Annotated in this window: 222 protein-coding genes, 2 tRNA genes and 1 other RNA gene (2 of these 225 only partly in view); 115 read left to right on the forward strand and 110 right to left on the reverse strand. The window is 54.3% G+C overall.

Features of this window, described 5'->3' with window-relative positions:
* Positions 1–1,406 carry the 3' portion of a GNAT family N-acyltransferase gene (locus ACPXV9_RS08855; RefSeq protein WP_423896092.1) on the forward strand. It extends 313 nt beyond the left edge of the window, so the window shows 1,406 of its 1,719 coding nt (coding positions 314–1,719); its start codon lies beyond the left edge, outside the window; it ends in the stop codon at positions 1,404–1,406.
* 98 nt (positions 1,407–1,504) lie between these two features.
* On the opposite strand, the gene polA is transcribed toward ACPXV9_RS08855, so the two are convergent.
* Positions 1,505–4,234: a DNA polymerase I gene (gene polA / locus ACPXV9_RS08860; protein WP_423896093.1), complete on the reverse strand. Its 2,730-nt coding sequence runs from the start codon at positions 4,232–4,234 to the stop codon at positions 1,505–1,507.
* Positions 4,235–4,396: 162 nt separating this feature from the next.
* Between polA and ACPXV9_RS08865 the strand changes: the two genes are divergently transcribed.
* On the forward strand, positions 4,397–4,630 hold the full coding sequence (locus tag ACPXV9_RS08865) for a hypothetical protein (RefSeq protein WP_423896094.1): 234 nt from the start codon (positions 4,397–4,399) through the stop codon (positions 4,628–4,630).
* 217 nt (positions 4,631–4,847) lie between these two features.
* Here the strand turns inward: ACPXV9_RS08865 and yihA are convergent, their stop codons facing one another.
* Positions 4,848–5,498: a ribosome biogenesis GTP-binding protein YihA/YsxC gene (yihA, locus tag ACPXV9_RS08870; protein WP_423896095.1), complete on the reverse strand. Its 651-nt coding sequence runs from the start codon at positions 5,496–5,498 to the stop codon at positions 4,848–4,850.
* 172 nt (positions 5,499–5,670) lie between these two features.
* On the opposite strand from yihA, the gene ACPXV9_RS08875 reads away from it, so the two are divergent.
* The 3 genes from ACPXV9_RS08875 to ACPXV9_RS08885 all read left to right on the forward strand — a co-directional run bounded on the left by ACPXV9_RS08875 (position 5,671) and on the right by ACPXV9_RS08885 (position 8,957).
* Positions 5,671–6,318: a c-type cytochrome gene (locus tag ACPXV9_RS08875; protein WP_423896096.1), complete on the forward strand. Its 648-nt coding sequence runs from the start codon at positions 5,671–5,673 to the stop codon at positions 6,316–6,318.
* A 163-nt stretch (positions 6,319–6,481) separates the two neighbouring features.
* The gene (locus tag ACPXV9_RS08880) at positions 6,482–7,120 is read left to right on the forward strand and encodes a thiol:disulfide interchange protein DsbA/DsbL (RefSeq protein WP_423896097.1); all 639 of its coding nucleotides are present in this window, start codon (positions 6,482–6,484) and stop codon (positions 7,118–7,120) included.
* 112 nt (positions 7,121–7,232) lie between these two features.
* Positions 7,233–8,957, forward strand: a complete 1,725-nt coding sequence (locus ACPXV9_RS08885) for a diguanylate cyclase (RefSeq protein ID WP_423896098.1) — start codon at positions 7,233–7,235, stop codon at positions 8,955–8,957.
* A gap of 10 nt (positions 8,958–8,967) precedes the next feature.
* Here ACPXV9_RS08885 and ACPXV9_RS08890 read toward each other — a convergent pair whose 3' ends face one another.
* Positions 8,968–9,822: a metal ABC transporter solute-binding protein, Zn/Mn family gene (locus ACPXV9_RS08890; RefSeq protein ID WP_423896099.1), complete on the reverse strand. Its 855-nt coding sequence runs from the start codon at positions 9,820–9,822 to the stop codon at positions 8,968–8,970.
* Positions 9,823–9,996: 174 nt separating this feature from the next.
* On the opposite strand from ACPXV9_RS08890, the gene ACPXV9_RS08895 reads away from it, so the two are divergent.
* The 3 genes from ACPXV9_RS08895 to znuB are packed head-to-tail and all read left to right on the forward strand — an operon-like array spanning position 9,997 to position 12,056.
* The gene (locus ACPXV9_RS08895) at positions 9,997–10,494 is read left to right on the forward strand and encodes a Fur family transcriptional regulator (RefSeq protein ID WP_423896100.1); all 498 of its coding nucleotides are present in this window, start codon (positions 9,997–9,999) and stop codon (positions 10,492–10,494) included.
* A complete protein-coding gene (gene znuC / locus ACPXV9_RS08900) occupies positions 10,481–11,278 on the forward strand; it encodes a zinc ABC transporter ATP-binding protein ZnuC (protein WP_423896101.1) in 798 nt (265 codons plus the stop codon). The genes ACPXV9_RS08895 and znuC overlap by 14 nt, the downstream gene beginning before the upstream one ends.
* On the forward strand, positions 11,271–12,056 hold the full coding sequence (gene znuB, locus ACPXV9_RS08905) for a zinc ABC transporter permease subunit ZnuB (RefSeq protein ID WP_423896102.1): 786 nt from the start codon (positions 11,271–11,273) through the stop codon (positions 12,054–12,056). The genes znuC and znuB overlap by 8 nt, the downstream gene beginning before the upstream one ends.
* A 22-nt stretch (positions 12,057–12,078) precedes the next feature.
* Here the strand turns inward: znuB and ACPXV9_RS08910 are convergent, their stop codons facing one another.
* From ACPXV9_RS08910 to ACPXV9_RS08935, 6 genes are all read right to left on the reverse strand, one after another.
* Positions 12,079–12,444, reverse strand: coding sequence for a response regulator (locus ACPXV9_RS08910; protein WP_423896103.1), 366 nt, complete (start codon positions 12,442–12,444; stop codon positions 12,079–12,081).
* 8 nt (positions 12,445–12,452) lie between these two features.
* Complete coding sequence (gene slmA / locus ACPXV9_RS08915; RefSeq protein ID WP_423896104.1) at positions 12,453–13,067, reverse strand: nucleoid occlusion factor SlmA; 615 nt, start codon at positions 13,065–13,067, stop codon at positions 12,453–12,455.
* 128 nt (positions 13,068–13,195) lie between these two features.
* On the reverse strand, positions 13,196–14,092 hold the full coding sequence (gene argB / locus ACPXV9_RS08920; protein WP_423896105.1) for an acetylglutamate kinase: 897 nt from the start codon (positions 14,090–14,092) through the stop codon (positions 13,196–13,198).
* A 64-nt stretch (positions 14,093–14,156) separates the two neighbouring features.
* The gene (locus tag ACPXV9_RS08925; RefSeq protein WP_423896106.1) at positions 14,157–16,553 is read right to left on the reverse strand and encodes a phosphomannomutase/phosphoglucomutase; all 2,397 of its coding nucleotides are present in this window, start codon (positions 16,551–16,553) and stop codon (positions 14,157–14,159) included.
* Positions 16,554–16,610: 57 nt separating this feature from the next.
* Positions 16,611–17,807: a bifunctional phosphopantothenoylcysteine decarboxylase/phosphopantothenate--cysteine ligase CoaBC gene (gene coaBC, locus ACPXV9_RS08930; protein ID WP_423896107.1), complete on the reverse strand. Its 1,197-nt coding sequence runs from the start codon at positions 17,805–17,807 to the stop codon at positions 16,611–16,613.
* A gap of 134 nt (positions 17,808–17,941) precedes the next feature.
* Complete coding sequence (locus tag ACPXV9_RS08935) at positions 17,942–18,196, reverse strand: hypothetical protein (RefSeq protein ID WP_423896108.1); 255 nt, start codon at positions 18,194–18,196, stop codon at positions 17,942–17,944.
* A gap of 182 nt (positions 18,197–18,378) precedes the next feature.
* On the opposite strand from ACPXV9_RS08935, the gene radC reads away from it, so the two are divergent.
* The 6 genes from radC (at position 18,379) to ACPXV9_RS08965 (ending at position 22,277) form a co-directional block, all read left to right on the forward strand.
* A complete protein-coding gene (gene radC / locus ACPXV9_RS08940; RefSeq protein WP_423896109.1) occupies positions 18,379–19,053 on the forward strand; it encodes a RadC family protein in 675 nt (224 codons plus the stop codon).
* 244 nt (positions 19,054–19,297) lie between these two features.
* Positions 19,298–19,534, forward strand: coding sequence for a 50S ribosomal protein L28 (gene rpmB, locus ACPXV9_RS08945; RefSeq protein WP_423896110.1), 237 nt, complete (start codon positions 19,298–19,300; stop codon positions 19,532–19,534).
* An 11-nt stretch (positions 19,535–19,545) separates the two neighbouring features.
* A complete protein-coding gene (rpmG, locus tag ACPXV9_RS08950) occupies positions 19,546–19,713 on the forward strand; it encodes a 50S ribosomal protein L33 (protein WP_166989239.1) in 168 nt (55 codons plus the stop codon).
* Positions 19,714–20,057: 344 nt separating this feature from the next.
* Positions 20,058–20,972: a haloalkane dehalogenase gene (locus tag ACPXV9_RS08955; RefSeq protein WP_423896111.1), complete on the forward strand. Its 915-nt coding sequence runs from the start codon at positions 20,058–20,060 to the stop codon at positions 20,970–20,972.
* A 20-nt stretch (positions 20,973–20,992) separates the two neighbouring features.
* Positions 20,993–21,808, forward strand: a complete 816-nt coding sequence (gene mutM / locus ACPXV9_RS08960) for a bifunctional DNA-formamidopyrimidine glycosylase/DNA-(apurinic or apyrimidinic site) lyase (RefSeq protein ID WP_423896112.1) — start codon at positions 20,993–20,995, stop codon at positions 21,806–21,808.
* A 145-nt stretch (positions 21,809–21,953) separates the two neighbouring features.
* Positions 21,954–22,277: a hypothetical protein gene (locus tag ACPXV9_RS08965; RefSeq protein WP_423896113.1), complete on the forward strand. Its 324-nt coding sequence runs from the start codon at positions 21,954–21,956 to the stop codon at positions 22,275–22,277.
* A 69-nt stretch (positions 22,278–22,346) separates the two neighbouring features.
* Here the strand turns inward: ACPXV9_RS08965 and coaD are convergent, their stop codons facing one another.
* Together coaD and rsmD are read right to left on the reverse strand one after the other, a co-directional pair.
* Positions 22,347–22,823, reverse strand: coding sequence for a pantetheine-phosphate adenylyltransferase (gene coaD / locus ACPXV9_RS08970; RefSeq protein ID WP_423896114.1), 477 nt, complete (start codon positions 22,821–22,823; stop codon positions 22,347–22,349).
* Positions 22,824–22,931: 108 nt separating this feature from the next.
* Positions 22,932–23,546 carry a 16S rRNA (guanine(966)-N(2))-methyltransferase RsmD gene (rsmD, locus tag ACPXV9_RS08975; RefSeq protein ID WP_423896115.1) on the reverse strand — a complete coding sequence of 205 codons (615 nt, stop codon included), beginning with the start codon at positions 23,544–23,546 and terminating at the stop codon, positions 22,932–22,934.
* Positions 23,547–23,698: 152 nt separating this feature from the next.
* Here rsmD and ftsY point away from each other — a divergent pair, with 152 nt between their 5' ends.
* The 8 genes from ftsY (at position 23,699) to ACPXV9_RS09015 (ending at position 30,882) form a co-directional block, all read left to right on the forward strand.
* Entirely contained in the window at positions 23,699–24,937 is a 1,239-nt protein-coding gene (ftsY, locus tag ACPXV9_RS08980) for a signal recognition particle-docking protein FtsY (RefSeq protein WP_423896116.1), read from the forward strand.
* 31 nt (positions 24,938–24,968) lie between these two features.
* A complete protein-coding gene (gene ftsE, locus ACPXV9_RS08985) occupies positions 24,969–25,658 on the forward strand; it encodes a cell division ATP-binding protein FtsE (RefSeq protein WP_423896117.1) in 690 nt (229 codons plus the stop codon).
* Positions 25,636–26,709 carry a permease-like cell division protein FtsX gene (gene ftsX, locus ACPXV9_RS08990; RefSeq protein WP_423896118.1) on the forward strand — a complete coding sequence of 358 codons (1,074 nt, stop codon included), beginning with the start codon at positions 25,636–25,638 and terminating at the stop codon, positions 26,707–26,709. The genes ftsE and ftsX overlap by 23 nt, the downstream gene beginning before the upstream one ends.
* 185 nt (positions 26,710–26,894) lie before the next feature.
* Positions 26,895–27,749: an RNA polymerase sigma factor RpoH gene (rpoH, locus tag ACPXV9_RS08995; RefSeq protein WP_423896119.1), complete on the forward strand. Its 855-nt coding sequence runs from the start codon at positions 26,895–26,897 to the stop codon at positions 27,747–27,749.
* A gap of 126 nt (positions 27,750–27,875) precedes the next feature.
* The gene (locus ACPXV9_RS09000; protein ID WP_423896120.1) at positions 27,876–28,253 is read left to right on the forward strand and encodes a DUF423 domain-containing protein; all 378 of its coding nucleotides are present in this window, start codon (positions 27,876–27,878) and stop codon (positions 28,251–28,253) included.
* A 22-nt stretch (positions 28,254–28,275) separates the two neighbouring features.
* Complete coding sequence (trmB, locus tag ACPXV9_RS09005) at positions 28,276–28,986, forward strand: tRNA (guanosine(46)-N7)-methyltransferase TrmB (RefSeq protein ID WP_423896121.1); 711 nt, start codon at positions 28,276–28,278, stop codon at positions 28,984–28,986.
* Positions 28,987–29,625 carry a DUF2959 domain-containing protein gene (locus ACPXV9_RS09010; RefSeq protein ID WP_423896122.1) on the forward strand — a complete coding sequence of 213 codons (639 nt, stop codon included), beginning with the start codon at positions 28,987–28,989 and terminating at the stop codon, positions 29,623–29,625.
* A 219-nt stretch (positions 29,626–29,844) separates the two neighbouring features.
* Positions 29,845–30,882 carry an OmpA family protein gene (locus tag ACPXV9_RS09015; protein ID WP_423896123.1) on the forward strand — a complete coding sequence of 346 codons (1,038 nt, stop codon included), beginning with the start codon at positions 29,845–29,847 and terminating at the stop codon, positions 30,880–30,882.
* 85 nt (positions 30,883–30,967) lie between these two features.
* On the opposite strand, the gene ACPXV9_RS09020 is transcribed toward ACPXV9_RS09015, so the two are convergent.
* Complete coding sequence (locus ACPXV9_RS09020) at positions 30,968–31,819, reverse strand: universal stress protein (RefSeq protein ID WP_423896124.1); 852 nt, start codon at positions 31,817–31,819, stop codon at positions 30,968–30,970.
* 130 nt (positions 31,820–31,949) lie between these two features.
* Here ACPXV9_RS09020 and elbB point away from each other — a divergent pair, with 130 nt between their 5' ends.
* The 3 genes from elbB (at position 31,950) to ACPXV9_RS09035 (ending at position 34,215) form a co-directional block, all read left to right on the forward strand.
* Positions 31,950–32,606 carry an isoprenoid biosynthesis glyoxalase ElbB gene (elbB, locus tag ACPXV9_RS09025; RefSeq protein WP_423896125.1) on the forward strand — a complete coding sequence of 219 codons (657 nt, stop codon included), beginning with the start codon at positions 31,950–31,952 and terminating at the stop codon, positions 32,604–32,606.
* Between the two features lie 110 nt (positions 32,607–32,716).
* Positions 32,717–33,589: a hypothetical protein gene (locus ACPXV9_RS09030; protein ID WP_423896126.1), complete on the forward strand. Its 873-nt coding sequence runs from the start codon at positions 32,717–32,719 to the stop codon at positions 33,587–33,589.
* A gap of 11 nt (positions 33,590–33,600) precedes the next feature.
* The gene (locus ACPXV9_RS09035; RefSeq protein WP_423896127.1) at positions 33,601–34,215 is read left to right on the forward strand and encodes a uracil-DNA glycosylase family protein; all 615 of its coding nucleotides are present in this window, start codon (positions 33,601–33,603) and stop codon (positions 34,213–34,215) included.
* Here the strand turns inward: ACPXV9_RS09035 and ACPXV9_RS09040 are convergent.
* The 4 genes from ACPXV9_RS09040 to ACPXV9_RS09055 form a co-directional block, all read right to left on the reverse strand.
* On the reverse strand, positions 34,212–36,128 hold the full coding sequence (locus ACPXV9_RS09040; RefSeq protein WP_423896128.1) for an ABC-F family ATP-binding cassette domain-containing protein: 1,917 nt from the start codon (positions 36,126–36,128) through the stop codon (positions 34,212–34,214). The genes ACPXV9_RS09035 and ACPXV9_RS09040 overlap by 4 nt on opposite strands.
* Positions 36,129–36,171: 43 nt before the next feature.
* On the reverse strand, positions 36,172–36,582 hold the full coding sequence (locus ACPXV9_RS09045) for a response regulator (protein ID WP_423896129.1): 411 nt from the start codon (positions 36,580–36,582) through the stop codon (positions 36,172–36,174).
* A 133-nt stretch (positions 36,583–36,715) separates the two neighbouring features.
* On the reverse strand, positions 36,716–40,024 hold the full coding sequence (locus tag ACPXV9_RS09050; RefSeq protein ID WP_423896130.1) for a response regulator: 3,309 nt from the start codon (positions 40,022–40,024) through the stop codon (positions 36,716–36,718).
* A gap of 36 nt (positions 40,025–40,060) precedes the next feature.
* Complete coding sequence (locus ACPXV9_RS09055; protein ID WP_423896131.1) at positions 40,061–40,774, reverse strand: response regulator; 714 nt, start codon at positions 40,772–40,774, stop codon at positions 40,061–40,063.
* A 159-nt stretch (positions 40,775–40,933) separates the two neighbouring features.
* On the opposite strand from ACPXV9_RS09055, the gene ACPXV9_RS09060 reads away from it, so the two are divergent.
* From ACPXV9_RS09060 to ACPXV9_RS09070, 3 genes are read left to right on the forward strand one after another with little or no spacing between them, the layout of a single operon-like run.
* The gene (locus ACPXV9_RS09060) at positions 40,934–41,404 is read left to right on the forward strand and encodes a hypothetical protein (protein ID WP_423896132.1); all 471 of its coding nucleotides are present in this window, start codon (positions 40,934–40,936) and stop codon (positions 41,402–41,404) included.
* Positions 41,391–42,623, forward strand: coding sequence for a hypothetical protein (locus ACPXV9_RS09065; RefSeq protein ID WP_423896133.1), 1,233 nt, complete (start codon positions 41,391–41,393; stop codon positions 42,621–42,623). Before ACPXV9_RS09060 ends, ACPXV9_RS09065 begins: the two co-directional genes overlap by 14 nt.
* A gap of 11 nt (positions 42,624–42,634) precedes the next feature.
* A complete protein-coding gene (locus ACPXV9_RS09070; RefSeq protein WP_423896134.1) occupies positions 42,635–43,078 on the forward strand; it encodes a TIGR02444 family protein in 444 nt (147 codons plus the stop codon).
* A 52-nt stretch (positions 43,079–43,130) separates the two neighbouring features.
* Here ACPXV9_RS09070 and ACPXV9_RS09075 read toward each other — a convergent pair whose 3' ends face one another.
* Positions 43,131–44,057 (reverse strand): histidine kinase, encoded by a 927-nt coding sequence (locus ACPXV9_RS09075; protein ID WP_423896135.1) that lies wholly within the window; start codon positions 44,055–44,057, stop codon positions 43,131–43,133.
* Between the two features lie 294 nt (positions 44,058–44,351).
* On the opposite strand from ACPXV9_RS09075, the gene ACPXV9_RS09080 reads away from it, so the two are divergent.
* Together ACPXV9_RS09080 and ACPXV9_RS09085 are read left to right on the forward strand one after the other, a co-directional pair.
* A complete protein-coding gene (locus ACPXV9_RS09080; protein ID WP_423896136.1) occupies positions 44,352–44,873 on the forward strand; it encodes a hypothetical protein in 522 nt (173 codons plus the stop codon).
* A gap of 54 nt (positions 44,874–44,927) precedes the next feature.
* Complete coding sequence (locus tag ACPXV9_RS09085; protein ID WP_423896137.1) at positions 44,928–45,629, forward strand: FKBP-type peptidyl-prolyl cis-trans isomerase; 702 nt, start codon at positions 44,928–44,930, stop codon at positions 45,627–45,629.
* 60 nt (positions 45,630–45,689) lie between these two features.
* Here the strand turns inward: ACPXV9_RS09085 and ACPXV9_RS09090 are convergent, their stop codons facing one another.
* The 5 genes from ACPXV9_RS09090 to ACPXV9_RS09110 form a co-directional block, all read right to left on the reverse strand.
* On the reverse strand, positions 45,690–46,691 hold the full coding sequence (locus ACPXV9_RS09090) for a WD40 repeat domain-containing protein (protein ID WP_423896138.1): 1,002 nt from the start codon (positions 46,689–46,691) through the stop codon (positions 45,690–45,692).
* Positions 46,692–46,838: 147 nt separating this feature from the next.
* Positions 46,839–47,294, reverse strand: a complete 456-nt coding sequence (rsd, locus tag ACPXV9_RS09095; RefSeq protein WP_423896139.1) for a sigma D regulator — start codon at positions 47,292–47,294, stop codon at positions 46,839–46,841.
* A gap of 143 nt (positions 47,295–47,437) precedes the next feature.
* Positions 47,438–48,163: an LrgB family protein gene (locus ACPXV9_RS09100; RefSeq protein WP_423896140.1), complete on the reverse strand. Its 726-nt coding sequence runs from the start codon at positions 48,161–48,163 to the stop codon at positions 47,438–47,440.
* Positions 48,156–48,509, reverse strand: a complete 354-nt coding sequence (locus ACPXV9_RS09105) for a CidA/LrgA family protein (RefSeq protein ID WP_423896141.1) — start codon at positions 48,507–48,509, stop codon at positions 48,156–48,158. Before ACPXV9_RS09105 ends, ACPXV9_RS09100 begins: the two co-directional genes overlap by 8 nt.
* A gap of 21 nt (positions 48,510–48,530) precedes the next feature.
* Positions 48,531–49,025: a disulfide bond formation protein B gene (locus ACPXV9_RS09110; protein ID WP_423896142.1), complete on the reverse strand. Its 495-nt coding sequence runs from the start codon at positions 49,023–49,025 to the stop codon at positions 48,531–48,533.
* A 112-nt stretch (positions 49,026–49,137) separates the two neighbouring features.
* Here ACPXV9_RS09110 and ACPXV9_RS09115 point away from each other — a divergent pair, with 112 nt between their 5' ends.
* Entirely contained in the window at positions 49,138–49,590 is a 453-nt protein-coding gene (locus tag ACPXV9_RS09115) for a flagellar basal body-associated FliL family protein (RefSeq protein ID WP_423896143.1), read from the forward strand.
* Positions 49,591–49,665: 75 nt separating this feature from the next.
* On the opposite strand, the gene gcvH is transcribed toward ACPXV9_RS09115, so the two are convergent.
* Both gcvH and gcvT read right to left on the reverse strand, forming a co-directional pair.
* Positions 49,666–50,055: a glycine cleavage system protein GcvH gene (gene gcvH, locus ACPXV9_RS09120; protein WP_423896144.1), complete on the reverse strand. Its 390-nt coding sequence runs from the start codon at positions 50,053–50,055 to the stop codon at positions 49,666–49,668.
* 39 nt (positions 50,056–50,094) lie between these two features.
* The gene (gene gcvT, locus ACPXV9_RS09125; protein WP_423896145.1) at positions 50,095–51,183 is read right to left on the reverse strand and encodes a glycine cleavage system aminomethyltransferase GcvT; all 1,089 of its coding nucleotides are present in this window, start codon (positions 51,181–51,183) and stop codon (positions 50,095–50,097) included.
* A 154-nt stretch (positions 51,184–51,337) separates the two neighbouring features.
* Between gcvT and ACPXV9_RS09130 the strand changes: the two genes are divergently transcribed.
* The 6 genes from ACPXV9_RS09130 (at position 51,338) to ACPXV9_RS09155 (ending at position 57,951) form a co-directional block, all read left to right on the forward strand.
* Positions 51,338–53,437 carry an AsmA family protein gene (locus ACPXV9_RS09130; protein WP_423896146.1) on the forward strand — a complete coding sequence of 700 codons (2,100 nt, stop codon included), beginning with the start codon at positions 51,338–51,340 and terminating at the stop codon, positions 53,435–53,437.
* On the forward strand, positions 53,427–54,506 hold the full coding sequence (gene mutY / locus ACPXV9_RS09135; protein ID WP_423896147.1) for an A/G-specific adenine glycosylase: 1,080 nt from the start codon (positions 53,427–53,429) through the stop codon (positions 54,504–54,506). The genes ACPXV9_RS09130 and mutY overlap by 11 nt, the downstream gene beginning before the upstream one ends.
* 4 nt (positions 54,507–54,510) lie before the next feature.
* On the forward strand, positions 54,511–54,783 hold the full coding sequence (locus ACPXV9_RS09140) for an oxidative damage protection protein (protein ID WP_423896148.1): 273 nt from the start codon (positions 54,511–54,513) through the stop codon (positions 54,781–54,783).
* A gap of 5 nt (positions 54,784–54,788) precedes the next feature.
* Positions 54,789–55,562, forward strand: a complete 774-nt coding sequence (locus ACPXV9_RS09145; RefSeq protein ID WP_423896149.1) for a substrate-binding periplasmic protein — start codon at positions 54,789–54,791, stop codon at positions 55,560–55,562.
* A gap of 115 nt (positions 55,563–55,677) precedes the next feature.
* Positions 55,678–55,753: transfer RNA gene (locus tag ACPXV9_RS09150), tRNA-Phe, on the forward strand.
* A gap of 668 nt (positions 55,754–56,421) precedes the next feature.
* Positions 56,422–57,951, forward strand: a complete 1,530-nt coding sequence (locus tag ACPXV9_RS09155) for an arylsulfatase (RefSeq protein ID WP_423896150.1) — start codon at positions 56,422–56,424, stop codon at positions 57,949–57,951.
* Between the two features lie 73 nt (positions 57,952–58,024).
* On the opposite strand, the gene ACPXV9_RS09160 is transcribed toward ACPXV9_RS09155, so the two are convergent.
* Entirely contained in the window at positions 58,025–58,438 is a 414-nt protein-coding gene (locus ACPXV9_RS09160; protein WP_423896151.1) for a MerR family transcriptional regulator, read from the reverse strand.
* A gap of 94 nt (positions 58,439–58,532) precedes the next feature.
* Here ACPXV9_RS09160 and ACPXV9_RS09165 point away from each other — a divergent pair, with 94 nt between their 5' ends.
* Positions 58,533–59,771: an NADH:flavin oxidoreductase/NADH oxidase family protein gene (locus ACPXV9_RS09165; protein WP_423896152.1), complete on the forward strand. Its 1,239-nt coding sequence runs from the start codon at positions 58,533–58,535 to the stop codon at positions 59,769–59,771.
* Positions 59,772–59,779: 8 nt separating this feature from the next.
* On the opposite strand, the gene ACPXV9_RS09170 is transcribed toward ACPXV9_RS09165, so the two are convergent.
* From ACPXV9_RS09170 to ACPXV9_RS09210, 9 genes are all read right to left on the reverse strand, one after another.
* Positions 59,780–62,377: a putative bifunctional diguanylate cyclase/phosphodiesterase gene (locus ACPXV9_RS09170; RefSeq protein WP_423896153.1), complete on the reverse strand. Its 2,598-nt coding sequence runs from the start codon at positions 62,375–62,377 to the stop codon at positions 59,780–59,782.
* A 166-nt stretch (positions 62,378–62,543) separates the two neighbouring features.
* Positions 62,544–63,623, reverse strand: coding sequence for an alanine racemase (alr, locus tag ACPXV9_RS09175; protein WP_423896154.1), 1,080 nt, complete (start codon positions 63,621–63,623; stop codon positions 62,544–62,546).
* A 26-nt stretch (positions 63,624–63,649) separates the two neighbouring features.
* Complete coding sequence (locus ACPXV9_RS09180) at positions 63,650–64,507, reverse strand: D-amino acid aminotransferase (RefSeq protein WP_423896155.1); 858 nt, start codon at positions 64,505–64,507, stop codon at positions 63,650–63,652.
* A gap of 201 nt (positions 64,508–64,708) precedes the next feature.
* Positions 64,709–65,569: a DUF4392 domain-containing protein gene (locus tag ACPXV9_RS09185; protein ID WP_423896156.1), complete on the reverse strand. Its 861-nt coding sequence runs from the start codon at positions 65,567–65,569 to the stop codon at positions 64,709–64,711.
* Positions 65,562–66,503: a biotin-dependent carboxyltransferase family protein gene (locus tag ACPXV9_RS09190; protein WP_423896157.1), complete on the reverse strand. Its 942-nt coding sequence runs from the start codon at positions 66,501–66,503 to the stop codon at positions 65,562–65,564. Before ACPXV9_RS09190 ends, ACPXV9_RS09185 begins: the two co-directional genes overlap by 8 nt.
* The gene (gene pxpB, locus ACPXV9_RS09195; protein WP_423896158.1) at positions 66,500–67,216 is read right to left on the reverse strand and encodes a 5-oxoprolinase subunit PxpB; all 717 of its coding nucleotides are present in this window, start codon (positions 67,214–67,216) and stop codon (positions 66,500–66,502) included. The genes ACPXV9_RS09190 and pxpB overlap by 4 nt, the downstream gene beginning before the upstream one ends.
* A gap of 2 nt (positions 67,217–67,218) precedes the next feature.
* Positions 67,219–67,953 (reverse strand): 5-oxoprolinase subunit PxpA, encoded by a 735-nt coding sequence (locus tag ACPXV9_RS09200; protein WP_423896159.1) that lies wholly within the window; start codon positions 67,951–67,953, stop codon positions 67,219–67,221.
* A gap of 11 nt (positions 67,954–67,964) precedes the next feature.
* Complete coding sequence (locus ACPXV9_RS09205) at positions 67,965–68,753, reverse strand: putative hydro-lyase (protein WP_423896160.1); 789 nt, start codon at positions 68,751–68,753, stop codon at positions 67,965–67,967.
* Positions 68,754–68,858: 105 nt separating this feature from the next.
* On the reverse strand, positions 68,859–69,689 hold the full coding sequence (locus ACPXV9_RS09210) for a potassium channel family protein (RefSeq protein WP_423896161.1): 831 nt from the start codon (positions 69,687–69,689) through the stop codon (positions 68,859–68,861).
* A 185-nt stretch (positions 69,690–69,874) separates the two neighbouring features.
* On the opposite strand from ACPXV9_RS09210, the gene ACPXV9_RS09215 reads away from it, so the two are divergent.
* Positions 69,875–70,876 carry a GGDEF domain-containing protein gene (locus ACPXV9_RS09215; protein ID WP_423896162.1) on the forward strand — a complete coding sequence of 334 codons (1,002 nt, stop codon included), beginning with the start codon at positions 69,875–69,877 and terminating at the stop codon, positions 70,874–70,876.
* A 104-nt stretch (positions 70,877–70,980) separates the two neighbouring features.
* Positions 70,981–72,027: a GGDEF domain-containing protein gene (locus tag ACPXV9_RS09220; RefSeq protein WP_423896163.1), complete on the forward strand. Its 1,047-nt coding sequence runs from the start codon at positions 70,981–70,983 to the stop codon at positions 72,025–72,027.
* Between the two features lie 3 nt (positions 72,028–72,030).
* Here the strand turns inward: ACPXV9_RS09220 and prpF are convergent, their stop codons facing one another.
* From prpF to ACPXV9_RS09235, 3 genes are all read right to left on the reverse strand, one after another.
* A complete protein-coding gene (prpF, locus tag ACPXV9_RS09225) occupies positions 72,031–73,209 on the reverse strand; it encodes a 2-methylaconitate cis-trans isomerase PrpF (RefSeq protein WP_423896164.1) in 1,179 nt (392 codons plus the stop codon).
* 16 nt (positions 73,210–73,225) lie between these two features.
* A tRNA-Arg gene (locus ACPXV9_RS09230) sits at positions 73,226–73,302 on the reverse strand.
* Between the two features lie 60 nt (positions 73,303–73,362).
* Positions 73,363–74,394: a fatty acid desaturase family protein gene (locus tag ACPXV9_RS09235; RefSeq protein WP_423896165.1), complete on the reverse strand. Its 1,032-nt coding sequence runs from the start codon at positions 74,392–74,394 to the stop codon at positions 73,363–73,365.
* Positions 74,395–74,657: 263 nt separating this feature from the next.
* Between ACPXV9_RS09235 and ACPXV9_RS09240 the strand changes: the two genes are divergently transcribed.
* Positions 74,658–75,020: a c-type cytochrome gene (locus tag ACPXV9_RS09240; RefSeq protein ID WP_423896526.1), complete on the forward strand. Its 363-nt coding sequence runs from the start codon at positions 74,658–74,660 to the stop codon at positions 75,018–75,020.
* Positions 75,021–75,089: 69 nt separating this feature from the next.
* Here the strand turns inward: ACPXV9_RS09240 and ACPXV9_RS09245 are convergent, their stop codons facing one another.
* Positions 75,090–75,860 carry an exodeoxyribonuclease III gene (locus ACPXV9_RS09245; RefSeq protein WP_423896166.1) on the reverse strand — a complete coding sequence of 257 codons (771 nt, stop codon included), beginning with the start codon at positions 75,858–75,860 and terminating at the stop codon, positions 75,090–75,092.
* 136 nt (positions 75,861–75,996) lie between these two features.
* On the opposite strand from ACPXV9_RS09245, the gene pyrE reads away from it, so the two are divergent.
* The 3 genes from pyrE to ACPXV9_RS09260 are packed head-to-tail and all read left to right on the forward strand — an operon-like array spanning position 75,997 to position 77,778.
* Positions 75,997–76,638 carry an orotate phosphoribosyltransferase gene (gene pyrE, locus ACPXV9_RS09250; RefSeq protein WP_423896167.1) on the forward strand — a complete coding sequence of 214 codons (642 nt, stop codon included), beginning with the start codon at positions 75,997–75,999 and terminating at the stop codon, positions 76,636–76,638.
* A gap of 28 nt (positions 76,639–76,666) precedes the next feature.
* Entirely contained in the window at positions 76,667–77,305 is a 639-nt protein-coding gene (locus ACPXV9_RS09255; protein ID WP_423896168.1) for a hypothetical protein, read from the forward strand.
* Positions 77,306–77,358: 53 nt separating this feature from the next.
* On the forward strand, positions 77,359–77,778 hold the full coding sequence (locus tag ACPXV9_RS09260) for an MAPEG family protein (protein WP_423896169.1): 420 nt from the start codon (positions 77,359–77,361) through the stop codon (positions 77,776–77,778).
* 89 nt (positions 77,779–77,867) lie between these two features.
* On the opposite strand, the gene ACPXV9_RS09265 is transcribed toward ACPXV9_RS09260, so the two are convergent.
* Genes ACPXV9_RS09265 through ACPXV9_RS09275 form a run of 3 tightly spaced genes read right to left on the reverse strand, consistent with a single transcriptional unit; the run spans position 77,868 to position 83,518 of the window.
* A complete protein-coding gene (locus ACPXV9_RS09265; protein ID WP_423896170.1) occupies positions 77,868–79,229 on the reverse strand; it encodes a TonB family protein in 1,362 nt (453 codons plus the stop codon).
* A 5-nt stretch (positions 79,230–79,234) separates the two neighbouring features.
* A complete protein-coding gene (locus ACPXV9_RS09270; protein WP_423896171.1) occupies positions 79,235–82,363 on the reverse strand; it encodes an efflux RND transporter permease subunit in 3,129 nt (1,042 codons plus the stop codon).
* Between the two features lie 3 nt (positions 82,364–82,366).
* On the reverse strand, positions 82,367–83,518 hold the full coding sequence (locus ACPXV9_RS09275) for an efflux RND transporter periplasmic adaptor subunit (protein WP_423896172.1): 1,152 nt from the start codon (positions 83,516–83,518) through the stop codon (positions 82,367–82,369).
* A gap of 242 nt (positions 83,519–83,760) precedes the next feature.
* Between ACPXV9_RS09275 and ACPXV9_RS09280 the strand changes: the two genes are divergently transcribed.
* The 3 genes from ACPXV9_RS09280 to gshA all read left to right on the forward strand — a co-directional run bounded on the left by ACPXV9_RS09280 (position 83,761) and on the right by gshA (position 88,178).
* Positions 83,761–86,127 carry a Tex family protein gene (locus ACPXV9_RS09280; protein ID WP_423896173.1) on the forward strand — a complete coding sequence of 789 codons (2,367 nt, stop codon included), beginning with the start codon at positions 83,761–83,763 and terminating at the stop codon, positions 86,125–86,127.
* Between the two features lie 94 nt (positions 86,128–86,221).
* A complete protein-coding gene (locus tag ACPXV9_RS09285; protein ID WP_423896174.1) occupies positions 86,222–86,488 on the forward strand; it encodes a hypothetical protein in 267 nt (88 codons plus the stop codon).
* A gap of 100 nt (positions 86,489–86,588) precedes the next feature.
* A complete protein-coding gene (gene gshA / locus ACPXV9_RS09290) occupies positions 86,589–88,178 on the forward strand; it encodes a glutamate--cysteine ligase (protein WP_423896175.1) in 1,590 nt (529 codons plus the stop codon).
* Between the two features lie 16 nt (positions 88,179–88,194).
* Here gshA and ACPXV9_RS09295 read toward each other — a convergent pair whose 3' ends face one another.
* Positions 88,195–89,067: an HDOD domain-containing protein gene (locus ACPXV9_RS09295; protein WP_423896176.1), complete on the reverse strand. Its 873-nt coding sequence runs from the start codon at positions 89,065–89,067 to the stop codon at positions 88,195–88,197.
* A gap of 140 nt (positions 89,068–89,207) precedes the next feature.
* Here ACPXV9_RS09295 and ACPXV9_RS09300 point away from each other — a divergent pair, with 140 nt between their 5' ends.
* Positions 89,208–90,404: a class I SAM-dependent rRNA methyltransferase gene (locus ACPXV9_RS09300; protein WP_423896177.1), complete on the forward strand. Its 1,197-nt coding sequence runs from the start codon at positions 89,208–89,210 to the stop codon at positions 90,402–90,404.
* Here the strand turns inward: ACPXV9_RS09300 and ACPXV9_RS09305 are convergent.
* Together ACPXV9_RS09305 and ACPXV9_RS09310 are read right to left on the reverse strand one after the other, a co-directional pair.
* Positions 90,401–91,603 (reverse strand): imelysin family protein, encoded by a 1,203-nt coding sequence (locus ACPXV9_RS09305; protein WP_423896178.1) that lies wholly within the window; start codon positions 91,601–91,603, stop codon positions 90,401–90,403. The two genes, ACPXV9_RS09300 and ACPXV9_RS09305, sit on opposite strands and share 4 nt — an antisense overlap.
* A 25-nt stretch (positions 91,604–91,628) precedes the next feature.
* Positions 91,629–92,303 carry an HAD family hydrolase gene (locus ACPXV9_RS09310; RefSeq protein WP_423896179.1) on the reverse strand — a complete coding sequence of 225 codons (675 nt, stop codon included), beginning with the start codon at positions 92,301–92,303 and terminating at the stop codon, positions 91,629–91,631.
* A gap of 175 nt (positions 92,304–92,478) precedes the next feature.
* On the opposite strand from ACPXV9_RS09310, the gene rppH reads away from it, so the two are divergent.
* Complete coding sequence (gene rppH / locus ACPXV9_RS09315) at positions 92,479–92,988, forward strand: RNA pyrophosphohydrolase (protein ID WP_423896180.1); 510 nt, start codon at positions 92,479–92,481, stop codon at positions 92,986–92,988.
* Positions 92,981–95,266, forward strand: a complete 2,286-nt coding sequence (gene ptsP, locus ACPXV9_RS09320; RefSeq protein WP_423896181.1) for a phosphoenolpyruvate--protein phosphotransferase — start codon at positions 92,981–92,983, stop codon at positions 95,264–95,266. The genes rppH and ptsP overlap by 8 nt, the downstream gene beginning before the upstream one ends.
* 13 nt (positions 95,267–95,279) lie before the next feature.
* On the opposite strand, the gene ACPXV9_RS09325 is transcribed toward ptsP, so the two are convergent.
* The 5 genes from ACPXV9_RS09325 to ACPXV9_RS09345 form a co-directional block, all read right to left on the reverse strand.
* On the reverse strand, positions 95,280–96,248 hold the full coding sequence (locus tag ACPXV9_RS09325) for a hypothetical protein (RefSeq protein ID WP_423896182.1): 969 nt from the start codon (positions 96,246–96,248) through the stop codon (positions 95,280–95,282).
* 6 nt (positions 96,249–96,254) lie between these two features.
* Positions 96,255–96,803: a YcbK family protein gene (locus ACPXV9_RS09330; RefSeq protein ID WP_423896183.1), complete on the reverse strand. Its 549-nt coding sequence runs from the start codon at positions 96,801–96,803 to the stop codon at positions 96,255–96,257.
* Between the two features lie 200 nt (positions 96,804–97,003).
* On the reverse strand, positions 97,004–97,948 hold the full coding sequence (locus tag ACPXV9_RS09335; RefSeq protein WP_423896184.1) for a diguanylate cyclase: 945 nt from the start codon (positions 97,946–97,948) through the stop codon (positions 97,004–97,006).
* 23 nt (positions 97,949–97,971) lie between these two features.
* The gene (locus ACPXV9_RS09340; protein WP_423896185.1) at positions 97,972–99,783 is read right to left on the reverse strand and encodes a L,D-transpeptidase family protein; all 1,812 of its coding nucleotides are present in this window, start codon (positions 99,781–99,783) and stop codon (positions 97,972–97,974) included.
* Between the two features lie 21 nt (positions 99,784–99,804).
* Positions 99,805–100,590 carry an NRDE family protein gene (locus ACPXV9_RS09345; RefSeq protein WP_423896186.1) on the reverse strand — a complete coding sequence of 262 codons (786 nt, stop codon included), beginning with the start codon at positions 100,588–100,590 and terminating at the stop codon, positions 99,805–99,807.
* 69 nt (positions 100,591–100,659) lie between these two features.
* Here ACPXV9_RS09345 and ACPXV9_RS09350 point away from each other — a divergent pair, with 69 nt between their 5' ends.
* The 14 genes from ACPXV9_RS09350 to ACPXV9_RS09415 all read left to right on the forward strand — a co-directional run bounded on the left by ACPXV9_RS09350 (position 100,660) and on the right by ACPXV9_RS09415 (position 117,914).
* Positions 100,660–101,463: a sulfite exporter TauE/SafE family protein gene (locus ACPXV9_RS09350; protein ID WP_423896187.1), complete on the forward strand. Its 804-nt coding sequence runs from the start codon at positions 100,660–100,662 to the stop codon at positions 101,461–101,463.
* Between the two features lie 17 nt (positions 101,464–101,480).
* The gene (gene lgt, locus ACPXV9_RS09355; RefSeq protein ID WP_423896188.1) at positions 101,481–102,275 is read left to right on the forward strand and encodes a prolipoprotein diacylglyceryl transferase; all 795 of its coding nucleotides are present in this window, start codon (positions 101,481–101,483) and stop codon (positions 102,273–102,275) included.
* An 87-nt stretch (positions 102,276–102,362) separates the two neighbouring features.
* Positions 102,363–103,187 carry a thymidylate synthase gene (locus ACPXV9_RS09360; RefSeq protein WP_423896189.1) on the forward strand — a complete coding sequence of 275 codons (825 nt, stop codon included), beginning with the start codon at positions 102,363–102,365 and terminating at the stop codon, positions 103,185–103,187.
* A gap of 102 nt (positions 103,188–103,289) precedes the next feature.
* Positions 103,290–105,662, forward strand: coding sequence for an autotransporter domain-containing protein (locus ACPXV9_RS09365; protein ID WP_423896190.1), 2,373 nt, complete (start codon positions 103,290–103,292; stop codon positions 105,660–105,662).
* A gap of 15 nt (positions 105,663–105,677) precedes the next feature.
* On the forward strand, positions 105,678–106,760 hold the full coding sequence (locus tag ACPXV9_RS09370; protein ID WP_423896191.1) for a TIGR03032 family protein: 1,083 nt from the start codon (positions 105,678–105,680) through the stop codon (positions 106,758–106,760).
* Between the two features lie 7 nt (positions 106,761–106,767).
* Positions 106,768–111,342: a transporter substrate-binding domain-containing protein gene (locus ACPXV9_RS09375; RefSeq protein WP_423896192.1), complete on the forward strand. Its 4,575-nt coding sequence runs from the start codon at positions 106,768–106,770 to the stop codon at positions 111,340–111,342.
* Positions 111,343–111,397: 55 nt separating this feature from the next.
* Positions 111,398–111,922, forward strand: a complete 525-nt coding sequence (locus tag ACPXV9_RS09380; protein WP_423896193.1) for a dihydrofolate reductase — start codon at positions 111,398–111,400, stop codon at positions 111,920–111,922.
* 365 nt (positions 111,923–112,287) lie between these two features.
* Complete coding sequence (locus ACPXV9_RS09385) at positions 112,288–113,070, forward strand: DUF3450 domain-containing protein (RefSeq protein WP_423896194.1); 783 nt, start codon at positions 112,288–112,290, stop codon at positions 113,068–113,070.
* Positions 113,067–114,443 (forward strand): MotA/TolQ/ExbB proton channel family protein, encoded by a 1,377-nt coding sequence (locus ACPXV9_RS09390; RefSeq protein WP_423896195.1) that lies wholly within the window; start codon positions 113,067–113,069, stop codon positions 114,441–114,443. The genes ACPXV9_RS09385 and ACPXV9_RS09390 overlap by 4 nt, the downstream gene beginning before the upstream one ends.
* Positions 114,444–114,452: 9 nt before the next feature.
* Positions 114,453–114,980 carry a MotA/TolQ/ExbB proton channel family protein gene (locus tag ACPXV9_RS09395; protein ID WP_423896196.1) on the forward strand — a complete coding sequence of 176 codons (528 nt, stop codon included), beginning with the start codon at positions 114,453–114,455 and terminating at the stop codon, positions 114,978–114,980.
* A gap of 70 nt (positions 114,981–115,050) precedes the next feature.
* Complete coding sequence (locus ACPXV9_RS09400) at positions 115,051–115,455, forward strand: ExbD/TolR family protein (RefSeq protein WP_423896197.1); 405 nt, start codon at positions 115,051–115,053, stop codon at positions 115,453–115,455.
* A gap of 26 nt (positions 115,456–115,481) precedes the next feature.
* Positions 115,482–116,090 (forward strand): energy transducer TonB, encoded by a 609-nt coding sequence (locus tag ACPXV9_RS09405; RefSeq protein ID WP_423896198.1) that lies wholly within the window; start codon positions 115,482–115,484, stop codon positions 116,088–116,090.
* A 21-nt stretch (positions 116,091–116,111) separates the two neighbouring features.
* On the forward strand, positions 116,112–117,446 hold the full coding sequence (locus tag ACPXV9_RS09410; protein WP_423896199.1) for a tetratricopeptide repeat protein: 1,335 nt from the start codon (positions 116,112–116,114) through the stop codon (positions 117,444–117,446).
* A 48-nt stretch (positions 117,447–117,494) separates the two neighbouring features.
* Positions 117,495–117,914, forward strand: a complete 420-nt coding sequence (locus ACPXV9_RS09415; protein ID WP_423896200.1) for an ExbD/TolR family protein — start codon at positions 117,495–117,497, stop codon at positions 117,912–117,914.
* A 54-nt stretch (positions 117,915–117,968) separates the two neighbouring features.
* On the opposite strand, the gene ruvX is transcribed toward ACPXV9_RS09415, so the two are convergent.
* From ruvX to gshB, 4 genes are read right to left on the reverse strand one after another with little or no spacing between them, the layout of a single operon-like run.
* A complete protein-coding gene (ruvX, locus tag ACPXV9_RS09420) occupies positions 117,969–118,391 on the reverse strand; it encodes a Holliday junction resolvase RuvX (RefSeq protein ID WP_423896201.1) in 423 nt (140 codons plus the stop codon).
* 12 nt (positions 118,392–118,403) lie between these two features.
* The gene (locus ACPXV9_RS09425; protein WP_423896202.1) at positions 118,404–118,994 is read right to left on the reverse strand and encodes a YqgE/AlgH family protein; all 591 of its coding nucleotides are present in this window, start codon (positions 118,992–118,994) and stop codon (positions 118,404–118,406) included.
* Positions 118,995–119,041: 47 nt separating this feature from the next.
* Entirely contained in the window at positions 119,042–119,941 is a 900-nt protein-coding gene (locus ACPXV9_RS09430; protein ID WP_423896203.1) for an energy transducer TonB, read from the reverse strand.
* A 25-nt stretch (positions 119,942–119,966) separates the two neighbouring features.
* Entirely contained in the window at positions 119,967–120,923 is a 957-nt protein-coding gene (gshB, locus tag ACPXV9_RS09435; protein ID WP_423896205.1) for a glutathione synthase, read from the reverse strand.
* A gap of 249 nt (positions 120,924–121,172) precedes the next feature.
* Between gshB and pilG the strand changes: the two genes are divergently transcribed.
* The 8 genes from pilG to ACPXV9_RS09475 all read left to right on the forward strand — a co-directional run bounded on the left by pilG (position 121,173) and on the right by ACPXV9_RS09475 (position 133,138).
* Complete coding sequence (gene pilG, locus ACPXV9_RS09440) at positions 121,173–121,559, forward strand: twitching motility response regulator PilG (protein ID WP_423896207.1); 387 nt, start codon at positions 121,173–121,175, stop codon at positions 121,557–121,559.
* A gap of 65 nt (positions 121,560–121,624) precedes the next feature.
* The gene (pilH, locus tag ACPXV9_RS09445; protein WP_423896209.1) at positions 121,625–121,987 is read left to right on the forward strand and encodes a twitching motility response regulator PilH; all 363 of its coding nucleotides are present in this window, start codon (positions 121,625–121,627) and stop codon (positions 121,985–121,987) included.
* Positions 121,988–121,992: 5 nt separating this feature from the next.
* Entirely contained in the window at positions 121,993–122,541 is a 549-nt protein-coding gene (locus ACPXV9_RS09450) for a chemotaxis protein CheW (RefSeq protein WP_423896210.1), read from the forward strand.
* Positions 122,542–122,614: 73 nt separating this feature from the next.
* Positions 122,615–124,744: a methyl-accepting chemotaxis protein gene (locus ACPXV9_RS09455; RefSeq protein WP_423896211.1), complete on the forward strand. Its 2,130-nt coding sequence runs from the start codon at positions 122,615–122,617 to the stop codon at positions 124,742–124,744.
* A gap of 21 nt (positions 124,745–124,765) precedes the next feature.
* A complete protein-coding gene (locus ACPXV9_RS09460; protein ID WP_423896213.1) occupies positions 124,766–125,617 on the forward strand; it encodes a CheR family methyltransferase in 852 nt (283 codons plus the stop codon).
* 21 nt (positions 125,618–125,638) lie between these two features.
* A complete protein-coding gene (locus ACPXV9_RS09465) occupies positions 125,639–131,704 on the forward strand; it encodes an Hpt domain-containing protein (protein WP_423896215.1) in 6,066 nt (2,021 codons plus the stop codon).
* A gap of 10 nt (positions 131,705–131,714) precedes the next feature.
* Positions 131,715–132,656, forward strand: coding sequence for a chemotaxis protein CheB (locus tag ACPXV9_RS09470; protein ID WP_423896217.1), 942 nt, complete (start codon positions 131,715–131,717; stop codon positions 132,654–132,656).
* A complete protein-coding gene (locus ACPXV9_RS09475; protein ID WP_423896218.1) occupies positions 132,653–133,138 on the forward strand; it encodes a chemotaxis protein CheW in 486 nt (161 codons plus the stop codon). The genes ACPXV9_RS09470 and ACPXV9_RS09475 overlap by 4 nt, the downstream gene beginning before the upstream one ends.
* Here the strand turns inward: ACPXV9_RS09475 and ACPXV9_RS09480 are convergent.
* From ACPXV9_RS09480 to ACPXV9_RS09510, 7 genes are all read right to left on the reverse strand, one after another.
* Positions 133,135–133,998, reverse strand: a complete 864-nt coding sequence (locus ACPXV9_RS09480; RefSeq protein ID WP_423896220.1) for an HDOD domain-containing protein — start codon at positions 133,996–133,998, stop codon at positions 133,135–133,137. The two genes, ACPXV9_RS09475 and ACPXV9_RS09480, sit on opposite strands and share 4 nt — an antisense overlap.
* A gap of 77 nt (positions 133,999–134,075) precedes the next feature.
* Positions 134,076–134,816 carry a 16S rRNA (uracil(1498)-N(3))-methyltransferase gene (locus tag ACPXV9_RS09485; protein WP_423896222.1) on the reverse strand — a complete coding sequence of 247 codons (741 nt, stop codon included), beginning with the start codon at positions 134,814–134,816 and terminating at the stop codon, positions 134,076–134,078.
* A gap of 8 nt (positions 134,817–134,824) precedes the next feature.
* Entirely contained in the window at positions 134,825–135,676 is an 852-nt protein-coding gene (metF, locus tag ACPXV9_RS09490) for a methylenetetrahydrofolate reductase [NAD(P)H] (protein WP_423896224.1), read from the reverse strand.
* A 54-nt stretch (positions 135,677–135,730) separates the two neighbouring features.
* Positions 135,731–137,113, reverse strand: coding sequence for an adenosylhomocysteinase (ahcY, locus tag ACPXV9_RS09495; protein ID WP_423896226.1), 1,383 nt, complete (start codon positions 137,111–137,113; stop codon positions 135,731–135,733).
* Positions 137,114–137,151: 38 nt separating this feature from the next.
* On the reverse strand, positions 137,152–138,363 hold the full coding sequence (gene metK / locus ACPXV9_RS09500; RefSeq protein WP_423896228.1) for a methionine adenosyltransferase: 1,212 nt from the start codon (positions 138,361–138,363) through the stop codon (positions 137,152–137,154).
* 39 nt (positions 138,364–138,402) lie between these two features.
* Complete coding sequence (locus tag ACPXV9_RS09505) at positions 138,403–139,392, reverse strand: metalloregulator ArsR/SmtB family transcription factor (RefSeq protein WP_423896230.1); 990 nt, start codon at positions 139,390–139,392, stop codon at positions 138,403–138,405.
* Positions 139,393–139,469: 77 nt separating this feature from the next.
* Positions 139,470–139,889, reverse strand: coding sequence for a LexA family protein (locus ACPXV9_RS09510; protein ID WP_423896231.1), 420 nt, complete (start codon positions 139,887–139,889; stop codon positions 139,470–139,472).
* A gap of 71 nt (positions 139,890–139,960) precedes the next feature.
* Between ACPXV9_RS09510 and ACPXV9_RS09515 the strand changes: the two genes are divergently transcribed.
* Positions 139,961–141,064 (forward strand): endonuclease/exonuclease/phosphatase family protein, encoded by a 1,104-nt coding sequence (locus ACPXV9_RS09515; protein WP_423896233.1) that lies wholly within the window; start codon positions 139,961–139,963, stop codon positions 141,062–141,064.
* On the opposite strand, the gene ACPXV9_RS09520 is transcribed toward ACPXV9_RS09515, so the two are convergent.
* From ACPXV9_RS09520 to ACPXV9_RS09540, 5 genes are all read right to left on the reverse strand, one after another.
* On the reverse strand, positions 141,016–141,453 hold the full coding sequence (locus ACPXV9_RS09520; protein WP_423896235.1) for an MmcQ/YjbR family DNA-binding protein: 438 nt from the start codon (positions 141,451–141,453) through the stop codon (positions 141,016–141,018). The two genes, ACPXV9_RS09515 and ACPXV9_RS09520, sit on opposite strands and share 49 nt — an antisense overlap.
* A gap of 5 nt (positions 141,454–141,458) precedes the next feature.
* On the reverse strand, positions 141,459–142,046 hold the full coding sequence (locus ACPXV9_RS09525) for a 5-formyltetrahydrofolate cyclo-ligase (protein ID WP_423896237.1): 588 nt from the start codon (positions 142,044–142,046) through the stop codon (positions 141,459–141,461).
* A 38-nt stretch (positions 142,047–142,084) separates the two neighbouring features.
* A non-coding RNA gene (gene ssrS / locus ACPXV9_RS09530) (6S RNA) lies at positions 142,085–142,262 on the reverse strand.
* Between the two features lie 87 nt (positions 142,263–142,349).
* On the reverse strand, positions 142,350–142,643 hold the full coding sequence (locus tag ACPXV9_RS09535) for a cell division protein ZapA (protein WP_423896239.1): 294 nt from the start codon (positions 142,641–142,643) through the stop codon (positions 142,350–142,352).
* Positions 142,643–142,849, reverse strand: a complete 207-nt coding sequence (locus ACPXV9_RS09540; RefSeq protein ID WP_423896240.1) for a TIGR02449 family protein — start codon at positions 142,847–142,849, stop codon at positions 142,643–142,645. Before ACPXV9_RS09540 ends, ACPXV9_RS09535 begins: the two co-directional genes overlap by 1 nt.
* 200 nt (positions 142,850–143,049) lie before the next feature.
* On the opposite strand from ACPXV9_RS09540, the gene ACPXV9_RS09545 reads away from it, so the two are divergent.
* From ACPXV9_RS09545 to ACPXV9_RS09560, 4 genes are read left to right on the forward strand one after another with little or no spacing between them, the layout of a single operon-like run.
* On the forward strand, positions 143,050–143,652 hold the full coding sequence (locus tag ACPXV9_RS09545) for a UPF0149 family protein (protein ID WP_423896242.1): 603 nt from the start codon (positions 143,050–143,052) through the stop codon (positions 143,650–143,652).
* Between the two features lie 56 nt (positions 143,653–143,708).
* Positions 143,709–145,028, forward strand: a complete 1,320-nt coding sequence (gene pepP / locus ACPXV9_RS09550) for a Xaa-Pro aminopeptidase (protein WP_423896244.1) — start codon at positions 143,709–143,711, stop codon at positions 145,026–145,028.
* Positions 145,028–146,272, forward strand: a complete 1,245-nt coding sequence (gene ubiH / locus ACPXV9_RS09555) for a 2-octaprenyl-6-methoxyphenyl hydroxylase (protein WP_423896246.1) — start codon at positions 145,028–145,030, stop codon at positions 146,270–146,272. The genes pepP and ubiH overlap by 1 nt, the downstream gene beginning before the upstream one ends.
* A 41-nt stretch (positions 146,273–146,313) precedes the next feature.
* Entirely contained in the window at positions 146,314–147,540 is a 1,227-nt protein-coding gene (locus ACPXV9_RS09560; protein ID WP_423896248.1) for a UbiH/UbiF/VisC/COQ6 family ubiquinone biosynthesis hydroxylase, read from the forward strand.
* Positions 147,541–147,553: 13 nt separating this feature from the next.
* Here the strand turns inward: ACPXV9_RS09560 and ACPXV9_RS09565 are convergent, their stop codons facing one another.
* Positions 147,554–148,096: a PadR family transcriptional regulator gene (locus ACPXV9_RS09565; protein ID WP_423896250.1), complete on the reverse strand. Its 543-nt coding sequence runs from the start codon at positions 148,094–148,096 to the stop codon at positions 147,554–147,556.
* 97 nt (positions 148,097–148,193) lie between these two features.
* Between ACPXV9_RS09565 and ACPXV9_RS09570 the strand changes: the two genes are divergently transcribed.
* The 3 genes from ACPXV9_RS09570 to ACPXV9_RS09580 are packed head-to-tail and all read left to right on the forward strand — an operon-like array spanning position 148,194 to position 152,074.
* Complete coding sequence (locus ACPXV9_RS09570; protein WP_423896252.1) at positions 148,194–149,900, forward strand: phytoene desaturase family protein; 1,707 nt, start codon at positions 148,194–148,196, stop codon at positions 149,898–149,900.
* A 36-nt stretch (positions 149,901–149,936) separates the two neighbouring features.
* Positions 149,937–151,247 carry an FAD-dependent oxidoreductase gene (locus ACPXV9_RS09575; protein WP_423896253.1) on the forward strand — a complete coding sequence of 437 codons (1,311 nt, stop codon included), beginning with the start codon at positions 149,937–149,939 and terminating at the stop codon, positions 151,245–151,247.
* Positions 151,244–152,074, forward strand: coding sequence for an SAM-dependent methyltransferase (locus tag ACPXV9_RS09580; RefSeq protein ID WP_423896254.1), 831 nt, complete (start codon positions 151,244–151,246; stop codon positions 152,072–152,074). The genes ACPXV9_RS09575 and ACPXV9_RS09580 overlap by 4 nt, the downstream gene beginning before the upstream one ends.
* A gap of 80 nt (positions 152,075–152,154) precedes the next feature.
* Here the strand turns inward: ACPXV9_RS09580 and ACPXV9_RS09585 are convergent, their stop codons facing one another.
* The 3 genes from ACPXV9_RS09585 to ACPXV9_RS09595 all read right to left on the reverse strand — a co-directional run bounded on the left by ACPXV9_RS09585 (position 152,155) and on the right by ACPXV9_RS09595 (position 154,770).
* On the reverse strand, positions 152,155–152,286 hold the full coding sequence (locus ACPXV9_RS09585; protein WP_423896255.1) for a hypothetical protein: 132 nt from the start codon (positions 152,284–152,286) through the stop codon (positions 152,155–152,157).
* A 149-nt stretch (positions 152,287–152,435) separates the two neighbouring features.
* Positions 152,436–154,433 (reverse strand): TonB-dependent receptor, encoded by a 1,998-nt coding sequence (locus ACPXV9_RS09590; protein WP_423896256.1) that lies wholly within the window; start codon positions 154,431–154,433, stop codon positions 152,436–152,438.
* Positions 154,434–154,491: 58 nt separating this feature from the next.
* Positions 154,492–154,770: a hypothetical protein gene (locus tag ACPXV9_RS09595; RefSeq protein ID WP_423896258.1), complete on the reverse strand. Its 279-nt coding sequence runs from the start codon at positions 154,768–154,770 to the stop codon at positions 154,492–154,494.
* A 207-nt stretch (positions 154,771–154,977) separates the two neighbouring features.
* On the opposite strand from ACPXV9_RS09595, the gene hisB reads away from it, so the two are divergent.
* Complete coding sequence (hisB, locus tag ACPXV9_RS09600; protein ID WP_423896260.1) at positions 154,978–155,571, forward strand: imidazoleglycerol-phosphate dehydratase HisB; 594 nt, start codon at positions 154,978–154,980, stop codon at positions 155,569–155,571.
* Positions 155,572–155,614: 43 nt separating this feature from the next.
* On the forward strand, positions 155,615–156,265 hold the full coding sequence (hisH, locus tag ACPXV9_RS09605; RefSeq protein ID WP_423896261.1) for an imidazole glycerol phosphate synthase subunit HisH: 651 nt from the start codon (positions 155,615–155,617) through the stop codon (positions 156,263–156,265).
* Here hisH and ACPXV9_RS09610 read toward each other — a convergent pair.
* Positions 156,262–156,651 (reverse strand): PilZ domain-containing protein, encoded by a 390-nt coding sequence (locus ACPXV9_RS09610; protein ID WP_423896263.1) that lies wholly within the window; start codon positions 156,649–156,651, stop codon positions 156,262–156,264. The two genes, hisH and ACPXV9_RS09610, sit on opposite strands and share 4 nt — an antisense overlap.
* Before the next feature lie 131 nt (positions 156,652–156,782).
* On the opposite strand from ACPXV9_RS09610, the gene hisF reads away from it, so the two are divergent.
* Positions 156,783–157,556 (forward strand): imidazole glycerol phosphate synthase subunit HisF, encoded by a 774-nt coding sequence (hisF, locus tag ACPXV9_RS09615; protein ID WP_423896264.1) that lies wholly within the window; start codon positions 156,783–156,785, stop codon positions 157,554–157,556.
* A 65-nt stretch (positions 157,557–157,621) separates the two neighbouring features.
* Here the strand turns inward: hisF and ACPXV9_RS09620 are convergent, their stop codons facing one another.
* The 3 genes from ACPXV9_RS09620 to ACPXV9_RS09630 all read right to left on the reverse strand — a co-directional run bounded on the left by ACPXV9_RS09620 (position 157,622) and on the right by ACPXV9_RS09630 (position 160,232).
* Positions 157,622–157,849, reverse strand: a complete 228-nt coding sequence (locus tag ACPXV9_RS09620; RefSeq protein ID WP_423896266.1) for a DUF6316 family protein — start codon at positions 157,847–157,849, stop codon at positions 157,622–157,624.
* 129 nt (positions 157,850–157,978) lie between these two features.
* Positions 157,979–158,824: a divergent polysaccharide deacetylase family protein gene (locus ACPXV9_RS09625; RefSeq protein WP_423896267.1), complete on the reverse strand. Its 846-nt coding sequence runs from the start codon at positions 158,822–158,824 to the stop codon at positions 157,979–157,981.
* 61 nt (positions 158,825–158,885) lie between these two features.
* Entirely contained in the window at positions 158,886–160,232 is a 1,347-nt protein-coding gene (locus ACPXV9_RS09630; protein ID WP_423896269.1) for a S41 family peptidase, read from the reverse strand.
* A 208-nt stretch (positions 160,233–160,440) separates the two neighbouring features.
* Here ACPXV9_RS09630 and ACPXV9_RS09635 point away from each other — a divergent pair, with 208 nt between their 5' ends.
* Entirely contained in the window at positions 160,441–161,019 is a 579-nt protein-coding gene (locus tag ACPXV9_RS09635; RefSeq protein WP_423896270.1) for a TetR/AcrR family transcriptional regulator, read from the forward strand.
* An 80-nt stretch (positions 161,020–161,099) separates the two neighbouring features.
* Positions 161,100–161,378, forward strand: coding sequence for a polyhydroxyalkanoic acid system family protein (locus ACPXV9_RS09640; RefSeq protein WP_423896272.1), 279 nt, complete (start codon positions 161,100–161,102; stop codon positions 161,376–161,378).
* A gap of 58 nt (positions 161,379–161,436) precedes the next feature.
* Here the strand turns inward: ACPXV9_RS09640 and ACPXV9_RS09645 are convergent, their stop codons facing one another.
* The 6 genes from ACPXV9_RS09645 to gpmI all read right to left on the reverse strand — a co-directional run bounded on the left by ACPXV9_RS09645 (position 161,437) and on the right by gpmI (position 167,093).
* On the reverse strand, positions 161,437–161,787 hold the full coding sequence (locus ACPXV9_RS09645; RefSeq protein ID WP_423896274.1) for a phasin-related domain-containing protein: 351 nt from the start codon (positions 161,785–161,787) through the stop codon (positions 161,437–161,439).
* 86 nt (positions 161,788–161,873) lie between these two features.
* The gene (locus ACPXV9_RS09650) at positions 161,874–162,245 is read right to left on the reverse strand and encodes a phasin-related domain-containing protein (protein WP_423896276.1); all 372 of its coding nucleotides are present in this window, start codon (positions 162,243–162,245) and stop codon (positions 161,874–161,876) included.
* Positions 162,246–162,355: 110 nt separating this feature from the next.
* Complete coding sequence (locus tag ACPXV9_RS09655) at positions 162,356–162,730, reverse strand: phasin family protein (RefSeq protein ID WP_423896277.1); 375 nt, start codon at positions 162,728–162,730, stop codon at positions 162,356–162,358.
* A 117-nt stretch (positions 162,731–162,847) separates the two neighbouring features.
* Complete coding sequence (locus ACPXV9_RS09660) at positions 162,848–164,263, reverse strand: wax ester/triacylglycerol synthase family O-acyltransferase (protein ID WP_423896279.1); 1,416 nt, start codon at positions 164,261–164,263, stop codon at positions 162,848–162,850.
* A gap of 91 nt (positions 164,264–164,354) precedes the next feature.
* On the reverse strand, positions 164,355–165,500 hold the full coding sequence (locus ACPXV9_RS09665; protein WP_423896281.1) for a murein hydrolase activator EnvC family protein: 1,146 nt from the start codon (positions 165,498–165,500) through the stop codon (positions 164,355–164,357).
* Positions 165,501–165,542: 42 nt separating this feature from the next.
* A complete protein-coding gene (gpmI, locus tag ACPXV9_RS09670) occupies positions 165,543–167,093 on the reverse strand; it encodes a 2,3-bisphosphoglycerate-independent phosphoglycerate mutase (protein ID WP_423896283.1) in 1,551 nt (516 codons plus the stop codon).
* Between the two features lie 142 nt (positions 167,094–167,235).
* Here gpmI and ACPXV9_RS09675 point away from each other — a divergent pair, with 142 nt between their 5' ends.
* From ACPXV9_RS09675 to ACPXV9_RS09690, 4 genes are all read left to right on the forward strand, one after another.
* Positions 167,236–167,649 carry a rhodanese-like domain-containing protein gene (locus tag ACPXV9_RS09675; protein ID WP_423896285.1) on the forward strand — a complete coding sequence of 138 codons (414 nt, stop codon included), beginning with the start codon at positions 167,236–167,238 and terminating at the stop codon, positions 167,647–167,649.
* A 15-nt stretch (positions 167,650–167,664) separates the two neighbouring features.
* The gene (grxC, locus tag ACPXV9_RS09680) at positions 167,665–167,919 is read left to right on the forward strand and encodes a glutaredoxin 3 (RefSeq protein ID WP_423896287.1); all 255 of its coding nucleotides are present in this window, start codon (positions 167,665–167,667) and stop codon (positions 167,917–167,919) included.
* A 91-nt stretch (positions 167,920–168,010) separates the two neighbouring features.
* The gene (gene secB / locus ACPXV9_RS09685) at positions 168,011–168,490 is read left to right on the forward strand and encodes a protein-export chaperone SecB (protein WP_423896289.1); all 480 of its coding nucleotides are present in this window, start codon (positions 168,011–168,013) and stop codon (positions 168,488–168,490) included.
* A 55-nt stretch (positions 168,491–168,545) separates the two neighbouring features.
* Positions 168,546–168,911 (forward strand): MGMT family protein, encoded by a 366-nt coding sequence (locus ACPXV9_RS09690; RefSeq protein ID WP_423896291.1) that lies wholly within the window; start codon positions 168,546–168,548, stop codon positions 168,909–168,911.
* Between the two features lie 56 nt (positions 168,912–168,967).
* Here the strand turns inward: ACPXV9_RS09690 and ACPXV9_RS09695 are convergent, their stop codons facing one another.
* The 3 genes from ACPXV9_RS09695 to ACPXV9_RS09705 all read right to left on the reverse strand — a co-directional run bounded on the left by ACPXV9_RS09695 (position 168,968) and on the right by ACPXV9_RS09705 (position 171,410).
* Positions 168,968–170,077, reverse strand: coding sequence for an NADH:flavin oxidoreductase (locus ACPXV9_RS09695; RefSeq protein ID WP_423896293.1), 1,110 nt, complete (start codon positions 170,075–170,077; stop codon positions 168,968–168,970).
* 117 nt (positions 170,078–170,194) lie between these two features.
* Positions 170,195–170,773 (reverse strand): TetR/AcrR family transcriptional regulator, encoded by a 579-nt coding sequence (locus tag ACPXV9_RS09700; RefSeq protein WP_423896295.1) that lies wholly within the window; start codon positions 170,771–170,773, stop codon positions 170,195–170,197.
* Positions 170,774–170,813: 40 nt separating this feature from the next.
* Positions 170,814–171,410: an FMN-dependent NADH-azoreductase gene (locus tag ACPXV9_RS09705; RefSeq protein ID WP_423896296.1), complete on the reverse strand. Its 597-nt coding sequence runs from the start codon at positions 171,408–171,410 to the stop codon at positions 170,814–170,816.
* An 89-nt stretch (positions 171,411–171,499) separates the two neighbouring features.
* Between ACPXV9_RS09705 and ACPXV9_RS09710 the strand changes: the two genes are divergently transcribed.
* The 8 genes from ACPXV9_RS09710 to ACPXV9_RS09745 all read left to right on the forward strand — a co-directional run bounded on the left by ACPXV9_RS09710 (position 171,500) and on the right by ACPXV9_RS09745 (position 177,391).
* Positions 171,500–172,459, forward strand: coding sequence for a LysR family transcriptional regulator (locus tag ACPXV9_RS09710; RefSeq protein ID WP_423896298.1), 960 nt, complete (start codon positions 171,500–171,502; stop codon positions 172,457–172,459).
* A gap of 21 nt (positions 172,460–172,480) precedes the next feature.
* Positions 172,481–172,894, forward strand: coding sequence for a group II truncated hemoglobin (locus tag ACPXV9_RS09715; protein WP_423896300.1), 414 nt, complete (start codon positions 172,481–172,483; stop codon positions 172,892–172,894).
* Positions 172,891–173,808: an ROK family protein gene (locus tag ACPXV9_RS09720; protein ID WP_423896302.1), complete on the forward strand. Its 918-nt coding sequence runs from the start codon at positions 172,891–172,893 to the stop codon at positions 173,806–173,808. Before ACPXV9_RS09715 ends, ACPXV9_RS09720 begins: the two co-directional genes overlap by 4 nt.
* On the forward strand, positions 173,805–174,446 hold the full coding sequence (locus tag ACPXV9_RS09725) for an NAD(P)H-binding protein (RefSeq protein WP_423896304.1): 642 nt from the start codon (positions 173,805–173,807) through the stop codon (positions 174,444–174,446). Before ACPXV9_RS09720 ends, ACPXV9_RS09725 begins: the two co-directional genes overlap by 4 nt.
* A 79-nt stretch (positions 174,447–174,525) precedes the next feature.
* Complete coding sequence (locus ACPXV9_RS09730) at positions 174,526–174,930, forward strand: hypothetical protein (RefSeq protein WP_423896306.1); 405 nt, start codon at positions 174,526–174,528, stop codon at positions 174,928–174,930.
* Between the two features lie 15 nt (positions 174,931–174,945).
* The gene (lpxL, locus tag ACPXV9_RS09735) at positions 174,946–175,860 is read left to right on the forward strand and encodes an LpxL/LpxP family Kdo(2)-lipid IV(A) lauroyl/palmitoleoyl acyltransferase (RefSeq protein WP_423896308.1); all 915 of its coding nucleotides are present in this window, start codon (positions 174,946–174,948) and stop codon (positions 175,858–175,860) included.
* 24 nt (positions 175,861–175,884) lie between these two features.
* Complete coding sequence (locus tag ACPXV9_RS09740; RefSeq protein WP_423896310.1) at positions 175,885–176,814, forward strand: patatin-like phospholipase family protein; 930 nt, start codon at positions 175,885–175,887, stop codon at positions 176,812–176,814.
* A gap of 118 nt (positions 176,815–176,932) precedes the next feature.
* A complete protein-coding gene (locus tag ACPXV9_RS09745; RefSeq protein ID WP_423896312.1) occupies positions 176,933–177,391 on the forward strand; it encodes a MaoC family dehydratase in 459 nt (152 codons plus the stop codon).
* A gap of 25 nt (positions 177,392–177,416) precedes the next feature.
* Here ACPXV9_RS09745 and ACPXV9_RS09750 read toward each other — a convergent pair whose 3' ends face one another.
* From ACPXV9_RS09750 to ACPXV9_RS09785, 8 genes are all read right to left on the reverse strand, one after another.
* Positions 177,417–177,833 carry an acyl-CoA thioesterase gene (locus tag ACPXV9_RS09750; RefSeq protein WP_423896315.1) on the reverse strand — a complete coding sequence of 139 codons (417 nt, stop codon included), beginning with the start codon at positions 177,831–177,833 and terminating at the stop codon, positions 177,417–177,419.
* Between the two features lie 81 nt (positions 177,834–177,914).
* Positions 177,915–179,345, reverse strand: a complete 1,431-nt coding sequence (glnG, locus tag ACPXV9_RS09755) for a nitrogen regulation protein NR(I) (protein WP_423896317.1) — start codon at positions 179,343–179,345, stop codon at positions 177,915–177,917.
* Between the two features lie 2 nt (positions 179,346–179,347).
* Positions 179,348–180,409 carry a nitrogen regulation protein NR(II) gene (gene glnL / locus ACPXV9_RS09760; protein ID WP_423896320.1) on the reverse strand — a complete coding sequence of 354 codons (1,062 nt, stop codon included), beginning with the start codon at positions 180,407–180,409 and terminating at the stop codon, positions 179,348–179,350.
* Between the two features lie 167 nt (positions 180,410–180,576).
* The gene (locus ACPXV9_RS09765) at positions 180,577–181,143 is read right to left on the reverse strand and encodes a DUF4124 domain-containing protein (protein ID WP_423896322.1); all 567 of its coding nucleotides are present in this window, start codon (positions 181,141–181,143) and stop codon (positions 180,577–180,579) included.
* A 139-nt stretch (positions 181,144–181,282) separates the two neighbouring features.
* Positions 181,283–182,689 (reverse strand): glutamate--ammonia ligase, encoded by a 1,407-nt coding sequence (gene glnA, locus ACPXV9_RS09770; protein WP_423896324.1) that lies wholly within the window; start codon positions 182,687–182,689, stop codon positions 181,283–181,285.
* A 246-nt stretch (positions 182,690–182,935) separates the two neighbouring features.
* Positions 182,936–183,952 carry a glutamine synthetase beta-grasp domain-containing protein gene (locus tag ACPXV9_RS09775; RefSeq protein ID WP_423896326.1) on the reverse strand — a complete coding sequence of 339 codons (1,017 nt, stop codon included), beginning with the start codon at positions 183,950–183,952 and terminating at the stop codon, positions 182,936–182,938.
* Positions 183,953–184,312: 360 nt separating this feature from the next.
* Positions 184,313–185,113 (reverse strand): PP2C family protein-serine/threonine phosphatase, encoded by an 801-nt coding sequence (locus ACPXV9_RS09780; RefSeq protein WP_423896328.1) that lies wholly within the window; start codon positions 185,111–185,113, stop codon positions 184,313–184,315.
* A gap of 92 nt (positions 185,114–185,205) precedes the next feature.
* Positions 185,206–186,174: a serine/threonine protein kinase gene (locus ACPXV9_RS09785; RefSeq protein ID WP_423896330.1), complete on the reverse strand. Its 969-nt coding sequence runs from the start codon at positions 186,172–186,174 to the stop codon at positions 185,206–185,208.
* Positions 186,175–186,424: 250 nt separating this feature from the next.
* Here ACPXV9_RS09785 and thiI point away from each other — a divergent pair, with 250 nt between their 5' ends.
* From thiI to typA, 3 genes are all read left to right on the forward strand, one after another.
* Positions 186,425–187,879, forward strand: coding sequence for a tRNA uracil 4-sulfurtransferase ThiI (gene thiI, locus ACPXV9_RS09790; RefSeq protein ID WP_423896332.1), 1,455 nt, complete (start codon positions 186,425–186,427; stop codon positions 187,877–187,879).
* 47 nt (positions 187,880–187,926) lie between these two features.
* Positions 187,927–188,346, forward strand: coding sequence for an MAPEG family protein (locus tag ACPXV9_RS09795; RefSeq protein WP_423896334.1), 420 nt, complete (start codon positions 187,927–187,929; stop codon positions 188,344–188,346).
* 130 nt (positions 188,347–188,476) lie between these two features.
* Positions 188,477–190,294, forward strand: a complete 1,818-nt coding sequence (typA, locus tag ACPXV9_RS09800) for a translational GTPase TypA (RefSeq protein ID WP_423896336.1) — start codon at positions 188,477–188,479, stop codon at positions 190,292–190,294.
* A 69-nt stretch (positions 190,295–190,363) separates the two neighbouring features.
* Here the strand turns inward: typA and ACPXV9_RS09805 are convergent, their stop codons facing one another.
* From ACPXV9_RS09805 to ACPXV9_RS09890, 18 genes are all read right to left on the reverse strand, one after another.
* Positions 190,364–190,840 carry a hypothetical protein gene (locus ACPXV9_RS09805; protein WP_423896340.1) on the reverse strand — a complete coding sequence of 159 codons (477 nt, stop codon included), beginning with the start codon at positions 190,838–190,840 and terminating at the stop codon, positions 190,364–190,366.
* A gap of 163 nt (positions 190,841–191,003) precedes the next feature.
* Positions 191,004–191,243, reverse strand: coding sequence for a hypothetical protein (locus ACPXV9_RS09810; RefSeq protein ID WP_423896342.1), 240 nt, complete (start codon positions 191,241–191,243; stop codon positions 191,004–191,006).
* Between the two features lie 186 nt (positions 191,244–191,429).
* The gene (locus ACPXV9_RS09815; protein WP_423896345.1) at positions 191,430–191,621 is read right to left on the reverse strand and encodes a hypothetical protein; all 192 of its coding nucleotides are present in this window, start codon (positions 191,619–191,621) and stop codon (positions 191,430–191,432) included.
* A 113-nt stretch (positions 191,622–191,734) separates the two neighbouring features.
* Complete coding sequence (gene tatC, locus ACPXV9_RS09820) at positions 191,735–192,481, reverse strand: twin-arginine translocase subunit TatC (protein ID WP_423896348.1); 747 nt, start codon at positions 192,479–192,481, stop codon at positions 191,735–191,737.
* Position 192,482: 1 nt separating this feature from the next.
* Entirely contained in the window at positions 192,483–192,884 is a 402-nt protein-coding gene (gene tatB, locus ACPXV9_RS09825) for a Sec-independent protein translocase protein TatB (protein WP_423896351.1), read from the reverse strand.
* Positions 192,885–192,896: 12 nt separating this feature from the next.
* The gene (tatA, locus tag ACPXV9_RS09830) at positions 192,897–193,133 is read right to left on the reverse strand and encodes a Sec-independent protein translocase subunit TatA (RefSeq protein WP_423896353.1); all 237 of its coding nucleotides are present in this window, start codon (positions 193,131–193,133) and stop codon (positions 192,897–192,899) included.
* Between the two features lie 26 nt (positions 193,134–193,159).
* Positions 193,160–193,492: a phosphoribosyl-ATP diphosphatase gene (locus ACPXV9_RS09835; protein WP_423896356.1), complete on the reverse strand. Its 333-nt coding sequence runs from the start codon at positions 193,490–193,492 to the stop codon at positions 193,160–193,162.
* Entirely contained in the window at positions 193,489–193,878 is a 390-nt protein-coding gene (gene hisI / locus ACPXV9_RS09840) for a phosphoribosyl-AMP cyclohydrolase (RefSeq protein WP_423896358.1), read from the reverse strand. Before hisI ends, ACPXV9_RS09835 begins: the two co-directional genes overlap by 4 nt.
* Before the next feature lie 56 nt (positions 193,879–193,934).
* On the reverse strand, positions 193,935–195,566 hold the full coding sequence (ubiB, locus tag ACPXV9_RS09845) for a ubiquinone biosynthesis regulatory protein kinase UbiB (protein WP_423896360.1): 1,632 nt from the start codon (positions 195,564–195,566) through the stop codon (positions 193,935–193,937).
* Positions 195,567–195,578: 12 nt separating this feature from the next.
* Positions 195,579–196,229, reverse strand: a complete 651-nt coding sequence (locus ACPXV9_RS09850) for a ubiquinone biosynthesis accessory factor UbiJ (RefSeq protein ID WP_423896363.1) — start codon at positions 196,227–196,229, stop codon at positions 195,579–195,581.
* Positions 196,230–196,245: 16 nt separating this feature from the next.
* Entirely contained in the window at positions 196,246–197,013 is a 768-nt protein-coding gene (ubiE, locus tag ACPXV9_RS09855; protein WP_423896366.1) for a bifunctional demethylmenaquinone methyltransferase/2-methoxy-6-polyprenyl-1,4-benzoquinol methylase UbiE, read from the reverse strand.
* Between the two features lie 78 nt (positions 197,014–197,091).
* Positions 197,092–198,579, reverse strand: coding sequence for a methyl-accepting chemotaxis protein (locus ACPXV9_RS09860; RefSeq protein ID WP_423896368.1), 1,488 nt, complete (start codon positions 198,577–198,579; stop codon positions 197,092–197,094).
* Positions 198,548–199,048 carry a hypothetical protein gene (locus ACPXV9_RS09865; RefSeq protein ID WP_423896370.1) on the reverse strand — a complete coding sequence of 167 codons (501 nt, stop codon included), beginning with the start codon at positions 199,046–199,048 and terminating at the stop codon, positions 198,548–198,550. The genes ACPXV9_RS09860 and ACPXV9_RS09865 overlap by 32 nt, the downstream gene beginning before the upstream one ends.
* Positions 199,049–199,130: 82 nt before the next feature.
* Positions 199,131–199,523 (reverse strand): gamma-butyrobetaine hydroxylase-like domain-containing protein, encoded by a 393-nt coding sequence (locus ACPXV9_RS09870; RefSeq protein WP_423896371.1) that lies wholly within the window; start codon positions 199,521–199,523, stop codon positions 199,131–199,133.
* Positions 199,524–199,535: 12 nt separating this feature from the next.
* The gene (gene hslU, locus ACPXV9_RS09875) at positions 199,536–200,852 is read right to left on the reverse strand and encodes an ATP-dependent protease ATPase subunit HslU (RefSeq protein WP_423896372.1); all 1,317 of its coding nucleotides are present in this window, start codon (positions 200,850–200,852) and stop codon (positions 199,536–199,538) included.
* A gap of 63 nt (positions 200,853–200,915) precedes the next feature.
* Complete coding sequence (gene hslV / locus ACPXV9_RS09880) at positions 200,916–201,464, reverse strand: ATP-dependent protease subunit HslV (RefSeq protein WP_423896375.1); 549 nt, start codon at positions 201,462–201,464, stop codon at positions 200,916–200,918.
* Positions 201,465–201,549: 85 nt separating this feature from the next.
* Positions 201,550–202,140 carry an SPOR domain-containing protein gene (locus tag ACPXV9_RS09885; protein ID WP_423896378.1) on the reverse strand — a complete coding sequence of 197 codons (591 nt, stop codon included), beginning with the start codon at positions 202,138–202,140 and terminating at the stop codon, positions 201,550–201,552.
* 106 nt (positions 202,141–202,246) lie between these two features.
* Positions 202,247–204,469: a primosomal protein N' gene (locus ACPXV9_RS09890; RefSeq protein ID WP_423896381.1), complete on the reverse strand. Its 2,223-nt coding sequence runs from the start codon at positions 204,467–204,469 to the stop codon at positions 202,247–202,249.
* A gap of 212 nt (positions 204,470–204,681) precedes the next feature.
* Between ACPXV9_RS09890 and rpmE the strand changes: the two genes are divergently transcribed.
* The 3 genes from rpmE to ACPXV9_RS09905 all read left to right on the forward strand — a co-directional run bounded on the left by rpmE (position 204,682) and on the right by ACPXV9_RS09905 (position 207,166).
* Positions 204,682–204,897 (forward strand): 50S ribosomal protein L31, encoded by a 216-nt coding sequence (rpmE, locus tag ACPXV9_RS09895; protein ID WP_423896383.1) that lies wholly within the window; start codon positions 204,682–204,684, stop codon positions 204,895–204,897.
* A 22-nt stretch (positions 204,898–204,919) separates the two neighbouring features.
* Complete coding sequence (locus ACPXV9_RS09900; RefSeq protein WP_423896385.1) at positions 204,920–205,738, forward strand: thermonuclease family protein; 819 nt, start codon at positions 204,920–204,922, stop codon at positions 205,736–205,738.
* Between the two features lie 165 nt (positions 205,739–205,903).
* Positions 205,904–207,166, forward strand: a complete 1,263-nt coding sequence (locus tag ACPXV9_RS09905) for a malic enzyme-like NAD(P)-binding protein (RefSeq protein ID WP_423896387.1) — start codon at positions 205,904–205,906, stop codon at positions 207,164–207,166.
* Between the two features lie 106 nt (positions 207,167–207,272).
* Here ACPXV9_RS09905 and ACPXV9_RS09910 read toward each other — a convergent pair whose 3' ends face one another.
* Positions 207,273–209,798, reverse strand: a complete 2,526-nt coding sequence (locus ACPXV9_RS09910) for a penicillin-binding protein 1A (RefSeq protein ID WP_423896390.1) — start codon at positions 209,796–209,798, stop codon at positions 207,273–207,275.
* 154 nt (positions 209,799–209,952) lie between these two features.
* On the opposite strand from ACPXV9_RS09910, the gene ACPXV9_RS09915 reads away from it, so the two are divergent.
* The 12 genes from ACPXV9_RS09915 to ACPXV9_RS09970 all read left to right on the forward strand — a co-directional run bounded on the left by ACPXV9_RS09915 (position 209,953) and on the right by ACPXV9_RS09970 (position 227,038).
* Positions 209,953–211,020 (forward strand): pilus assembly protein PilM, encoded by a 1,068-nt coding sequence (locus ACPXV9_RS09915; protein ID WP_423896392.1) that lies wholly within the window; start codon positions 209,953–209,955, stop codon positions 211,018–211,020.
* Positions 211,020–211,589 (forward strand): PilN domain-containing protein, encoded by a 570-nt coding sequence (locus ACPXV9_RS09920; protein WP_423896395.1) that lies wholly within the window; start codon positions 211,020–211,022, stop codon positions 211,587–211,589. Before ACPXV9_RS09915 ends, ACPXV9_RS09920 begins: the two co-directional genes overlap by 1 nt.
* Positions 211,589–212,215 (forward strand): type 4a pilus biogenesis protein PilO, encoded by a 627-nt coding sequence (locus ACPXV9_RS09925; RefSeq protein ID WP_423896398.1) that lies wholly within the window; start codon positions 211,589–211,591, stop codon positions 212,213–212,215. Before ACPXV9_RS09920 ends, ACPXV9_RS09925 begins: the two co-directional genes overlap by 1 nt.
* Positions 212,212–212,751, forward strand: a complete 540-nt coding sequence (locus ACPXV9_RS09930; protein ID WP_423896401.1) for a pilus assembly protein PilP — start codon at positions 212,212–212,214, stop codon at positions 212,749–212,751. The genes ACPXV9_RS09925 and ACPXV9_RS09930 overlap by 4 nt, the downstream gene beginning before the upstream one ends.
* A gap of 4 nt (positions 212,752–212,755) precedes the next feature.
* Positions 212,756–214,921 carry a type IV pilus secretin PilQ gene (pilQ, locus tag ACPXV9_RS09935; protein WP_423896404.1) on the forward strand — a complete coding sequence of 722 codons (2,166 nt, stop codon included), beginning with the start codon at positions 212,756–212,758 and terminating at the stop codon, positions 214,919–214,921.
* Between the two features lie 2 nt (positions 214,922–214,923).
* Entirely contained in the window at positions 214,924–215,436 is a 513-nt protein-coding gene (gene aroK, locus ACPXV9_RS09940; protein WP_423896407.1) for a shikimate kinase AroK, read from the forward strand.
* 99 nt (positions 215,437–215,535) lie between these two features.
* Positions 215,536–216,612, forward strand: coding sequence for a 3-dehydroquinate synthase (gene aroB / locus ACPXV9_RS09945; RefSeq protein ID WP_423896409.1), 1,077 nt, complete (start codon positions 215,536–215,538; stop codon positions 216,610–216,612).
* Positions 216,613–216,645: 33 nt separating this feature from the next.
* Positions 216,646–218,199 (forward strand): SPOR domain-containing protein, encoded by a 1,554-nt coding sequence (locus tag ACPXV9_RS09950; RefSeq protein WP_423896412.1) that lies wholly within the window; start codon positions 216,646–216,648, stop codon positions 218,197–218,199.
* A gap of 230 nt (positions 218,200–218,429) precedes the next feature.
* A complete protein-coding gene (gene gltB / locus ACPXV9_RS09955; RefSeq protein WP_423896415.1) occupies positions 218,430–222,875 on the forward strand; it encodes a glutamate synthase large subunit in 4,446 nt (1,481 codons plus the stop codon).
* A gap of 53 nt (positions 222,876–222,928) precedes the next feature.
* Positions 222,929–224,347, forward strand: coding sequence for an FAD-dependent oxidoreductase (locus tag ACPXV9_RS09960; protein ID WP_423896418.1), 1,419 nt, complete (start codon positions 222,929–222,931; stop codon positions 224,345–224,347).
* A gap of 79 nt (positions 224,348–224,426) precedes the next feature.
* Positions 224,427–225,494 (forward strand): uroporphyrinogen decarboxylase, encoded by a 1,068-nt coding sequence (gene hemE / locus ACPXV9_RS09965; RefSeq protein WP_423896420.1) that lies wholly within the window; start codon positions 224,427–224,429, stop codon positions 225,492–225,494.
* A gap of 164 nt (positions 225,495–225,658) precedes the next feature.
* A complete protein-coding gene (locus ACPXV9_RS09970) occupies positions 225,659–227,038 on the forward strand; it encodes an HD-GYP domain-containing protein (protein ID WP_423896423.1) in 1,380 nt (459 codons plus the stop codon).
* Positions 227,039–227,107: 69 nt separating this feature from the next.
* Here the strand turns inward: ACPXV9_RS09970 and asd are convergent, their stop codons facing one another.
* A protein-coding gene (gene asd / locus ACPXV9_RS09975) for an archaetidylserine decarboxylase (RefSeq protein WP_423896424.1) crosses the window boundary here: on the reverse strand, positions 227,108–227,329 show its 3' end. The gene runs 630 nt beyond the window's last position; 222 of the gene's 852 nt are visible here — the last part of the coding sequence; its start codon lies off the right edge, out of view; its stop codon occupies positions 227,108–227,110.

The raw sequence follows: 227,329 nt of genomic DNA on the forward strand, positions 1-227,329 counted from the left end.
TGCGTCGCGATGTGAAAGCGGTGGCCAATGAACTGCTGATGTCATTGCCTCCGCTGGAGAATGTGTTACTGCCCGTCGATAACATGGGTAATCGCACGGCCAAGGACAATATCAGGGCCATTGATCGACATCTGCAGTGTGGCGGCGCCATGATTATTTTCCCCGCCGGTGAAGTATCTCGCGTGGGACCCACGGGCGTTAAAGACGGCAAGTGGCACAATGGCTTTATTAAGTTTGCTAAAAAAGCCAAGGCGCCGATTCTGCCGGTTTTTATTGATGGTCGAAACTCCGTTTTCTTTTACAGTGTGTCGCTGCTGGCCAAGCCGTTATCGACTCTGCTGTTGATCAATGAGATGTTCAAGCAGGTCAAATCCTCGATTCCGATTCGCATTGGCCCGGCGATTCCCTATGAAGTTTATACTGGGTTGCCACTCAAGAAAAAATCGGTGACCAAGTTGTTTAAACGCCATGTCTACAAACTTGGCAAGAACAAAGTTGAGCCGTTTTTCGAAGTCAATGCGCGAACCATTGCCCACCCGGAATCCCGGGTTGAGTTACGTCAGGAGTTGCGCGCTTGCGAACGCTTGGGTGAAACCGGTGACGGCAAACAGATCTATCTGTTCAACTACAGTGGTGATTCGGTGGTGATGCGCGAAGTTGGACGGCTGCGCGAAATCAGTTTTCGTGCCGTGGGTGAGGGCAGTGGTTTGCGTCGCGATATCGATGCCTACGACAGTTATTACGACCACATCATTTTATGGGATGACGACGATCTGGAAATCGTCGGTGCCTATCGTCTGGTTCGTGCCGCTGAGGCGTTGCAACAGGGGGATATGCGCAAGGATGATTGCCCGTTGTATTCACAGACGTTATTCCATTACACCAATATAAAATCCGATACCTTTAAGCAGGGCGTCGAGTTAGGGCGGAGTTTTGTGCAGCCCAAGTACTGGGGCAAACGCAGTCTGGATTATCTCTGGTATGGCATTGGCGCTTACCTGAATAAGTACCCGCAGATGCGCTATTTGTTCGGTCCGGTAAGCATCAGCAACAGTTACCCTGATCTGGCCAAACAAACATTGGTGGCATTTTATCGAGCACATTTTCCGAGTCAGCCGCCATTCGCTGTGGCCAGACAACCGTTTGCGGTTGCACCACAAGTATTGGAACGTTTCAGAGGCGAAGACTACAGCGCAGAATTCACGCGCCTGAAATCGGAGCTGACGGCCTTGGACGTCAAGGTGCCCACGCTTTACAAACAGTACACCGAAATCTGCGAAGCCGGCGGAGTACAGTTTGCCGACTTTAATGTTGACCCGGATTTTGCCGATTGTATTGACGGTCTGGTGTTGGTGGATATCGAGTATTTGAAGCCGAAAAAGCGCAAGCGTTACCTGGGTAAATAAACCAACGTCGTTCCCGCGCATGCGGGAACCCATAATAATGCCATCCCTATCGTAGAGAGGGATCTCTCACGTACGTTCGAGATGACAGGGGCAGAGAATCAATGCGCTTCATCCCAGTTATCGCCAATGCCAACATCGACTACCAAGGGCACATCCAGTGTCATAGCCGCTTCCATTTTTTCTTTCAAACCAGCGGTAACGGTTGCCATTTCCGCTTCGGGCACTTCCAGTACCAGCTCATCGTGCACCTGCATAATCACGCGGGCCTGTAATTCTTCATCGCGCAGCCACTGATCGACATTGATCATGGCCAGCTTGATGATGTCGGCGGCAGTACCCTGCATGGGCGCATTGATGGCGGTGCGCTCGGCGGCCTGACGCCGCATGCCATTGCGGGAATTGATCTCCGGCAGGTACAGGCGTCGACCTTTCAGGGTTTCCACATAACCCTGCTCGGCGGCCGCTGTGCGCGTATTGTCCATATAGGCCTGTACTCCGGGGTAGCGGGCGAAATAGAGGTCGATGTAGTCCTGGGCCTGATAGCGGCCGACATTCAGCTGCTTGGCCAGACCAAAGGCGGACATGCCGTAGATCAGCCCAAAGTTAACGGCCTTGGCGTTACGGCGTTGCTCGGCGGTGACGTTTTCCAGATCTTCGTCAAAGATTTCCGCGGCCGTAGCCCGGTGAATATCCTGGCCGGTGGCAAAGGCGTTTTGCAGGCTCTCGTCACCCGACAGGTGCGCCATAATTCGCAGTTCAATCTGGGAGTAGTCCGCCGCCACAATCTTGTGACCCGGTTGCGCGACAAAGGCCTTGCGAATGCGGCGACCTTCATCGTTGCGGATGGGAATGTTCTGTAAGTTGGGATCGGAAGAGGACAGCCGGCCGGTGGCCGTGACCGCCTGATGGTAAGACGTGTGTACCCGCCCGGTGGCAGGTTTGACCATCTTCGGCAGCTTGTCGGTGTAGGTGGACTTGAGTTTCGACAGGCCGCGGTGTTCGATCAGCAGACGTGGCAGGTCGTAATCCAGCGCCAGTTCTTGCAGCACCTCTTCAGCCGTAGACGGTGCCCCCTTGGGGGTCTTCTTGATCACTGGTAATTCCAGCTTTTCAAACAGAATGGCGCCCAATTGCTTGGGGGAGCCGAGATTAAACTCTTCGCCCGCCAGTTCATAGGCCTCGCGCTCAATTTCGGTAAGGCGTTCACCCAGTTCGATGCTGTGCTGACCCAGCAGATTGCTGTCGAGCAGGGCGCCGGTGCGCTCGATATCCGACAGCAGGCTCAGCAGAGGCAGTTCTATGGTTTCAAATACCTGCTCAAGAGTCTCTTCGTCTTGCAACTGAGGCCATAAGGTCTGGTGCAGGCGCAGGGTAATGTCAGCGTCTTCGGCGGCGTAGGGGCCGGCGTCTTCCAGTTTGATTTGGTTGAAGCTGAGTTGCTTGGCGCCCTTGCCCGCGATGTCTTCAAAGTGAATGGTTTTAACGCCCAGGTATTTCTCGGCCAGAGTGTCCATGTCGTGGCGGCCGGAGCTGTCCAGTACATAGGATTCCAGCATGGTGTCATAGGCGATGCCGCGCAGTTGGATGCCGTGGTTAGCCAGGACACTGCGATCGTATTTGAGGTTCTGGCCAACCTTTTTGTGCTCGTCGCTTTCCAGCAGCGGGGTCAACGCGGCCCATACCTCTGCTTCAGGCAGTTGCTCCGGGGCGCCCATATAGTCGTGACCAAACGGGACATAGGCGGCCTTGCCCGCCTCGGCACAGAAAGAGACGCCGACAATGCGGGCCTCCATGTAGTCGAGACTGGTGGTTTCGGTATCAAAGGCAAACAGTTCGGCGTTTTTCAAAACATCGACCCAGCGATCCAGATCGGCCTGGGTGAGGATAGTTTCGTATTCGGTAGCAATTTCGGCGGCTGGCGCTGTGTCGCCTTCTTGACCGGATTCGTCGTTACCGCCTTCGGCCAGCTCGCGCACCCAGGTTTTAAATTCCATGTCCTTGAACAGCGCCAATAGCTGCTCGGGGTTGCTGGGGCTTTGCTTCAGATCCGCCGGGCCCTGTTCCAGCTCGACATCGGTTTTGATGGTCGCCAGCTCGTAGGAAAGAAAGGCGGAGTCGCGATGTTCTGCCAGTTTCTCTGGCATCTTTTTGGCGCCGCGAAAGTCCAGTTGGCGAATGGCTTCCAGATCGCTGTAAATACTTTCCAGACCGCCTGCGCCCTGCAGCATGGCCAGCGCGGTTTTCTCGCCAACGCCCGGTACTCCGGGAATGTTATCCACCTTGTCACCCATCAGTGCCAGAAAATCGATGATCAGCGACGGCGGGATGCCAAACTTGGCCTCTACCCCGGCGATGTCCATCTTGGTGTCGGTCATGGTATTCACCAGAGTTACGTGGTCGGTGACCAGTTGCGCCATGTCCTTATCGCCGGTGGAGACCACCACGTCGATGCCCTGTTCAGTGGCCTGATGGGCCAGGGTGCCAATCACATCATCGGCTTCCACACCATCGATGATCAGCAGGGGCAGTCCCATGGCGCGAATGATATCGTGAATCGGCTGGATCTGACTGCGCAGATCATCTGGCATGGGCGGGCGCTGGGCTTTGTATTCCGGGTAGATATCGTCGCGGAAGGTTTTGCCTTTGGCATCAAAAATAACCACCACATCGCTGCCGGGGTAGTCCTTGTCCATGCGCCGCAGCATATTGATCACTCCTTTAACGGCGCCGGTGGGCTGGCCTTTGGAGTTGGTCAGGGGGGGCAGGGCATGGTAGGCGCGGTACAGATAGGATGAGCCATCGACCAGTACCAGTGGGGCTTGCGACATGATGTATTCCATTTATTGATGCTTTTGTGAGGGCGCTATTGTCGTACAGGCAGCCGGTGCTGGGAAGGGCAGTGGCAAGACCGGTCAAGAGAAAAGTGAAAAATATGCAAAAGATTTTGAACTTTAGGGAAAACCGCCAGTCCTAAGGTTCAAGATATTTTCATGGTGTCTTGCTCTCCTTTAAAACTTGATGGCCATTTGGCCATGGCGCTTTCACTAAAAGCATTGCCAACCCCCGATTCGAAAGAGTCGGGGGTTTTTATTTACAGGGACGTAATGTATGCCGCGGAAGGCATGGATGCCGTGAGCGGCGTCTCGCAGAATGGCAGTGCAGTCAAAGAATATGTCGCCGAAGGCATGGATGCCGTGAGCGACACCTTGCAGGGTGGCAGATAGTTGAAAGGATAGGAGCGGCTTCAGGCAGGTTAAGCCGGTTCTCTCAAAATTATTTTTAAATAATTCTCACTTTTTTTGAACTTCCCCAAATACCCCCGGTCATAGGTAACAAGACATTTCATGGTGTCTTGCTCTCTTTAATTACTTGGTGGCCACTTGGCCATGGCGCTTTCCCCCAAAAGCAACGCCAACCCTCAGATCGCTTGATCTGGGGGTTTTATTTTTTCTGGGGTTCCATTTCTTCATTGTCAGACGCTTCGATATCCACCGCAAGCCAGCCGTTTAATACCTGCATCAGGGTTTCAACTCCCTGCTTTTTCAGAGATGAGAACAACTGCGCGGTCACCAGATCGTCCACTTCTGCGTCCTTGAGGTGCTTGCGCACAGCCAGCAGGGTCGACTGGGCCGGGCCTTTTTTCAGCTTGTCGGACTTGGTCAGCAGAATGTGCACCGGTCTCTCGGCCTCGATGGCCCAATTGAGCATCATCACGTCCAGTTCCTGCATGGGATGACGGCAATCCATCATCAGCACCATGCCCTTGAGGCACTGGCGATCGTGCAGGTATTCGGTGAGGTTGCGCTCCCACTCCTGCTTCATCTTCAAGGGGACCTTGGCAAAGCCATAGCCCGGCAGGTCAACCAGGCGCTGCTGTTCGGACAGTTCAAAGAAGTTGATCAGCTGGGTGCGCCCGGGGGTTTTACTGGTCCGGGCCAGTTTGGAATTGTTGGTCAGGGTGTTGATGGCACTGCTTTTCCCGGCGTTAGAGCGGCCGGCAAACGCCACCTCGGCACCGCTGTCGGCAGGGCATTGGCGGATCGATGGGGCGCTTAAAGTGTAAAAAGCCTGGCGATAATTGATATTGTTCAAGAGATAACCCTGCGGAAATAGTGAGATTTCAAATGGTTTGTATATAATAAGCGCGTTTTTGGGCTTAAGAAATTGCCGCCATTGTAACGAATCCGCTGTTAGGGATCGATTTTGACGGTGATTGAAGATACAAATTTCAAGAAATTACCTTATTAGAGTGACGGATGTTCCGATGAAAAATGTTTTCAAACCTGTACTGATGATGATGAGCTTGGCTATGGTGGCTGAGGGTACTCTGGCTGCCGGTGATGCTGCTGCGGGTGAGGGCAAAGCTGTTATGTGTGCAGCCTGTCACGGCGCCGACGGCAACAGCGCCGCGCCCAGCTTTCCAAAGCTGGCGGGCCTGGGTGAGAAGTACCTGACCAAGCAAATGCTGGATGTTAAAAACGGCAATCGCCAAATCCCAGAAATGACCGGTATGCTCGATAACATGTCCGAGCAGGATCTGGCTGACATTGCGGCTTTCTTCAACAGCAAGACGACTCAGCTGTCCGGTTCCAAAGAGATGGAAGTGCAGGTTAACTCCGGTGCCAAAGTAGACGCTCTGGCGCTGGGCGAGAAACTCTACCGTGGTGGTAACGCCGAAGTTGGCGTGCCTGCCTGTACCGGTTGTCACTCTCCTAAAGGTTTGGGCAATGACCCAGCTGGCTACCCGCGCCTGAGTGGTCAGCACGCGGCTTACATTGAGAAGCAGCTGAAAGACTTCCGTGCCGGTAACCGCGTTAACGACGGCGACACTCGAGTCATGCGCTCTGTAGCGGCTAACCTGAGCGATGCAGACATTGCCGCTCTGGCCAACTACATTGCTGGTTTGAACTGAGTTGCATCCCAGCAAAAAAAGCGGCAGTGATGCCGCTTTTTTTGTGCCTCCAGTTTCCTCAAAGGGAACTTTGAGGGGCTGAAAGGTCTATAAATGTCACCACCGGTGCAGCTAGAATGCTCTACCTATAGCACTGGATGAATAACGATTAGGAGAATCCTCTATGCGCGTAATTGCCGCAGTCTTTGCTTTGATTTTTTCTCTGGCCGCTTGTGCCGAAGGCACCGGTTCCAGCCCCGCTTATAAGGCCGGCGTACACTATGCCGAGCTCGAGCAGCCGGTTCGTACCATTGATCCCAATAAAATCGAAGTCACCGAAGTGTTCTGGTACGGCTGTGGCCACTGTTTCCGCTTTGAGCCGATGTTGCACCAATGGTCTGCCAAACTGGCTGATGATGTGGTTTTCCGGCAGTCACCTGCCATGTGGAATAAGACCATGCAGGTTCACGCCCGGGCTTTTTATGTGGCTCAGGCGTTGAAGGTACTCGATAAAGTACATCAGCCACTGTTTACTGCACTGAATGTGGAGCGCAAGAGTCTGGCCACAGAGCAAGAATTGGCGAGCTTTTTTGCCTCTCACGGTGTTGCGGAGGAAACCTTCCTCAAGGCCTACAAATCGTTTGGTGTCACCAGTCAGGTCAAGCAGGCGGATGCCCGTGCCCGCAGCTATAAGATTTCCGGTACCCCGGAAGTTGTGATCAATGGCAAGTACCGCGTCAGCGCCCGTATGGCGGGCGGTCAGTCAGAGATGCTGAAAGTGGCCGACTATCTGATTCAGAAAGAGCGCGACGAGCGCGGCTAAGCTCAACCCACTTTGATTTCCACAAAGCCCGCCAGTTGCGGGCTTTGTTGTATCTGTGGCAAGGTTTTTCACTGGCTATACTCTCTATTCACCCTATCGAGACTCTGCTGTTATGACCACCAAGGATGCCGCCCACTGGCGTGATAAATATCTGGATTTACTCGACGAACAGGAAGCGGAGCAACGCCAGTATCAGGATCATATTGCCTTATTGGAAAAGGCCATTCTCAGGGTCAGTCTGGCCGCCGAGGGCTATGATCAGACCTTGGATAACCATCTGTCCGGTTTGCGTGATCGTCTGCGGCAGCAGGGCAGCAAGGATCTTGAACCACTGCTGAAACCACTGGAGGAGCAGCTGCTGGTGACCGATGAGCAGCGTACCAGAAGTCAGGAAATGTCCTGTGCGGCGTTACAGAATATGTTGATTTCCCTGCGCGAAGCAGCCCCCCCGGGTGATCTGCGCGAAGAGTTGAAGTACAAGACCAAGGAGGTCAATAAAGCGGCTGCTCAGGCCGGTAATCTGGCGGAGCTGCTGGAAGATCTGGCGGAGCTGCAACATCAGGTACTGGCGGGTTTTGGCACTACCGCCGAATTCACCGAGGCCGCAGTTGCTGCAGAGCCTGACCCCGAGGAGGAAGACCTTCCCAATCTGGCGAGTGACGCCGAAGCGGAGAGTGGCGAGGCGCTGGAAGGCCAGTTACAAACCCGTGAGGAGGTGGGCCGAGCTTCTGAATTGGTACAGCAGGCGGCGGCGGAAACGGCCTCCTTTCAGAGCCGTGAACTGGCCGCCGAGGGTGTGCCTAAAGCCATTTTCCCCATTCTCGATGACCTTTTGAAACAGCTGGATCCTCCGGCTGAGTGTGTACTGCAGAAAGCCGTCGCGGTTCGCCAGCGATTGGAGCGGGGCTTGCAATTGGCCGATCTGGTGCCGGTACTGGAGGATATTCGCGATCTGGTGATGCAGGCTTATCTGGCCGCCGATGAAGAGCACCGCCAATATCTGGAGACGGTGGACGCCAGTTTGAAAAACATCATGTCGGCACTGGGCGTGGCGCTGGAAGATTATCAGGACCAGCGGCAGACCGAGGAGGTCTTTGCGACACAGGTCACCAGCAATATCGCCTCGCTGTCGACGGTGGCAACTTCAGCCTCGAGCCTTGACGCGCTGCGCCAACATGTGGACCAGCATCTCGAAACCCTGCAGCAAGCCGTCAAGCAGCGCTCTGAAGGGATTGGCAAGGCGTCAACGCCCATCAGTGAGCAGTTGACGGAATTGGTGCGGCAGATCAATGCCATTGAGCAGGAGGCCAGTCAGGCCAAGCAGGATCTGGAGGAGCAACGCATCCGGGCCGTAACCGATTCGCTGACCGGGTTGCCCAATCGCGAAGCCTATGTCGAGCGGGCCCACTACGAATTTAATCGTTGGCAACGCTATGGGCGGCCTTTGACATTGGCCGTCACCGACATCGATCATTTTAAGCGGATCAACGACAACTATGGCCATCAGGCCGGGGATAAGGTGTTGCAGGTGCTGGGTAAAGCCATAGCCAAACGCTTGCGCGAAGTGGACTTTATCGGTCGCTACGGTGGCGAGGAGTTTGTCCTGTTGTTGCCCGAAACCGACGAGCAAAATGCCCACGAGGCGCTGGACAAGATTCGTCAGGCCATTGCCGCCATGCCGTTTCGCTTTCATCAGGACCCGGTGACGATCACTCTGTCCATTGGCCTGTCGCAGTTCCGTCAGGGTGATACGGTTGAAGCTGTGTTTGAGCGGGCCGACAAGCAGCTTTATGTTGCCAAGCAACAGGGGCGCAACCGCTGTTTGATCGCGGAATAACAGCGCAGACTTATGGGGTCAGGCAGTTGCGAAAGTCCTGACCCAGAGCCGTCAGCCAGTCTTTGTAGTGGCTGTAATCTTTACGGGTGGCGAGTGTGTCCACCTGCACCAGACGATAATTTTCTCTTTGAGCCAGCTGTTGCGGCCAGCCATTGGCGTGCTCCGGTTCAACCAGCAGGCAGCTTTGGGCGGGTAACTGCTGGCGCAGCTCGAGCAGCCGACGAACCCCGGGCGGTTGCTCGGTCGATTGGCTGATCAATTGTGGTGAGGGCAGCTGATAGTGCTCAATAAAATGGCTGTAGGCATTGTGGACGATGCCATAAGGCGCACGGCCGGCACTGCTGAGTAACTCGCGGGTTTGCCGGTCTGCCAGGGTGATTTCCTGCGCCAGCCGTTGCTGGTTCTGAGCAAATTGTCGAGCCTGTTGTGGGAACTGTTGTGCCAGTTCAGAGGCAATGGCTTTACTGATGGTCATGGCGTGTCGGGGACTTAACCACAGGTGAAAATCGCCTTCGGTGTCGCTGTGACCGTGATGATGATCATGACCGTGGTCGTGGTGATTGCCATCGTGCTCATCCAGTTCAAATAACTGGTCGAGACGCAGTTGACCGGCCTTCAAACTATGCAGGATGCGCTGCAGGTAGGGCTCAATGTCGGCGCCGATCCACACCACAAACTGACTCTCCTCCAGCTGTTGCCGGTCGGTAAAACTCAGGGCGAAATCATGTGGCGATTGGCCGGGCTTCAACAGGCTTTGCGCATGCCCCTGATCTCCGAGTATCGACTGGGTCAGCAGTGCCAGCGGTCGGTTGCTGGTAATGACCTGAATGTCACTGGCCCACACTGGCGAGCTCAGCCAGATCATAAGGGTGACGATAAGGGACTTGGCCCCCCTGCGGAGGCGTGATGGTATGGGCATTTTGCGAAAGGGCATGATTAAAGCGAGCAGAATCAGGAGTGGGAGTTAGCACAGAGGCATCTTTAAGTCGTGTAATATAATAACATAACGCCCCATAAAAAGTTTTACCGGACAAGTACTATGAGCCTGCCTTTGGCCAATCAGCAGCACGATCACAATCAATGCATCGAAACGGCACTGCAAACCGCCAGACAGTTGTGTCAGGAAAAGGGCGCGCGCCTGACTGCCCTGCGTGAGCAGGTACTTAAAATCGTCTGGCAAAGTCACAAACCCCTCGGTGCCTATGCGGTCATGGACATTCTGGCCGAACAGGATACCCGGCGTATTGCGCCTCCCACCGTCTACCGGGCCTTGGATTTTCTACTGGAGCATGGGCTGGTGCACCGCATCAATGTGCTCAATGCCTACATGGGCTGCAGTCATCCAGGCAGTGCCCATGCCCACAATTTTCTGATCTGCCGGGCCTGTGATGTCGCCATCGAATTTGAAACCGATAGCCTTGATCGTGCATTGCACAGCAGCGCCCGGGCATACGATTTTGAAATTACCGGGCAGGCCATCGAACTGATTGGCTTGTGTGCCAACTGTCGCGAGGAAACTGACCATGAGGCAGGCTGACCCGGGAAAGACCAAAGTGCTGGTTGAGACCACGGATCTGAGCCTGTACCAAAGCGACAGACAGATTCTCGATGGGGTTTCATTAAAAATCCATCAAGGAGAAATTGTCACCCTGATTGGCCCCAATGGGGCGGGCAAGACCACTCTGGTAAAGCTGTTGCTGGGCATCCAGTCACCCACATCGGGCTCAATTGTGCGGCAGCCGGGTCTGAAGATCGGCTATATGCCACAACGGCTGCACATTGATCCAAGTCTGCCTCTGACAGTGAATCGCTTTCTGACCTTAACCCCCCACGATCGCGACGCGGTTGCCCGTTGTGCCGCGCTTACCCGGATTGAACATTTACTGCAGCAGCCTATGTACCGCCTCTCCGGTGGTGAAACCCAGCGGGTGTTGCTGGCACGGGCACTGCTGCAGGAGCCGGAATTACTGGTGCTGGATGAGCCGGTTCAGGGTGTGGATGTGGTGGGGCAGACCGAGCTGTACAACCTGATCAGTCGCATTCGCGATGAGCGCGGCTGCGGCATTTTTATGATTTCCCATGACTTGCACCTGGTGATGGCCAAAACCGACACGGTCATCTGCCTCGATCGTCACGTTTGCTGCCACGGTCACCCCGAGTCGGTGACCAGCAATCCGGCGTATCTCGACTTGTTTGGTCAGCCTCAGGATTCCGGTGTTGTGGCCTACACCCACCACCACGATCACACCCACGATCATGGCCCGCAAGGGCAAGGCAATTGCGATCACCGGGGTGGTCATGAGGGGCATGACCATGCCTGAGTTTCTGGTGACGGCGTTACTGGCCGGTTGTGGGGTGGCATTATTGGCTGGGCCGCTGGGCTCTTTTGCTGTGTGGCGCCGCATGGCTTATTTTGGCGATACACTGGCACACTCTGCTCTGACGGGCATTGCGCTGGGTTTGATTCTCTCGGTTAACGTCAATCTGGCGGTGATGGTCTGCTGCCTGATGATTGCACTGTTGCTGATTGCTCTGCAGCAAAAGCTGAGTCTGGCCACGGATACCTTACTGGGTATCCTGTCTCACTCCATGCTGGCGCTGGGGTTGGTGGTGGTCAGCCTATTCAATCGCGGTAACATCGATCTCAATGCCTATCTGTTCGGTGATCTGTTGGCGGCCAGTCACGCCGATCTCTGGGTTATTGCTGGGACCATGGCGGTGGTGCTGCCACTGCTGGTCTGGTTGTGGCGGCCGCTGCTGTCAATCACCATTCATGAAGAGCTGGCGCAGGTTGAAGGTGTGCCAGTGGTCTGGGTGCGCACGGCACTGATGTTGATGCTGGCGCTGGTGATTGCCATTGCCATGAAAGTGGTGGGGGTGCTGCTGATTACGGCGTTACTGATTATCCCGGCGGCTACCAGCCGCCGCCTGGTCAGAACCCCTGAGCAGATGGCTGTGCTGGCCAGTATTCTGGGGATGTTGGCGATTGTGGGGGGCTTGTCCTTGTCCTACTGGTTCGATACGCCGGCCGGGCCTTCAGCGGTGTTATCGGCCAGCAGTTTTTTTATCTTGAGTCTGTTGCGCAAGCCCGCTATCTGATCCGAGCCGGATGGCTGCCGGTTCAGTTGAGCAGCTCAGCCAGGCGGCTGATCAGCAGTTCTTCGTCCAGAGGTTTGGTAATCAGATCGGTGACGCCACTGGCCAAAATGGCTTCGTGCTCCCCTTTGACTGCGTGGGCGGTTAACGCAATGATCGGCAGGGCTTGCCACTGGGGCTGTTGGCGGATGTGCTGTGTGGCCTCCTTGCCATCCATACCAGGCAGGGAGATGTCCATCAGGACCGCATCGAAGGCCTGTCGCTGCAAGGCTTCGAGGCCGGCTTCGGCGGTTTCGCAACAGGTCACCAGATAATCCTCGTCTTCCAGAATCCAGGTCACCAGTTTGCTGTTGTCCGGATTGTCTTCAACAACCAGAATGTGTTGGGACATGGGGTGTCCTAGTTGGCCGGTTGCAAGGCTTCACGAAAGAAACCGTGGACCAGTATGGGCCATTGCTCATCCCAGTGCTCGGTAGGTGGACGTTTGAATTCGCTGCGCACGAACTGGGCTATACGGCCTTCAGCGGTGGCCATCAACAGGCTGGCAGCGGCGGTGATTGGCAGGTTGGGGCGCAGTCCCTCACGGATTTCAGCTTCGCGCAAAATCTGTTTGATTTGAGTTTCGAGGCGGTCGAATACCTGAGCGACACGCTGACGTAACCGCTCGGTTTCGCCGGTCAGCGCATCGCCGGTCAGAATGCGGGTAATGCCCGGGTTGCGTTCGGTGAAGGTCAGTAACAGGAACAGAATTTTATTGCAGCGTGACAGTGCTGAGGGCTCATCACTGACAATCATATTGATGCGGGTAAACAGAGTTTCCTCAATAAATTCAATCAGCCCTTCGAACATTTTCGACTTGCTTGGAAAGTGGCGATACAAGGCCGCTTCTGAGACGCCCACCTGTTTCGCCAGCGCGGCAGTGGTTATGCGGGCACCCGGGGATTCCTCCAGCATGTGTGCCAGAGATTCAAGAATTTGCTGGCGTCGGGATACCTTGTTGCTCGTCTTGGTCATGGTTAAGCGCTCGTCTCAAATTGGGGGCGAAGTGGCAATCCTAGCGACATCGCCCCGGTGCATCAATATGACTTGGGGTGTATTACGGTTATTTGCTTTTGTCTAACCGTAAATACGTATCAGGGCTGTTAGCGATTGGTAATCAGGGTGCCAACGCCGTCATCGGTAAAGATCTCCAGCAATACCGCGTGGTTGACGCGGCCATCGATGATGTGAGCGCTGGTAACACCGTTCTTCACCGCATCCAGTGCACAACCGATTTTTGGCAGCATGCCACCATAGATGGTGCCGTCTGCAATCAGGTCGTCTACCTGCTTGGTGCTCAGGCCGGTCAACACACTGCCTTCTTTATCCTGCAGCCCGGCAACATTGGTCAGCAGCATCAGTTTCTCAGCCTGCAGTACCTCGGCGATTTTACCCGCCACCAGATCGGCGTTGATGTTGTAGGACACACCGTCTTTGTCGACCCCGATGGGTGCGATCACGGGGATGAAATTGCTGTTGGTGAGCATGTCGATCACATCGGTGTTGATGGCAGAGACTTCTCCCACATGACCAATATCGATGATTTCTGGTGCTTGCATATCCGGGGTCTGATGGGTGACCTGCATCTTTTTGGCGTGAATCAGCTTGCCGTCTTTGCCGGTAACACCGATGGCGGCGCCACCGTTGCGGTTGATCAGGCTGACGATCTGCTTGTTGACCGTGGCCCCCAGCACCATTTCCACGACGTCCATGGTGGCGCTGTCGGTGACGCGCATGCCATTGACAAAATCGGACTTGATGCTGAGTTTATCCAGCAGTTGACCAATCTGCGGCCCGCCACCGTGGACCACCACCGGGTTCATGCCAACCAGTTTCATCAACACGATATCGCGGGCGAAGCTGTTTTGCAGGTCCTCGTCGATCATGGCGTTACCGCCAAATTTGACGACGATGGTTTTACCGGTAAAGCGCTGAATGTAGGGCAGGGCTTCGGTGAGAACGTTGGCGACGTTGATGGCGCTATCGCGATTAAGTGACATGAGTAAACCTTAAATCTGTGACTGTGTATCGGGTTGGCGCCTCGCGGCGCCGGCTCTAATGGGTTTAAAACGGCAGCTGGATATCCGGGGCGACTTTGGTGAGTTCGCGCTTGAACAGCATCTGCATCTGGCCAATCACCTGTTCGTCTTCGGCTTCAAAGCGCAGGGTCAGGGCCGCCGAGGTATTGGAGGCTCGCACCAACCCCCAACCCTTGGCAAATTCTACCCGCAGGCCATCGAGGGTGACGGGTTTGCCGTTTTGAAAGTCACCGCGATCAATCAGATTTTTGATGATCTTGAACTTCTCTTCTTCGGCCACGGGTACCAGAATTTCCGGGGTGGATGGCAGGGTTGGGAAACTGTCGAACAGGGAGTCGATATCCTGATCGCGCAGGGTCATGATTTCCAACAGGCGGGCGGTGGCATACATGCCATCGTCGAAACCGTACCAGCGGTCTTTGATAAAGATATGGCCGGAGAGTTCACCCCCCACCAGAGCGCCGGTTTCCTGCATCTTGGCCTTCAGATGGGAGTGGCCGGTTTTCCACATGATTGGTCGACCCCCGTAGCTGCTGACAATGCTGGTCAATTCGCGGGTGCACTTGACATCGTAGAGAACATCCGCGCCGGGGTTGCGCGACACAATGTCTTTGGCGAACAGCATCAGCAGACGGTCGGGCCAGATGATTTTGCCGCTTGGGGTAACGACCACCAGACGATCGCCATCGCCATCAAACGCCACGCCCAGATCCGAGCCACTGGTTTGAACTTCCTGAATCAGCGCCTGCAGATTTTCTTCCCGGGTGGGATCGGGGTTGTGATTCGGGAAGGTGCCGTCGAGTTCACAAAACAGTGGCACTACCTCGCAGCCGAGCTCCTCAAACAGTTGCGGGGCGACACCGGCGGTGACGCCATTGGCGGCATCAATCACCAGCTTGACGTCGCCGGCCAGGGCCACATCGGAAAAGATGCGGTCGATGTACTCCGGAATGACCGAAGCTTCGACGCGCTCACCGCTGCCTTGATAGTAATCGCCGCGAACAACCCGGGATTTGATTTGCAGAACCTGATCGTCGGCCAGGGTGGTGCCGTCAATCACCATTTTGAAGCCATTGTATTCCGCAGGATTGTGACTGGCAGTAACCATGATGCCGCTGTTGCTCTCGGGAAATTCACAGGTGGCAAAGTACATCAGGGGTGTCGGGATGGTGCCCAGATCCATGACGTCACAGCCGGTAGAGAGCACGCCCTGTATCAGTGCCTCGCTCAACTCCGGGCTAGAGACGCGGCCATCGCGACCCACGTACAGACAACTCTCTCCGGCACTCAGGGCTTCACTGGCGATGGCCTGACCAATGCGCATGGCCAAATCCGGTGTGATCTGATCGTTGGCAAGGCCGCGAATGTCATAGGCTCTGAAAATACTTTCGGGTACCTGGCTGCGGGCCTCTTCTTCGGAATCAATTTCGTCGACCTGAATGGCGGAAGTTTCCTGCAGATCGAGTACATCAGAATCTTCTTCGGCGACCTGCACATCCAGCAGGTCATGGGTGTCGTGGAGACTGTGAGCGGCCTTGGCGGGGGCGGCTGTCAATGTTTGTGGTTGGGCTTTACGGGCGGGATCCACTTTGCCCATCAGCCAGTAGACGCTGGGCAACAGTAACAAGGCTGCAAACAGGTGGATAACAATCAATAACAGTGGACTGGCTGTGGCATCATCCACCAATGCCGGTGACGGGGTGAAACGAATCAGCCACTCACTGTTTTCCACTGATACTTCGATGTAATCGCCCTGATAGCTTTGTGGTGTTCGATAGACGACGAAGGGTTCGGTGCGGGTGCGGCGCAGCAACAGCGTCTGGCCCTGTTCGGGTCTGATCTTTGCCAATGTCTCAAACAGGCCACTGGCCGGCTGCGACATCAGTAGCGTGCCAACGGGTTTGGGTTGTGCCTGATCGATGACGGAGGCAATAAAGAGCAGTTTCCAGTCGTCTTTTTTTAACAGTTCAGGCGCGACAGCCCCTCGCCTTTGTTCGGCGCGGTTGATCATATCCAATTCGGTAAAGCTGAATTCGCCCTGTTCACCGCTGATGCGTTCGATCCGGTCGAGAGACAACAGGCGCATCGAGTCCGCCTTGGGGAAGGCCGCTTTCATGCTGGCACTGACGGTGGCGATTAGACTGCTGGAGCTGCCTTGCACCAGTTTGGCAATGGATGGCCGCTCGGCCAGACGATTCAGATGGCTTTGTTGCTCCGACAGGTACAGGGCAACGGCCGCGGCCCTTTGCTGAGCTTCGGTTTTTGACAGTTGCCGGGTTTGCTCCCGGGTAACATCACTGACCCACATGCCATGGAGGATAAAGGCACTGAGGCCGATCACCACGAGCGTGGCAGCCAGGGCAGCGAGGGTAAATGAGGTCAGGCTCAGGGTTAAGGTATTGTGCTTATTGTTATCACCCACGTGGGCAGTTCCTTACTGTCTCGTGATTATCCAGCCAATCCGTGGTTTGGCCTTGGGTTAATTTAGGGCGTTGGCAATCCGGGTGATCAATTCCCGGGCCAGCTGGGTTTTACTTTGCAGTTGCAGTTCTTCTTCACTCTCCGGCCAGACCAGGGTGACGGCATTGTCATCACTGTTGAAGCCGATGTCGGAGCGCGATACATCATTGGCGATGACCACATCCAGATTTTTGCGTTGCAGTTTGTCTCTAGCATAGCCCACAACATCCCGGGTTTCTGCGGCAAAGCCCACAGTAAATGGCCGGTCTTCAGAATTGGCGACGGCGGTCACAATATCCGGGTTTTTAACCAGTTCAATGGTCATGGCATCCTGGCCGGTCTTCTTGATTTTCTGTTCGGCGATGCTGGCGGGGCGGTAGTCGGCGACTGCCGCCGAGGCAATAAAAACATCGCTGCTGGGGCTGGCTTCAAGACTGGCCGCGAACATCTGCTCGGCACTCTCAACCGCCACCAGAGTACAGCGCTGGGGTTTTGCCAGTGCTGTGGGCCCGGTGATCAGAGTCACTTCGGCGCCGGCATCCCGGGCGGCTTCCGCCAGTGCATAGCCCATTTTGCCAGAGCTGTGATTGCTGATGTAGCGAACCGGGTCAATGGCCTCACGGGTTGGGCCTGCGGTAATGGTAACTTTCTTGCCGCTGAGAAGCCCGGTTTGAAATTGTTCGGCGGTCAGTTGTGCCAGTTGATCGGGTTCCAGCATGCGGCCGGGGCCTGTGTCACCACAGGCCTGTGAGCCTTCGGCCGGGCCGAAGCAACGGACACCGCGCTGTTGCAAGACGGCAACGTTATCGAGATTGGCCTGGTTGGCCCACATGCCCTGATTCATAGCGGGTGCAAGACAAATGGGTGCAGCCGTGGCAGAGCACAGAGTGGTCAGTAGATCATTGGCCTGGCCCTGAACCAGTCGGGCAATAAAGTCTGCGGTGGCCGGTGCTACCAGAATCAGGTCGGCCCAGCGCGCCAGCTCGATGTGACCCATGCCGGCTTCGGCCTCTGGATTAAGCAGCTCGGTGTGGACCGGGTTGCCGGACAGCGCCTGCATGGTCAGCGGGGTGATGAATTCCTGAGCAGCCGGGGTCATGACAACCTGAACACTGGCTCCGAGATCCTGAAGACGTCGCACCAGCTCGGCGCTCTTGTAGGCGGCAATGCCGCCGGTGACACCGAGGAGAATTTGCTTGTTGGTCAGGGAATTCATGCAGCACCTGCTTACTGGATAAGGCGCTTAAGATACCACTGTGACGGGTTTCAATAAATGGTGGAGATGGCTTCAGCCACCGGTGCCAGGATGCACCGGTAGTGAGTAGCGTCATGATCGGGTGGTGGTGACCGCTAAAAGTCGGGAGTCAGACGATGGTTTTGGAATTGATAGCCATTATTCCATGTCATGGTTTGCTGACGGCGATCAAGGTTGTTGCGGCGATCCGGAGTGAAGCGAATGGCTTTGCGCCGCTCCCGACACTGGCGCCGGTCCATTTTACTGCGCGGTGACCGGGTATCGGCATAGAAGGTTACCTTGCCGTTGCGGTATGAGGAGTCGCCTTCAATGGACAACTCAAAGTCGGGTTCAAAAACATTTTCATTCATTGGATCATCCCCTTACTTCAGTGATGTGGATGCTAGAACGTGAATGCCATTCATACCTGTTGGCGATGGTTGGGTGTACAGCTGCCACCTAAGATCATGGTACTCAACTGCCGGTGTAATGGAAGTTACAAGAATCTCTTTCACAAGCGCTGGAAATAAGAATTGGTTATTTGGAGACGGATTTGGCGATCAAGGACTGGCCGGCAGCGGAGAGACCACGGGAAAAATTGTTGCAGCATGGTGCGTCACAGCTGTCGGATGCAGAATTGCTCGCCATCTTTCTTCGCACCGGCTGTGCCGGTCGGTCGGCCGTAGATCTGGCCCGCGAGCTGTTGCGCTCGTTCGGGTCGCTGCGCAATATTCTCGATGCCAGTCAGCAACAATTCTGTCAGGCACCGGGTCTGGGTGCGGCCAAGTTCGCCCAGCTGCAGGCGACCTTGGAAATGGCCCGGCGGCATTTATCCGAAGCCCTTGAAGCCGGGCAGGGATTTACCCGGCCACAGCTGGTGAAAGACTATGTGCAGCACCAGTTGCGTCACCAGAGTCGCGAGGTGTTCGCCGTATTGTTTCTGGATAACCAACATCGCCTGCTGGAGTATAGCGAGTTATTTTACGGCACCATCGATGGTGCCAGCGTCTATCCACGGGAGGTGGTCAAGCAGGCGTTGGCGTTCAATGCCGCGGCGGTCATATTTGCCCACAATCATCCCTCGGGTGTCGCCGAACCCAGCTCCCAGGATCGCTATTTGACCGACAGGCTGCAACAGGCTCTGAGTCTGGTGGATATCAGAACGCTGGATCATCTGGTTGTAGGGGAGGGAGAGGTCGCTTCTTTCGCGGAAATGGGGCTTTTGTAGTGTGTTGCCATTTTTTTCGGCGCAAAGGGCAAAAAACCGGCAAAAAAGGCAGATATATTTGCTATCGCTTGGGTGTTCTGGTATAAAACGCCGCTCGCTGAGGCCAGCCCGATTATTTTTTGTTCGAACCAGGCCATTTGCCTGTCGGATAATGGGTCAAGGGTTGTGACTCGGTCAGTTAATTAAAGATTTATGATTCGTCTCCTCAGAGGTAGGCGATGACCTGTAAAAATGAGGCGAACAGATGTCCAAGGTATGTCAAGTTACGGGTAAGCGCCCAGTAACTGGTAACAATGTTTCCCACGCAAAAAACCACACCAAGCGTCGTTTTTTGCCAAACCTGCACACTCACCGTTTTTGGGTTGAATCCGAGAAGCGTTTTGTGAAGCTGCGTGTTTCCTCCAAAGGTATGCGCATCATCGACAAGAAGGGTATCGAAACCGTTCTGTCTGAAATCCGCGCTCGCGGCGAAAAAGTATAAGGAGTTGAATCATGGCTAAAGGTGCACGTGAGAAAATCCGTCTGAATTCCAGCGCTGGTACTGGTCACTTCTACACCACTGACAAAAACAAGCGCAACACGCCTGAGAAAATGGAGATCAAAAAGTACGATCCCGTTGTTCGCAAGCACGTGATGTATAAAGAAGGCAAAATCAAGTAAGAGACTTCTTGCTTAATGCCTCGTAAAGCCCGATCTGCCACCTGCAGGTCGGGCTTTGTTATTTACAGGGATGTAATGGCAGATATGCGCTCCTGCAAAATCTGCACTTCCGCCATCCATGGCGGTCGTATGTCGCGGAAGGCATGGATGCCGTGAGCGACCTTTTGCTGGGACGCTAAATTGATGTTGCCGCAGCCATGGCAAACGTCTTCGCCAATTTGCCTAATGTTTTAGGCTCCAAGGCAATTTCTGACAAATTATCCCTATCCTCTGCCGCTCTCTGGACTAACCTCAGTCTCTGGTCTCATTATCAGTTCCCAAACCATAACAAGAGTGGAAGCCCAATGGATGTCTTACGCACCCCAGATGAATGTTTTGAGCAGTTACCCGGTTACTCCTTTGAGCCCAATTACGTCACAATCGCTGACGGCGAAGGCGGCCAGTTGCGGCTGCACTATCTGGACGAGGGTCCAGAAGATGGCGAATTGGTCTTGCTGATGCACGGCGAGCCTTCATGGAGCTATCTGTATCGCAAGATGGTACCGGTACTGGTGGCGGCAGGGAAAAGAGTGATTGCTCCGGATCTGATTGGTTTTGGTCGTTCGGACAAGCCTGCCAAGAGAACGGACTACACCTACCAGCGTCACGTTGACTGGATGACCGAGGCGCTGCTGCAAAAGCTCGATCTGCAGCGTATTACCCTGGTGTGTCAGGATTGGGGTGGTTTGATTGGTCTTCGTCTTGTGGCGGAGAATCCTGAGCGGTTTGTCCGGGTTGTGGCGGCCAATACCATGTTGCCTACCGGGGATCATGATCCGGGCGAGGCCTTTCACAACTGGAAAAAGTTTTCACAGGACGTCCCCGAGTTTCCAACGGGTGGGATTATTAAAGGTGCCACCACCACGGAGTTGGCGGCGGATGTTATTGCTGCCTACGATGCGCCATACCCGGATGAATCCTATAAAGAGGGTGCGCGACAGTTCCCGACGCTGGTGCCGGTCTCGCCAGACGATCCCGCCGCTGTCCCCAACCGGGCGGCCTGGGGGGTGTTGAGTCAGTGGCAGAAGCCGTTTCTGACGGCATTCAGTGATTCCGACCCCATCACCGCCGGCGGCGACCAGCTGATGCAAAAGCTGATTCCCGGCACCAAGGGGCAAAAGCACACCACCATAGTCAACGGCGGTCATTTTTTGCAGGAAGATCAGGGTGAAAAGTTGGCCGAAGTTGTGGTTGAATTCATCGCTGATAATCCGCTGTAACAGGATCGCCAATCGCTGCCATGCCAGAACTGCCAGAAGTTGAAACCACCCGCAGGGGGATAGAGCCCTATGTTGACGGGCAAACCATTGATCGGGCGGTTGTTCGTCACTCAGGATTGCGTTGGCCGGTGCCCGACGATTTGGATTACTGTATTGCCGGGTCGACTGTAAATAAGCTATACCGCCGGGGTAAGTATTTACTTTTTGAGCTTGAACAAGGCACTGTCCTGATTCATTTGGGGATGTCTGGCAGTTTGCGTGTGGTCAGCGGTAGCGAGCCGGTCGGCAAGCACGACCACGTCGATCTGGTTTTTACCAATGGCGCGATTGTGCGCCTGAATGACCCCCGCCGTTTTGGTGCCGTGCTTTGGAGCAGTGGTCCCGTGGCAGAGCATAAGTTGATTGCACATCTGGGACCTGAACCACTTACGGATGACTTCAATGGCGACTATCTGTTCCAGTGCTCGCGTAAGCGGACTCAGGCTATCAAACAGTTTCTGATGGACAGCAAAGTGGTTGTGGGGGTCGGTAATATCTACGCTAACGAAGCTTTGTTCGCCGCGGGTATTCGTCCGACCAAAGCCGCTGGCAAGGTGACAAGAAAGCAATATCAGGCGCTGGCCGTAGAGGTAAAGCAGGTGTTGGCCCGAGCCATCGAGCAGGGCGGCACCACCTTGAAGGATTTCGTGGGTGGTGATGGCAAACCGGGTTATTTCAAACAGGAGCTGCTGGTGTATGGGCGAGGTGGACAACCCTGTTGCCGCTGTGGCCGGGCACTCAAAGAAGTAAAATTGGGGCAGCGAACCACGGTTTTTTGCAGCCAGTGTCAGAAATAAAGGCGTTTTTGCGGTTCAGGGCTACACTGGGGTCATAAGCTGTGGTTTTATTGGTGTTTCAAATGGCGCTTCAGAGCCCAGTGCACATATCTAGAATCATTGAGTAACAGAACTCAGGATAACCGCAAGAATAGAGGAGATTACTATGAATGCTTTAGGGATGATCGCAAAAGTTACCACCTTACTGCTGTGTTTATCAGTCAGTCAGTGGAGCTGGGGTGTGGGTGAAGTGGAGGAAAATCCCTCGGCGCTGGCCATGACCACCGATGCACTGATTGTGCGCCCGGTAATGATTGCTACCACGATTGTTGGCAGTGCGTTATGGCTGGTCAGTGCACCGTTTTCGTTGATGGGTGGCAATGCCGATCAGGCTGCAGATACTTTGATTGTTGGCCCGGCTGAGTCCGCGTTCAAGCGTTGTCTGGGTTGTATTGGTGATGGTTACAAGCGTGGCAATATGACCGAGTGAACTAAGAGCATCAATCAGGCATTAAAAAAGGGCGCATGCGCCCTTTTTTAATGCCTGTAAAGCCGGTGATCAATTGAACTTGGCTTTGAGCTCATCCACGATAAACGGGTGGACAAATTTGCTGACATCACCGTCCAGTGAGGCAATTTCCCGTACCAGAGACGAAGAAATATAGGACAGGTGCTCTGCCGGCGTCAGAAACAGGCTCTCCATCTCGGGCATCAGTGCCCGGTTCATATTGGCCAGCTGGAACTCATATTCAAAATCGGATACCGCACGCAGGCCGCGCAACACGCCATTGGCCTTTTTCTGCTTGATCAGTTCAGCCAGCAGAATATCAAAACCACAGATTTCCACGTTATCGAGATGCGCCAGAACTTTGGTGACCTGATTAACGCGCTCTTCGAGAGTGAACAGAGGGTTTTTCTTGGTGCTGGCGGCGATGGCTACGGTGACCTTGTCAAACAGGCGGCAAGCGCGCTCTACCAGATCAATGTGGCCGTTGGTAATGGGGTCAAAAGTGCCAGGGTAAACTACGTGTTTCATTGGTTTTCTCGGTTAGTCCCAATCGGTAGGGCCGCGATAGTAAACAAAATAAGCGACAAGTACAAAATCTATCGAACATGGAAAGGCCAATGTGCGTTACTGGTCGGGTTAATCCGGAAGATGGCGGTAATAGAGGCTGTAACTGATCTGGCCGCTGTGCTTTTGGCGATGGAGTTGCCAGTGCGACGGTATCACCAGTGACTGATTCTTCGGGGTTTCGATGTAGATGGCTGCACCATCGTCCAGCCAGTCATGGGTTTCAAGACTGTCGATCACTGTTTGCCAGAGGTTCAGGGCAAACGGCGGGTCCAGAAAAACCACCTGATAAGGTCGGGGCGGTGGGTGTTGCAGATGGCTCAGTGTGTCCCTCTGCAGTACCTGACCAGCATCGCTGCCTAACAGTGTGAGGTTGCTCTGGATCTGTTGCGCCGCGGTGGCATTTTTTTCCAGCAGCACGGCGCTGGCGACGCCCCTCGACAGCGCCTCGAGCCCGAGAGCGCCTGAACCGCTGAACAGATCCAGACAGTGAGCGCCGGGGAGATCAGCCTGAAGCCAGTTGAACAGGGTCTCGCGGATGCGATCACCGGTTGGGCGCAAGCCCTCCACAGCGGCAAAATCCAGTTTGCGACCACGCCACTGGCCACCAATGATGCGCAGGCGATTGCTGCCCGTTTTAGAGGTGGCTTGGTTGGTATTCTGACGTTGTCGCGGTTTGGATTTCACGGTTGTCTCAATCAGTGGCTACCCGTGGTTGGGCTCTCTCGTAAACGATCCCGATGTGGTAGGATGCGCGCCAGATTATAGCGGCCCGAGGCGCCGCCTCACAGCATTATCCGTGCATCGCTTGGCGCGGACTCTGGTTAAGGAATGGAATGATGTCGACGCAACCTGTAACCCCTCAAGACAATACGCCGGCTGAACTACCCGTTTGGGATGAGCTATTGCAGCACATTGTGTCTGCAACCGGCTGGAGTGAGGATGTCGCTCTGTTGGCACTGGGCCTTGGTGGTCTGGTCGCACTGCTGCTATTGCTGTGGCTGGTTCGGATCGTGTTCGGTGGGACTCAGACCGATCGGGAATCCGCGGAAACAACGCCAAGTGCAGCAGAACAGGATGAACCGGAACTGGCCTTGCAGGAGCCCGTTGCTGCGTCTGAAACTAGTCCAGAGCCAGAGCCAGAGCCAGAAATTTCCGAACAGGGGCTGTTCGCCCGACTGAAAGCGGGACTGTCCCGGACCAACGCCAATTTTGCCGAGGGTCTGGGCAATCTGTTTATGGGGCAGAAAGAGATCGATGAAGATCTGCTGGAGGAAATTGAAACCCAGTTATTGGTGGCGGATGTAGGTATGGATGCCACCACTGAAATCATCGACATGCTGACCGAGCGGGTCGAGCGCAAACAACTGGCCGATGCCGACGCACTCTACAAAGCCTTGCAGGAGGCTCTGGCGGAGTTGCTGCACAAGGTTGAGTCGCCTTTGCAGTTGCCTGAGAAGCAGCCCGCCGTGGTGTTAGTCGTGGGCGTTAACGGAGTGGGTAAAACCACTACCATTGGCAAGCTGGCCAAGCGCCTGCAGCGCGATGGTAAATCGGTGATGCTCGCCGCTGGCGATACCTTCCGCGCTGCGGCGGTGGAGCAGCTGCAAGTCTGGGGTGAGCGCAATCAGGTGCCCGTGGTGGCTCAGCACACTGGCGCCGATAGCGCCTCTGTCATCTTTGATGCCATAGCATCGGGGCAGGCCAAGGGCACGGATGTCATTATCGCCGATACCGCCGGGCGTCTGCATAACAAAGGGCATCTGATGGAAGAGCTGGCCAAGGTCAAGCGGGTTATGGCAAAGCTGGATGATACCGCGCCCCATGAGGTACTGTTGGTGCTGGACGCCGGTACCGGACAGAACGCACTGAGTCAGGCTGAGCAATTTATCGAAGCTGCCGGGGTCACCGGTCTGGTGCTTACCAAGCTCGATGGCACGGCCAAAGGGGGTGTCATCTTTGCCCTCAGCAAACGCTTTGGGTTGCCGGTCCGCTTTATCGGTGTGGGTGAAGGCATTGATGACCTGCGCCCCTTTGTTGCCGAGGATTTTGTACAGGCTCTGTTTGGTAACGATTAAACCGCACAGCAACCACTAATAAGACGAGTTAATGATTCGATTTGATCAGGTCAGTAAGCGCTACCCCGGGGGGCACGAGGCGCTCAATCGCCTCAGTTTTGAATTGGCTGACGGCGAGCTGGCCTTTCTGACCGGCCACTCCGGTGCCGGCAAAAGTACCCTGTTAAAACTGATTATGTTGATGGAGCGGGCCTCTCAGGGGCAGGTGTGGGTCAATGGTCAGAATCTCAGCCGCCTCGGCAATCGCCACATACCGGCACTGCGGCGTCAGGTGGGGGTGGTGTTCCAGAATCATCGGTTATTGTTCGATCGCAGTGTCTATGACAATGTCGCCCTGCCACTGCTTGTTGAGGGTTACAGCCCCACGGATGCCGCCAGACGCGTGCGCGCGGCGCTGGATAAAGTCGGGTTGCTGGGAAAAGAAAAACACAATCCGGTGTTGTTGTCGGGCGGGGAACAGCAGCGGGTGGGCATTGCCCGTGCGGTCGTCAACAAGCCACCCCTGTTACTTGCCGATGAGCCAACCGGCAACCTTGATCCGCAATTGTCCGCCGAAATCATGACCCTGTTTCAGCAGTTCAACAGCGTTGGTGTCACGGTATTGATTGCCAGTCACGATATTGCCCTGATCCGGCGCCTCAAACAGCGTGTTTTGGGGTTGTCCAAAGGCCAGTTGGTACACGATGGAGTGTTGCGCGATGCCGCTAAAGCAGGGAGCTAGTCGGGTTGCACCCTCCGGTGCGAGTCGCAAAGAGCCAGCACGACAAAAGACGTCTGCCAAAAGCAGCGGTCGGACCGCATCCAGGCGTGAGGCGGATACCAAGGGCGCGGTGTTGCAGCGAACCGGCTTGGGTGATCGCTGGCAGGCCTACCTTGCTCACCACCGCGCCAGCGCAACAGACAGTTGGCAACGGCTATTGCGTTCACCGCTGCAAAGCCTGATGACGGCACTGGTTATGGCCATTGCTCTGGCGTTACCGGCCACACTGCTGGTGAGTCTCAACAACGTTCAGCAACTGGGGGCGGCATGGGACTCCGGCCCCAGGGTGACCCTGTTTCTCAATGTGGCGGCCCGGGAGGCGGCCATCGACAAGCTGCAGCAACAGCTAGAGGCCGAGTTGGCGGTGGCCTCGGTGACCTATATCTCGGCCGATCAGGCTCTGGCGGATTTTGAGCGTGAGTCGGGTATGGGGTCTGCGCTGCGCAGTCTGGATACCAATCCGCTGCCGCCGGCGCTGGTGGTGACGCCGCAACCGTTGGTATCCGTAACCCAATTACAACAATTGGCTGAAAAGGCCCGACAGTCGGCGGTGGTGGATGATGTGCTCTACGACCAGGCCTGGATCAAACGGCTCTATCAAATACTTCATATCGGCGAGCGTCTGGTACTGGGGTTGGGCGTTTTGTTGATTGTTGGCGTACTACTGGTGATCGGCAACACCATCCGTCTGGCCATCGAAAACCGGCGCGATGAAATTGTGATCATCAAACTGGTTGGTGGCACCGATGCCTTTGTGCGTCGACCCTTTCTTTATACCGGGTTGTGGTATGGCCTGGCCGGTGGTGTTCTGGCGTGGCTGTTACTGACGCTCGGTTTGGCCGGTTTGAGTGGTCCGGTCAGCGAATTGGCCAGCCTGTATCAGAGTGATTTTCGTCTGCAGGGGCTTGGATTCACCGCGTCACTGGGGTTGTTGGCTCTGGCGGCACTGGTTGGCTGGCTCGGGGCTTGGTTGACTGTCGGTCGCCAATTGCGCCAAATTAACCCGGAATAGTCCTGTCAGAGGTTTCAGGTTGGGGTTATAACTCGTTGAAAAGTATAACGATTTAGTGAACTTTTCGAGAGGTTAGCACTCTAACGCCGGGAGTGGTAAACTCAGGCGGCTTTGGGGACTGAGTGTGTCTCAAACCCCCGTCAAATAAGCGTTTAGATGTATTTACGTGCTGGAGGACAGCAATCATGGGAACAAGCTTACAGCCAGTTGATGTATTGGCTCCCGGCGCCAACCTTAACGCCTACGTACAGGCGGTTAATGGTTTTGCCGTGCTCTCTGCCGAAGAGGAAAAAGAGCTCGCTGAAAAGCTTTATTACCACGAAGATCTGGAGGCGGCCCGCCGTCTGGTGCTGGCTCATCTCAGATTTGTGGTGCACATTGCCAAAACCTATTCCGGTTATGGTCTGTCACAGGGCGACCTGATTCAGGAAGGCAACGTTGGTCTGATGAAAGCGGTCAAGCGCTTTAACCCCGAGAAGGGTGTGCGTCTGGTGTCGTTTGCAGTGCATTGGATCAAGGCCGAGATGCACGAATTTATTCTGCGCAACTGGCGTATCGTCAAGGTGGCCACCACCAAGGCTCAGCGCAAGTTATTCTTCAATCTGCGCGGTGCCAAAAAGCGTCTGGCTTGGCTGACAGAGGAAGAAACCAAAGTCATTGCCGAAGATCTGGGCGTTGAAACCAAGCATGTGAGAGAGATGGAAGGCCGTCTTTCTGCCTATGATGCCGCTTTCGATGCCGGCAGTGATGACGACGATGACACCGCCTATCAGGCACCGGCCTATTATCTCGAAGACAAGCGGTATGACCCCGCAGTGCAGTTGGAGAATGCCGACTGGAGTGACAGCAATGCCGCCAGCCTGGCCAAAGCACTGGAGGTTCTGGATGACCGCAGCCGCGATATCCTGCAGCAACGCTGGCTCAACGAAGACAAGGCGACCTTGCATGAGTTGGCCGCTCACTACGGGGTTTCTGCCGAGCGTATCCGCCAGCTGGAAAAGAATGCGATGAAGAAAATTCGCGTGGCCATGGAGGCTTGATAGCCACTTTACCTCGCCACTGAAAAAGCCACAGTGATTGTGGCTTTTTTTATACCCATAGGTTGAGGGCCTTGAAGGCGTCTCAATCAGTCTGACTCAATAGCCAGATCACCACGCAGGACGCCCATGGCCAGATTGTTTCTCACATTAGCTTCGTTTAGCGGTTTTATTGCGGTCGCACTGGGAGCTTTTGGTGCCCATGGATTGCGCGGCCGGCTTGATGAGGCATTGCTTTCGACTTACCAGACCGGGGTCGAGTACCAGTTTATCCACACTTTGGCGCTGCTCGCCGTGGCATTGCTGCTCTACCGCACACCTGACAGTAGCTCGCTAAAAGTGTCCGGCTGGGCGTTTGTCATCGGTATCGGGCTGTTCAGTGGTTCCCTCTACGCCCTGGCATTCGGTGCCCCGTCCTGGGTTGGGCCGATTACTCCCGTTGGTGGATTATCATTTATGGTCGGCTGGCTGTCGTTATGCTGGTCGGCGCGTCAGATACAATCTTAATTATGCAGTAATAGAAGTTGTTATGGATCCTTTAGAATTTAAACCCGAATACAAGCGCAAGCCGATACGCAGTTACGTGATTCGCAGCGGGCGCATGACCGATGGCCAGAAAAAGGCTTTTGCCAGTCAGTGGCAAACCTACGGGGTCAGTTTATTTGATGGCATGCAGTCTCTGCCACAGCTGTTTGGTCGCCAGGCCCCGGTGGTTCTGGAGATCGGTTTTGGCATGGGTGACTCGCTCTGCAGCATGGCGGTGAATGAGCCGGACAAGGATTTTATTGGTATCGAAGTGCATCCTCCGGGTGTTGGTTGTCTGATCAACAACGCCGCCAAAGCCGAGGTGGAAAACCTGCGGGTGTATATGGCGGACGCCATTGATGTGCTCGACGATTGCATACCCGATAACAGTCTGGACCGCTTCCAGCTGTATTTTCCTGACCCCTGGCATAAAAAGAAGCACAACAAACGACGCATTGTTCAGCCACCTTTCGTGGCTAAAATTTTGCAAAAGCTCAAACCCGGTGGTGTCATTCATATGGCGACGGATTGGGAGGCTTACGCCGAACATATGATGGAAGTGCTGTCGCCGTTTACCGAGCTGGACAATCAGGCCGGTGAATACTGTTTTTCAGAGCGGCCCGAGTATCGCCCGGTGACCAAATTTGAAAAGCGGGGCGAGCGTCTGGGTCACGGTGTCTGGGATTTGTTGTTTACCAAAAAGGAGAGTGAGTAAATGTTACAACGTCTGAGTCTGGTGCTGTTGGCTTGTGTCGTCCTGGCGGGCTGCGAGAGCGCCTATTACGGCGCCATGGAGAAAGTGGGTTTTCACAAGCGCGACATTCTGGTCGATCGGGTTGAAGACGTGCGCGACTCACAGGTGGATGTTAAAGAGCAGTTTGCGTCAGCGCTGGAGCGTTTTACGGAAGAACTGAACTTTGATGGCGGCGAGCTGGAAAAAGTGTACAAGGCACTGGACGGTGAATATCAGGACAGTCTGTCACGGGCCGAAGAGCTGAGCGCCAATATCGATCGGGTAGAAGATGTGGCTGAAGACCTGTTTGATGAGTGGGAAGGTGAGCTCGATCAGTACAGTAATGCCTCGCTGAAGCGACAGAGTGCCGCTCAGCTGCGCGAGACCAAAGCCCACTACAAGAAGATGCTCAGCGCCATGCACTCGGCCGAAGAAAAAATGTTTCCGGTGCTGGAAACGCTGCACGATCAGGTATTGTTTTTGAAACACAACCTCAATGCCCGAGCCATTGCCTCGCTGAAGGGGGAATTTGGCTCCCTCAAGCGCGATGTGCAGCGATTGATTGCGGATATGGAGGCATCCATCAAGGCTTCCGAGCAATTTATGGAAACTTTGCAGTAAAGAAAGGACAAAACACCGGCAATTTTTCAGTTGTTGTCTACACTGGTGGCAATCACCTGACAGTGGTTGGTGCCGGTCATAGGTCACAAGCAACTGAACAGGAGGGACCCGAGACACACCGATGCGGTGGAGACAGGTCTAACAACCGAATAAGTACCCTGAATAACAAAAAGATGTACCTATAAAAAGTTTAGTACCTCGCAAATTGGAGTAGCGAAAATGAGAAGCACCATGAAAAAACTGGCTTTGGCCTCTGCCGTTTCCGGCGCTATGTTGGCACCGCTGGCATTTGCCGATGGCCACAAATTTGAAATCAGCGCCGGCGCAGCTTTCCAGAAGTTCGACAGTGATCGCAAGCTGGATGATGAGACCGGTTATGGCGTTGGTCTGGGTTATGTGATCAACCCACGCTGGACCGTAGAAGCCTGGTGGACCGAAATTGACAGCGAGCTGGAAAACAACGGCGGTGACGTTGATACCGAATCTGCCCGCCTGGATTTCCTCTACCATCTGGAAAATACCTGGGGTGCCTGGCAGCCGTTTTTGATCGGTGGTCTGGGTGATGTGGAATTTGATGTGGACAACGGTTCCACCACGGATGAAACCCGCTGGAATCTGGGTGTGGGCGTGAAGCGCGAGCTGTCTGAGCACTTCGACTTCCGCACCGATCTGCGCTGGTTCGATAGCATGGACGAGAATGAACAGGATTTGGGCCTGCTGCTGGCGTTGACCTACAAGCTGGGCAAAACTGCGGCACCAGCCGCTCCTGAACCTGCGCCTCAGCGTCTCGACAGTGACGGTGACGGAGTTTACGACGATGAGGATAAATGCCCGGGTACGGCCGCCAATCTGGCGGTGGATGCCGATGGTTGCCCAATGAAGCTGATGGAAGATGTGTCCGTTGGCCTGAAGCTGTACTTCGACAACGACAGCGCCGTGGTTAAAGAAGCTTACTACTCTGAAATCAAGCGCGTTGCCGACTTTATGGAAACCTACAGCAATACCAAAGTGGAGATTCAGGGGCACACCGATTCCCGTGGCTCTGCCGCTTACAACAAAAACCTGTCCCAGCGTCGTGCCGATGCCGTGGCCAAGGTGCTGGTTGAGAAGTTTGGTGTAGAGGCGGGTCGCGTCAGCGCCAAAGGCTATGGCGAAGACATGCCGATTGCGTCCAATGAGGCCATCGAAGGTCGCGCTGCCAACCGTCGCGTGATTGCAGAGATCAGCGCTCAGGTTGAGACTATGAAGCAACGCTAAGTGGCAATGCCCCTGTGCAGACGGGGGCTCAATGATAAAAAAGGCACCCGAGGGTGCCTTTTTTATTGCCTAGCTGGAGGCCTGTTCAGGTTACTGTCAGGACATCGACATCAAGCTGGTCGATCACCTTCTCTGCGGTATTGCCTATCAGTGCACCCTGCAGACCATGACGCGCCACGGTGCCGAGTACCAGCACGTCGGCGTTAATGTCGTTAGTCACCTCAAGAATCGCTTCGGTGGCTTTGCCGGTGCGAATGTGTACCCGGTCGAGATTAACGCCAAAGCGCTCGGCAATGGCGCTCTCGCGGGATTGGTCTTCGTCTTCGAGCAGACCGAGTACGTCGGCCATATTGGCCGTATGATCCATGGCTGCCACCAGGTGCAGATCTGACTGGGTGGCATTGGCCAGACGCTGGGCCTCGGTAACGATGACATTGTTCAGCATGTCGTGTTCGGCATCGGCGGTATCGATGTTAACGGCGGCGAGAATGCGCTGATTGGTCCAGGGGGCGTCCTCTTTGACCAGCAGGGTGGCGCAGGGCGCTTTGCGTATCAGGGTAAAATCCGAGCGCGTGCGCAGATGCTGCAGAAAGCCCCGGTGGCAATAACTGGATTTAATCACCATGCCGGCACCATTGCGGCCGCAGGCGTGTACCACAGACTCTTGCCAGTTCTGATTCCAGTAGGGCTCGACGCTTACCGCCAGGCCTTCTTCCCTCAGTGGCTTGGCCAGTGCTTCGAGTTTGTCGCGCAACTCCAGCAGGGTGGTGTGCTTGGCGTCGTGGCGCGAGTGAAAGTCGCCAATATCCTCCGGCTGATAGCAACAGAACAGGTGCAGCCTGGCTCCGGTGTCTACCGCCAGTTGTTCTGCCCGTTTCAGCGCAGTTTGATTATCCGAGGTTGGGTCTATGACCACCAGCAGGGTCGATTGGGGCATGGCTGACTCCTTGTGATTTGTTGAAACAAATTTTTAAAAAACGAAACAATCTTTTTTAAAAATAGTCTCTAGAACAATAGTCTCTTACACTATTTGATTCTATGAACTAACAGTAAAGGGGCCTTGTGTCATGTCAAAGAAAGTTGCGGTTATTCTGGCCGGTTGTGGAGTTTACGATGGTTCGGAAATTCACGAAGCCGTGGTGACCCTGTTAAGTCTTGATCGAGCCGGAGCGCAGGTGCAGTGTCTGGCACCGAATGTGGCGCAGATGCATGTGATCAATCACGCTACCGGTGAAGTCGCTGAAGGTGAGAGCCGCAATGTGCTGGTTGAAGCTGCGCGGATTGCCCGCGGTCATGTTGCCGATATTGCCAATGCAAAAGCCGAAGATTACGACGCCGTGATTGTTCCCGGTGGTTTTGGAGCGGCCAAAAATCTTTCGGATTTTGCCGTTAAAGGCCCGGAGTTGACGGTCAATCCTGACGTACTCGCCTTTACCCGTGCCATGCAGGAGCAGGGCAAGGTGATTGGTTTGATGTGCATTGCGCCGGTCATCTCTGCGGCCATTTTCGGCAACGGTGTCAGCTGTACCATTGGCAATGACCCTGATACCGCAGCTGCGGTATCGCAAACGGGTGCTGAACACATGAATTGCGCTGTGGATGAGATTGTCGTGGATGACGCCCGCAAGCTGGTGACCACCCCGGCCTATATGTTGGCGGGTTCCATTGCGGAAGCGGCCAGCGGCATTGAAAAGCTGGTCGATAAGGTATTGAGCCTGGCGTAACAACAAGGCTCAATTGCAACCCCTGCCCCCGTTGGCTCAATCTTTGCTGTGAATGGCCCTGAACCAAAATGTCATTCAAAAACAGTCCGCGGGGGAAAATATAAGAGGTTATGGAGAACGTGTTGCCCTTTATTGGTGCAAAATCTCATCAAGATGACGCACCAGCCCAACAATTTTTAGATCGCATCCACTGTATTACCGGCATTAAGTTGATTTGCCTTTTGACCAAGGCGGTGCAGCAGCATCGCGGTGCCACCATGGGCTACCTCAGTGGTGAACAGGCATTTCTTGAGCTGGCGGAACGACAGTCCGGGTCGATCGATCAGCTGTTTGCCACCTATCTACAGCACAACCGTTTTTCAGAAACGGCTCCGCCGCCTATGGAAGTTTCCCAAAGCCTCGACAGTTGGCAGGTGATCAAGTACGACTGGCAATCCGATGAGCTGTTGCGCAACTTCGAATTTCACAGTCACTTGATTGATGGCTTGAAAAAACTGATCCGCAGTTCCATGCGCGAGGAATTACTGCCGGTCGAATCCGAGCCAAAGATCGACCACTACGAACAGCTGTTGGAAACCGTATTTATCACCTTGCCTAACACCGCCGAAGCTCTGGCGATGTTGCGGGGATTGAGCACCAATGCCGCGGTGGTGCAGGCCTGTGGCAGTGACAGCCACATGCGCCTGTCATTTTTAATCAAGGACATACCGCGTCTGGTTATGGCACTGGAGCGGGCGCTGGATGAGCTGGAGCCGGATTTTCCGGACGTCAAAGCCCTGCGACCCAGTAAGGGTCTGCTGCGTCATCTCAATGCCCTGTTGCGCAAAATCAACGATAAGATTCTCAATAGCCGCAAGATTCAGGAAGACAGTACTCAGTTGTTTAAGGTGGCCACCGATATCGTCGATGCGTTTTGGGCGTCGATGGAGCAGGGTATCAGTCTGATTGAGCAGCGGCTTTACAGCGATCTGCTGAGTCGCTGACGCGGGATACAATGGATGACCTCGAGGCATTTTTGACGACCCTGTCAAAACCCAGAAACACCGGGGTCATGAAGAATCCCTATCGACAGCCAGAGTTGCTGGGCAATCTACGCCAGTATCTCAGGGCCATGCTGAGTCAACCCGGCAAACGGGTGCTGTTGGTGGGTGAGGCCCTGGGCTTCAAGGGCGGCAAGTTGACCGGAATTCCCTTTTCCAGCGGCACCATCTATCAGCGCTTTGATCACCCGTTGTTGCAGGCGTTGGGGCCCCAGTTGCAGATTGAAACTCTGGAATCGGAAAACACCGCCACCATCGTATGGGATTACCTGAGCCGTTCCGGGCACACCCCGCTGTTTTGGAATGCCTATCCATTCCATCCCCACCCGAAAGGACAGCCCAATAAAAATCGGGCACCTACCGCTAAGGAGGTGCAGCAGGGTAACCGCTATCTGAGGTTGTTGGCTGAACTGTATCGGCCGGAAGTCATTGCCGGGGTAGGAGGCAAGGGACAGCTTTGTGCTCGGCGGGCTTTTCCCAATCAGCAAGTGCACGCAATCCGCCATCCATCCTATGGTGGCAAGGCGGATTTTATTCGGGGCATGGAGTCGCTCTATAGCGCTAATTAAGCCAAGCTCTGTTGCAGGTTTTCGTATTCCTCGCTGACTTCCATCCAGACCTCCTCCTCAGTCTGTAGCTGGTTGCTGAGCTCTCCCTGACGCTGCAGCAGAGACTGCAACTGATCCTTGTTGTCATCCTGATACAGCGCGCTATCGGCCAGTTGTTGTTCTATCTCATCGAGCTGGCTTTGCAGTTGATCGATCTTCTTTTCCAGTTTGTTCAATTGATTCTTCAGCGGCTGAAGTTGTTTGCGTTGCTGTGCAGCCTGCTGCCTTTGAGCTTTGCGATCCACTTTAACCGGTGTCGGCGTGTCGGCCTGGGCGGTTGAGTTGATGCCTGCCATTGTTGAGATCGGTTCATAATCCGACAGCCAGCGATGGTAGCTCTCCAGATCGCCATCAAAAGGTGCGACCTTGCCATGGGCAACCAGCAGAAACTCATCCACGGTGTTACGCAACAGATGGCGATCATGGGAAATCACCAGTACCGCGCCGGGGTATTGCTGTAACGCCAGAGTCAGAGCCTCACGCATGTCCAGATCCAGATGGTTGGTGGGCTCGTCCAGCAACAGCAGATTGGGCTTCTGCCAGGCAATCAGGGCCAGAGCCAGGCGCGCTTTTTCTCCCCCGGAAAAGTGTTGGATTTCCTCAAAGGCACGGTCTCCCTGAAAATCAAAGCCACCCAGGAAGTTGCGAATATCCTGTTCCCTTGCCTGCGGTGACAGCCGCTGGATGTGCAGCGCCGGGCTGGCATTGAGATCCAGTGCTTCCAGGGTGTGCTGGTTAAAGTAACCAATGGCCAGATGCTCACCGCACGTTCGCTGACCGGTGAGCAGGGGCAGCTCCCCGACCAGGGATTTAACCAGTGTTGATTTACCGGCGCCGTTTGGCCCCAGCAGACCGAGGCGACTGTTGCTTTCCACACGCAGTTCAACCTGCTTGAGAATGGTGCTGTCGCCATAACCCAGCTGGGCGTCTGTCAGTTGCAACAGCGGTTGCGAGGTTTTATCCGCACAGGGAATTTGAAACTGAAAGGGCGAGTCTACATGGGCGGGTGCAATTACCTGCAGTCGTTCCAGTGCCTTGAGCCGGCTCTGGGCCTGACGGGCCTTGGTGGCTTTGGCACGGAAGCGATTGACGAACTTCTCGATTTCAGCGATCTGGGTTTGTTGGCGCTCAAACATCTGCTGCTGCTGTGCCAGCCTCTCGCTGCGCTGGCGTTCAAATCCGGAGTAGTTGCCGCTGTAGAGATTCAGTTGTTGCTGTTCGATATGAACAATATGGCCAATGGTATTATCGAGGAAGTCCCGATCGTGGGAGATAATCATCAATGTGCCCCGGAATTGCTGTAGTCGTTGCTCCAGCCACCAGGTGGTATCCAGATCCAGATGGTTGGTGGGCTCATCCAGTAACAGCAGATCCGCGGGGCACATCAGGGCCTGAGCCAGGTTCAGACGAATGCGCCAGCCACCAGAGAAATCGGCCACCGGCCGGGCGCCATCGGTGGCCTGAAAACCCAGACCGTGAAGCAGGGCTTGGGCCCGGGATTCGGCGGTGTAGCCATCAATCTGTTCAAACTCGGCGTAAAGTCTGGCCAGCTGGCTGCCTTCGCTCTCATCGGTAGCGGCGATTTGTTGTTGCAGTGCGCGCAATGCCTGATCGCCATCGAGCACAAAATCGAGAGCGGTTTTGTCGCTGTGATCAATTTCCTGTCGCATCTGGGCAATGCGCCAGTTTGCGGGAATGCTCACCTCTCCCTGATCGCTGCCGAGCGCTCCGCACAGTACCTTGAACAGGGTGGATTTGCCGGTGCCATTGGCACCAATAATGCCAACCTTCTGGCCATCATGAATTCTGAGGCTGGTGTCTTGCAGCAATATTTTGCTGCCGCGTTGAAGGCTGATGTTGTCGAGAGTGATCATACTGCTGTCTTGGTAAGCGCTTGGATTGGCTTACCAAGCGGGATTATGGGTTATTAATAAGCCCGATGGTCTTGAGCTTTTCGTAGATGGCTTCTTTCGTAAATGGCTTGACGATATAGGAGTCACAGCCCTGACGCATGGCATTTACGACATTGTCGCGATCATTGTGTGACGTCACCATCACAATTCTGGTCCGGCTGCTGTCGTCAATGCCGTGCTCTTTTTCCCGTTCGCGAATTTTGCTCAAAGCGGTGCTGCCGCTCATGCCGGGCATTTCAATATCCAAAAGAATCAGATTGTAAGGGGCGCCGGATTTCAGGGCATTGGTGAATTCGATCACCGCTTGCCAGCCGTCATCACGCATTTCACAGGTACCCAATTGTTTTAAAACGGTTGCCATTTTTACGCGACTGGCAAATTCGTCGTCAACAACCAATATCTTCAAGTTATTCATACTGCAAATGTCTGTATATCTTCTTATTGTTATTTATTTTTATGCTAGCGCATTATACCTCAAAAGCAGGGTCTGTCTGCTTTGGGTCCGTGAGTTATCTCGGTGCGTGACCCTTGCCAGAAGTGGTATAGGCTTACAGCTGCTGGCTGAAGTTCTCCAGCCGGGCGACTTGATTTTGCAACTCCTTGAACAATGCCGGGATCATGGTCACATCGCCCTCACGGGCCGTTTGCTCGATTCTGGATGCGACCTGCGACAAAGGCCTGGCAATCAGGTTGGCGGCGCCTCCTTTAATTTTGTGGGTTTCGGCTGCGATGACATCGAAGTTGCCTGTGGCTATGGAGGCTTCTATGGTTGCGACCTGATTCTGGCAGGTGGCAACAAATTGTTGCAGCACCTCAACCACCAGATCCCGTTCACCCATAAATTCATCCACCGCCTGTTCGAAATCCATGGGGGATGATGAACTGCCCGTTTCTGTCATTGTTGGCGACTCTTGTGCCGTCTCTGATGTTGGCTCAGCAGGAGAGCCAGTGGCTAACCACTTGGCGATGATCCGCTGTAAATCTTCCCGTCGGAAAGGCTTGGACAGATAGTCGTTCATGCCGCATTCAAGGCAGTGGTCGCGATTTCCGGGCATGGTGTGGGCGCTGACGGCAATAATCGGCGTGTGTTCACCGGCCTGTTCCATGGAACGGATTTTCTCACTGGCCTGATAACCATCCATGTTTGGCATCTGCAGATCCATCAGGATCAGATCGGGTCTGGTTTGGCTGAATTGCTCAACAGCCTGCAGGCCATCTTCGGCCAAGATCACTGAAAAACCCTCGGCTTTGAGTCGGGCGGTGGCGATTACCTGATTGGTTGGGTAATCTTCGGCCAGCAGTACCGTTTTGCCTTCGCCCATTTTGCCGATGGTTGCGGTGGGCTGGGTCGCCCTTACCGTTGGGGTATCACCGTCAGAGGCGAGGGCGTCTTTGATGTAGCCCAGCAATGCCTTTCGGTGGATGGGCTTATTGACGCTGCGAACTGCCGCACCTTGCCAACTCTGTTGCAGGGGGTTGCCATCAACGCCATCGGACGGAGCCATGGCGATAACCGTCATGGTCGACAGGCCGAGGGGCTTCTGATTCTTTAAGGCGTCGTTGAGCAGGTCTTCACAGACCAGTGCGATGTCATAGGGCTGATCCTGTTGTCGCGCCTGTTCGAGCGCGGCTATCAAATCGGTGGCGGTGCAGACTTCGGCACCGGTATCTGCCAGTTGGGTTTTCAGGTAGTTGTTGTTGGTGTGGTTATGGTCTGCAATCAGAATGCGGTGGCCTTGTAGATCCGGGATCACTGGCTCTGCCAGTGGTGTCAATTGGTCTTTGTTGAATTCGGCGGTAAACCAGAAGTGGCTGCCTTTGCCTTCTTCACTGCTGACGCCAATGTCCCCGTTCATCAGCTGTGTCAGCTCCTGGGCAATATTGGTTCCCAAGCCGGTGCCGCCGTAACGGCGGTTCATGGAATCGTCTACCTGACCAAAGCGCTCAAACACCCGGCCGACTTTTTCTTTGGGGATGCCGATGCCGGTGTCTTCGATGTGAAATTTGACCCGGGCTTTGCTGTCACTGTCAGATACCAGTTCCGCGCGTAAATTGATTTCCCCTTTGGCCGTGAATTTAACGGCGTTGCCAGTCAGGTTGGCGAGAATTTGGCGCAGCCGATTTTCGTCACCAATCAAATGCTCTGGAATACGCGGGTCGACCAGACAATTGATTTGCAGGGCTTTGTTTTTGGCGCAGCGCAGAGCGATGCTGTTGGCCATTTGCTCAACCAGAGCGGCGCAGTTGAAGGGCAATTGCTCCAATTCCATCATGCCGGCTTCAATTTTGGCGTAATCCAGCGTTTGGTTAATCAGGGTCAGCAGCACGTCACTCTCTTGCAGCAACGTGGTGAAGATGGCGCGCTGGTTTTCATTGCTGGCAGATTCCATTGCCATCTCTGCCATGCCGATGATGCCATTGAGGGGGGTTCTCAACTCATGGGTGATGGTCGCCAGAAAGTTGCTCTTGGCGTTATTGGCAGATTCGGCAGCTATTTTTGCTTCCAGCAGTTCGCGGGCGATGCGTTTCTGCTCGGTGATGTCTGTGGCGATATTGGCTATCAGCACTTTGTCATTGTCGCTGTTTGGCAGCACAAAAATATTTTCCAGATTGATTTTTTCACCAGCCCAATCTTGCGGATCCGGTCGTCTCAATTCACCAATCCACGAACCTTGCCGTGACAAGTTGGGCAGAATATCTTCTGTGAGCTGTGCCTGATCGCGGTCGGTATAGAAATCGGTCCAGAGGCTGCTGGCTTGCACCTTGGGTAGATCATCTTGCTGATCCCAGTCTCTCAGCAGGTTGGGATTGGCATAGACAATGGCGCAGTCCTGATCAAAAATGCCGATGCTCTGGTTGGATGTGTCTACCAGAATTTTGAAAATTTCCAGTTGCTGGGAAGCCTCTCGCAATTGCCCGGTTCTCTCGTCAACCAGCGCCTTAATACTTTCGTTGCGCCGCCTCACGGCAATGGCATCGCGCGCAAACAGCAGGGCGATACCCAGTGCCATCAGTATCAGTGTCAGGACAATCAGATAGAAGGCAACGCGACTGGCCTGGTTACCGGTGAACATAATATCGCGTTGTATTTTGGCGCGAACCAACAGCACGGGATTGCCTTGCAGACCTTCGACCAGAGTGAATGCATGAAGGGTCTGGTCATCCACTTCTTCGATCAGCGTGGGTGTTTCGATCAGACGTTTGGCGTAGCTGGCGGTGGGCTCGGTACCGTCAAGCGGCAACGTAATAAAGGGTACCCGGGTTTGTTCGCTCAAGCGCGCCATTTGGAATTCATCGAGAAAGCGACCGACAATCATGGTGCCCTGCAGGGCCTGCTCGGCACGTACCGGTGCAATGGGGTGAGCGGATACCAGAATCGGACCTGCGGGGGTTAATATGATGCCCGCCACCGATGTATTGGTGGTGTGAATCTGCAAATAGCGTTGAATGATCTCCGCCGAAAAGTCCTCGAGGTCAAGGAAGCCGCCCTGTTCGGGCTCATAGATATCGCCCCATATTCTCAGGCCATCCTGGCCCAGTATCATAAGAGCGTTGATGTCGGCATTGGATTCCAGCGATTGCCAGGAAAAGCTGTCATTGAGCTGTTGGCCGTCGCGGTTCTCCATAAATTCAATAATGTTGGGTCGCTGAGCCCAGTCGCTGGCGAGAAAGTTTACGTGTTCGACTTCGCGCTCGATGGCGTCGATGGTGCGCTGTAAATCTTTGACCGCTTCACGCTGCTCCAGTTGAGCAAAGCCGGGCAAGAGCACATAGCGTTGCAGTGCGTAGGCAACGCCCGTCAAAAAAACCAGAACGACCATGGTTGTCAGAGATATTTTGATTAGATCCTTGGACATACTGCTCCCTGTTGCGAAGTCTTCCCCTAGACCGGATTAGTTCCTGGTCTGGGTAAAGCGTTCGAGTCGTTTCAGCTCCCGTTGGGTTTTCTGGATGTATAACCCCAATGACTCAGGGTGTTGTTGCGCGGCCTTCTGTAATTGGATCAGGCTGAGATTAACAATGTGGGCCGATATGGATGCTGCGGTTATCTGCAGTTCTTCACAGGCTTTTTCAATCGCCTGATAGTCATCGTCACTGCGATTGTGCTCCATTTCCTGCAGGCGACGATGGCCCAGTTCAATAAAGCGATTCAGCAATTCCAGAAAACCCTCCTCATTTAAACGAGCGGTATCGAGCAGGCCGGTATCAATGGCCATACCGATTTCAGACAGCTTATCGAGCATGTCGCCGTAGTCGAAGGGTTTAATTAAATAGGCGTCGGCACCGGTTTTCAGTGAGGAGATAATATTACTTGGGTCGTCGTGGACAGAAACCATGATCACTTTGGTTCGCTGGTGTTCAGGAACGCAGAGCGCATCTTCTATGTTCCTCAGGTTTTGCAGAACAGCGTGACCGGACATGCCGGGCATTTCAATATCCAGAGCAATCAAGTCGAAAGGTGCGCCGATCTCGAGCGCGTGTTGAAACACTGCCAATGCCTCTTCACCACTTTCGTGGGTGTGGCAATCACCGATGTTGGCAAGTATCGCTGGGAGTTTGGCACGACTGATAAAATCGTCATCAACCACTAAAATTTTTTTGTGCATGGGTGCTGCTCTGTTTTTATTTTTGTGAAGATACTACACCAAGCCATTGACAATATGGGTATTTTTTATTGACTTAAAACGCGGCCTTTGGCGCCAAGTGAGTGTTGAAGCGCTCGGGTTTTGTGTATAGTTGGCGCGTTTTTTCTTTTTGGGTTTGTCATGAAAGTGCTCGCAGAAGCAATCGACAATGCATTTCAAACAGGGCGATGGCCGCGTGCCATGCTGTGTGCTTTTGCCCTGTTGTTTGCCTCAGCACTGAAAGCTGAGCCTGCGGTTATCGTCAACGATGCGATTGATACCGGCGTGCTCAATCGTCAATCGGTACAAGCCATTTTTACCATGTCTCGCCAGCACTGGGATGATCGTCAGGCGATTGTGGTGGTGGTGTTGCCCTCGCGCCATCCGGCTCATGCCCATTTCGTGCGCAATGTTCTGGATATTTATCCTTACCAGTTAAAGAAGAGTTGGGATCGTTTGATCTTTTCCGGACGTGGTGTGGCACCGGATCAGGTGGTGGATGAAACGGAAATGCTGCAACGGGTGGCCAGTCAGCCCGGCGCCATTGGTTATGTTTCCGATAAAACTCTGGCGGCCAATGTTAAGGGAGTGAAAATTGTTGAAAATAAATAAATTGGTCGCTGCCCTGATGTGCTTCCCCGGAGCTTCGGTCATGGCCGATGAACCCTCCCGTTGGCACTGGAATGGTTTTATCAGTCAGGGGTATGTCTACGCCAAAGACAATAACTTCTTTGTAGATGACCAGGATCCAAGCTGGGCCTCGGCGGCGGCTGGTTTCAGTGCCAGTTACAACGTTAACAGCGCCACCCGATTTAATGGTCAGGTGATTTATCGTCACTCCGGAGATCATCAGGAAGAAGGCGTGCGTCTCGATTACGGGTTTGTTGATCGTTTTATCCAAGCCAGCGATCAACTCAATACCAGTGCCAAGTTCGGGCGCATCAAAAGTCAGTTGGGGATCTACGGTGATTCACTGTCTGCTCCCTTTACCCGCCCCGGTATTTTTTCGCCTCAGTCCAGTTACTCTGAATTGTTCCGCAATTTTCTGGTTTCCTACGATGGGGTTGAGTTACTCAATAGCGTTCGGCTTGCACAGGGTGAATTATCCATTGCCCTGTGGGGTGGCTTCCCGGTAACCAACGGTGATGAGGTACTGAACAACTCGTTAGGCGAATCCGCCGTGGGTGATTTCGATGACCATGGCTACACTTCGGCCTTGCACATCAAGTACGACACCGGATCGTGGCTGGTTGGCGCCAGCTACGTAGACGCCCCTTTCCAGTTTGATGCCGATGCGGATTCCATTGTCGACAGTGGTTTTCTGAGCATCGATGACCTGCGATTGTTTGCCCAGTACAACTTTGAACATTGGGAATTAACGGCCGAATACATGGAACAGGTTGTTGAAACAGAAGGCCTGGCTAATCGTCTGCTGCCAGCGGGACTGATGCCTGATGAGCAGCGCTGGGAACCTCGCGCTTACTTTCTTCAGGCACGTCACTTTGTTTCGCCAAGTGTGACTTTGTTGTTCCGCTACGATGCTTTTTTTGCCGATCACTCTGATTCCGATGGTGAAGATGCTGCGGCACGGACGCAACTGTTGGCGGCAGCGGTATCGCAACCGCAGTTGGCACAGCGACCGGATATGTTTTACGCCAAGTTCTGGACCCTGGGCGCCAGCTGGGAGCCAGACAGCAATTGGTTGTTGCGCATAGAGTACTCGGATGTGGAGGGCAGTGGCCGCTCGCCGGCACAGTTTGCCCCCAACAGTCAGGTCAACGATGAAAAAGACTGGTCGGTCTTTTCGTTTCAAGCCGCTTATCGCTTCTAGGAGTGACGCCTGTGCCTGATTTGTGGGAGTTTGCTCTGGCCACCTATGCTCGCCCGGGGGTCGAATCACACTGCCTGACATTGCAGGACGGCGAGGGCATCAATGTGAATGTGCTGTTGTGGAGTATGTGGCTGGATCACTGCGAGCGGGGTGTTGATGAAGACTTTTGGCGTCACGCGGTCGCTGAGATACAGGATCACCATCGGCGGGTGAAGCGGGTGCGAACATTGCGGCGGCGGATGCCAAAGGTGGTCGGGTTACGCTGGCTTAGAAACAAGATAAAAAGTCGAGAGTTGTCTCTGGAGCAGCGGGAGCTGCTAGAGCTGCAATGTCTCACGGAGCAGCGTGAATTGCCGGAGAGAGCATTTAAGGCTGCGGCTGACGGTTACTTGCGATTGAGCCTAATGACTACCAGCGACCCAGAAGGCTGGGCTCAAAAATTATTGCCCGATTGACGGGCGAAAAAAAGGCCAACCTTGCGGTTGGCCTTTTTTCTGTGACGGGGACTCAGTTCTGAGCGTCGTCCTTTTTCTCAAACAGACTTGGGTTGGCTACGGGAGCGGTAGCCGCTTCGGGCTTGGTCACAGCGGGAGCTGGAGTGACCGGGGCTGGAGCTGGAGCCGGTGCAGCCGGTTTCGCTTCTGCTTTCGGCGCTGCAGGTTTGGCCGCCGGCTTTTTCGTTGCCGCAGGTTTTTTGGCGGGTGCTTTGTTGACCGGAGCCTTTTTAACGACGGCTTTTTTGGCGGCGGGTTTTTTAGCGGTAGTTTTCTTGGTCACTGCTTTTTTGGCGGGTGCCTTTTTGGCAGTGGCTTTCTTTGCCGGTGCTTTTTTAGCGGTAGTTTTTTTGGCCGCCGGTTTGGCTTTCTTGGCAGGTGTTTTCTTTACCGCAGTTTTCTTGGTGGCTGGTTTGGCTGCCGCTTTTTTGGCGGCGGCCTTAGTGGCTTTCTTCTCAGCCTTGGCAGCTTTGGCTGCGGCTTTTTTCTCAGCGGCCGCTTCTTTGCGCTCTTCCAGTTTGGCGCGCTTGGCGGCAATCTTTTCCTGCTCGGCTACGGCCTTGGCGGTTACTTTGGAGATGGCAGCAGCGGCTTTGGCGCTGAACTTGGCAGCAATGGCGCCGGCCTTGCTAGAGGCCAGTTCAGATTTGGCATCCGCCAGTGCTTCGGTCTGGGCGGTAACGGCGGCCTTGGCTTTTTCTACTGCGGCGGTAGAGGCGGCCGTTTTCTTGGCGCGGTATTTGGCCATGGCGGCGACGCGACGGGTTTTTGCCACAGCGAGTTTTTTCTGGATGCCCGCCAGAGATTTTTGCGCTTTGGCGACAGCCTTGTCAGCATCAGCAACTTTTTTTGCTCGTGCCTTGTCGAGTTGGGTTGTCAGTTTGGCAATTTGTTTTTCGAGATCCAGTACCGGGTCGATGACTTTTTTGCGCGGTGCCATGGTAAAGCTCCTTGTGGGTTAAGCCGTAAATGTTGTTGTCAAAAAATAAAACAAAAAGTGCAGTATCAGAACTGCGCGAATAATAACGCGCTTTTAGGATTGTGTGTATTCCGTTATAGAAAGTAATGGCGAAATTTTCAAAATATGGCGGCGTTTATCGACTAAAACAGCCATAACACAGCAATTGCCAATTACTTTAGGAATAAAGTGTGCGACCATCAAAACACTAGCCGGTTGCCCAAATATTAAACCGAATAAATTTCGGCGATTGAACATTGCAGAGAGAAGCCGCCCATGAAACTCTTTATTAAATTATTGCTCTTGATGGTCGTGTTGGCAGTTTCCGGTTTGTTTGTGATGAAGCGCCCCGACGGGCAGCCCTGGTTGGATCCCGAACATTTTGTTCCCGATACCACTGCGGTGGAGCGGTTTGTCGGCCATGTAAAAAACTGGTTTGCTGGTTTCTTGCAAGAGGATGCGGGTCCGGAACCTTTTGGCCAAACCAAAGTCTATCGTTGGCAGGATAAGGAGGGTTACTGGCAGCTGTCCGACACACCTCCAGCGGATCTCGAAGCCGAGATCACCTACATCGATCCCGACCGGAATATGATTCAGGGGTTGCGCAGCCAACCGGCACCACAACCGGAAGCACAAGATGTCAGCGAACAATCTTCTGGGGTACCATTGCCGCTCACCATTTCTCCTTCAAAGGTTCAGAAGTTGATGGATGATGCAAAACAGGTTCAGGAAACCCTGAATCAGCGCACCCAGGATATGGATGCCATGATCGGCGGTCGCGAGCCGGAAGATCGTTAATGCGATCGATTTTTTCGCGTGTACCTTACACACAATAACTATTGGAATGATTTTATGACCCTTAAGCCCATCGCCACTGCCGTGGCCGCTACCACTTTGATGGTTTCTGCCAGCCTGGCTTCTGCCGAGACCGAATTGAAAACGGTTACTGATCGTGTCAGCTACATTTTTGGCTACAACATTGGTCAGAAATTCAAACAGGATCAGGTCGAAGTTGATGTGGACATCATGGCGGAAGCGCTGCGTGATGCCACCGATGGTAAGGCTCCTCGCCTGACCCAGGAAGAGATGCAAACCGCTATGCGCGCATTGCAGGATTTGCAGCAGGCCAAGCACAACGAGGCGATGAAGGTTGTATCCGAGGCCAACAAGAAAGAAGGCGAAGCTTTTCTGGCTGCCAATGCCAAAAAAGACGGTGTGATTACTACCGCCAGTGGTTTGCAGTACAAGGTGATTACCGAGGGCACCGGTGCCAAGCCAAAAGCCACCAACACCGTATCGGTTCACTACCGCGGTACTCTGCTCGATGGCACCGAGTTTGACAGTTCCCACAGTCGTGGCGAGCCGGCTTCATTTGGTGTGACGCAGGTTATTCCTGGCTGGACCGAAGCGCTGCAGCTGATGTCGGAAGGCTCCAAATGGGAACTCTATATCCCCAGTGAGCTGGCTTATGGCGCCGGTGGTGCCGGCGGCATGATTGGCCCTAACGCCACGCTGATTTTTGAAGTTGAGCTGTTGAGCGCCAACGCTCAGTAAACCGTCAACCAGACCACGTTTGATGAGGGGCCGGCAGTCGGCTCCTCAAATCACTCTTCGTTATTGTGGTGCCGTCAACCGGTGCACAAATCCGTTAGACGCTACCGCCAGATAGCGCCCCCTGTTCTCCTGAAATCCGACACTGACCACGGCCGCGCCGGTGGGCTTCCAGGCGTCGCGCTTGGGTAATTCCCAGCGTGCCAGCTCTTTGATCGCACGCGTGTCCCACAGTTGCACCAGTTGATCCGGGCGGCCGGTGAGCAGTTGTCTGCCGTCACTGCTGAATTTGGCTGAGGTGAAGCGAATGCCGCGCTTAAGCTGCTCGGCCGCCAGAGGAATCCTGCCCAGAGCCTTACCGGTCCGGGTGTCCCACAACAGGGCTTTGTCGTACTGACTGGCGCTCATGGCGAGGATGCCATCGGGGCTGATGGCCACCATTTGCACATCATCATCGTGCTGGATGCGTTGCAGCGCCTTGCCGGACTGCACGTCCCAAACAGTGGCGGTAGTGTCTTCAGAGCCGGTGATGGCGATGCGGCCATCTTCACTCAGGTCCACCGCACGCACCCGGTTTTTGTGATGGAAGGTGCGACGAATACCACCGCGTTGAACATCGAACAGTACCGCCGACTGGTCATCGAGGCCCAGCAGGGCGAAACGGCCATCGTTGCTCAGGGCGATATCAAGGATGGTGCCCGGCGCAGTCCAGTAGCGCTGAGCGCTGCCATCTCGCATATCCCACAGCACCATGGTGTGAGGGTTGGCGGTAATGGCCCAGCGGCTGTCGGGTGAGAATGCGGCGGCGACCACGGTGGTGTAGTCGTCAGTCTTATGATTCCAGTTGTAGAGGCGCTCGCCATCGCGGTTGCGCCACAAGCTGCCACCGTGATGGACTGAGCCGATCACGGTGTGTAGGCCGTCATTGGAGATGGCGGCGGCCTGAGCGCCTTTGACGGCGACCTCAAAGCTGGATGTGGGGCTCAGGTTGTCACTACAGGCACTGAGTAACAACGCGGACAGGCCCGCGACCAGGCCGCGACAAATTTGATCCATTGGGTTCATGCGCACGCAATCCTTTTTTCACTGGGCAACGGAAAACGGAACAGTTTTGACAAACTCTAACAGAGTTATCGGCGGCGAGCGGCTATTTTTAGGGGGGAGGACATAATCAGAGCGGAATCCATGCCGCTCTGGTCGGTATCGGGTGGATCAGACCACCAGATCCTTGTGTGCGGTGTGCAGCACCTCGATCATGCGATCTTCGGCGTCGAAGCGCGAAGCCAGAATTTCTCCCAGTTTGGAGAGATCGGTGGCGATGGTCTCCAAATCGTCGGTTTCGAGATACTTGTCGTTAAAGTCCAGCGCAAATTCGGTGGTGACATCGATGCGGCCAAACAGCTCGCTGGCTTCTTTCAGGGCTTCCTGATCCTCAAAATCCCGACCCTCTTTTACCAACTGGTCATAGACTTCAAAGTGCCCGGCAGAAACATAGTCCACCATGATCTGACACAGTTTTTGGACCCGCTCGCCGGTGTTGGCGTCCGCAGAACTTTCCGACAGCTGACAGTATTGCACCAGCATGTCCTGGCGCTCTTGCAGCCAGCGGTCAATGATATCGTTAACTCCACCCCAGCGTTCTTTGGCGGATGCACAGTTCTCCAACATGAATTCGTTCCTTACTACTGAACTTGATCTGGAAATTATTATTGTGAGGTGTGGTGACGTGAGACCTGCCTGCCAGCACCTGTGCCCACGATAGGGGATAGCGTCGCTCTCGGCAACCCCCAACAATCCTTAAAAATGCCGGATCAAAAAAGCTTGAGAGCGTAAGGCAGAGTCAGGGCGGTGAAGGCCCCGGTCAAGCCCATGGTCAGGCTGGCGAAGGCGCCGACGGTGGGGTTGATTTCAAAGCCCCGCGCAGTACCCACGCCGTGGGCGTTCAAACCCAGCACCACGCCCTGCAGGCGGGGATCGTGCAGGTTCAACAAATAGAACACGGCGGGGCTCAGCAGGGCGCCAACTACGCCGGTAAACACCACCACTCCGGTGGTGAGCCCGGGCAGGGCGCCAATGATGTCGGCCACGCCAAGCGCAATGGGGGTGGTGACCGACTTCGGGGTCAGCGCCAGCAGGATGGCATCGGAGCCCCCCAGAAGGTAGGCAATGCCCACCGCAACCGCCGGGGCAAACACGCCGCCGATCACCACGGTAACCAGAACCGGCAACAACAGTTTGCGGATGTGGTGAAACTGCTGATGCAGTGGCACCGCCAGCGCGACGGTGGCGGGCCCGAGCAGGAAGTAGAGCAGCTGGTTACTCTGCAGATAATCGCGGTAGCGGATATCCAGTGCGTTCAGCAGCAGGGCAATGGCAATCGAGCCGGTTGCCACCGGATGCAAAATCACCCGGCGATTGCAGTATTCATAGAGCATCAGAGCCAGCTGGTAGATGCACAGCGTCAGCAATAACCCGAACAGCGGTTTATGGTGCAGGTTGTGCCACAGACGCATCAGCTCATCGAGCACTTCAGCCATGACCGCCTCCGTTGCCGCGACTGAGGCTTTTTACCAGCCAGCCACTGAATAGCATGCTGACAAAGGTGCCGGCCACCATGGCGCCCAGCACCGCAGGCCAGTAGCGCTGAATCTCGGCGGGCAGAAAAAACAGGCCTACGCCCGCAGGTAAAAACAACAGACTCAGATGGCGAATCAGGTTGTCGCTCAATGAGGTGAGCTCACTGGAGGCGCCGTTTTTCACGTGCAGGCCGATCCACAGCAACAACATACCGATCACCGGGCCGGGAATGGGCAGGCCGGTGAGGTCGACCAGGGTTTCGCCGATCAGTTGAAACAGCAGCAGGACAATAAAGGCTTTGAGCATGGCAGCAGTCGGACCGGCGCTTTAATCCGCGCTGCGCAGAAGTTGCCACAGGTTGAAACCGATCAGGCCGGCAAACGCCACTGCGGTCCACGCCGGAATGCTCAACCCGAGGAAGGTCCAGACCACATCGGCGCAGTTGCCATCGCCCTGCAGCAACAGCTGGATGGCTTCCTGCAGTGGAAAGTTTTCAAACATGTAGTCCAGCCCCGGGCCGCAGGCGGGGACCAGATCATCCGGCAGATTCTGCAGCCACACATGACGCAGGGAGACGGCCCCACCGATGGCGGCAGAGATGATGCCCAGCAGGGCGTAGAGGCGCACGCCCTGTTTGCCGGGGTTGTGCAGGAAAGCGATAAAGGCGATCAGACCCGTGCTGGCCACAAAGATGCGCTGGGTGATGCACAGCGGGCAGGGGTGCAGTCCCAATTTGGCCTGCATATAAAAGACGGCAATCAAGATCATGCCCAGACAGCCGATGGATATCAGTAAGTTGGTTTGTCGCGTGTTCAGCAGCATGGTGAGTCCCCGTGGAAGTCGCGCTACACTATGGCAATTCGTAATTTATCTCAAGGGCGGTATATGTGATGATGACTGCCCCAGATACAGTCGACAGGGAGAAACCCGAAAAGTGCCTCTGATACACGTGCCTCGAAACAAAGTCACCGGAATATTGAAACCATTGCTCAGTGTGATGCTGTGCCTGTTTGCCCTTTCTGTGGGTAGTGTCCGGGCTCAGGATGGCGAGGCCCCCGTGGTGCAGCGGGCGATTTACATCCCCATCAAGCCGGCGTTTGTGGTCAACTATGGCGGTGCGGGGCGGCTGAAATATATGAAGGCCGAATTGTCCGTGCGGGTGCGTGGCACCGGTGCCGCCAACAGCATTCGCCATCACATGCCCTACATCCGCAACAATCTGATTTTATTGTTCAGCCGGCAGATGGAAGAGAATCTGGATAATCAGGAAGGCAAGGAGCTGCTGCGCCAGGAGGCGTTGCAGGAGATCCACAATATTCTGATTGCTGAAGACGGTGCCAGCGATGTGGAAGATCTGTATTTCAATCAGCTGGTGATTCAGCGTTAAAGCTGAATCCGATAAACAGCCAAGCAAAAAAAAGAGCCCATGGGGCTCTTTTTTTTGCTTAAACGCAAGACGGTTTTACTCGTCTTCGCAAGCCGCTTTGTAGCCATCGGCGTCCAGAGCGTTATCCAGTTCGGACAGGTCGCTGGGCTTCACTTTAAAGAACCAGCCATCGTCATAGGGTGATTCGTTAACGGTTTCAGGCGCGTCTTCGAGGGCTTCGTTGATGGCAACCACTTCACCGCTGACCGGTGAGTAGATGTCAGAAGCGGCTTTTACAGACTCAACCACACCGGCTTCTTCGCCGGCACTGACGCTGCTGCCCACTTCCGGAGTCTCAACGTAAACCACGTCGCCCAGGCTATCCTGTGCGTGATCGGTGATGCCCACGGTGACGGTACCGTCTTCTTCAACGCGCGCCCACTCGTGACTGGACAGGTATTTAAGCTCGCTACGCAGTTCGCTCATGTTGGTGTTCCTCAGCTATTAATCTAGTGTTCTATCAAATCAAATAAGGGGTTTGCCGTTGCGGACGAAGCAGGGCTTGACCACTTTGACGGGGATTTGTTTGTTGCGCATTTCTACCAGACACTGCTCGCCAATGCCAGCGGGAACGCGTGCCAGGGCCACAGAATAGCCCAAAGTTGGTGAAAAGGTGCCGCTGGTGATCTCGCCGGTTTGTTCCGTGCCCTCGACGATGACTTTCTGATGGGCGCGCAGCACGCCTTTGGCTTCCAGTACCAGACCCACCAGTTTCTGGTTGAGCCCCGCGGCTTTCTGCTGCTCCAGCGCCTGACGACCAATAAAGTCGCGCTCGGTCGGCTCCCAGGCAATGGTCCAGCCCATGTTGGCAGCCAGGGGTGACACGCTTTCGTCCATGTCATTGCCATAGAGGTTCATGCCGGCTTCAAGCCGCAGGGTGTCTCTGGCAGCGAGACCACAGGGGGCCACGCCCTGATCGACCAGAGCTTGCCAGAAGCTGGCCGCCTGCCCATTGGGGACCATGATTTCCAGCCCGTCTTCACCGGTGTAGCCAGTGCGGGCAATAAACCAGTCGCCGGCACTGGCGCCTTGAAATACCTTCAGGTCTGGCACCACAGCGGCCTGCTCTGCCGCCAGCGCGGCGCTGGCTTTGGCAATGGCGTTGGGACCCTGGACCGCAATGATGGACAAATCCTGACGCTCCTGAATGGTCACATCAAAGCCTTCACTCTGCTTGGCCATCCACGCCAGATCCTTGTCGCGGGTGCCGCAGTTAACCACGGTGCGAAACCAGCCATCCATGTTGTAGACGATCAGGTCATCGATAACGCCGCCCTCTTCATTGAGCATGCCAGAGTAGAGGGCTTTGCCGGGCAGGCTCTCAATGCGGGCCACGTCATTGGCCAGCAACCGCTGCAGGTAAGCTTTGGCGTCGGCACCGGTGACGTCGACGATGGTCATGTGGGAGACGTCGAACATGCCGGCATCCTGACGCACCTTGTGGTGTTCTTCCATTTGCGAACCGTAGTGCAATGGCATATCCCAGCCGCCAAAATCAACCAGCTTGCCGCCGAAATCCTGATGGGTTTGATACAGAGAAGTCTTGTGTCCCATGAAGGTCACCTGTGGCCAGTAAAAAATTGGGGCGTATTCTAACGCACCTGTTGTCGTCGAACTACGGATTGATAGACTTTGCGTATGAAATTGTGAAACCAATGGGTGCAAGGGCGGTTAAAAAGCCGGTTTTTGCCAAAACAGGGAGTGGCATGTGTCCAAACTTATGAAAATTCTGATGGCTCTGGTCGCTGCGATCGTCGCCGTGGTGATGGCGGCGGTGGTCTACCTGACCCAGGTGCTCGACCCCAACAGTTTTCGCGATGACATTGAACGTCTCGCGGCTGAGCAGGGTGTGCCTCTGAGCTTGAACGGACCGATTGCGTGGCAGTGGTACCCGCGCCTGGGCTTGCACGTGCAAGCCGTGACTCTGGGGGGCGGTGGTCAGACACTGGTTGAAGCCGACAGTCTGGCCGCTCAGGTAGCCGTGCCGCCTTTGCTGAAAGGGCAGGTGGTGGTGGCCGGGATTGAATTGACCGGCGTGGATCTGCAGTTGCTGGTGGATCGCCAAGGCCGGGGCAACTGGCAGGCCCTGACCGATCAGGCTGGAAACAAGGTGGCAACACCGGCCGAGGCGGGTGCTCTTGCTGAGGGTTCAGGGGCAGCAGAGCAGGCCGCTTCGGCTGCGAAGGAGACGTCGCCTTTGAATCTGGCGGTGGAGCAGCTGCAGCTGACCGACATCTCGGTGATCTATCGCGATCAGCGTCAGCAAACCGAGGCGCGGGTTGAGGTACCGTCCTGTCGGATGACGTCGTTCAATTTACAGGGACAACTGTTCGATCTTGCCTGTGATACTCAGGTGCACTGGCAGGATTTCCCGGAGATTCAGGTGGCCACGCGCGGGCAGCTGGGGTTCGATCAGGCGCGGCAACGGTTGCGCATTGCCGATTTGCTGCAAACCCTGCAATTGAATGGAGAGCGCGCGGCAATCAACCTCGACGGTGAGCTGGCTATGGACACGCAGCAGTTTGCCGGTCAGCTGCGGTTGCAGCGGTTTAACCCCCGCGTCTGGCTCGAGGCCCTGCAAGTGGCGCTGCCGGAAATGGCGCGACCGCAGGCTTTGACAGCGCTGTCGCTGTCGGCCGGCATCGAGACCGAAGCCGCGCAGTGGCACTTGTCTGATCTGCAATTGCAGCTTGATGACAGCCTGTTACAGGGTTCGGCATCGCAGTCCGCCGAGGGCACTGTGGCGCTGTTGCTGCAAGGCAATCAACTGAATCTGGATCATTACCTGCCTCCTGCGGTTGAGTCAGAGCAAACGCCATCCGCCACTGGCGGCGCGACTGAGCATGTCGCCAAGGCTGAATCGTCAGCGGCCCAGGGTAAGGCGTCGCGCCGTTTGAGCGATGAGCCCTTGGCGCTTGATGGCATCAAGCCACTGTCGATCAATCTGGCGCTGGGGCTGCAACAGTTTCAGGTTGCCGGTGTGCAGATGCAGGCGGTGGAGCTGGAGGCTATGGCCCATCAGGGGCTGGTGGATCTCACGGCTTTTTCTGCCAGCCTCTATCAGGGGCGAGTAGCAGCCCGTGGGCAGTTGGATAACCGGGGTCAAAAGCCCCGTGTGTCACTGGCGACTCAGGTGGATCAGGTCCAGTTGCAGCCGCTGCTGACGGCTCTGGCTCAGGAGCAGCGCCTGACGGGGCAGGCCAGCATAGACCTTAGCCTCGCGGCCAGCGGCAATAGTCTGGGTGCCTGGCAGCGCAGCGCCCGGGGTCAGCTGCAGTTAGAGGCCGAGACACTGTCCATCATCGAGCTGGACATTGAAAAAGCCTTCTGTGAAATCGCGGCTCTGGCCAATGGCAAGCCGGCACCGCAGTTGCCCTGGAAAGGCAAAACCGATTTGCAACAGGTTCAGGTGTCAATGGACCTGAAGGGGACTCAGGCCCGCTTCAATCAGGTGCAGGCTGGCGTGGAAGAGCTGCAATTGGCCGCGACGGGGGCTAGTGAGTACCTCGGTGGTGATTTCGACTTGCGTGGTGACTTGCGGGTGACCGGGGCGGCCAACCCCGACCGCGCCTGCCAGATTCGCGATCGCTGGCGCAATCGGGATTTGCCGCTGCGTTGTCGGGGCAACATTGATGAGCCTCTGTCTGGCAGGGTGTGTGGCCCGGATCGGGATCGCTTTAACGAACTGTTGGAAGACGAGGCCAAGGCCCGCGTACAGGAAAAGCTGCAGGAAAAAATTCAGGAAAAATTGAAAGGCAGCAATGCCGAGCAGGTGGAAACCCTGCTGCGAGGTTTGTTTGGACGTTGAGTTAAACCGCGCCGGATTTTCCGGTCGAGTGCTGGAGTGGTTCCAGCAACATGGGCGCAAGCACCTGCCGTGGCAGCAGGACATCAACCCCTACCGGGTCTGGGTGTCGGAAATCATGCTGCAGCAAACTCAGGTGGCCACCGTCATTGAGTATTTCCAGCGGTTTATGACGCGCTTTCCCGAGGTGGAAGATCTGGCTGCGGCCGACATCGACGAGGTGCTGCACCTCTGGACTGGTCTCGGCTACTACGCCCGGGCGCGCAATCTGCACCGCTGTGCGCAACAGGTGGTGACGGATTTTGGCGGCGAGTTTCCCCGCAGCGTGGAGGCGCTAAGCGATCTGCCCGGTATCGGTCGTTCGACCGCGGGTGCCATCGCCAGTTTGTCCATGGGGCTGGTGGCTCCGATTCTTGATGGCAATGTCAAACGGGTGTTGGCCCGCCATTTTGCCGTGGCCGGCTGGCCCGGTCAGGCCGCCACCCTCAAACAGTTGTGGGCGTTGGCCGAAGGCCTGACACCTGAGCAACAGTGCGACCAATACACCCAGGCCATGATGGATCTCGGAGCGACTCTGTGCACCCGAACCCGGCCCGAGTGTCATCGTTGCCCTTTGAGTGAGACCTGTATGGCGCAGGCTCAGGGGAACCCGGAGGACTACCCGGGGAAAAAACCGAAAAAGCACAAGCCGGTCAAAACCGTGCAGTTGTTGATGTTGATGACACCGGATCAGCAATATTATCTGGAGCAGCGTCCGGCGGCTGGTATCTGGGGTGGTTTGTGGAGTTTTCCCGAGCTGGCAGCGGATGAGAATGCGACAATCTTCTGCGAAAATACCTACGGCCGTGTCGATGCGGTAGAATCGTGGCCCGGTTTTCGGCACACTTTCAGTCATTACCATCTGGATATTGTGCCGGTGCACGTGCAACTGGCCTCAAGGCCGGCCGGGGTAGCCGAGATCAGGAGTGATTATTTCGCCCCGGAACAGATCCCGACTGTGGGGCTGGCGGCACCGGTAAAAAAATTGTGGCAGCAGCTGGCTGCCCGCCAACTGAGTTTGATTGAGGGGTAAGACAATGGCGCGGATGGTTTTTTGCCGTAAATTTCAACAGGAGATGGAAGGTCTGGACGTCCCTCCGATGCCGGGGGCCAAGGGACAGGAGTTATTTGATTCCGTGTCGAAGCAGGCCTGGCAGGAGTGGTTGAATCATCAGACCATGCTGATCAATGAAAAGCACCTCAATATGATGGACCTCACCGCGCGCGCTTACCTCAATGAGCAGCGCGACAAATTTTTTGCCGGGGATGCCATCGACAGTGTCGAGGGCTACGTGCCGCCCAGTGAGTGATCCCTATGCGAAACCTGTTGCAGTTACTGCCGTTTGTGATGTTGTTCTGGTTGATGCAAGTTCAGGCGGAGCAGTTGCTGGCGGTGGCCCCCAATGTCGAGCGCAATCAACAAGCCCTGTTTCAAGCCGGTTATCGCATTGTACATAGCACCATCACTGAAGAAGCCGGGCTCGACAGTCGGTTGGAGTTTTTGCCCATTGCTGAAGTGCGTGCTCTGCTGGCCAGGCGTGAGGCGCAAATGCAGATCGGTGGGGTGTGTGATGTAAAGCGTCATGCCCCGGTGATTTACAGTGTGCCCTTTGCCACCACCTACCGACACCTGATCAGTGCCGATCAGACGCCGGTATTAACCCAGTTAAAAGATATCAGGCTACTGCGGTTGGGGTTGATCAGGGGCTATTTTTATCAGCTGCCAGACCAGCGCGGGCTCGATGCCTTGGGGGTAGAAGTCCATTACAGCAAAGATCTGAAAACCAGTGTGCAGTTACTGCTGGCCGGTCGTGTTGATGCGATATTGTCCAATGCTCAGGTGGTGACCAATATCACCAGGGCGATGCAGCAGGATGCCCGTATCCACTTTCAGATGGATGAACCCTTTTCCCAGCGCAATTTATGTTATGTGTTTCCCGATACCGCTGACAGTCAGGTTTTGGCCGAGCGTATGAACGCTGCCATCAGCCGTTTATATCACTCCGGACGCTTGCAGCAGATACTGGTGCCACCCTATCAGGTGCCTAATTCCGAGCATTTTCGATCAAAGCTTGAGCAGCCGGAATGACCCTTGCCGTCACAGGCAATTATTCCACCACAAGTGCTTGACTCTGTTTTGATGAGCGGGTTTAATACGCGCCTCTCGCAGCAGCGAGAAACCTTTAACCTGTTGGTTAATACCTGCCCGGATAGCTCAGTCGGTAGAGCAGGGGATTGAAAATCCCCGTGTCGGTGGTTCGATTCCGCCTCCGGGCACCATACAAAAAGCCTCACCCATCGGGTGGGGCTTTTTTTATGGCCGTAGGTTGGTTGAGAAGCACCGATCTGGTTCGACAAAATCGTCAGGAACGATTTTGGGCATCTGAAAGATGCGCCGAAGGCCGAGCCCCAGGGAAGGGGCGAGCATTCCGCAGACATCGATAATTGAATTTACGGCAATAATTTTTCAGGGGTGATTCGATACCGGCTTTCCCCGGATCAGGGCACCATACAAAAAGCCTCACCCATCGGGTGGGGCTTTTTTTATGGCCGTAGGTTGGTTGAGAAGCACCGATCTGGTTCGACAAAATCGTCAGGAACGATTTTGGGCATCTGAAAGATGCGCCGAAGGCCGAGCCCCAGGGAAGGGGCGAGCATTCCGCAGAAACCGATAATTGAATTTCCGGCAATAATTTTTCAGAGGTGATTCGATACCGGCTTTCCCAGGATCAGGGCACCATACAAAAAGCCTCACCCATCGGGTGGGGTTTTTTTTCCTGAAAATCAGCCGCTCAGACACCAGCATATGATTCAGCGACATTAGTCGTATTTGGCAAAGAAATTATGCGCATTTAGACACGTGGGTAAAAAAGTTTTCTGCTATTCTTGGGGGTTATTGAATCGGACCTTCCATTCAATTGAGATTCAAGGAAAGGAGTTTACTAATAATGAATAAAATCAAGCTGATGTTGGGCAGCGCCCTGTTGCTGACATCGTCTTTTGGCTTGGCTTCCACGCCGAACATTCTGGCCATCTGGGGTGATGATATCGGCATCACCAATATCAGTGCCTACAGTGACGGTATCATGGGTTACCACACGCCGAACATCGACCGGATTGCCAATGAAGGTGTGCGTTTTACCGATTATTACGGTGATCAATCCTGTACGGCTGGCCGTTCTACCTTTTTGACGGGGCAATCCGGTTTGCGTACCGGCCTGACCAAGGTGGGTTTGCCGGGTGCCAAAGAGGGCATTCAGGACCGCGACATCACCATTGCCGAGTACTTCAAGGACAAGGGTTACGCCACCGGTCAGTTTGGTAAAAACCATTTTGGTGACCGCGATGAGCACTTGCCGACCAATCATGGTTTTGATGAGTTTTTTGGCAACCTCTACCACCTCAATGCCGAAGAAGAGCCGGAAGATCCGGATTACCCGAAAGATCCGGCCTTTAAGAAGCGGTTTGGTCCTCGTGGGGTGTTGCACACCTTTGCCGATGGCAAAATTAATGACACTGGCCCACTGACGCGCAAGCGCATGGAAACCGCCGATGAAGAATTTGTTGAGGCGGCCAAGCTGTTTATCAATAAAGCGGTAAAAGCCGATAAGCCATTCTTTGTCTGGGTTAATACCACCGGTATGCACTTTCGCACTCACCCTGCGAAAAAGCACCTGGGCAAATCCGGTCAGGGCTTTTACAACGATGTGATGGTGGCTCACGATGAGTTGGTGGGTCAGCTGCTGGATCAGTTGGATGAGCTGAACATTGCCGACAACACCATCGTTATGTATTCCACCGATAACGGTGTGCACTTCAATACCTGGCCCGATGCCGGTATCACGCCGTTCCGTGGTGAAAAGAACAGTAACTGGGAAGGGGCTTATCGCGTACCTGCCATGGTTCGCTGGCCGGCCAAGATCCCCGGAGGTCGTATTTCCAACGAAATCATGTCCCACCTGGATTGGTTCCCGACCTTTGCCGCTGCCGCCGGTGACACGCGCCTGAAAACCGATTTGCTGAAAGGTTCGCGCAAAATTGGTCAGAAGAAATCCAAGTTGCACCTCGACGGTTACAACTTTATGCCGCACCTGAGTGGTGAGGAGAAGAAAGGTCCGCGCAACGAGTTCCACTACCTGAACGATGAAGGTTTCCCTGTGGGGGTTCGCGTCGGCGACTGGAAGCTGGTGTACGCCGAGAACCGCGGTACCACCATGGCGCTGTGGGCTGAGCCTTTTACCGTCCTGCGCATGCCCAAGATCCATAACCTGCGTCGTGATCCCTGGGGTCGTGCCGAGTACAACTCCAACTCTTACTACGATTGGATGATTGATAAGGCCGCGCAGATCTATGTGGGTCTGTCCACCACCGGGCAATTTCTGGCCACCTTCAGAGAGTACCCACCCAGCCAGCCTACCGGCTCTTGGTCGATTGAGCGTACCTATGATCAGATCATGAGCAAGGTACCAAAAGAGTAAGCAGGGTATTTAACCCATACAGAAAGGCCAGCATTTGCTGGCCTTTTTTGTGGTTGTCTGATGGTGGTGCCGCTTATTGTTTGATGTCCTTGCCCGATTGGCGCATCAGGGCATTGAGGCTTTCCGGTGACATGCAGTGGTCGTTTTCCCAGCTGTGCTGAAGGTGTTCGATCAGGGTGCCCAGATTGCGCTGCTTTTCCTGCAGGTGAACCACCAGCGTTTCCAGTTCCTGACGTTTTTGTTGCAGGTGCTGCAGTGCCTGATCGTGATCGACGCGATTGTTGTCAAAAATGGCGGTCATTTCTTCCAGTGAGAAACCCAGACTCTGGGCAAAGCGAATCAGCTGCAGTTGCTTCAGATTGTTGTCATCATAAACCCGGTAGCCGCTGGCCAGCCGTCTGGCTTCGGGCAGCAGTCCCTTCTTTTCATAGAAGCGGATGGTGCTGGCGGCTATGCCACTTTGCTTTGCCAGTTCGCCAATTTTCATAGCCTGTATCTCATGCTTGACCTTAAAGTTGGCTTTAAGGTTAATGTGGGCCCTATTGAAGTGCAATCAACCAATTGAGGATGTGAGGTAATAAATGTCAAAGGCTGTGTTTGAACCGTTGCAATTGCCCAATGGCGCCACGTTGAATAACCGTCTGGCCAAAGCGGCGATGGAAGAGGGCATGGCCAATGCTCGGCAGCAGCCCAGTGAGGGATTGATTGAGTTGTATCGGGCCTGGGCCGAGGGTGGCGTGGGCTTATTGATTACCGGCAATGTAATGGTGGACGTCATGGCAATGACCGGCCCGGGTGGTGTCGCGTTGCAACAGGATTCCGATCTTGCCCCTTTCAAGCGCTGGGCGTCAGCGGCCCAAACCAATGGCACCCGGGTGTGGATGCAGATCAATCACCCCGGCCGTCAGGTGTACCGCAATATGGGCGGCAAGTGTCTGGCGCCCTCCGCCGTGGCGCTGGATATGGGCAAGCACTCGGCCATGTTTGGTCAGCCCCGGGCCATGAACGAAGAAGAAATTATGGATGTGCGTCAGCGCTTTGTGATTACCGCTAAACGAGCCGAAGCGGCAGGCTTTGATGGGGTTCAGGTTCACGCCGCTCACGGCTATCTGCTGGCGCAGTTCTTATCGCCCCTGACCAATCAGCGACAGGATCAGTGGGGAGGCAGTCTGGCCAATCGCGCCAGTTTGCTGCTGGACATTGTCCGCGACATTCGCAGCCAGTGTGGGGCGGATTTCTGTGTTTCGGTAAAACTCAATTCGGCGGATTTTCAACGCGGCGGATTTGAGGTGGAGGATGCCCGACAGGTGGTGGCCTGGCTGGCCGAAGCCGGCGTTGATTTGGTGGAGCTGTCCGGAGGCAGTTACGAATCGCCGGCGATGCAGGGGCGTGCGGCGGATGGCCGAACCTTGGCGAGAGAGGCTTATTTTCTGGAGTTTGCCGAATCCATTGCCCGTGAAGCCAGTGTGCCGGTTATGACCACCGGCGGTATTCGTCGCCTGGCCGTTGCCGAGCAGGTCATCGCCAGCGGGGTGGCGATGGTGGGCATTGCCAGTGCGCTGTCTTATCAGCCGACATTGCCGGAGATCTGGCGGCAGGCCCCGGATTTTGTGGCGGAGATTCCACCGGTCAACTGGAAAGACAAAGCACTGGGTTCACTGGCAACGCACGCCATGATCAAACGCCAGTTACAGCGGCTGGGCAGCGGTCGTGCACCCAAGCAAAAACAATCACCGCTGTGGGCGTTGATCACCGATATGGTGCGCAAGTCGCGTCTGACCAAACGCTATCGCAAGAGCCTCGGGTTGACCGGCTCCTGAGTTAACCTCTATTCAAACAGGGCGCGCCAGGCATCGACGGGCATCGGCTTGTTGAGATGGAAGCCCTGCAGGGTGTCGCAGCCTCGGTCGATCAGATAATTTTGTTGCGCCTGGTTTTCCACGCCCTCGGCGACCACGCTGACGCCCAGTGCCTTGGCCATGTGAATGATGGAGTTGATGATGGGGACTTCGCTGCCCTGCAGATCGATTTCATCAACAAAGAAGCGATCAATCTTGAGCTCGTGCAACGGCAGTTGGCGCAGGTAGCTGAGGCTGGAGTAACCGGTGCCAAAGTCATCAATGGAAAACCGGAATCCCAGTTTCGACAGGTAGTTCATGCGCTGTTTGACCAGTTCAATATCACTGACCAGTGTGGTTTCGGTAATTTCCAGAATCAATTGCTCGGCCGTGACCAGCCACCGGTTGGTAATCACCAACAGTTTGTCACAGAAGTCGGGCTGAATGATTTGCTTGGCACTGATGTTGACGGCAATGGTGGTGTGCACGCCCTGCTGAGCCTGTTGATGCAATATGCGACAGACTTCATTGAGCACCCAGTCGCCGATCAGGATGATTTTGCCGGTATCTTCGGCGATGGGAATAAAGTCGGCGGGGCTGACAAATCCCAGTTGTTGCGAGTGCCATCGAATCAGGGCCTCGGATGCCACCAGGGTCATATTGCGGTCGTACTGGGGCTGCAGCACCAGCGAAAACTCACCATCGTTCAGGCCCTGAATCAGGGAGTTGCTGATAAAGGCTTTGTGTTCGATCTCGGCGTGGGTGTGTTTATCCACGGTGATATGGCAATTGCCACCCTTGTCCTTGGCGCGATTGGCGGCGTATTCCAGCATATTGATTAACCGGCTGCCCTTCAGTCCCTGACTGGGTGTCAGGGTTGAGCCGATGCTCAGCGTCAGGTTGTGACTGTGGTTGTTGATGACCAGCTCATCCGAGATCTGCTGCAAAATTTTCTGACAGAGTTCACTGGTGTGCTTGAGCAGGGCCTGACGATTGCCGTTAACCGGGTACTTGTGCAGCAGAAAAAAGGAGTCGGCGTTATTGCGATAGAGTTTGAACTCTTTCGGCAGGCAGCTGGCGATGCGCTTGGAAATCATATTCAGCGCATAGTCACCGTAGCGTTTGCCGTACGTGAGATTGATCTGGGAAAAGCGGTCGATATCCAGAAAGCTGGCGTAAATATCGGCACCGGTCAATTCCGCCTTGGAGACCAACTCCATCACATCGCGTTCAAACGACGTACGGTTGGGCAGTTCGGTCAGGTTGTCAAAAAACGCCAGACGAAACAGTTTGTCCTCGGCTTCTTTGCGATCGGAAATGTCGCGAATAATGCCGATGAACAGGCGCTGGCCATTCTGTTCGGTCTCTGTCAGTGACAGTTCCATGGGGAACTCTTCACCGTTCTTGCGCACAGCCGGCAGCTCCCGGCCAACACCAATGATCTTGGCGTTGCCGTTTTCCAGGTAGCTGCGCATGTACTTGTCGTGCATGTGGCAATAGGGCTTGGGCATCAGTGCGCTGATGTTCTGGCCGATCAGCTCCTCGGCTTCAAAGCCAAAGATGTTTTTGACCGTGCGATTGGCGGTGACGATCCGACTGTTGCTGTCCACGGCAATAACCGCGTCGTTGAGGTTGTCCAGTATGTCCTGAATATAAGCGGTTGAACTTTTCTCGTGCTCGATCAATTGTTGTTCGCGGCTGATGTCTTCAAAGCCGCCGAAGACGTGCGTGATCACACCATTTTTGCGACGGGCTTTGCCGGTGGTTCGAATCCACTTGTGGTTGCCCTGAGCGTCAGTGAACCTCAGTTGATGCTGGTAGGAAGTGCCTTGTTCCAGTGCCTGCTGGAAGGCGTTGCGGATAACTTCTTGATCTTCTGGGCCGTAGTAGCTGATGCCCTCTTCCGGGCTCACGTCGGTGCCGGGTTTCAGGCCATAAATGCGATAGGTTTCGTCGCTCCAGTAGACGTTCTGGTTATCGAGCTGGTATTCCCAGCTGCCGACATGAGCCAACTCTTCGACTTCTGAAAGCAGGTCGTTCTGGCTTTGCAATTGATTCAGCAGTTGCTGGTGGCAATAACTGAGATAGGCGTTACAGAGTGTCAGCAGATGGTTGAGAAAGCGACAGAAATCGTGTTCCTGCCAATGCTCGAAGGGAGATTCCGGTCTGCAGGTGATAACACCTTCCAGCCCTCGGGCTGAATGCACCGGGTGAAACAGCATTTCTGTGTTTTGCAGTGCTTCTGGTCGAACCTGATTGATTTCCTGTTGAATGCCCGGGTTGAGTTGGCTGAATAACAGGGGCTGTTTGCAGTCGCTCAGAAGGCTGTAAAATCCCTGAAAATTATTCAGGTCAACGATGGGATTGGCGCTGCCCAGAATTTGTCTGAAATCATTATCGATGGAGCTTTCCAGCAGCTGGCATTGCATTGTCTGTCCATTGTTGAGCGTCCACAGGGTTAAACCGGTTAATGGAAACCGGTTAAACACGTCCTTTAAGCGCTCCTGCAGTTGTTGCAGTGATGGCTTGGTGGAATCGGAGAAATCGATTCTGGAAATCTGGTCCAAATAGGTCTGTGGATCGATCACATGCGCTCTTAAATGAGTAATGGCATTACTCAGCCGTTGGTATTAATAGTGGGAATGGGAGGCATTCTAACCAACAGCGTTTGCCCCCGTGACGCAAAACTCATTTCTATTGATATGGGTCAAGAAGGGGGCACTTGCTGGCATTAAGGCCTCAAGGCCGAATGACTCAGGAATAGATCCGCGGGGTGCGCAGCGGCATGCGGGTCAACAATTCGTAGCCAATGGTGCCACACAGCTGGGCAATCTGATTGACGCAGACGTTTCTGCCCCATAATTCAACCGGGTCACCAATAGTAACGCTGCCAATATCCGTGACATCCACGGTGATCATATCCATGGATACCCGACCCGCCAATGGGGCGGTTTGGCCATTGATCAGCACCGGGGTGCCTGAAGGTGCCTGTCTCGGGTAGCCGTCGCCGTAGCCGATGGCCACGGTCGCAATCACGCTGTCGCGCTCAGCAGTCCAGCTGCAGCCATAGCCAACGCTGTCACCCTTGGGTACCTGATGGATGGCAATCACCTCAGACACCAGTTGCATTACCGGTTGCAGTGGTTCGGCATTGCTGTGCTGCTGGTCCAGCGGCGTGTTGCCGTAGAGCATATAGCCGGGGCGATTCCACTGGCCATGGGAGTCTTGCCAGGCAAGTACGCCAGCGGAGTTGGACAGGCTGATGGGCGCGCTCTGATCCGGAATCATGTCGCGGAAATTGGCAATCTGTTGCCTGGTAAAGCCGTTGTCCACCTCATCGGCGGCGGCAAAATGGCTCGCCAGTACGATCTCGTCGTGAACATGGGGTAGCTGTCGCAGTTGCTGGTAGGCACGGCCAAAGGCCTCGCCCTGGAATCCCAGACGGTGCATGCCGGAGTCGGCCTTTAACCAGACGGTCAGTGGTTGCTGGCACTGGGCTTCGGCGATCCAGTCCACCTGTTTCTGGTTGCTCAGCATCAACCAGAAGTTGTGCTGTTCAGCCACACTAATTTCTTCGGGACTGAAGGGGCCTTCCAGTAACAGAATGGGCTTGTTCACCCCGGCCGAACGCAGTTCCATGGCCTCCTCGATGCAGGCCACGGCCAGTGCCGGAGCCATGGATTCCAGCGCTTTGCCGCATTCGATGGCGCCGTGACCATAGGCGTTGGCCTTGATTACCGCGATGCTCTGGGCGCCGGGCGCCAACTGGCACGCCAGAGAATAATTGTGGCGCAGGGCGTCGAGATCGATGTGGGCTTTTGTGGGACGGGCCATGATGACTGCTTACGATTCAGGGTTGATTAATAGTCGAACTTGCCGGCGCTGTAGAGCTTCTGTGCGGCTTCCCAGACATCACCGGGTTGGCCATTGCCAACGGGCTTGCCATCGATTTCAACCACGGGCGCCACTTCCTTACTGGAACTGGTGATCCAGACTTCATCGGCGGCAAAGACTTCGTCCATGGTGACGGCACGCTCTTCCACCGGAATACTGCCGTCCTGGCGCAGTACGCCCAGCAGAATCAGGCGAGTGATGCCAGGCAGAATCTGATTGTCCAGCGGTGGTGTGATCACGGTGCCGTTTTTGACGATATAGGCGTTGCAGGCGCTGGCCTCGGTCAGTTCGCGGTCGGCATTGTAGAGCAGGGTTTCGTTGTTACCCTCGGAGTGGCCGTGCTGAAAGTGCATCACATTGCCCAGCAGCGCGGTGGACTTGATGTTGCAACGCTGCCAGCGCAAATCCTGAGTCGTGGAAACCCGGTAACCTTTGACTTTGGCTCTGTCGGCCACCGGTGGCGGTGCGATTTCAAAGGCAAAAGCAAAGACCGTGGGGGGAATGTCTTCAGGGTAGGCGTGAAAGCGCTTGCTGTCGGCGCCGCGGCTGATGTGCAGGTAGATGCCCAGATTGCCGCTGCCGTTTTTCTCGATCAGTTGATCACAGACGTCCTGCCACTGCTGGTGGCTCCAGTCGAATTCAATGCCAATGGCTTGCATGCCATCATTCATACGATCGATGTGCGGGCCAAAACCGACCATCTTGCCATCGTAGGAAGGCACCACTTCGTAGATGCCGTCGCCAAACAAAAAGCCGCGGTCCATCGGTGAGATGCGTGCCTCTGCCATGGGCAGGTATTCGCCGTTGAGATAAACAATACTCATAGTGTGATCCTGTGTTTCATACAGCCCATTCGGGCAAGCGGGGCATTAAATACAATGCCGTCGAGATTCAGTAGGGCCAGTTGCGGAATAATCCGTGGTCCAGTTCCATGTCATCCTGAGCGATAGCGAAGGATCTCCAACAAGATCCTTCCTCCCGGCGGTCGTCAGGATGACGCTAATGTTGGTCATCAGGATGGCAGACTAACTCACCAAGTGTTTTAACCTGCCAATCAGCTCAATGCCTTCGCTGGCAGGGAGACCATCCTCCGTCAGTTCATTGAGGCGGGTGACACCGTCAACGCTACCCTTTTGCGACAGGTATTGGAGGATGGCCATGGGATCGATATCACTCAGTAGATCCCGGTCACTGTGCCAGCTGAGCAGGGCAATCAGGCCCAGAGCGCCCCAATTGGAAACATCGGCAATCACCAGCTCGGTGCAGGTGGTGCTCGAGGGCACAATGTTCAGGCTCTGCAGCGTTTCGTGAATATTGCCCATGCCGATTTCATTGCCGCCGTCGCCGATAGCGATGGTGGGGCACAGGGCCTGTTCCATAAAACTGTCGAAGCAGGCGGCGCGGGCGCTGATGTCCTCGCCGCGCATATTGTAGTAATTGCCGTCCCGGGCTTTACCGGGCCGCTCGATGGAAATAATCAGTGACGGCTTCCAGCGGCGCAGGGCTTGGCGGGCCTCTTCATCCTGACCCGCGTGCGGGCCAACCAGCAGGGGTTCGATGCGATAGTCGTCAACAAGTTCCGTGCACAGGGGCGGGCCGCAGACCAGTACCGGTTTGGCACCAAGAGTCTGCAAGGCGTTATAGAGGGCAATGGCACCCACCGGACCATCGGTTTCAAAGGTATCGGTCACCGGAAAGCCGGTGCCAATCAGGATGGTGCCCTGTTGCTCACAGGCGCGCTGGATCATTTCGGCGGCGCGACCGTAGTAGCCGGCAGTCAGTGCCGGTTGGATGGTTTTCATGCCGCGCAGGTTGCGCTCTACCAGCATGTCTTCAATGGTTTTACTCAGTTGCTGGGCTTCGCTTGAGTGCAGGGATCTAGTCACAGACTGGCTCCTTGGTGATGCTGTTCAATCGGCTTTGTGCCAGGTGCAGGGCGTTGTGGGCACAGTCGATGGTGATGGCGGCAAAGTTGACCTTGTCGCCGGGCATCAGCTGCGCCAGACGAGCCAGATCCAGAGACAATACCGAACCGATCTTGGGGTAGCCGCCAATGGTCTGGCGGTCATTCATAAGAATAATAGGTTGGCCATCGGCCGGCACCTGAATGGCGCCGAGGCAGATGCCCTCGGAGAGGATGCCCTCGATGCTGGATTTCAGCTTTGGGCCTTCCAGACGGATGCCCATGCGGTCGGCGCGGTCACTGATGGTGTAGGTGTTGTGGAAAAACAGCCGTTGCTGCTGGCGGCTGAAGGTGTGCTCCTGATAACCCGGAATCACACGCAGAGTAACTTGTTTGCTGTAATGGGGGATGTGTTGCTCTGGCAGCTGCCAGTGTTGCGCCATGTCGGTGGGCGTGCAGGGCAGCTTGTCGCCGCTTTGCAGTCCGCCCCCGCTCAGCCCGCCAATGCCTTCACGCACCACGGTGGCGGTGCTGTCGAACATGGGCTCAATCTGAAAGCCGCCGGCTACCGCCAGATAGGCGCGGCAGCCTTCGGATGCAAAACCGAGAGCGATGCGATCGCCGCTTTGAACCGGCCAGGAACGCCAGTGCTGGCGAGCCTCGCCGTTGATGGTCAAGGCCATATTGGCGCCGGTGACGGCGATGGTGGTGTCGCCTTGGGCTTCAAGCTGCAGACCGCCCACGGTGATTTCAATGGTGGTGGTATTAGTGTCGTTACCGCACAGTTGATTGGCCCAGTAGAAGGCCTCCGGATCCAGCGGGCCGCCAGTGGTCAGACCGATCTGGTGCTTGCCCAGTCGACCGGCGTCTTGCAGCAGGGACAGAATCCCGGGATTGATAACCTCGAAATGACTCATGCTTTTTCCCCTGCCCGCTCAAGGCGGTTCCCCTCTGGCAGTTCGCCGCCCAGACGGATGAATTCGTCACGGTCAATGGCTTTAAAGCGCACCCGGTCGCCGACGCTGACGGGCATGGTGGGGTCGCCGTTAGGGTCGAACATGGGGGTGGGGCACAGGCCAATCAAATTCCAGCCGCCGGGTGATACGGCGGGGTAGACGGCGGTTTGGCGATCGGCAATGGCCACCGCACCTTTGGGGACTTTGGTGCGGGGCGTGCTCAGACGCGGCGCGGCTATGCGCTCGTCCACCTGACCCAGATAGGCAAAACCCGGTGCAAAACCAATGGCGTAAACCCGGTATTCTTCAGCCTGATGCAGGGCAATCACCTCATCGGTACTGAGACCGGCGTTGGCTGCCAGACTGGCGAGATCAGGACCGGATTCGGTGTCGTAGTAAACCGGCAGGGTAATCAGCTGACTGGCTGTGGCATCACCATCATCGAACTGTTCGGTGGCGCGGTGGATGGCCTTGCGCACGGCCAGATGATCGGTGGCCAGGGCGTCGAATAACACCAACAGCGAGGCGTAGGAGGGCACCAGATCAATCAGGGTATCGCCCATAATGGCGGGTAACTGTTGCGCGGCCCTCTGTACCTGGGCGGAAATCTCCGGACTGGTGAGGTCACCAAAATAGACGATCAGGGCGTTTTCACCCGCCACATGGATTTTCATAGTCAGGCGCTTACCAGTTGCTTAATGGTTTCAATGGCCTGCACACCTTCCATATTGTCACCGTGGACGCAGAGGGTATCGACTTGCAGGGGCAGCTTGTGACCGCTGACGGTGGTGACGGTTCCCTCTTCGTTGAGCTGCTGAACCTGTTCCAGCATCTTCTCCTTGGTGTGAACCGCACCGGGCTTGGCCCGTGACAGCAGGGCGCCGTCATCGTCATAGCAGCGGTCGGCAAAGGCTTCAAAATACAGTTCGATAGCGCGCTGGTCGGCCTCCTGCTGATGTGTTTCTGCGGCGGCCGTGGCCTGCAGCATCAGTTTCAGGGGCCGGTGATAGGCGGCAATGGCCTCCATGATGGCGTGACGGGTGTCGGCCTGTTTCATCATGTCGTTGTAGAGTGCGCCATGGGGTTTGACGTAATCGAGGCTCATGCCCTGACTCAGCGCCATGCCGTCCAGTGCGGCAATCTGATAGGTCATCAGGGCGTGGATTTCGCTGGCGCTGAGCGCCATCGAACGGCGACCAAAGCCGTTTAAATCGGGGTAGCTGGGGTGTGCGCCAATCACCACATTGTGTGCTTTGGCCAGTTGCAGAGTCTTGTTCATCACCATGGCATCGCCGGCGTGGAAGCCACAGGCAATGTTGGCCTGGTCGATGTGCGGCATCACCGCTTGGTCCATGCCCATGGTCCAGGAACCGTAGCTTTCGCCCAGGTCACAGTTCAGTAGTAATGCCATGGATGGGTCTCCTAGAGTACGGACAGCTGGCTGTTGCGAATGTCGGTAACGGCCATACAGCCGGGACTGTGGGTAATACAGAAGGGGGGCTTGGCCGCCATGATCACGGCCTGAGGTGTTACGCCGCAGGCGGTAAACACCGGCACCTCACCTGCTTTAAGGGTCACTGCATCGCCATAGTCCGGCGAGTCAATGTTGTGGATGCCGATGGCTTCGGGATCACCAAAGTGAACCGGTGCACCATGAACATCGGGAAAGCGACTGCAAATCTGGATCATACGGATGGCATCGGCGGGTTTGAACGGACGCATACTCACCACCATATTGCCGTGTAATCGTTCGGTGGCACGACAGGCGATGGTCGTGTCGTACATGGGAACGTTTTTGCCTTCCGTGATGTTGCGAATTTCCAGTCCGTCGGCGATCAGGGCTTCTTCAAAAGAAAAGGAGCAGCCGAGCAGGAATGTCACCAGATCATCTCGCCAGTAGTCACCAATATCGCTGACTTCCCCGCTCATTTCGCCGTTTTCCCAAATGCGGTAGCTGGGCACATCGGTGCGAATATCAAAGTCCGCTGCAGCGTCAGTGATGATTGGGTCTCCGGGCTTGGTACTGGTGGCGACCACAGGACAAGGCTTGGGGTTGCGCTGGCAGAATTGCAGAAACTCCGAGGCCCAGTCTTTGGGCAGGATGGCCACATTGGCTTGCACATAACCCGGGCAGTAACCGGATGTGTTGGTTTGATGCGAACCTGCGCGGATCTGTTGGCGCAGTTGTGCGGGGGAGATTGTCGAGCTCATGGCATCCCTATGCTGGATTAACAGGATGCCTTTCATTGTTGTAGTTTTGTCTGGACCTGTCTAGGAGCCAGAGTCGCCAAAGCAGTGGAGCCAGAAGCGATTGATTCAGGTTTTTTTGCCGGTCTTGGCGGCGGCCTTGTCCTGACCGTTTTGCAGTTCTTCCATGCGTTGCTCGAGTTTTTCCAGTTTGTTGGAAATATGGCTGAGCTTTTCCAGCAGTTCCTCTTCCCGATCGATAACGCCATCTTCATCGCGAGAGATGAGAAAGGCCGACATGCTGGCGGTAATCAGGGAGAACAGGCCAAAACCCACCAGAATCATCAGCGAGCCGGTGATCCTACCAGCGGGGCTGGTGGGTACCACGTCACCGTAGCCAACCGTGGTGATGGTGACCCAGGCCCACCAGAGACCGTCCCAGGGGCTGTCAATGGCGGGATCCACCACCGAGATAAAGATGCCAACGATGATCATGATGGCTAGGCTGATCAGCAGGGTAATGCCGAGATTATTGCGCGCCAGAAACGAGCGCAGAGTCGACTGGGCGTTAATAAACAATGCGATCAGCAGCAGCAGCCGGAACGAGCGCAGCATCGGCGCCAGAGTGGTATCTTCAAGAATGACCGGCAGACCAGTGATGATGATCACCACGTTCATCCAGTTGTACATTAGGTGGCGCAGCTTGTTGTCCACCAGAAAAGTCAGTACGGCGGTTTCCAGCAGGAAGAAGCCCCAGACAATCAGGTCGCTGACCCAGATAAAGTTGGCATTGACCAGATGGTTGCGCTCGAGATACCAGAGCAGCACCACGCCCATGGCTATCAAGAGCATCGGTGCTTCAAACAGAACACCCATTTTGCGGGCTTGTTCATTCTCACTGCTGGCAACACCGTGCATGCCAATCAGGATCGAGAATTTCGGCAGTTTCAAATCGGACATTGGGAATCTTATCGCTGTTATTACCGGCAGCTTATCAAAAAAGCCTGAAGAAAAAGAGGGTATTGATCAGGTGTGGTCGGTCGCAAGTGATCACAAGGCAAGATCCCGGAGAATGGGTTAGTATTAATTGCGTTAAGGGACTAATGCTAAGAAGTCGCCCAACGAATTGGAGCAAAATAATAACAATGTTGCGAGCAGCATACTCACATCTTAAGACTCTGGTCAGCGAGTACCGCACCAGACCCGAGCAGAGCTTCATTATTTTTCAGGCCTACGTAGGCTCATTTTTTATATTCCTGTTCGGAGTCTACCGCATCTTTAAAGCCGACTGGCCACTGGTGGCGGTCGACTTTCTGATGGTGATAGCGCTGTTGTTACTGGCCTATTTTGCGGCCAGAGATCTTTATTTCAGGGTGGTTACCCTGTGTTTTATCATGGTGGTCGTGGTGGGATCCTGGGCCACCATTCTGTACGGTGGTGAGGGCAATCTCTATTGGTCCTTCCCCGTGATTCTGATCATGTTCTATGTGCTGAGAATCAAAGAGGCGCTGGTGATCAATTCCGTCAGCTTGGTGGTGCTGGCGGGCCTTTATCACGATTCGGGGGTTAATCCGACGGCGTTTATCGCCTGTTATATTCTGGTGACCCTCTACGCCTTTCAGTTTGCCTATCTGATGAAGAGCGATAACGAGCGTCTGGCCTATGAGGCCAGCGTCGACCCTCTGACCAAGGTGGGTAACCGTCGCGCGCTGGATGATGCCATGCTGGAGGCCATTGCGGATTTCCATGAAACGGCCGCACCGCAATCGGTGATCATGCTCGATATCGATTATTTCAAAACGGTGAACGACGACTTTGGCCACAATGTGGGTGATATCTGTTTGCAGCGGGTGGCCGATACCATCAATGCCGTGCTGCCCGAAACGGCCCGATTGTTCCGCTTTGGCGGTGAAGAATTTACCGTGCTGCTCAAGGGTGACTTGCCGCGGGCGACCAGCTTGGCGGAGACCATTCGCCTGTCAGTGGCAGCAGCCACACTGTTGCGTGAACGGCCGTTGACGGTCTCTTCCGGAGTGGCCGAGCTTGCTGGCGGCAGCGATGCCCGGGAGTGGCTGCATCGAGCCGATGTGTTGCTGTATAAAGCCAAGCACAAGGGGCGCAATCGGGTCTGCTCAACCGAGGAGTAAAAACTTCGTTGGCTGTTTGCTCGATATCAACTTTCTGAAGTGGGTTTGCCGTTACGATGCTGAGCGAAAGCATCCCACTCCTATCAATAATAATTCGCTTAATCATGTTTGCAGCATCACTTTCGCGCCTGAATAGATTTGTTCGTCATTACGCCGTTCGCCCGGAGCAAAGCTTTATTGTGTTTCAGGCTTGTCTGGCCTCGTTTTTCATTTTTGTGTTTGGTGTCTACCGGATCATCCAGCAGGATTGGGCTCTGGCGGTTGTCGATATGGCTCTGGTGGTGGCCCTGCTGGCTCTGATTTACTTTGCGCTACAGGAACTCTATTTCCGGGTGGTTTCCCTGTGCTTTATCGCTGTGGTGCTGCTGGGATCGTGGGTTTCCATCGGGCTTGGAGGCAGAGACAATCTGTTTTGGGCCTACCCTGTGGTGCTGATGATGTTTTATGTGCTGCGCATCAAAGAGGCGCTGTGGACCAGTCTCATCAGCCTGGCGGTGCTGACGGTGATGCACCTGCTGTCTGGTACCAGTCCCACCGCCTTTATCGCCTGCTATCTGTTGGTGATTCTGTTTTCGTTTCAATTTGCCTACATGATGAAATCGGACAACGAGCGGCTGGTGCAGGAGGCCTCCATGGATGCGCTGACCAAGACCGGTAACCGTCGCGCGCTGGATGATGCCATGTTGGAAGCCATGGCAGATCTGGCCGAATCGGCGGATAAACAGTCATTGATTCTGCTGGATATCGACTTCTTTAAGCGCATCAATGACGATTTTGGCCACGATGTGGGCGATGCCTGCCTGCGGCGAACCGCACAGGTGCTGCGCGAAGCATTACCCCGGGGAGCGAGTTTGTATCGCTTTGGTGGTGAAGAGTTTGCGGTGCTGATGCAATCGGGCCTGCCCCAGGCCTGTGAGCTGGCCGAGCGGTTGCGAGCATCGGTTGAACAGGCTCCCCTGATCCGCCAGCGGACAGTGACTATCTCCGTTGGTGTTGCCGAGCTGGCCAGCTCTGATGATGCCCGGGAGTGGCTGCATCGCGCCGACGAACTGCTCTATCAGGCCAAACATCGGGGCCGCAACAGGGTGTGTGTCCGGAAAGTTAATCTGGAGCAAATGCCCGTTGAGTGGAATCTGGGAGAGGGCATTTGATAACTAGCCGATAGTTACCCGAACCCAGCCTTCCATAATGACCCGGGCGCTGCGCTCCAGTGTCGCCTGATCAATACACCAGTGGCCCTGTTGATTGCGGCTGGCGCTGGTGCCAATGCTGACGCTGCCCGATGGGTGCCCCAGAGTCAGTTTATCCCGTGTGCCTCCCAGAAGTTGTGCCACCAAGGTGCCCGGGATGTTTGCCGCACTGCCCAGAGCCACCACCGCCGATGCCATCATGGCGTGATGCAATCTACCCATGGACAATGCGCGAGCGCAGAGATCAATCTCTGCCGCGTTGATCTCACGGCCACTGCTGGCAAGGTAGGTCTGGGGGTGATTAAGCCAGATGATTTTGGGGGTGTGCTGTCGCTCGCGGGCTTGCTCCGCAGAGCTTATCAGGCCCATTTGCATGGCCGCCTGAGTGCGGATAATTTCAAGCTGCTGCAGCCTCGATGGCTGATTCAACAGGTCCTGTTCCTGCTCGGTTGCACTGAGGTTGATTTGCCGTGCATCGATAATCACCGCCGCGATACCGGAGTTGATCAGGGTGGCATCGATCCTGCCGCGGGGGTTGATGGCCGTCGGCACGGCAAGGCTGTCCATCGGGTTGCCACTGGGGAAGAGGGCATTTTCGCTGTCGCCGGGGTGTAAAAATGTCAGGCTGATTTTGGCGCCGGGAAAGGCGACGCCATCGATGTAAAAGTCGCCCTGCTCCAATGGCTGGCCGTCGGCCATTGGCACCCGGGCAAGGATTGATTTTCCGATATTTTGTTGCCAAATCCGCACTTCCAACTCGCCGTTTTCAGGAATGGTTTGAGCGTCGATCAAGCCGCTGTTAATGGCAAACACTGCGGCGGCTGCGGTCAGGTTGCCGCAGTTTCCGCTCCAGTCGACCAGTGGTTGGTCGATGCCAATCTGGCCAAACAGATAATCCACATGGTGGCCCGGTTGTTGGCTGGGTGACAGGATGGCCACCTTGCTGGTGCTGGATGTGGCGCCGCCCATGCCATCGATTTGTTTGCCATAGGGATCGGGACTGCCCATGATGCGTTGCAGCAAACGGTCGCGTTCTGGTCCGGCGGACTGAGCAGAGGAAGGGAGATCTTCGAGACGGAAAAACAGGCCTTTGCTGGTGCCGCCGCGCATATAGGTGGCGGGTATGCGAAGTTGGTTGGGCATGTTCTGGCCATTGAAATGGCCCACCCGAGAGGATTCGAACCTCTGGCCTTCGCCTCCGGAGGGCGACGCTCTATCCAGCTGAGCTACGGGTGGGTAGTTATGACGGCCGCAATCATACCCGTCTCTCCTGCGGCCGTCCACGATGCGATTAAATTACGAGATCTCGGGTTTGGATGACACCAGTTTCAGGACATCCCAGTACCCCGGCGAGGCTGGAATGGCATGTTTGGCACGCAGCATTTTATGCAGGCGGGGTAATTGCCAACAGGAGATCTGCGCCAAGGCGTGATGTTCGATGTGGTAGTTGACGTAAAACGGCGCCACAAATGCTCTGGCGATCAGGCCTGCGCGAGTGGTGCGGGTGTTTTTCAGCATGTCGGGGGATTGCTCCGTCATGGCGTGTTCCGCCAGCGCACGGATTCTCAGAAACAGATAATAGGGGCTCAGATAGGCCACCAGCCAGGCCAGAAAGAGTTCGCTGTGGCCGATCCAGTAGCACAGGCCAAACAGCATCAGGTTAAACAGCAGTGTGGGCCAGGCATTTTTAACAAAGGCCGCGGCGTAATCGAAAAAACTCTGACCTTTTGACGGCAGCCGCTCCATGTCGCTGGCCATGGTCCAACGCAGCACCCCGGCATTCATCAGGACCAGCCCGATGATACTTTTTATGGCGGTGATGCCCAGCAGGTCGCGGCTGAATTTTCGGATAAGCGACGTTCGGGAAGTGGGCAGGTCACGGATCAGGGAGTAATCGATGTCATCCCGGGTGCCCGTTTTGGCGTGGTGGACAAAGTGGTGGCGACGGTATTTGTGGATCTCGAGAAAGATCGGATGACCGCAGAGCCAGTTGGCCAGGGTGTCGTTCAGCCAGTTGTTTTCAAACAGGGCGCGATGTGAGGCCTCATGCATCAATATCGCCATAGCCAGTTGTCGGCCGCCGATGATCAGAATTGCCAGAGTCACTGTGACAACAGCAATCCAGAGGGGTTGGCTCTGGGCCCAGACGATCGCGGCCATGGCGGCCGCTACCACCACCCACACGGAGGTGACCGCCCACCAGCCCCAGAGGTTGGAGCGCCGGTGCAGGTCCCTGATGGTTTGCTCTCCCAGCAGTTCGGTTAATTGGCGGCGGGCATTTTGCCGGTGCAGCCCTTCGGCAAACAGGTCAGGTTGGGGGGTGTCCATGGATGCGGCCCTCGCGACGCGGCTTTTTCAACAATCTTAAAGGCTTTTTTCAGGCAGGTAGTTGATCGGGCTTTCCAAGCTTTGCTGCCAAAACCAACGTTTTGCATACAATTGAACGGATAAGGAGGTTTTTACCCCTACGTTTTCTGTCTATAATGCAGCCTGCTAAAAATAGCCGGCTATCTAAATTGAGGATTTATAACGTGAAAGTAAGCAAAACATTACGTCTGCTGAGCGCAGCGGGACTGGGCATCGCCATTTCCATGGCGGCTTCTGCCTCTTCTGTTAACGACGCTATTGCCGAGCGCATCAAGCCGGTGGGCGACGTGTGTATGGCCGGCAGTGATTGTGCAGCGGCTCCAGTGGCTGCAGCGCCCAGCGGCCCTCGCTCTGGTGCTGAAGTCTATGACACCAAGTGCTTTACTTGTCACGCCACGGGTGCGGCCGGTGCGCCAAAAGTAGGCGATGTTGACGGTTGGGCGCCACGCATTGGCAAGGGCATCGACACCCTGTACACCAACGCCCTGAACGGTATCAATGGCATGCCAGCCAAAGGCCTGTGCATGGATTGTTCCGACGACGAGATCACCGCGGCCGTTGATCACATGGTGGCTAGCAGCAAGTAAACGACTTGCGGTTGAACCCATAAAAAAACGCAGCCTTGGCTGCGTTTTTTTATGGCTGGCAATTGCGGATCAGACTTCCAGGTCGTAATCAATGATGATCGGCAGATGGCTGGAGAACTGCTTGCTCTTGTAGATGGTGGCGTATTCCACCCGGTTGCTCAGGGTTTCTGAAATCACCTGATAATCGGTGCGCCAGCCATCGCCCTCACCAATATTCCCGCTGGGCCACCAGCTGTATTCGTCGTTATCGCGATTGGCTTCGCGAAAGGCGTCGCAATACCCTACTTCGTTAAACAGTTGTGACATCCATTGCTGTTCGTGTGGCAAAAAACCGGGCTTGCTGTCGTTGTCCTGCCAGTTCTGAACGTCGTCACGGGTGTGGGCCATTTGCCAGTTGCCACAGAAGATAAATTCGCGGCGCTTGCGGGTGATCTTATCCAGATGAGCCTGCATGTCGTCGAAGAAGCGAACCTTGACGTCCATCGAGTCGTTATCAAGATTGGCGGCCGGTGCCAGCAGGGAACCGATGCTGATCTGTTCGAAATCGGCTTGCAGATAGCGCCCTTGCATATCGATGCCGCTGTTAAAGCCCAGACCGAAAATCAGGGCTTTGGGTTGGTGGCGGCTGTAAATGGCAACACCGTTGGTGTATTCGATACCGGAATCAAAGAAATAGGCAAAATAGCCATCCAGATGGAAAGGGTCTCCGTCCAGTTCGTACTCTTGTGCTTTCAGATCCTGAAGACAGATGATGTCAGCGTCCTGTTCGGCCAACCATTCGTAGAGTCCGCGCTGTGCCGCCTGATGAATGCCATCGACGCATAGACTGATTATTCGCACGTTAGCCCCCCAGCTGAGGACTGTGTATCATACTCGCTCATTCGTTATTGTTTTCTATTTGGTTTGTACAGTTGCCGTTCGATATGGATCGGATACGGGCAGTCCATTTAAGTTAGATCATTTACAGGATATTACCATGCAAAAGTACCAGCGCGACTTTATCCAGCTGGCCATTGAGCACCAAGCCCTGTGTTTCGGGGATTATACCCTGAAATCAGGCAGAACCAGCCCCTACTTTTTTAATGCGGGCAAATTTCAAACCGGAGCAGCATTGTCTGCACTGGGTCGCTTTTACGCCGATGCCATTCGCGACAGTGGTGTCGAGTTTGATGTGGTTTTCGGTCCGGCCTACAAGGGCATTCCGCTGGCGGCCACTACCGCTGTGGCTCTGGCGGATCAGCATGGTAGTGATTATCCCTATTGTTTTAACCGCAAAGAGGCCAAGGATCACGGTGAAGGCGGTTCTCTGGTGGGTGCTCCCCTTCAGGGTGGCGTGCTGATTGTCGATGATGTTATTACCGCAGGAACTGCGGTGCGGGAAGTGATGTCCATAATTGAAGCAGAGGGTGCGCGCCCGGCAGCGGTGCTGATCGGTTTGAATCGCCAGGAAAAGGGGCAGGGTGAACTGTCGGCGATTCAGGAGGTTGAGCGTGATTATGGCATTCCGGTTGTCAGCATCATCAAGCTGGACGATATTATTGCGTATCTGGAAGAACAATCCGACCAGCAGGATAGGGTTGAGAAAATTCGTGAATACCGTCAACAGTACGGTGTTTGATAGTTAACTGAAAATCGGGAAAACAGGCGTGTTGCTGACAATGCTGTTAAAGCGAGCGATGATCAAGCGAACGGGTTGGCTTTTGGTTGGCCTGCTAGTGGCGTCCCAAGGCTGGGCGCAGAAAGACAACAAACCCCGCAAACTCTATTACCGCTATGTTAATGAGCAGGGGGTTAGAGTCATTGAGCACTCCATTCCGCCAGCCTATGCCCAGAAGGGTTATGAAGTGGTTACCCTTGGCGGTGAAGTCGTTCGGGTAGTTGAGCCTGCGATCAGCTCAGAGGCGGCCGAGCAACAGAAACTGGCCCGGGAAGAGGCCGAAAAACTGGCCGCTTGGGACACGGAGCTCAAGCGCCGTTACAGCAGCGTGCGAGATGTGGAAGCCGCCAAGCAGCGAAAGCTCAATGAGTTAAACGGCAATATTGCCATTCTCGACAGCAATATCAGCAGTTTGAAATCTCAAATTGCCCAGCAGCATGCCAATGCTGCCGAGAGTGAACGGCAGGGCCGTAAAATTCCTCAGGCGGTTGTTGATGCGCTGGCAGGCCTTGAAGAAGAGTTGGTGCTGACCGAAGAGCTGTTGCGTGAGCGGCAGAAACAGTATCGGCAGGTGTCGGATAAGTACGATCGCGATCGCGAACGCTTTCGCGTGATTCGCCCGGACTAATGAGCCGGACCCAATAATTACAACAATAAATAATTTCTGAGATTGGGGGATTTATGCAGGCAGAAATTTTTCAACCGGTTCTGGCGATGTTGCTGTTAACACTGGTGGTTTGGGTGGTGTTGTTTGTGCGCCGCATGAAGTATCTGATGGGCAACAAGGTTGATGCCGAATTGGTAAAAACGCCGGAGCAGGTGACGGCACTGTTGCCTGCGGATGTTAATGCGCCGGGCAACAACTTTAAAAACCTGTTCGAAATGCCGGTCATCTTTTATGTGGTTTGTCTGGTGGCCTTTCAGCTGCAGCAGGTGGATGGTTTCCTGTTAAATTGCGCCTGGGGTTTTGTGCTGTTGCGTGCAATCCACAGCCTGATTCACTGCACCTACAATCGCGTTCTGCATCGTTTCTATTCTTACATTGGTTCCAGCGTGTTGGTCTGGGCGATGTTGGTGGATTTGGCGTTAAAGAATTTTTAAAGCCTGACTCCAGGCCACAAAAAAGCCGGGCACTAAGCTCGGCTTTTTTGTGGCTGACGTTATTGAAATTGAATCAAAAGGCGAATGGATTAATTCAATCGATACTGCAGTAAGGCAGTAAAGCTGAAAGTGTCTTCATTCAGCTCGCGGGGAATTTCCGGAAAGGGCGTGGCTCGTTTCAGTGCATCCTGAGCCTGTTCGTTAAACAGTTTGCGGCGAGATTCTTTCAGGGTTTGGTGTTCGATGATTTGGCCGTTGCGATCGATGGTTACCAGCAACTTTACTTCGCCTTCCCAACGCCTCTGAAAAGCCAGATAGGGCGTGGTCTGGTAGTTCTGCAAATGACTGATCAGGTTTTTGTAGTACTGCTGACGCAAAGCCAGAATGGCTTCGGTTTCCGGTGCCGGTTGCAGCTCTGGAGAGGTATCGGTCTGGCCGGCGGCAGGTGAGTCAGTTGGCTCCACGGCGGGTTTTGCCGCCGCCGGTTGGGGAGCCTGTGGAATGGTTTGAGGCTGTGGTTTAGGCTCTGGTTTTGGTTGTGCTTTTGGTTGTGGTGCCTGAGCTTTGACCGCTACCGGCTTGGTGGCGACTACCGGTTTAGTGGCGACTGCCGGTTTGGGTGCAGCCTCAGATTTGGCTGCGGTAGCCTGAGTCAGAAGTTCGGTTTTGTCGGCTGCCTTGGCGGTTTCAATCGTTTCCGGTTTGCTGGCAACTGCGGTTTTGTTTTTGGCGGTAAAGGTTTCAATGGCCTGAGCTTGCTTCTTGCTCACGCTCTCGGCTTTGACAACCTCCTGCGGGGTGATCTTCGGTGGCTTGGCGGCGGGTATGGCTGGCGCCGGAGCCTGCCAGGACTGGATCATTGCCTGACGTTCTTTGGTGTAACTCAATTGGTCGCGACGATCTTGGGCAGCGCCGTCTTTCTCGCCTTTGACCAGGCTTTCTTTGAAGCTGGCCGACAGGGGTACATCACCCAGCCAGCAACTTAATAACAGCGGCCCAAACCGGTTGCCCGTCAGGGTCTGCAGCGTAATGCCGTTGAGGGTTACAACGGTATGTCCGCCTTCGGTATAGCGCACCCGGAAATCATCACCCTGTTGTAGGCGGCCCTTGAACAGGTTGCTGAACTCGGCCAGATGACGGTTCATGGGGGCGAGTTTGTCGCTGCTGTTGTTGATGGTGACGCCTTCCAGCCAGCTGCGGCGGAAACTGCGGCTGCCAATGGTGCGAGCTTCGACGGTCAGGCGCATTTCAAACGGGCTGTTACCGTCGAGAAGTGCTTCAACGTCAAGGTCGCCTTCAGGTGCATAGAAGTCGGCAATAAATTGTGGTTTGTTGAGTTCGCTGTAGGCTGCGGTACTGTGCAGCATCAGGTTCTGAGCAGAGGCAGACAGGGCCACAGACAGCAGGCAGCAGAACGCAGTCAGCCTTGCAAAAGCTTTTATTATTGTCATTGCTATTAACAGTCGTATTGTTGATTGGTCTTATTGTTATCGGCGCGTTGTTTATTGTTTTTTTCCGCCCATTCCATGGCGCTGGTATAGAGCGCAGGTACCAGTATAAGCGTTACGGTGGTCGCAAATAAAACCCCGAACGACAGTGATATTACCATAGGAATCAGAAAACGTGCTTGCACACTGGTTTCGGCCATGATCGGTGTCAAACCGATAAAGGTGGTCAGGGAGGTCAGGATGATGGCGCGGAAGCGATCGCGGCCTGCCTGCAGCGCGGCGTTGGCGGCGCTCAGACCCTTGTTACGCAGCTGATTGATGCGATCGAGCAGCACCAGATTGTCATTCACCACCACGCCGGCGCAGGCGGAAAATCCCAGAATCGACATCATGCTCACTTCGCGCCCCATAATCAGATGGCCGATCACGGCGCCCATAAAACCAAAGGGGATGGCGGTGAGGATCAACAGGGGTTGACCGTAGGAGCGAAAGGCGACCGCCATCATGGCGTAGATTGCCAGTAGGGCAAGGGCAAAATCGCGCCCCAGAGAGTCCATGAATTTCTGCTCTTCGGACATGTCGCCATCCACTTTCAGGGTCATGCCCGGGTAGTCCTGCCGCCAGTTGGGGAGGTTGTGCTGCAGCAGGCTTGCAACAATCTCGGCAGGATCGGCGACGCCATCTTCCACCTCGGCCGTGATATTGATGGAATGGCGCCGGTCGGTGCGCTCAATGCTGCTGTAACCGGGGACAAAACGGATGCTGGCCACGGCTTGCAGGGGAATTTCCCGCTGATCACTGGTGCGGATGCGCATATTCTCAAGTTGATCGATGCGCGAGCGCTCGTCACTGGAGTAGCGAACCATGACTTTGACGTCTTCCCGGCCTCTGGGGATGCGCTGAACTTCTTCGCCATAAAACCCCTGACGCAGCTGGTTGGCGATGTCCGACAGGCCGATGCCGAGAGATTCAGCATGGGGTTTCAGGTCCACTTCGATTTCGGTGCGGGTGGCAGTGAGGCTGCTGCGCAGATCGTAGACGCCGCTGTAGCTAGCCAGCGCTTCCATGACGGCTTCGGTGGCGGCTTTCAGGTCGGTCTGGTTACCATGGTTGAGCGTCAGTGTCAGATTGATGTCTTCGCTGATTTCGTTGATGGTGCTTTCAAAAGTCACTTTCTCGGCGTCAGCAATGGTGCCGATCTGTTCACGCCACAGATCGGCCAGCTCTTGTGGCGTAATTGGATGGTGTTGCTCCTGCACCAGAGAGAGTACGCCGAAGACGCTGTTTTCAACGGCCCAGATCTGGGTGTGTTCGATAACCGGCTGTTGGTATTGCGCCTGCAACCGTTGTTTGATGGCCCAGACCGGCGTTTCGACCCGATCCACCAGTGCCTCCATTTCGCCGAAAGCGATGCCCTCGGGCATATCAATGCGCATCTGAATAAAATCCGAGGGCACTTGGGGCATAAACGTGCGCTGAATCCAGCCCCCGGTAAACAGTGCCACAGACAGACCAAACGCCAGGCCAAAGCCGATGATGGTGATGGTCTTATGACGCAGCATGCGCGCCAGATTGGGCTCGTACACCTGGCTGGCAAAGGTGTCCATGCTGCGCGCCAATTTCTCCCTGAGTCGTTCCAGTCGCGCCAGCAGTGGGTGGGATTCGTCGGGTCGTTCGGGTTTCAGGTGGGCCAGATGCGAGGGCAGAATCAGCAGCGATTCCACCAGTGAAAAGAACAGGGCCAGTATCACCACCACGGGGATGGCGTAGGTCATATCACCCATGCCACCGGGAATATTGAGCAGTGGCATAAAGAAAATCATGGTGCTCAGCACCGCAAATAGGACCGGCTTGGCCACCTGCTTGGCACCACTGGCGGCCGAGGCCTGCCCCTGCATGCCTCGCTGCTGGGCGGTGTAGATGCTCTCGCCAACAATGATGGCATCGTCCACCACGATACCCAGAACCATCAGAAACGCGAACATGGAGATCATGGTCAGGCTGACGCCAGCCAGCGGCAACATGCTCAGGGCGCCGAGAAAGGACACGGCGATGCCGACGCTGACCCAGGCCGCCAGTGCCGGACGCAGGAACAGCATCAGAATCAGAAACACCAGCAGCAGACCGCTGAATGAGTTTTTCAGCAACAGGTCCATGCGGCCTTTGAAAACAATCGACCAGTCACTCCAGATTTCCGCCTTGACCCCCGGAGGCAGTTCACCGGCGATTTGTTCCAGGTGATCGCGGATGGTGGCGGCGGATTTCAGAATGTCGGGTTGCTCGGAGCTGGAAACCTTGAGAAACACCGCAGGGTGACCGTTGAGGCGGGCAATCAGGTTGCGCTCGGCAAAGCCATCCTTGACGCTGGCCACCTGCTTGAGCAGCAGCTCCGAGCCGTCGGTTTGACTGGCGATTACGATGTTTTCAAAGTCTTCGCGGTTGTAGGCCTGGCTGCGGGTCTGTAGCTGGATGTCACCGCTGTCGGATTTGATATTACCGGCGGGCAAGTTGAGTGAGGCCTTGCGAATGGCATTGGCGACTTCCTGAAAACTCAGGCCAAAACGGCGCAGGGCCAGTTCCGAGAGTTCGATGGACATTTCATCGGGGCGGGTTGCCTGCAGGGTGACCTTGGCAATGCCGGGTAGCAGGGCAAGGTCGTCGCGCAACTGTTCACCGGTCTGCTTCAGAATCTTTTCCGGGACGTCGCCATAGACGCCGATGGACATGATTTCACTTTCCCACAGCAGGTCGCTGATTTGTGGCCGCTCGGCATCGACCGGGAAGGTGGAGATGGCATCGACCCGGGTTTTGATGTTGTTGAGCAAGCGCTGAACGTCATAGCCATTGACGGCTTCCACCACCACCCGGCCCAGGTTTATGCGCGATTCCGATTCGATTTTTTCAATCCCGTCGAGATCGGCAATGGCCTCCTCGATCCGCTTTACCACCAGCTCTTCCACTTCCTTGGGGCCGGCGCCCGGGTAGGGGGTTTCAATTTGCACCCGACCGGTTTCAACTCCGGGGAAAACCTCTTTCTTGAGGCTCGCCATATTGAATATGCCCAGCGCCAGGATGGTCACCATCAGCAGATTGGCTGCGATGGGGTTTTCAACAAACCATTGAACCAATCGCTTCACGACTTATTGCTCCCGGGCAGGTTTGATGGCGACCTGCATGCCGGATTTGAGGTAGTGCTGTTTCTCCAGAGCAATGGCCTCGCCCTGGCGCAATTCACCTTGTACCCAGGCAAAATCGGCGTTGCTGCTCAGTACCTTGACGGGTTTTATCTGGACTCTGTTGTGTTCATCGATGGCGTAGACGTGGGCGCTTTGATACAGCCCCGGTTTAGGGATCCGGATCACTTGCTGTAGTGGCTTGCCCTCAATTGTGGCATCCACAAACAGGCCCATCATCAGAGGCGGTGAAGCGCCATAGGGATCGTCCACCTCAGCAATGGTGTAGTAGAGCCGGGTGCGGGTGTCGATGGACGCCTCGGTGCGGGTCAGGCGCCCCTGCCATTGGTGCGGCTGGCCGGCAACGGAGCCGGTCAGGATGACCTGGGGCAGCTGCGCGGCAGGGCTGTGATTCCTTGGCAGTTCAATCAGTGCCGCCTGGCTCTCGGTGAGAGACAGGCGGATTTCAGCGATACTGGAATCATAGGCCGAGGCGATGGGGGTGCCCGGAGTCAGGTACTGCCCGAGATTAACCAGAGTTTGGCGCACCCTGCCGGTAAAGGGCAGGGTGATGTTGGTGCGCGACAGGTTGAGCTCGGCCAGCTGCTGATCGGCCAGAGCCGCTTGCAGGTTGGCTTGGGCCGAGGCCAGTTGCGGTTTGCGCAGAAACAGATCATTGGCCTGCTGGTTGCCCAGATCGCGCCACTCGCGCTTGGCTTGGCGCGCCCGGCCCTGCTCGGATGCCAGCAGTTGGCGGGCGTCGGCCACCCGGGCCTGCGCCCGGATCAGGGCGAAGTGATAATCGCGGTCGTCAATTTTGACCAGGGTTTCGCCGGCCTTGAAGTTGCCGCCGCTGACAAATTTGGGTGATACCTCGATGATTCTTCCGGAAACCTCCGCCACCAGATTGATGTCCCGCTTGGGCTCCACCGTGCCTTGCGACTGGGCCTGCAGACGCCACTCCTGTGGTTCGGCATAGCTGACCTGGATGGCCAGAGGGGCCGCCGGTGCCAGTGGTTGAGGTTGGGGTTTTGGTTTGAGGGTGGCAATGGCAAATAACAGGGGCAGGCCAATGGCCAGCATAAGCATGGGGGTGCGCAGCGATCTGATCCGTGACACTGAAATGTCCTGTTTTTTATATTTGTAAGAAGGTTGAAAACAGCAAATTTGATCATACCTATGGGAAGTATTGGCAGCCATAAAAGATTTGTAAAAACAAGGCTGTCGCTGGCATGTTGATTTGCGCATAATGCCAGGCCTTCTGGCATGTCTGTGGTATTTGTCAGTCCAATAAAAAGAGCGCCATAGAGCGTCTGTTTTGCCTTGAAAGTTGTTTCGAAAGTTTGTTTGAGTAGTTGTCTATGAAAAGTATTTCCGCCCGTATTGCCGAAGAATTGAATGCTCAGGAACGTCAGGTTGATGCCGCCGTGGCGTTGCTGGACGAAGGTGCCACCGTGCCCTTTATTGCCCGTTACCGCAAAGAGGTGACCGGCGGGTTGGACGACACGCAGATGCGGACGCTGGAAGAGCGCCTGCGCTATTTGCGCGAGCTGGAGGAGCGCCGTGCGGCGATTCTCAAAAGCATTGATGAGCAGGGCAAAATGACCCCCGAGCTGGAAGCGGACATCAACGCTGCGGAAACCAAGAACCGGCTGGAAGATTTGTACTTGCCCTACAAGCCCAAGCGTCGCACCAAGGCCCAGATCGCCCGTGAAGCGGGGCTGGAGCCACTGGCGGATGCGTTGTTGGCCGATCCGACCCTGGCCCCGGAAGCTGAAGCGGCCAAATACATCGTTGCTGGTGAGTGTAACGACGGCAGCGAAGAAGCGGCCAAGATTACCGATCTCAAGGCGGCTCTGGATGGCGCCAAACAGATCCTGATGGAGCGTTTCAGTGAGGATGCGACCCTGCTGGGACGCCTGCGCGATTTTCTCAAAGCCGATGGCGTAGTGACGGTGCGGGTGTTGGAAGGCAAGCAGGCCGAAGCGGCCAAGTTTCAGGATTACTTCGAGCACGATGAACCCCTCAAAGACATCCCTTCTCACCGGGCGCTGGCGATTTTTCGCGGCCGCAACGAGGGCTTTCTCAGTATCGCCATTACTCTGGGCGAGGAAGATGCCCGCCAGACCGGTCACCCCTGCGAGGCCATGATTGCCGATCACTGGAGCATCAGCGATCAGGGGCGTGCGGCTGACAAGTGGCTGGCGGAAGTGGTGCGCTGGACTTGGCGGGTGAAATTGTTGACCCATCTGGAGACGGATCTGATGGGCGAGGTGCGCGAGCGCGCCGAAGAGGAGGCGATCAAAGTGTTCGCCAGTAACCTCAAGGATTTGCTGCTGGCCGCGCCAGCTGGTCAAAAGGCCACCATTGGTCTCGATCCCGGCTTGCGCACCGGGGTCAAAGTGGCGGTGGTGGATGCCACTGGCAAGGTGCTGGATCACGGTGCCATCTTCCCCAATCCTCCGCAGAATAAAGTGCGGGAAGCGGAGCTGGTACTGGCCGCTCTGTGTAAGAAGCACAATGTCGGCTTGATTGCCATTGGTAACGGCACGGCTTCGCGTGAGACCGACAAGTTTGTCGGTGACGTCCTGCGCGATCACAAGGAGATCACCGCTCAAAAGGTGATGGTCAATGAGGCGGGAGCGTCGGTGTACTCGGCGTCCGAATTTGCCGCCAAGGAATTTCCGGATCTGGACGTGACCATTCGCGGTGCCATTTCCATTGCGCGTCGTTTGCAGGATCCACTGGCGGAGCTGGTGAAGATCGAACCCAAATCCATTGGGGTTGGCCAGTATCAGCACGACGTGTCGCAAACCCAGTTGGCCCGCTCACTGGATGCTGTGGTGGAAGATTGTGTGAACGCGGTGGGGGTTGAAGTGAATACCGCTTCGGCACCGCTGCTGGCGGCGGTGTCCGGTTTGAATCAGACCATTGCCAACAATATTGTCGATTATCGCGACCTCAACGGTGCCTTCAAGAGCCGTGACGAACTGAAAAAAGTGGCGCGCTTTGGTGACAAAACCTTTGAGCAGGCCGCAGGCTTCTTGCGCGTGGCCAATGGTGTGAACCCGCTGGATGCCTCCGCGGTGCACCCGGAATCCTATTCGGTGGTGGAAAAGATCGCTTCGGTTAATGGTCGCGAGATCAAAGGCTTGCTGGGTGACAGCGGTTTTCTGCGGGGTTTGAAAGCGACCGAGTACACCGATGAGCAGTTTGGTGTGCCTACCGTTAAAGACATTATTTCCGAGCTGGATAAGCCCGGCCGCGACCCTCGCCCGGAATTCAAGACCGCCAAGTTTCAGGACGGTGTGGAAAAAATCTCTGATCTGAAACCGGGTATGGTGTTGGAAGGCACCGTCACCAATGTCACTAACTTTGGCGCCTTTGTCGATGTGGGCGTGCATCAGGATGGTTTGGTGCATATCTCTGCTCTGTCCCACAACTTTGTCAAAGACCCTCGCGAAGTGGTCAAGGCCGGTGATATCGTCAAGGTGTTGGTGATGGAAGTGGATGTGGCCCGCAAGCGCGTTGGATTGTCCATGCGACTGGACGACAAGCCCGGTGAGCAAACCTCCATTGGCGGTGAGCGTCGCGGTGGGCGCAAGCAGTCCCAGCAGCGCAGCTTCGGTGGCAAGCAGCAGTCCGGTGGCGGCAAGTCCGGTGGGGATCAGGGCGGTATGGCGGCCTTGTTTGCCCAGGCCGCCAAGAAAAAAGGTGGCCGCCTGTAAGGCGGACTATAAGTTTTGTTAGCTCCGGCGGGGATCGCTGTCTAGGCTGTCTTTATCGGAGTAGACTCCTCCACAATAAAAAAGGTGGACCGTAATGGCTCAGGTTTTTTTACTGCAGAATCAGCGTAAACAATTTTTGACCAAGCAGGGCGACTGGGGTGATGGTCGCGATGCCGGACATCTGTATCGCACGGTTCACCACGATGAGGCCCTCAATCAGATGATTGAGACCAACGCCAAAGATTACACCCTGCGCATCAAGGTGCTTGAGTGCGCCACTAACGATCGCGGTGTGCCACAGATAGCCGATGAAGATTTACCGCCATTGAGCCTGGCTGAGTCTGAAATCGAAGAGCCTTAAACGTATCTTTGCCAATGTCATGCTGGCGGCCCGTGGGAGCGAGAATCTCAAAGAGATGCTTTACTGCCATTCAGGATGACAAGACTAGAGGAGTGGGATTTTGTCACTATTGAGTCAGCGTCTGGCGCTGTTGTCTGAGTCTGGCAACGAACACCTGACCCGCATTTTCAAGGGATTGGAAAAGGAAAGTCTGCGAGTGGATGGCGATGGCCAACTATCGCAACAACCCCACCCCGAGGCACTGGGGTCGGCTTTGACCCACCCCGCCATCACCACCGATTACAGTGAAGCGCTGCTCGAATTTATTACCGATCCCACCGAGGATACCGAGCAATTACTGGCCGACCTCGATGCCATTCAGCACTATACCTACAAGCATTTGCCGGAAGGGGAATCCCTGTGGGTGGCGAGCATGCCGTGCATGCTGACTCAGGATAAAGACATTCCTGTTGCCCGCTACGGCGATTCCAATGTGGGCACCATGAAGACGGTGTACCGCCTGGGACTGGGGGAGCGCTATGGGCGCACCATGCAGACCATCGCCGGGGTTCATTACAACTTTTCTCTGGGCGAAGAGTTCTGGGAGTTCTGGTTTCGTCAGGAGGCGGGTGCCGAGTCGCTGCAGCAGTATAAAAATCGCCGCTATCTGGATTTGATTCGCAATTTTCGCGGTAATTTCTGGTTGTTGCTCTATCTGTTTGGTGCGTCACCGGCGGTGTGTCGCAGTTTTGTGCGCGACCGCGAACACCAGTTGCAAGCCTTCGGTGCTGACGATCACAGTCTGCACGCTCCCTTTGCCACGACATTGCGCATGGGGGATCTGGGCTACCAAAGCAGTGCCCAGTCGTCTCTGCTGGTGTGCTATAACGATTTGAACTCCTACATCCAAACCCTTTGTGGCGCCATTACCCAGCCTCATGACGATTACGTGGACAAGGGTCTGTACGATGCTGCTGGCGAGTACCATCAACTCAACACCAGTCTGCTGCAAATCGAAAACGAGTTTTACAGCACCATCCGTCCCAAACGTACCATTCACACCGGCGAAACCGCCCTCAGTGCTTTGGCCACTCGGGGAATTGAATACATTGAGGTGCGCTGCGTCGACCTGAACCCCTACGAGCCACTCGGGGTCAATGCCGAGCAGCTCTATTTTATGGATGTGTTCCTGTTGTACTGCCTGCTGGTGCGCAGCCCCGAGGCCAGCCCCGAGAAGTATCAGCGTGAGCTGGAGAACCAGCGCTTGATGGTGTATCGCGGCCGCGATCCCGAGATGAAGCTCAACAGCGAGATTGGTCAGCAGTCGCTGGCGCAGTGGGGCAAGGTGCTGTTGCGCGAAATGGGGGCGGTGGCCAAAATTCTCGATCGCAGTTACAGCACCAGCCGCTACAGCGAGGCGGTAAAAGCCCAGCTGCCGAAGCTGCAGGATGCGTCCTTAACGCCTTCGGCGCGGATGCTGGAGGATATGCAGCGCGAGGATAAAACCTTCTTCCGGTTGATGATGGACCTGTCGCAGGAGCAGGCTGCCACCTACCAAGCCAAGCCATTGGCGGCTGGCCTTGAGGCGCAGATGGCGCAACAGGCAGAGGATTCACTGCAGGCTCAGTCGCAACTGGAGTCTGAGTCGCAACCGCCGTTTGCAGATTATCTTAAAAATTATTACGCCCAGTACCAGTGTTGTCAGGGCTGAAAATTAAGCGGCGCTGCTAGCAGTAGTAGCCGCTGTGCCCCAGACCCATCTCGCTGATCTGTTGTTGCAGGGATTCAAAATCGTACTGGCTCAGGCCAACGTAGAGCAACACCGATTCACTGATGATTTGCCATTCGTTATCCACTTCCTGATCGCCCAGGGTTCGGTAGTTGCCGCAGATGTGCTCGGCCATCTTGAGGACCGCCAGCAGGGTTTTCTTTTTCGGGTCGGCGCTCTCGTCGTCGACAATTTTGCGGATGCTGTGATGCTCGTGGATGGCCTGGCATAAGTAAGTGGGCAGGTTCCATGACTTGGCCACGTAGTAGCCGACCACCGCGTGGTTGGTATTCAGTTCGTCATTTTCTGTGTCGATAATGCGACGCTCCGGGTCGGCATAGGCGCGTTTGAGCACTTCCGGATAGTTATCAAAGCGCATCATCAACAGCGGAATGCCGCAGTTGTGAAACAGCCCCAAGGTATAGGCCTCATCCGGACAGGGGAAGCCAATATTCTTGGCAATGGCCGCTGCGGCCATGGCCACTTCCATGGAGCTGTCCCAGAATTTACCCATGGCCACGATCTGGTCGTCCGACAGCTCGCCGCGGATGGAGAGGCCGTTGACCAGATTGATCACCGAGTTAACCCCAAGCAGGTTCACCGCCTGATTGATCGAAGTAATGTTGTTGCCGAGGCCGTAGAGGGGCGAGTTAACGGTTTTGAGAACGCTGCCAGCAAGACCGATGTCCTGGCTGATCAGTTTGGCGATGGCATTGATGTCGCAGTCGGGCATCATCTGTTCCATCTGCAGATCCACCATGATCTGGGGCTGCGGCGGGATGGAAATTCCCTGAAGGACTTTTTGTACCTGTTCCTGGGACAAGTCGGCCATGCTGTTATCACTTATTCCATTGGGTGAAAAGACGCGTATTTTAACGGATAAATTCGCACTTGTCGGCTGATAATCTTGCTATTTATTCTGCCCCGGTGGTCTATAATGCGCGCCTGTTACTCAACCCGGATGGCCGCGCTATGACTCTAGAACTTCCCAAGCTGATCTTGAAATCCCAGGCGGATCGGCGTCTCAAGAAGGGCCATCTGTGGATTTTTTCCAATGAGGTGGATACCCAGGCTTCGCCCCTGAAAGGCTTCCAGCCCGGGGAGCAGGTCGAGGTTTGTGCTCATGGCGGCAAGCCTCTGGGGATTGCCACCATCAGTCCCGGCTCGCTGATATGCGCCCGCCTGATCAATCGCGATCTGGCACACCCGCTCAACAAGTCCTTGCTGGTGCACCGCATCAAGCAGGCGCTGGCCTTGCGTGAAGCCTGTTTTGATCGTCCTTTTTACCGCCTGGTATACGGCGACAGTGATCTGTTGCCCGGTCTGGTGGTGGACCGCTTCGGTGATTATCTGGTGGTGCAGACCTCCACGGCGGGTATGGATGCCCAGGTCGAAGCGATTATCGAGGCTTTGCAGCAGTGCCTCAGACCCGAGGGGATTTTGTTGCGCAATGATCACAGCGCCCGTCATCATGAAGGCCTGCCGGAAGTGGTTGAAGCCTTTGGCGATGTGCCGGAGGCGGTGGAGCTGGAAGAAAACGGCGTGCGCTTTATTGCGCCGATCGTGGAGGGCCAGAAAACCGGATGGTTCTATGATCATCGCGAAAATCGCGCGTTGTTGCAGCGCCTGTCCCCGGGTAAGCGGGTCTTGGATGTGTTCTCCTACGTTGGCGGTTGGGGGGTGCAGGCCGCCGCCGCTGGTGCCAGTGAAGTGATGTGTGTGGATGCCTCCTCACAGGCTTTGGACTGGGTCGGAGAAAATGCGGCACTCAATGGCGTGGATGATCGCATGCAAGGGATGCATGGCAAGGCGGTGGATGTTTTGAAGCAGCTGATTGCGGCTCAGGAGAAGTTCGATATTGTGGTGCTCGACCCGCCTGCCTTTATCAAGCGCAAGAAGGATCAGAAATCGGGTGAAGCCGCCTACCGCCATATCAATGAGCTGGGTATGCGATTGCTGGCACGGGATGGTTTGCTGGTGTCGGCATCCTGCTCGATGCATCTGGAAAAGAACACCATGGTGGAGATAGTGCGCGGAGCCTCACGCCATCTGGATCGCCATGCCCAGATCTTTGCTCAGGGTGGTCAGGGTGCGGATCATCCGGTGCACCCGGCTATTCCGGAAACCGATTATTTGAAAGCGGTGTTTTCCCGAATCTATCTGCCCTAGGGCTGCGACCTGTCGTGCTGGCCGGGTTGAGCTTGCCCGGCCAGTGCCAGATTGCCCCCCAGCCGTTGTGCCAGAGCTTCGATGGTTTGACGCAGGTTGGCGCGGTTGTCCTGCAGGACGGCCTGTTCAAGGATCATCTTGTCTAGCAGGGCGACAAATTTCCCAAAATCCCGGCGCAGCGCCGGCGTATCTTCTCTCACCAGTTGTTGGGCCAGACTGGGTGTTTCCGGTTCTTTGGCAAACAGCAGATCCGTCATACCGTGAATGACGGCGCGAATGGCTTCCAGTTCCTGTCCGGAAAATTGATTGTGGGGAGGGTCTGCCCGCTCCAATGACTCCGAGTCCTCGGGCAACAGAAACGGTTGCGCCAAAATTTTCTGCAGCAGATGAAGGCTGCTTTGTTGCCACAGTTGTATGCGGCTGCGTGGCATCAGTGACAGGTAGGCGCCATTGAGGGCGCTGGCCTGATGGGAAAGCCTGTAGTGCAGCGATTTCAAATCATCCACGAGCAGGGTGGCTTGCAGTTGCAGTAAGGTGGCGCGTCTGTGGTTGGGCAGATCAACCAGTTTGAGACCATTGAGTTGCTGTTCGCGCTCGAGTTTTTGTGGCGCCAGAAAGTCACTGGCCGGCCGTGATCCCTGCTCTCCCCAGAGCAGGTAAGCCATGGCGTGAAATCCGAGACTGACGTCACTGCCGTCACTGAAGCCGTGTTGCTTGCGAATGGCATCGGCGGTAATGGGGACGGCGATGTCATTGACGATACCGCTGTGCTGATAGACATCGAAGTAGTCGAGATAACCGGGCTGAATCGGGTGGCTGTCGATCAATTCCATAGCGGCTTTGATTTGCTGAAAAAGGCCGGGGTTGATGGCGCCGAAGCTGATCAGGCTGGAGCTGCGCAGCAACTGATTGTGCGTCTGATGCCATTGTTGTCGGGCGGCTTGCAGCTGTTCGTCATCCGGTGTGGCATTCAGTTCGGCAATACGCTGGGAAAGTCGCTCGGCTTCGCCAATCACCACGGCAAAACTGTCCGTCTGATGTTGCCAGAGTTGCCTGCTGAGTTCGTCGAGTTTGAGGTCGTCCGCATCGGCGCTCGAACTTTGTGCGCCGCTTTCGAGAGTGGCTTCCTGATTGCGCGGTTCGCAGCCGCTCAGAAACAGAACCATGGCCAGACTGAGGAGGGTAAGGCGAAGGGTCATGGTGATCTGCTCCTGGCTGTGTGGGTTACTGGTCGCGCAGGCTGATGACTTGCCAGCCCTGTTGCTCCGCCAGAGTGCGCAAACTGGCGTCGGGGTCGACAGCAATCGGGTGCGTCACCTCACGGAGCAGTGGCGCATCATTGATCGAGTCACTGTAAAAATAGCTGTTTTCCAGATCGCCGGTAAAACCGTGCTGCTGGGCCTGCTGCAGCCATTGGTGCAGGCGGGTGATCTTGCCGTCCTGATAGCAGGGGGTGCCGATCATTTTGCCGCTGTAGCGGCCGTCGACGATTTCGGCTTCAGTAGCCAGCAGGAAGTCGACCCCCAGGGCATCGGCGATAGGCTGGGTAATAAAGCGATTGGTGGAGGTGATGATCAGCAGGTAGTCACCCCGCTGACGGTGCTGCTGCAACAGCGCATCGGCCTGAGGCAGGCGCAGCGGGTCGATCTTGGCGGTCATAAACTGTCGGTGCAGTTCAGCCAGTTCGGCCATGGAGTAACGGGTCAGAGGTTGCAGGGAAAATTCCTGATAGGCGTGAATATCCAGCTCACCGCGCTCGTAATCTTGATAGAACTGGTCGTTGGCGCGCTTGTAGGCCTCGACATCGACCAGTTCGCGCTCAACCAGAAACTCGCCCCAGCTGTGGTCGCTGTCACCGGCGATAAGGGTGTTGTCCAGATCGAAAATGGCCAGATTCACGTTTTTGCCCTGTTGCTTATTTGGAAAGCCGCAAGGATACCGGCCGCACCCACAGGCGACAACAGTCTCTTTGTGTTTGATCGTCTAAAGTCTATTTGTGAAGCCGGGGCAATCTATGGAACAATAGCTGGCCGCGCGGAACAATAACCCACAACCAGAGAGAGGGATATCCTAGGTGATTGATGCAGATGGATTCAGACCCAATGTCGGCATAATGCTGGCGAACGCTCAGGGCCAATTGTTGTGGGCCCGGCGTGTCGGTGGTCAGGATGCCTGGCAGTTCCCTCAGGGTGGTATCAATAAAGGTGAGTCGGCCGATCAGGCACTCTATCGCGAGTTGCACGAAGAGGTTGGACTCAAGCCCGAAGACGTCAAGATCATTGCCCGCACCCGCGGCTGGTTGCGCTACCGTCTTCCCAAGAAATTTCTCCGCCACGGCTCCAAGCCGCTTTGCATTGGTCAGAAACAGAAATGGTTTCTGCTGCAGCTGTTGTCCGACGATGCCGCGATCAAATTGGAAAACGACGGTGTTGCCGAGTTTGATGACTGGCGCTGGGTCAGTTACTGGTACCCGCTGAATCAGGTGGTGTCGTTCAAGCGCGATGTCTATCGGCGGGCCATGAAAGAATTATCTCCTGCTCACAGCCAGATGGAGTCAGCCTGGTCGGGAGCTGTCGATGCTTAACGACCTGCGCAGTATTGTCCAGGAAGTTAATGCGGCCCGCGACCTGCAGTCCGCCCTCAATATTATCGTTGGCCGCGTCAAATCGGTGATGCAGGTTCAGGTTTGTTCTACCTATCTGCGCGATGGTTCCGGCAAGTATGTCTTGATGGCCACCGATGGCCTGCACACCGAGTCTGTAGGTCAGGTCAGCCTGTCGGCCGACGAAGGTCTGGTCGGCTATGTGGTTACTCGTGAAGAACCGCTCAATCTTGAGCGCGCCATGTCCCACCCCAAGTATCAGTATTTTGCCGAGACCGGTGAAGAGCGTTTCAGCTCCTTTCTGGGGGTGCCGATTGTGCATCACCGTCAGGTGCTCGGGGTTCTGGTTGTCCAGCAAGTGGAACAGCGTCGGTTTGACGAAGGTGATGAGGCGTTTCTGGTTACTATCTCGGCGCAGTTGTCCGGGGTTATTGCCCACGCCGAAGCCACCGGTGCATTGCGTGAAATCGGGGCTTCTGCGCGCGAGGCAAGTTTTACCGGTGTTGCCGGTTCGCCCGGTGTGGCCATTGGTAAGGCGGTGGTTATGTCCCCCGCGGCAGATCTGCGCGGCGTGCCCTATCAACTCTGCGAAGACGTCGACGAGGAGCTGGCGTTTTTCAATGAATGTCTGGCCGCGGTGCGTCAGGACATCAAACGCATGGGGCAGCGCTTACGCGATCGCCTGAGTCGTCAGGAGCAGGCGTTGTTTGATGCCTATCTGGCCATGCTCGATGACGCTTCTCTGGGAGGCGAAGTGGCGGAGAGAATCAAAAAAGGCATTTCTGCAGCCTACGCCTGGAGTGAGGTGATTCTCGAACACGAACGCAATTTTACCCGGATGGAAGACAGTTACCTGCGCGAGCGGGCTGCCGATATTCGCGATCTGGGGCGGCGGGTATTGTCCTACTTACAGGAATCCAAACAAAAGGCACGCAAACTGCCCGATAACGCCATTCTGGTTGGCGAGGAGCTGACGGCATCAATGCTGGGCGAGGTGCCCAGAGACAAGCTGGCCGGGCTGGTGTCGGTGATGGGCTCGAGTAACTCGCATATTGCCATTCTCGCCCGGGCCATGGGTATTCCAACGGTGATGGGGGCGGTGGATCTGCCGTTTACCCAGATTGAAGGCCGGGATGTGATTGTCGATGGTTATCGCGGTCGGGTGTATACCGATCCGGGGCAGAATCTACGTCATCACTTCGAAGACATTTATCGCGAAGAACAGGAACTGGTCAAAGACCTTGAGGCCATCAAGGACATGCCCTGTGAAACCCGCGATGGTCACCGGGTGTCACTGTGGGTGAATACCGGGCTGATGTCGGACGTCGTGCGCTCGCTGGAGCGGGGTGCCGAAGGCGTTGGTCTGTACCGCACAGAAATCCCGTTTCTGCTGCGTGATCGCTTTCCCTCCGAGGAGGAGCAGCGCAAGATTTACCGTGAGCAGTTAGAGGCTTTTGCGCCTCAGCCAGTGACCATGCGCACGCTGGATGTGGGTGGCGATAAGGCGCTGCCGTATTTCCCGATTAATGAACAAAACCCGTTTCTGGGTTGGCGCGGTTTGCGGGTAACGCTCGATCACCCTGAAATCTTTCTGGTGCAGGTGCGGGCCATGCTGAAAGCCAGCGAGGGGCTGGACAACCTGCGCATCATGTTGCCAATGATCGCCAGCATCAATGAGCTGGAGGCGGCCAAAAAACTGATCCACCGGGCTTTTGATGAGCTGCTTGAGGATGGCTTCAACATCAAGATGCCTCAGATCGGGGTGATGGTGGAAGTGCCGGCGGCGGTGTATCAGGCCCGTGAACTGGCCCAGCGTTCGGATTTCCTGTCGGTGGGCAGCAACGATTTGACCCAGTACCTGCTGGCCGTGGATCGCAATAATCCTCAGGTGGCCGATGTCTATCAGCCGTTTCATCCCGCCATTCTCAGGGCGTTACAGGAAGTGGTGGATGCCGCTCATGAGTGTGGCGTCAAAGTCAGTATCTGTGGTGAGCTGGCCGGTGATCCGGCGGCCGCTGTGTTGTTGATGGCCATGGGCTATGACACCCTGTCCATGAACGCCACTAACCTGCCCAAGGTAAAGTCCGTGATTCGGGATATGAATCTGGATCTGGCCAAAAAGCTGCTGACCGAAGTGATGACCAAACCCGATGCTCAGTCGGTCAATCAGTGCCTTGAAGACGCCATGAGTGATGGCGGTTTTACCCGTTTGCTGGCACCCAAGTCGGCTACCAGCTATTACACGGATCTGCTCAACTAGTCCCGATCCAGACTCAGCGTTTCTTGCGGTCATACAGCGCCGCTTCACCCGTTGGCCGGGTTTTGAAACGGCGATGTTGCCAAAGGTAGTCCTCGGGGTGTTCGCGGACAAAGTCTTCCACAATCTTGTTGGTTCGGGTGCAGTCAGCCAGTGGATCGCCACTGGGGAAGTTGTCCAGTGGTTTGGAAAAACGCAGGGTAAACCCCTCTCCCGGGCGACGAAAAGCCGAGGCAAAAACCACTTCTGCATCGGTTTGCTCGGCAAATGAGGTAATGGACGGGATGGTGGCTGCAGGGATGCCAAAGAAAGGCGCAAACAGGCTGCGCTTTTTGCCCATGTCCTGATCGGCGGCAATCAGTCCCAGCTCTCCCTGATTCATGTGGTACAGAAATTCCTTCACCCGTTTTCTGGGGATCAGACGCAGGGTGTAATGGCGGCGACCGTGGGTGGCCATAAATTCCCACAGTGGGTTGTCGTGAACCCGGAACAGAACATTGAACCAGGTGCGCGCCCCCATTCGCGCAAAACAGAATTCCACGCAGGTGACGTGAGGGGCAAACAGCAAAATGTGTTTACCTTCTCGTTGCAATTGTTCGATGTGCTCGAAACCTTCGAAGTGAATCAAGGCTTCGTTGCTTTTCTTGGGCCACCACACCAGCCCCGATTCAAACAGGGCCATACCGGCCCCCTTGAATGACTCGCGCAGAATTCGCTGCCGCTCCGCCGCGGACTTTTCGGGGAAGCACAACTCCAGATTGCGCTCGGCAAAATAGCGGCGCTTTTTCCCGGCTTTCATTGCCAGCAGGCCGACCCCTTCACCAATTACGCGCATGGCCCGATAGGGCAAGCGGCTTATCAGCCAGAGCAGACCGAACCAAAGCCACAGAGGCCAGAACTTGGGAGTGAGAAAGCGTTTTTCAAAGCGTACGGCCTGTTGATGGCCCTCTGCCTCGGGCGTTGGCGAAGTCTGTTCAATGGACATGATGTGCTAACCCCACTGGCGCTTGCGGCCGGTATCCAGGTGCAAGAAGTTACTGTTGGGGTAGTAGCCGACGCCGCCGTTGTGCAGTGCCAGTGCGGCTTTGCGCACATCACTCAGGTCGGCTTTGGGGAGCCGCAGGTCAATCGCACGGCCCTGCAGATGAAAGCTGCGCTTGGCCACGCCGCGCCCTTGTTGACGCAGTTTTTCATTGGTTTCCGGGGAGCGGTAGCCGGAAATGATGTGGATCTCACCCTGATAATCCAGATGCTGCTGAAGTTGGTGAATGCTGTCCAGTAAGGCCGGATCTATGCCCGCGATCTGATTGTTGCGGTGGTCGCGGAAGAAGTGATTGATTTCGCTCAGGGCATCGGCGTGGTAGTGGCCCTGTTCCCAGTAGCGGGTTGTGAGCCTTTCCCCGGTATGCAGGTGGAGCAGATCCAATTGGCGCTCAATGGGATGCTGGCTGATGCTGGCTCTGGCTGGATGACTGAGCGCAGCAGTACTGATAAGCGCGGTCGACGACAGCGCCAGAAATTTACGACGGGATAGAGACATTTCACACCTGGTACTTCAAAAATTACATCAGTCCGAAAAAGTTATTGGAGTAGTGGGCTTCGGACGGGAGCAATTATGCCGGTAACGGCAATTGGTCACAAGTTGAACAGGTGGGAAATGGCACGTGTGTCACAGTCAAAGCGCTTTGAGGCAATGAAAACACCACATTTGAAGTGATCCTGCCTAGAGACATAGCGGATTCAATCCATGGTGATCTGGCCGTGGACTGCCGGGAGCCAGTAGTGAGTAATATCGACAGGTGTCAGTAGCGGCAGCAGAGGGTTCTCAAGTTTGAACACGCGTCGTTGATGAGTGGCCAATTGCTTCAGCGTGTTGGCGTGGGTTGGGTCATTGAAAAAGAGGGCGTCAAAGCTGCCGTCGCTGTGCATCTTGTCCAGACCCGACTGAATTCTCTGGGCCAGCGCGAGATTATCCGGCGCCACAAAGAAATAGACCGGGGCGATATAAGACAATATCAGGTTCTGTTCTACCGCCAGATGCTGCTCTCTGTGTGCCTCGGCTTCGACCCAGGCTTCGTTGGCGCCACGGGGGAAGTAGTCAAACCGGCCGCCGGCCAGCATGTCGAAGAGCCGCTCATAGTGGACATTGGTGCTGACACTCAGCCCGTTGTGAATAAGGATGTCGGTATCCGGCCAGTGGCTGCCCTGACCGGCGCTCAGTTGAGCCAGATCGCTCAGTTGGTGAATGTTGTCAAATCTGGATTGATGCTCCTGACGAATCAGGAATACCCTCTGTCCCAGCAACCCTTTGAGGATGGGGACCCGTATGGGCAGCATCAGTTGTTCACGTTTTCGCGAAGTCATGGTCCAGATGACATCCAGCGACTGGCCGTGGATCAGTTCGGCAATCATACGCGCCTGGGTGTGGGTTACAGGCGCCTGCTGAACGTTGATGAGCTCGCCATTGGCTTTGCTTTTCTCAAGTGCTTGCTTGAGCAGTGTCAGGATGTAGCCAGTGTGTGAGACATTGCTCACTTCCTGGCGGGGTACACGTACCATCAGGGATTTTTGCTGTGGCGCCTGTAAGATCGCAGCAACCGGTTCTGCCGCCTGAATCAAAGCGCTGCACAGCGATGATATGATCAGATAAAAGCCAGTGAAGAGACAGGGTATCAAGCGGTGCATCTGGGGACGGTCACTTCCAACTGTTATAGTGAGATGGGCTGGCTCAGGCGTTTGTGGACCACCAGATCGCCCTGATAGATGTCATCGCGAAAGTGCACGACTTCATCTTCATCGACCCAGACTGTCTGGTAAAACAGATAGGTTGGTATGGGCTCGGGTAATTTTACGTAGCGGGTTTTGTCACCGCCCAGGTTTTGTTGCAGGCGCTCGGGATTCCAGTGTTGGCTGCCACGGATCAGGGCATTGGCCAGTTCAAACGGTTTTTCAACCCGGACACAGCCGGAGCTGAGGGTGCGAATGTCACGCTCGAACAACTGTGGGTTACTGGTATCGTGCAAGTAGATGGACTGATCGTTGGGGATCACAAATTTGATGCGACCCAGGGCGTTGCCCTGTCCTGGCTTCTGTTGCAGACGATAGGGGAAGTTGCGCCGGCTAAAACGGTTCCAGTCGATGTTGTCGATGTTTTCAGGGGTCTTGTCGTTCCAGCCACGGAATACGTTAAAGCGGCGCCTGATCAGGTAGTCCGGGTCCTGTTTGATTTGCGGCAGCAGGTCATTTACGGCAATGCGGTGGGGGACGTTCCAGTGGGGGTTGAGCACCAGACTGTGAATGCTTTCGCTCATGACCGGGGTCTTGCGGTATTCCTTGCCGATGATAACGCGCATGTCCAGCTCGACCTGCCCCTGATGAATCAATTGCAGGGTGTAATCAGTCATATTGACCCAGATGTAACGCTCGCCGAGATCCCGAGGCAGCTCACGCCAGCGCTTCATGTTCAGGGCAATCTGACGCAGGCGAAAATTGGGGGTGATGTTCAGTAACTTGCGGGTGTGGCGCCCAAGTACACCATCAACTTTGGTGCCGTGTCTGGCCTGAAAGCGTTTCAGGGCCTGCTCCAGAGCCAGATCAAACGTTTCCAGCTGCTGGTTGTCATCCTGAATGTCCTCCGGGGACAAGCTCCAGCGTTGCTCCTGCGCTCTGGTTGCGGGCTGGTAGTCACCGGTTTGGGTCAGCAGTGCGCGCATCTGGGCAACCTGAGGATGGCGATCTCCAAGTACCAGTTGTGATCTTTGCTGTAACTTAAGCCAATTGTTGTCGCTCACCATGGTCTGATAGCGATTAAAGGCCTGTCGCAGTCGCTGATATTCCTGATGCTGTGGAATCAGCCCCTGAAGAACCTCGGCGATCTGCTCCGCGCCCTGATTTTGCTGCAGCAGTTGCACGATGTCCTGTCGTTGCTGACGGGTATCAAGCGGCAGTGGATCCTGAAGATGGGTTGTGCGATTCAGTGACACGGGTTTGAGTGGGCCACTGGCGGATTGCTCGTAGGCTTCTGAGGAATAACCCGATAGCGCCATCTTGCCATTGAGGATATCCAGCATATAAGCCACAAAGGCATCGGTCATCAGTGCATCCAGTGCGGTGACTTCCCTTGGCTGGGTTTGCAAGGTATGCAGTCGCTGTTGGATATAGGCCAGATGATATTGGTAATCGAATAATTCATCGGCGCTGGATTCCAGCAGTTGCTGGATCAGTTGCTGGCCATTGTCGGAGAGTTGATAGCCGTTGAACCACAGCATTTGGTAGCGGTTGTTGCGATAGATACTGCGCAGACTATCGAGGTGATTAATTGGCGAGCGGTGCAGCAGGGCGCCGGGGTCTTCATCAGCAAACCAGCGCTGCATGGCATGTTGGGCTGCCAGCGATGGCAGTATCGGCTGCAATTGTTTGTTGGCTTCATAGGCCTTGTAAAACAGCAGGATGCTGCCGATTGCCAGCAACAGGGCCAGTAACGATGTCTTGGTGCGTGAGTGGTTGGCTGGTTTCGACATGCTTTCAGTATGGCAAAAAATTCAGTCGGGGTTTAAAAGTTCAAAGGACTGGCTGGTAACTTCGGCCTTCTCGTTAAAGTTGCGCTCGAAAAAGCGCACCGGTCCCTGAGCGCTAAACAGCACCACGGTTGAGGTGCGGGTGCCGTATACGTCACCTCGGATAAATCTCGGGGACAGGGTGCGTTCCCACTCAAGGCCCACACCGGTATCTGGCAGTTGATGGTCCGGAGCCTGTTCACTGCAGCCCAGCAATTCGAACAGAGCCAGTGCCAACTGATCCGGGTCTGGGCTGGTGGTTTTTAGGGTATCGGCCAAAGCCTGTTTGCCTGTAGCCACTTTCGGCCAGGGGGTATTGATCAGACCATTACTTAAACCATAGATGCCTTCTTGCAATCGGGGATCGGCCTCCCCGCGGTTGGAGTAATAGCCCAGTTGTTGAGGGCTGCCACACAGAAGGTTGTAGCCATTATAGTGGTGCCGGCTTGCCTGTAGCTGACTGAAGTAAGACTCGATTCGGGTCTCCGGGTCCATTAAGAAATGGCTGGGAAGCTCCCCCCTCGATGCCTTTTGCGATTGTGTCTGAATGCTGCCCGGTTCGCGAAAATTGGTGAGTGCGCTGAATTGCCCGCTGCGGTTGATTCCCAGCCAGGTACCACCGGCCTCCAGATCGAGTCCGGCATAGAGTTCCGGATGGTCAGGCCAAAAGCTGGCGGGCCGGGTGGGCCGGGCAAAAAATTCATCGCGGTTGGCAGCGACAATCAATGGGAAATCGGGGTGTTGTTGCAGGGCAAACAGAATCAGACACATGGCTCGACTTTATCTTGGGGCGGCTGCGTGGATAATAGCGTGCTTTGCTCTGTTGATGCGGGAATACTTTTGTCTATTTTATCCCTGTTGCTGATTTTCGCGGTGGTCGGTGTTGTTGCCGGTTTGATTGCCGGCCTGTTTGGTCTGGGCGGTGGCGTGGTGATTGTGCCGGCGCTGATCTATACCTTTGCCGGTCTGGCCTTCCCTGAAACAGTGGCTACCCATCTGGCCGTTGGAACTTCGCTCGGATGTATTGTGGTAACGTCTTTGACAGCCAGTCGCACGCACTGGAAAAAGGGGGCGGTGGATTTGAACATTCTCGGCCCGCTGGTTCCCGGGGTGCTGGTGGGTGGCTGGTGTGGTGGCCTGTTGGCTTCGCTGTTGGCGGGCGCTGAGCTGCAGTTGGCGTTTGCCGCTTTTCTGGTGTTTGTCGGCTTTACCATGCTCAAGGCGGTGGGTGATGGGGGGCAGCGCTTGCCCGGAATCCCGGGCCGAGTGCTGGCAGGTACGGTAATTGGCAGCCTGTCGTCTTTGTTCGGTATCGGCGGTGGGTCGTTAACGGTGCCATTTTTGCGCGTATGTCAGGTGCCCATGGCCAAGGCGGTGGCGACCTCTGCCGCTCTGGGGTTGCCGATTGCGGTTGCTGGAGTGGCCTCCTTTATTTATCAGGGCTGGGGGCAGCCGGATTTACCCGATGGGGCCTACGGCTATTTTTATCTGCCGGCCTTTCTCGGTATTGTGGTGTTCAGCGCACCCGCGTCTCGTATTGGTGCTCGTATGGCCCATAATCTGCCTGCGGAGAAATTGCAGAAGGGCTTTGCTGTCGTGTTATTTTTGATTGCTGTTGAGCTGTTTGTCAGTGGTCTGATGTAAAAGGTTTTGTTGGAACTATGTTGAATTACCCGGAAATTGATCCCGTCGCCTTTTCGCTGGGCTCTTTAAAAGTGCATTGGTACGGCATCATGTACCTGCTGGGATTTGCTGCGGCCTGGCAGTTGGCCATGGTGCGCGCGCGCAAAGGTGTGGGCCCCTGCCGCCCGGAACAGGTGGAAGATCTGATCGTCTATGGGGCTATGGGGGTGATTCTCGGTGGCCGTTTTGGCTATGTGTTGTTCTATCACTTTGATCGCTTTCTTGAGGATCCGGTTTGGCTGCTGCGGGTCTGGGAGGGCGGCATGTCGTTTCATGGTGGCATGCTGGGTGTGATTGTGGCGCTGTATGTCTATGCCCGGAAAATCAATGCCCCATTTTTTGCGGTAACGGATTTTGTTGCGCCGTTGGTGCCCATTGGCCTCGGTTTTGGCCGGTTGGGTAATTTTATTGGGCAGGAGCTTTGGGGGCGTGCGACCGATGTCCCCTGGGCCATGGTCTTCCCCAATGACCCTCTGGCGCTGGCTCGCCATCCCTCGCAGCTGTATCAGGCGCTGTTGGAAGGGCTGGTGCTGTTTGCGATACTCTTCTGGTTTTCGGCCAAGCCGAGGCCGCGCATGGCAACCAGTGGTTTATTTCTGTTGCTGTATGGCAGCTTCCGCTTTTTAGTAGAATTTGTGCGCGAGCCCGACAGCCATATCGGGTTTGATGTGATGGGGTGGATGACCCGCGGACAGCTGTTGAGCCTGCCTATGATTATCGGCGGTTTGGCTCTGCTGGTATGGGCTTATAAAAAGAGTAATAACAGGAGCTGAGCGCTGGTTTAAATCGCTGAAGGCTGATTTAAGCGGCTGAAGGCTCTTCATTTTTTTGTAAATATTTAATTTTTCAGTTGAGTAACTATGAAGCAATATTTGGATTTACTGCAGGATGTGATGGATAACGGTACCCTCAAGGGTGACCGCACCGGCACGGGTGCGGTTTCTGTGTTTGGGCGCATGCTGCGCTTCGATCTCAATCAGGGTTTCCCTCTGCTGACCACCAAAAAAGTGCACTTTCCATCCATTTTTCACGAGTGGAAGTGGTTTGTCTCCGGCAGTACCAATATCAATGATCTCAAAGCCACCATCTGGGATGAATGGGCCACGGAGGATGGTGAGCTGGGGCCTGTCTATGGTAAGCAGTGGACCGCCTGGCCCACCAAAGATGGCAATACCATCAACCAGATCGATTACGTGGTAAACGCACTGAAGACCAATCCCAACAGCCGTCGCATCCTGTTTCATGGTTGGAATGTGGAATACCTGCCGGATGAAGGTGTCAGCCCTCAGGAGAATGCCAAAAATGGCAAGATGGCGCTGCCTCCCTGTCACCTGCTTTATCAGTTTTACGTGGCCGATAACAAGCTGTCCCTGATGCTGACGATCCGTTCCAATGATCTGTTTCTCGGCAATCCTTTCAATATTGCCCAAGCGGCACTCTGGGTGCATGTGCTGGCGCAGCAGTGCGACCTGGAGCTGGGCGAGCTGGTGGTGTCCATCGGCGATGCGCACATCTATTCCAATCACTTTGATCAGGTCAAAACCCAATTGCAGCGCGAGCCCAAGGCCCTGCCCAAGCTGAACATCAAGCGCAAGCCGGATTCCATCTACGATTACGAGTTTGAAGATTTTGAACTGGTTGGTTACGACCCGCACCCGGGAATCAAGGCGCCGGTTGCGGTCTGATCCATGTGACAGGTCGGGCTCCCTGTTGTGCAAATTGCTCGTGGGTGGATTACATTAAAGTCATGATCCACTCCATTATCGATGCGCAATTAGGGGCAGTCTTTGAGTCGTGCAGTCAATCAGTCCGCCACTGTCGGCTCGGGTCGTTTTCCCAGACTGGGCTTGGGGGTGGCAATCTGTTCCGCCTTATTGTCAGCCTACTCCAGCCGTAAAGCCTACGCTGGCAGTTGTGCCGGTGCTGCCGGTACCTACAGCTGCAGTGGTGCCGCCGGCGCCGATGTCACCCAGAGTTTTAATCCGGGTATTCCCCTGACGGTTACCACCGATCCGGGCTTTGGCATCAACGTGGGCGGTGGCAATGCCTTTGAATTGACCGGTACCGGTGGTGTCACCTTTATCGATAACAATAATTCCACCATTGTCGGTGCTGATGAAGGTATTGAGATAGACAACCTCGTCAGTGGCGACGTCAATATTACGATTACCGGTTCTGTGACAGCTACGGGGCCTCTGGGCGATGGTCTTGAGGTCTTCAGCGAAGGTGAGGATTTTAATCTTAATGTCTCATCGGTAAATGGTAATGAAGACGGCATCAATATAGAAAATCAGGGCGTTGGCGATTTTAATTTGACCGCGGGCGCCGTCACTGGCCTGAATGGTAATGGCATTGAGATTCTTGATTCAGGAGGGGGAGGTTCAGCCTCCATTACCATTACCGGTCCCGTTACCGGGGGTGGTTACTATGGTTTGTGGTTTCGCGGCATCCCAACGGATTTACGCATCTATGTCGATGAGGCCACGGGCCAATCTGAAGGGATCAGTGCGGCGGGTTCAGGTTCCGGGAGTGTCTCGATTACCGCAACCGGTCATGTCAGAGGTATTACCAATCAAGGCGTCATCGCAGCCAATCTTGGTACGGACTTGAGCGTAAACGTTAACTCGGTAGCGGGAGGTCTGGACGGTATTTTTGCCTACAATTTGGGCAGTGGCAGCTTATCCATTACTGCCAGTGGTGATGTTTCCGGGGCTTCCAGATATGGTATCTATGCCCGGCAGGGTCCGAATGGCACCACACTGGATATCACTGCGGACAATGTCTCCGGTAGCGTTCATGGCATTGGCGTGGTCCACTCTGGCAGTGGACCCACCAGCATAACCATTACGGGAGCTGTCAGTGGTGCGACCGGGATTTACGTTGCCCCTCGTCCCAATCAATCCGCCGTGACGCTGAATGTTGAAGACAGAGTCACTGGCACCGGTGGTTTTGCCATAGATTTGCGCGGCGATGGCCATGATACGGTCAATCTCGGGCCCGGCGCGCGTCTGATGGGGGCCGTCGACTTTGGCAATGGCAACGATGGCAAGGGCGGTACCAATCCCGATGATGTGGATACCCTCAATATCTTGCCGGGCTTTAACGGCGTCGTCCGCTTTGCCGACAGTTCGGGTACGGATTCCGACCTGCAGAGTGCACCGGAGTGGGTCAGTGACAATGTGATTTTACTGGATGGCGGTTTGCTGGCGACGGTGTTTGATCCGTCGGTATTTGCGACTGCGGATGTGTTTCTCGACAGTTTCACTGACCAAATCAATCAGACTGTGGCCGATCAGGGGACCTTGTCGTCGTGTCACGGGGCGGGTGATGCTTCTTTCCGTGGTGGCTATTGGCTGACGGGTTTTTCCGGCCAGCAGGATCTCAATCGACAGCAACATCTGGTGGGGCTTAAACAACATTTTAATGGCTGGATGCTGGGCGCTGAAATCTGTGCCGATGAGTTTATCTGGGGTGGCTTTGCCGGTGCCGGGCGGGGCTATGCAACGCTGGATGTGGATGCCGGTGGTGCCGATCTGGAGGCCGGGTTTGCTGGCGTTTATCTCAAGAGAAAATTGTCGGGATATCACCTCAAGGTCTGTGCTCTGGCCGGTCGCGTTGACCAACAACTGCAGAGAAACTTTGCCGGGCTGGCAACCACTGTTGTGGAGGGCCGTGGCGATGGCTGGCTGGTGTCACCATCGGTTGAAGTGTCTGCCCCTGTGTCTGGGTTGCCGGTCAGTGCCTACGGCAGTATTGCGCTCAGTTATTCGGGCCTGTTTCTGGATGAATATCAGGAAACAGGCAGTGACTACCCGTTGTGGGTGTCGGCGCGCGATCTACACCAGTTGAGCGCTAGGGCGCAGTTGCAATTGCCATCCAGATTTGAATACGATGGCAGTGGGGCCATGGAGGTAGATTGGCGGCTGGGGCTGGATGTTCACCGAGACCTTGATTCGGATAAGGTTCGGGTGAGCAGTGGTGGTGGCGCAACTGAGTTTGATCCGCGTCCCGATGACCGCGCCGAAGTCTATGCAGGCGTGACGATGAGGCACCGGCGAAGTCGTGATAGTCTGGCGATTGAGTTGTCCGCTGAATGGCAATCCAGCCCGGGGAATAGCGATGCGTTCTTCGGTGAAATCCGTTTTCAGAAACCCTTTTGATCCGGTTGTTGCTCTATGACTGCTGCTCCGCCCAATTCGCTGTCAGATGGCCCGTTATCGGAGACGGTGGAGTACTCGGTCTCTGCCAATCTGCTCAATCGCTTGCACAGCCTGAATATCTCGATTGCGTTTACGTCTTACCAATCCGGTTTACTCTATTTTATTGGACGCAATGGTCAGGGTGGCATCAATGTTCATCAAGTGGCCATACCCAAGCCGATGGGGCTGTTTCGCGATCACGCCGGTGGACTGACTATGGCCGCCGGTTTTCAGATAATACGGTTTGAAAATGTCTTACAGGCCGGGCAGAAGATTAACCATTTGTTTGATGCCTGTTTTGTGCCGCGCCTGGTGCATGTCACCGGACAACTGGATGCCCACGATGTGGGTGTCGACGAATGTGGCAGGCCTGTCTTTGTTAATACGCGCTTCAATTGTCTGGCGACCGTTTGTCATCGCCACAGTTTTGAACCGCTCTGGCGCCCGCCGTTTGTATCCGCATTGGTGGATGAAGATCGCTGTCATCTCAATGGTCTTGCCATGGCGAATGGTCAGCCGCGCTACGTTACCGCTGTGAGTCGCTCCGATACCATTGATGGCTGGCGTGACAGGCGCGCCAACGGCGGGGTGGTGATGGATGTGGTCAGCAATCAGATTGTCTGTGAAGGCTTGTCCATGCCGCACTCGCCGCGGCTTCATAATGGCAAGCTTTGGCTGTTAAATTCCGGCGCTGGGGAACTGGGGTTTGTGGATGTTTCTGCCGGGGACGGTCACTATCAGCCGGTGGCTTTTTGTCCCGGGTTTGTCCGCGGGCTGGCCTTTTGTGGTGACTATGCATTGGTTGGTTTGTCACGACCCCGCTACCAGCGTTTTAGTGGGTTGGACCTCGACGCCAGACTGGAGCAGGCGGATTCTGATCCCTGGTGCGGCATTCAGATCATTGATTTGAATACGGGTGCCTGTGTCGACTGGTTTCGAATTGATGGGGCTGTCGGTGAGCTCTACGATGTGGAAATTATTCCGGATATTTCGGCGCCCATGGCGGTGGCTCCGGGTTCCAATGAAGTTGCCAATTTGATTACCTTTGCAGAGCCATGAATAAACTATGACATCCAGAATTCTCAGATTTTATCAAGGTGGATTACTCTGTATCGCTCTTCTCATTGTTGGGGCTAAAGGGCATGCCCAGCCCGATGCGGTAGAGCCACCTCTGACCATTGCACTCTATCAAGATTTGCAACCATATATGGGGGCGGACATTAATGGGGAGCCTTCAGGCATGATGGTGGACCTGTGGCGTCTGTGGTCTGAAAAAGTGGGCAGGCCTGTGCGCTTTAAATTGTATCCGGGGCACGATTCAATGGATGCGTTAAAGCGTGGCGAGGTGGATATCCACGCGGGTCTGTCACGCAGTCAGGAGAGGCAGTCCTGGATGTTGTTCTCATCGGCCATCTATCAGAATACCACCAGGCTGATTACGCTGGCACCGGGAGCCGAAGATTTTGATTCAGGCCTGATTGGCAGTGGTTATCGGGTGGGTATTCTTCGTGATCACGCTCATGAAAAGCATTTCAAAGCGGAATTCCCCACGGCAGAAATAAACCACTTTAATGGCCGCAACGACATGCTCAAGGCTCTGTTGGGGGGTGACATTGACGGGGTGTTAACCGATGCCACGCCGCTTAATTATCGCGCAACAGTTTTTGGTCTCAAGGGGCGGATCAGTTCCGTCACAGACGTGGGCTATGTGGAAAATGTTCACGCAGGTGTTCTCAAAGGGCGATCGGATTTGATCGACCTAGTGGATCGCGGGTGGCGTGAGATTACTGCTGCCGAGTATCGTTCGGTTGAGACGCGATGGCTCGATCAAGACGTCAGGCTCAATTTTAAAAGTTATCGCAAAAAACTTGAGTTAACTCAGCTGGAAAAAGATTGGCTGGCCAGCAAAGGTCGAATAAAAGTTGTTATCAATCGTGATTGGCAGCCCTATTCTTTTGTTCGAGAAAATGGTTCTCAGGTTGGTATATCCGTTTCGATTTTTAATCTGCTGAATCAAAAGTTGGGTGGCAAGTTGATTCTTGAATCCCGGCCCTGGGATGAAGCCATGGCGGCCGTCAAGAGTAAAGATTTTGACGCGGTTATGAACATTGCGCCACTGGTCGATCGGGAACCGTTTTTCAAATTTTCATCGCCCTATCTTGAGACCCGTCACGCGATTTTTTCCCGTCGCGGTGCGGTTGCTGATAAACCGGATTTGTCCGGTTCTACGGTTGCTCTGGAAGCAGGCTTTGGCAACGTCAAACTGCTGCAGCAGGCCTATCCGGATATCACCGTGATCGAAGTTGATAACACTCTTGCGGCGCTTCGGGCTGTTGCGGATAAGCGGGCGGATTATTATGTGGGTAATAAAGTTGTGGGCATGTTTTTGGCCCGTAAAAATAATTTATCTGACAGCGTTGTCCCCGTCGAAGACCTGAGTCGGCCGCCGACCCTGTTGAACGTGGGTGTCAGAAAAGACTGGCCGATTCTTCGGGATATTTTTGATAAGGCTATTCAAACCATCTCGCCGGCCGAAAAAAGACAAATCATTGAATCCTGGGTTGGCAGCAGTGGCATAGACAGTATCGAACTGACAGATGAAGAGCGCGCCTGGTTGAGTACCAACAAAAAAGTTCGTTTGTTTATAGGGGACTGGGCTCCTTTTCATTATTTGGAAGATGGACAGCCCAAAGGTTTGGCCTACGACTATGCGCACAAGTTGTTAACCAATCTGGGCGTTGATATTGAGTTGGTTCATCTGAGTGCTGCTGAAGCGTCAAAACACATTAGAAATCTTGAGAAGATCGATCTGATGGCAGCCATAGAGCCGACACCGGAACGGCAAGGCGTGGTCAATTTCTCGACGCCGTATTTGTCTTTTCCCATCGTGATCTACACCCGCAAAAATGCCCCGGTGATTTCGTCTTTGGAGGACCTAAAAGGCAAAACCGTTGCGGTAGAGAGAAATTTTATTCCTCATCTGCGCCTTCGTGAGCAGAATCCCGAGATCAATTTGAAGCTTCATGCGTTCACCCATGAGGCCATGACCGCAGTCTCGGTGGGGGAGGCCGATGCCTACATAGGGAATCTTGCAGCCGGCAGCTATGTTATCCAGCATAAGGGACTGACCAATCTCAAGGTGGCGTCCCCCAGTGGCTATGGTCCTAATAAGTTGGCATTTGCTGCACGCAAGGATTGGCCGGAGTTGAGCTCGCTGCTGACCAAATCCTTGTCGCTGATGAGTCAAGACGAACACGCAGAGATGAGACGAAAAGCCCTCAATGTTCGCTATGAGCATGGCATCAAATGGTCCACTGTGATTTTCTGGGGCAGTATTTGCCTGAGTGCTGCCCTGTTGATTATTACCATTATTTTTATCTGGAACCGTCGCCTTGGCAGAGAAATTCAGGAGCGCAAAAAGGCCAAGCGGGAAATGCAGCAGGCGATGGAACGATCGGAAGCCAAGAGCCGGGAGCTCGAAGAGCTCAATCGCGACTTTATTGCGGTGCTGGATTACTCCAGCGACTTTTTATACATCAAGGATGAGCAACAGCGTTTCAGGGCGGTGAATAAAAATTTTGCGGCATTGATTGGCTTCTCCAATTGGCGCGATGTAATTGGGAAAAACGATTTTGATGTATTTCCCCGTGCCGACGCTGAAAAATATTACTCCGATGAGCGCCAGGTTATCGAATTTGGCACTCCGTTGGTTGATCACCTTGAGCGCTATGTAAAACCCGATGGTTCGACCGGTTGGGTTAAATCCAACAAGCGTCCTATTCGAGATGGAGAAGACAGAATTGTGGGATTGTTTGGCTTTTCTGCGGAAGTCACGGAGTTGATTGAATCGAAAAAAATGGCCGAGGAGGCAACTCGCGCCAAGTCAGATTTTCTGGCGAATATGTCCCATGAAATACGCACGCCCATGAACGCCATTATTGGTATGAGTAATCTGGCGCTGGCGACCGATTTAAATTCCAAGCAACAGGGTTATATCGAAAAGGTCAATCGCTCGGCGGAGTCATTGCTCGGGATTCTCAACGACATACTCGATTTCTCGAAAATTGAAGCCGATAAGTTGGATATCGAGACAACCGATTTCCACTTGCAGGATGTTCTGGATGATTTGAATAACCTGCTGAACATCAAAGCCGAAGCCAAAGGTGTGGCATTGCTATTTGCAGTCGACGATCAGGTGCCGATGAATTTAATTGGTGATCCATTACGTCTCGGTCAGGTGTTGATTAATCTGGGCAATAACGCCATCAAGTTTACCGATCAGGGCGAGGTGGTTATCTCGGTAGTTCTTGACGACAGCGATGGCCAGATGGCCCGGCTGCATTTCTCTGTCCGCGATACCGGGATTGGCATGACGGAGGCTGAGCAGGCCCGCTTGTTTCAGTCGTTTTCCCAGGCGGATACTTCCACCACTCGCAAATACGGCGGCACCGGTTTGGGTTTGACCATTTCCAAGCGATTGGCAGAGATGATGGATGGCGATATTTGGGTTGAAAGCCAGATAGAGATTGGCAGTACCTTTCATTTCTGTGTGCCGCTGGGTCTGCAGGTTCACCCTGGCGTTGCACGGAGCAAATCCGAGCCTCCGGCTGAAGATATTTATCGTTCCCGCAAGTTGCAGGGGTGTCGGGTGCTGTTGGTGGAAGATAATGAAATCAATCAGGACCTGGCCATGGAGCTGTTGGCCGGTGGGGGCATTGTCGCGACCTTGGCAGAAAACGGTCAGCAGGCATTGGAGATACTCGCTGGGGATGAAGTTTTTGACGGTGTCTTGATGGATGTCCAGATGCCGGTCATGGATGGTTACAGCGCGACTCGTGAGATTCGAAAACATGAACGCTTTAAGGATTTGCCGGTGATTGCTATGACCGCCAATGTCATGGTGGGGGACCGCGAAAAAGCCAGGGCGGCAGGGATGAACGATCATATTGGCAAGCCGATCAACGTTCATGAAATGTTTGCCACTCTGGCCCGTTGGGTGGTGCCTTCGGATGATCCTGCACCCATGTCGGCTGCAGATTCATTGAGCGGTCAAGATGAAGTTGCCATCCCCGAGTTGCCGGGAATCGATACTCAGGCGGGATTGGCCATTGCAATGGACAATAAGCCTTTGTATCTCAAATTGTTGACCAAGTTTCGTGACCGGCAACAGGGTTTTGTTGATGACTTTCAGGAGGCCATGAATGGTAACGACTGGGAGGCGGCGACACGCATGGCTCACACCCTCAAGGGCGTGGCGGCGAATATCGGCGCCGAATCATTGAGTCGGGCCTCCGCCGAACTGGAGAGCGTGTGTCGTAATCATGGATCTGATGCTGAGATGGGCCACTGTCTGGAGTCAGTAGGTGAGCGTCTGAACACCCTGTGTACCGGATTGCAGATTTTGTCTGCTGGAGCTGAGCCGGTGCCTTCAGGGTTTGATCCGTCTCGGGCACAAGCTCTGGCCACTGAACTTGCCGTGCTATTGGCGGATAATGATGCGGCCGCCGAGCACAAGGTTGCCGAATTGCAGGGGTTGTTGGCTGGTAGCGATCAGGCCGATCTGATGGCGGAAGTGGCGGCTGCCATTTCCCTGTTTGATTTCGAGGCGGCGCAAGAGTTGCTGAAACATATTCGGTTATAATACTGCCACGGGCAGTCCTGCCCTGTTGTGTACCCCTCAAATTAAGGAATTATCGGTGGACCAGAGTGTTATCCCCCTCGCCCTGATTGTGGCTCAGTCATCCAATCGCGTCATTGGTATTGAAAATCAATTGCCCTGGCATCTGCCGGAAGATCTCAAGTATTTTAAGTCGGTGACTCTGGGCAAACCTGTGATCATGGGGCGCAAAACCTACGATTCAATTGGCCGGCCACTGCCGGGGCGCAAGAATATTGTCATCACTCGTCAACCTGATTGGCAGGCAGACGGTGTGGTGGCAGTGAATGATTTGGCCTCGGCTGTGACCATGGCCCGGGAAGAGGCGGGTCGTCAGGGTGTTGCAGAAGTCATGGTGATCGGCGGCGCCCAGATTTACGCCGAAGCCCTGCCAATGGCTCAGCGCATTTATGTAACCCGGGTTGATGTGGAGCTGGAAGGCGATGCGTTTTTTCCCCCATTGTCAGAGGCTGACTGGCTTGAATCCTCCTGTTCGGAGACATTGATGGGCGATATTGAAGGGCAGCAGGTGGGCTATGTTTTCGCCGTTTTGGATAGGTGTTGATCGCTTGGTTGCTGTCATGAGCGAAATCCAAGCTATCGTCTATGCTGGAGAATGGTGATAAACAGCCATTTTAGAGGTGGAAACAGGCCATGCTTTTGGTGAACGATTGAAGCCCATGGAATTTTTCGCTCTAATCGACGACCCAGTTTGTGTCTAGTAGTGAAAGTTGGCCAGCTTTGTTTTCGTCTTTGGACCAGTGAATATCAAGGCAGAGCTACAAGCGTGTTCCACCCTGAGGTAACATGTGACTAATTCGGTAGTAATTGGTCATTCGCCAGTTGCACCGTTAATAGACTGTATGACCACACAGCCAAGGGCATTGCTCTTGGCTGTGTGGGTTTAATCGGACCCATTTAGAGGGAAATATGAAGAACAAACAATTCAAAGCTGTGGCTTTGTCTGCCGCCTTGTCTGCAAGTGTGTTTGCAGGCGGGGTTCAGGCACAGGCTTCGGTTGATTCCATTCTCAAGGTTGGTGAAGCCAAAACCGCACAGGCGGTTGCCTCTCAGCAGCGCATTGACAAAATTGCCGACGATACCAGCAAGTTGCTGGCCGATTTCAAGGTGGTGAACAAGCAGATTGACGGTCTTCGCGTCTATAACGCTCAACTGGAAAAGCAGATTGCCAATCAGTTGGTTGTTATTGAGCAGCTGGAAGAGTCCATCGAAAACGTGACCGTGATCGAGCGTCAGGTGCAGCCGCTGATTCTGAAAATGCTGGAAGGTCTGGAACAGTTTGTTGAGTTGGATGTTCCCATGTACCTGGAAGAGCGCCGCGAGCGCGTAGCGCAGTTGCGCAATAATCAGGAGCGCACCGATATCCCCGTGGCGGAAAAATTCCGTCAGGTGCTGGAGGCCTACCAGATCGAATCCGAGTACGGCCGCAAAGTCGATTCTTACGAGGACACTCTGGAAATCGGTGGTCAGGAGCGTGAAGTCAATGTGCTGGTGGTGGGCCGTATTGCCCTGATGTATCAGACCAAGGATACCGAGATCTCTGGTGCCTGGGATCAGAGCCAGCGCAAGTGGGTAGAGCTGGATTCCGGTGAATACCGCAGCGCCATCCGCAAGGGCATTCGCATCGCCGAGAAGCAGGCGTCTATCGATATCATGAATCTGCCGATTCTGGCTCCGGAGGCCGCACAATGAAGATGACATTTGTTAAGCGCGCCGCAGTCATTGCCGCCGCGGGTTTGTTGAGCGTCAATGTCGCTGTCGCCGAAGAAAAAGCCCAGTCTCTGGATCAGCTGCTGCAGATGGTTAAGAGCAGCAAGATTGCCGAGTCCAAGGATCACAAGCAGCGCGAAGCGGAGTTCCGTCGCCAGAAGGCCAATCAGCAGTCCATGCTGAAGCAGGCCGAAAAAACCAAGGCTGAAGAAGAAGCCCGCTCTGCCCGTCTGGAGAAAAAGTATGAGCAGCAGGAGCTGGATGTCAACGCCAAGCGTCAGCAGCTGCAAGAGCGTCTGGGCTCTCTGACAGAGTTGTTTGGTCACCTGACCTCTACCGCCGGCGATCTGCGCACCAATCTGAGTACTTCGATTGTGTCCGCCCAGTTGCCCGGTCGCGCCGAATTTCTGGATGAGCTGATCGAAAAGATGAACAGCGCTACCCAGCTGCCCACCATCGAAGAGATTGAACGCCTGTGGTACGAAATTCAGCGTGAAACCATCGAAGGCAGCAAGGTTGTCAAGTTTACCGGTACTGTGATCAAGCCCAATGGCGAACAGGCCGAGCAGGAAGTGGTTCGTATCGGCAACTTCAATCTGGTCTCCGACGGCAAGTATCTGGAGTTTGTCGAGAAGGGCGAGAAAATGTCCGAGCTGACCCGCCAGCCTGAAGGTGCTTACCTTAGCGCCGCTGCCGATCTGGCTGCTGCCACCTCGGGCTTCACTCGCGTGGGTATTGACCCAACGGGACCAAGCGGCGGTTCTTATCTGTCCGCACTGATCAACAGCCCTTCACTGGAAGAACGTTGGCATCAGGGTGGTCTGGTTGGCTACATTATTTCTGCCGTGGGTGTGTTTGCCGTGTTGCTGGCTATCTATCGCGCGGTGGTTCTGGCTGGTGTCAGCAGCAAGGTCAGTGCCCAGCTGAAATCTGCCACGCCAAATACCAACAACCCGCTGGGTCGCGTATTGAAAGTGGCGGAAGACAACAAGGGTCTTGATGGCGAAACTCTGGAACTGAAACTGGAAGAGGCGGTGTTGAAAGAGCGCCCTGCCATTGAATCCGGTCTGAACCTGTTGAAGATCATTTCCATGGTGGCCCCGCTGCTGGGTCTGCTGGGTACCGTAACCGGTATGATCATTACCTTCCAGGCTATCACCATCTTTGGTGCGGGTGATCCCAAGGCCATGGCCGGTGGTATTTCCGGTGCTCTGGTGACCACGGTTCTGGGTCTGGTGGTGGCCATTCCAACCGTTCTGCTGCACACCCTGGTTAACGGTCGTGCCAAGCGCGTACTGCACGTTCTGGAAGAGCAGAGCGCCGGTATCATCGCTGAAAACGCAGAGAAGAAGTAGGAGACGCGCATGTTGGCATTAATGGACGCACTGGCCGCCATTAAAGCCTTTATGGCTCAGGGTGGTAATGTGCTGTGGCTGATTGCCGCCCTGACCTTTGTCATGTGGACGTTGATTTTCGAGCGTATCTGGTACTTCAAATCGGCCCTTAAAGTCGATGTGCAGGATGCCCTGGACCAATGGGAGGCGCGTGATGAGCGTAAATCCTGGGGGGCTCATCAGGTGCGCTACGCCTTGATTTCCCGTGTTTCTGAGAAAGTGACTGCCAATCTGGACATGATTGCGACACTGGTGGCGCTGGCGCCACTGCTGGGCTTGCTCGGCACAGTTACCGGTATGATCGAAGTGTTTAACATTCTCGCTGTCACTGGCGGTGGCGATGCCAAATCCATGGCGGGAGGTGTCTCCAAAGCCACCATCCCGACTATGGCGGGTATGGTGGCCGCGCTCTCCGGGGTGTTTGGTAACACCTATGTGAGCGGGATTGCCGAGCGAGAAAATCAACTGCTGGAAGACCACCTGACAATGGACCATTGAGGCTCTCATTAAAGAGCCTCTGGTTGCCTGAAGGTCTTACCCTTTTTCAATAAACAAGCAGACACTATTTATGGCTAGAAGAAGCAAAGCCGCAGAAGAAGATCAGAACGCCATTGATCTCACGCCCATGTTGGACGTGGTGTTTATCATGCTGATCTTCTTTATCGTGACGGCGTCTTTTATCAAAGAGCCGGGCATTGAAATCAATCGCCCGGAGGCCACGACTTCCGAGCTGAAGAAAAACGCCAGCATCCTCATTGCGATCACCAACAATAATGAGGTCTGGATTGACAAGCAGCGCATTGACATTCGCGCTGTTAAAAACCGCATCGAGCGCCTGTACGCCGAGAACCCCAAGGGTACCGTTGTGATTCAGGCGGATGATGAGGCCAGCATTGAAGTTATGACCAAGGTGGCTCAGGCCGCCAACGAGGTGGGCGTGATCGATGTGTCCGTCTCTACCGAGAAAAAATAAACGCAAACGGATTACCAAGTAACGCTATGAATCTAGCAAGAATTGTATTGGCCCTGGCGCTGGCCGGCGCAACAACTTTCGGGTTGTTGCTGCTGATGCACCTGCTGATTGCGGCAGATACCAAGCCGCCTGAAGAGGCTGAACAGCGCAAAATTGCCGACATTCACATGCCTGAGCGCGTGATTGAAACCCAGTACGAAACGGCCAAGCCCGATAAGCCGGAAGATCCTGAAGAGCCGCCGCCGGATATGCCGGAGCCGGAGTTTGAGCAGCCGGAGATCAATCCCGATGCGCTGAATATGGCTGCGCCAAGGGTGAAGCCGAACTTGAACGTGAAAGGGGTTGGCGGTTTTGGTTCCGATGGTGAGTATCTGCCGATCGTCAAGGTTCAACCCACCTATCCGCGGCGTGCGTTGCAGCGCGGTATTGAGGGTTACGTCATCGTGGAGTTTACCGTGACCACCAACGGCTCCGTGCGCGACCCTATTGTGGTGGAAGCTCAGCCTGAAAAAGTATTTGATCGCGCGGCCATGAAAGCGGCCCTGAAATTTAAATACAAACCACGGGTGATCGATGGCGAAGCGGTTGAGGTGCCCGGTGTGCGCAACAAAATTACCTTTGCTATTGCTAAGTAGATAAGTGGTGAAGCAGCAATGATGAAAAAATTCACAAAGAGCCTGTTATTGGCCGTACCGGTTGCGCTGACGCCGCTGGCCGCCAATCTGGCCGTCGAGTCGCTGGGCTTTCCTGCGCTGACCTCGGCTACGCTCCAGGCTCAGGAAGAAAAGAAAAAGACCCAGTACAAGACCAAGAAAAGCTATTCCCTGCGTCAGCCAGTGTTCAAGGATTTTGCCAAGGTTCAGGAAAAAACCGAGGCCGAAGACTGGAATGGTGCATTGGTGGTGCTGAAGGAGTTGGAAAGCAAGAAGGCTCCAAAATATACCAGCTTTGAAAAGGCCAACCTGTGGAATTATTTTGGCTGGATCTACTATTCGCTGGAAAACTTTGATCAGGCCATTCGCTACTACCAGAAGGTGCTGGCCGAAGAGCAGCTCAGCGATGCCCTGAAGTTGGGAACCCTTTATACCCTGGCTCAGCTGCAATTTGTGCAGGAAGATTACCGGGCGGCGATTGATCTGTTGAAACAGTGGATGGCGATTCAACCCATCGTCGGTGCCGACGCCTATGTGTTGCTGGCTCAGGGTTATTACCAGCTGGGTGATATGAAACAGGCCATGGTGAATGTGGACATTGCCGTGGAGCGCTTTGAATCAAAGGGCAAGGTGCCAAAAGAAAACTGGTACGCCCTGCAGCGCGCGGTCTATTACGACAAAGGCGACAACAAAAAAGTCATCGAGATTCTGCAGAAGCTGGTTAAGCACTACCCCAAAGCTACCTACTGGAAGCAACTGTCCGGTATGTACGGCATGGTCGGGCGTGACAAAGATCAGTTACACAGTCTGGAAACCGCTTACTTGATGGGTGCGGTGACCAAGGAAAAAGAACTGATGAATCTGGCTTATCTGTTTATGGGTGAAGACGCCCCTTACAAGGCAGCCAAGGTTATCGACAAGGGCATCAAAGCCAAGCAGATTGAAGAGACCTCCAAGAATCTGGAGATTCTGGCCACGGCTTGGCGCATGGCGCAGGAAGTGAAAAAGTCGATTCCGGAAATGGAGAAGGCCGCCAGTAAATCCGATAAGGGTGATTTGTATGCCAGCCTGGCAAATATTTATCAACTTGATGAGAACTACGCTAAGGCAATTGCCGCAGGACAAAAAGCTCTTGAGCGAGGCGGTGTTAAACGATTATCTCAGCTGCACAGCGTCTTAGGCGTGGCCCTGATTAATCAAAAAAAATATAGAAAGGCGATTGAGCAATTTAAGTTGGCCGAAAAGGCCGCTAAGACAAAGCTTGATAAGCAGTATGCTGGTCAAATGCTCGAATATGCAAAAAGCGAAATGAAGCGCGAAGAGTCGTTAAAAATTTAAATGCGGGCAAAACAGATCCCGTAAAGAATATAATTTGAGGTTACTTTTGTGAGCCGTAGAAGAAAACATCGTAGCGAAGAAGACAGCAGCGAGATCGATCTGACCCCCATGTTGGATGTGGTGTTTATCATGCTGATCTTTTTTATCGTGACCGCCTCTTTTATCAAGGAGAAGGCCATTGATATCAACCTGCCGCCGGAGCAGGAAAACCCTCCGCCGCCGTCGGATGACAACAGTGCGATTCTGGTGACCATTACTGCCAACAATGAGATCTGGATGGAGGGTCGCCGGGTGGATGTGCGCGCGGTGCGCGCCAATATCGAGCGTATGCACGCAAAGTCACCGGATGCGCCGGTGGTGGTGAAAGCCGATGCCAAGGCATCTGCCAAGACGTTTGTGGCGGTTGCCGATGCGTCGCGTGAGGCAAAAGTTTATAACGTTTCGCTGGTACCGCCGGAAACCAAATAATCGCTCGCCGAGACTGCAAAGGCCGCCTGATTTATTAGGTGGCCTTTTTTGTTTTCAGACGGTGGGATTTTGGTTGAGCCAGCTTTCCAGAATCAGTCTCGCGGCAATGGCGTCAATCGGATTCTTGCCGTAATTGCCCTTGTGGCCGCGCTCTTGAGCTTCGGCCTTGGCTTCCCGGGTGGTCAGGCGCTCATCCACCATGTCCACCGGCAGGCCAAAGCGGCCGTGCAGGCGATTGCCAAACTTGCGGGCCCGTTGGCTCAGTTCGCTGTCGCTGTCATCCATGTTTAGGGGCAGACCGACCAGCAGTCGGTTTGGTTGCCATTCCTTTAACAGCTTTTCAATATCGTCCCAGTTGGGGATGCCGTCGCGGGCTTTGAGTCCGGGCAGTTCGGTGGCGGTGCCGGTCAGTGTCTGGCCGTAGGCAACGCCGATGTTAAGAGTGCCGAAATCAAAGGCTAACAGGGTTTGACTCATAGAGGCTTTTCGTCAGGCGTGGCCGGGGGCGTTGGGGATCAGGTCGAGGTTGATGCCGAGGTTGGCAGAGGCCGCAGCCCAGCGATGTTCGGCGGGGGTGTCAAACACGATGTCGCTGTCCGCCGCACTGGTGAGCCAGGCGTTATCGGCGATTTCATCTTCCAGTTGGTTGGCGTCCCAGCCGGCGTAACCGAGCATCACCAAAAACTTTTCCGGGCCTTTGCCCGCCGCGATGGCGTGGAGGATGTCCTGTGACGCGGTCAGTGAAATGTCATCAGAGACGGACAGGGTGGAGTTCCATTCGCTGTCGGCCGAGTGCAGGACGAAACCACGCTCTGGGGATACCGGCCCGCCACACATGACTGTAGTTTCGGCGTGGGATGCCAGTTCGCTGTTGTCGATACCCAATTGGCTGTAGATGTCCGCCAGTTGCACATCTTCCAGTGGCTGGTTGATCACAAGGCCCATGGCACCCTCGCTGTCGTGATTGCACATCAGCGTGATGGTGTGGGAGAAAAACGAGTTGTTCAGGCTGGGCATGGCAATCAGAAATTGGTTGCCCAAGCTGTTCAGGTTCTCGGTGGTGGGGGTATTGTCAGTCATAGTAAGAGTATTGGGGTGGTGCTCCGGGAAAACAAGCCGGTCTTAGATTAATTGGTGCTCAAACCACTGATTTCAAAGTTCCAGGTGCGAATGATTTCCAGTTGGTCCGTGTCCTTGCGTATCTCTGGCGGGAACGGCGGGAATGGCGATGCCAGATGCACGATTTGCAGGGCGGCGTTATCCAATACCGAGAACCCCGAGGATTGCAGAATCTCAACGGAGTGAATGGTGCCGTTGGGTTTCAGTGTCGTCGCCAGCCGCAGGCTGCCGAAAATCTTGCGAGCCAGCGCTTCCTGGGGGAAATTGCGGTTGCCGACAAAGACCACTTTATTAATCCACTTGTTCATGTATTCGGCGTCGACCGAGGCCTTGGTTGCCACAGACGTCAGGCGTCTTACCCGCGGGCGTTTGGCGATGGCCTGACGCTGTTTGTCGAGTTTCGCGCGCAGGCTGGCAATTTCAGAGCTGAGGCTGGAGTCGACGGCGTCACGCCCTTCCTTCTGCTCCTTTGGCTCGCTCAGATCCTTGGGGGCCTGTTGTACTTTGAACTGGCTTTTTGAACGCGTTGTCACCTGTGTGGTTTCCACTGGTGGCACGGGCTCGCTCTTTTTGACCATCGGTTGCGGGTTCAACTCGCGCACCGTGGGGTCATTAAACACAGAGGGCTGATCGGTGGTCATTTGTCGGGCTTGATCAGCGGTACCGCTGGCCTGTTGGTTATGCTGAGCAAGAAAATCGGCTTTATCCGGCTCTTGAATGTCCCGGTGGCTGGCCAGAGTGATCTCCAGGGTTGGTGCCGGTTTGCTGAACAGGTCGTCACCGAAGGTTATTCCGAGAATCAATAGGGCGTGTACGGCCAGCGCCAGAAACAGGGTAAACGTCAGGCGATCACCGGTGTCGGTATGGGCGGGTGCAGCGCTGGCGCTGGCGATTGGGGCGGCGGCCATGGTTGTGGTTATGTCTCCAGTCTGTTCAGGCGTCTTGTGGCAGGCGTTTGGCGATGGCGGCCATAAGCTTGTCAGCAATATCGATGTCGTAGGCCCGCTCTATCTCGCGCACGCAGGTGGGGCTGGTGACATTGATTTCCGTCAGATAGTCCCCGATGACATCGAGACCGACAAACAGCAGGCCCTTTTCTTTTAGCGTGGGGGCTACCTGATCAACAATCCATCGATCGTGCTCATTCAGGGGCTGGGCGACACCGGTGCCGCCGGCGGCCAGATTGCCGCGAGTCTCACCGGCAGATGGGATGCGTGCCAGACAGTAGGGCATAGCTTCACCGTCGACGATCAGGATGCGCTTGTCGCCGGCCTTGATTTCGGGAATGTACTTTTGCGCCATGATTTGCTGCTGACCATGCAGTGTCAGCGTTTCCAGAATGACGCCGAGGTTGGAACCATCGGGTTTGCAGTGAAAGATTCCGCTGCCACCCATGCCGTCAAGGGGTTTGAAAATCACATCCTCGTGCTGGGCATGAAACTGACGCAGCAGGGTGTCGTTGCGACTGACCAGTACCGGCGGGCAGCACTGGGGAAACTGGGTGGCGAATATTTTCTCATTGCAGTCCCTGAGGCTGCGGGGGTCGTTGACGACCAGGGTGCCGAGGCGCTGAGCCGCTTCGAGGATGTAGGTGCTGTAGATATATTCGTTGTCAAAGGGCGGGTCTTTGCGCATCAGGATCACGTCCAGATCGGCGAGATTGATGTCAGATTGTTCGCCTAACTCAAACCATTGCTCGGCATCGTTGGCTACTGTCAGGGGTTGCGACAGGGCTCGGGGAGCAACGGCGTCCAGATAGAGATCGCTCTGCAGCATGTAGTGCAGGGACCAGCCTCTCTTTTGAGCCGCCAGCAGCAGCGCCAGAGTGGTGTCCTTTTTGAAGTTGATGTCTGCGATTGGGTCCATGATGACCCCGAGGCGAATGCTCATAATCGGATTCCGTAGAGATAAATAGTCAGGTGGGGATAATAAACTATGCTTTAAGCGTTCGATAACACGATTCTTAGTCTGAACGTCATTAATTGGGGTTAATCTTCAGGCTGGGGGCTTAAAAAATCAATAAAGTTAGCGCTTTATAGATAAAAGCTAAATTGTGTGTTAAAAAATCGTGCTTTGTACCAGATCCTCAATCGAGGACGAATTTTAGGCGACAGCAATAAATATAAAGGTCGGCGAGTTATGGATGTAAATCTTGAAAACCTCAAGGTCATGGTGATTGATGACAGTAAGACCATTCGCAGGACAGCGGAAACCCTGTTGAAAAAAGCCGGGTGTATGGTGGTGACTGCGACTGATGGCTTTGATGCTCTGGCAAAGATTGCTGACACCAAGCCTGACATTATTTTTGTGGATATCATGATGCCGCGTCTGGATGGCTATCAAACCTGTGCATTGATTAAAAATAACAGTGAATTCAAATCCACCCCCGTGATCATGTTGTCCAGCAAAGATGGTTTGTTTGACAAGGCCAAGGGCCGGATTGTGGGATCGGACCAGTATCTGACCAAGCCATTCAGTAAAAGTGAGCTGTTGAGCACCATTGAGGCTCATGCCAAGCCAAAATAACGCGCGGGTAAAATTTCCTTATCGGCAAATGAGCCGGAAACACTAACTAAACATTTGAGGCAACCATGGCGAAGGTACTAATCGTTGATGGTTCCCCCACCGAAACTCATAAGTTGACCAGCATTCTGGAAAAGAATGGTCACACCGTTATCTCGGCTGATAATGGCGAGAAAGGGGTGGCAACTGCCAAGCAGGAGTTACCAGAGTTGGTGTTGATGGATGTTGTGATGCCGGGGCTGAACGGCTTTCAGGCAACCAGGCAGCTGACCAAAGCGGCGGAAACCAGCCATATCCCGGTAATCATTGTTACCACCAAGGATCAGGAGACTGATCGGGTCTGGGGTTTGCGTCAGGGGGCCAAGGCGTATTTGACCAAGCCCATAGAAGAGAAACAGCTGTTGCAGGTTATGGGCGAGGTGATGGCGTAGCCACCATGGCTGAATCTGTCGACAACCAGGCTTATCAGGCGCTGGTAGAGCTTTCTCGCCAGGGGCTGGCATCCGCCAAGGGTCTGCCTGCTCAGGTGGATATTACGCCGCATTGGAGCGGTGTTGGCTTTGAATTGCTGGGGCAACGTTTTGTGGCACCCATGGGAGAAGTGGCAGAAATGCTGGAAGTTCCCATTCATGCTCGCATCCCCAATGTCCAGTCCTGGGTTCGGGGCGTGGCCAACGTTCGTGGTCGCCTGTTGCCGCTGTTTGATCTGGCGGCTTTCTTCGGTGACAAGCTCCGGGGCGCCCGGAATACCCGCCGGGTTCTGGTGTTGGAAACCGAGGATCTCTACAGCGGCCTGATCGTCGATCAGGTGTTTGGTATGCAGCATTTTCCTGTGGATTCCTTTGCCTCTGAGGCTGAGGATGTGCCTGAGTCTGTTGCATCGTTTGTTTCAGGCAGCTATCGCCATGCCGGCTCAGAGTGGCGGGTGTTTAGCCCAAGGTTGCTGGAGCAGGATGCTCGTTTTATGGATGTGGCTCAGGCTTAATGGCAGCTGCCAGAGCTACAGACCGCAATAGAATAACTTTAATAATACGCAACGTCGTTCAGGAGCACGTAGCATGAAAAATAACGCCCAGAGCCTTATCTCTACAGTAAGGCAAAACCGTTCCATGACGGTTCTGGTTATAGCCCTGTTGGGTTTTCTGGTGGCCACCGTGGTCAGTGCCGTATGGGTTCAGCGCGATTCGTCGCGGGATCAGCAGGTATTGCAATACACCGCGGATTTGCGGGCTTTGTCCTATCGGCTGACGGCTCTGTCGCGCGATGCGACCTCGGGCAGTGAGGCGGCTTTCTCTGAGTTGGGCAATGTTATTGAGTTGATGGATCAGACCTGGGCGAAAACCCCCAATCTTGATGCTCGCTCACGTGCAGCACTGGCAGAGGAGATCTCCGGTTATGACGGTATTTGGCAGCGGGTAAAGAGTAATGCCAGCACCATTGTTGACAACAAAGGCACCATTATCTTCCTCAACGACGTAGCGACAACCCTGAACGAGTCGCTGCCTGAGCTGCAGGCTGAGCACAATAATATCGTAGAGATTCTGCTGGATAACCGCGCGCCGGCTAATCAGGTGGCGGTTGCTCAAGAGCAGTCCTGGCGTGCTGAGCGTATTGGTCGAAATGTGGATAAAATGCTGCGAGGTGGTGACGATGCTCCTGACGCCGCCGACCAGTTTAACCTCGATGCCAACCTTTTCGGAAAGGTGGTTGTCGCCATGCGGAAAGGCGATTTGGCTATGGGTATTTCCCGAGTCACCGACCGTGACGCGCTTAAATCTCTGGAAGAGATTGATGGTCTGTTTGAGTTTGTGAGTTCTTCTGTCGGTGAAATCTTTGAAGCTTCACCTGCACTGTTTAAAGCGCGTCAGGCATCGATTGCGCTGCTGGATGATGGTCCGCTGCTGCAGGAAGCTCTGAGCAAACTGGCCGATAAAGTTGGTGGCCTGTCCGCAACTCGCCAGCCCAACAATATGACCACTCTGGTATTGGGTGCGTTTGTTATTCTCTGTTTGATTCTGCTTGGTGTGCAGTTGTACTCCGGTACTCGAAGCCGTCTGCAGGAAACCCGTGAAACCAACGACAAAAACCAGAGCGCAATTTTGCGTTTGCTCGACGAACTGGCTGACTTGGCTGACGGTGACTTGACCGCAACTGCAACGGTAACCGAGGATTTCACCGGTGCTATTGCCGACTCCGTTAACTTCACCATTGACCAACTGCGGGTACTGGTATCGCGAATCAATGAAACGGCCGTGAGTGTATCTACGGCGGCACAGGATACCCAGCAGACGGCATTGCATCTGGCCGAAGCTTCCGAGCATCAGGCTCAGGAAATTGCCGGGGCATCAGCCGCGGTAAATGAGATGGCGGTGACCATTGACCAGGTATCGGCCAACGCCTCGGAATCCGCCGCGGTAGCGGAAAGATCGGTATCGATCGCAAACAACGGTTCCAAGGTGGTGCAGAACACCATTCACGGTATGGATACCATTCGTGAACAGATTCAGGATACTTCCAAGCGGATTAAGCGACTGGGTGAATCGTCCCAGGAGATTGGTGATATCGTATCTTTGATTAACGACATTGCCGACCAGACCAACATTCTGGCACTTAACGCGGCCATTCAGGCATCGATGGCGGGTGATGCTGGTCGAGGCTTTGCGGTGGTAGCGGATGAGGTACAGCGCCTTGCGGAACGTTCTGCTGCGGCAACCAAGCAGATTGAGGCGCTGGTTAAAACCATTCAGAACGATACCAACGAGGCGGTAATCTCGATGGAACAAACCACCTCCGAGGTGGTTCGCGGGGCGCGCCTGGCTCAGGATGCGGGTGTTGCTCTGGAAGAAATTGAAGGCGTATCAGCCAGTTTGGCCGACTTGATTCAAAACATTTCAAACGCTGCACGTCAGCAGGCTTCCTCTGCAGGCCACATTTCCAACACGATGAACGTTATTCAGGAAATTACCTCTCAGACTTCGGCGGGTACCAGTGCGACAGCTGGCGCGATTGGTCGTTTGGCTGATATGGCGATGGATCTGCGAGAATCGGTGGCCGGTTTCACCCTGCCCGAAGAGGCGAGTAACGACGAGGAGCCAATCGATCTGGCCGCTGACGACGACCTCAGTGAAGAACTGGATCTTGACGATGTGCTGCTTGATGAAGAGGAGCCAACTGCTTCTCCAGCGTAATAGCGGCAGGCAGCTTGCGGTATGGGGTGGCAGTTACAGTCGGTTCCTGAGCTGGACGATGATCAGTTTGAGCGCTGGTGTGTACTGCTGGAATCCCGCATAGGTATGCAGGTAGCCCCGCACCAGCGAAGTTTTTTGCAAATCCAGATAGCCCGGCGAGTCAGAGAGCTGAAGTTCACCGGTTTTGATGAGTACTTTGATTACATTCAGAAAGGTATTCCCGGGCTTATGGAGTGGCGTCAGCTGATTGATCGGCTGGTGGTTAGAGAGACCAGCTTCTTCAGGGAGCCCGACTCACTGGAATTTGTCTGTTCCGAGCTGCGCCGCCGCATGGCGGAGCGCTCACTCGAGGGTGGTTTTGACGTCTGGAGTTTGGGTTGTGCCACCGGGGAGGAGCCCTATTCGCTGGCGATGGAACTCAACAACTGTTTTGAAGCCAGCGGGCTTGCACCGCAGTTCAGCATCACCGCTTCTGATGTCAGTCAGCAGGCTTTGCAGCAGGCAAAAGAAGCGGTTTACAGCAGCCGCAAACTGGAAAAGATCTCACAGGAGAACATTCAGCGATATTTCAGCGAGATTGAGCCCGGCTTTTGGCAAGTCGATTCTGGCTTGCAGCAGCGAATCTGTTTTACCGCAATCAATCTGTTGGATTTGGCGAAGGTGCCTATGGTGCCCATGGACATTATCTATTGTCAGAATGTCCTGATTTATTTTCGCCGCTGGCGTCGCCGTGAGATTCTGGATGAACTGGTTACCCGCCTGAAGCCCGGTGGGATTTTGGTTATTGGTATGGGAGAGCTGGTGGATTGGTCCAGTTCTCTGGTGACGAGAGTTGCCGACAATCGAGTGCAGGCCTACCTGCGCTGCGAATAATTATAATGAGGGGATGCCTGAATGGCAGATAACCGCAATTATGCAGCCCTTGAATGGGTCATAGGCGAAATCGAAGAAACCTTACAGCAGGCGCAGCAGGCGCTTGAAGCCTATGTTGAAAACCCCGAGGACTCGACGCGAATCCGTTTTTGCCTGACCCATATTCATCAGGTGCACGGCAGCTTGCGGATGGTTGAATTTGCCGGTGCCGCGCTGTTGGCTGAAGAAATGGAAATACTGGCCCAGTCGCTGATGGATCGTAAAGTGGCTCATCAGCGTGATGCACTGGAAGTGTTGATGCGGGCCATTCTGCATTTACCCATCTATCTGGAGCAAACCAAGGTCACCCGTCGGGATGAGCCTACTCTGTTGTTACCGCTGTTAAATGATTTACGCGCGGTGCGTGGTGAACGCCTGTTCTCTGAAACTCGCCTGTTTGCTCCTGACCTGTCGGCAATGAAGGATGTTCAGGGAGCACCTGCCGGTGCGCTGGACAATGAAGTGCAGTTGCAATCGATGCTGCAGAAACTCCGCAAGATGTTTCAATATGCGGCGGCGGCCTATATTCGCGATGCCAACCCCGAAGAAAATATTGGCTACCTCAACAAGGTGTTTTCCCGGGTTGGCTTTCTGGCTCAGGGTACTGCCCGTTATCCACTCTGGGAAATTGTTCAGGAGGTGGGACTGGCGCTGGAAGCGGGATTGTTGGAACCGAGCATTGCGCTGAAATCTTTGTTGCGACGTCTGGATCGGGAGTTGCGGGTTCTGCAGGAAGGCGGAAAGGCGGCTTTTGACAGCCACAATTCCGAAGCATTGACCAAGAATTTTCTTTATTACCTGTGTGGCAGTGATGCTTCTACGGCAAAAACCCAAGAGCTCAGAGAGCGCTATGGCGTGCGCCAGGCCTTGCCGGATGAAGACTTCAGTGCCAATAGTCAGAGCCTGCTCGACCCAGAAACCATGGAAACTGTGGTCGCAGCCCTTAAAGATGAGCTGGAAGTTATCAAACACGCACTGGATATAGGTATTTCCGGCAGTGATCATACCGCCGTTGATGATGCCTTGCCGGTCATGCGCCGGGTGGCCGATACCCTTGAGTTAATCGGCATACCGGATCTGCGTCAACAGGTGCTGACCCAGATTGAGTCCCTTGAGGAATATCAGGAGGGTGGTGAACCGCCGGCCAATTTATTGATGGGAATCGCCAGCGAGATGATTTCCATGGAGCAGCGCCTAACGGCGATGACAGCGGCTGCGTCCAGAGCCGTGATTGGTGGCAGCTCCGCCGACAAAACTGCCCGCATTGAGATTGGCCATGCCCAGGAGACGGTCCTGCGGGAAGCCCGCAACGATCTGGAAAAAGCCAAAGAGGCCATCATTGAGTACATCGCGTCTCAGTGGGATGTTGCCCATCTGATGATGGTGCCGGATCTGCTCAATGAGACCCGCGGTGGTCTGAGCATGATCCCTCTGGCTCGCCCATCCTCAATTTTGTTGAGTTGCAGTAATTACATCAAACGCGAGTTGATTGAATCTGACGGTCCCCCGGATTGGGCACAGCTCGATACCCTGGCTGATGCCATTTCCAGTGTTGAGTACTATCTCGAGCGCTTGGCTGATGACGCCGACGAAGAAGGCGAGAGCCTGATGGCGATTGCTGAAAACAGTGTGGCTTCTCTTGGCTACCCGGTTTCCGGCTACAAGGCCATTGCCTCTACAGATAGCACTGACGAGCACAGTGATGCTGATGCCGAATCGGTTCTGGAAAAGATGGCGGACGTTGAATCTTTCGAAATTGAAGCTCTGCCAGAAGTTGCTGACGATGACGATCCTGGTATCCCTGAGCTTGAAGCTGATATCGAAATTGAAATAGACGCAGAAGAACAATCTGGCTTTCTGGTGGATGCAGAGGCGTTTGATGACGCTCTGGATGATTCAGGAATTGACAGCGAAGTTGTTGAAATTGCCGATGTCGGCGGCCTTTTGACCGAGTCTGAAACCGCTGCAGAAGACAGCGACGATGAACAATTGTCGTCTGACTCAGTGGCAGCCAGCCAGCCCGATGAGATGGGCCAAGCGATTGCGGATGAAGACGAAGATGCCGATGAGGTCGACCCGGAAATTGTTGAGATCTTTGTTGAAGAGGCCGGTGAAGTCCTTGAAGCGATTGACGAGTATTTCCCTCAATGGGCCCGAGATTTTGACGATCGAGATGCTCTGACCGAATTTCGCCGTGCTTTCCATACCCTCAAAGGCAGTGGCCGGATGGTGCAGGCCAACGATATTGGCGAGTTGGCTTGGGCTATTGAAAATATGCTCAATCGGGTTATGGATGGCGGTGTTGAGCCCCACAGTGCTCAGGCCAACCTGATCACCCGAGTCAGGACCCTGTTGCCTGAATTAATTGCTGCCTTTGCCGCAGCAGAAGCGACGCCCCACCTTGACCAGATCAAGCAGCTCAGTGAGTGGGGTGATGCACTGGCTAAGGGTGAGGTGCCTCCTGAATTGGTGCCGGCCAATGAATTGCGCGAAGGTGGTTCGCCATTTGCGAAAGACTCTGAAGCGTCCCTGGCTGACAGTTCCATGGAGCAAGCACAGGATGCTGAAGAAGCATCGGACGAAGACGCCGATGAAGAGCGAGATGCGCTTTGGAGCATCTTCGTGTCTGAGGCAGAGACTCACCTGAATACGGTGGGTGAATTCCTGACGGATATGGACGAAGCGGCTCCGTTGTTTTTACCGCCCAGTGAGAGTTTGCAACGGGCCTTGCACACGCTCAAGGGCAGTGCCCATATGGCGGATGTTGTGCCAGTGGCCGAATTGGCGACTCCGCTGGAGCGCTTCGTCAAAGAGCTACGCACCTATCTGGTCAATATCGACGAAGACATTCTGCAACTGCTCAAGGACGCAGTGGAATACACCGAAGCCGTACTGGAGCAGATTCGCACATCACAACCCATTAATATTCCGAGACTTGAACAGTTTCTGGCCCGCGTTGCCGAGCTGAAAGACCGCTCGGTTGGCCCAATGCTGCGCCAGCGCGAAGAGACAGAAGCCGGCACCAAAACAGTGGATCCCAAGTTACTCTCCATATTCATGGCCGAAGCCATGGATCTGCTGTTGGATGTCGATCAATTATTGGATCACTGGCAATCTCAGCCAGAGGATGTAGAAAAACTGGCTCCATTAATCGAGGAGCTGGAAACACTTGCCAATGGGGCAGAGCAGGCCGGTTTACCGGAGATGGCGCAGATGAGTCGATTGCTGGAGGCGGTCTATCAATCTGCGGGCGATGATGTCCGGCATCTGCAATCAGATGATTTCAGCCTGTTACAGGATACTCACGAAGCCTTGCTTGATCAGGTTAATGCGGTTGCCGCAGGACAAAACTTACAGCCGCTCAATGAACTGGTGATTACCGACCTTCAGGATTTGGCGGAGCGTTTGAGTGAGGCACAGTTGGAATCCTCCGATAGCTCGCCAGTTCAGGAAGGAGAAGAATCGCCGGAGCTTGATTCGGATATCGCCGAAGAGTTTATCAATGTGATTGCCGATTCCGAACTGGAGGCTGATACCAGTACCGTTGAGGATATTGCTGCAGAGCCAGAGCCAGAGCCAGAGCCACAAAATCTGGTTGGGGCAGATGATTTGCCGGACGATATTGATCTGGATATCGTCGAGATCTTTACCGAAGAAGCCGACGAATTGATGGAAGAAATTGAGCAGTTCGTGGGCGATTGGGAGGGCGATTGGGCCCTGAGCGAGCCGCTGACTGAATTGAAGCGGGTGCTGCATACGCTCAAGGGTGGTGCACGTCTTGCCGGTATGATGGGTCTGGGTGATGTGGCTCACAACTTTGAAACCTATCTGATTAACCTCGATGACAACACGGCCGTCAATGATGCTTTCTTTGCCCGGGTGCATCGCTATCAGGATGTTCTGTTAAAGGGCGTGGAGACAGTTAAGTCTCTCTCTGCCGGTAATCGGGTTGATCTCAATGGCGTGCTGACCATTGAAGCCGATACCACCGAGCATGAAGAGGTGGCGGTAAAAGCGGCGACAGTTGAGGTGGTTGATACGCCTGTCCAGCAGCCTCCGGCCGATGAGTCGGGGACGGTTGTACCTTTCAAACCGAAAGACAATGTTCCGGTTGTCAGTGGCACCGATTCTGAGCCCAAAGGTGAGCTGCAATCGCCGGCAGATGCTGCCAAGCAAGCGGCTGTTGCGGGTTCCAATGCCGCTGCGGCGCTGGCGGTAAAACGCAGCGCGCCACAGGAAATAGTCAAAGTATCTGCGGAGCTGCTCGAAGAACTGGTTAATCTCGCGGGTGAAACTTCCATCAGCCGTGGACGAACCGAGGAGCAGCTCAGTGAAATGGGCTTCACTCTTGAGGAAATGGACTCCACTATTCTGCGCTTGCAAGAACAGCTGCGTCGCCTTGATATTGAAACCGAGGCGCAGGTATTGTTCCGTCAGGAACAGATGGCCGAGTCAGAAGATTTTGATCCATTGGAAATGGACCGCTACTCGCAGCTGCAGCAGTTGTCTCGCTCCTTGATCGAATCGGCATCCGACTTGCTCGATTTGAAGACCACGTTGAGCGATAAAACACGCGATACCGAGACATTGTTGCTGCAGCAGTCGCGCATTAACACCGAGCTGCAGGAAGGCCTGATGCGCTCTCGCATGGTACCTTTTTCAAGGCTGGTGCCACGACTGCGTCGGATCGTGCGGCAGGTTTCCAATGAGCTGAACAAAAAAATCAATTTCGAGCTGGCAAACGTCGAGGGTGAGCTGGATCGTACGGTACTGGAACGCATGGTTGCGCCGCTGGAACACATGTTGCGCAATGCCGTAGACCACGGTATCGAATCCCCCGAAGAGCGATTGGCCGCCGGCAAGTCTGAAACCGGTCTGGTGGTTCTGAGCCTTAGCCGCGAGGGCGGCGATGTGGTGCTGCGTTTAATCGATGATGGTCGCGGCGTCAGTATTGACCGCATCCGGGAGAAGGCGATTGAGCGCGGGCTAATGACACCCGACGCCAATCTGAATGACCGGGAAATCATGCAGTTTATTTTGCATGCGGGCTTCTCCACCGCCGAGGCGGTAACCCAGATTTCCGGTCGGGGTGTGGGTCTGGATGTGGTGCACTCTGAAATCAAACAGCTGGGTGGCTCCATGGATATCAATTCCATGGAAGGTCAGGGTTGTGAGTTTACCGTGCGCCTGCCATTTACCGTTTCGGTTAACCGCGCCCTGATGGTTCGGGTGGGTGATGACCGCTTTGCCATTCCGTTGAACAGTATTGAAGGTATTGTGCGCGTTAGCCCCTTCGAGTTGGAGCACTACTACAGTAATCCGGATGCCCGGTTTGAATACGCCGGTGAGCGTTACGAAGTGCGTTACCTGGGCGAGCTGTTGCACTCCGATGCCTATCCCAAGCTGGAAGGCCAGGCGATGCCGCTGCCGGTCGTGTTGGTGCGTTCGCCGCAACACACCGTAGCCATGCAGGTGGATATGCTGATGGGCAGTCGGGAAATCGTGGTGAAAAATATCGGCTCACAATTCAAGCGTGTCTCTGGCCTGTCCGGTGCGACCGTGATGGGTGATGGTAGCGTTGTGATCATTCTCGATCTGCACGCCATGATTCGTCAGGATGCGGCACTGGAGCAGCACTCGGGTAATATCCTGTTGTCGCCTCAGGCCGAAGACCGCGAAGCCATGAAAACCGTCATGGTGGTTGATGATTCTGTGACCGTTCGTAAGGTGACGTCCCGGGTGCTGGAGCGGGAGGGTTACGAGGTCTATACCGCCAAAGACGGTGCCGATGCTCTACTGATGTTGCAGGACCATATTCCCGATGTGATGTTGCTGGATATTGAAATGCCGCGCATGGATGGTTTCGAGGTGGCTAAAAATATTCGCTCCAGCAGTCGCCTGAAAGACATTCCCATTATCATGATTACGTCGCGAACCGGTGACAAGCACAGAGAGCACGCACTGTCTCTGGGTGTGAACATGTATATGGGTAAGCCCTATCAGGAAGAGGTCTTGCTGGAAAACATTCAGACACTGATTGATTCATAGCGGGTTGGTTGTGTCTCATCCTCTGCAGTTGGGGCTGCTGGTAGAAAGTGAGCATCAGGCTCAGGTTCTGCGGTCATTGGTCGATGACAGTGGCCACCATTTGCAAGACTGCCATCTGGCTACCGAGGCTATTGCCAATCCGGGCCTGCTGGAGGCAACAGCGGCGGATGTTTGGCTGGTTAATGTCGCCATCGCAGAGCCACATAACCGGGATCTCGAGGATTGGTTGCTGACACTGGATCAACCCGTGATTGTGAGTGAGCTGCATGAGTCTCTAACCGGTGAGGAACAGGCACTTTGGTTGCGACGCATTCAGGAAAAGTTGCACCAGCTGCAGGGCAGCATCAATTTGGGCAAGCATCCGGAAGGCGCCGCCCCGTTTATCTGGGTTCTGGGCGCCTCTACGGGTGGGCCAGAAGCGGTAAAAGAATTTTTTAAGGCGCTGCCGGCGGAGCTCGGGGTAGGTTTTATCTATGTACAGCACATAGACCCGGGTTACGAGCAGACGCTGGTGGACATTGTGAACAAGCATGGCCACTATCCGGCTTATCCGGTCACTCATGGTGATGTGTTGCCTCCGAATAAAACGGCCATCATCGCCAATAATGATTGGGTGGAGCTGCTTGAAAATGGCACGCTGTGTCTGAAACAGGGGGGCTGGCCCGGCGCCTACAGCCCATCCATTGATCAGGTGTTCGCCAATGTGGCGCGCAGTTATGGCGGCCGCTGTGGAGCCATCGTATTTTCCGGAATGGCCGATGATGGCGCGTCCGGGATTCGCATGATCCACCAGCAGGGTGGAGAGGTGTGGGTGCAATCGCCGGCAACCTGTACCATCTCCTCCATGCCCGACGCTGCACTGGATACCGGAGTGGTCAAGGTAATCGCTTCACCGCAGGGGCTGGCGGCCCGATTAACTGAATTTATGCGAGAAAGAGAGTTAACAACGTGACAAGCAGACCAGCATTGGAAAATTATTTGCCCGCGGATGTACCCAGCCTGATGCTGCCTTTCAGTGACAAGGTGCTGCTGATGCCTACAGTCACCGTGGCAGAGATTGTGGGTTATGCCCGCCCGGAACCCATTGCCGATGCTCCCGACTGGCTGTTGGGCCGGTTTTCCTGGCGCAATCAGCAAGTGCCCATGTTGTCACTGGAGTTGCTCACTGGTCAGGCTCTGCCGGATGCCGGCAGATACAGCCGGGTGGCGGTGCTAAACCACACCGGCATCAGCGATGAACTGCCGTTTATTGCGGTGCCCACCGTGGGGATTCCAAAGCTGGAACGGGTAACAGAAGAGCAGCTCACCATGCAGGAGGATGGTCCGGCCAACAGCTTTGAAAAGGCCAGAGTCAATCTCAACGGTGAGGATCTGGTGATTCCTGAAGTTGCCTCTCTGGAGCAGGCTTACCTCGACTGGCAACGATCCAGCTAAAGCATTCGTTTGGTGTCATCGAGGATGCTCTGCAGGTCTTCGGTGACAATACACAGTAGCCCGCGGCGATCCAGCCGGCGCATTTCAGATGGTAAATGTTGATACATTGGCAGCTCCGCCAGAGGCGGCAGGCTGGGGTTGCGGGTGCGCAGAGTGACACTGTGATACAGGGCCAGATTCACCACTTCGCTCAGGCCCGGTACGCCCTGTTGATAGGGCGTATGATAGTGCCAGTTACCACTGTGGGTCAGCGCCTGATAGTAGTGATCATCAATCTCCCATTTTCTTAGGACAATGGCGCCAAGGGATTTGCTGTACTCACGGCACAGGCGCAGATAAGTGGTTTGTGACGGGATCTCTTCGGCATCGGTCAGGGCCGAGAGAATGGCCAGAGTACCGACTTCCGTCAGCATGCTGGTAACCACCGCCTCTTCGATGGGGCGGTAACCCAGTTTGGTTGCCAGTACCCGGCAAATAGACGCTTTGAACAATTGTCGCTGCCAGGCGCGATCAAACAGTTGCTGTAATTTAGGCCGCTGGAACACAAACAGACTTTTTAAACCGTGCAGTGTGACAATGCGCCCCAGATTCTCCAGTCCAAGCAGTCTGATGGCATCAAACAGGGTTTTGGGCTTTTCTGCCGTCAGATAAACCGGGCTTTGCACTTCCCGCATAATCCAGACGCAGAGGCTGGCATCCTGGGAGATCAGTTCACCCAGTTGCTGATGATTGACGTTTTCGCTGGTCAGGGTGCTGCGGATCTTCAGGGTCAGAGAGGGCAGGCTGGGCAGGTGCTGGGTTTCCTGCATCAATTGTTTGATACAGGTACTGTAGATTGAATAGGTTGCCACTTCGGCCATTTGGGTGCGTCCTTGTTGCATAGTCCCAGTTTAGTCGGTTTTGCGGCATTGGCTTGTTGGTTGCAGCGGGGGGATGGTCAGCTTTTGCTGCTGTTGAGATCCCCCCAAAGGTACTGCAGGACACTGATGGCCGCCAGTGGTGCGGTTTCAGTGCGAAACACCCTGGGCCCCAGAGTCAGGGGCTGAAAGCCCTGTTGTAACGCTGATTCAATTTCCTGCTCACTGAGGCCGCCCTCAGGTCCTATGGCCAGAGCAACCGATGTTGCGGGTGATGCAGAGGCAAGATTTTGATCGCTGCGGTGATGCAAGACAAACCGGGCCTGCTCGGTGAGTGTAGGCAGCCACTTGTCAAAGCGCTGTGGCTGCAACAGCTGGGGTGGTCGGTTGAGTTGGCACTGTTCACAGGCGGAGATGATGATTTGCTGCCAGTGCCCCAGTTTTTTGGCGAGACGGTCGCCCGCCAGTTTGACTTCACTGCGCTCGGTAAACAGGGGAGTAATCTGGCTGACTCCCAGCTCCGTGGCTTTCTGCAGTACCCATTCAAAGCGGTCGCCTTTGGACAGTCCCACACCCAGATGAATGGTCAGAGGAGAACAGCGGTCGGAGGCAGAAAATGACTCAATAGCAACCGTGACCGCTTTTTTGCTGGCACTGATGATCTGACCGGTGAATTCACCGCCTGTGCCATTGAACAGGATCAATGACCGGCCTTCGCCCATGCGCAATACCTTGGTGATATGGTGCGATGGCCCCGCTTCAAGTTCGACCTGTTGGCCTGTCTGGAGGGGGCGTTCGGTATAAATCCTGGGTACGCGCATGGTGCCAGTCAGCTACCGGACAGGCCCAAATTGCGGACAATGGTGGCGGTCGGTTCGGTCTGATTCATGGTGTAGAAATGCAGACCGGGGGCACCGTTGTCCAGCAATACCTCACACAGCTCGGTCACCAGATCCAGGCCAAAGGCCTGCAGGCTGGCGGTGTCGTCACCAAAGCTTTCCAGCCGCTGACGCAACCAGCGGGGAATGTCGGCACCGCAGTTGTCGCTGAAACGCACCAGATTCTTGTAGTTCAGAATCGGCATAATGCCCGGATAGATGGGCTGGGTGATGCCGGCGTTCTGGCACTGATCCATAAAGTAGAAGAAGGCATCTGGGCTGTAGAAATACTGAGTGATGGCGCTGTTGGCGCCCGCATCGAACTTGCCTTTCAGATAGCGGATATCATCGTCGTAGCTTGGCGCTTCGGGATGAATTTCAGGGTAGGCCGCCACTTCCAGCTCAAAGTGATCTCCGAAGTGCTCGCGGATAAAGGCCACCAGCTGGTTGGCGTATACCATCTGGAATGAACCGCCCATACCGGAGGGCATGTCACCGCGTAACGCGACAATGCGTTTAACACCGGCCGCCTGATACTCGCTGATTAATTCTTTGATGGTGTCTTCGGTATCACCACCGAACGACAGGTGCGGTGCGACGTCGATACCTTGGTCACGCAACTCGGTGACAATGCCCTTGGTGTTATCGCGGGTTGAGCCACCGGCACCATAGGTGACGGAGAAAAATTCCGGATTGAGTTCGCTGAGATCTTCGCGAACTTTCAACAGCTTGGTTTTTCCCTCGGGGGTTTTTGGCGGGAAAAATTCAAAGCTGAGTCTTGGAGCGTTCTGGTCGTTGCTCATAGTTGTTATCTCTTATGAGCCTTACCCACGGCCGTGGGTAAGGCGAGTTACTGCTTAATACTTGTAGCTTTCGGGCTTGAAGGGGCCATCAACGTCAACGTTGATGTAGTCGGCTTGAGTCTGGGTCATTCTGGTGATCACGCCACCAAAACCTTCGACCATGTCCTGAGCCACTTCTTCATCCAGCTTCTTGGGCAGTACTTTAACGTAGAGGCTTTCTTTTTTCTCGGCTTCCATCATATCGGCAAACTTGCGCTCATACAGATAGATCTGAGCCAGCACCTGATTGGCAAAGGAACCGTCCATAATACGGGATGGGTGGCCGGTGGCGTTGCCCAGATTCACCAGACGGCCTTCAGACAACAAAATCAGGTGATCATTGACGCTCTTGTTGCGATAGATCTTGTGTACCTGTGGCTTGATCTCATCCCACTCGTAGTTGTCGCGCATAAACTGCGTGTCGATTTCGTTATCAAAGTGACCGATGTTGCAGACCACTGCGCCGTTTTTCAAGGTTTTCAGCATGGCGGCATCACAGACATTGACGTTACCGGTGGTGGTTACCAGCAGATCGGTGGTGCCCAGTACTTCGGTGTTGATGTCCGCTACTTCGCCGGTGTTGATGCCATTGTTGTAGGGGGAAACCACTTCAAAGCCGTCCATGCAGGCTTGCATGGCGCAGATGGGATCAATCTCGGTTACTTTTACGATCATGCCTTCCTGACGCAGGGAGGCGGCAGAGCCTTTACCCACATCGCCATAGCCAATAACCAGCGCTTTTTTGCCGGACAACAGGTGGTCAGTGCCGCGCTTGATGGCGTCATTGAGGGAGTGACGGCAGCCGTATTTGTTGTCGTTCTTGGATTTTGTGACCGAATCGTTAACGTTGATGGCCGGCACTTTCAGTTCGCCTTTTTCCATCATTTCCAGCAGGCGATGGACACCGGTGGTGGTCTCTTCAGAGATGCCGTGAATCTTGTCCAGCATAGCCGGATACTTGCTGTGAGCCATTTCGGTGAGGTCGCCACCGTCGTCCAGAATCATGTTGGCATCCCAGACTTCGCTGCCGTCTTTTTCCGACAGGATGGTTTGCTCGATGCACCACAGGAATTCTTCTTCGGTTTCACCTTTCCAGGCAAACACGGGGATACCGGCGGCGGCAATGGCGGCGGCAGCGTGGTCCTGGGTAGAGAAGATGTTGCACGAAGACCAACGCACTTCAGCGCCAAGGTCTACCAGGGTTTCAATCAGCACAGCGGTCTGAATGGTCATGTGGATACAACCCATGATCTTGGCGCCAGCCAGAGGTTGTGCATCCTTGTACTTGCGGCGCAGAGCCATCAGTGCCGGCATTTCGCCTTCGGCGATATCAATTTCTTTACGGCCCCAGTCGGCCAGGCTGATGTCAGCCACTTTGTAATCGGTAAAATTGGTCATTGTCGACTCCAAAAATATAAATTAATCAGACGGTAGAGTTAGGCAATAGCCGTTTTCAACTCATCCACCTTGTCAGTCTTTTCCCAGGTGAAGGCGGTGAAGGTCTCGGATTTTTCCTCACCGTTTTCAGTCCAGGTGTAAGTGTGTTCAAACGGCTCGCGGCCAAAGTGACCGTAGGCTGCCGTCAGTTGATACATGGGATGCTCCAGATCCAATACGCGGGTAATGGCGTAAGGGCGCAAATCAAATACCTTGCGAATGGCTTCGATGAGCTTAACGTCACTTACGGTGCCGGTGCCAAAGGTGTTTACCGAGATGGAGGTTGGCTCTGCCACGCCAATGGCGTAGGACACTTGCACTTCACAGCGGTCTGCCAGACCGGCGGCTACCACGTTCTTGGCAACATAGCGGCCGGCGTAGGCGGCTGAGCGATCCACCTTGGAGGGGTCTTTTCCGGAGAAGGCGCCACCACCGTGACGGGCCATGCCGCCGTAGGTGTCGACAATGATTTTACGTCCGGTGACACCGGCGTCGCCCACCGGGCCGCCGATGACAAAATTGCCGGTTGGATTGATGTGGTACTGGGTGCCTTCATGCAGCAGCTCGGCGGGCAGTACCTGGGTAATGATGTTGTCCATGACCGCGGCTTTCAGGTCTTCCTGACTGATTTCAGGGTTGTGCTGGGTGGACAGGACCACGGCATCGATGGCCACTGGCTTGCCATCTTCATAACGCAGAGTGACCTGACTCTTGGCGTCCGGGCGCAACCATGGCAGCACCTTGTCCTTGCGCAGTTGCGCCTGACGCTCAACCAGACGGTGTGAGTAGTACACCGGTGCCGGCATCAGGGACGGCGTTTCGTTGGTGGCATAGCCAAACATCAGGCCCTGATCGCCCGCGCCCTGATCTTCGGGCTTGGTGCGGTCCACGCCCTGATTGATATCAACCGACTGCTTGCCGATGGCGTTGAGTACCGCACAGGTGGCGCCGTCGTAGCCCACATCGCTGCTGTCGTAACCAATGTCGGTAATGACATCGCGAATGATATCTTCCAGATCCACATAACAGGAGGTAGTGACCTCGCCGGCAACAATGGCCATGCCGGTTTTTACCAGTGTTTCCACAGCGACACGGGCGTGTTTGTCGCGGGCAATGATGGCGTCGAGAACCGCATCGGAAATCTGGTCGGCCATTTTGTCCGGGTGGCCTTCAGAGACGGACTCTGAGGTAAATACGGAATATTCAGACATGCTTGTTTGCTCCTGTTTACAAAGCTTATCCGCCAAAGGTCAGTGGGCGGGCTTAAAAAATTGTCGAAATTGGATTTGAAAGCCATTGCGCAGGGCAATGTACTGGCTTTCCCCTTCAGTCAGGCCCGCCTGACGGGCCCAGTTACTTAAATCATCGGGATCAAGTCCCAGCCACAGATCTCCGCAGGCCTCTTTGGCCCACTGCTGATCGTGGTGACACAGGTCGGTCATCACCACGGCGCCGCCAGGGTTCAACAAGGTACTGGCGTCCAGCAGGATGCTGGCCGGGGATGGTGTGTGATGCAGCACCATGTTCAGCACGATGCAGTCGACCTTGAGATGCTGTTCGGTCGCAGCCCGGGTGTCACCGTGAATAAATTCAATGTTCTGGAGTTGCTCTTTGTGGCAGAAGTTTTTGGCCTGCTGCAGCATCGAGGCTGAATTATCCAGTGCAATAACCTGCTCAAACCGATTGCTCAGTGGCTTTAAAAATTGCCCTTCCCCGGGGCCTATTTCCAGAGCGGCTTGGCGCGCTGACAGTGGTGTGGAATCCAGCATCTCCAAGGCGGCTTCAGCGTAGGCCGGGTAGCTGGCAATCAGGTCTTGCTGTTCACGGAATTTCTCGGCGTTATTGGCAAAAAAATCACGGGACGCCTGGGCCCGTTCTTCCTGAATTTTGCCAAGGCCGATCTGGTTGTCCGCACTCAGCGGTTGTAGGTCAACACTGTCAAACAGGGCTTTGATGAGCTCCTGGTGTTGAAACTGCGGCAGGGCACGACGGTAAAAAATCGAGTTGCCTTCTCGCCGGCTGACTACCAGATTGGCGTTGGCCAGCACTTTGAGGTGGTGACTCATGCCCGATTGTTTGACGTCAAAGATGCGGCTTAACTCCATTACGCCCAGCGAGTCGCGACCCAGCAGGCGCAAGATATCCAGACGCAAAGGGTCGCCGGCCGCTTTTAACAGGGCCGCCAACTCAAGATTGGTCGCTTGCTGAGCCTCAATGGGCAGGGGAGTTGATGATGACATGGCTGCCAGTCTAGCAGCACATTTAACCTATATCAAAATATTTTGATATAGGTTTATCTGGAGGCGCCGATTGGTTTCTAGCGATGCTGGGTTATGGAGTGGGCTACCACGCCTTCAATCCGCAGGTCAGCCCAGTCCTGCAGCGGCAGGTCCTCGAGGTCCTCATCGTCACTGGTGAGCAGGCTGTTGCGTAAATCCAGACGGCGACAGATCAATTCACCTTCCAGAGCGGCAACGACTATGTCACCGTGTTGCGGCGACAGGCTGCAATCAACAATCAACAGGTCGCCGTCGAGAATGCCCTGTTTATACAGAGCGTTACCGCTGGCGCGGCTGATAAAAGATTTATCCGGTTGGCGCAGCAGTTGTTGGTTAAGATCCATGCCGGGGGCTTTGTCATCACCGCCCGTGTCATAATCTGAGCCCCCACTGTGAAGAATCAGGGGAAGTTCGAATTGGCTGGTTATTTCGGCAGGGAAGGTTTCGGTAAGAATCATAACAATCACCAGAACTGTATTTATATACAGTATATGGGTAACAGCAGTTATTGCCAACAGGTGCTGGCGCTATGAGTGGATCAAGAGGGCGGTTAACGATTTGGCTGGCGAGCGCGATGCTGGCCGTTATGGGCGGGGCATTGTGGGTCTGGTTGGGTGTGCCGGTTTACCCTGATGTCCAAACCGCTGACAGTGATTGCCGCGCCGAAGTCTCAAGGGATACTGATAAGCACGGCTTCAAGGTCATGAGCTTTAATGTGCAGTTTATGGCGGGTAAGGATTATGTGTTTTTCTTTGACATGGACGGCGGCCCTGACGTTCGCCCCAGTGAGCAATCGATTGATCTGACGCTGGATCGGGTCGCGGCTCTGATTCGCGATGAAAATCCGGATGCGGTGTTGTTGCAGGAAGTGAATGACGGCAATGATGTGAGGACACACTATCGCGATCAGATCAAGGCTTTGCAACAGCGTTTGGGTGATGCGGCGTTCCCCTGTGTGGCGTCTGCGTATTACTGGCAGGCGGACTATATACCGCATCCTAAAATCAACGGGCCGGTGGGTATGCAGCTGGTAACCTTGTCCCGTCACCCGATTGTATCGGCGGATCGCTATCAGCTGCCGCGGATGCCGATGGATCCGGTGTCACAACACTTTTATTTTCAGCGCGCATTGTTGGAAGCCCGCATTGAGTATCAGGGCAAAACCGTGGCGCTGCTCAATACCCACTTTGACGCCTGGGCTGATGGCACTGGAGTGTTGCGGCAACAATTGGCGGTGGTCCAAGCCCGTGTAAAAGAGCTTGAGCAGCATAATATCCCTTGGGTGGCAGGTGGTGACTTTAATATGCTGCCCCCCGATGGCGGGCTGCAGTTGGCTTCGATTGAGCAGGCGGGCACTGGTTCGTTTGAGCAGCCAACGGCCATCAAGCCATTGTATGACCGTTATGGCGCAATCCCGTCACTGGAGGATCTGCGCTCGGCTCGGGTGGCGAATTGGTATACCCACTTCCCCAACGATACTCGGGTGACCGGGCCGGACCGCACCATCGATTATTTGTTTTACAGCAGCGACTGGCAGCTTCTGCACAGCCATGTGCGCCAGCGCGATACTCTGGAGGTGTCCGATCACTTGCCCGTGGTCGGTGTGTTTTCCATGGGCGCTGTCGAGCCGTAGAGCGCTTCAGTGCCATAGGCCAGTTCCAGCGATCTACGCTCGCTTTTTTTCAGGCCTTTGACCACCAGTGCGTAGGAGTGATCAATCATTTGCCGGAGGTCATATTCCGGCACCGATCCGTCGAGCATGACGGTATTCCAGTGCTTCTTGTTCATGTGATAACCGGGTTTTACTGCATCAAAGAAAAACCGCAGGGTCAGGGCCTGCTCCGGGTCACATTTCAAGTTCATGCGGGCAATCTCGGCATTGGCTTTGCCCTTGCTGCCATAGCTGAGCAGGCCAAACATCTTGCCCCGGATTTTGAACACCGGTACATCCGGGTAGAACGGAAAGTCTTCGGTGGCTTCGGGCTTGCTGAGAAAATAGCGATGGGCTTGCTCGAAGTTCATAACGATTACTCCGGAAAGATCAGCTGGTTGTCTGTGGCAATAGCGTCCAGTGGTATGTCCCAGTCAGCCAGTTCCAGATGGGGAACCTGTTGGCATTGATGTGCCAGACCGATCAGGCGTGGTTTGTGACAAGCGGGATTCTGGCGGAAGGCAAAGGTGCGGTCGTAAAAACCACCGCCCATACCCATGCGACCACCCCTGGCATCAAAACCGACCAGAGGCATTAATACCAGATCCAGATATTTTGGTTTGTGCTGATGCTGCTGCCGAACGCAGGGCTCGGGAATGCCAAAACGGTTATCCTGCAAGCGGGTGTCGTTGTCGAAGGGCAGGAACTGCAGAATGTGGCGGCCGTCGGGATAGAGGACCGGCAGATAACACTTTTTGCCCATGGTCAGGGCAGTTTGCATCAGCGGCCGCGGATCTATTTCGCCGTCGTTGGGCAGATAGATGGCTATGTGTCTGGCGCGCAGGAAGAAAAGCTGATTACGCAGTTGGCGACAGAGGCTCTGGGCAGCGATTTGCTGCTGTTTACCGGTCAGGGCGCGGCGGCGCTGACGCAATTCCTGTCTGAGCTTTTGGCGATCATCCATGCCGAGTTGCCATTATGGGTGCCATCCGATTGGGATTATTAGGCCCCGAGAGTGCCGCTGCCAACTTGGCCTTGAACCGTAGGGTTCAAGGTGGGAGCACCTGCAATGCCGAAGGCTTTCCGTCATGCGGACATGCACACTGGCACTGGCGAGACACACCCGGGATAAAAATTATCGGCTCGAGGACTTGTCGGCTGGCCAACACTTCAGGGTTGTCGTCATTATAACGCGGCTGCGGTGAACCTGAGTAGACTTGTAATCTGTGAAAAAGGGTGATTTGAGGTGGGGCAGGGTGTTTGCCTGTCAGTCCAACTGATCCAGTGCCTGAGTGATACGCTGGCTCAGGCTTTCAAGTCGATCCTCATCCAGCGTAGATTTGGTCGCTTGCTCGGAGGCCTGCTGCAGCTCGTAGCTGAGATTCAGCGCCGCCATCACGGCAATGCGCTCAAGCCCGATCACTGTGCCGGAGCTTTTGATAACTCGCATGCGGTCATCCAGATTCTGGGCGGCCTGACGCAGGGCCTCGCGCTCCTCGGGGGGGCAGGCGATCTGGTATTCCTTGTCGAGAATTTTGACAAAAACCGTGTCGTTGCTCATCAGTCAGTTTCCAGGCTTTTCAGACGGGTGATCATGGCTTCCACGCGGTTGCGGGCCAATTCGTTTTTCTCAACCAGACGGGTGCGCTCCTGTTGCCACTCGGTTTCTTTTGCGCGGTAGGCCTGATTTTCTTCCTGCAAGCGGTTGCACCGTGTCAGAAGCTGTTCGAGCTTGCTTTCCAGGGTCTGTAGCAATTGATCTGTCATGGGGAAGTGCACCGGCGGTCTGGGATATCCACATAACTATAAGATTCAGTGAATATCCGGTCAATGAATGTTGAAGTAAATTCTAGCTTTTGTTGGCTAACAATGCGTAATTATAGAAGAAAATTATTTTCCAGCAGGGATGTCGCTTGCGAAAGACGCAATCGTGGTAGGATGGCGGCCTCTGTAGCGAGAAGAAAATTATGAGTTCTGTCGAATCCCTGATCAGTTTTGAATACCTAAATCATTTGTTGGTGCCGGTGGGTGCGCTCAACAGCCCCGCTGAATTGCATGGCATGCTCACGGGCAAGTTGTGTGGTGGTTTACGCCTCGATTCCGAGGAATGGTTGGCTCAGGCGCTGGAGTTTCTGGATGTGATTACCAATGAAGAACACGGCGTTGAAAGCGACCCGGAGGGTAAAACACAGGCCGAACTGGCTCGACTCTATCATGTTACTCTGGCGCAACTGCAGGATCAGGGTTACAGCTTTCAACTGTTGTTACCTGACGATGATGCCAGTCTTGAAGACCGTGCCCGGGCGCTGGGTGAGTGGTGCCATGGTTTTCTGACCGGCTTTGGCAGTGCCGGGATTGATCCCAATGCCAAGTTTTCCGAGGATGCGGCCGATGCATTGCGTGATATGGCTGCGATTGTCAGTATTGGTGACGGTGCTGATGAGGAGGCCGAGGAGGCTGAGGCCAATCTGATGGAGATTGCGGAATATGTGCGCATGGCCGTGCTGACCTTATTCACCGACTTCGGTGGCGAAGAGGAGAATCAGGAGCAGACTCCCACGGTTCATTAACCACGGCTTTCCGTCCCATAATAACATCACCTGTTTAGATACTTAGACAACAACCTATGACCATTGCCAAAAAAGAATTTCAGCGCCGTCGCAAGTCGCTGATGGAGCAGATGGAACCCAACAGTATTGCCATTCTGCCTGCCGCTGCTGAAAAATCACGCAGCCGTGATACCGACTATTTGTTCCGTCAGGACAGCGATTTCTTCTACCTGACCGGATTTCCCGAGCCCGAGGCGGTGGTGGTGTTGCTGCCGGGGCGCGAGCATGGCGAGTTTGTGCTGTTTTGCCGGGAGAAGGATCGCGAGCGCGAGATCTGGGACGGCTATCGCGCTGGCCCCGAAGGGGCGGTCAGTGAATACAAAGCAGATGACGCCTTTCCTATTGATGATATTGACGACATTCTGCCGGGGCTGATTGAAGGCCGCGAGCGGGTCTATTACGCCATGGGCAAAGACGCAGATTTCGATCATCAGGTGATGAGCTGGGTCAACGCCATCCGCGCCAAGGTGCGCAGTGGCGCAACGCCTCCGGGTGAGTTTCTCGATCTGGATCATTTCCTCCATGATATGCGCCTGTACAAGAGTGCCGCAGAGATCAAGATCATGCGCGAGGCGGGTGAAATCTCTGCCAGAGCTCACAGCCGCGCCATGAGGTTTTGCCGACCCGGAGCCTATGAGTACCAGTTGGAGGCGGAAATTCTGCATGAGTTCGCCATGAGCGGCGCCCGCTTTGCCGCTTACAGCACCATCGTTGGCGGTGGTGATAATGCCTGTGTATTGCACTATATCGATAACACCCAGAAGCTGGCCAAAGGCGATCTGGTGCTGATTGATGCGGGCTGCGAGCTGCATCACTACGCCGCTGATATCACCCGCACTTTTCCCGTCAGTGGTAAATTCTCCAAAGAACAGAAGGCACTGTATGAGCTGACGCTCAAGGCTCAGGAGGCGGCGATTGCTGAGATCAAGCCCGATAACCACTGGAATGATCCCCATGAAGCCTCGGTTCGAGTGATCACGGAAGGGCTGGTGGAGCTGGGGTTGTTGCGCGGCGAGATTGACGAGCTGATAGAAAACGAAGATTACAAAGAGTTCTATATGCATCGCATCGGTCACTGGCTGGGTATGGATGTGCACGATGTGGGCGATTACAAGGTAGGCGGCGAGTGGCGAGTGCTCGAACCGGGGATGTGTATGACCGTTGAGCCCGGCATTTACGTGGCGCCGGACAATCTCAATGTTGAGGCCAAATGGCGTGGCATCGGCATACGCATTGAAGACGACGTTCTGATTACCAAAGATGGCTGTGAGATTCTGACCGCCGATGTACCCAAAACAGTGGCTGAGATAGAGGCGCTGATGGCGGAGACTGGCTGATGACTGAGATCCAATCTCAGGCAGATATCACCATCGTGGGTGGTGGTATGGTGGGGGCGGCCATGGCGGCGCTGTTGGCGCACGCCAATGCCGGCTGGCAGGTGGTGCTGGTTGAAGGGTTTCCGTTGCCCGGTCCGGGAGAGGCCATCCATCAGCCCAGTTTTGACGATCGCTCAACGGCATTGGCATATGGCAGTATCGAATTACTGCAGCGGATCGGCGTGTGGGATCAGTTGTCCCAGGCGGCAACCCCAATCCAGCAAGTGCACGTGTCTGACCGGGGGCATTTTGGTGGCAGCCTGATTGATGCCAGTGCAATGGGGTTGGAACAGGTGGGCGCCGTGGTCGCCAATGCCTGGTTGGGACGGGTGCTATTGCAGCATCTACATGAGCTCGACAACGTCGAATTACTGGCTCCGGCCACGGTCGAGCGGGTTACTCCGCTGGCTCAGGGGGCTCATATTGATTATGCCTCTGCCGATGCAAGCGGACGGATCGAGAGCCAGTTGGTGGTTATTGCTGACGGTGCCGATTCGCCCCTGCGTGCAGGGCTTGGCATCGGGGTCGATACCCAGACCTATCACCAGACCGCCATTATTGCCAATGTGGCCCTGAATGAGCGTCATGATTGTGTCGCCTACGAGCGCTTCACCGATCAGGGCCCTATGGCATTGTTGCCATTGGGTGGTGAAAACGGCTGTGACAGTGCGCTGGTTTGGACTCAGCCGACAGACCAGGTTGATGCTCTGTTGGCGCTCGATGACGACGCGTTTATGGCGCAATTGCAGCAGCGCTTCGGCTTTCGTCTCGGTCACTTTAAGAGCGTCGGTAAGCGGGATTCATACCCGTTGCAGTTGCTGGTCGCAAAAGAGCAGGTGCGCTCGTCGCTGGTGATGATGGGCAATGCCGCGCACTTTCTGCATCCGGTGGCCGGTCAGGGGTTCAATCTGGCACTGCGCGATTGTGCTGCCCTGACCAGTGTGCTGGCCCGGGCCAGAAGGCAGCGCCAGCCGCTGGGCTCGCTGCAGGTATTACAGCAGTATGAACAGCAGCAACAACTCGATCAGCAGGCGACCATTCAGTTCAGTGACAAATTAACCCGTCTGTTCAGTACCGGGGCTTTGCCCTCGGCGGGACTCAGAGCATTGGGTTTTCTTGGTTTGGAAACTCTGCCGGGTGCCAAGCAGCTACTGGCGTCTCAGACCATGGGGCAGGCTTCTCGCCGTCCCGTTTTCCATCGATAATTTGGATTCAGCAGTGATCTATGAACAGCGGTGATTCTAATATGACAGCAGACCTGCATTTTGATGTGCTGATCGTTGGTGCCGGCCTGGTGGGTGGCGCTATGGCTTGCGCTCTGGCTGAACATCCGGCCTGTGAGGCGTTAAGCATTGGCCTGATTGAGGCGAGCGAACCTGCAGCGTCCCCTTCGGGCACCGAGTTTGATCCCAGAGTAGTGGCTTTAACCCACGCCTCTCAGGAACTGCTGGAAGATATTGGTATTTGGCACGATGTCCTGCGGCAGCGGGCCTGTGCCTATGAGCGTATGCATGTCTGGGACGCCGAGGGCACCGGAGATATTCAGTTTGATGCCAGTGAAGTGCAGCGAGAATGCCTAGGCCACATTGTTGAAAACAGTGTGATCACATCCCTGTTGTGGCGAAAGATGCAGGACCATCCGGGGATTGAGTTACTCCATCCGGCACAGCTCAGTCAGCTCAGTCATAACCCCCGCGACGGTGCTTCGCTGATTGAGTTGGCAGATGGCCGCAGCGTCGCAGCCAAACTGCTGATTGCGGCTGATGGTGCCCATTCAAAAGTGCGCGGTATTCTCAATATGGAGACCCGTGAGTGGGATTATGGCCACAGTGCCATCGTCTCGACGGTGACCACCAGCGAGCCCCACCAATTCACCGCCTGGCAGCGCTTTCTCGAGATCGGTCCTCTGGCGTTTTTGCCGCTGCAAGTTGGCTCTCAGGCCGATTTTGACGAATACCACAGTTCCATTGTCTGGTCTGCTAAAACCGAGGTGGCACAAGAACTGATGGCATTGTCTGATGAGGCTTTTTGTCAGCGTCTGGGTGACGCCTTCGAGGGGCGCCTGGGTGACGTTACCGCAGTGGCCAAGCGCTTCAGTTTTCCACTGCGCCAGCGACACGCCAAGGAGTATATCCTGCCGGGGGTGGCGTTGATTGGCGATGCCGCTCACACCATCCATCCCCTGGCTGGTCAGGGGGTGAATCTGGGTTTTCTCGATGTGATTGCCCTGAGTGAGGAAATTATCCGCGCCTGTCGTCGTGACTTACCCCTTAACGAGCCATCCATACTCAAGCGCTATCAGCGCAATCGCAAATGGCACAATCTGGGGATGATGGCGGTCATGGAGGGTTTTAAAACCCTGTTTGGTTCCGATGATCTGCCGTTGCGCTGGCTTCGCAATGAGGGCATGCGCCGAGTTAACAATCTGGGCGCGCTGAAAAATCTGATTGTGAAACAGGCCATGGGCCTGTAGCCCGCGATCTGGGTTACTCCGTCAGTTCATTAATCGTCACTTTGGCTTCTTCAGCCCAGCGCAGCCAGGCTTCCTCGCCGATGATGCCGCGCCGCAAAGTCAGATAGGGCAGCTTCAACGGTGTTTGTTTGCTGGCCGGCAGGGCCAGATACTCTGCTTCCAAAGCCAGAAAGGTATCGAGCATTTTGCGGTGCAGTTGCTGGTGCTCTTCAATCTCCGCCATCAATTCCTGAGGTTGTAACAGGTCACCTCCGTACAGCTTGACCAGCAGTGCGTCGTTGATCTTGTTGGGTTTGGCTGGTTGTTGCAGCCATTGCAGCAGTTCCTGTTCGCCGGCTGGCCGCAGTTGATAAACCTTGCGGTCGGGCTTGCCCGCCTGAGGCTCCAGAGTAAATTCAATCAGGCCCTGCTCCAGCATTTTTTTCAGCTGTTGATAAATCTGCTGATGGCTGGCATTCCAGAAATAACCCAGACGGTTCTTGAAGCGTTGCTGTAAGTCGTAGCCGCTACCGGGTTCGGTATTGAGCAGGGTCAGGAGTGTGTGTTTCAGGGACATGCTATTCCGGTTGTTGTCATAAATAATTTATATGCAAATAATTGCATATAAATAGGGTCGATGATAGTTTCTGCTCAATGATAGCGAGGTGATAATAATGACGACAGCCACGACAGCAGAAATAAACACGCAGCCCGGGAATAAAGATCGGAAAAAACTCAAAAGCAAAAAAGTCAGTGTGCGTACCGGCAAGCGCTACCGCCCGGGACGAGCCAGCGAGCACTATGATGCCATTGTGATTGGCTCCGGCATGGGTGGTTTGGCCAATGCCGCACTGTTGTCTTTGCAGGGGCTCAAGGTCTGTGTGTTGGAGCAACACTACACCGCAGGTGGTTTTACCCATTCCTACGAGCGCGAGGGCTATGAATGGGATGTTGGTGTTCACTACATTGGCGAGGTGCACAAGCCGCACTCAACCCTGCGTCGGGTGTTTGATGTCATCAGTGAAGGGCGGTTGCAGTGGCAGGCAATGGATCCGGTCTATGACCGCATTATTTTAGGCGATCGCGAATACGATTTTGTCGCCGGGGCCAATAACTTTATCGAGACTCTGACGGGCTATTTTCCGCAGGAGGAACAGGCCATTCGTGAGTATGTGGCCCTGATTCGCAATGTCAGCTCCAGCACGCCGAAATTTTTTGCCGGGCAGGCCATGCCTCGGCGCATGGGGCGTCTGTACAATCGGCTGCGTCGCCGGCTGGTGCCGAAAGAATTTTATATGACGACCCGCGACGTGTTGGAAGGCCTGACGGACAATCAGGAGCTGATCTCTGTATTGACCGGCCAATGGGGTGATTACGGGCAGGTGCCCAGTGATGCGGCGTTTGTGATGCACGCATTGATCGCCAAACACTTTCTGGGCGGTGGTGCCTATCCCGTTGGGGGCTCCAGTGCCATTGCCCGGGAGATTATTCCGACCATCCAGAAAAGTGGAGGCGAAGTCTTTACCTACGCCGAAGTGGATCAGGTGGTGGTTGAAAAAGGCCGGGCCACTGGCGTAAAAATGGTCGATGGCAGTGTGATTCACGGGGACAAGGTCGTCAGTAATGCCGGGTTTATGAATACCGTCAAACGTCTGGTGCCCGAAGAGTACCGGCGCGAACACAAGATGCAGGCGTGGACTTCTGAAGTGGACTATTCATCGGCATCGGTCTGCGTTTATGCGGGTTTCAAAGGCAGCGCCAAAGAGCTGGGTTTGTCGACCACCAATTTGTGGATTTACCCCAGTGGCGATCACGAAGGTAATATGGCGCGCTATCGTGACGATGAAACCAACGAGTTGCCGCTGGTTTACGTGTCCTTTCCCTCCACCAAAGACCCGGAGTGGGACAGCCGTTATCCCGGAAAGTCGACGGTGGAGTTGGTGTCCGTGGCCGACATGAGCCGCTTTGAGGCATGGCAGGGCACCACCTGGAATCAGCGAGGGGATGACTATGAGGCCTACAAAAAGGCCTTGGCTGAGCGCATGCTCGAAAAGTTGTTCGAGCGCATGCCCCAGTTGCGTGACGCGCTGGATTACTTCGAGCTGTCGACACCGTTGTCCACGCAGCATTTCCAGCTCAACAAGCGCGGTGAAATTTATGGCTTGGATCACTTTGTGGATCGGTTTGAAAAGCCCTTTTTGCATTCGCAATTGCCGATCAAAAACCTCTATATGACCGGTGCGGATACCATGACTGCAGGGGTCGGTGGTGCCCTGATGTCGGGGTTGATGACCACCATGAACATGCTGGGTCTGCGTGGCGGTAAAAAAGTTATGGCCCAGTTAAAAAATTATCAATCCGAGGCTCCTGAGGTGACGTAGCAGTTGCCTCTGGCTCTCAAATACTGAAAGAGTAATATGACCGATACCAAGACTGATTCCGCGGTTCACGGGCGCAAGCCCAGATTGGCCATTATCGGCACCGGCATTGCCGGCCTTTCCGCTGCCTGGCTGTTGAAAGACAAATTTGCCATCACCGTTTACGAGAGTCAGCCGCGCGCCGGTATGGGCGTGTTTACCGTCGATTACCTCAGTAATGGCATTGAGACCCGGGTGGACGTGCCGCTGCGCATTTTCTGCCGGGGCTATTACGATCACCTGTTGGCGCTGTACCGGGAAATTGGCGTTGAAGTAGAAAGCAGTGATCACTCCGGTGCTTTTGCCGATGGTGATCGCAAGCTGTTTTTTCACTATGGCAATCTGGATGTCGGGTCCATGGGTTTCAGTTTGCCCAAGGGTAAGAGTCTGGTGAGTCCAAGAGCCTGGCGGATTGCGTTACAAAGCCAGTGGTTTTTCAAGCGGGCCCAGCTGGATCTGCGCTGGTGTCGCAATCTGTCAGAACAGACGTTTGGTGAGTACCTGAAGAAAACCCGTGCCGGTCAGTCGTTCGTCGATGGCGTGTTGTTGCCGATCCTGTCGGTAACCTGTACCTGTGACTACCAGAGCGTGCTCAATTATCCGGCCGATATGATGCTGGGGTATCTGACCTGTGGCGTCCGGGAGTTTGGCATCATGAGTGCCGCCAAGGGGGTGGACGATATTGTGCCGCGGCTGCTGCAGGGGGTTGAAGTTAAGACCTCCTGCGCCGTCGCCAGAGTGGTTGAGGCCGGAGACGGACTCCGGGTTGAAGCGGAATCGGGTGAGATCGCAGATTTCGACCATGTGGTAGTGGCTTCGCAGGCGCAGCAGGCGGCCAGCATGCTGGACGGGTTTGAAGCCCAGCGTGAGCTGCTGGCGAAGGTGCCTTTTGAAACATCGACGATGAGTGTGCACACCGATCGGGGCCTGCTACCCAAAGCCACGGTGCCTCTGTCACCGGTTACCTATGTCGCACCCGAGGGGGCCACAAGAGCCGAAGTATCGGTGGATTTAACCAAGGCCATCAGCCGTTTCCGGCATCAGGCGCCAGTGTTTCAAACCTGGAATCCCATCGCGGATCCAGTCAAGGGTGCCGAGCTTACCCGGGTGCAATTTACCCGCCCGGTGGTCACCCACGAGAGCCGTGAGGCCATGGCTCAGTTGCGCCAATTGCAGCAGCAGCCCAGCAATAATTTGTGGTTTTGTGGCTCTTATCTGGCGGACAAGATTCCGTTGTTGGATGCCGCGGTGGATTCCACAGTCGCCATCGCCCGGTCTTTGGGGGTTACCGCCCCTTGGCTTGAAGCGTGAACCTCGGGGAGTTTTATGATCTGGCGGAGTTGCCGCTCAATACCCCGGGGCAGGCCTGGGGCAATCTCGGTTATTGGCACAATTGTGATGATTACTCCGGGGCTTGTCGGGAGATGGCGTTGCTGCTGGGGGCCCGGGTAGGTTTGACATCCTCGTCGGTGGTGCTGGATGCCGGTTTTGGCTGCGGTGATCAGTTGTTGTTGTGGTTGCAGCAATTCCGGGTTCAAAGGCTGTTTGGCGTCAATTACTCTCGTAGCCAGACCGCCTATGCCGGGCAGCGGATCCGTCAGGCGCAATTGGCGTCGCGCGCTGATTTGCGGCAGGGGTGTGTGGGTCGCGGTGATATCTGGGCTGCGGCCAGTGGTCAGAGCGTGGATCGGGTTGTTGCGCTCGATTGCGCTTATCACTTTCCTTCTCGAGCTGAATTCCTAAAGCGTTCCAGTGAGTTGCTGCCGGCAGGGGGGCGAATGGGTCTGACAGATTTTGTCCTGGGTGAGGGGTATACCGGGGCCGCGGCTTTGGTGGCCCGGGGTATGTTCCGATTGTCTCAGATTCCGGGAAGTAACATGGTGTCGCAACAGACCTATCATGATGATCTGGCTGGTGCCGGGTTTGGCGCTATTGAATTCGAAGACATCAGTGCCCATGTTATGCCAGCGTTCCGTTTCTGGTTGCAACAGTTCCGAAGTGATAATCCCGCGCTAATGCCTCGTCGCCGCTGGTTGAAGTACGAGGCGACCGCGCGCTTTTTGGATTGGGCCTATGAGCAACAGCTGCTGCGTTATGTTGTGGTGACCGCTGACAAGACTGGCGCCGTAGGCCTGTGATACACCCAGGCCATAAATTTGGGCAATAAAAAAGGCGCCTGTATAAAGGCGCCTCTGTCACTGGGTTAAGTCAGAGCGGCTCAGTGCTCGCGTCCGCTTTCCAGTTTTTTCTCAAGAACAAAGCAAAGTGTGCCGGCGATAGCGGCCAGAACCACGATGCCGCCCATGCTGATTGCCATACCCAAACCACCTAAAAATACTGTTTCTGCCATGATCGTGTCCCTCTCTCGGAATGCTGAATTCAATGCAATCAGAATACGACTGCTGCTGAAAGGGCTGTTGATATGAATCAAAAAGCCGGAGTCGCCTCCGGCTGTGGTGGTGGTTTTTTGATCCAGGTCAGATTTTAAAAGCTGAGTTTTTAAAAACTGACTTGGATGCCGGTGGTAATGTTGCGACCAGCGGCGGGGGCCAGTTCTCTCAAATAAGAGGTGGCGTGGCGGATTTCTTGGTTCAGCAGGTTGGTGCCGCGTACAAACACCATAACTGGCGTAGCGCCACTGTCCAGATGCCATTGCACCTGAGCATCCAGCTGATCGTAACCGTCCGTTTCTTCTTCGTTGATGCCCGGATTGTCCTGCTCGGACACGGACAGCCACTGAACAGAAGCCTCCAGCGAGTTGGCGCTGTAACGCAGTTCGGTACCGAAGCGGGCCGGAGTGGTGCGGGGAATGTCGCCGTTGTCGTCGAGCTTGGCGCGTACGTAGTCACCAAACAGGCGCAGCGTTACAGCCTCGCTCAGACCGAAGCGGGTTTCGGCTTCGATGCCATGGAAGCGGGCATCTTCCTGAACGTACTCATAGATGTCCAGTTCAGAATCGACGTCTTCCACACCAGTGTTGAACGCATAGATGTAGTCGTCAAACTGATTGTAGAAAACATTGATACTGGCTTCTTGCAGCAGTCCCGGTTCGGCTGGATGCCACTCATAGCCCAAATCGATGTTGTTGCTGCGCTCGTTATCCAGATTGCGGTCACCGATATCAAAGCTCTGAGAAGCAATGTGCGGGCCGTCTGAAAACAGCTCTTCCAGAGTCGGCGCGCGCTCAGCCAGACTGTAGCTGATGCTGAAGTGATGGGCTTCGGCAGGAGTCCAGTGGTAGGCGATAGAACCACTGAACGCGGTGTGATTTTCGCTGCTGCTGTTGTCCGGATCGACTTCCTGACGCTCTACGCGCAGACCCCATTGAATCCAGGGTTGATGGCTTTTGCTATCCCAGTGTTTTTCTTCGATCAGAAACAGACCGTAGGATTGAATATCGGCATTGGGAATAAAGGCTTCTTCACCGGTGGCGGTGACATCGCGGTCCAGAATCTGCAGACCAATGGCGCCTTTCCAGTCGTTGATCGGGTTGTGCAACAGTTCTACCCGGCCTTCGATGGCGTCGTTTTCGAACATGGTGCCGGCTTCATCACCTTCAAATTCGGTGTGCTCATAATCGTTGTGAGCCATCTGTACGCGCATTTTTTCAAATCCCTGAAATGGCTGATCCAGCTCGCCTTTCAGATCGATGCGGGTTTGTTCCATATCCAGACGGACTAGCTCTTCGTCGTCATGGCCACCGCCACCACCGCCGTGACCGTGATCATGGCCGCCGGGGGGAAGGCCGTACTCATTTTCCTGTTGGTTGATGCTCAGGCCAAACATGCCGCGCTCGCCAAACCAGCTGCCGCCGACGCTGTAGGCATGGGCTCGGGCGCTGCTGTTTTCAATGTAACCGTGTGGAGATTCATCCGGATCTTCGTGATTGCCATAGCCTGGGATCTCGACGTCGCTGCTTTCACGGTAGAGGCCATCGGCGTGCCAGGCCATCTTGCCGGCACTGCCATCCAGACGTGCGACCGTGGCGGTTTCATCGTTAACGGTGCTGTGGCGGGTTTCAATGGCGCCGGAAATGGCTTTGTCGGTCAGTTGTCTGGGGATGCGACTGTCAATCACATTGACGACGCCGCCAATCGCGCCACTGCCGAAACGCAGGGTGCTTGGGCCGCGTAAGATTTCAATTTGGTCTGCCAGCAGGGGCTCGGTGGTGTTGGCGTGATCGGCACTGGTGGTCGACAGGTCCAGAGTGTCGAGGTTGTCCTGCATCACTTTGACGCGGGCACCGCTTTGGCCACGAATAACCGGGTTGCCTACGTTAGGGCCAAAAGAGGTGGTGCTGACACCCACCTGACCGGACAGGGTTTCGGCCAGTGTGGCGGCAGCGCGGGTGCGCAGCTCAGCGCCATTCAATACGCTGGCGGTGTCAACGTGGGTACTGCTGATGGGAGAGGCGCTGACAATCACTTCTTCGATTTTTTCTGCCAGGGCTGGTGTCACTATAAAGGCGGGCAAAGTAGCCCACAGACGAAATTTCATGGTTGTTCCTTTAAGGCTGCATGGCCTTTTTTACTGATAATTTGGTGCGTTGTTTAAATCAGAAAGGAACCGGGGGCGCGCGCCCTTGATAGGCGGCGATCAGTTTTTGTGGGGCGTTGAGGCCGATAAAGGCTGTCAACACCTCCAATGTGAGGGTGCTCTGGGGCAGGGCGGTGGTTATAACCGAGGCGTCACAGCCCCCCGATTGCATGTGGAAATCACACTCGATGTGCTCGTGTGGATTATCGTGGACATGCGCTGTCGCCAGTTGCTGCGTCATTAACAGGGGCAGCAACAGGAGCAGTAAACAATAACTGGCTCTTTGTGGTAACAACATCGGGATTCGAAACAGAGAACGGCAACAAATTTAAGCGTTATGATATAACATTTTAAGAGTGGCTCCAATAATGCCTGACCAATTTACTCGGAAAATGGTTGCCTTTTCGGGTTAGGCGTTGTCTTTGTAGCAGGGTATAATCGCGCTCTTTCGGTGCCGGGCTCAGTTAACGACGCGGTGCCTGTAATTGTTTTTGTGGAGATCACTATGGCGGAAAGAACCGCATCAGTCAGCCGGGATACTCTGGAAACCCAGATTTCTGTGTCACTCAATTTGGATGGCGCTGGCAAGGGCCAGTTTGATACCGGTGTGCCGTTTCTGGAGCACATGATGGATCAGATTGCCCGTCATGGTCTGATTGATCTGGATATCACCTGCAAAGGGGATATCCATATTGATGATCACCACACGGTAGAAGATATTGGCATCACTCTCGGGCAGGCTATAGCCCAGTCAGTGGGCGACAAAAAAGGCATTCGTCGTTACGGTCACGCCTATGTACCGCTCGATGAAGCGCTGTCACGTGTCGTGATCGACTTTTCCGGGCGTCCCGGTCTGGTGATGGATGTGCCTTTTACCCAGAAGCGGGTGGGCAATTTTGATACCGAATTGTTCTGGGAATTTTTCCAGGGGTTTGTAAACCACGCTCAGGTAACCCTGCACATCGATTGTCTGCGCGGTTTTAATGCCCATCACCAGATTGAAACCGTGTTTAAGGCGTTTGGTCGCGCGCTGCGCATGGCGTTGGAAGAAGATCCGCGCATGAGTGGCATGATGCCTTCTACCAAGGGCACCCTCTAAGCGGTCCCGTATTTCTATAGTTGTTGGATAAGAGAGTTTGACTATGAGTGCAAATCGCATTGCCGTGATCGACTATGGCATGGGCAATCTGCATTCCGTGGCCAGTGCCTTGGAGCATGTAGCACCCGACGCAGAGGTTTTGGTCAGCGCCGAGCGTGACGTTATTGAAACTGCCGACCACATCATTTTCCCGGGGGTGGGAGCCATTCGAGATTGTATGGCTGAAATCCGCCGCCTGGGGTTCGATCAACTGGTGCCAGAGTTGGTCGCCAGTGGTCGCCCGGTATTGGGCATCTGTGTCGGTATGCAGGCTCTGATGGAGCGCAGTGAGGAAAACGGCGGTGTTGACTGTCTAGCTCAGCTGGATGGTGAGGTAAAGTTTTTCGGCAAGGATCTTCGCGATGAGTCCGGGCAGCACCTCAAGGTGCCCCATATGGGCTGGAATCAGGTGAGTCAGAATCAGTCTCATCCGATGTGGCATAACATTGCCGACGGTGAGCGCTTTTACTTTGTGCACAGTTATTATGTGTCAGCCATGAGTGGTGAGGTTGTCGGTCGCTGTCACTATGGCGTGGACTTTGATGTGGCTGTGGCGCACGGCAATTTATTTGCGGTGCAGTTCCACCCTGAGAAAAGCCATACGGCGGGCCTGCAACTGCTGAAGAATTTTGTCGGCTGGGACGGTCAGGCTTAAACCGATTTGGGCTGACTGGTGGCAAAATGCCTAAGGAAGTCTTCCAGATGTTCGTTGCAGTCGTCGTGGAATTCACGGAATTGGCAGCCCAGTTGGTGTTTTTCCCGGGTGACACGGCGCACGTAAATCAGGTCGCAGGTGACACGAATCAGCGTTTTATCCCGAGCGCTGGTCGGTACCGAAAAGCTTAATGTGAGTTGGATATCTGGGATTCGAGGTGGTCCGCCCTGATTCGGTATCAGTTGGGCCGCCTGAGTCATGGAGCACTCAATCTGCAGGCCGGAGCGCGATATATTGCAGATGACGCAATCACCCAGAGAGTTTTCGTGGGTCGAAAGCTCGGCATTCAGCTCCGTGTTAAATCGCGGAGCTCTGCGCTGTTCCATTAAATCCTGGATGTCCATCGCATGCCTTTGGTGATTTTGTGGATTAAATTTGCGGGTTATCCTAGCAGTTATAGGATGATCTACCAATGACGTAAGTTGTGTTGAAATAAATTATCTTTATAGGGCTTTTCATGGCGTTAGCAAAACGAATCATTCCCTGCCTGGATGTCGATAATGGTCGAGTGGTAAAGGGCGTCAACTTTGTGGGCATCCGTGATGCCGGCGACCCGGTTGAAGTGGCCAAGCGCTACAACGAACAGGGGGCTGACGAGATCACCTTCCTCGATATTACCGCAACTCACGAGGGGCGCGATACCACCGTGCATACGGTTGAGCAGATCGCTTCCGAAGTATTTATCCCGCTGACAGTGGGGGGTGGCATTCGCACGGTAGAAGATATCCGCACCATGCTCAACGCCGGTGCCGACAAGGTCAGCATCAATTCGGCGGCGGTTAAGAATCCCGAGTTTGTGCGTGAAGCCTCTGAGCGCTTTGGCGCTCAGTGTATTGTGGTGGCGATTGATGCCAAGCGGGTCAGTGAAGAGGGTGAGGAGCCTCGCTGGGAGATCTTTACTCATGGGGGGCGCAAGCCCACCGGCATTGATGCCGTCCAGTGGGCGGTCAAGATGGCTGAATTTGGCGCTGGCGAGATTCTACTGACCAGCATGGATCGTGATGGTACCAAGAACGGTTTTGATCTGGGGGTGACCCGGGCAATCAGTGATGCGGTATCGGTTCCAGTGATTGCATCTGGTGGTGTAGGCGACTTGCAGCATCTGGTTGATGGTGTGGTGGCAGGGCGCGCTGATGCGGTTCTGGCGGCGAGCATTTTTCACTTTGGTGAATACTCTGTGCCTGAAGCCAAGCGGTTTATGCAGGACCAGGGGGTTGAAGTGCGGCTGTGACCGCAATCGCGCCAATAAAAAAGCCTCCGACAGGAGGCTTTTTTATTGGTTATCGCGACTGGCCATCAGGCGTAACGATACAGTGCCAGTGTTTTGGAAAAGTCATCAGCGGAGTCGTTACACACGAAATCAATAAACTCCATGCAGCCATCTTCGGCGTCGTCACGTGCGTCGAATGGGCCGATATCGACACCTTCACGCGTACTGTAGTACCAGTATCCTTCCCTTTGGAAAAAGCGCTCTGTGCGCTGATGAGAGCCTCCCGTGTCTCCCATTCTTGTTGCCCGTGCCATGGTCATTGCCCCGATTAAGCCGAATATTTTTAGGTTATGAAGTTGTTTTCGGCGCTTTATTCAACTTCTTAAGTCAGTTTAGACCCTGTTTTTGAAAATTGTTAGCCCCATATGGGGGGCTGGCAAAGCTCAGTAGACGATTTGCTCCGGGGTCAGGCTGTCTTCGGGTATTGGCAAGCGGTTGCCGGGCTCATCGTCCAGATGGCTGAGGCTGGTATTCATCTGGGGTAGTAGCTCGGAGACGCTGACCAGTTGAACCCCCAGCTGGTCGAACCGGTTGGCCTGACTGTTGAGAAAATCCATGGTGACCTTGGTGGGATGGCCAATGGCGATGGCTGAGCCTTTTTTATGGGCAAGGTGAATCAGGCGCTGAAACTGATGGGCAACGGCTTCGGGGGTGCGCTCGTGGTCAAGGAAAATATCCCGGGTGCGACTGGGGATCATATGATTTTCCGCAGTCTGTTGGGCCACACTGGAGGCACTGGTGCGGCTGTCGATAAAAAACAGGCCGTGCTGGCTGACTTCTCCCATAAGCCAGTTCATCGATTGCTGGTTTTGGGTCAGGGCGCTGCCCATGTGGTTGTTGATCCCGGAGATATAGGGAATGGCGTGGATGCTGTCACGCAGGGTTTGGATAAAGGTGGTGTGGTCCATGTCGGAGGTTAATGCGCCCTTGTCCAATGGCTGTGGTGCCAAGGTGCTCATGGGCGCGTGCAGCATGATTTCTTTGCCCCGCTCGTAACCGGTTTTAGCAAGCTTCTGGCTATTGGGCCCAAAGGGCAGCACGGCCAGAGTCAGTGGCCCCGGGTATTGTACGGCCTGCATCCCGTAAGTAAGACTGTAGCCGAGATCATCAATGATAATGGCTATTTTGGCGATCTTTTTCTGGCCTGATCCATCCTGACCCCAGCCATGGCCGGAGACCAGGGTGAGAAGTAGCAGAGGGATAAAAAACCGCGGGTGAAATCGCTGCATGGTTACCGGCGTCTTGTTGTTTTAATGCCGGCCATTATAACGCCACAGGAGTGCTTTAGCTTCAGGATTGTGGCGTCTCTATGTCATCAACCGACTGTTGGCGGCCAAACAGGTTGAGGCCCTTAAGCAAATTCAGGGCTTCAAACAGCTGGTTGTCCCGGCTGAACAGGTCACTGCGCTCTTTGCTGGCCTGTTTGCGGGCTTCGCTGCCGTTTTCTTGTTTGCCATTGCCGTTACCAAGATGGCCTTTAAGGTCGGCCTCGCTCATGCGATTACTTTTACCCAGAGATGTCACCTTGGCACGGACCACTTCGATGTCCGGGGCAATACCCTGAGCCTGAATGGAGCGACCATTGGGGGTAAAGTAGAGGGCGGTTGTGAGCTTGATGGCACGCTCTTCACTTAATGGAATGACGGTTTGTACCGAGCCTTTGCCAAAGCTGCGGGTGCCCATAATGATAGCGCGGCGATGATCCTGCAGTGCTCCGGCAACGATTTCCGAGGCTGATGCAGAACCGTCATTAATCAAAACCACAATCGGCAGGCCGTTGGTTTCGTCACCGGCCTTGGCGTCGTAGCTGGTGTCGGTGTTCTCAATGCGGCCTTCGGTATAGACGATCATGCCCTCGTCGAGAAAGGCGTCGGCAACTTCCACCGAGGCCTGCAGTACGCCACCGGGATTGTTGCGCAGATCCAGAATCAGGCCTTTGAGTTCGGTTTCGTTTTGCAGCTTCTCGATCGCGGCGCTGGTGTCGCTGCCGGTGTTGACCTGAAACTGAGCGATGCGGATATAGCCAAACCCTTCTTCGAGGACTTTGGAGCGCACACTTTGGACTTTGATGATGTCGCGAATAATTTCCAATTCAAACGGGGCGTTTTGGCCTTCGCGAACAATGGTCAGAATGATTTTACTGCCCTTGACGCCTCGCATCAGCTCCACCGCCTCTTGCAGGGACAGGCCTTTAACCGGGGTTTCATCCAGCTTGATAATCAGGTCACCCGCTTCGACACCGGCTTCGGCCGCCGGGGTGTCGTCGATCGGAGAGACCACTTTGACAAAGCCATCTTCCATGCCCACTTCGATGCCCAGTCCACCAAATTCCCCGGTGGTGTTGATTTGCAGGTCGTCGAAAGACGTTTCATTCAGGTAGGCAGAGTGGGGGTCCAGTTCTGACAACATGCCCTTGATTGCGTATTCCAGCAGGCTTTTATCGCTGATTTCCTCAACGTAACCTTTGCGAATGTGTTCGTAGACTTTGGTAAAGGTTCGCAGTTCGTCCAGAGGCAATGCGCCAGAATTGGTCGAACTGGCGGCATCGGCATCGCTGGCCTGAGCCCAAATGGAGACACTGCTCAGTGTCAGGGCCAACAAGCTGTTGCGAAGGAAGGGGTATGGGCGACGCGCCATGCGATGCTCCTGAAATATTTATCCGTTATAAATGTATCCGCCCTTCAGATGTGGGGGCTATAATCTATCGACTTTAAAAGAATCAATTAATTCACTGGAGTGTCCATTATAATCAGGTATCTGGCAATACGCTTGGCATCTGTTTGTTGGTACGATCAAATAGTGAATCTGGTTGCTGGTTCTGGCTTTTGGGGGGAAGCATTGCTGCATGGCAAAGATTAAAACGCGCGATCTGATTCTGGATGTGGCTCTGATTTTGTTCAACGAGCGGGGCGAGCCATTGATCACCAGTGTTGATCTGGCCAATGAGATGAATATCAGTCCCGGCAACCTCTACTATCACTTCAAGGGTAAAGAAGAGGTGATTGAGGAGTTGTACGCGCGTTTCCATGCCGGTCTGTCGATCCTGATGGATGATATTCAGGAGGTCGGCGAGCTCGATGAAGATGGCATGCTGATGTACCTGGGTTTGGTTGCTGACTTTTTTCTTGAGTATAAATTTATCAGTCAGAATACCGCAGCACTTTGCGCTCGCTATGAAAACCTGCGCCGTCCGTTGTCCAAAGCACTGAACAAACTGCATGATCAGTTGCAGGAATTTGTCGAAAATATGCTGCAGACACCCTCTGATGAGCGGCCTTCCGCGGTGTCCATTATGCTGGCTAATAATCTCTTGAATACGCTGCTTAATTTGCAGGGGAGTTTAAGTCTGTTGAGTGAAAATTCTCAGGCGGCCGATATGCGAGAGCATCTGTATATTCAATTGTTGCCTTTCCTGCCCGAATAGTTTTTCCATTGAATGCCGGGCTTGGTCGGATACTTCCGTGTATAATATTGCGCCCGCTAAGCAGTAGTTTTGAGTCCGGTATGAAAAAAATTTACGTCGAGAGAGATCATCAGTTATCTGAGGCTGAATGTCAGGAGCTGGTGCGCGAGTTGGCGGATAAATTGGTCGAGCGTTTTGGCGGCCATTCGAATCATTTGCCAACCGAGACTCATTACCACCACAACAGTGGTGCCAAAGGACGTCTTGACTACGATGATAGCCAGTTAAGAGTGGAAGTTAATTTGCCTTTTTTGATGCGGCCACTGGCACATCTGATCGAGGATGAGATTCATCGGCAGTGCGATAAGCATTTTGACTGATGGCGCAAAGCCAGCATGACAAATAAAAACGCCGACGGTCATGTCGGCGTTTTTGGTTTTAGACCTTGGCAGCTGCTTCGCTGAGCTTGTCCAGCTTTTCATTCACTTCGTCAAGTTTGGTGCTGAAGCTGCTCTTGTATGTCAATCGTTGCTTCAGGTCGGCAATGCGCTCTTCCAGCTTTTGGCGATTGCTGTTGATGGAACGTTTGGCATCGGATTCGACACTTTCGCCTTTGCTGATCAGGTCGTCAAAAATGCGCTGACCTTCGTCAGTCAATTTTTCATAGCGACTTTGAATCTCTTCCTTGGAGCGGCTGTAAATGCCCAGATTGGCCAGCCAGATTTTTTTGATAAGAGATTCAATCTTTTCCAGTGCGCTTTGTGGTTTTACTTGTTTTTTAGCAGGCATGACATCGTCCTGAATCAATAAATGAATAGGGGTTTGCTGAAAAAAAGGACCCGGACAAGCCGGGCCAAAACAACAACAAACTAAAATTAGTCTTCGGAATCAGTTTTCTTCGACAGCCGTTTACTGAGGCGGTCGATCTTGGCGTTTACATCCGCCAGGCGCTTGTCGATACTGGTGGTCAGGGACAGGCGCTCTCGCAGTTCTTCGATTCTGGCTTCAAGACGGCTATTGCCTTCTTTGACTTTGTCTTTCACCAGATCGGTGGTGTCGCTTTGCAGCTCTTCGCCTTTGCTGACCAGTTCATCGAACAGCTTCTGGCTTTCTTCACTGAGCTTTTCATAACGATTCTGGACGCCATCCAGTGAGCGGCCATAGGCGCCAAGTCCGGCCAGCCAGATTTTCTTGGCCAGACTTTCTTTAATCTCAACGGCTTTTACTTTCTGTTTCTTGGTAGCCATATGGACCTCGATGTTGCGTTTCCGGCCCGGCACCTTTGAATTTGATGCTAGGGCAAAAAGTTAGAAAATCCCCCCTAATTAGAAATGCTTTTCTAATTAGGGCCGGGGCGTTATTTCCCCCTTGTTTTTCCCTTCTTGGCTGGCTCTTTGTTGGCCAGTGATTGGGAGAGCTTATCGATCTTCTTGCTCATTTCTTCCAGGCGGGTGCTGATGCTGGAGGTGATCGACAATTTACTTTTCAGTTCGTCGGCTCGTGCTTCAAGGCGACTGTTGCCTTCTTTGACCTTGTCTTTGACCGCGTCAGTGGCCTGATTCTGCAGGGCTTCGCCTTTGGCTACCAGCTCATCAAACAGCTTCTGGCTCTCTTCGCTCAGTTTGTCATAGCTGTTCTGGAAGCCGTCGAGGGAGTGGCCGTAGGCTCCCAGACCCGCTAGCCAGATTTTCTTGGCTAGGCTTTCCATTTTCTCTGGGGAATCTTTGCTCATGATTGGGCGCCTCTCGAATTGCCGCTGATTGTTTAAAGGGTACAAAACCGGACAGTAAGACGTTCATCTTACTGTCCGTATTTAGAAATGGCCCCCTAATTGGGGGGATGCTCGAGGTTACCGGGTCAGGGCCAGATATTCCTGAGTAGATGCCGCGATACAGGCAAGATAGTCATCCATGTCGGGCATGATGGCTCTGTCACAGGTAACTCCCAGAGCCAGATTTGTACCAATACCGGTGATGCCATGGGTAATGGCGACGCCGTCAGCGTTGGGGATCAGGGGGTAAATTTTATCGACGCGGGCACCGACAAAATAGCGGGGCTCCATGCCGGCCGGCCCGGGTACGTTGGTGATCACGGTGTTGATTAATGGCATGCGGCTGAGCAGGTGCAGTTTGCCCTGTGCCCAGCCCACCAGTGAGCGCATGGCCGGAGGCACCATCTCGCCCCAGGCGATGACCAGTTCGCTAATGACTTCCTGAGCCAGAGGGATGGCTTTGCTGGTGCGGCTTTGGACCTTTTCCAGGCGCGCTATTGGGTCTTCTATATCCGTGCCAATACCGATCAGCATGCCGCTGACCATATTACCCATGGCGCGTTTCTTTTGATTGGGTCTGACCGACACCGGGCACAGGGCCACCAGAGATTGATCGTCCGGCAGCTCATTGTGCATATCCAGATAGCGCCTGAGGCCGCCACCGACAATGGCGACAATGGCGTCGTTGACGGATGCGTTGGGTGTCAGCCGGCTGATCGATTTGAGTTGCAGGTAATCCCAATCAATCGATCCGTATACTCTCTGTGGCGAAATATTTTGATTGAACAGGGTTTGCGGCACCTGGGTTTGATCGGGGTGGGCGTCTTGGCGCAGTCTGCTGTAGAGCTCGCGGCCTTTTCGGGCGGCCCGGATGCCGGCTTTGGTACTGCGAAACGCCTGCGATGCCAGTCGGGGGATGGTCCGCGCCCAGGCCTCGGTAGGGGACAGGGCGGGTTCGGCGAACTGTTCCAGATCCCGTTCGCCGAAATGGTGTTCCGGGGTGGTTTCCAGCATCATCGACATCAGTTCCACCGCCGATTTGCCATCTACGTAGGCGTGATGCAATCGCAGCAATACGGCAAAGCCATTTTCAGGGAAGTTATCCGGGTCATTGAGTCCCTCAATGATGTAGAGCTCCCAGGGGGCGCGTTCCATATCCATGGAGCGGGACATGATGCGGGCGGTAAAAATTCGCAGTTGGCGCAAATCACCGGGTTTGGGCAGTCCGACATGGCGGACGTGGTATTCGAGGTTAAAGTTGGCGTCGTCGATCCAGTAGGGGTCGTCAAGATTCATGGGGACGGCCTGCAGGCGGCGGCGAAACAGGGAGCTGTGGCTGATGCGATCTTCCACGTATTCCAGAATCTGCTTGTGTCGCACCAGACCGTTGGGGGCGGTGCTTTGGTCACAGATCCATAAGGCGCCGATGATCATGGGTTGTTTCGGGGTTTCCAGCTGGAAAAAGCTGGCGTCGGTCGGAGAAAGCTGATGCATGGCGATTCTTCCCTGTTATTTATCCCAAAAGACTAAAAAAACCCAGCGATTCTGCCAAGTGTTAATAACGCTTATGTTGATCTGTTTGGGGTTAGCGCTTACACCAGAGGTTGGGGTTAACCGGTTTGCCCTGTAGGCGGATTTCAAAATACAGGCCGCTGCTGCCTTTGCCGCCGGAGTTTCCCACCTTGGCAATTTCTTCGCCACTGCTGACCCAGTCGCCAATATCTTTCAGTAGAGTCTGGTTGTTGGCGTACAGGCTCATATAGTCATCGCCGTGATCGATGATGATCAACAGGCCATGGCCGCGCAGGTAATCGGAAAAAACCACTCGGCCGTGATGGATCGCGCTTACCGAGCTGCCCTCTGAGGCTTTGATTTCCAAACCTTCCCATTTGAGCTTGCCCGACAGGCGGTGGCTACCATAGCGATTGGCAATCTTGCCGCGGGCCGGCAGCTTCATTTTGCCTTTGCGCTTGGCGAAGGGTTCGCCGTCACTGCTGAGATTGAGGTTGGCGATCGCGGCGGTGACTTCTTCTAACAGCTGTTGCAGTTGGCGTTTGTCTCTGTCCAGTTTTTTCAGTTGCTGGTCTTTACTGGCAATACTTTGCTTGAGCTTGGTCAGGGTGCCGAGTCGTTCCTGTTGTTGATTGCGCAGCTGCTGGTGTTGTCCTTCGAGGCTGCGCTTGCTTTGCTCAAGCTGTCGGGTCTTGGCCTGAATTTTGGGTTCGAGAGTGTCCAGCTCTGAAATGACGGCCAGATAGGCGTCAATTTTTTCAGAGCGGGCTTCGAGGAAGTACTCGTAATACTTGAGGGTGCGTGCCACCTGATCGGGGTGCTGCTGGTTGAGCAGCAGTTTCAGTTGGCTTTGCTGTCCCAAACGGTGGGCGGCATTGATGTGTTCGGCAATACGTTGCTGCTGTTGTTGCTGTTGCTGTTGCAGCTCAGAGCGCTGGTGCTTGAGCTGCGTCAGTTGCTTTTTTTGGCTGGCAAGCTCCCCCTTGAGCCGCTCTATTTTCTTATGGAGTTCGCCGATATTGACCTCGGTGCCCTGCAGATTGTTTTCAAGGTTGTCGCGGGAGCTTTTAACTTTCTCCAACTCGGTCTTCAGTTCTTTAATGGTGGCCTGCAGTTCATTCAGCTTGGCCTGATATTCAGCCTCGCTGAGATCGCCCTGTGCCTGAGCTGCCAATGGCAGCATCAGGATGGTCAGCAGGGTAATAAGGTGTCGGCGCATGAGTGGGGTCCTTTTCAATGTGGCCTTGGTTGTGGCTTGGGGCTATGCCTTGAGTTCTACCAGGCTGCGGCCGGTCATATCCGCTGGTTGGGCGACGCCAAGCAGATCCAGCATGGTGGGTGCCACATCCGCCAGACTGCCATCGTCCTTCAGGTTGAGCTGCCGCGGGCCGGCGTAGACAAAGGGTACCGGCAGGGTGGTGTGCTGGGTATGAACCTGGTTGTTGGCCTCGTCAAACATTTCCTCCACGTTGCCGTGGTCGGCTGTGATCAGGGCTTCGCCGCCTACCTTGTCAAGAGCACCCAGAACCCGGGTCAGGCACTCGTCTACTGCTTCGACTGCTTTTACGGATGCATCGAATACACCGGTATGACCAACCTGATCACAGTTGGCGTAGTTGCAGATGATGCTGTCGTATTTGCCCGATTCAATGGCTTCCACCAGTTTATCGGTGACTTCATAGGCACTCATCTCGGGTTTCTGGTCGTAGGTTTCGACATCGGGTGACGGAATCAGAATGCGTTCTTCCCCGCCGTAGGTGTCTTCCTGGCCGCCGCTGAAAAAGAAGGTGACGTGGGCGTATTTCTCGGTCTCGGCGATACGCAGTTGCTGCATGCCCTGTTGTGCCATAACGTCGCCAAAGGAGTTGCGCAGCTCCTCAGGTGGGAATGCACATGGGGTGTCGATATCGGCGGCGTACTCGGTGGTCATGACAAAATCGGCCAATGCCGGTGCTTTGTTGCGCTGAAAACCATCAAAGCCGGGATCCACAAAGGCGCGGGTGATCTGGCGGGCGCGATCCGGGCGGAAATTCATAAACAGAATGGTATCGCCGTCATTGATGGTGGCAGGGGCTTCGCCCTCGGCTGCAATCACCGTGGGTTCTACAAACTCATCGTTCTCGTCTCGCTCATAGGCGCTGTGCAGGGCGTTGACCGCATCGCCAGCGCGATACTCGGCCTTGCCTTCGGTCATCAGGTCGTAGGCTTTTTGTACCCGGTCCCAGCGGTTGTCACGGTCCATGCCGAAAAAGCGTCCGCTGATGCTGGCAATGCGGCCAACACCCAGTTTTTGCAGCAGGTCGGCTGTTTGCTGTAGTGACGGTTCGGCGCTGCGAGGTGGCATGTCGCGGCCATCGAGAAAGGCGTGTACGTAGACCTGTTTGGCGCCTCGCTGAGCGGCCAGTTCCACCGCGGCATTGATGTGGGCGTCGTGACTGTGGACGCCGCCCGGTGACAGCAACCCCATAATGTGAACCGCTTTACCGGTGTTGACTGCTTGGTCGATGGCGTTGCAATAAACCGGGTTCTCGAAGAAGTCACCGTCGCTGATGGCTTTGTTGATGCGGGTGTAGTTCTGATACACCACCCGGCCGGCACCAAGCGTCATATGACCGACTTCGGAGTTGCCCATCTGGCCTTCCGGTAAGCCAACGGCCATGCCCGAGGTATGGATCAGGGTTTTGGCATTGTTCTGCCACAGGTTATCCCAAGTAGGAGAACTGGCGGTTTTAATGGCGTTGTATTGGCTGTCATCGGAGTGGCCAAAGCCATCGAGAATCAGCAGGACCAGAGGTTTTCGTGCGGCAGTCATAAAATTATTGATCGTCTAGCAAACAAAGAGGGGCGATTTTAGCGGCTTTGGCTCCCTAATGATACAGATGGTGTATACTGCCTCGCTTTGTGCGCCGGCGCTTGAGCGGCGAATCTAGTGACGATAAACAGGATCGAATTTCGTGGAACAGTTTTTTGTATTTGTGGGTGAGCAATGGCTGCTGGTCAGTGTTTTGTGTGCTTTGGTATTTGGCTACTTCTGGACCGAGGGCAGCAAGGCCGGTAAAACCCTGTCGGTGCATGAGGCTACCCGGCTGATCAATGGTGGCGAGGCGTTGATTGTGGATGTTCGTGAGGCTAAGGAGTTCAAGCAGGGGCATCTGGTGGACGCCATTAATATTCCTCACAATCGTATCAATGAACGCCTGTCTGAGCTGGAATCCAGCAAGAGCAAGACCATTTTGCTGGTGGATAAGATGGCCCAGCATACCGGGCACGTAGGCCGCACCCTGAGCAGTAAAGGCTTTGATGTGGTTCGCTTGCGCGGTGGCATCAGTGAGTGGCAGGCCCAGAATCTGCCGCTGGTGAGCAAGTAAACGAGGCGGTTTCCAATGTCTGAAGTTACTATTTACACCAGTCGCATATGCCCCTATTGCATGCGTGCGCTGCAGCTGCTGAAGCAGAAGGGCGCCACCATTCATGAAATATCCGTGGACGGTGACCGCGATGCCCGCAATCGGATGATGGCCAAAAGCCGGCGCCATACCGTGCCGCAGATCTGGATTGGTGAGCAGCATGTCGGTGGTTGTGATGACCTGATGATGCTCGACCGTCAGGGCGAACTGGATGGCCTGTTGGCCGGATAGAATTATTTTGCGCAGGGCAGTTGAAATGCCATGCGCAGACCCCATGTGAATCAACACACTTATAAAAACACTTTGAACTAGGATTTTAATCATGGCTGAAGAACAAACCGCCAACGCTCCGGAACAACAATTTGCCCTGCAGCGTCTCTACGTAAAAGACATCTCTTTTGAGGCCCCTATGGGTGCCGAAGCTTTCCGCAAGCAGTGGAAGCCGCAGGTTAATCAGGACCTGAACACCAAGACGGCCAAGATTGAGGACGATTTGTTCGAAGTGGTTTTGACCATCACTGTGACCGTTAAACTGGAAGATGAGACCGCTTTCCTGGTGGAAGTACAGCAAGCCGGTCTGTTCGGTATCAAAGGGTTAGAGGGCCAGCAGTTGGCTCAGGTGCTCAATACTGTGTGCCCGAACATCCTGTTCCCCTATGCTCGCGAAGCCATTGATAACGCGGTGACCAAGGGCAGTTTCCCGGCTCTGATGTTGCCACCGGTTAACTTTGATGCACTGTTTGCGCAGGCGGTTGCTCAGGCCAAGCAAAAGGCTGAAGCGGAAGGCGCCACGGTAAACTGAGTTTACGGTTGACCGTTTTATTGAGAGGCCTCGCCAGTACTGGCGGGGCTTTTTTTTGTCCGATTACTACCCCGGGGGCGGTGCTTTGCAGGCGTTTACAGAACGAGTCGTGCGGTTGATTCGCGCCATACCGGCGGGGCGTGTGGCCAGTTATGGTGATATTGCGGCGGCGGCTGAAAGCCCGCGTGCAGCCAGACAGGTGGTGCGGATACTGCACGCCATGTCAGGTAAGCATCAGTTGCCCTGGTGGCGAGTGGTCAATAAGGCCGGAGCAATCAGTCTAGCTGAGGGAGACGGTGCTGAGTTGCAGCGCCAGCGATTGCTGGATGAGGGTGTGGAGGTGGATGAATCTGGCCGCATTCAATCCTTGTCGCGATACCGGATGGATGTGCTGCAATTGGTGGCTCTGGCCCGGCAATAGGGACAAGGCGAGCCACCCCGATGCGCTGATCGGGGTGGAGCGTGCTGGTTGGTTTATCAGTCCAGCTTTTGCAGCAGTTCTTTTTCGTAAGGTTTGAGCTGCTTGAGTTCACCTTGTTGGACGCGCTTGGCCCAGTCGGGGTTGGCGATCAGAGCGCGACCTACCGCTACCAGATCAAATCCATCGGCTTCCATGCGCGCGATCAGGTTGTCCAGACTGGCGGGTTCGGCGTTCTTAAAGTCGACAAAACCGTCTTCCGGCAGGAAGTCAGCGTTGAGGCTGACGCTGCCGACGGTGATTGCTGGTTTGCCAGTGAGCTTGCGGGTCCAGCCGGCCAGATTCAGGTCGCTGCCTTCAAACTCCGGCTCCCAGAAGCGGCGGGTCGAACAATGGAAAATATCCACGCCGGCGTCAGCCAGAGGTTGCAGGAACGCACCCAGCTGCTCCGGGGTTTCTACCAGACGCGCCGTGTAGTCCTGTTGTTTCCACTGGGAAAAGCGGAAGATGATGGGGAAGTCCGGGCCCACCGCTGCGCGAACGGCTTCTATGATTTCGATGGCAAAGCGGGAACGGCCTGCCAGATCGCCACCGTATTCGTCATCGCGCTGGTTGGTACCCTCCCAGAAGAACTGGTCGATCAGATAGCCATGGGCGCCGTGCAGCTCAATGGCATCAAAGCCGATGTCTTTGGAGTCTTTCGCTGCCTTGGCATAGGCGGCAACCATGTCATCGATGTCCTGCTTGGTCATGGCGTGACCGGTCACCTTGCCCGGCATGGCCATGCCGGATGGGCTGTATCCCGGGGTGTCGCCGCCAGGCTCTACGCCGGGTTTGCGGATGCCGCCCACGTGCCAGATCTGTGGCGCAATCTTACCTCCGGCAGCGTGTACTGCGTCCACCACTTTTTTCCAGCCAGCCAGTGCTTCTTCGCCGTAGAGGGCCGGCACATTGGGGTAGCCGCTGGCCGATGGGTGATCGATAAAGGTGCCTTCAGTGACGATCAGGCCGACATCGCCCTCGGCGCGGCGCTTGTAATAGTTCACTACCAGATCGTTGGGTACATTGCCCGGCGAGTAAGTGCGGGTCATGGGGGCCATGACGATGCGGTTTTTCAGTTCCAGATTGCCCAGTTTGAAAGGCTTGAACAGGATATCGGTTGACGACATGGGGTTACCTCATTGTCCTTGTTGTTGATTGCCAAACCTACTAGTAGGTAGGTTGTGGTGGTGAAAAAAAGCCCGGTCAGTTGTGCTCCTGCCGGGGCGTTTCAATTTGCAGCTGGATTATCCCAGCAGCAAGCAGTTCAGTTGTCGGGTGGCTTCGTGATAGAGATCGAGGCCATGGCTGCGGGCATACTGAAAAGCACCTTTGAAGGTCAGCAGACAAACCAGCGCCTGACCGTGTACCGATCCGGTAAATTTCAATTCGCCGCTGTCTCTTCCCTGTTGCAACAGTTCGGCCACAAACTTGATCTCTTCCTGGTCCAGTGTGCGAATGGCAGCGCGCATGGAATCCGGCAGGGTTGCGAGATTGCCTTGCAGGCTGCTTAGCGGGCAGACCTTGTCCATGCCACAGGCTTTGCGCAGGGAGACGTTGATGTAGTAGTCGAGCTTTTCCAGAGTGCTGGCGTCCAGCGCCCGAACCTTGTCGTATTCCCGCTCATGCCACTGGTGAATGGCATCGCACAGGGCCAGTCCCAAATCTTCCTTTTTAGGGAAGTGGTGATGAATGCTGGCCTTGGTAATGCCCAGTTCACGGGACAGATCCTGATAGCTGAAACTGTCAAAGCCCCGGGTCTGGAGCAATTCCAGTCCCAGGGTGACAATTTGTTGCTTGCGGTTTTTCATTCGTACTTGTTGCATGAGCTAAAACTAACCTACTGGTAGGTTAGTTGTCAACGAGTCAGGCCGCGAGCTTGCTGATTTCGATTTTGGCCTCAGCAATGGACTGATCTCTCAGATCGCCCATGGCAAGCCCTTCAGCGTAGATGAATTTGACCTGATCGAGCCCGATAAACCCCAGTACTTGCTGCAGGTAAGGCGTTTGCAGGTCACTGTCGGTGCCCGCGTATTGGCCACCGCGGGTGGCGATAACGTACACCTGTTTACCGGTCAGGGTGCCCTTGGGCCCCTCGCTGGTGTAATTGAAGGTCTCTCCCGCGCGAGCCACGTGATCGATCCAGGCTTTAAGAGCAGAAGGGATGCCGAAATTGTAGAGCGGCAGGCCGATGATGATGGTGTCGCTGTCGCGTAGCTCCTGAATCAGGGTGTCACTTAATTGCGCGGCTTGCTTTTGCGCTGGCGAACGCTGTTCTCTGGGCAGGCTGAAACCAGCGTGTTGCTCGGCACTGAGGTGCGGAATATCGAGCTCGCCCAGATCCCGTTTAATTAGATCGCCAGAATGCTGGTTCATTAATCGCCGGGCCAGTTGATCCGCCAATTGGCTTGAAGTTGCTGAGTCCTGATGCAGGCTGGTATTGATTTGCAGAATCTTGTTCATGATACATCTCCGGGTGGTTAGAGCTGGCTGAGTGATGAATTGTGGATCAGTTTATATCTATAATTTCGTTTAAAGGCGGGCATAAATAGATGCTTTTTATCGAAAATTTAGATGTTTTGAGTGAGGGTATGGTGAAACAGAGCATGCAGGTAAGCCTTGAACAGTGGCAGATGTTGAGTGCGGTGGCCGAATTCGGTGGTTTCCAGAGAGCCGCAGAGCATCTGGGTAAAAGTCAGTCGACCATCAGCTATGGCGTCCAGCAGCTGCAGGAAAAGCTGGGTGTCAGCCTGTTGCGCCCCAGAGGGAGGCAGGCCGAACTGACAGAAGCGGGAGAGTCCGTGTTGCGCCGGGCCCGCCATTTGCTCGATGAGGCCAGACTGCTGGAACAGTCGGCCCGGGATTTGACCGCCGGTTGGGAGGCTGAACTGAGTGTCTGTGTGGACGCGATTTTTCCCGATGCCCTATTGGCCAATATTCTCGAAGACTTTGCCCCCGAATCCAGAGGGGCTCATCTGGAAATTGTTTCTTCAACCCTGTCGGGGACACAGGATGCTATTATCCAGCGGCAGGCCGATCTGGCTATTTGTGGGGCTCTACCCATGGGCTTTTTGGGTGAACCGGTGCTGCCGATAGAGTTTGTTACGGTGGCGGCACCAGACCACCCTCTGATTGAACGGTCGAAGGCAGTGACTGAAGCCGACTTGCGTGCCCACCGGCAGATAGTGGTGAGGGATTCAGGCCAGTACCGGCGTATGGATGCGGGTTGGCTTGGGTCTCATGAGCGTTGGACCGTGAGCCATTTTTATCAGTCGCTGCAGTTGATCAAACAGGGGCTGGGCCATGCGCGCTTTCCGCGTCATCAAATAGAAGCGGAGTTGCTGTCCGGTGAATTGAGCGTGATAGAGCTTGAAGCCCCGGTTGTGTCAGCCTTTGATTGCCATCTGGTTTTGCCCAAAAAAGACAATGCCGGCCCGGCAACCTCCCTGCTGGCTGAAAAGATTCGTTATCATTGTCGCCAGTGGCAATGGCTACGTGATAAAACCCGTTGACAGTAATTGAGTACTACATAGATGAACAATCCTCATGGTTATGGTGTGGCGGACAACTCCTATAAAGCGGCCGGTGAGCTGGACGGCATCACCCGGCTGGTGAATGATTTCTATGATTTTATGGAGTCGTTGCCGGAGGCTCGCACCATTCGCGATATGCATGGTGACCGGTTGCTGGAGTCGAGAAAAAAGCTGGCCTTTTTCCTCAGCGGTTGGCTGGGAGGCCCCAAGTTGTTCAGTCAAAATTACTACCCGATCCGAATACCGATGGCGCACAGTCATTTGGCCATTGGCGAGGCTGAGCGCGATGCCTGGATGCTGTGCATGAAAAAAGCGGTGGCAATGCAATCCTACGAAGCCACTTTCAAAGAGTATCTGATCGACCAGTTGTGGGTTCCGGCTGAGCGTATTCGTCAGGCTTGCAGTAAATCATGACCGGGATGTTTGTCGGCGTGGATTTGGGCGGCACCAAGACTGAGGTGATTGTGCTCAATGGCGATTCTGAAGAGTTGCTGCGTCGACGCATTGCCACAGCGGCAAGTTATCAGGACATACTGGCGGGAGTGGCCCGTCTGGTGAATGAGGCCGAGCAAAGTTTCGGCGTAACGGGTTTGCCCGTGGGGATCGGTATTCCGGGGTCTGTAAGTCGAGTCACTGGACGAGTAAAGAATGCCAACACCCAGTGCCTTAATGGTCAGCCGCTGCCTGAAGATTTGCGCCAATTGTTGGGGCGACCGATACCGGTGGTCAATGATGCCAACTGTCTGGCTGTGTCTGAGGCGATTGATGGTGCAGGCAAAGGTCACGGGGTAGTTTTTGCTGCCATTCTCGGCACCGGTTGTGGCGCCGGGATCGCGCTCGATGGCCGGGCAATGACCGGACCCAATGGGCTGGCCGGTGAATGGGGGCATGTGCCTATGCCCGGCGTGACCGATGCGCAACGTCAGCAGCGTCCCTGCTTTTGTGGCCAGAGCGGCTGCGTAGAAACGTTTTTAAGTGGTACCGGCCTGCAGCAGACTTACTGGCAATTGTGCGGGCGCCGTGAAACCGCAGCGCACATTGCCCGGCTGGCTCAACAGGGGGATTTGGCGGCTCAGGATTGTCTGGCGATCTATCGAGATCAATTGCTTGATGGTTTGACTATGATCGTCAATATCATCGATCCGGACATCATCGTGCTGGGCGGTGGCGTTGCCAATATCCACAGCCTTTATTCGTATCTGAATCAGTCTTTGTCGGCGCGGGTTTTTGGGGGCGAGTGTCACACCCGTGTCGTCAAGGCCTGTCATGGTGATTCCAGTGGTGTGCGTGGAGCGGCCTGGTTAAATTTCAAGGATAAAAATATATGACAAAAACGGCGGTAGTGATTGGTGCCACGGGAGTGGTTGGCCGGGAAGTAGTGAATTATCTGGTGCACAGTGATGCCTATGACAGAGTGGTTACCCTCACGCGCAGGCCTATCATCAGTGACAGTCACAAAGAAGAAAATCATGTGGTGGATTTTGATTGTCTCGAAGATGTTAAAGACCTGATTCAGGGCGATTGTTTTTTTTCCTGTCTGGGAACCACAAAAAAACAGGCCGGCTCTATCGCGGCTCAGCGACAAGTGGATTACGACTACCAACTGCGTGCCGCCGAATTGGCGGCAGCAAACAAGATGCCGCATTATTTGCTCGTTTCATCCAGCGGCGCTAATGCCAAAAGTTTCAACGCTTACTTAAAAATGAAAGGCGAACTTGAGCAGGCTGTTGAGCAATTGCCTTTTCAGTCCGTGCGTATTTTTCAGCCGTCTTTATTGCTTGGTGAGAGGGAAGACGAACGCATGGGAGAAAAAATTGGAGCGGCGATTATGCCAGCACTTTGTGCGCTTCCCGGCTTGAGAAAATACAAGCCCATCACCGGCAAGCAAGTGGCCAAAAGGATGGTGTCGGAAAGCGTCAATGAAACTTCAGGAGTGTCGCATTATGTGCTCGATGAAATTTTTTAATGGGGTGCTTGCATTCGTCCGTTCTGGTTTTTTGATTTCCGGTTTGTTCATATCGTTTTCAGTTGCTGCTGCAAAAGATATGACCGATGCCGAATTTTTGCAGTGCAACGATTTGCTGGAGCAGGTGTTGAGTGAAAATGACAGTCATGAACGACAGTTTGCTCGGCCGGCAGCGGAGCTGGAAGCTTCATTGGAGCATGTGGCCGGAACATTAAAAGCGCTCGAGCGTGAAATGAATCTGACCTCTGGCAGTGATGCACAAGTCTTGCGTCAGACACAATTACAGCTGGAGCAATTTCAATCGCGGTTGAGTAACAAGCTGAAGGATCACAATCAGGCGCTGGAAAAAAACAACCAGCAAGTGATCGATGTCCAAGTGAATTTTCGCAAAGCCTGCCTGTCGGGAGTAAAGGTAACCAAGTCTGTTTACTCACATTTTTGTCCCAATAAAGACAGTTTGCCTTTGTGTGGCATTTTTAAATAAGGAGCCAATGGTTCGATGGAACGACCGCAATTTAAAATCGCGTTACTGCACCCCCGCTATTGGTTGACCTGGTTGTTTTTTTTGATGTGGTTTTTGCTGGTGCAATTACCTTATCCGCTGCTATGTGCTATTGCTTGGCTGCTGAGTAAGTTGTTTTTGGTGACGGCGCTTCGGCGGCGCCGAATCGCAGAGCGCAATATTGAATTGTGCTTTCCGGAAATGTCGGCAGTCGATCGAAAAAAACTGATTCATGATAATTTTTATTCCATGGCCATGGCGTTACCTGAAACCGGAATGGCCTGGTTTTGGCCTCAATGGCGTTTGCGTCGGCTGTTTAAAATTCAGGGGCTGGAACATCTCAATAATGATGATGAGCGTGGGGTGATTTTAATGGCCATGCATTTTTCGACGCTGGATATTGGTGGAGCGTTTCTCAATATGTGTGCGGATGTGGATGCTATGTATCGCCCCCATAAAAATCCCGTCTACGACTATGTGCAGCGCCGTGGGCGCGAGCGGCACAGTAGCGATACCCAGGTGGTCACCCGGGAGGATGTGCGGGGCATGGTGAGGCGCCTAAAGCAGGGACGAGCGGTCTGGTATGCGCCGGATCAGGATTACGGCCCTAAACAAAGTGTGTTTGTCCCGTTTTTTGGTGTTCAGGCGGCAACGGTGACCGCAACCGGTAAATTTGCCCGCCTCGGCAATGCCCGCATAGTGCCTTTTGTGCAGCATCGATTGCCTCGTTGCCGTGGTTATGAAGTTACGGTGTATCCCGAGTTGGATAATTTCCCAACGGGTGAGGAAGAGGCCGACGCTGTGCGCATCAATCGGTTTATTGAGCAGCGGATTCTGGAGCAGCCTGAACAATATATGTGGGTGCATCGGCGTTTTAAAACGCGACCACCTGGTGAGCCAAAGCTCTATTGATTCATTATGGGGCGAGTGGAATAGATGAGTAGTTTGATGATGAAAAACAAGCGTCCGGTGGTGGGTATTGCTCTGGGTAGTGGTGCGTCCAGAGGTTGGGCTCACATCGGGATTATCAATGCTCTGGAAAAAATGGGCATTGTGCCGCAGGTGGTGACCGGCACTTCCATTGGGTCTCTGGTAGGGGCCGCCTACGCAGCAGGTAATATGGGCAAACTTGAAAGCTGGGTGTGCGCGCTAACCAAGAGAGAAATTTCCCGCTTCTTTGAATTTGGCACGTCGCTATCGGGATTTGTACATCGGGAGCGTTTCAATGATTTTCTTAACAGCAATATCGCAACCGATGCCCAGCTGATTGAAGAATTGCCGATCACCTATGGCTCGGTGGCAACGGATTTGAAAAGTGGCCGCGAAGAGTGGCTCTCCAGTGGCTCGGTACTGAAATCCATTTGGGCCTCCGCGGCTCTGCCCGGACTGTTCCCCGCAGTCAGTCACGAGGACCGCTGGTTAGTGGATGGCGGTTTGGTTAATCCGGTGCCCGTGTCCCTATGCCGGGCCTTGGGGGCAGACTTTGTCATCGCGGTGAATCTCAATGATGGGCTGGTGGGCAAGCATTTTGATAAACCCAAGCAGGCCTCGCCTGAAGAGGTGGCTGGCGGCAATAAATTTGCCAACTTTATCCGTGAATATACCGGCTCACTGTTTAATGGTGAGAGTGACAGCAAGCAACCGCCTAATGTGTTTGATGCCATTGCCGGTACCATCAATATTACTCAGGATCGGATTACCCGCAGTCGATTGGCGGGAGATCCGCCCGATCTGCTTCTTTCCCCCAAGTTGGCGCACATCGATTTGTTGGAGTTTCATCGTGCCGGTGAAGCCATTCTTGAAGGCGAGAATTGTGTTAAGCGCTTGGAGGAAGAAATCTATTACGTGTTGGGCAACAGCTTTTGATTCGGAGAGGCTTTTAAGCCATCTTGCTGCCTCGAATGAACGTTTTGGATGGTGCTGCTATCGGCGTCGATTGTTATGCTCAGTAAACAGTGAATCACCACAATAATGAGAGCGGCATATGTTTCAGAATAAAAAATATTTTTTCGATGATCTGGAAATTGGTCAGGTGTTTGAGTTGGGTTCAAGAAGCCTGACCAAAGATCAAATTCTCGAGTTTGCCAGAGAGTATGATCCGCAAAAATTTCATTTGGACGAAGAGGTGGGCAAGGCCCTTCTGGGAGGGCTTGCGGCCAGTGGTTGGCAGACCGCGGCGGTCTGTCAGCGCATGCTGGTGGATCATTTTCTGGATGAAGTGGCCTGTATGGCGAGTCCGGGGGTTGAGGATTTGAAATTTGTCCGCCCGGTTTTTGCGGATGATCCTTTGACGGGTATGGCCACCATCGCCGAGAAGCGCCTCTCGAAAAGCAATCCTTCCAAGGGATTGGTTAAGCTGCAGGGGGAGGTGACCAACTCCGCCGGTGAGGTGGTGTTCAGTATGATCGGTCTGATTCTGGTGGCGGTGCGGCCACAGTCCTGAGGTGCGCCGCCAGCCTGATATAACATCAGCTTTCCAACTGCTGCCTCAGGCACTGGGGTAGCGCTGTTTTGCAATTGTTGTTGTAGTCGTAGTAAACAATTTTCCCTTCCCCTTCGGCGGCAACCGCGTTGTACTTTTCGCTGACCACGGTATAGATGTGGGTAAAGCGGTCCTCGCCAAGGTTTTCTACTTTAACGCCAATGTAAACCGTGTCCGGGTATTCCAGAGGGATCTTAAAGCGGCAGCGGGTTTCGCCCAGAATGGGCCCGCTGTTGTGTTCTGCCATGTATTTCAGCATGCCGATCTTTTCAAAGTGAGCAATGCGGGCGTGCTCGAAGTAGCGAAAATATTCGGTGTTGTTGACGTGCTCGAAGGCATCCATCTCGCCCCAGGTTACGGTGTGGGTATAAATCAGGGCGGAGTCTTTGAGTAGGGGGTGCATACGGGGCTCTCTGTTTAAAGATGAGCCCGTACTTTAGCGTCTGCGTGATTGGCGGTAAATCCGAAGTTACCGCCGTGGTGATTATTCTTCTGCGGCTTCGCTGGCACTGTCCTCGGTCATGCCCAGCTCTTTGAGTTTGCGTGTCAGGGTGTTGCGACCCCAGCCGAGCAGGTTGGCGGCGTCGCGTTTGCGGCCGGCGGTGTGCTTGAGGGCGGTTTCAATCAGGGCGCGTTCAAACGTGGGCACCGCATCCGACAGGATGTGATCCTGCCCCTGAGACAGAGCCTGATCGGCCCAAAGGCGCAAGGCTTTCTCCCAGTCGTTACTGGTGGCGGTGTCAGGCTTGTTCTGGTTCAGTTCCGGTGGCAGATCCTCGACGTGAACTTCCCGGCCCGAGGCCATAACAGTAATCCAGCGGCAGGTGTTTTCAAGTTGGCGAACATTGCCGGGCCAGCTGATTTTGGTGAGAAACTCCTGAGTTTCCGGCAGCAGAATCTTGGGTTCGCCGCCCAGTTCTTTGGCCGCGCGATGGAAGAAGTGCTGCGCCAGGCGCGGAATATCTTCGCGGCGCTCGTTCAGGCTGGGAATGTGAATCCGAATGACGTTGAGGCGGTGAAACAAATCTTCCCTAAAGCGATTTTGCTCTACCAGTGATTCCAGATCCTGGTGAGTTGCGGCAATAATTCGAACATCCACTTTTACCGGGGTGTGGCCGCCAACGCGATAAAATTCGCCATCGGCCAGTACCCGCAGCAGTCGAGTTTGGGTCTCGGCGGGCATGTCGCCGATTTCGTCGAGAAACAGGGTGCCGCCGTTGGCTTGCTCAAAGCGACCCTGACGCTGGCTGCCGGCGCCGGTGAAGGCGCCTTTTTCATGGCCGAACAGTTCGGATTCAATCAAGTCGTGGGGAATGGCTGCCATATTCAGGGCGATAAAGGTGTTTTGTTTTCTGGGGCTGTGGCGATGCAGTGCCTGAGCAACCAATTCTTTACCGGTACCTGATTCGCCGTTAATCAACACAGTGATATTGGATTGCGACAATCGGCCAATGGCTCGAAATACCTCCTGCATGGCAGGGGCTTCACCAATGATTTCGGTTTCAAACTCCGGGGGTTGTTCCTCGGTGCCTTGCTGCTGTTCCTGGGCATGAGCCAGAGCGCGTTTGATGACGGCCATGGCCTCATCGATATCAAAGGGCTTCGGCAGATATTCAAAGGCGCCGCCCTGGTAGGCAGAAACCGCACTGTCGAGATCCGAGTGCGCGGTCATGATGATGACCGGGATATGGGGATGTTCCTCGGAGAGCTTGTCGAGTAACGTCAGGCCATCGGTGCCTGGCATGCGTACGTCGGTAATGATCACGTCAGGCTGACGGTTGTTGAGTGCTCTCAGTGCGCTGTCAGCGTTTTCAAACAGGGTGGTTTGAATGTTCTCCTGTTGCAGGGCTCGTTCCAGTACCCAGCGAATGGAGCGGTCATCGTCAATGACCCAGACTTGTTCAGGCGCTCTCATGGTTAAAGTTCCAGTGGTAAATAAATTGAAAAGTCGGTGTAGCCTTTCTGGCTTTCACATTCGATCAGGCCACCGTGCTGTTGAATCAGGTTTTGTGCAATGGCCAGCCCCAATCCGGTACCTTCGGCACGGCCGGTGATCATGGGGTAGAAGATTTCATCGATCATGTTTTCCGGAATACCCGGGCCGTTATCAATGATGCTGATACAGGCCACCAGTGGATGGTGCGTGTTGCCGATGGTGAACTGGCGTTGTATGCGTGTCTTCAGGCGAATTTCACCCGGTTCATCCAGATCGGCTTCCTTTAAGGCCTGTACGGCATTGCGGGCGATATTCAGAAGGGATTGGATCATTTGATCGCGATCGGCCTGAATTTCCGGGATGCTGGGATCATAATCGCGGACCAGCCGAATGCCTTCGAGATCATCGGTCTTGATCAGTATGGCGACCCGCTCGAGTACCTCGTGGACATTCAATGGCTCTGGTTTGGGCAATTGCCTTGGTCCCAGCATGCGGTCTACCAAGTTGCGCAGCCGATCGGCCTCTTCGATGATGATCTGGGTAAATTCATCCAGATCCGGGTTGGCCAGTTCGCGCGACAGGAGTTGAGCTGCGCCGCGAATGCCGCCCAGAGGGTTCTTGATTTCATGAGCCATGCTGCGAACCAGTGTTCGAGCTGTTTCCTGAGAGGAGATAAGCGCTTCTTCACGGCTGATGCGCAGCAGGCGATCCAGCGGTGAGATTTCCATGATGATACCGTCGCCATCGGGCAGCGGGGTCACGGTGTAGTCGACAATGTGCTTCTTGCCATTGTGAATCTGCCACTGGGTGCGGCGCTTGGTGAATTGTGAACCTTCGGCAACGGCCTGCAGCAGCGCCTGACGGGTGCCTTCGGTTTCCTGAAAATAACCGGTTAACAGGGTGCCCAGAGCCTGGTTATTGCTAATAGCCAGCAGCATTTCTGCGGAGTGATTGATGTGCAGCAGGCGCAGGGAGCTATCAACGACTACGACGGCAGTATTGAGGTGGTCGAAAACAGTTTGGTAGTTAAGATCGCTGCTCATGGCTCATCTTTGGGGCACGAAAAAGTGGATGCCTCAAAATTTAGCAATAATTGAACCAATAAGCTGAAGTGCCCGTAAATTCTGGCTTGGTTTATTGTGCATAATCAGAAGCGCGGTTTTGTCTTGCTGATTATGCACTAATATGGTGCTTTGTGCGTCGAGTTTTTCTAGGGTGATCCTATATAAGGCACTGGTAGTATGTTTGCACCTGCTTTGGCTCGGTGCACGTAGATGGTGACGGCCTTGGTTTTCTTCAGGACTTTGCCTTTTTTGTTCAATATGGCGGCATGAATTTTATGGGCTCCCCGATACAGCTGGCCAAACGTGTGGCTGGTGGCCTGACTGGGTTTGCCGCTGGGTTTGCCATCAATATAGAACTGGACGCTATGCTCTTCGGCCAGAGCGGGGGAGATGGCAACGCTGCTGGTGAGGGTAAGCTGTCCCATGGTGACCGTGGTCTCATTGGCTGGAGATTCCAGTGTGATGGTGTACTTCTCGGGTTTTTTGTCTTTGTCGGTCTCTTCCTCTTTGGGAGGCGATAGTTTCACCGTGATTCGGGTGGCCGGTTGGGTGTTTACTTCCGGTAGCTTGATTTCCTCGGCTTTATTGCCTTTGGGGTTATCGGTAAAAACCACGTTGCCGTTTTCGTCGACGGTTTTGTATATCTCTGCCTGAGCGATTAGGGCTATACCGCAGGCCAGCATTAGGGTGCTGAAGATACGCAGTGCTTTCATGGCTTCCATCCTTAATAACGATCTTTGTTTCATTCTATCTTTCTTTACGACAAACAAAAGGCCGCCTGGTTTCCCGAAGCGGCCTTTCAAATAAAAAGAGCCGCAAAGGCGGCTCTTTTTATGGGTTTGAACTCCAGCGTTAAACGCTGTAGTACAAATCAAACTCAACTGGGTGAGTGGTGTGCTCAACGCGGTATACGTCTTCCATTTTCAGGTCGATGTAAGCGTCGATCATGTCGTCGGTGAATACACCGCCGGCAGTCAGGAACTCACGGTCGCCGTCCAGGGCGTCCAGAGCTTCGCGCAGAGAACCGGCAACAGTTGGGATGGCCAGAGCTTCTTCAGCTGGCAGATCGTACAGATCTTTATCAGCTGCATCGCCAGGGTGAATCTTGTTCTGAACGCCGTCCAGGCCAGCCATCAGCATAGCTGCGAAACACAGGTATGGGTTGGCGATTGGGTCAGCGAAGCGAGCTTCGATACGCTTGCCCTTAGGAGAAGAAACGTAAGGGATGCGGATAGAAGCAGAGCGGTTGCGGGCGGAGTAAGCCAGCATAACAGGGGCTTCGAAACCTGGGATCAGACGCTTGTAAGAGTTGGTACCCGGGTTGGAGAAGGCGTTGATGGCTTTGGCGTGCTTGATGATACCACCGATGTAGTACAGGGCAGTGTCAGACAGGCCTGCGTAGCCGTCACCAGCGAATTGGTTTTCGCCGTCTTTCCAGTAGGACTGGTGAACGTGCATGCCAGAACCGTTATCGCCAACCACTGGCTTAGGCATAAAGGTCGCGGTCTTGCCGTAAGCGTGAGCAACGTTGTGTACACAGTATTTCAGAATCTGAACTTCGTCAGCTTTTTTAACCAGAGTGTTAAATACCACACCGATTTCACACTGGCCGGCAGTAGCTACTTCGTGGTGGTGTACTTCAACGTCCAGACCCATTTGCTCCATGGCAGCACACATGGCGGCACGGATGTCGTGCAGGCTGTCTACTGGAGGTACTGGGAAGTAGCCGCCTTTAACGCGAGGGCGGTGACCCATGTTGCCATCGCTGAATTCGCCGTGGGTAGACCAGTGAGCTTCTTCAGAGTTGATTTCATAGCCGCAAGAGCCCATGGAATCTTTCCACTTAACGTCGTCAAATACGAAGAACTCGGGCTCGGGGCCGAAGAAGGCGGTGTCGCCCAGACCGGTGGACTTCAGGTACTCTTCAGCGCGCTTGGCAACGGAGCGAGGGTCGCGTTCGTAGCCTTGCATGGTGGCAGGCTCAATGATGTCACAGCGCAGGATAACGGTTGGCTCGTCAGTGAACGGATCCAAAATGGAGGTGCTGTCGTCCGGGCGCAGGATCATGTCAGACTCGTTGATGCCTTTCCAGCCGGCGATGGAGGAGCCATCGAACATCTGGCCTTCTTCGAAGAAGTCTTCGTCAACGGATTTTGCCGGGATGGTAACGTGCTGCTCTTTACCTTTGGTGTCGGTGAAACGCAGGTCAACCCAGCGCGCTTCGCTTTCTTTAATCAGATTCAGAGTTTGCTCTGACATGTTCATTCTCCAAAATTGGCTAAGCCAAACGGTGTTAAAAAAGTGTTACTGCGCGCCTTAGAAACGCGCTACAGAGAAAGACCCTTGCGCTGCCCTTCTTCTTGGACTCGCATTCTTCATGTTTTACGGGTTGGAAGCAAGAGAGCGTGCCCAAAAAAAGGGCAAATTGGGTGGCAGGCAATAAAAAAGGCCAGCCCCGGAGAGGGGTGGCCTTTTTGAAAACTACTTAAAGATGAGTTGGGTCGATTAAACGCCAGCTTCGTTAGTAGTTTTAACGATTGCAGCAGCAACCTTGTATGGGCAGGCGTTAGACGCTGGACGACGATCTTCCAGACGACCTTTCCAGCCATCTTCAACAGTGCCAACCGGGATGCGGATAGAGGCACCACGGTCAGATACGCCGTAGCTGAACTCGTCGATGGACTGAGTCTCGTGCAGACCGGTCAGACGCTGGTCGTTGTCGGCACCGTAAACGCTGATGTGGCGCTCAATGTTCTTACCAAACTCTTCACAGATCTTGGTGAATACAGACTCGTCACCTTGCTCACGCATGGCAGTGTTGGAGAAGTTGGCGTGCATGCCGGAACCGTTCCAGTCGGTGTTGCCCAGAGGCTTCGGATGCCAGTCGATGGCGTAGCCGTATTTCTCAGCGGTGCGCTCCAGAATGTAGCGGCCCAGCCAGATTTCGTCACCAGCGCGCTTGGCGCCTTTGGCGAAGATTTGGAATTCCCATTGACCGGCAGCAACTTCAGCGTTGATGCCTTCAACGTTCAGGCCGGCTTCCAGACACAGGTCCAGATGCTCTTCGATGACGTGACGGCCGTGAGCGTTTTTGGCGCCTACGGAGCAGTAGTAAGGGCCTTGAGGTCCTGGGTAGCCGTTGGCTGGGAAGCCAGCTGGCAGGCCAGTTTCCATGTCGATCAGGAAGTACTCTTGCTCAAAACCGAACCAGAAATCTTCGTCATCATCGCCTTCTTCGATGGTGGCACGGCCGTTAGACTCGTGGGCGCTACCGTCGGCGTTCAGTACTTCGGTCATTACCAGGTAAGAGTTGTTACGATCTGGATCAGGAATGATCGCTACTGGCTTCAGCAAGCAATCAGAATCGTTACCGTCAGCTTGCTCGGTAGAAGAACCGTCGAAGGACCACATTGGGCACTCTTCCAGGGTGCCGCCGAAGTTGTCGCGAACCATAGTCTTGCTGCGCAGGCTTTGAGTTGGCTTGTAACCGTCAAGCCAGATGTATTCCAACTTACTTTTCATCTTGAGAATCACTCCAGTAGGTTTTGTTGAGTTTTGGGGACGTTCCCCTGAATGGGGAAAACCCCGAAATAATCATGTGGGGTATTGGTGAGCAAACTCTGTACCAACTTATAAAAATCTCGGGCGCAAAAATCAGTTTGCGTCCAAAATAGCGCACGGACGCGACTATTTAAGCGCTTTATTGGGGCGGGCGAGTGTCCCCGTGGTTCAAGGCTTTATGAGGTGGTTCCGGTGCGAGACGTGTGTTATGCGTTATTTTGGGGCGCAAGTGAGCTTTAATGCATTGTATTGGTGCATTTGCTCAGGTTGTGCTCACTGTCAGTGCAGTGCGGCCTGAAGTGTGTTGTCATCAGGCATCAATCAAACGGTTTTATCTGGTGTTGTGTCATCCACAACGGCATCCACTACGATTGCGGTGATATTGTCGCGGCCACCCTGATTCAGGGCTTTATTGACCAGATTTTTTACGGCTTGTTGCGCCTCAGTTGCTGTTAACAGGGACTGAAGCTCATCTTCAGGCAGCTCGTTATAGAGTCCGTCACTGCAGACCAAAAAGCGATCTCCCGCCTGAACCAGATCGAAATCGAGATCCAGGTGCAAGGTTTGATGAACACCCACGGCCCGTGTCAGTACATGGGCTGACGGATGCCTGGCTGCCTGCTGCGGTGTCATCGCGCCACTGGCGATTTTATCCTGGGCTACCGTGTGGTCTCTGGTCAGCAATTGCAGCTGTTTGTTGCGCAAGCGATAAACCCGGCTGTCACCTGCCCAAAGCAGGAAGCCGTAACCGCCATAGTAATAGAGTGCTGCAACGGTAGAGCCGACTCGCTCGCCCTTAGACTTGAAAGAGTTGCGGCAGTTTGCATGAGCTTCGCGCAAGCGTACTTCAATATCCCTGATGCAACCGGCAATAGTGCTGGCCTTAATGTAGTGGACGAAGGCGTCAACGACGACGCCACTGGCATAATCGCCACGCGCCAGGCCGCCCATACCGTCGGCTACGGCCCACAGGCCTTGTTCCGAGTCGTTATAGAAGGCGTCTTCGTTGACCTCTCGGACGCGCCCGACATCACTTAGCGCAGCGCTGCGCCAGACAAACTTAGTGGTTGATTGGCACTGGGTCTCCAGTTCCACCAGCTGATTAAAATCGATATAGGGCATTGTTAGGGCCTGTTAATGCGAATTTGAATAATGCTGTTATGACGACATTGTGAGTGGCAGTGTCAATTTGGGTTTGAGCAGGGCTGGCGGCTCTAAACGCCTCCGTAACTCCAGCCTTCACGGAGGATGCGCAATACCTCATCCGCAGAATTGGGCCGGTCCTGAGGGTCTTTTTTCAGGCAGCTCATTGTCAGTTCAGCCAGTACGTCCGGTATTTTGGCGCTGGTCATATTGCGGGGATCCTCGGGAGTTTCATTGCGGATTTGCTCAAGCAGGGTTCGCACCACATCCCCCTGAAACGGAGTAACACCGGTCAAGGTTTCATAGAGAATCGCCCCCAGACTGTAGAGATCGGACTGGCCGGCAATGCCCGGGTCGCGATCAATTTGCTCGGGCGACATATACATGACTGTGCCCTGCAGTTTGCCTTCACCGGTCATACTTTTGCCGCTGAGTTTTTTGTTGAGAGTGGCCTCTTCGATCTCAGGCTCGTCGTCTTGTGCCGTGTCTTTGTGCCAGACTTTGGCCAAGCCCCAGTCCAGCACCAGTACCTCACCATAGGGGCCGATCAGGATGTTCTCGGGTTTGATGTCGCGATGTACTACTCCACGGGAGTGTGCGTAGCCCAATGATCGCGCAACCTGCACCATCAGATCCATGAGCTGGGTCAAATCATAGCGCTCGCGATAATCCAGCACTTCGCGCAAGGTGTAGCCATGCACCAGTTTCATGGTGAAGTAATAATTGCCGCGGTTGTCGCGGCCGATCTCATAGGTGGGCACCGTGCTCGGGTGTTGCAGCATTGCCGAAATCCGTGCCTCGCGCAGCAATCGACGGGTTTCAATGGGGTCGCCAATAAATTCGGGGCGGAGCGTTTTGTAGCAAACGGTGCGGTTCAGATGCAGGTCCCGGCACGATTTGATCAGCGATTTGCCGCCCTTGGCAATAGTGCTGAAAAACGCGTAACGCGTTTTGGGGTTGAGTACTTCCGGCAGTGGCTTATCGGTTTCTTCAGCATAAATTCGAGACTCCTCGACATTCTGCTGTGGAAATTCGTGCATGAGTAACCCCTTTAAATAGCGTGAAACGGCTGAATGGCAGGAAACCATTTTTTTGATGGCGTGTTGGTGCGATTCAATTATGCCATTGAACTGTGAAAAAGGCTGTCTCGAAGGTCAAGCCTGTACTGAAGGTGAGTTGAAGAAAAGCAACAGAAGATGATCTAGCCTTAAATAGCTTTGGTGGCAGCCGGCGCCTTACTTTATAATCGCCGCCTTTTTACCCTCATCCGCGATTGCCTGCGAGTTAATCATGCACTTTATTGTCAAACTCTTCCCTGAAATCACCATAAAAAGCCCGCCGGTGCGCAAGCGCTTTACTAAGCATTTACGCGAAAATCTGAAGTATTTGCTGGCCGATGTGGGGGCGCCGATTGAGGTGATCCGGGAGTGGGACAAAATTGATGTGATTTCCCCAAGCGAAGACCCGCTGGTAGCTGCCAGGGTGGCTGAGGTGCTGGCTCATACGCCAGGAATTGCCCATTTCTCCAAGGTTCGCAATCACCCATTGGGTGATCTGGATGATATTTACCAGAAAACCCACGAGATCTGGGCCGAGGCGTTGGCGGGTAAGACCTTTTGTGTCCGGGTCAAGCGCAGTGGCAATCATGAGTTTACTTCCACCGATGTGGAGCGCTATGTGGGCGGTGGCTTAAACCAGTATTCGGAAGCTCTGGGAGTGCGTCTGAAAAACCCGGACATTACGGTGATGCTGGAGATTCGCGGCGATCAGCTCTATGTGATTGAAGAGCAAATTGCTGGCTTGGGTGGTTTTCCGCTGGGATCACAGGATCCGGTGTTGTCATTGATTTCCGGTGGTTTTGATTCGACGGTTTCCAGCTATTTGACCATCAAACGAGGCATCCGCACCCACTATTGCTTTTTTAATCTGGGTGGTCGGGCCCATGAGGTGGCGGTCAAAGAAGTGGCCTATTATCTGTGGCGAAAATTTGGTGCATCCCATCGAGTGATGTTTGTGACCGTGCCATTTGAAGATGTGGTGACTGAAATTCTTGAGAAGGTGCACAACTCGCAGATGGGGGTGGTGCTCAAGCGCATGATGATGCGTGCAGCCAGCAAAGTGGCTGAGGAGATGGAAATTCAGGCGTTGGTGACCGGTGAGGCCATTGCGCAGGTTTCCAGTCAGACCCTGACCAATTTGTCGGTGATTGATGGTGTCACCGATACCCTGACGCTGCGTCCTCTGATCACCATGGATAAGGGCGATATCATTGATATTGCCCGGGAAATTGGTACCGAAGACTTTTCGGCCAGCATCCCCGAGTACTGTGGGGTGATCTCTCGCAAGCCTACAACTAGGGCTAAGGTGGAGCGGATTGAAGCGGAGGAGGCCAATTTCGATTTTGCCGTGCTGGATAACGCCGTAGAGGCTCGCAAAATGCAGCACATTGACGGGGTGATCAACGATTTACAGGACGATGAGCAGGTGGCTCTGGTTGCCAGTGTTGAAGCCGGTCAGGTGGTCATTGATGTGCGCCATCCGGATGAGGAGGAGCTGTCTCCGCTGACGCTTGACGGCGTCGAGGTGCTGAAGATACCGTTTTACCGTCTGAGCTCTGCCTTCGCTGGTCTCGATAAAGCGGTTGAGTACCTGCTGTACTGTGACAAGGGGGTAATGAGCCAGCTGCACGCAGCCAACCTGAAGGCTGAGGGATACCGCAATCTGGGGGTGTATCGGCCAGAGTGATCGGCTTAAGCCGCCTGATAACAATAATAATCAAGAGGAGTTGTGTTATGAGTAGTCATCAAATTTTCTGGCCAATGCTGTTGCAGATTATTTTGCCCAATATCGTGCTGTTGGTTATGGCCAAGCGCAAGGGCGCTGATCGCAAAGCCGGGACGGTGGATCTGAAAAAGTCGGCACTGGATAACACCGCTTGGTCTGAAGGGGTGGTGTTGACCTCTAATAATCTCGCCAACCAGTTTCAGATGCCGGTGTTGTTTTATGCCCTCTGCCTGATGGCCTACAGCCTGAATCTGGTCAGCGATCTGTTGATTTATGTCGCCTGGTTTTTTGTGGTGACCCGCTACGCCCACGCCTATGTGCATGTGGGCAGCAACTACATTCCCCACCGTTTCCCCTTGTTTCTGGTAGGCGTTGTCGCGCTTTGGGTGATGATCGGCAATTTGGCCTGGAAGCTGGCCGGGCTCTGATTTTCTGCTTAGTTGCAGAATCGATCAAAAAATATTCACAATCGTTAGTTTTAACGCGGCGAGGGTGCAGGTATAATGCGCGCCCTTTGCGGCGTGCTGCGCCCGTATTTTTTAAAATGAGACGCTGATTGTGATCGAGAAACTCCGAAATATTGCCATTATTGCCCACGTTGACCACGGTAAAACCACCCTGGTTGATAAACTCTTGAGCCAGTCAGGGACTCTGGATCGCAAGGACGAAGGTGCCGAGCGCATCATGGATTCCAACGATCAGGAAAAAGAGCGCGGCATTACCATTCTGGCGAAAAATACCGCCATTAGCTGGAACGACTACCGCATCAACATCGTAGACACCCCGGGGCACGCCGACTTCGGTGGTGAGGTAGAGCGCGTACTCTCCATGGTGGATTCCGTACTGCTGCTGGTGGACGCCGTTGATGGCCCCATGCCGCAAACCCGCTTTGTAACTTCCAAGGCCTTTGAGCAGGGTCTGAAGCCTATTGTTGTAATCAACAAGATTGACCGCCCGGGCGCTCGCCCTGATTGGGTCATGGATCAGGTATTTGAGCTGTTTGATTCTCTGGGTGCGACCGACGAACAGCTGGACTTCCCGGTGATCTACGCCTCTGCCATCAACGGCATTGCCGGTGACGATCCGGAAGATATGGCTGAAGACATGACCCCGCTGTATCAAATGATCACCGAAAAAGTACCTGCACCAGAAGTTGATCCGGAAGGTGCCTTCCAAATGCAGGTTTCTGCGCTGGATTACGACAGCTACGTGGGTGTTATCGGTATTGGCCGCATTACCCGCGGTACCCTCAAGCCCAACCAGCAGGTAGTGGTGAAGAGTGCCGATGGCAAAGAGCGCAAGGGTAAGGTTCTGAACGTTAAGGGCTATCTGGGGCTGGAGCGCATCGATACGGAGCTGGCGACTGCGGGTGATATCGTCTGTATCAATGGTATTGATGGCCTGAGCATCTCTGACACCCTGTGTGATCCGGACAATGTTGAAGCTCTGCCGCCACTGAGCGTTGACGAGCCAACCGTGAGCATGACCTTTATCGTTAACGATTCCCCGTTTGCCGGTAAAGAAGGCAAGTTTGTTACCTCGCGCAACATCAAGGATCGTCTCGAGCAGGAGCTGATTCATAACGTTGCGCTGCGTGTTGAAGAGGGCGACACCCCGGATAAATTTGTAGTTTCCGGTCGTGGTGAATTGCACTTGTCGGTATTGATCGAAACCATGCGTCGCGAAGGTTTTGAGATGAGCATTTCTCGTCCGGAAGTGGTCCAGCGTGAAATCGATGGCGAAATCCAGGAGCCGTTCGAGCAGGTTGTTATCGATGTGGAAGAGCAGCATCAGGGCTCCATTATGGAAGAGCTGGGTCTGCGTAAGGCCGAAATGACCAATATGGAGCCGGATGGTAAAGGCCGTGTTCGTCTTGAGTTTATGGCGCCTTCCCGCGGCCTGATCGGCTTCCGTGGTTTGTTCCTGACCCTGACCTCCGGTTCCGGCATCATGACCAGTGTGTTTGATCACTACGGTCCGGTCAAAGTGGGTGAGGTGGTTAGCCGCATCAACGGTGTGCTGGTGAGCATGGTTAAGGGCAAGACCCTGTCCTACGGCCTGTTCAACTTGCAGGATCGTGGTCGTCTGTTCTTGGGCCATGGTGCCGAGGTGTATGAAGGTCAGATCATCGGTATTCATTCGCGCTCTAACGATCTGGCGGTTAACCCCACCAAAGGTAAGCAGCTGACCAACGTTCGTGCTTCCGGTACCGATGAGGCGCTGACCCTGACGCCACCGATCAAGCATACCCTTGAGCAGGCGCTGGAATTTATTGAAGACGATGAACTGGTGGAAGTAACCCCGGAAAGCATTCGTCTGCGTAAGAAGCTGTTGACCGAAACCGAGCGTAAGCGAGCTAAAAACGCCGCCAAGTAATCTTGGACTAGTGGTGTAATCGAAAAGGCCGAAGCAAGCTTGCTTCGGCCTTTTTTTTGGCGCCAGTGTTTATGCCTGAATATCGAGCAGTGTACCTTTGACACCTTCGGGCGTTGGCGTCTCTTCGATCGGGTTGCGGTAATCCCGATCGATCAGGTTGCGCAGGTGTTCCATAAAGCTATCCTGATCGCTTTTTAATTGACCCAGTAATTCTTCAAAACGGCTTGTGTCACTGTCAGTGACCACCAGTGTTTGTGAGTCGGGTGCATCGGTGCCAGAGCTCAGGGATATATAGAGCTCGACCAAATCCTTCTGTCGCATTGCCGTATGTGTCTCTGAAACGGTTGCCCGTTTTTGCGATTGCTGATCCGAGTTTTCAGCTTTGCGACTTTCCAGTGTCTCTTCGATCTTCCTGACCCTCTCGTTAATATCTTCCGGTGTTGGGCCTTCTTCTTTGGCAACGTTTTCCTTGGCTGCGTCACCAGAACCGATAATCACTTTACTGCTGAGCGGTACGTCTGGGTTGATTGATGGAATGTTGGTCATATCATTTTCCTCTTGGTTTTTTACTGATACCAGTGTCTGTTAACGGCGGGCAAAATGATGTGTCTGAAGCCATTGGCAATGTGTGTTGCCGATGCCATTCAGACAATAAAAAAGCCAGCATTGACATGCCGGCTTTACTCAATCCATTGCGGTTTTTGGAAAATCAGGGATTGTAAAATACAGCTTCAATCTCTCTGGCTTCCTGTTCGGTAATCACAGGCTTGCGCTTACGTGGTCGGGCTGCCGGTGCGGTGTTTAGGCTGTATTTACCGGTTTGGCGACAGCGCTCAATGGTGTAGCCGTGATTGGCAATTTTTTTGTCGGAAACGTCGGCCAGAGTGGCGTCGCTGCCTTTGATTAAAAAAGCGGAGACAAACGCTCTGTTAAGTGGTGTTGGCTTCATAGGGGTTTCTCCTGATTCAATAAGATCGCCAAAGGTTGTGGTGGCTTGTGACCTCTCGGCCAACCATTAATTCCTTGGCATATATGCGTTTAAAAAAGCCAGACCTATCCAACATCACAGGATGAATGAAAAGGTCTGGCAATCGGGGGGAAGTCGGTTTACCTGTGACTGCCAGACGGCGCAGCCTCAAGAGGCTTCGCGATACTTGCCGCTTGCCTTTGAAGGCGGCTGGGCTGCCTTGGCCGGTTCGTTGCCATGGCGCGCTGGGGTGTCGTCAAACTGATCGTCAGCGAAGCCGAAAGCAAAAGGGCCGGCGGATACACGGAGCAAAAACTCTGAAGTGGATGCCAGAATGGCATCGGAAAATTGCTTGCTCATGGTGAGTCTCCTGTATTCGTTGAGTACAGGATTATTGTCGTGGCAAAGCGAAAAAAATGATGTGTGCGCGAGGTGTGAGAATGTGTCTTAACTTTGGGTTAAGGAGGGCAAGGTTAGGCTTCTCTGGCGTCCTCTGACTTACTGATCAGACGGCCAAACAGGATGCCGATCTCAAACAGCATCCACATGGGCAGGGCCAACAGCGATTGTGAGATGACGTCTGGCGGAGTTAACAGCATCCCCAAAACAAAACAGCATACGATCACATAGGGGCGCTTGGTGGCGAGCTTGTTGGCATCAGTGACGCCGGTGGCAATCAGAATGATGGTGACGATGGGGATTTCAAACGCCAGACCAAAGGCAAAAAACAGCTTTAAAACAAAATTGAGATAGCTGCTGATGTCGGTCATGACTGTGACCCCTTCAGGGCCAACCGAGGTGAAAAATTTGAAAATAATCGGGAAGACCACGTAGTATGCGAAGGCCATGCCCGCATAGAAAAGCACTATGCTGGAAATTAAAATCGGTATCGCCAGGCGTTTTTCGTTACTGTAGAGCGCCGGTGAAATAAACCCCCAAATCTGATACAGCACAAAGGGCATGGCGGCAAACAGTGCCAGAAAAAATGTCAGCTTGAAGGGCGTCAGAAACGGTGAAGCCACGTCGGTGGCAATCATTGAGCTGTTTTCTGGTAACAGACTGTGGAGTGGCGCCGAGACGTAGGTGTAGATATCGTTGGCAAAATAAAACAGGCCACAGAAAATCACCAGAACCACCAGCAGTGAGCGCAGCAATCTGTCGCGCATTTCAATCAGGTGTTGAACCAGAGGCATATCCTGGTCGGTTTCGGGTTGGCTCATGTTAACGATTCTGATCGGCGGGCGCGCCGCGGGTTTGATTGTCTTCAGATGAATGGTCGGATGGTTTCAGCGATTCGCTCAGAGGTTCATTTAAGGGCTCCAGCGCGCTCTTGCTTTCTTCGATGGCCTGATTGATTTCTGCCACATTCTCCGACATGGTGCGCTTGATGCTTTCCTGTGATTCTTCGAGGCGACGCATGACTTCTTCGTTGTGAAGTTGACGACGAATATCGTCGGCACCAATCTGTTGTTCGATCTCGGTTCGAGTGTTTTGGATACCGCGCTTGAGACGACCCCACCACAGCGCGATGGTGCGCACAGTCTCGGGCAGTCGCTCGGGCCCAATCACCAACAGTCCGACCACGCCGACGACCAGCAGCTCAAAAAAACCGATATCAAACACGGCTTAACGCACTTACTTTTTATCGACTTTTTCAGCTTCACCTTCAATGACTTTCTCACTGTTGGTGTCTTGCTGGCTTTGGTCTTCAACCTTGTTCTCGGCGCTGTCGTCATCCATGGCTTTTTTGAAGCCCTTGATGGCACCGCCCAGATCGCCACCCAGATTGCGCAGCTTTTTGGTACCGAACAGCATAAATACGATGACCAGAATAATCAGTAGTTGCCAGATGCTAATGCCGCCAATGCCCATGGGAATCTCCGTTAGTATGCAAATGTTTATTTATTGCGTGATGCTTTTTCTTCGAGGCCGGACATATCAAAACGTCGGGCCAGTTCATTGAGAACCGCCTGTGAATCTTCACCCAGATGCGACAGCATTACCAGTGAGTGAAACCAGAGATCGGCGGTTTCATAAATCAGGTTTTTGGTGTCGCCATCGGATTCGGCATCACGAGCGGCGAGAACCGTCTCAAAGGCTTCTTCGCCCACCTTTTCCAGAATCTTATTGAGACCCTTCTGGTGTAGGCTGGCCACGTAGGATTTATCGCTGTCGGCGTTATTTTTGCGCTGCGCCAGAATGCAGTCCAATTGTCTCAGTACGTCGCTCATGAATACATCTCTTTTGGGTCTTTTAAAACCGGCTCTGCAGTCTGCCATTCACCGTCTTTCAATACCCGATAAAAGCAGGACTGGCGACCTGTATGGCAGGCGATGCCGCCCTGTTGTTCTACTTTCAGGATAAGCACATCGGCATCACAGTCCAGCTGGATCTCCCTGATCAGCTGGGTATTGCCTGAACTTTCGCCTTTGCGCCAGAGCTGTTGGCGCGAACGGGACCAGTAGATGGCATAACCCTGTTCTGCAGTCAGTGACAGGGATTCCCGGTTCATCCAGGCCATCATCAGTATACGACCAGTCTCGGCATCCTGTGCGATAGCGGGTACCAGACCGTCGTCTGTCCACTTAATGGCGTTCAAAAAATCAGTGTTTTGCATAACTCAATATTTTAGGGGAGTTGTCTGATGGTGTCATTGGGCTTGTTGGGCAGTTTTTAGCGTCCCAGCAGGGCCCAGAGTGCGACCAGTCCGAAGCCCCAGCTGGGGGCGGGGATGCTGCCCAGTGTCATCTCCGCTGACATTGGGCCTGCGGTTAACACCGCGGCACTGGCGGCAATCAGACCCAGTGCCAGACGATAGTATTTGGGGCGGCTGTCTTTGGTTTGCAGTTTTTGAGCGGCCTGTTGCAGCTCAGGGGCCAGTTCACCCAGTTGCTTGACTTGATCGAGGGTGTCGAACAGGTTGTGCGGCATTTGTGGGATCTGCTCCATGACCTCTGGACCATAGCGCTTTAATTGTTGCCACAGGGTTTTCGGGTGGAAGCGATCCTGTATCCACTGCTCCAGAAACGGGTGGGCGGTTTGCCATAAGTCCAGTTCAGGATAGAGCTGTCGGCCCAGGCCTTCGACGTTGAGCAGTGTTTTTTGCAGGAGTACCAATTGTGGTTGTACCTGCATATCAAAGCGTCGGGCGGTTTGGAACAGGGTCAGGACAATGTGCCCGAACGAAATGTCTTTCAGTGGTTTTTCAAAGATCGGCTCGCAAACTGTGCGTATCGCCGTTTCAAATTCGTGGATTGGGGTGTCTTCCGGAATCCAGCCACTCTGAACATGGAGTTCGGCGACCAGTCGGTAATCGCGGCGGAAAATGGCCAGCAGATTGCGCGCCATATAATACTGATCGGAGTGGCTGAGTGAGCCCACGATGGCAAAATCCACGGCAATGTATTGTGGCGAATCCGGGTTCTGGCGCGATACAAAAATGTTGCCCGGATGCATGTCGGCATGAAAAAAATTGTGGGTGAACACCTGAGTGAAAAAGATCTCAACGCCGCGCTCAGCCAGTACCTTCATATTGGTGTTCTGGGCCCGCAATTCATCCATGTTGGTAACCGGAATGCCATAGATGCGCTCCATTACCATGACATTGCGACGGGTGAAGTCCCAGTACACTTCGGGCACGTAAAGCAGCTCGGAGTTGGCAAAGTGGCGGCGCAGTTGTGAGGCATTGGCGGCTTCGCGCTGCAGGTTGAGTTCGTCAAGAATGGTGTGCTGGTACTCTTCGACCACTTCGACCGGGCGCAGGCGGCGGCCGTCAACACTGTAGCGGGCAACCAGACGAGCCATTAGCAACATCAGGGCAATGTCTTTGACGATGGTCTTTTCGATGTTGGGCCTGACCACCTTGATAATGACCTTCTTGCCATTGCCTTTGAGTGTGGCGGTGTGCACCTGGGCGATTGACGCTGAGGCCAGGGGCTGACTGTCAAAGTCGTCAAACAGTTCGTCGACAGGCGCCTTCAAAGCGGCTTCGATCAAGCGTTGGCAGACGTCACTGGCAAAGGGCGGCACATTATCCTGCAGTTGATCAAGTTCCTCGACCAGATCGGCGGCGATCAGGTCCGGGCGGGTCGAGAGCAGCTGGCCGAATTTGATAAAAACCGGACCAAGGGTCTCGAGAAACAATCTCAGGCGCTCCCCGCGGGATTGCTTGGGCTCGGGCAGCAGTAAAGTAAAGCTGAGCAGAATCCGGATGCTGCGCGGCAGCTGTTCACGCGGAATAAACAGGTCCAGGCGGTAGCGCAAAGCAGCGTAGGTGATCTGGATAAAGCGAATCAATGCAACCACTGGGCGGGATTCCTATGGCGAAGGTTTTTGAGTTGAGTCGGAAGTTGCCAGCTTGTCGGCCAGTTGATGACGCAATTTTTCCACACGGGCCTGAAGCCGATCGGTCTTCAGGTAGAGCTGATCGACCTGGCTGTTAAAGCTCTCCAGTTCCGCGGTGCTTGGGGTGGCTCGCAATTCCTCAGTGAGAAATTCGCGCAGCAACCGCTCAGTACTCTTGCGGCGTTCATTGAGCCAACCCAGTTGGCGCCTGAGGGTTTCAGCCAATTGGTGACCGGCAACGTCGCCGAGCCACTGGTTGATGGCCTCTTCCCAGTCAATTTCCATATTGCGTGCCAGTTGCTTTATGTCGATCAGCAATGCCGTACTGCCCCAGACTTCGACGTCGCTGTCAGCCAGATTGGTGCTACTGCTGACGGCCAGTCTGATCAGGGCTGGCAGGCTACCCTGCAGACGCACCGTGGCCCCTTCGCTCTGATTGGTAACCATGATCTCATCGCCCAGATGGAAACAGAGGCTGGTATTCAGTTCACGAATGGTGATGGCCAGTGATTTACCGGTGTGTTGGCGCAGGGCACGTCGGGTCGCTGGATCGTAATCCAGAGCCTTATTGATGACGGTTTCCAGTGTCGCCGAGGCGGCTGCCAGCAGGGTGGGGTCGAGCATCATTTATTCCGTGGGTTCAGGGCTTGATGCCCTTGTGCAGGGCCACAATTCCGCCGGTCATATCGTGATAGCTGACATTGCTGAATCCGGCATTTTGCATCATGGACTTCAGGGTGTCCTGATCCGGGTGCATCCGAATTGATTCGGCCAGATAGCTGTAGCTTTCGGAATCGTTGGCCACCAGCTTGCCCATCATGGGCAGGACCTTGAATGAGTAGGTGTCATAGACCTTGTTGAGCAACGAGCTGCGGGGCTTGGAAAACTCCAGAACCAGCAGGCGGCCACCGGGTTTCAGTACTCTCAGCATGGAGCGCAGTGCCAGATCTTTGTCGGTGACGTTGCGCAGGCCAAAGGCGATGGTGATGCAGTCAAAGGTGTTGTCCGGGAAGGGCAGATACTGGGCGTCCGCCTGTGCGACCACCAGATTGCCGGCGACACCGCGATCAGTAAGGCGGTCGCGGCCGACTTTGAGCATGGAGTCGTTGATGTCCGACAGCACAACCAGCCCGTCTTTACCCACCAGCTGGGAGAACTTGTAGCTTAGATCCCCGGTACCGCCGGCAATGTCCAGTACCTTGTGGCCTGCTCGAACACCTGAAATTTCGATGGTGAAGCGCTTCCAGAGCCGGTGAATACCTGCAGACATCAGGTCGTTCATGATGTCGTACTTGGCGGCGACCGAGTGGAAGACGTCGGCAACCTTGTCGGCTTTATCTTCAACAGCAACTTGCTGGAAGCCGAAATGGGTGGTGGATTGCTGATTGGTTTTGGAATCGTCGTTCATGGGTAACCGCCTGAATTGTGAGGCGGTTATTGTACCCGTACCCGCCGCTAATACCAGCGGGTCAGATTATCTATGGGGTTAAAATAACTCAATGTCAGACTCAACCACCTGTGCATTGCTTTGCACGCCTTCAAAGCGGTTTTTTTCCTCGATCAGGGCGTCCACCTTAGAGACAAATTCGCCGCTCAGATTTTCAACTTGGGTAAAGTGTTCCAGCATTTCCAGCAGGGCGTGTTCGTGCTGTTGCCAGTCGGGGTCACGGATCAGATCAATCAGGTCCATAAAGCGCTGGTGGATGGCATGGTATGGGCCTTCAATGTTCTTGAAGGAGGGCAGATGGCCATAGGCCTCTTGACCGTCGGTGCTCAGCCAGAGCCCTAACTCAGTCTGCTCAACCGGAACTTGCAGGGCCTTGGCTTCTTCGCAATCCGGGCCGGCGTCGAGCAGGCGATAGCCGTTCTGCAGGTAGATGATCAGATCCTGTTTCATCAGATTAAAGCGGTTGAGCATCTTGGCGTAACTGACTCGCTGATAAATTTTGCCTGAAATGTCGGCAAAGCTCTCAAAGTTATCGGCAAACTGGCGTGAAGAGGTTGAGAAGTTCTGGGCGGCCTGATTCATTTGGGCTGTGCCTTCAACCACGGAGCCGGCCGAGCTGGCGATCTGGCTCATGGCCTGGCCAATTTTGATGGTCACTCCCTTGGTGTTTTCTGCCAGGCTGCGCACCTCGTCGGCCACTACGGCAAATCCCCGGCCGGCCTCTCCGGCTCGCGCCGCCTCGATGGCGGCATTCAGTGCCAGCAGGTTGGTCTGGTCGGCAATCTGGCTGATCATGTTGACCATTTCACCAATGGACTGACTCTGCTGGTTGAGGGTGTTGGAGTCCTTGTCCATGGCGGCCAGAGTCTGCTCCAGATCGTCCAGCTGTTGCAGCACCTCTCGCGCTGTCTGGCGTCCGGTGGAGGCCGTGGAGACCACTTCCTGGGTGTCGGCTTCTACGCTGTCGAGCTCATTGGTGACAAAACGCAGGTCTTTCTGGTTGGCTCGCAGCAGGGTCAGCAGGCGCTCGGTTCTGAGGTCGGAAATGTCGGCGGTAATTTTGTCGCGCTTGGTGCGCAACACACCTTCGGCCACCTTGTGCGCGGTTTCTCCCACTCTTTGAAGTACCCGGCCGAAGGTGCCCTGAAAGTTTTTCGGCAGGGGCTTGCGATGGATTTCGCCGTGAAGGGCGGCGGCGAACACCTTGTTGATCTCCTTGAAGGTGATTTCAATCTGGTCCAGAGAGGCGTTGAGCGATTCAATAATGGCCTGCTGGCTGACTTTCTGGAGGCGATTGTCGAGATCCCCCTGGCCCATTTTGTGGATAAGCTGGGCAATATCTTCACGCACATCTTCGATGTTATGAGCGCGCTTGTTGGCATAGACCAGCTGGGTGATCAGGATGATGGCCAGTGCCAGAATGCCCCAGTCCCAGTGCAGTCGTATTTGCGCGTAGATTGCCAGCAGTGTGACCAGCGCAATGCTGATTTGGCGGCTATGCGTTTTGTAGAGTATGGACCAGTTCATCGTGAGGCTTTCCGGTGGCGGCGATGGATTCTTCAAAATAGTGCAGGGCGCAGCTGGGATCGCTTGGGTTGCTCTGTTCCAGACGGGCCAGCTCCTGATAGATGGGATCAAAAAAGTCGATGGCCGCTTGTGAGGCCGGGTAGGAGACAAACTCATAACCGATCATGCCGCTATTGGCGCTGGCGCCAAAGCGCCGGCTGAGATCAACACAGCCCCAGAGGATCTGACCTTGGCTGCCTTTATGCGGCACTATGCAGGTGGCAAACCCCCGATTTTTGACTTCGTCAATGGCTCTTTCATAGATGTAGAACGGGCGAACTGCGTTGTTGTCATTGAGCAGGGGCTTGCCGGTAAAGCGTTGACTGGTCGCGCCAAAAAGTAATGCAAAAAAGCGGTTGACGTAGACAAAGCGAAACTCGGTGTCGAGCTTGGCAAACAGGTATTGATCTTTTGGTAGGGGGTTGGGCATCCAGAGTTTTCCTGAGTGTTACTCCGCAGACAGTATAGCCAGTTTAGCGGCTTTTCTCGGGAAAGCTTTAAGTCTCAGGGCCTCAGGAGGGGGGAGAAAATTGCAGGACTTGTGCCTGCGGCAGTCTGGACTTGCCCTCACGGTGCAGCGCGCTTTCGTATGCCTGATCCAGTTGTTCGCGGTTGCGGGCCAGATGCAGCAGATACTCCCAGCTGTAGATGCCCGTGTCGTGCCCGTCGTCAAAGTAGATGCGAATGCCATAGTGGCCGGTGGGCTCGAGCTTGTCGATGGCGACCATGGCTTTGCCGAATTGCAGAATGGCCTGACCGGGGCCATGGCCCTGCACTTCGGCGGACGGAGAGTGCACCCGCAGGAATTCGGCGTCGAGCTCGTAGCTGTCGGTGCCGAATTGCAGTTCCAGGATTTTGCTTTTCTTGTGCAGCAGAATCTTGCTGGGCGCGGGTGTGTCTGTCATGGCTTGACTCGGTTACAGAATGTAGCGGCTGAGGTCTTCGTTGCTGGCCAGTTCGCCCAGATGCTTGTCGACATAAGCGGCGTCGATTTCGATGGTTTCGTTGCCGGCGTCAAAGGAAATGTCTTCCAGCAGGCGCTCCATCACGGTATGCAGGCGACGGGCACCAATGTTCTCGGTGCGCTCGTTGACTTCGTAGGCGGTCTCGGCAATGCGACGGATGCCGTCTTTGCTGAAGCTCAGCTCGGTGCCTTCGGTCTTCATCAGTGCCACTTGTTGTTCGGTCAGTGAGGCGTTGGGCTCGGTGAGGATGCGCTCGAAGTCTTCCGGGGTAAGGGCTTCCAGTTCGACGCGGATGGGCAGGCGACCTTGCAGTTCGGGAATCAGGTCGGAAGGCTTGGCCAGATGGAAAGCGCCAGAGGCAATAAACAAAATGTGATCGGTTTTGATCATGCCGTGCTTGGTGCTTACGGTGCAGCCTTCGATTAGCGGCAGCAGATCGCGCTGCACGCCTTCACGGGATACGTCGGCACCGCTGCCTTCGTTGCGCTTGGCAACCTTGTCGATTTCATCGATAAAGACGATGCCGTTTTCCTCGGCAGCCTTGATGGCGGCGGCTTTGATTTCTTCCTCATTGACCAGCTTGGCGGCTTCTTCATCGCGGGCCTGTTTCAGGGCCTGTTTCACCGTCAGTTTGGTTTTTTTGGTTTTGGCCGAACCCAGCGAGGAGAACATGTTCTGTAGCTGGTTGGTCATGTCTTCCATGCCGGGAGGCGCCATGATTTCGACCCCCATGGTGGGAGCGGCCAGATCCATTTCGATTTCTTTGTCGTCCAGATCGCCCTCGCGCAGCTTTTTGCGGAACAGTTGGCGGGTGCTGGAGTCGGAGGGTTCACTGGAGCCATCAGCACCACGGGCCGGAGGCAGCAAGGCGTCGAGAATGCGCTCTTCGGCGGCATCGGCGGCGCGATGCTCGACCTTTTTCATTTCCTGTTCGCGATGCAGTTTGATCGACATGTCCACCAGATCGCGGATGATGGATTCTACGTCGCGGCCAACATAACCCACTTCAGTAAACTTGGTGGCTTCCACTTTCATAAAGGGGGCATTCGCCAGCTTCGCCAGACGGCGGGCGATTTCGGTTTTGCCGACACCGGTGGGGCCGATCATCAAAATGTTTTTCGGGGTAACTTCGGCGCGCAGGTTTTCTTCCAGTTGCATGCGGCGCCAGCGATTGCGCAGGGCAATGGCAACGGCGCGTTTGGCGTCGCTCTGGCCGACAATGTGGCGGTCGAGTTCGTGTACGATTTCGCGGGGTGTCATATTGGACATGATGATTTGGTTTCCAACTGTGCTGGTGGCTTGATTGAGTCGACTGCGGTGTTGCTCGAGGGGTCAGTCGGTGCCGTAATCCAGTTCTTCAATAATGTGATTGTGATTGGTGTAGACGCAGATGTCGCCGGCGATGCCCAGACCTTTGGCAACGATGTCCTGGGCTTCCATTTCTGTATTCTCAAACAGGGCGCGGGCCGCGGATTGGGCAAAGGGGCCGCCCGAGCCAATGGCGATAATGTCTTGTTCCGGCTGAATCACATCGCCGTTGCCGGTGATGATTAGTGAGGCTTCCTCATTGGCGACCGCCAGCAGCGCTTCCAGACGACGCAGGGCGCGATCGGTGCGCCAGTCTTTGGCCAGTTCTACGGCTGCGCGTACCAGTTGGCCGTTGTGGGCTTCCAGTTTGGCTTCGAAGCGCTCAAACAGGGTAAAGGCGTCGGCCGTGCCACCGGCAAAACCGGCCAGTACTTTGTCGTTGTAGAGGCGTCTGACCTTGCGGGCATTGCCTTTCATTACGGTGTTGCCCATGGAGACCTGGCCGTCGCCGCCAATAACTACTTTGCCGTTACGGCGCACGGACAAAATGGTGGTGCCTCGATATTGTTCCACGGTAAATCCTTGCTCAGTGAATAGGGGTTAGAGCCAAAGATGGGGGTGTTTTCGGGGGTTTCAAGGCTGCTGCCGGACTTTCTGTTTAGTTCGATTTGGCCCGGGTCAGCAGCAGCGGAGAAATGTCATTGGAAACCAGAATGCCTCGGGCTTTGGCCATTTTCGAGCGGCTGTCGTAGGGTCCGGTCAGGACTCTATGCCAAATTTCGTCGTCACGAATTTTGCTGGTTTCAATATAAGCGTCCAGATTCATCATGATCAATTCGGCGCGCAGTCGATCGGCGTCGCTGGCGGAGCGGAATGAGCCCGCTTGCAGAATGTATTCCTTATCCGGTGTGGCCGCCGTTGGCTTTTGAGTATCGGGTCGGGTAGATGGGGTGGTTACCGGTACTTCCGATTCTTTCAGCATTTTGTAGAAGTCGAAACGGGGTTTGGGCATATCCTTACCCGATGCCGCCTCCGTGTTGTTGCTGTTTTTGCTTGGCGTGTTTTCGATTGGCTGTGGGGCCAGTCCAGAGAGGTACATCAAAAACATGATAAACGCGCCCAGGATCGCACCGGTGAACAGCCAAACCCAGCCGGGAACACGAGACGGTTGCGGGGCAGGTTTGCGGTTGCTGTTGCGAGTATTGCGGTTGCCGGTATCGCGACTTTTTTTGGCAAAGTCTTTGGTCATGGTTTGATCGCGTAGGTGCTGAGTCCGATGGTCTTCAATTGCAAGTCGGGGATTGTACGCGACCTGTTGACCCCTGTTAACTCCAATTCGGTGGCGCCGAGTTTCGTCAACTCAATTCCTGCGGATCGATGTCCAGCGACCAGCGCACTCGGCGGGCCAGAGTTTGATGCTCCAGGTGTTCCAGCAATTGAGTGCATAGGTAGTGACGGGTTTTGCGGTCATCGCAACTCAGTTGCAGCTGGAAGCGATAGCGGTCGTTGCGCTTTTCCATGGGGGCTGGCAGGGGGCCAAGCAGGGTGACGGCAGGGGTTTGGCCGGCCAGAGGTTCGAGGAATTGGCGGGCGCTCAACAGCAGTTGATGAGCATTGTCGGCGCGCTTGGATTCGCTTCGCAGCAGGGCCATGGCCCGGTATGGCGGCAACTTGGCCAGCTGCCTTTCGCGCTGGATCTCTCGGGAAAAGTGGTCATAACCCTGTCGCAATAACAGGTTGAGCAGTGGGTGATCACTGAGGTGGGTTTGAATCAGTACCTTGCCAGGTTTTTCGGCCCTGCCGGCGCGCCCGGAAACCTGAAGCAGCAATTGCCCGAAACGTTCTATGCCTCGAAAGTCGGTGCTGAACAGCCCTGAATCGGCATCGAGGATCGCCACCAGAGTGACATCGGGAAAGTGATGCCCCTTGGCCAGCATCTGGGTGCCTACCAGAATACAGGGGTTGCCGGTTTGAATGTCCTGCAGAATCTCACTCATGCCATTTTTACGCCGGGTTGAGTCTCGATCGACGCGAATCACGGGAGTGTCGGGAAACAATTGTTGCAGGGTCTGCTCGGTGCGCTCGGTGCCCTGGCCGACGTAGTGAAGTTCGTGACTGTTGCATTCAGGGCATTGTCGGGCGACAGGGCGCTGATAGTCGCAATGATGGCAATGCAGATGGGGAGGTTGTTGGTGAACGGTCAAGCGGGTTTCGCAGCGGGGACACTGTGCCTGCCAGCCGCAGTGGTGACAGAGCATGACCGGTGAATAACCGCGCCGGTTGAGGAATACCAGAGCCTGCTCGCCAGCGTCGGTTGTGTTTTGCAGTTGCTGGATCAGCTGCTGTGAAAAGCCGTTATGCAGAGCCTGGCCACGCAGGTCAATAATCTGGGTTTCCGGTGCGCTAGCCTCACCGGCTCGCTGGGTCAGGCGAGCCAGTTGATAACGCCCCTGTCGAGCGTTGTGCAGCGATTCCAGTGCGGGGGTGGCGCTGCCCAGAAGTAATGGGATCTGTGCGCGCTGGGCTCTGACGGTGGCCAGATCCCGGGCATGGTAGCGAAAGCCATCCTGTTGTTTGAAGGATGGGTCGTGCTCCTCATCGATCATGATCACGCCCAGCCGTGGCATGGGGGTGAAAACAGCCGAGCGGGTGCCAATGACAATGTCGGCGATGCCTTTAGCTGCCATCAGCCAGGCTTGTTTGCGCTCCGTGTCGTTGAGGTTGGAGTGCATCACCGCAATAGTGCGGTTAAAGCGGTTTTGGAAACGCTGTATGGTTTGCGGTGTCAGGCCAATTTCGGGAATCAGTATCAGGGCCTGTTTGCCTTCGGTGAGAATTTTTTCCAGTACCTGCAGGTAGACTTCGGTCTTGCCACTGCCGGTGGCGCCAAAAATCAGGTGTGCGTTAAAGCCGGTGCAGGCGATGGCATCCGTGGTGGCTTGCTGTTCCGGGTTCAGAGTCAGCGGTTGTTGGGCCAGCAGTGGACGGTCGTGATCCTGACTTGGGTGGCGCAGCTGATGGCTGATCAGCGACTTTTCCAGCAGGGGTTTGAGTTTCCCGGGCGGGATGGCCAGTTGGCGCAGCTCCGTGTCACTCCAGTGCTGTAGTGTTTGCAGTTGACCGAGTAACTGAGCCTGCTTTGGGGCGCGTTTGAGATGGGTTTCCGCGGGCTGTTGCCCGGTTTTGGTCAGTTGCCAGTGGTTGCTGGCTTGCAGGTTTGCGCTCTCGCCCTGACGCAGAGCTGCTGGCAGGGCGGCGCTGATGACTTCACCCAGTGGGTGCAGGTAATAATTGGCAGCCCAGTGATAGAAGTCGAGACTGTTCTTGTCCAGCAGTGGTGAGTCGTCGAGGATCTGCAGTGCCGGTTTGACCTTCTCAGCAGGGTATTGGCTATTGTTGCTGACCGATACGATGATGCCGGTCAGTGTTTGACGTCCGAATTCTACCGCGACCCTGCGCCCGGGAAGCTGCTGTGAAAAGCTTGCCGCAGTGGCAATGTCATCGCAGGGTAATCGATAATCAAAGGTGCGTCGCAGCGGCGTTGGCAGAGCGACTTGAATAAATTCGGGCGCGGACATGGTTGTCGAGGGTTGGGTTCCTGGCTGTAATGGCTGCAAATCAGTTGAAAAGTGCGCAATTACTTGCGTTGGGGGAAGTTTCTGGTAGTATGCCCCGTCTTAATTTTGGGACACGGCCGTTGGTGGTGTTCTGGAGCGCTAGATTAACCGGTGTGCGGTGCCCGACACAAGATCGGGTGGCGGTACACAATACAAACTGAAGGCGACTTAAAATGAAAGCTGATATCCACCCTAATTACGGCACCATGACTGCTACTTGCAGCTGTGGCAACGTTATCGAAACTGGCTCTACCATGGCCAAGGCTATTCACCTGGACGTATGTTCTGCGTGCCACCCTTTCTACACTGGTAAGCAGAAGCAAGCCACCACCGGTGGTCGTGTTGATCGCTTCAAGAAGCGTTTCGGCAGCCGTATCGGCGGCAAATAAGCCGTTGCTGAGCAAACGCTTTTTGCAAAAAGCGCTGCGGAGTTTTCTCCTCGGCGCTTTTTTTTCGCCTGTGGTTTGTGCAGACCATGCTCTGGATTGGCAAAAGCTGGAGCATGGCTGTCGATGGCTCGGGCCGCTCGGGGACTTACCCGTTGTTCGGGTTGCCCATGTCTACGACGGCGATACGGTGCGCTTAGCGGACGGTCGTCGTCTGCGCCTGCTGGGTATCAATACCCCTGAATTGGCGCGCGATGGTCGTCCAGCTCAGTTGTTTGCGGCTGAAACCAAAGAGTTGGTGGTGGATAGCTTGGCTCATGGACAATGGCGGTTGTTGTCGGGACATCGTGATCAGGATCGTCATGGTCGGCAGCTGGGTTATTTGCTGGATCATCGGGGCATTAGTCTGGGTTCTGTGCTGGTGGATCGAGGGGCTGCTATGTGGGTGGCGAAAGCGCCGGATGTTGGTCATGTGGCGTGTATGAAGTCTCTTGAGCGGGGCGCTCAGATGCGTCAGGCAGGGTTGTGGGCAGGCGAGGCCTGGCGATCAACACGGGCTCGAGACGTGTCTTCAGAGGCACTCGGGTTTCAGTTGCTGCATGGCAAGATAACCCGAGTGGATGCGGGCCGCTCCGGACGTCACAGTTATGTTGAGCTGGATGATCATCTGGTGTTGCGGTTGTCGCCAGATATTGCGGCAGATACTGATCGCTGGCTTGGGCGCGAGCTCAGGGTCAGGGGTTGGTTGGTGCAACGGCAGCTGAGCCCGGGTCAGCGTCAAAAAGGCTTTAAAGCATTTCTGATGACTGTTTCCAGCCGCCAGGCCATTGATCTGGCACCCTGAACTGACCCGATTGGGTTGATGGTGGCGCAATTCTGGGCGTCTTGGTCAAACAGTGCTTGAGAGGTGGGCTTTGGTTCGGTATCCTTCAGCCCCATTTTTTCCGTACCCGGGTTAGGGCTTTTCTGTATTGACCCGCCCGAACCAAAAAGTTAGGTAGTACTTACCATGTCTGAAGAATTCAAGAAAGCTGCTCTTGATTACCATGCGTTTCCCAAGCCGGGAAAGCTGGGCGTCGAGCTGACCACCGCTGCTGAGACCCAGGAAGATTTGTCCCTGGCCTACAGTCCGGGTGTGGCAGAGCCGGTCCGGGAAATTGCCCGTGACGCCGAAAATGCTTTCAAGTACACCGCCAAAGGCAATATGGTGGCGGTCATCACGGACGGTAGTGCTATTTTGGGCTTGGGTAATCTGGGGCCTCTGGCCAGTAAGCCGGTGATGGAAGGTAAGAGCCTGCTGTTTAAGCGCTTTGCTGGTATCGATTCAGTGGATGTGGAAGTGGACGCGGAAAATCCTGCGGCTTTTATTGATACTGTGGAACGCATTGCTGACACTTGGGGTGGCATCAATCTGGAAGACATTAAGGCGCCAGAGTGCTTTGAGATTGAAAATGCATTGATTGAGCGCTGTCAGGTGCCGATCTTTCATGATGACCAGCATGGTACTGCCATTGTTACCGTAGCGGGAATGCTCAATGCGCTGGAAATCCAGGGTAAGGTCATCGAAGACGCCCGTATCGTGTGTCTGGGTGCCGGAGCGGCGGCGCATGCTTGCTGTACTTTGTTGATCGGTGCCGGGGTCAAGCGTGAAAATATCACCATGCTGGACAGTAAAGGGGTGATCTATGCCGGGCGCGATCATTTGACACCTCACAAAGAAGAGTTTGCCAACGCCACCGATGCGCGTACCTTGAGCGATGCCATCGATGGTGCGGATGCGTTCCTTGGTTTGTCCGGCCCCAATCTGTTGAGTGCCGAGCAGTTGCAAACTATGGCTGCCAAACCGGTTGTTTTTGCCTGCTCCAATCCGGACCCGGAAATCAATCCTGTGCTGGCAAATGCCACCCGCGATGATCTGATTATGGCGACAGGCCGCTCGGATTATCCCAATCAAGTGAATAACGTTCTGTGTTTCCCGTTTTTGTTCCGCGGCACTCTTGATGTTCGCGCCACCGCGATCAATCAGGAAATGAAGCTGGCTGCTGTGAACGCCATTAAGGATCTCGCCAAGGAAGAGGCGCCGGCCGAGGTGATTGAAGGGTACGGCGGTGTGGAGTTGTCTTTTGGTCGTGAATATATTTTGCCCAAGCCCACTGATCCGCGCTTGCTCGGTGCTGTTGCGGCGGCGGTGGCTCAGGCAGCGGTGGATACCGGTGTAGCGAAGCTGCCTTATCCGGCGCATTACCCTTTGGTTTCTGTGGCTGACATCTGAACCAAGCCAAAACAAAAAATACCCGCCAAGTGCGGGTATTTTTTTATCCCCATGGACGGGGTGTATGCCGAAAATTTGTAGGGAACAAATTCGGCGGTCTTGATATTTAAAACAGGTCTTCCGGCAGGGCTTCATCAGCCGGTTGGTTGTCGATTTCTATTCGCTGTTGCGTAAACTCCGGCACATTTTCCAGGCGGAATGTTTCGAAAATGGCATCGGGGGTGTTGGGGTGGGCCCGCTTGCCGGTGGCGGGATCAATGCGGACGCTGATCAGTCCTTCCGGGAGTTCGCGGGTTGCTTCCGGCTTTCCAGCGAGGGCTTCGCGCATATATTCAATCCAGATGGGCAGTGCCGAGGTGCCACCGTATTCGCGGCGTCCGAGGTTGTAGTTTTCATCAAAGCCGAGCCAGGTGGTGGTTACCATGTGAGAGCTGTAGCCTGAGAACCAGGCATCCTTGGGGCCGTTGGTGGTGCCGGTCTTTCCGGCAAGATCATTGCGTCCCAGCTGCTTGGCCTTACGCCCTGTGCCTTTCTTGATGACGTCGCGCAGCATGTCATCGATGAGATAGGCAACCTGTGGGGCAATGACTCGTGGCGCGATGCGGGGCTGGTCTGGCTCGGAAGGCTGTTGCTCATCGCTGTTGAATTCTGCGGCCAGAGCGGCTTCAAGATCCGACAGACTCGGGTCGCTCTCCTCCGCTGCTATTGCGGTTTCCTCTTCACATTCTTTGCATACTAGTAAGGGGTTGGCCTGATAAATGATGCTGTCATCGTTAGTTACTATGCGCTCTACCAGATAGGGTTCAATCTGATAGCCACCGTTGGCGAATACGGTGTAAGCGCTGGCAACTTTCAGTGGCGTCATGGCGTGGCTGCCAAGCGCCAGGGAGAGGTCTTTGGGCAGTTGCGAGGCGTCAAAGCCAAACCGGTCCATGCCGGCAATGGTTGGCTGAATGCCGGTGCTGCGCAGCACCCGAATGGATACCAGATTGCGTGATTTGAACAGAGCCTGACGCAGGCGGGTGGGACCAAAGAATTTTCCGCTGGCATTTTCCGGGCGCCAGGTGCCTTCCAGAGAGGCATCATTAAACACAATGGGTGCATCGTTGATGATGGTGGCTGGGGTGAAGCCGTGCTCCAGAGCTGCGGTGTAAATGAAAGGCTTGAAGTTCGAGCCCGGTTGACGTTCGGCCTGAGTGGCCCGGTTAAAGTGGCTCTGTTGAAAGTCAAAGCCGCCAACCAGTGATTTTATCTGGCCGTTATTGGGGTTGATTGCCACCAGAGCGGCCTGAGCTGCTGGGATCTGGGACAGTTGCCAACGTCCGTCTTCGTTTGTATCGAGGCGGATCAGGTCTCCGCGGGCGACCACATCGGTTATGGTCTTGGGTGCGGACCCGCGCGTGTTCTCATCAATATAGGGGCGTGCACTGTTGAAGCCGTCTTCCCATTGCAGTTCCACAATGGTTGCGTCGGCCATCAGTACGCTGGCGGTTTTTTCAGTTGTTGTCAGCACGACGGCTGGTGTGAGAGTGCCGAGAGTGGGGGTGCGCTGCAGTGTCTTCAGCCAATCTGGTGGGAAGGCCGCAGGCAATGACGTCTCATTGATTGTCTGAGTTTCAGGGGCGGGCGATTCAATCGCAGGTGGCTCAGGCAGTTGGGCTTCGGGGCCGCGATAACCGTGACGCTGGTCGTAGGTCAGCAGGCCATTGATGACTGCAGTCTGGGCAGTTTGCTGAAGCTTGGCATCGATGCTGGTGAAGACTTTATAGCCATCGGTGTAGGCTGCTTCTCCGAGCAACTGAATGGCTTTCTGGCGGGCCATTTCGGCTATGTAGGGAGCGTTAAAATCAAACTTGGTGCCATGAAAGCTGGCAGTGACTGGGGCTTTTACTGCGTCGTTGTGCTGGCTGGCGTCAATCATCCCCAGTGACAGCATGCGCCCCAAAATCCAGTTGCGGCGAATCAGTGCGCGCTCGGGATTCACAATCGGGTTGAAGGTGGACGGGGCTTTGGGCAAGCCGGCAATCATGGCCAGCTGGGCCAAGTCGAGTTCGCGGATGTCTTTACCGTAGTAGACCTTGGCAGCGGACTGAATGCCGTAGGCGCGATTGCCGAGGTAGATCTTGTTTATGTAGAGCTCGAGGATTTCCTCCTTGCTGAGCTCGGATTCAATTTGCAGCGCCAGCAGGATTTCATTGAATTTTCGGGTAAATGTCTGCTTGCGGCTCAGGAAAAAATTGCGCGCCACCTGCATGGTGATGGTGCTGCCGCCTGTCTGTATCTGGCCGGAGGTGACAAGCTGTGAGGCGGCTCTGAGCAGTCCGGCAATGTCAACGCCGCTGTGTTGATAGAAACCGTCGTCTTCCGCAGCCAGCAGGGCGTTAATAAAGTCTTCGGGTGCACTCTCAAAATCAATGGGTCGGCGTCTTTTTTCGCCAAATTCACCAATAAGGTAGCCCTCACTGGAAAATACGCGCAAAGGGGTCTGTAATTTAGTTTGCCGCAATGATTCCACAGGCGGGAGCTTGGGGCTGAGATACAGGTAGATGCTGGCCATGGCCGCTATGCCGCCAAAAATGGCGGTGAGGGTGAGCCAGGCCAGGATTCGGATAATTGGGGTTTTCAAGGTCATTTTTTCTTTTGAATTAATGGCTTACGAGCCACAGGCTAAAACTGGTTCACAGTATAAGGTTTTTTTTTGTGTTTACATACGGGCTGCAAGTTGCAGGTTTTAGTTAAAGTGCTATAACATGAAGTGCACCTAAGTTACGGAAATAGAAAAAGAAATGGGAATTTTGGGGTTCTTGGAGCGTAAATCCAAGCCGATGCTGGGACTTGATATCAGTTCCACTTCGGTCAAATTGCTCGAGCTCAGCCGACAGGGAGACCGCTATCGCGTTGAAAGTTGTGCGGTAAAAGCCTTACCCCCGAATGCTGTTGTCGAAAAAAATATCAATGAAGCGGACGCTGTGGGTGAAGCCATTGCGGGTGCTTATCAATTATCCAAATCCAAGGTAAAAGACGCAGCGGTGGCTGTGGCGGGTTCTGCGGTGATTACCAAGGTCATCGAAATGCCTTCGGGCTTGAGTGACGATGCCCTCGAGACCCAGATTTCTCTGGAGGCGGATCAATACATTCCTTACCCGCTGGAAGAAGTGGCGATTGACTTCGAGGTTCAGGGGGAGTCCGAAAATAACCCTGAACAGGTCGATGTTCTGTTAGCAGCCTGCCGTCGAGAAAACGTTGATTTGCGTGTGGGTGCTTTGGAGCAGGGTGGCCTGACGCCAAAAGTCGTCGATGTTGAAGCCTATACCATGGAGCGGGCCTTCAGTCTGATTGCTGAGCAGTTTGAAGATCAGCAGGATCAGGTGGTTGCGGTTGTTGATATCGGTGCAACCATGACCACGTTGAGCGTGTTGGTGGGCGGTAAAACTGTCTATATGCGTGAGCAGTTGTTCGGTGGCAAGCAGTTGACTGAGGAAATCCAGCGTCGCTACGGTTTATCCATGGAAGAGGCGGGGCTGGCCAAGAAGCAGGGTGGTCTCCCCGATGACTATGAGGCTGAGGTGCTTGAGCCCTTTAAGGATGTGGTGGTGCAGCAAGTGACTCGGTCGCTGCAATTCTTCTTTTCTTCCAGTCAATATAATGACGTAGATCATATTGTGCTGGCTGGAGGTGTGGCCTCACTGGAGGGCCTCTGCGAATTGATTGAATCTCGATTGGGGACTCAGGCTACGGTAGCCAATCCCTTTTCCAATATGTCTGTCTCCTCTCGGGTGAATGCTACTGCTTTGGCTAATGATGCGCCGTCCCTGATGATTGCTACTGGCCTGGCCATGAGGAGTTTTGACTGATGGCTAAGATTAACCTCCTTCCATGGCGCGATGAATATCGCAAAGAGAAACAGCAGGAATTTATAACGGTTCTGGTTGGTGTGGGCATTATTGCTGCACTGGCTGCTTACCTTTGGATTAATACCATCAATGGCCAAATTGCCGATCAGCAGGCGCGCAACCAGTTGCTCGAGAAGGAAATAGCCTTGCTCGATAAGAAAGTTGCCGAAATCAAAGAGCTGAAAGAGAGGCGGCGACAGTTGATTGAGCGGATGAAAGTTATTCAGGGGCTGCAGGGTGAGCGACCGGTAATTGTTCGTTATTTCGATGAACTGGTGCGTTCTATGCCAGAAGGCGTCTATCTGACTGACTTGGTCAGAGAGGGTGGCAGCATCAAAATGAGCGGTGTAACCGAGTCCAATGTTCGTGTGTCTGCACTGATGCGTAATGTTGATGCGTCAGAATGGTTTGCTTCTCCTAATTTGAGTTCGGTCAAGGCTGCGCCTGAGCTTGGTGAGCAGGCCAGTCAGTTCGAGTTGACGATCGTGCCCAGTAAGCCAAAGGACATGATTGATGAGGAGGATGAGTAATGGCCTTGCAAGATGTAATTGACCAGCTCAACGACTTCGACATCAATGATATCGATTGGTCCCGGATGGGTGTGTGGCCTGTTGCAGCAAAAATTGCTGTGAGTGTTGCTCTTGCTGCGGCAATTATTGCCGCAGGGTATTTTTTCTTTGTGAAAGATCTTACTGCGAAACTCGATCGCATTGTCAAAGAAGAGCGAACCTTGAAAGAATCGTTCCGGGGGCGTGCGTTTCAGGCGGCTAACCTCGATGCTTATCGAGAGCAGATGAAAGAAATGGAGAAATCCTTTGGTGCTCTGGTGGCTCAGTTACCCAGTGATACAGAGGTGCCAGGCTTGCTAGAGGATATTGATGAGAAGGGGTCGGAAAGTGGCCTGATCATCAAGAGTATTGATTTGCGCCCCGAGGTGACCGCAGAGTTTTATATCGAGTTGCCCATCTCGATTAATGTTACTGGTACTTATCACGATATGGGGTCCTTCGTGAGCGGGGTGGCAGGTATGCCTCGAATTGTGACTCTGCACGATTACGACATTAAAGCCTCTGAAGAAAGTGACGGGTTGTTGGATATGACAATTCTGGCAAAAACCTATCGCTATAAAAGTCAGGAAGAAGAGGGAGATGAATGATGCATAGTTGTAATCTAAAGCTTCTGGCGCTCCTGCTTCTGGGTTCATTGCTTGCTGGTTGTGGTGGCGGTGGCAAACATCAGGATTTGGTGGACTATATCGAAGAAACCAAACGCCGTCCGGTTGGCCAGATCAAGCCATTACCCCCTTTTGTGCCCTATAAGAGTTTTTCATACGGGGCCATGACATTACGTAGCCCGTTTGATCAGCCTGTCTATGAACAGCAGGAATTGATTTTTCAGACGGGTGAAAATGTAGAGCCAGATTTAAATCGTGAGCGTGAATATTTGGAAGAGTTCAATCTGGCGAGTCTTGCCATGGTCGGCACTCTGGAACGCTCGGGTATTTTGTGGGCTCTGATTGATGATGGTGAAGGCGGTATCCACCGGGTTAAAGAGGGCAATTTTATGGGTCGCAACCACGGCCGTATTGTGTCCACCTCGAAAATCAGTGTTGATCTAATTGAAATTGTCTCTGATGGCAAAAACGGCTGGGTGGAAAGGCCCAAGTCCATGCAAATTGTAGAAAAGGAATAGCACCATGTTGAGTCTGCAACCTCTAAAAACGCTGAAAACCAGCGCAGTCATAGCGGCGGGCTTTTTGTTCTCCGTTGTCAGTGGCGGCCTGCATGCGAGTGTGCTTCAAGATATCGGTTTTGCCGAATTGCCCGGTGATCGTTTTGAAATACGTCTGGACTTTGATTCTCTGCCCGCTGAGCCGGCTGGATATACCATTGAGCAGCCCGCGCGCATCGTTTTGGATTTTCCAGCAGTTGATAACGCGCTGCCCGAAAAGAAATACCCTCTGTCGTTCGAGAATGCCCGGTCGGCGGTGATTCTGAGTTCTGGTGGCCGGACCCGTCTGGTCCTGAATTTGCTGGAGCTTGATCCTTATGTAATGCGTACTGATGGCAATAGTTTGGTCGTAGAAGTTGGTTCGTCGGTTGTTGGTGCTGCTGCAGTGACGGCTAGTGCGCCTTCAGTGCAGTCAGCATCATCTGGTGCTTCGGTGGCTGGTGCTGCGGCTATTGATAATGTCGATTTTCGTCGTGGTGAAGAAGGTGAGGGTAAAATACTTATCGGTTTGACCAATCCGACCGTGGATGTTGATGTCGAAAAGCGCGGCGATAATGTTGTGGTTTCCTTTGATGGCGTTGAATTGCCTGAGAAACTGCGTCGCAATCTTGATGTAGTGGATTTTGCTACGCCTGTGAATATGATTCGCGCCGATCAGGATGGCTCCAAAGCGGTCTTTGAAATCAAGTCATACGGTGACTACGACTACCTCGCCTATCAGGCTGATAATCAGTATGTGGTCAGTATTAAGCCAATGACCGAAGAGGAGGTTCAACAGCGTAAATCTAAGTTCTCCTATGTGGGTGAAAAGCTGTCATTGAATTTTCAAAATATTGAAGTCCGTTCAGTGTTGCAGTTGATTGCTGACTTTACCGAGCTGAATCTGGTGGCCAGTGATACGGTGACCGGTAGTATTACTTTGCGTTTGGATAATGTTCCCTGGGATCAGGCTCTGGAACTGGTATTGAAAACCAAAGGACTGGATAAGCGTCAGGTGGGTAATGTTTTGATGGTGGCCCCGGCTGCTGAAATTGCTGAGCGTGAGCGACAAGAAATTGAAACCAAAAAGCAGCTTGAAGAGTTGGCGCCGCTGCAAACCGAATATATTCGGGTGCGATATGCCAATGCCCGAGAGTTGTTTGATCTGTTTAGTGTTGATGAGGACGAAGAAGACGAAGACGGCAATGCTACTCAGAGTATTCTGTCCGAGCGCGGCAGCGCCATTGTTGATGAACGTACCAACTCAATTATCCTGACAGATACCGCGGAAAAGATTATGGAGTTTCGCAATCTGGTTGAGCAAATTGATATCCCAATTCGTCAGGTGATGATTGAAGCGCGTATCGTGATTGCGACCACTGACTTTAAGAAAGAGTTGGGTGTTCGTGTGTCTGGCGATTACTACACTGAAACCCGCGGTGGCAAGCAGGAAGTGTCTGGTTCTTTTGCGGGTATCGTCAATGGTACTGATGGTGCTGATGGCCCTGAAGTACTGTTCCGCGATGGCGATGGTGACGGAATCAGTGATGATGAACGCGATATTGATGCGTCCAATCTGGTGGATCTAGGGGTTGAGGATGCTTTTGGTTCTATTGCCTGGAATATCATCACAGATAACGTGTTGTTGGGTATTGAGCTAAGTGCGCTGCAAGAAAATGGCCTAGGTGAAATTGTCTCTCAGCCTAAGGTGATTACGGGTGACAAGCAGGAAGCGCACATTCAGTCTGGTACCGAGATCCCTTATGAAGAAGCTTCCGCCAGTGGCGCTACTACTACAGCTTTTAAAGAGGCGGTTTTGGAGTTGCGTGTAACCCCTCAGATTACACCTGATGATCACATCATTATGGATGTGTCCATCAACAAAGATACTGTAAGCGCCATTATGGTGGGTAATATTCCTGCGATTGATGTGACCGAACTGGATACTCAGGTTCTGGTGGGTGATGGTCAAACTGTCGTGCTTGGCGGTATTTTTGAGACCGAGATTATCGAGGGCGAGCAGAAGGTGCCTTTCCTAGGTGATTTGCCCTATGTCGGCCGCCTGTTCCGCAAGGATATTCGCGACGAAGAAAAGAGTGAGTTACTGATCTTTATTACGCCCAAGATTCTTAGTGACGGTTTGATTAAATAATTATGCAAGCCAGTGTCATCCTTGTCGGCCCCATGGGGGCTGGCAAGTCTACGATTGGTCGGCTTCTTGCCGGCCTCTTGCGTTTGCCCTTTACTGACAGTGATCGTGTCATCGAGGAAAGAACTGGTGCCGATATTCCCTGGATTTTTGATGTCGAGGGGGAAGAGGGGTTTCGTCAGCGCGAAACAGCTGTTATCAAGGATATTCTTGAGGGTGAGCCGGTGGTGTTGGCTACCGGTGGTGGTGCGGTTCTGAAACCGGAAAATCGGAAAATGCTGGCAGCTACCGGTCAGGTTTTTTATTTGATGGCTTCAACTGAACAGTTGCTTGAGAGAACCGCCAAGGATAAAAAACGCCCTCTCTTGCAGGTTGATGATCCTGAGGCCAAAATCCGCGAGTTAATTGCCGAGCGTGACCCTTTGTATAATCAGGTGGCCGATGTTGTGGTGAATACTGACAGGCGAAGTCCCCGTTCAGTAGCTCAGGAAATCGCGAGAGCGGTGACCGGTTCATAGTGATTGCGGCTGCAATTGCTCAACGTTTCCCATAGAATTCTCCGTAGTTTGTTATTTGGCTGGCGCAGTTGAGTGCGCTGGAATTGTTAGCGGGTAGTTATGCGTTCTTTAGAAGTTGATCTTGGCGATCGGAGTTATCCTATTTTTATTGCGCCTGGCGTCTTGTCCCAGGTGGAGTCTTTTGCGCCTTATATTAAGGGGGATCAGGTTTGTGTGGTGACCAACGATGTGGTTGCTCCGCTCTATCTGGATACTCTGTTGGCCTCCTTGCCCAACGGTTTGAAGGTTAGTACGGTTGTCTTGCCTGATGGTGAGGCTAATAAGACTCTGGATGTGCTGTCGACTATCTACGATACACTGTTGCGGGATCGCCATAATCGCACCACCACATTGATTGCCCTTGGTGGAGGCGTGGTTGGTGATATGACGGGGTTTGCTGCCGCCAGTTATCAGCGTGGTGTTGATTTTATTCAGGTGCCTACCACACTGCTGTCTCAGGTTGATTCCTCTGTGGGTGGGAAAACGGGCGTTAATCATCCTTTGGGTAAAAACATGATTGGCGCTTTTCACCAGCCCAATGCGGTGGTTATTGATACCAATGTGTTGAAGTCTCTGCCTCCACGGGAGCTGTCTGCTGGCATAGCGGAAGTGATTAAGTATGGCCTGATTGCAGATGCCGAATTCCTGGTGTGGCTTGAGCAGAACATGGCGGCATTGCTGGCCTGCGATGCTGAAGCTCTGGCGTATGCCATTGAACGTTCCTGTCTGAATAAGGCTCAGGTGGTAGCGGAAGATGAGCGTGAAGGCGGCATCAGGGCTATTTTGAATTTGGGGCACACGTTTGGGCATGCTATTGAAACGCATCAGGGCTATGGGGTTTGGTTGCATGGCGAAGCGGTTGCGGCTGGGATGGTGATGGCGGCTGATCTGTCTGCTCGTCAAGGCTGGATTTCCTGGGAATCTGTTGAGCGGATCAAGTCCTTGCTGAAAGTCGCCAGCTTACCTGTTGAGGCGCCGGAGAATATGACGGCGGCGGACTTTATGGAGTTGATGGCTGTCGACAAAAAAGTGCTTTCTGGAAAATTGCGCCTGGTGCTTTTGTCGGAAGTGGGCAAGGCAGTAGTGACTGAAAGCTTTGACGAGCAATATCTGAAAGAAACTTTAACGACTTGCTAGCCAGGGCATTGGGGTGGCTTTAAGGGGGATATCATGGCGGTGGCAATGGAGCCGGAGCTATTAACGGATCACTTCTCGCATTGGGGTCTAAGCTACGATCCCTTTGATCCGGATATCAACCGTTCGGTATTTTTTACGGGTGCTCAGCGGGGGCAGATTGTTTCTCAAATTGCGCATTTCTGTCAGTTTGGCAGTGGCGTCTTGGTCGTTGAGTCTGAAGAGGGGGCGGGTAGAAAAACCGTTCTGGAGCAGGTGTCGCGGCAGATTTCTGAAGAAAACCTTCTTAAATTGGATGCCGCAACTCAGTCGGACCCGTCGCAGATATTCTTTCAAATTCTGGAGCGTCTTGAGCCGGATCAGCCAGTTGCGTCTCTGGGAATAGGCCAGGTTCTGGCGGAACTGCGGCATTTACTTCAACTTGATTCTGCCGGGACTGAGCATTTGGTGGTCTCATTGGTCAATCCAGAATTACTGGATGATAAGGTGATCGCAGCTTTGGTTACCTTACTGCAGGGGGCTGCCGAGGCGGAAGCGCCGTCCATAAAACTGCTGTTTTGGTCCGATTCAACATTGGTTGAGCGGTTGGACAAATTGAATCTGGTCGATGTGCCCGTCTGTGACCTGCCGATCCCCGCCATGAGTGCATCTGAGGTGGAGGAGTATTTAGTGTTTCTACTTAAGCATGCCGGTGCCGAAAAGCAGCTTTTTACGGCTGCTGAGTGCGAGACCATTTGGCGCCAGTCAAAAGGGTTGCCCGGACGAGTGGATGCCTTTGCACGTGCGGCGCTCCTGCGTAAATTGCCGGATACCCTTAGCCAAAGGCGCTCAAGTGGTATGCCGGTTCACTATATGATGTTGTTGGTGTTGCTCGTTTGCGCTTTGCTGATGTTACTGTTTTATGGATTTGATCGAGACAGTTCAGAGGGGCAGTCTTTGCTGGAGGGAGCGACTGTAACAGATGCTGTGTCTGTGGTGTCTGTTGAGCCTGAGGAAGTGACCGCAAGCTTGGCTCCTCCAGCGGTGGCAGAAAAATCTGTGCAGCAGATTGCTGAGGTTGAGGCGCAGACTATTGCAACCGAAATGGCCCCGGTTCCTGAAGTGTTGGAGTCGGTCGTTGATGCGGGTGCAGCTTCTCACGGCGGTTCAGAGAGTAGTTTCAATACTGATCTTGACGTAGGGGTTGCACAATCACCCTCGGTCGAGCCAGACTCCGCTGAGGATGACTCTGCTTCGGTTGTGGAGTCAGGGGTTGTTGAGGGGCAGATCTCCTCTCCGCTTGAAGTAGAGGTCGCAGGGGTTGAGGTTGATGCCTTTTTTCTGGCGCAGCCTGACAGTGCCTATTTTTTACAGGTATTGGCTGCGGGTTCGATTGAGTCGGTGGAGGCGTTTATTAAACGTCAGGCAAACAGCGAAAATCTGAATTTCTATAAAGGTCGTCGCAATGGCAAGGATTGGTATGTGGTGCTGAGTGGCCCCTATCAAAACTCAGATGAGGCTCGTGCAGCCATCAGACTTTTGCCCCAAGAGCAGCAGAAGCTTTCTCCGTGGCCTAGATCGGCTAAGGATGTGAAGTCGAAGATCAGGTAAAATGGCCGATTTTTGTGGCTTTTAAGTTCTAAATTCTGCTTCTTTATTATTTGTGAAAATCGGGGATATTGCGAAATACGACTTTTGCGGGTAAGATGCTGCGCCCGTTATCCGGGGCCCCTCATTGTTAGGGGCTTTTTTGTCTGTGAGATAGCCTTTTTGCAGGGCATCTAATCAAGCCGACAAGACGTAGAGTTAATGAAAGAATTCCATTCAGTGTGAGACCGCTTATGAGCACAGGCCTCTATCAAGTAGATGAATTTAAAGACAATTGTGGTTTTGGTCTGGTAGCCCAGACTGAGGGCAAGACCAGCCACAAATTGTTACAGACCGCTATTGAATCCCTGACCTGCATGACCCACCGAGGTGGTATTGCGGCAGATGGTAAGACCGGTGATGGTTGTGGTTTGCTGTTGCAAAAGCCCGATGCCTTCCTGCGCGCCGCTGCCAAACAGGATCTGGGTGTAGAGCTGGGTGAGCACTACGGTGTCAGCTCCATTATGTTGTCGAAAGACGACGCCTTGGCTGATGCCGCTCGTGCGGCGGTTGCCGAAGAGCTTGAAGCTCAGGGCTTGAAAGCTCTGGGTTGGCGAACTGTGCCTACCGACGAAGCCTGTCTGGGGCCGATTGCATTGGATACCCTGCCTCGATTTGAGCAGCTGTTCATTGGTTGTGATGGTTTGTCCGAGAATCAGCTGAACGCCAAACTGTTTATGGCGCGTCGCAAGGCAGAGATTCGGCTGCAGTCCGACGAGAGCTTTTACGTTGGCAGCATGAGTGCCAACGTCATTTCCTATAAAGGCCTGTTGATGCCCGTGGATTTGCCCAAGTTCTTCCTGGATTTGGCAAACCCAGAGCTGGAAACCGCCATTGTGGTGTTCCACCAGCGTTTCTCCACCAATACTTCGCCGCGCTGGCCTCTTGCTCAGCCATTTCGCATGCTGGCTCACAACGGTGAAATCAATACCGTTATGGGTAACCGCAACTGGTCCGTGGCCCGTACTTCCAAATTCCAGAGCGACTTGCTGCCGGATTTGAGTGAAGTAACACCTCTGGTTAACCGCACTGGCTCTGATTCTTCCAGTCTCGATAATATGCTGGAAGTTCTGCTGACCGGCGGTATGGAGCTGCATCGCGCGATACGCATGCTGGTTCCGCCTGCCTGGCAAAATGTTCAGAGTATTGATCCGGATGTGCGTGCTTTTTATGAGTACAACTCCATGCATATCGAGCCTTGGGATGGTCCGGCTGGTCTGGTAATTACCGATGGCCGTTACGCGGTCTGTACTCTGGATAGAAACGGTCTGCGCCCCTCCAGATGGGTGATGACCAAAGACGGTGTTATGACCGTTGCCTCTGAAATCGGTACCTACGATTACAAGCCGGAAGATGTGGTTGCTAAAGGTCGCTTGGGACCGGGCCAGATCCTGTCGATCGATACTCAGACCGGTAAGGTCTACCACACTGAAGATATCGACAATCAACTGAAGTCTACCCACCCCTACAAAGAGTGGTTGCGTAAGAATCAGTCGCGCCTCGAGTCTACCCTGGAGTCCTCGACTCTGGGTATGGCGGACGCAGATGAGCTGAAAACCTACATGAAAATGTTTCAGGTTTCCTTTGAGGAGCGCGATCAGGTAGTACGGCCATTGGCTGAAGGTGGTCAGGAAGCTGTCGGTTCCATGGGTGATGATACGCCTATGGCGGTGTTGTCCTCCAAGGAGCGGTCGTTGTATGACTATTTCCGACAGCAATTTGCCCAGGTGACCAACCCACCAATTGATCCTCTGCGTGAGGCGATTGTGATGTCTCTGGAGACTTGCGTTGGTCGTGAGCTGTCTTTGTATCAGCAATCTGAAGAGCACGCCAAACGTCTGGTGATGAGCTCTCCTGTGTTGTCTCCAGCCAAGTTTGAATCGATTCTGGCCAATGATCAGCCCGAGTACAGCAAGGAAATTTTCCGCACTCATTACGATCCCGCCAACATGAGTCTGAAACAGGCCGTTGAGACCCTGTGTGACAAGGTGGTTGAATCGGTTCGTGCTGGCACTGTGATTGTTGTATTGTCTGATAACGAGCTGCAGCCGGGTCTGCTGCCTATTCATTCACTGCTTGCTACCGGTGCGGTGCATCAACGTTTGATGCGCGAGGGGCTGCGTTGTGATTCCAATATTCTTGTGGAAACCGCAACTGCGCGTGATTCACACCATGTAGCGACGCTGATTGGCTATGGTGCTTCTCTGGTGTATCCATACCTGAGCTATCACGTACTCAACGACCTGATCAGAACCGGTGAGTTGTTGCTGGATGTGAATACCGCTTACAACAACTATCGCAAGGGCATCAACAAGGGCTTGATGAAGATCCTGTCGAAGATGGGTATTTCCACCATTGCTTCCTATCGTGGTGCTCAGTTGTTTGAGGCTATTGGTCTGAATGACGAAGTGGTTGAGCTGTGCTTTACCGGTACCGATAGCCGTATTCAGGGTTCCGGATTCGAAGATCTGGAAAAGGATCAGAAGGCGCTGGCCAAAACGGCCTGGGTTAAACGCAAAAATATCAATCCTGGCGGTCTGCTGAAGTATGTTCACGGCGAGGAGTATCACGCCTTTAACCCCGATGTGGTGCAAACCCTGCAACAGGCGGTTAAATCCGGGGATTACAACGCCTGGCGTCAGTATGCTGAGCTGGTAAACAACCGCCCGACCGCGACTCTGCGCGATATGCTGGCCATTAAAGAAGCGGACAAGGCGATTCCACTGGATGAGGTGGAGCCGGTCAGTGCCATTGTTTCCCGCTTTGATTCTGCGGCCATGTCGCTGGGCGCGCTGTCACCAGAGGCTCACGAAGCTCTGGCCCAGGCCATGAATACTCTGGGTGGTCGCTCCAATAGCGGTGAGGGTGGTGAAGATCCAGCCCGTTTTGGCACCAACAAAATTTCCAAGATCAAGCAGATTGCATCCGGACGTTTTGGTGTGACCCCACACTATCTGGTAAACGCGGAAGTGTTGCAGATTAAAGTGGCTCAGGGTGCCAAGCCCGGTGAGGGTGGTCAGCTGCCTGGCGGCAAGGTCAATGATCTGATTGCGCGCCTGCGTTACTCCGTGCCCGGTGTTACCCTGATTTCGCCACCGCCACACCACGATATCTACTCAATTGAAGATCTGGCGCAGTTGATTTACGACCTTAAGCAGGTCAATCCTGATGCCATGGTGTCTGTGAAGCTGGTGTCCCGCCCCGGTGTGGGAACCATTGCTGCGGGCGTGGCCAAGGCCTATGCCGACTTCATTACCATCTCCGGTTACGACGGTGGTACTGCAGCGAGCCCGCTGACCTCGATTCGCTACGCCGGTTCGCCTTGGGAGCTGGGTCTGTCCGAGACTCATCAAACCCTGCGTGCCAACGATCTGCGTGATAAGGTTCGCGTTCAGACTGATGGTGGTTTGAAGTCCGGTCTGGATGTCATCAAGGCGGCCATGTTGGGTGCTGAAAGCTTCGGCTTTGGTACCGCACCGATGGTGGCACTGGGTTGTAAGTACCTGCGCATCTGTCACTTGAACAACTGTGCGACCGGTGTTGCTACCCAGAACGATAAACTGCGTGACGATCACTACATCGGCACCGTGGATATGGCCATGAACTTCTTCAAGTTTGTAGCTGAAGAGGCTCGTGAGTGGATGGCGCGTCTGGGTGTCCGCACTCTGGATGAGCTAGTTGGCCGCGTTGATCTGCTGCAGCCGATCAATGGTGCAACCGACAAGCAAAGCAAACTGGATCTGAGCCGTATTATTCACACCGATGAGTTTTTGGAAACCAAGCCTCAGCGTTGTGGCGTGACCAAGAACGAGCCGTTCGACAAAGGCGAAACTGCCGAGAAGATGGTGGCCGAAGTGCTGCCTGCGATTGAGGCCAAGTCCGGTGGCGAGTTCAGTTTTGAGATCAATAACTGTGACCGTTCCATTGGTGCCCGTATTTCCGGTGAAATTGCCAAGCGTCATGGTAACCACGGCATGAACGATGCGCCGATCAAACTGAATCTGACCGGTATTGCGGGTCAGAGTTTTGGTGTCTGGAATGCTGGTGGTCTGGACCTGTACCTTGAAGGTGATGCCAACGATTACGTGGGTAAAGGTATGGCCGGCGGTAAGATCGTCCTGCGTCCACCTCAGGGTTCCGAGTTCAAGACCAATGAAACCAGCATTATGGGTAATACCTGTCTGTATGGTGCAACCGGCGGTAAGTTATTTGCTGCGGGTAATGCCGGTGAGCGCTGCGGTGTTCGTAACTCCGGTGCTCATGTGGTTGTGGAAGGTGCAGGTGATCACTGCTGTGAATACATGACTGGCGGTATGGTCGCGGTATTGGGTGAAACCGGAGTGAACTTCGGCGCCGGTATGACCGGTGGTTTCGCTTACGTGCTGGATCGCAGCAATACCTTTGTAGACAAGTACAACCAGGAACTGGTTGAAATTCATCGCATCAACAGTGAGTCAATGGAAGGCTACCGCACCCACTTGCGCACTGTGATCGCCGAGTTTGTTGAAGAGACTGGCAGTGCCTGGGGTCAGGAGCTGCTGGACAACTTCCGCGATTACATCGGTAAGTTCTGGCTGGTAAAACCCAAGGCCGCTGATCTCGGCAGCCTGCTTGATCGCGTTAAGTCACGCGGCGAGTAACAGGTTAAGCAGCAGTTAGAGCAACGAGCGAAAGAATTATAGAGGCTAAGAAAATGGCTGAGCGTTTAAGTAACAACTTTCAGTTTCTGGATGTGGGTCGAAGTGATCCCAGTAAGAAAGACATTAAGTCCCGTAAGACCCAGTTTGTAGAGATCTATGAGCCGTTTACCAAGACCGAGGTGCAGACCCAGTCGCACCGTTGTCTGGAATGCGGCAATCCCTACTGTGAGTGGAAGTGCCCGGTACACAACTTTATTCCCAACTGGCTGAAACTGATTTCCGAGGGCAATATTTTTGAGGCGGCAGAACTGAGCCATCAAACCAATACCCTGCCAGAGGTTTGTGGCCGCGTGTGCCCGCAGGATCGCCTGTGTGAAGGCGCCTGTACCCTGAATGACGGTTTTGGTGCGGTGACCATTGGTAATGCCGAGAAGTACATTACCGACACGGCTTTTGCCATGGGCTGGAAGCCGGATATGTCCAAGGTGGTTTGGACCGACAAAAAAGTAGCTGTGATTGGCGCAGGTCCTGCCGGTCTGGGCTGTGCCGACGTGCTGGTGCGCAATGGTGTTAAGCCTGTCGTGTTTGATCGCTACCCGGAAATCGGTGGTCTGCTGACCTTTGGTATTCCCGAGTTCAAACTGGAAAAATCTGTGCTTGTCCGTCGCCGTGAAATTTTCACTGAAATGGGTGTCGAATTCCGTCTCAATACCGAAATCGGCAAAGACATTTCTATGGAAGAGTTGCTCAATGACTATGATGCGGTCTTTATGGGCATGGGTACTTACACCTATATGAAAGGCGGTTTCCCGGGTGAAGATCTACCCGGCGTTTACGATGCACTGCCATTCCTAGTTTCTAACGTGAATCGCAATCTCGGCTTTGAAAAGAGCCCGGAAGATTTCATCAGCGTAGAGGGCAAGAAGGTGGTTGTTCTGGGTGGTGGTGACACTGCCATGGATTGTAACCGTACCTCCATTCGTCAGCAGGCAGCTTCGGTAACTTGTGCTTACCGCCGTGATGAAGCCAATATGCCGGGTTCTGTGCGCGAAGTGGCCAATGCCAAAGAAGAGGGCGTAGAATTCCTGTTTAATCGCCAGCCGGTTGAAATCGTTGGTGATGGCAAGGTAGAAGGCCTCAAGGTGATTACCACCAAGCTGGGTGAGCCAGATGAGAACGGTCGCCGTCGCCCAGAGCCTATTGCAGGCAGTGAAGAGATCCTGCCGGCGGATGTGATTCTGGTGGCCTTTGGCTTTAATCCGGATCCAAAGCCCTGGTTTAATGATCACGATATCTCGGTAAACAGCTGGGGTGGCGTAGAGGCACCAGAGCATCAGGAATATAAATTCCAGACCTCCAACCCGAAAGTGTTTGCCGGTGGTGATATGGTGCGTGGTTCTGATTTGGTGGTTACCGCCATCTGGGAAGGCCGTCAGGCTGCTGAAGGTATTTTGGATTATCTGGAAGTTTGATCCACAATAGTATGTCTTCGCATAGAGCCTCGCATCCGCGGGGCTTTTGCATATTTGGAATATTGATTAGAGAAAAGAAATGGCTGAATTAAAAAACGATCGCTTTCTTCGAGCTTTGTTAAAGCAACCTGTTGATGCCACGCCCGTATGGATGATGCGTCAGGCGGGTCGCTATCTGCCGGAGTACCGCGCTACCCGTGCTCAGGCAGGTGATTTTATGGGTTTGTGTACCAACCCGGAGCTGGCCTGTGAAGTGACCCTGCAGCCGCTTGATCGATATCCCTCGTTGGATGCGGCCATTCTTTTTTCCGACATTCTCACTATCCCTGACGCCATGGGGTTGGGTTTGTACTTTGAGACCGGTGAGGGGCCCAAATTTAAGAAGTCCGTCACCAATGCAGCTGATATTGAGGCGCTGCCGGTTGTTAATCCACAGCAGGATTTGCCCTATGTGTTGGATGCCGTGAGCACCATTCGTCGTGAGTTGAATGGTCGCGTGCCATTGATCGGCTTTACCGGCAGCCCTTGGACTCTGGCCACCTATATGGTGGAAGGCGGTTCATCCAAGGACTATCGTCGCACCAAGGCGTTAATGTATAACGATCCGGAAGTGTTTCAGCTATTGATCGACAAGTTGGTCGAGTCCATAACCGCTTACCTTAATGGCCAGATCAAAGCCGGTGCTCAGGCCGTACAGATTTTTGATTCCTGGGGGGGCGCGTTGAGTCACAGTGCTTATCAGGAATATTCACTCAAGCCGATGCAGCGCATTATCGATGGTCTGATCAAAGAGAATGAAGGTCGTCAGGTTCCTGTGATTTTGTTTACCAAGGGTGGCGGTCAATGGCTGGAGGTCATGGCGAACAGCGGTGCCACGGCACTGGGTCTGGATTGGACCACCGATATTGCTCAGGCTCGAGCTCGTGTCGGCGATAAGGTGGCTCTGCAGGGCAATATGGATCCGTCCATTCTCTATGCCAAACCTGAGCGTATCCGCGAAGAGGTGGCGGCTGTGCTTGCCGGTTATGGTAAAGGCTCAGGTCATGTATTTAACCTTGGCCATGGTATTACTCCGGAAGTGGATCCGGCTCATGCGGGAGCCTTTATTGAGTCGGTTCACGAGTTGTCTGCTCAGTACCACCAATAATTGCAGTTACGATTTGCTCAAAACAGGGTTCCGCATAAGCGAGCCCTGCTGTACACTTTGGCGTCTTTTTGGTCAAAAAGTGGAGTTTGTGCACCCGGTCACGGTTTGCAGGCTCCGCTAGCGCTTATAATAATTACATGAAGTAAACCAAAACCGAGGTCGTCATGAGTGTTCGGCAGGTCAAGTACGAGGTGAATAATCTGGTGGTGGGCATGTATGTTGCCGGCCTTGATCGCCCGTGGACTCAAACCCCCTTTCCTCTGCAGGGGTTCTACATTCGTGATGCGGATGATATTGCCCAGTTGCAGCGTTTCTGTAGCCACGTTTATATCGATGTAAAGCGCAAAGCCATTCCTGGTGTCAGCACCTTGAAAGTCTACTCCGGTGCGACGGGTGGCGGCAGTGTGCCGGGAGTTACTGATTCCTCGGCAGTTTCCAGTGATGTTCGCGGAGAGCCCATTCAGGTAACTCCGCTGAAGGTGGTTCACAACAGCTATCCGCTGCAGGTTGACCGTGATAAAGAACTGCAAAAAGCAGAGCAACTGCACCGTGCCCTGAATCAGGCTGTGGCTTCGGTTATGCATCAGCTGCAATCGGGAGAGTCCGTGTCGCTGCGCTCGACCCGCAGGGTTGCCAGCGCCATGGTTGACAGTGTGCTGCGTCACCCCGATGCCCTGACGTGGTTATCACGGGTGCAAATGGTTGATGAGTTTACCTATGCTCATTCTGTTCGCTGTGCGGTTTGGGCGATTATTTTTGGGCGCCATATAGGCATGAGCAAGGTCAATCTGGAACGGTTGGCGCTGGGTGTGCTCTTGAAGGATGTTGGCAAATCAAGATTGCCTCAGGAGCTGTTGGCTCTATTTCCCCGTTCCGATGCACAAGAGCAGGAGTATCGTCGGTTTGTCTCCATCGGCGTGGATATTTTGCAGCAGGAAGAAGCCTTGGAGCCCCAGGTCGTTTCCGTGGTCAAAAATCACTGTGAACGGCTTAATGGCAGCGGTTTTCCGCTTGGTTTAAAAGGCAGTAAAATCCCCGTGTCGGCGCGCATTGCCGGCATGGTGACCTTCTATGACGAGCTGGTGTTCTGCCGCAGTGGGCAACAGGCTCTGTCACCCTCTAAAGCGGTTTCACGCTTGTACGATTGCCGCAATCAGGAGTTCCAGGAAGATCTGGTGGTTGAGTTTATCCGGGCGATTGGTCTCTATCCCACAGGCACTCTGGTAGAGCTTTCTACCGGAGAGGTGGCGGTTGTGGTTGAGCAGAATCTGGAGCGACGCCTTAAACCGCAGGTGCTGATTTTACTTGATGCCACCAAACAGCCATTGGCAAAGCCGAGGCTTCTGGATCTTGCCGTCGATGACAAGAAAAAAAGGGCGTTGATAGACGCTGGTAAGCTCGCGTCTGGTGGTCAGGATATGATTGATATTGCGGTAGATCTGGCGCCGGGCAGTTACGGTCTGGATGCCGAAGAGTTGCGCAATCGCTATATGATGAAGTCCGAAAAAGGCTTTTTAAAATCACTGTTCAGGCGTCATGCCTGACGCTTTGCTACAAGACCCTGAGCAGGGCGGTGGCAGGATGGCCGCCGCCCTGTCTTGATTCCTTCAGTATCACACAAATTGTCCCATTGCCTCGCCCATGCGGGTGGGGCTTCCAGTCTCAAGGGATTTCTGCCAATTCATAGCGTCTGGGCCAAACAGCACAATTGCGGTTGAGCCGAGTTTAAAGCGCCCCATTTCTTCCCCTTTTTCCAGTTTGATTACTGGTTGGTTGCCGTAATGTGTGGTGGTGACGGTCTTGGCTACAGGTGCGACCTGTCCTGCCCAGACAGT

Origin of the sequence: Candidatus Pelagadaptatus aseana (assembly GCF_040362265.1) — a bacterium.
GTDB lineage: Bacteria > Pseudomonadota > Gammaproteobacteria > Pseudomonadales > Cellvibrionaceae > Pelagadaptatus > Pelagadaptatus aseana.

Coding starts and splice junctions, on each gene's coding strand:
- polA (WP_423896093.1), bottom strand. CDS start 4,234: ATGTCGCAAGCCCCACTGGTACTGGTCGATGGCTCATCCTATCTGTAC.
- ACPXV9_RS08865 (WP_423896094.1), top strand. CDS start 4,397: ATGGTGTCTTGCTCTCCTTTAAAACTTGATGGCCATTTGGCCATGGCG.
- ACPXV9_RS08875 (WP_423896096.1), top strand. CDS start 5,671: ATGAAAAATGTTTTCAAACCTGTACTGATGATGATGAGCTTGGCTATG.
- ACPXV9_RS08880 (WP_423896097.1), top strand. CDS start 6,482: ATGCGCGTAATTGCCGCAGTCTTTGCTTTGATTTTTTCTCTGGCCGCT.
- ACPXV9_RS08885 (WP_423896098.1), top strand. CDS start 7,233: ATGACCACCAAGGATGCCGCCCACTGGCGTGATAAATATCTGGATTTA.
- ACPXV9_RS08890 (WP_423896099.1), bottom strand. CDS start 9,822: ATGATCTGGCTGAGCTCGCCAGTGTGGGCCAGTGACATTCAGGTCATT.
- ACPXV9_RS08895 (WP_423896100.1), top strand. CDS start 9,997: ATGAGCCTGCCTTTGGCCAATCAGCAGCACGATCACAATCAATGCATC.
- znuC (WP_423896101.1), top strand. CDS start 10,481: ATGAGGCAGGCTGACCCGGGAAAGACCAAAGTGCTGGTTGAGACCACG.
- znuB (WP_423896102.1), top strand. CDS start 11,271: ATGCCTGAGTTTCTGGTGACGGCGTTACTGGCCGGTTGTGGGGTGGCA.
- ACPXV9_RS08910 (WP_423896103.1), bottom strand. CDS start 12,444: ATGTCCCAACACATTCTGGTTGTTGAAGACAATCCGGACAACAGCAAA.
- slmA (WP_423896104.1), bottom strand. CDS start 13,067: ATGACCAAGACGAGCAACAAGGTATCCCGACGCCAGCAAATTCTTGAA.
- argB (WP_423896105.1), bottom strand. CDS start 14,092: ATGTCACTTAATCGCGATAGCGCCATCAACGTCGCCAACGTTCTCACC.
- coaBC (WP_423896107.1), bottom strand. CDS start 17,807: ATGAATTCCCTGACCAACAAGCAAATTCTCCTCGGTGTCACCGGCGGC.
- ACPXV9_RS08935 (WP_423896108.1), bottom strand. CDS start 18,196: ATGAATGAAAATGTTTTTGAACCCGACTTTGAGTTGTCCATTGAAGGC.
- rpmB (WP_423896110.1), top strand. CDS start 19,298: ATGTCCAAGGTATGTCAAGTTACGGGTAAGCGCCCAGTAACTGGTAAC.
- rpmG (WP_166989239.1), top strand. CDS start 19,546: ATGGCTAAAGGTGCACGTGAGAAAATCCGTCTGAATTCCAGCGCTGGT.
- ACPXV9_RS08955 (WP_423896111.1), top strand. CDS start 20,058: ATGGATGTCTTACGCACCCCAGATGAATGTTTTGAGCAGTTACCCGGT.
- mutM (WP_423896112.1), top strand. CDS start 20,993: ATGCCAGAACTGCCAGAAGTTGAAACCACCCGCAGGGGGATAGAGCCC.
- ACPXV9_RS08965 (WP_423896113.1), top strand. CDS start 21,954: ATGAATGCTTTAGGGATGATCGCAAAAGTTACCACCTTACTGCTGTGT.
- coaD (WP_423896114.1), bottom strand. CDS start 22,823: ATGAAACACGTAGTTTACCCTGGCACTTTTGACCCCATTACCAACGGC.
- ftsY (WP_423896116.1), top strand. CDS start 23,699: ATGTCGACGCAACCTGTAACCCCTCAAGACAATACGCCGGCTGAACTA.
- ftsE (WP_423896117.1), top strand. CDS start 24,969: ATGATTCGATTTGATCAGGTCAGTAAGCGCTACCCCGGGGGGCACGAG.
- ftsX (WP_423896118.1), top strand. CDS start 25,636: ATGCCGCTAAAGCAGGGAGCTAGTCGGGTTGCACCCTCCGGTGCGAGT.
- rpoH (WP_423896119.1), top strand. CDS start 26,895: ATGGGAACAAGCTTACAGCCAGTTGATGTATTGGCTCCCGGCGCCAAC.
- ACPXV9_RS09000 (WP_423896120.1), top strand. CDS start 27,876: ATGGCCAGATTGTTTCTCACATTAGCTTCGTTTAGCGGTTTTATTGCG.
- trmB (WP_423896121.1), top strand. CDS start 28,276: ATGGATCCTTTAGAATTTAAACCCGAATACAAGCGCAAGCCGATACGC.
- ACPXV9_RS09010 (WP_423896122.1), top strand. CDS start 28,987: ATGTTACAACGTCTGAGTCTGGTGCTGTTGGCTTGTGTCGTCCTGGCG.
- ACPXV9_RS09015 (WP_423896123.1), top strand. CDS start 29,845: ATGAGAAGCACCATGAAAAAACTGGCTTTGGCCTCTGCCGTTTCCGGC.
- ACPXV9_RS09020 (WP_423896124.1), bottom strand. CDS start 31,819: ATGCCCCAATCGACCCTGCTGGTGGTCATAGACCCAACCTCGGATAAT.
- elbB (WP_423896125.1), top strand. CDS start 31,950: ATGTCAAAGAAAGTTGCGGTTATTCTGGCCGGTTGTGGAGTTTACGAT.
- ACPXV9_RS09030 (WP_423896126.1), top strand. CDS start 32,717: ATGGAGAACGTGTTGCCCTTTATTGGTGCAAAATCTCATCAAGATGAC.
- ACPXV9_RS09035 (WP_423896127.1), top strand. CDS start 33,601: ATGGATGACCTCGAGGCATTTTTGACGACCCTGTCAAAACCCAGAAAC.
- ACPXV9_RS09040 (WP_423896128.1), bottom strand. CDS start 36,128: ATGATCACTCTCGACAACATCAGCCTTCAACGCGGCAGCAAAATATTG.
- ACPXV9_RS09045 (WP_423896129.1), bottom strand. CDS start 36,582: ATGAATAACTTGAAGATATTGGTTGTTGACGACGAATTTGCCAGTCGC.
- ACPXV9_RS09050 (WP_423896130.1), bottom strand. CDS start 40,024: ATGTCCAAGGATCTAATCAAAATATCTCTGACAACCATGGTCGTTCTG.
- ACPXV9_RS09055 (WP_423896131.1), bottom strand. CDS start 40,774: ATGCACAAAAAAATTTTAGTGGTTGATGACGATTTTATCAGTCGTGCC.
- ACPXV9_RS09060 (WP_423896132.1), top strand. CDS start 40,934: ATGAAAGTGCTCGCAGAAGCAATCGACAATGCATTTCAAACAGGGCGA.
- ACPXV9_RS09075 (WP_423896135.1), bottom strand. CDS start 44,057: ATGGCACCGCGCAAAAAAGTCATCGACCCGGTACTGGATCTCGAAAAA.
- ACPXV9_RS09080 (WP_423896136.1), top strand. CDS start 44,352: ATGAAACTCTTTATTAAATTATTGCTCTTGATGGTCGTGTTGGCAGTT.
- ACPXV9_RS09085 (WP_423896137.1), top strand. CDS start 44,928: ATGACCCTTAAGCCCATCGCCACTGCCGTGGCCGCTACCACTTTGATG.
- ACPXV9_RS09090 (WP_423896138.1), bottom strand. CDS start 46,691: ATGAACCCAATGGATCAAATTTGTCGCGGCCTGGTCGCGGGCCTGTCC.
- rsd (WP_423896139.1), bottom strand. CDS start 47,294: ATGTTGGAGAACTGTGCATCCGCCAAAGAACGCTGGGGTGGAGTTAAC.
- ACPXV9_RS09100 (WP_423896140.1), bottom strand. CDS start 48,163: ATGGCTGAAGTGCTCGATGAGCTGATGCGTCTGTGGCACAACCTGCAC.
- ACPXV9_RS09105 (WP_423896141.1), bottom strand. CDS start 48,509: ATGCTCAAAGCCTTTATTGTCCTGCTGCTGTTTCAACTGATCGGCGAA.
- ACPXV9_RS09110 (WP_423896142.1), bottom strand. CDS start 49,025: ATGCTGCTGAACACGCGACAAACCAACTTACTGATATCCATCGGCTGT.
- gcvH (WP_423896144.1), bottom strand. CDS start 50,055: ATGAGCGAACTGCGTAGCGAGCTTAAATACCTGTCCAGTCACGAGTGG.
- gcvT (WP_423896145.1), bottom strand. CDS start 51,183: ATGGGACACAAGACTTCTCTGTATCAAACCCATCAGGATTTCGGCGGC.
- ACPXV9_RS09140 (WP_423896148.1), top strand. CDS start 54,511: ATGGCGCGGATGGTTTTTTGCCGTAAATTTCAACAGGAGATGGAAGGT.
- ACPXV9_RS09145 (WP_423896149.1), top strand. CDS start 54,789: ATGCGAAACCTGTTGCAGTTACTGCCGTTTGTGATGTTGTTCTGGTTG.
- ACPXV9_RS09155 (WP_423896150.1), top strand. CDS start 56,422: ATGAATAAAATCAAGCTGATGTTGGGCAGCGCCCTGTTGCTGACATCG.
- ACPXV9_RS09160 (WP_423896151.1), bottom strand. CDS start 58,438: ATGAAAATTGGCGAACTGGCAAAGCAAAGTGGCATAGCCGCCAGCACC.
- ACPXV9_RS09165 (WP_423896152.1), top strand. CDS start 58,533: ATGTCAAAGGCTGTGTTTGAACCGTTGCAATTGCCCAATGGCGCCACG.
- alr (WP_423896154.1), bottom strand. CDS start 63,623: ATGGCCCGTCCCACAAAAGCCCACATCGATCTCGACGCCCTGCGCCAC.
- ACPXV9_RS09180 (WP_423896155.1), bottom strand. CDS start 64,507: ATGAGTATTGTTTATCTCAACGGCGAATACCTGCCCATGGCAGAGGCA.
- ACPXV9_RS09190 (WP_423896157.1), bottom strand. CDS start 66,503: ATGAGTCATTTCGAGGTTATCAATCCCGGGATTCTGTCCCTGCTGCAA.
- pxpB (WP_423896158.1), bottom strand. CDS start 67,216: ATGAAAATCCATGTGGCGGGTGAAAACGCCCTGATCGTCTATTTTGGT.
- ACPXV9_RS09200 (WP_423896159.1), bottom strand. CDS start 67,953: ATGGCATTACTACTGAACTGTGACCTGGGCGAAAGCTACGGTTCCTGG.
- ACPXV9_RS09205 (WP_423896160.1), bottom strand. CDS start 68,753: ATGAGCTCGACAATCTCCCCCGCACAACTGCGCCAACAGATCCGCGCA.
- ACPXV9_RS09210 (WP_423896161.1), bottom strand. CDS start 69,689: ATGTCCGATTTGAAACTGCCGAAATTCTCGATCCTGATTGGCATGCAC.
- ACPXV9_RS09215 (WP_423896162.1), top strand. CDS start 69,875: ATGTTGCGAGCAGCATACTCACATCTTAAGACTCTGGTCAGCGAGTAC.
- ACPXV9_RS09220 (WP_423896163.1), top strand. CDS start 70,981: ATGTTTGCAGCATCACTTTCGCGCCTGAATAGATTTGTTCGTCATTAC.
- prpF (WP_423896164.1), bottom strand. CDS start 73,209: ATGCCCAACCAACTTCGCATACCCGCCACCTATATGCGCGGCGGCACC.
- ACPXV9_RS09235 (WP_423896165.1), bottom strand. CDS start 74,394: ATGGACACCCCCCAACCTGACCTGTTTGCCGAAGGGCTGCACCGGCAA.
- ACPXV9_RS09240 (WP_423896526.1), top strand. CDS start 74,658: ATGGCGGCTTCTGCCTCTTCTGTTAACGACGCTATTGCCGAGCGCATC.
- pyrE (WP_423896167.1), top strand. CDS start 75,997: ATGCAAAAGTACCAGCGCGACTTTATCCAGCTGGCCATTGAGCACCAA.
- ACPXV9_RS09260 (WP_423896169.1), top strand. CDS start 77,359: ATGCAGGCAGAAATTTTTCAACCGGTTCTGGCGATGTTGCTGTTAACA.
- ACPXV9_RS09265 (WP_423896170.1), bottom strand. CDS start 79,229: ATGACAATAATAAAAGCTTTTGCAAGGCTGACTGCGTTCTGCTGCCTG.
- ACPXV9_RS09280 (WP_423896173.1), top strand. CDS start 83,761: ATGAAAAGTATTTCCGCCCGTATTGCCGAAGAATTGAATGCTCAGGAA.
- ACPXV9_RS09285 (WP_423896174.1), top strand. CDS start 86,222: ATGGCTCAGGTTTTTTTACTGCAGAATCAGCGTAAACAATTTTTGACC.
- ACPXV9_RS09295 (WP_423896176.1), bottom strand. CDS start 89,067: ATGGCCGACTTGTCCCAGGAACAGGTACAAAAAGTCCTTCAGGGAATT.
- ACPXV9_RS09300 (WP_423896177.1), top strand. CDS start 89,208: ATGACTCTAGAACTTCCCAAGCTGATCTTGAAATCCCAGGCGGATCGG.
- ACPXV9_RS09305 (WP_423896178.1), bottom strand. CDS start 91,603: ATGACCCTTCGCCTTACCCTCCTCAGTCTGGCCATGGTTCTGTTTCTG.
- ptsP (WP_423896181.1), top strand. CDS start 92,981: ATGCTTAACGACCTGCGCAGTATTGTCCAGGAAGTTAATGCGGCCCGC.
- ACPXV9_RS09325 (WP_423896182.1), bottom strand. CDS start 96,248: ATGTCCATTGAACAGACTTCGCCAACGCCCGAGGCAGAGGGCCATCAA.
- ACPXV9_RS09330 (WP_423896183.1), bottom strand. CDS start 96,803: ATGTCTCTATCCCGTCGTAAATTTCTGGCGCTGTCGTCGACCGCGCTT.
- ACPXV9_RS09335 (WP_423896184.1), bottom strand. CDS start 97,948: ATGCACCGCTTGATACCCTGTCTCTTCACTGGCTTTTATCTGATCATA.
- ACPXV9_RS09340 (WP_423896185.1), bottom strand. CDS start 99,783: ATGTCGAAACCAGCCAACCACTCACGCACCAAGACATCGTTACTGGCC.
- ACPXV9_RS09345 (WP_423896186.1), bottom strand. CDS start 100,590: ATGTGTCTGATTCTGTTTGCCCTGCAACAACACCCCGATTTCCCATTG.
- lgt (WP_423896188.1), top strand. CDS start 101,481: ATGTTGAATTACCCGGAAATTGATCCCGTCGCCTTTTCGCTGGGCTCT.
- ACPXV9_RS09360 (WP_423896189.1), top strand. CDS start 102,363: ATGAAGCAATATTTGGATTTACTGCAGGATGTGATGGATAACGGTACC.
- ACPXV9_RS09370 (WP_423896191.1), top strand. CDS start 105,678: ATGACTGCTGCTCCGCCCAATTCGCTGTCAGATGGCCCGTTATCGGAG.
- ACPXV9_RS09375 (WP_423896192.1), top strand. CDS start 106,768: ATGACATCCAGAATTCTCAGATTTTATCAAGGTGGATTACTCTGTATC.
- ACPXV9_RS09385 (WP_423896194.1), top strand. CDS start 112,288: ATGAAGAACAAACAATTCAAAGCTGTGGCTTTGTCTGCCGCCTTGTCT.
- ACPXV9_RS09390 (WP_423896195.1), top strand. CDS start 113,067: ATGAAGATGACATTTGTTAAGCGCGCCGCAGTCATTGCCGCCGCGGGT.
- ACPXV9_RS09395 (WP_423896196.1), top strand. CDS start 114,453: ATGTTGGCATTAATGGACGCACTGGCCGCCATTAAAGCCTTTATGGCT.
- ACPXV9_RS09400 (WP_423896197.1), top strand. CDS start 115,051: ATGGCTAGAAGAAGCAAAGCCGCAGAAGAAGATCAGAACGCCATTGAT.
- ACPXV9_RS09405 (WP_423896198.1), top strand. CDS start 115,482: ATGAATCTAGCAAGAATTGTATTGGCCCTGGCGCTGGCCGGCGCAACA.
- ACPXV9_RS09410 (WP_423896199.1), top strand. CDS start 116,112: ATGAAAAAATTCACAAAGAGCCTGTTATTGGCCGTACCGGTTGCGCTG.
- ruvX (WP_423896201.1), bottom strand. CDS start 118,391: ATGAGTCAAACCCTGTTAGCCTTTGATTTCGGCACTCTTAACATCGGC.
- ACPXV9_RS09425 (WP_423896202.1), bottom strand. CDS start 118,994: ATGACTGACAATACCCCCACCACCGAGAACCTGAACAGCTTGGGCAAC.
- ACPXV9_RS09430 (WP_423896203.1), bottom strand. CDS start 119,941: ATGGCCGCCGCCCCAATCGCCAGCGCCAGCGCTGCACCCGCCCATACC.
- gshB (WP_423896205.1), bottom strand. CDS start 120,923: ATGAGCATTCGCCTCGGGGTCATCATGGACCCAATCGCAGACATCAAC.
- pilG (WP_423896207.1), top strand. CDS start 121,173: ATGGATGTAAATCTTGAAAACCTCAAGGTCATGGTGATTGATGACAGT.
- pilH (WP_423896209.1), top strand. CDS start 121,625: ATGGCGAAGGTACTAATCGTTGATGGTTCCCCCACCGAAACTCATAAG.
- ACPXV9_RS09450 (WP_423896210.1), top strand. CDS start 121,993: ATGGCTGAATCTGTCGACAACCAGGCTTATCAGGCGCTGGTAGAGCTT.
- ACPXV9_RS09455 (WP_423896211.1), top strand. CDS start 122,615: ATGAAAAATAACGCCCAGAGCCTTATCTCTACAGTAAGGCAAAACCGT.
- ACPXV9_RS09460 (WP_423896213.1), top strand. CDS start 124,766: ATGGGGTGGCAGTTACAGTCGGTTCCTGAGCTGGACGATGATCAGTTT.
- ACPXV9_RS09465 (WP_423896215.1), top strand. CDS start 125,639: ATGGCAGATAACCGCAATTATGCAGCCCTTGAATGGGTCATAGGCGAA.
- ACPXV9_RS09480 (WP_423896220.1), bottom strand. CDS start 133,998: ATGGCCGAAGTGGCAACCTATTCAATCTACAGTACCTGTATCAAACAA.
- ACPXV9_RS09485 (WP_423896222.1), bottom strand. CDS start 134,816: ATGCGCGTACCCAGGATTTATACCGAACGCCCCCTCCAGACAGGCCAA.
- metF (WP_423896224.1), bottom strand. CDS start 135,676: ATGAGCAACGACCAGAACGCTCCAAGACTCAGCTTTGAATTTTTCCCG.
- ahcY (WP_423896226.1), bottom strand. CDS start 137,113: ATGACCAATTTTACCGATTACAAAGTGGCTGACATCAGCCTGGCCGAC.
- metK (WP_423896228.1), bottom strand. CDS start 138,363: ATGTCTGAATATTCCGTATTTACCTCAGAGTCCGTCTCTGAAGGCCAC.
- ACPXV9_RS09505 (WP_423896230.1), bottom strand. CDS start 139,392: ATGTCATCATCAACTCCCCTGCCCATTGAGGCTCAGCAAGCGACCAAT.
- ACPXV9_RS09510 (WP_423896231.1), bottom strand. CDS start 139,889: ATGATTCTTACCGAAACCTTCCCTGCCGAAATAACCAGCCAATTCGAA.
- ACPXV9_RS09515 (WP_423896233.1), top strand. CDS start 139,961: ATGAGTGGATCAAGAGGGCGGTTAACGATTTGGCTGGCGAGCGCGATG.
- ACPXV9_RS09520 (WP_423896235.1), bottom strand. CDS start 141,453: ATGAACTTCGAGCAAGCCCATCGCTATTTTCTCAGCAAGCCCGAAGCC.
- ACPXV9_RS09525 (WP_423896237.1), bottom strand. CDS start 142,046: ATGGATGATCGCCAAAAGCTCAGACAGGAATTGCGTCAGCGCCGCCGC.
- ACPXV9_RS09535 (WP_423896239.1), bottom strand. CDS start 142,643: ATGAGCAACGACACGGTTTTTGTCAAAATTCTCGACAAGGAATACCAG.
- ACPXV9_RS09540 (WP_423896240.1), bottom strand. CDS start 142,849: ATGACAGATCAATTGCTACAGACCCTGGAAAGCAAGCTCGAACAGCTT.
- ACPXV9_RS09545 (WP_423896242.1), top strand. CDS start 143,050: ATGAGTTCTGTCGAATCCCTGATCAGTTTTGAATACCTAAATCATTTG.
- pepP (WP_423896244.1), top strand. CDS start 143,709: ATGACCATTGCCAAAAAAGAATTTCAGCGCCGTCGCAAGTCGCTGATG.
- ubiH (WP_423896246.1), top strand. CDS start 145,028: ATGACTGAGATCCAATCTCAGGCAGATATCACCATCGTGGGTGGTGGT.
- ACPXV9_RS09560 (WP_423896248.1), top strand. CDS start 146,314: ATGACAGCAGACCTGCATTTTGATGTGCTGATCGTTGGTGCCGGCCTG.
- ACPXV9_RS09565 (WP_423896250.1), bottom strand. CDS start 148,096: ATGTCCCTGAAACACACACTCCTGACCCTGCTCAATACCGAACCCGGT.
- ACPXV9_RS09570 (WP_423896252.1), top strand. CDS start 148,194: ATGACGACAGCCACGACAGCAGAAATAAACACGCAGCCCGGGAATAAA.
- ACPXV9_RS09575 (WP_423896253.1), top strand. CDS start 149,937: ATGACCGATACCAAGACTGATTCCGCGGTTCACGGGCGCAAGCCCAGA.
- ACPXV9_RS09585 (WP_423896255.1), bottom strand. CDS start 152,286: ATGGCAGAAACAGTATTTTTAGGTGGTTTGGGTATGGCAATCAGCATG.
- ACPXV9_RS09590 (WP_423896256.1), bottom strand. CDS start 154,433: ATGAAATTTCGTCTGTGGGCTACTTTGCCCGCCTTTATAGTGACACCA.
- ACPXV9_RS09595 (WP_423896258.1), bottom strand. CDS start 154,770: ATGTTGTTACCACAAAGAGCCAGTTATTGTTTACTGCTCCTGTTGCTG.
- hisB (WP_423896260.1), top strand. CDS start 154,978: ATGGCGGAAAGAACCGCATCAGTCAGCCGGGATACTCTGGAAACCCAG.
- hisH (WP_423896261.1), top strand. CDS start 155,615: ATGAGTGCAAATCGCATTGCCGTGATCGACTATGGCATGGGCAATCTG.
- ACPXV9_RS09610 (WP_423896263.1), bottom strand. CDS start 156,651: ATGGAACAGCGCAGAGCTCCGCGATTTAACACGGAGCTGAATGCCGAG.
- hisF (WP_423896264.1), top strand. CDS start 156,783: ATGGCGTTAGCAAAACGAATCATTCCCTGCCTGGATGTCGATAATGGT.
- ACPXV9_RS09620 (WP_423896266.1), bottom strand. CDS start 157,849: ATGGCACGGGCAACAAGAATGGGAGACACGGGAGGCTCTCATCAGCGC.
- ACPXV9_RS09625 (WP_423896267.1), bottom strand. CDS start 158,824: ATGCAGCGATTTCACCCGCGGTTTTTTATCCCTCTGCTACTTCTCACC.
- ACPXV9_RS09630 (WP_423896269.1), bottom strand. CDS start 160,232: ATGGCGCGTCGCCCATACCCCTTCCTTCGCAACAGCTTGTTGGCCCTG.
- ACPXV9_RS09635 (WP_423896270.1), top strand. CDS start 160,441: ATGGCAAAGATTAAAACGCGCGATCTGATTCTGGATGTGGCTCTGATT.
- ACPXV9_RS09640 (WP_423896272.1), top strand. CDS start 161,100: ATGAAAAAAATTTACGTCGAGAGAGATCATCAGTTATCTGAGGCTGAA.
- ACPXV9_RS09645 (WP_423896274.1), bottom strand. CDS start 161,787: ATGCCTGCTAAAAAACAAGTAAAACCACAAAGCGCACTGGAAAAGATT.
- ACPXV9_RS09650 (WP_423896276.1), bottom strand. CDS start 162,245: ATGGCTACCAAGAAACAGAAAGTAAAAGCCGTTGAGATTAAAGAAAGT.
- ACPXV9_RS09655 (WP_423896277.1), bottom strand. CDS start 162,730: ATGAGCAAAGATTCCCCAGAGAAAATGGAAAGCCTAGCCAAGAAAATC.
- ACPXV9_RS09660 (WP_423896279.1), bottom strand. CDS start 164,263: ATGCATCAGCTTTCTCCGACCGACGCCAGCTTTTTCCAGCTGGAAACC.
- ACPXV9_RS09665 (WP_423896281.1), bottom strand. CDS start 165,500: ATGCGCCGACACCTTATTACCCTGCTGACCATCCTGATGCTGCCATTG.
- gpmI (WP_423896283.1), bottom strand. CDS start 167,093: ATGACTGCCGCACGAAAACCTCTGGTCCTGCTGATTCTCGATGGCTTT.
- grxC (WP_423896287.1), top strand. CDS start 167,665: ATGTCTGAAGTTACTATTTACACCAGTCGCATATGCCCCTATTGCATG.
- secB (WP_423896289.1), top strand. CDS start 168,011: ATGGCTGAAGAACAAACCGCCAACGCTCCGGAACAACAATTTGCCCTG.
- ACPXV9_RS09695 (WP_423896293.1), bottom strand. CDS start 170,077: ATGTCGTCAACCGATATCCTGTTCAAGCCTTTCAAACTGGGCAATCTG.
- ACPXV9_RS09700 (WP_423896295.1), bottom strand. CDS start 170,773: ATGCAACAAGTACGAATGAAAAACCGCAAGCAACAAATTGTCACCCTG.
- ACPXV9_RS09705 (WP_423896296.1), bottom strand. CDS start 171,410: ATGAACAAGATTCTGCAAATCAATACCAGCCTGCATCAGGACTCAGCA.
- ACPXV9_RS09710 (WP_423896298.1), top strand. CDS start 171,500: ATGCTTTTTATCGAAAATTTAGATGTTTTGAGTGAGGGTATGGTGAAA.
- ACPXV9_RS09715 (WP_423896300.1), top strand. CDS start 172,481: ATGAACAATCCTCATGGTTATGGTGTGGCGGACAACTCCTATAAAGCG.
- ACPXV9_RS09720 (WP_423896302.1), top strand. CDS start 172,891: ATGACCGGGATGTTTGTCGGCGTGGATTTGGGCGGCACCAAGACTGAG.
- ACPXV9_RS09725 (WP_423896304.1), top strand. CDS start 173,805: ATGACAAAAACGGCGGTAGTGATTGGTGCCACGGGAGTGGTTGGCCGG.
- ACPXV9_RS09730 (WP_423896306.1), top strand. CDS start 174,526: ATGACCGATGCCGAATTTTTGCAGTGCAACGATTTGCTGGAGCAGGTG.
- lpxL (WP_423896308.1), top strand. CDS start 174,946: ATGGAACGACCGCAATTTAAAATCGCGTTACTGCACCCCCGCTATTGG.
- ACPXV9_RS09740 (WP_423896310.1), top strand. CDS start 175,885: ATGAGTAGTTTGATGATGAAAAACAAGCGTCCGGTGGTGGGTATTGCT.
- ACPXV9_RS09745 (WP_423896312.1), top strand. CDS start 176,933: ATGTTTCAGAATAAAAAATATTTTTTCGATGATCTGGAAATTGGTCAG.
- ACPXV9_RS09750 (WP_423896315.1), bottom strand. CDS start 177,833: ATGCACCCCCTACTCAAAGACTCCGCCCTGATTTATACCCACACCGTA.
- glnG (WP_423896317.1), bottom strand. CDS start 179,345: ATGAGAGCGCCTGAACAAGTCTGGGTCATTGACGATGACCGCTCCATT.
- glnL (WP_423896320.1), bottom strand. CDS start 180,409: ATGAGCAGCGATCTTAACTACCAAACTGTTTTCGACCACCTCAATACT.
- ACPXV9_RS09765 (WP_423896322.1), bottom strand. CDS start 181,143: ATGAAAGCACTGCGTATCTTCAGCACCCTAATGCTGGCCTGCGGTATA.
- glnA (WP_423896324.1), bottom strand. CDS start 182,689: ATGTCAGAGCAAACTCTGAATCTGATTAAAGAAAGCGAAGCGCGCTGG.
- ACPXV9_RS09775 (WP_423896326.1), bottom strand. CDS start 183,952: ATGAAAAGTAAGTTGGAATACATCTGGCTTGACGGTTACAAGCCAACT.
- ACPXV9_RS09780 (WP_423896328.1), bottom strand. CDS start 185,113: ATGCCCTATATCGATTTTAATCAGCTGGTGGAACTGGAGACCCAGTGC.
- ACPXV9_RS09785 (WP_423896330.1), bottom strand. CDS start 186,174: ATGCACGAATTTCCACAGCAGAATGTCGAGGAGTCTCGAATTTATGCT.
- thiI (WP_423896332.1), top strand. CDS start 186,425: ATGCACTTTATTGTCAAACTCTTCCCTGAAATCACCATAAAAAGCCCG.
- ACPXV9_RS09795 (WP_423896334.1), top strand. CDS start 187,927: ATGAGTAGTCATCAAATTTTCTGGCCAATGCTGTTGCAGATTATTTTG.
- ACPXV9_RS09805 (WP_423896340.1), bottom strand. CDS start 190,840: ATGACCAACATTCCATCAATCAACCCAGACGTACCGCTCAGCAGTAAA.
- ACPXV9_RS09810 (WP_423896342.1), bottom strand. CDS start 191,243: ATGAAGCCAACACCACTTAACAGAGCGTTTGTCTCCGCTTTTTTAATC.
- ACPXV9_RS09815 (WP_423896345.1), bottom strand. CDS start 191,621: ATGAGCAAGCAATTTTCCGATGCCATTCTGGCATCCACTTCAGAGTTT.
- tatC (WP_423896348.1), bottom strand. CDS start 192,481: ATGAGCCAACCCGAAACCGACCAGGATATGCCTCTGGTTCAACACCTG.
- tatA (WP_423896353.1), bottom strand. CDS start 193,133: ATGGGCATTGGCGGCATTAGCATCTGGCAACTACTGATTATTCTGGTC.
- ACPXV9_RS09835 (WP_423896356.1), bottom strand. CDS start 193,492: ATGAGCGACGTACTGAGACAATTGGACTGCATTCTGGCGCAGCGCAAA.
- hisI (WP_423896358.1), bottom strand. CDS start 193,878: ATGCAAAACACTGATTTTTTGAACGCCATTAAGTGGACAGACGACGGT.
- ACPXV9_RS09850 (WP_423896363.1), bottom strand. CDS start 196,229: ATGCTCGACCCCACCCTGCTGGCAGCCGCCTCGGCGACACTGGAAACC.
- ubiE (WP_423896366.1), bottom strand. CDS start 197,013: ATGAACGACGATTCCAAAACCAATCAGCAATCCACCACCCATTTCGGC.
- ACPXV9_RS09860 (WP_423896368.1), bottom strand. CDS start 198,579: ATGAACTGGTCCATACTCTACAAAACGCATAGCCGCCAAATCAGCATT.
- ACPXV9_RS09865 (WP_423896370.1), bottom strand. CDS start 199,048: ATGCCCAACCCCCTACCAAAAGATCAATACCTGTTTGCCAAGCTCGAC.
- ACPXV9_RS09870 (WP_423896371.1), bottom strand. CDS start 199,523: ATGACAGACACACCCGCGCCCAGCAAGATTCTGCTGCACAAGAAAAGC.
- hslU (WP_423896372.1), bottom strand. CDS start 200,852: ATGTCCAATATGACACCCCGCGAAATCGTACACGAACTCGACCGCCAC.
- ACPXV9_RS09885 (WP_423896378.1), bottom strand. CDS start 202,140: ATGACCAAAGACTTTGCCAAAAAAAGTCGCGATACCGGCAACCGCAAT.
- ACPXV9_RS09890 (WP_423896381.1), bottom strand. CDS start 204,469: ATGTCCGCGCCCGAATTTATTCAAGTCGCTCTGCCAACGCCGCTGCGA.
- rpmE (WP_423896383.1), top strand. CDS start 204,682: ATGAAAGCTGATATCCACCCTAATTACGGCACCATGACTGCTACTTGC.
- ACPXV9_RS09905 (WP_423896387.1), top strand. CDS start 205,904: ATGTCTGAAGAATTCAAGAAAGCTGCTCTTGATTACCATGCGTTTCCC.
- ACPXV9_RS09910 (WP_423896390.1), bottom strand. CDS start 209,798: ATGACCTTGAAAACCCCAATTATCCGAATCCTGGCCTGGCTCACCCTC.
- ACPXV9_RS09915 (WP_423896392.1), top strand. CDS start 209,953: ATGGGAATTTTGGGGTTCTTGGAGCGTAAATCCAAGCCGATGCTGGGA.
- ACPXV9_RS09920 (WP_423896395.1), top strand. CDS start 211,020: ATGGCTAAGATTAACCTCCTTCCATGGCGCGATGAATATCGCAAAGAG.
- ACPXV9_RS09925 (WP_423896398.1), top strand. CDS start 211,589: ATGGCCTTGCAAGATGTAATTGACCAGCTCAACGACTTCGACATCAAT.
- ACPXV9_RS09930 (WP_423896401.1), top strand. CDS start 212,212: ATGATGCATAGTTGTAATCTAAAGCTTCTGGCGCTCCTGCTTCTGGGT.
- pilQ (WP_423896404.1), top strand. CDS start 212,756: ATGTTGAGTCTGCAACCTCTAAAAACGCTGAAAACCAGCGCAGTCATA.
- aroK (WP_423896407.1), top strand. CDS start 214,924: ATGCAAGCCAGTGTCATCCTTGTCGGCCCCATGGGGGCTGGCAAGTCT.
- aroB (WP_423896409.1), top strand. CDS start 215,536: ATGCGTTCTTTAGAAGTTGATCTTGGCGATCGGAGTTATCCTATTTTT.
- ACPXV9_RS09950 (WP_423896412.1), top strand. CDS start 216,646: ATGGCGGTGGCAATGGAGCCGGAGCTATTAACGGATCACTTCTCGCAT.
- gltB (WP_423896415.1), top strand. CDS start 218,430: ATGAGCACAGGCCTCTATCAAGTAGATGAATTTAAAGACAATTGTGGT.
- ACPXV9_RS09960 (WP_423896418.1), top strand. CDS start 222,929: ATGGCTGAGCGTTTAAGTAACAACTTTCAGTTTCTGGATGTGGGTCGA.
- hemE (WP_423896420.1), top strand. CDS start 224,427: ATGGCTGAATTAAAAAACGATCGCTTTCTTCGAGCTTTGTTAAAGCAA.
- ACPXV9_RS09970 (WP_423896423.1), top strand. CDS start 225,659: ATGAGTGTTCGGCAGGTCAAGTACGAGGTGAATAATCTGGTGGTGGGC.